This window comes from Crossiella cryophila (genome assembly GCF_014204915.1).
Taxonomy (GTDB): domain Bacteria; phylum Actinomycetota; class Actinomycetes; order Mycobacteriales; family Pseudonocardiaceae; genus Crossiella; species Crossiella cryophila.
Genome location: NZ_JACHMH010000001.1, coordinates 8,052,328 through 8,283,013, shown reverse-complemented (window position 1 = coordinate 8,283,013; position 230,686 = coordinate 8,052,328). Strand labels below are relative to the sequence as shown.

Annotated in this window: 196 protein-coding genes and 1 riboswitch (2 of these 197 running past the window's edge); of the genes, 115 read left to right on the top strand and 81 right to left on the bottom strand. The window is 70.7% G+C overall.

Translation table 11 applies throughout. From position 1 onward, the window contains the following. Positions 1–755: the 3' portion of a histidine--tRNA ligase gene (gene hisS / locus HNR67_RS35515; protein WP_185007113.1), read on the top strand. It extends 514 nt beyond the left edge of the window; 755 of the gene's 1,269 nt are visible here — the last part of the coding sequence; its start codon lies beyond the left edge, outside the window; it ends in the stop codon at positions 753–755. After that, a complete protein-coding gene (locus HNR67_RS35510; protein WP_185007111.1) occupies positions 752–1,387 on the top strand; it encodes a hypothetical protein in 636 nt (211 codons plus the stop codon). The genes hisS and HNR67_RS35510 overlap by 4 nt, the downstream gene beginning before the upstream one ends. On the opposite strand, the gene HNR67_RS35505 is transcribed toward HNR67_RS35510, so the two are convergent. After that, the gene (locus HNR67_RS35505) at positions 1,384–1,776 is read right to left on the bottom strand and encodes a hypothetical protein (RefSeq protein WP_246492666.1); all 393 of its coding nucleotides are present in this window, start codon (positions 1,774–1,776) and stop codon (positions 1,384–1,386) included. The two genes, HNR67_RS35510 and HNR67_RS35505, sit on opposite strands and share 4 nt — an antisense overlap. Before the next feature lie 598 nt (positions 1,777–2,374). Beyond that, positions 2,375–3,268, bottom strand: a complete 894-nt coding sequence (locus HNR67_RS35500; RefSeq protein WP_185007109.1) for a TetR/AcrR family transcriptional regulator — start codon at positions 3,266–3,268, stop codon at positions 2,375–2,377. A 127-nt stretch (positions 3,269–3,395) separates the two neighbouring features. Between HNR67_RS35500 and HNR67_RS35495 the strand changes: the two genes are divergently transcribed. Beyond that, entirely contained in the window at positions 3,396–3,701 is a 306-nt protein-coding gene (locus HNR67_RS35495) for a hypothetical protein (RefSeq protein WP_185007107.1), read from the top strand. A 205-nt stretch (positions 3,702–3,906) separates the two neighbouring features. Here HNR67_RS35495 and HNR67_RS35490 read toward each other — a convergent pair whose 3' ends face one another. Beyond that, the gene (locus HNR67_RS35490) at positions 3,907–4,290 is read right to left on the bottom strand and encodes an ATP-binding protein (RefSeq protein WP_185007105.1); all 384 of its coding nucleotides are present in this window, start codon (positions 4,288–4,290) and stop codon (positions 3,907–3,909) included. A 600-nt stretch (positions 4,291–4,890) separates the two neighbouring features. On the opposite strand from HNR67_RS35490, the gene HNR67_RS35485 reads away from it, so the two are divergent. Continuing rightward, positions 4,891–5,199 (top strand): DUF1905 domain-containing protein, encoded by a 309-nt coding sequence (locus HNR67_RS35485; RefSeq protein ID WP_221490163.1) that lies wholly within the window; start codon positions 4,891–4,893, stop codon positions 5,197–5,199. Positions 5,200–5,208: 9 nt separating this feature from the next. On the opposite strand, the gene HNR67_RS35480 is transcribed toward HNR67_RS35485, so the two are convergent. Further along, complete coding sequence (locus HNR67_RS35480; protein ID WP_185007103.1) at positions 5,209–5,832, bottom strand: alpha-ketoglutarate-dependent dioxygenase AlkB; 624 nt, start codon at positions 5,830–5,832, stop codon at positions 5,209–5,211. Between the two features lie 307 nt (positions 5,833–6,139). Between HNR67_RS35480 and HNR67_RS35475 the strand changes: the two genes are divergently transcribed. Beyond that, entirely contained in the window at positions 6,140–6,751 is a 612-nt protein-coding gene (locus HNR67_RS35475) for a TIGR03086 family metal-binding protein (protein WP_185007102.1), read from the top strand. On the opposite strand, the gene HNR67_RS35470 is transcribed toward HNR67_RS35475, so the two are convergent. Continuing rightward, the gene (locus HNR67_RS35470) at positions 6,748–7,116 is read right to left on the bottom strand and encodes a winged helix-turn-helix transcriptional regulator (protein WP_185007100.1); all 369 of its coding nucleotides are present in this window, start codon (positions 7,114–7,116) and stop codon (positions 6,748–6,750) included. The two genes, HNR67_RS35475 and HNR67_RS35470, sit on opposite strands and share 4 nt — an antisense overlap. Positions 7,117–7,243: 127 nt before the next feature. Between HNR67_RS35470 and HNR67_RS35465 the strand changes: the two genes are divergently transcribed. Beyond that, positions 7,244–8,098, top strand: a complete 855-nt coding sequence (locus tag HNR67_RS35465) for an SDR family oxidoreductase (RefSeq protein ID WP_185007098.1) — start codon at positions 7,244–7,246, stop codon at positions 8,096–8,098. A gap of 82 nt (positions 8,099–8,180) precedes the next feature. Here the strand turns inward: HNR67_RS35465 and HNR67_RS35460 are convergent, their stop codons facing one another. Then, on the bottom strand, positions 8,181–9,152 hold the full coding sequence (locus HNR67_RS35460; protein WP_185007096.1) for an aldo/keto reductase: 972 nt from the start codon (positions 9,150–9,152) through the stop codon (positions 8,181–8,183). 76 nt (positions 9,153–9,228) lie between these two features. Here HNR67_RS35460 and HNR67_RS35455 point away from each other — a divergent pair, with 76 nt between their 5' ends. Beyond that, complete coding sequence (locus tag HNR67_RS35455) at positions 9,229–10,059, top strand: helix-turn-helix domain-containing protein (protein ID WP_185007094.1); 831 nt, start codon at positions 9,229–9,231, stop codon at positions 10,057–10,059. A 94-nt stretch (positions 10,060–10,153) separates the two neighbouring features. Further along, entirely contained in the window at positions 10,154–11,209 is a 1,056-nt protein-coding gene (locus tag HNR67_RS35450; RefSeq protein WP_185007092.1) for an Rv2578c family radical SAM protein, read from the top strand. Between the two features lie 64 nt (positions 11,210–11,273). Here HNR67_RS35450 and HNR67_RS35445 read toward each other — a convergent pair whose 3' ends face one another. Continuing rightward, the gene (locus HNR67_RS35445) at positions 11,274–11,789 is read right to left on the bottom strand and encodes a PaaI family thioesterase (RefSeq protein ID WP_185007090.1); all 516 of its coding nucleotides are present in this window, start codon (positions 11,787–11,789) and stop codon (positions 11,274–11,276) included. A 60-nt stretch (positions 11,790–11,849) separates the two neighbouring features. On the opposite strand from HNR67_RS35445, the gene HNR67_RS35440 reads away from it, so the two are divergent. Next, the gene (locus tag HNR67_RS35440) at positions 11,850–12,287 is read left to right on the top strand and encodes a winged helix-turn-helix transcriptional regulator (protein WP_185007088.1); all 438 of its coding nucleotides are present in this window, start codon (positions 11,850–11,852) and stop codon (positions 12,285–12,287) included. A gap of 705 nt (positions 12,288–12,992) precedes the next feature. On the opposite strand, the gene HNR67_RS35435 is transcribed toward HNR67_RS35440, so the two are convergent. The 6 genes from HNR67_RS35435 to HNR67_RS35410 form a co-directional block, all read right to left on the bottom strand. Further along, entirely contained in the window at positions 12,993–13,541 is a 549-nt protein-coding gene (locus HNR67_RS35435) for a GNAT family N-acetyltransferase (protein ID WP_185007086.1), read from the bottom strand. Positions 13,542–13,582: 41 nt separating this feature from the next. After that, positions 13,583–14,164, bottom strand: coding sequence for a DUF4865 family protein (locus tag HNR67_RS35430; protein ID WP_185007084.1), 582 nt, complete (start codon positions 14,162–14,164; stop codon positions 13,583–13,585). Between the two features lie 76 nt (positions 14,165–14,240). After that, on the bottom strand, positions 14,241–15,188 hold the full coding sequence (locus tag HNR67_RS35425; RefSeq protein WP_185007082.1) for a hypothetical protein: 948 nt from the start codon (positions 15,186–15,188) through the stop codon (positions 14,241–14,243). Beyond that, entirely contained in the window at positions 15,181–16,293 is a 1,113-nt protein-coding gene (locus HNR67_RS35420; RefSeq protein ID WP_185007080.1) for a hypothetical protein, read from the bottom strand. The genes HNR67_RS35425 and HNR67_RS35420 overlap by 8 nt, the downstream gene beginning before the upstream one ends. Continuing rightward, on the bottom strand, positions 16,290–16,820 hold the full coding sequence (locus HNR67_RS35415; RefSeq protein ID WP_185007078.1) for a hypothetical protein: 531 nt from the start codon (positions 16,818–16,820) through the stop codon (positions 16,290–16,292). The genes HNR67_RS35420 and HNR67_RS35415 overlap by 4 nt, the downstream gene beginning before the upstream one ends. Before the next feature lie 64 nt (positions 16,821–16,884). After that, positions 16,885–17,322 (bottom strand): nuclear transport factor 2 family protein, encoded by a 438-nt coding sequence (locus tag HNR67_RS35410; RefSeq protein ID WP_185007076.1) that lies wholly within the window; start codon positions 17,320–17,322, stop codon positions 16,885–16,887. Positions 17,323–17,529: 207 nt separating this feature from the next. Between HNR67_RS35410 and HNR67_RS35405 the strand changes: the two genes are divergently transcribed. From HNR67_RS35405 to HNR67_RS35370, 8 genes are all read left to right on the top strand, one after another. Next, complete coding sequence (locus HNR67_RS35405; RefSeq protein ID WP_185007074.1) at positions 17,530–18,141, top strand: TetR/AcrR family transcriptional regulator; 612 nt, start codon at positions 17,530–17,532, stop codon at positions 18,139–18,141. Beyond that, positions 18,138–18,926: a TIGR03084 family metal-binding protein gene (locus HNR67_RS35400; RefSeq protein WP_185007072.1), complete on the top strand. Its 789-nt coding sequence runs from the start codon at positions 18,138–18,140 to the stop codon at positions 18,924–18,926. Before HNR67_RS35405 ends, HNR67_RS35400 begins: the two co-directional genes overlap by 4 nt. Continuing rightward, on the top strand, positions 18,919–20,613 hold the full coding sequence (locus HNR67_RS35395) for an acyclic terpene utilization AtuA family protein (RefSeq protein ID WP_185007070.1): 1,695 nt from the start codon (positions 18,919–18,921) through the stop codon (positions 20,611–20,613). The genes HNR67_RS35400 and HNR67_RS35395 overlap by 8 nt, the downstream gene beginning before the upstream one ends. A 5-nt stretch (positions 20,614–20,618) precedes the next feature. Beyond that, on the top strand, positions 20,619–21,767 hold the full coding sequence (locus HNR67_RS35390; protein WP_185011495.1) for an acyl-CoA dehydrogenase family protein: 1,149 nt from the start codon (positions 20,619–20,621) through the stop codon (positions 21,765–21,767). Next, the gene (locus HNR67_RS35385) at positions 21,764–23,362 is read left to right on the top strand and encodes an acyl-CoA carboxylase subunit beta (protein ID WP_185007068.1); all 1,599 of its coding nucleotides are present in this window, start codon (positions 21,764–21,766) and stop codon (positions 23,360–23,362) included. The genes HNR67_RS35390 and HNR67_RS35385 overlap by 4 nt, the downstream gene beginning before the upstream one ends. A gap of 11 nt (positions 23,363–23,373) precedes the next feature. Beyond that, positions 23,374–25,350 (top strand): ATP-binding protein, encoded by a 1,977-nt coding sequence (locus HNR67_RS35380; protein WP_185007066.1) that lies wholly within the window; start codon positions 23,374–23,376, stop codon positions 25,348–25,350. A 5-nt stretch (positions 25,351–25,355) separates the two neighbouring features. Then, positions 25,356–26,510, top strand: a complete 1,155-nt coding sequence (locus tag HNR67_RS35375; RefSeq protein ID WP_185007064.1) for an acyl-CoA dehydrogenase family protein — start codon at positions 25,356–25,358, stop codon at positions 26,508–26,510. Between the two features lie 73 nt (positions 26,511–26,583). Next, positions 26,584–28,146 (top strand): AMP-binding protein, encoded by a 1,563-nt coding sequence (locus HNR67_RS35370; protein WP_185007062.1) that lies wholly within the window; start codon positions 26,584–26,586, stop codon positions 28,144–28,146. Between the two features lie 447 nt (positions 28,147–28,593). Here HNR67_RS35370 and HNR67_RS35365 read toward each other — a convergent pair whose 3' ends face one another. Together HNR67_RS35365 and HNR67_RS35360 are read right to left on the bottom strand one after the other, a co-directional pair. Further along, positions 28,594–29,937, bottom strand: a complete 1,344-nt coding sequence (locus HNR67_RS35365) for a threonine/serine exporter family protein (RefSeq protein ID WP_246492665.1) — start codon at positions 29,935–29,937, stop codon at positions 28,594–28,596. Between the two features lie 171 nt (positions 29,938–30,108). Further along, positions 30,109–31,155, bottom strand: coding sequence for a zinc-binding dehydrogenase (locus HNR67_RS35360; RefSeq protein ID WP_185007058.1), 1,047 nt, complete (start codon positions 31,153–31,155; stop codon positions 30,109–30,111). Between the two features lie 181 nt (positions 31,156–31,336). Here HNR67_RS35360 and aspS point away from each other — a divergent pair, with 181 nt between their 5' ends. From aspS to HNR67_RS35325, 7 genes are all read left to right on the top strand, one after another. Further along, the gene (aspS, locus tag HNR67_RS35355; protein WP_185007056.1) at positions 31,337–33,142 is read left to right on the top strand and encodes an aspartate--tRNA ligase; all 1,806 of its coding nucleotides are present in this window, start codon (positions 31,337–31,339) and stop codon (positions 33,140–33,142) included. Between the two features lie 5 nt (positions 33,143–33,147). Next, on the top strand, positions 33,148–34,089 hold the full coding sequence (locus HNR67_RS35350) for a DUF389 domain-containing protein (protein WP_185011492.1): 942 nt from the start codon (positions 33,148–33,150) through the stop codon (positions 34,087–34,089). 208 nt (positions 34,090–34,297) lie between these two features. Further along, complete coding sequence (locus HNR67_RS35345; protein ID WP_185007054.1) at positions 34,298–35,506, top strand: phosphotransferase family protein; 1,209 nt, start codon at positions 34,298–34,300, stop codon at positions 35,504–35,506. Positions 35,507–35,636: 130 nt separating this feature from the next. Continuing rightward, a complete protein-coding gene (locus tag HNR67_RS35340) occupies positions 35,637–36,959 on the top strand; it encodes an aminotransferase class I/II-fold pyridoxal phosphate-dependent enzyme (protein WP_185007052.1) in 1,323 nt (440 codons plus the stop codon). A gap of 92 nt (positions 36,960–37,051) precedes the next feature. Further along, on the top strand, positions 37,052–37,849 hold the full coding sequence (locus HNR67_RS35335) for an SGNH/GDSL hydrolase family protein (RefSeq protein WP_185007050.1): 798 nt from the start codon (positions 37,052–37,054) through the stop codon (positions 37,847–37,849). 23 nt (positions 37,850–37,872) lie between these two features. Then, on the top strand, positions 37,873–38,970 hold the full coding sequence (locus HNR67_RS35330; RefSeq protein WP_185007048.1) for a pyridoxal-phosphate-dependent aminotransferase family protein: 1,098 nt from the start codon (positions 37,873–37,875) through the stop codon (positions 38,968–38,970). A gap of 126 nt (positions 38,971–39,096) precedes the next feature. Then, positions 39,097–42,678 carry a S8 family peptidase gene (locus HNR67_RS35325; RefSeq protein ID WP_185007046.1) on the top strand — a complete coding sequence of 1,194 codons (3,582 nt, stop codon included), beginning with the start codon at positions 39,097–39,099 and terminating at the stop codon, positions 42,676–42,678. A 51-nt stretch (positions 42,679–42,729) separates the two neighbouring features. Here HNR67_RS35325 and HNR67_RS35320 read toward each other — a convergent pair whose 3' ends face one another. Both HNR67_RS35320 and HNR67_RS35315 read right to left on the bottom strand, forming a co-directional pair. After that, the gene (locus tag HNR67_RS35320) at positions 42,730–44,361 is read right to left on the bottom strand and encodes an alkaline phosphatase D family protein (protein WP_185007044.1); all 1,632 of its coding nucleotides are present in this window, start codon (positions 44,359–44,361) and stop codon (positions 42,730–42,732) included. A 120-nt stretch (positions 44,362–44,481) separates the two neighbouring features. After that, positions 44,482–45,078 carry a uridine kinase family protein gene (locus HNR67_RS35315; RefSeq protein ID WP_312988778.1) on the bottom strand — a complete coding sequence of 199 codons (597 nt, stop codon included), beginning with the start codon at positions 45,076–45,078 and terminating at the stop codon, positions 44,482–44,484. A 119-nt stretch (positions 45,079–45,197) separates the two neighbouring features. Here HNR67_RS35315 and HNR67_RS35310 point away from each other — a divergent pair, with 119 nt between their 5' ends. From HNR67_RS35310 to HNR67_RS35280, 7 genes are all read left to right on the top strand, one after another. Beyond that, complete coding sequence (locus HNR67_RS35310) at positions 45,198–46,529, top strand: replication-associated recombination protein A (RefSeq protein ID WP_246493825.1); 1,332 nt, start codon at positions 45,198–45,200, stop codon at positions 46,527–46,529. 312 nt (positions 46,530–46,841) lie between these two features. Then, complete coding sequence (locus HNR67_RS35305; protein WP_185007039.1) at positions 46,842–47,258, top strand: DUF948 domain-containing protein; 417 nt, start codon at positions 46,842–46,844, stop codon at positions 47,256–47,258. Then, positions 47,255–47,749, top strand: coding sequence for a hypothetical protein (locus HNR67_RS46800; RefSeq protein ID WP_407645156.1), 495 nt, complete (start codon positions 47,255–47,257; stop codon positions 47,747–47,749). The genes HNR67_RS35305 and HNR67_RS46800 overlap by 4 nt, the downstream gene beginning before the upstream one ends. Before the next feature lie 83 nt (positions 47,750–47,832). After that, positions 47,833–50,514 (top strand): alanine--tRNA ligase, encoded by a 2,682-nt coding sequence (gene alaS / locus HNR67_RS35295; protein WP_185007037.1) that lies wholly within the window; start codon positions 47,833–47,835, stop codon positions 50,512–50,514. Beyond that, positions 50,511–51,023, top strand: coding sequence for a Holliday junction resolvase RuvX (gene ruvX, locus HNR67_RS35290; protein ID WP_185007035.1), 513 nt, complete (start codon positions 50,511–50,513; stop codon positions 51,021–51,023). The genes alaS and ruvX overlap by 4 nt, the downstream gene beginning before the upstream one ends. Continuing rightward, the gene (gene mltG, locus HNR67_RS35285) at positions 51,020–52,210 is read left to right on the top strand and encodes an endolytic transglycosylase MltG (RefSeq protein WP_185007033.1); all 1,191 of its coding nucleotides are present in this window, start codon (positions 51,020–51,022) and stop codon (positions 52,208–52,210) included. Before ruvX ends, mltG begins: the two co-directional genes overlap by 4 nt. Next, positions 52,197–53,099: a shikimate dehydrogenase gene (locus HNR67_RS35280; protein ID WP_185007031.1), complete on the top strand. Its 903-nt coding sequence runs from the start codon at positions 52,197–52,199 to the stop codon at positions 53,097–53,099. The genes mltG and HNR67_RS35280 overlap by 14 nt, the downstream gene beginning before the upstream one ends. A 38-nt stretch (positions 53,100–53,137) precedes the next feature. On the opposite strand, the gene HNR67_RS35275 is transcribed toward HNR67_RS35280, so the two are convergent. From HNR67_RS35275 to HNR67_RS35260, 4 genes are all read right to left on the bottom strand, one after another. Then, positions 53,138–53,926, bottom strand: a complete 789-nt coding sequence (locus HNR67_RS35275; protein WP_185007028.1) for an SGNH/GDSL hydrolase family protein — start codon at positions 53,924–53,926, stop codon at positions 53,138–53,140. A gap of 160 nt (positions 53,927–54,086) precedes the next feature. Next, positions 54,087–54,365, bottom strand: a complete 279-nt coding sequence (locus HNR67_RS35270) for an HPr family phosphocarrier protein (protein ID WP_185007027.1) — start codon at positions 54,363–54,365, stop codon at positions 54,087–54,089. Positions 54,366–54,392: 27 nt separating this feature from the next. After that, entirely contained in the window at positions 54,393–55,667 is a 1,275-nt protein-coding gene (locus tag HNR67_RS35265) for a PTS transporter subunit EIIC (protein WP_185007025.1), read from the bottom strand. 13 nt (positions 55,668–55,680) lie between these two features. Beyond that, the gene (locus HNR67_RS35260) at positions 55,681–56,484 is read right to left on the bottom strand and encodes a GntR family transcriptional regulator (protein WP_312988776.1); all 804 of its coding nucleotides are present in this window, start codon (positions 56,482–56,484) and stop codon (positions 55,681–55,683) included. On the opposite strand from HNR67_RS35260, the gene HNR67_RS45990 reads away from it, so the two are divergent. The 9 genes from HNR67_RS45990 (at position 56,365) to HNR67_RS35215 (ending at position 63,594) form a co-directional block, all read left to right on the top strand. Beyond that, positions 56,365–56,925: a glucose PTS transporter subunit EIIB gene (locus tag HNR67_RS45990; RefSeq protein WP_308301013.1), complete on the top strand. Its 561-nt coding sequence runs from the start codon at positions 56,365–56,367 to the stop codon at positions 56,923–56,925. The two genes, HNR67_RS35260 and HNR67_RS45990, sit on opposite strands and share 120 nt — an antisense overlap. Further along, positions 56,922–57,374, top strand: coding sequence for a PTS sugar transporter subunit IIA (locus HNR67_RS35250; RefSeq protein WP_185007021.1), 453 nt, complete (start codon positions 56,922–56,924; stop codon positions 57,372–57,374). Before HNR67_RS45990 ends, HNR67_RS35250 begins: the two co-directional genes overlap by 4 nt. 961 nt (positions 57,375–58,335) lie before the next feature. Next, positions 58,336–59,004, top strand: coding sequence for a prepilin peptidase (locus HNR67_RS35245; protein ID WP_185007019.1), 669 nt, complete (start codon positions 58,336–58,338; stop codon positions 59,002–59,004). A 25-nt stretch (positions 59,005–59,029) separates the two neighbouring features. Continuing rightward, entirely contained in the window at positions 59,030–60,217 is a 1,188-nt protein-coding gene (gene aroC / locus HNR67_RS35240) for a chorismate synthase (protein ID WP_185007017.1), read from the top strand. Continuing rightward, complete coding sequence (locus tag HNR67_RS35235; RefSeq protein WP_185007015.1) at positions 60,214–60,810, top strand: shikimate kinase; 597 nt, start codon at positions 60,214–60,216, stop codon at positions 60,808–60,810. Before aroC ends, HNR67_RS35235 begins: the two co-directional genes overlap by 4 nt. Next, positions 60,807–61,913 carry a 3-dehydroquinate synthase gene (gene aroB, locus HNR67_RS35230; RefSeq protein WP_185007014.1) on the top strand — a complete coding sequence of 369 codons (1,107 nt, stop codon included), beginning with the start codon at positions 60,807–60,809 and terminating at the stop codon, positions 61,911–61,913. The genes HNR67_RS35235 and aroB overlap by 4 nt, the downstream gene beginning before the upstream one ends. After that, entirely contained in the window at positions 61,910–62,338 is a 429-nt protein-coding gene (aroQ, locus tag HNR67_RS35225; protein WP_185007011.1) for a type II 3-dehydroquinate dehydratase, read from the top strand. Before aroB ends, aroQ begins: the two co-directional genes overlap by 4 nt. Next, positions 62,335–62,880: a GNAT family N-acetyltransferase gene (locus HNR67_RS35220; protein WP_185007010.1), complete on the top strand. Its 546-nt coding sequence runs from the start codon at positions 62,335–62,337 to the stop codon at positions 62,878–62,880. Before aroQ ends, HNR67_RS35220 begins: the two co-directional genes overlap by 4 nt. Before the next feature lie 174 nt (positions 62,881–63,054). After that, positions 63,055–63,594, top strand: coding sequence for a GNAT family N-acetyltransferase (locus tag HNR67_RS35215; protein ID WP_185007007.1), 540 nt, complete (start codon positions 63,055–63,057; stop codon positions 63,592–63,594). Positions 63,595–63,690: 96 nt separating this feature from the next. On the opposite strand, the gene HNR67_RS35210 is transcribed toward HNR67_RS35215, so the two are convergent. Beyond that, positions 63,691–64,209, bottom strand: a complete 519-nt coding sequence (locus HNR67_RS35210; RefSeq protein WP_185007005.1) for a hypothetical protein — start codon at positions 64,207–64,209, stop codon at positions 63,691–63,693. A gap of 40 nt (positions 64,210–64,249) precedes the next feature. Here HNR67_RS35210 and HNR67_RS35205 point away from each other — a divergent pair, with 40 nt between their 5' ends. The 3 genes from HNR67_RS35205 to nusB are packed head-to-tail and all read left to right on the top strand — an operon-like array spanning position 64,250 to position 66,374. Beyond that, positions 64,250–65,344 carry a M24 family metallopeptidase gene (locus HNR67_RS35205; protein ID WP_185007003.1) on the top strand — a complete coding sequence of 365 codons (1,095 nt, stop codon included), beginning with the start codon at positions 64,250–64,252 and terminating at the stop codon, positions 65,342–65,344. Positions 65,345–65,385: 41 nt separating this feature from the next. Further along, positions 65,386–65,949 carry an elongation factor P gene (gene efp, locus HNR67_RS35200; RefSeq protein ID WP_185007002.1) on the top strand — a complete coding sequence of 188 codons (564 nt, stop codon included), beginning with the start codon at positions 65,386–65,388 and terminating at the stop codon, positions 65,947–65,949. Beyond that, positions 65,949–66,374 carry a transcription antitermination factor NusB gene (nusB, locus tag HNR67_RS35195; RefSeq protein ID WP_185007000.1) on the top strand — a complete coding sequence of 142 codons (426 nt, stop codon included), beginning with the start codon at positions 65,949–65,951 and terminating at the stop codon, positions 66,372–66,374. The genes efp and nusB overlap by 1 nt, the downstream gene beginning before the upstream one ends. Positions 66,375–66,575: 201 nt before the next feature. Here the strand turns inward: nusB and bldD are convergent, their stop codons facing one another. Further along, positions 66,576–67,064 (bottom strand): transcriptional regulator BldD, encoded by a 489-nt coding sequence (gene bldD, locus HNR67_RS35190; RefSeq protein WP_016698573.1) that lies wholly within the window; start codon positions 67,062–67,064, stop codon positions 66,576–66,578. Positions 67,065–67,407: 343 nt separating this feature from the next. Between bldD and HNR67_RS35185 the strand changes: the two genes are divergently transcribed. The 15 genes from HNR67_RS35185 to HNR67_RS35115 all read left to right on the top strand — a co-directional run bounded on the left by HNR67_RS35185 (position 67,408) and on the right by HNR67_RS35115 (position 84,690). Continuing rightward, positions 67,408–68,898 carry an alkaline phosphatase family protein gene (locus HNR67_RS35185; protein ID WP_185006997.1) on the top strand — a complete coding sequence of 497 codons (1,491 nt, stop codon included), beginning with the start codon at positions 67,408–67,410 and terminating at the stop codon, positions 68,896–68,898. 103 nt (positions 68,899–69,001) lie between these two features. Next, positions 69,002–69,610: a bifunctional pyr operon transcriptional regulator/uracil phosphoribosyltransferase PyrR gene (gene pyrR, locus HNR67_RS35180; RefSeq protein ID WP_308301036.1), complete on the top strand. Its 609-nt coding sequence runs from the start codon at positions 69,002–69,004 to the stop codon at positions 69,608–69,610. Continuing rightward, positions 69,607–70,539: an aspartate carbamoyltransferase catalytic subunit gene (locus HNR67_RS35175; protein WP_185006993.1), complete on the top strand. Its 933-nt coding sequence runs from the start codon at positions 69,607–69,609 to the stop codon at positions 70,537–70,539. The genes pyrR and HNR67_RS35175 overlap by 4 nt, the downstream gene beginning before the upstream one ends. Beyond that, positions 70,536–71,825 (top strand): dihydroorotase, encoded by a 1,290-nt coding sequence (locus tag HNR67_RS35170; protein ID WP_185006991.1) that lies wholly within the window; start codon positions 70,536–70,538, stop codon positions 71,823–71,825. Before HNR67_RS35175 ends, HNR67_RS35170 begins: the two co-directional genes overlap by 4 nt. After that, entirely contained in the window at positions 71,825–72,334 is a 510-nt protein-coding gene (locus tag HNR67_RS35165; protein ID WP_246492664.1) for a PH-like domain-containing protein, read from the top strand. The genes HNR67_RS35170 and HNR67_RS35165 overlap by 1 nt, the downstream gene beginning before the upstream one ends. Further along, positions 72,321–73,451: a glutamine-hydrolyzing carbamoyl-phosphate synthase small subunit gene (gene carA, locus HNR67_RS35160; RefSeq protein WP_185006989.1), complete on the top strand. Its 1,131-nt coding sequence runs from the start codon at positions 72,321–72,323 to the stop codon at positions 73,449–73,451. Before HNR67_RS35165 ends, carA begins: the two co-directional genes overlap by 14 nt. Continuing rightward, positions 73,451–76,768, top strand: a complete 3,318-nt coding sequence (carB, locus tag HNR67_RS35155) for a carbamoyl-phosphate synthase large subunit (RefSeq protein ID WP_185006987.1) — start codon at positions 73,451–73,453, stop codon at positions 76,766–76,768. The genes carA and carB overlap by 1 nt, the downstream gene beginning before the upstream one ends. After that, positions 76,765–77,601, top strand: coding sequence for an orotidine-5'-phosphate decarboxylase (gene pyrF / locus HNR67_RS35150; protein ID WP_185006986.1), 837 nt, complete (start codon positions 76,765–76,767; stop codon positions 77,599–77,601). The genes carB and pyrF overlap by 4 nt, the downstream gene beginning before the upstream one ends. A 346-nt stretch (positions 77,602–77,947) precedes the next feature. Beyond that, positions 77,948–78,265 carry an integration host factor, actinobacterial type gene (gene mihF, locus HNR67_RS35145; protein ID WP_185006984.1) on the top strand — a complete coding sequence of 106 codons (318 nt, stop codon included), beginning with the start codon at positions 77,948–77,950 and terminating at the stop codon, positions 78,263–78,265. After that, positions 78,262–78,879 carry a guanylate kinase gene (gene gmk / locus HNR67_RS35140; protein WP_185006982.1) on the top strand — a complete coding sequence of 206 codons (618 nt, stop codon included), beginning with the start codon at positions 78,262–78,264 and terminating at the stop codon, positions 78,877–78,879. Before mihF ends, gmk begins: the two co-directional genes overlap by 4 nt. Next, entirely contained in the window at positions 78,876–79,163 is a 288-nt protein-coding gene (gene rpoZ / locus HNR67_RS35135) for a DNA-directed RNA polymerase subunit omega (protein ID WP_086789245.1), read from the top strand. Before gmk ends, rpoZ begins: the two co-directional genes overlap by 4 nt. Then, positions 79,160–80,410, top strand: a complete 1,251-nt coding sequence (gene coaBC / locus HNR67_RS35130) for a bifunctional phosphopantothenoylcysteine decarboxylase/phosphopantothenate--cysteine ligase CoaBC (RefSeq protein WP_312988763.1) — start codon at positions 79,160–79,162, stop codon at positions 80,408–80,410. The genes rpoZ and coaBC overlap by 4 nt, the downstream gene beginning before the upstream one ends. 65 nt (positions 80,411–80,475) lie before the next feature. After that, positions 80,476–81,672: a methionine adenosyltransferase gene (gene metK / locus HNR67_RS35125; protein ID WP_185006978.1), complete on the top strand. Its 1,197-nt coding sequence runs from the start codon at positions 80,476–80,478 to the stop codon at positions 81,670–81,672. 565 nt (positions 81,673–82,237) lie between these two features. After that, complete coding sequence (locus tag HNR67_RS35120) at positions 82,238–82,657, top strand: DUF6086 family protein (RefSeq protein ID WP_185006977.1); 420 nt, start codon at positions 82,238–82,240, stop codon at positions 82,655–82,657. A gap of 26 nt (positions 82,658–82,683) precedes the next feature. Further along, the gene (locus HNR67_RS35115) at positions 82,684–84,690 is read left to right on the top strand and encodes a primosomal protein N' (RefSeq protein ID WP_185006975.1); all 2,007 of its coding nucleotides are present in this window, start codon (positions 82,684–82,686) and stop codon (positions 84,688–84,690) included. Positions 84,691–84,694: 4 nt separating this feature from the next. Here HNR67_RS35115 and HNR67_RS35110 read toward each other — a convergent pair whose 3' ends face one another. Together HNR67_RS35110 and HNR67_RS35105 are read right to left on the bottom strand one after the other, a co-directional pair. Continuing rightward, complete coding sequence (locus tag HNR67_RS35110) at positions 84,695–86,041, bottom strand: hypothetical protein (RefSeq protein WP_185006973.1); 1,347 nt, start codon at positions 86,039–86,041, stop codon at positions 84,695–84,697. Then, on the bottom strand, positions 86,041–86,643 hold the full coding sequence (locus tag HNR67_RS35105) for an RNA polymerase sigma factor (RefSeq protein WP_185006971.1): 603 nt from the start codon (positions 86,641–86,643) through the stop codon (positions 86,041–86,043). Before HNR67_RS35105 ends, HNR67_RS35110 begins: the two co-directional genes overlap by 1 nt. 121 nt (positions 86,644–86,764) lie before the next feature. Between HNR67_RS35105 and def the strand changes: the two genes are divergently transcribed. Genes def through HNR67_RS35090 form a run of 3 tightly spaced genes read left to right on the top strand, consistent with a single transcriptional unit; the run spans position 86,765 to position 89,677 of the window. Next, the gene (def, locus tag HNR67_RS35100; RefSeq protein ID WP_185006968.1) at positions 86,765–87,319 is read left to right on the top strand and encodes a peptide deformylase; all 555 of its coding nucleotides are present in this window, start codon (positions 86,765–86,767) and stop codon (positions 87,317–87,319) included. 1 nt (position 87,320) lies between these two features. Then, positions 87,321–88,247: a methionyl-tRNA formyltransferase gene (gene fmt, locus HNR67_RS35095; protein ID WP_185006966.1), complete on the top strand. Its 927-nt coding sequence runs from the start codon at positions 87,321–87,323 to the stop codon at positions 88,245–88,247. After that, a complete protein-coding gene (locus tag HNR67_RS35090; RefSeq protein WP_407645192.1) occupies positions 88,247–89,677 on the top strand; it encodes an RsmB/NOP family class I SAM-dependent RNA methyltransferase in 1,431 nt (476 codons plus the stop codon). The genes fmt and HNR67_RS35090 overlap by 1 nt, the downstream gene beginning before the upstream one ends. A gap of 7 nt (positions 89,678–89,684) precedes the next feature. Here HNR67_RS35090 and HNR67_RS35085 read toward each other — a convergent pair whose 3' ends face one another. Next, complete coding sequence (locus tag HNR67_RS35085; protein ID WP_185006962.1) at positions 89,685–90,932, bottom strand: glycosyltransferase 87 family protein; 1,248 nt, start codon at positions 90,930–90,932, stop codon at positions 89,685–89,687. A gap of 125 nt (positions 90,933–91,057) precedes the next feature. Here HNR67_RS35085 and HNR67_RS35080 point away from each other — a divergent pair, with 125 nt between their 5' ends. The 11 genes from HNR67_RS35080 to HNR67_RS35030 all read left to right on the top strand — a co-directional run bounded on the left by HNR67_RS35080 (position 91,058) and on the right by HNR67_RS35030 (position 101,408). After that, positions 91,058–91,705: a response regulator transcription factor gene (locus tag HNR67_RS35080; RefSeq protein ID WP_185006960.1), complete on the top strand. Its 648-nt coding sequence runs from the start codon at positions 91,058–91,060 to the stop codon at positions 91,703–91,705. Positions 91,706–91,984: 279 nt separating this feature from the next. After that, the gene (locus HNR67_RS35075) at positions 91,985–93,355 is read left to right on the top strand and encodes an amino acid permease (RefSeq protein WP_185006958.1); all 1,371 of its coding nucleotides are present in this window, start codon (positions 91,985–91,987) and stop codon (positions 93,353–93,355) included. A gap of 25 nt (positions 93,356–93,380) precedes the next feature. Further along, positions 93,381–94,034 (top strand): ribulose-phosphate 3-epimerase, encoded by a 654-nt coding sequence (rpe, locus tag HNR67_RS35070; protein WP_185011484.1) that lies wholly within the window; start codon positions 93,381–93,383, stop codon positions 94,032–94,034. After that, the gene (ribD, locus tag HNR67_RS35065; protein ID WP_185006956.1) at positions 94,031–95,059 is read left to right on the top strand and encodes a bifunctional diaminohydroxyphosphoribosylaminopyrimidine deaminase/5-amino-6-(5-phosphoribosylamino)uracil reductase RibD; all 1,029 of its coding nucleotides are present in this window, start codon (positions 94,031–94,033) and stop codon (positions 95,057–95,059) included. Before rpe ends, ribD begins: the two co-directional genes overlap by 4 nt. Positions 95,060–95,070: 11 nt before the next feature. Next, positions 95,071–95,688, top strand: coding sequence for a riboflavin synthase (locus HNR67_RS35060; protein ID WP_185006954.1), 618 nt, complete (start codon positions 95,071–95,073; stop codon positions 95,686–95,688). Further along, positions 95,685–96,932, top strand: coding sequence for a bifunctional 3,4-dihydroxy-2-butanone-4-phosphate synthase/GTP cyclohydrolase II (locus HNR67_RS35055; protein ID WP_185006952.1), 1,248 nt, complete (start codon positions 95,685–95,687; stop codon positions 96,930–96,932). The genes HNR67_RS35060 and HNR67_RS35055 overlap by 4 nt, the downstream gene beginning before the upstream one ends. Next, positions 96,929–97,408 (top strand): 6,7-dimethyl-8-ribityllumazine synthase, encoded by a 480-nt coding sequence (gene ribH / locus HNR67_RS35050; RefSeq protein WP_185006950.1) that lies wholly within the window; start codon positions 96,929–96,931, stop codon positions 97,406–97,408. Before HNR67_RS35055 ends, ribH begins: the two co-directional genes overlap by 4 nt. Positions 97,409–97,413: 5 nt before the next feature. Continuing rightward, positions 97,414–97,881 carry a PH domain-containing protein gene (locus HNR67_RS46485; RefSeq protein ID WP_185006948.1) on the top strand — a complete coding sequence of 156 codons (468 nt, stop codon included), beginning with the start codon at positions 97,414–97,416 and terminating at the stop codon, positions 97,879–97,881. A 21-nt stretch (positions 97,882–97,902) separates the two neighbouring features. Next, positions 97,903–98,724, top strand: coding sequence for an alpha/beta fold hydrolase (locus tag HNR67_RS35040; protein WP_185006946.1), 822 nt, complete (start codon positions 97,903–97,905; stop codon positions 98,722–98,724). A 69-nt stretch (positions 98,725–98,793) separates the two neighbouring features. Continuing rightward, positions 98,794–99,240: a Rieske (2Fe-2S) protein gene (locus tag HNR67_RS35035; protein ID WP_185006944.1), complete on the top strand. Its 447-nt coding sequence runs from the start codon at positions 98,794–98,796 to the stop codon at positions 99,238–99,240. 293 nt (positions 99,241–99,533) lie between these two features. Next, on the top strand, positions 99,534–101,408 hold the full coding sequence (locus tag HNR67_RS35030) for an AfsR/SARP family transcriptional regulator (protein WP_185006943.1): 1,875 nt from the start codon (positions 99,534–99,536) through the stop codon (positions 101,406–101,408). Positions 101,409–102,129: 721 nt separating this feature from the next. Here the strand turns inward: HNR67_RS35030 and HNR67_RS35025 are convergent. The 12 genes from HNR67_RS35025 to HNR67_RS34970 form a co-directional block, all read right to left on the bottom strand. Next, positions 102,130–102,615 (bottom strand): hypothetical protein, encoded by a 486-nt coding sequence (locus HNR67_RS35025; RefSeq protein ID WP_221490158.1) that lies wholly within the window; start codon positions 102,613–102,615, stop codon positions 102,130–102,132. A gap of 5 nt (positions 102,616–102,620) precedes the next feature. After that, positions 102,621–104,240 carry a PHP domain-containing protein gene (locus HNR67_RS35020; RefSeq protein WP_312988750.1) on the bottom strand — a complete coding sequence of 540 codons (1,620 nt, stop codon included), beginning with the start codon at positions 104,238–104,240 and terminating at the stop codon, positions 102,621–102,623. Between the two features lie 164 nt (positions 104,241–104,404). Next, the gene (locus HNR67_RS35015; protein ID WP_185006937.1) at positions 104,405–106,144 is read right to left on the bottom strand and encodes a PHP domain-containing protein; all 1,740 of its coding nucleotides are present in this window, start codon (positions 106,142–106,144) and stop codon (positions 104,405–104,407) included. Positions 106,145–106,182: 38 nt separating this feature from the next. Further along, positions 106,183–106,950, bottom strand: coding sequence for a class I SAM-dependent methyltransferase (locus tag HNR67_RS35010; RefSeq protein ID WP_185006935.1), 768 nt, complete (start codon positions 106,948–106,950; stop codon positions 106,183–106,185). Beyond that, entirely contained in the window at positions 106,947–108,134 is a 1,188-nt protein-coding gene (locus HNR67_RS35005; RefSeq protein WP_185006933.1) for an MAB_1171c family putative transporter, read from the bottom strand. The genes HNR67_RS35010 and HNR67_RS35005 overlap by 4 nt, the downstream gene beginning before the upstream one ends. Beyond that, a complete protein-coding gene (locus HNR67_RS35000; RefSeq protein ID WP_185006931.1) occupies positions 108,112–108,642 on the bottom strand; it encodes a hypothetical protein in 531 nt (176 codons plus the stop codon). Before HNR67_RS35000 ends, HNR67_RS35005 begins: the two co-directional genes overlap by 23 nt. Before the next feature lie 64 nt (positions 108,643–108,706). Then, positions 108,707–109,180, bottom strand: coding sequence for a hypothetical protein (locus HNR67_RS34995; RefSeq protein WP_185006929.1), 474 nt, complete (start codon positions 109,178–109,180; stop codon positions 108,707–108,709). 456 nt (positions 109,181–109,636) lie between these two features. Continuing rightward, positions 109,637–110,269, bottom strand: a complete 633-nt coding sequence (locus HNR67_RS34990; protein WP_185006927.1) for a lytic polysaccharide monooxygenase auxiliary activity family 9 protein — start codon at positions 110,267–110,269, stop codon at positions 109,637–109,639. A 120-nt stretch (positions 110,270–110,389) separates the two neighbouring features. Beyond that, positions 110,390–111,415, bottom strand: a complete 1,026-nt coding sequence (locus tag HNR67_RS34985) for a class I SAM-dependent methyltransferase (RefSeq protein ID WP_185006925.1) — start codon at positions 111,413–111,415, stop codon at positions 110,390–110,392. 5 nt (positions 111,416–111,420) lie between these two features. After that, positions 111,421–113,250 (bottom strand): class I SAM-dependent methyltransferase, encoded by a 1,830-nt coding sequence (locus tag HNR67_RS43920; protein ID WP_221490157.1) that lies wholly within the window; start codon positions 113,248–113,250, stop codon positions 111,421–111,423. Between the two features lie 109 nt (positions 113,251–113,359). Further along, complete coding sequence (locus HNR67_RS34975) at positions 113,360–113,764, bottom strand: hypothetical protein (RefSeq protein ID WP_185006923.1); 405 nt, start codon at positions 113,762–113,764, stop codon at positions 113,360–113,362. A gap of 255 nt (positions 113,765–114,019) precedes the next feature. Further along, complete coding sequence (locus HNR67_RS34970; RefSeq protein WP_185006921.1) at positions 114,020–114,730, bottom strand: helix-turn-helix transcriptional regulator; 711 nt, start codon at positions 114,728–114,730, stop codon at positions 114,020–114,022. A gap of 85 nt (positions 114,731–114,815) precedes the next feature. Between HNR67_RS34970 and HNR67_RS34965 the strand changes: the two genes are divergently transcribed. Beyond that, entirely contained in the window at positions 114,816–115,205 is a 390-nt protein-coding gene (locus HNR67_RS34965; RefSeq protein WP_185006918.1) for a VOC family protein, read from the top strand. Between the two features lie 187 nt (positions 115,206–115,392). Here the strand turns inward: HNR67_RS34965 and HNR67_RS34960 are convergent, their stop codons facing one another. From HNR67_RS34960 to HNR67_RS45985, 3 genes are all read right to left on the bottom strand, one after another. Beyond that, positions 115,393–116,046: a LuxR C-terminal-related transcriptional regulator gene (locus HNR67_RS34960; protein ID WP_185006916.1), complete on the bottom strand. Its 654-nt coding sequence runs from the start codon at positions 116,044–116,046 to the stop codon at positions 115,393–115,395. Between the two features lie 15 nt (positions 116,047–116,061). Then, positions 116,062–116,703: a class I SAM-dependent methyltransferase gene (locus tag HNR67_RS34955; RefSeq protein WP_185006914.1), complete on the bottom strand. Its 642-nt coding sequence runs from the start codon at positions 116,701–116,703 to the stop codon at positions 116,062–116,064. A gap of 234 nt (positions 116,704–116,937) precedes the next feature. Further along, positions 116,938–117,072, bottom strand: coding sequence for a hypothetical protein (locus tag HNR67_RS45985; protein WP_281403268.1), 135 nt, complete (start codon positions 117,070–117,072; stop codon positions 116,938–116,940). A 256-nt stretch (positions 117,073–117,328) separates the two neighbouring features. On the opposite strand from HNR67_RS45985, the gene HNR67_RS34950 reads away from it, so the two are divergent. From HNR67_RS34950 to HNR67_RS34920, 7 genes are all read left to right on the top strand, one after another. After that, the gene (locus HNR67_RS34950) at positions 117,329–118,114 is read left to right on the top strand and encodes a Rossmann-fold NAD(P)-binding domain-containing protein (protein ID WP_185006912.1); all 786 of its coding nucleotides are present in this window, start codon (positions 117,329–117,331) and stop codon (positions 118,112–118,114) included. A gap of 32 nt (positions 118,115–118,146) precedes the next feature. Beyond that, on the top strand, positions 118,147–119,160 hold the full coding sequence (locus HNR67_RS34945; RefSeq protein ID WP_185006910.1) for a TOMM precursor leader peptide-binding protein: 1,014 nt from the start codon (positions 118,147–118,149) through the stop codon (positions 119,158–119,160). Further along, positions 119,157–120,524, top strand: a complete 1,368-nt coding sequence (locus HNR67_RS34940; RefSeq protein ID WP_185006908.1) for a YcaO-like family protein — start codon at positions 119,157–119,159, stop codon at positions 120,522–120,524. Before HNR67_RS34945 ends, HNR67_RS34940 begins: the two co-directional genes overlap by 4 nt. A gap of 17 nt (positions 120,525–120,541) precedes the next feature. Then, a complete protein-coding gene (locus HNR67_RS34935; RefSeq protein ID WP_221490155.1) occupies positions 120,542–121,366 on the top strand; it encodes a SagB/ThcOx family dehydrogenase in 825 nt (274 codons plus the stop codon). A gap of 2 nt (positions 121,367–121,368) precedes the next feature. Further along, positions 121,369–121,980: a CPBP family glutamic-type intramembrane protease gene (locus tag HNR67_RS34930; RefSeq protein WP_185006904.1), complete on the top strand. Its 612-nt coding sequence runs from the start codon at positions 121,369–121,371 to the stop codon at positions 121,978–121,980. 14 nt (positions 121,981–121,994) lie between these two features. Then, positions 121,995–122,951 carry a hypothetical protein gene (locus tag HNR67_RS34925; RefSeq protein ID WP_185006902.1) on the top strand — a complete coding sequence of 319 codons (957 nt, stop codon included), beginning with the start codon at positions 121,995–121,997 and terminating at the stop codon, positions 122,949–122,951. Positions 122,952–123,030: 79 nt separating this feature from the next. Beyond that, complete coding sequence (locus HNR67_RS34920) at positions 123,031–124,170, top strand: serine hydrolase domain-containing protein (RefSeq protein WP_246492663.1); 1,140 nt, start codon at positions 123,031–123,033, stop codon at positions 124,168–124,170. 234 nt (positions 124,171–124,404) lie between these two features. Here HNR67_RS34920 and HNR67_RS34915 read toward each other — a convergent pair whose 3' ends face one another. Genes HNR67_RS34915 through HNR67_RS34900 form a run of 4 tightly spaced genes read right to left on the bottom strand, consistent with a single transcriptional unit; the run spans position 124,405 to position 127,876 of the window. After that, positions 124,405–125,034 carry a response regulator gene (locus HNR67_RS34915; protein WP_185006898.1) on the bottom strand — a complete coding sequence of 210 codons (630 nt, stop codon included), beginning with the start codon at positions 125,032–125,034 and terminating at the stop codon, positions 124,405–124,407. After that, positions 125,031–126,179: a sensor histidine kinase gene (locus HNR67_RS34910; protein WP_185006896.1), complete on the bottom strand. Its 1,149-nt coding sequence runs from the start codon at positions 126,177–126,179 to the stop codon at positions 125,031–125,033. The genes HNR67_RS34915 and HNR67_RS34910 overlap by 4 nt, the downstream gene beginning before the upstream one ends. Before the next feature lie 24 nt (positions 126,180–126,203). Next, on the bottom strand, positions 126,204–127,031 hold the full coding sequence (locus HNR67_RS34905) for an ABC transporter permease (protein ID WP_185006894.1): 828 nt from the start codon (positions 127,029–127,031) through the stop codon (positions 126,204–126,206). Then, complete coding sequence (locus tag HNR67_RS34900) at positions 127,028–127,876, bottom strand: ABC transporter ATP-binding protein (RefSeq protein WP_185006892.1); 849 nt, start codon at positions 127,874–127,876, stop codon at positions 127,028–127,030. Before HNR67_RS34900 ends, HNR67_RS34905 begins: the two co-directional genes overlap by 4 nt. A gap of 74 nt (positions 127,877–127,950) precedes the next feature. On the opposite strand from HNR67_RS34900, the gene HNR67_RS34895 reads away from it, so the two are divergent. Next, on the top strand, positions 127,951–128,421 hold the full coding sequence (locus HNR67_RS34895) for an ASCH domain-containing protein (protein ID WP_246492662.1): 471 nt from the start codon (positions 127,951–127,953) through the stop codon (positions 128,419–128,421). Positions 128,422–128,442: 21 nt separating this feature from the next. Here HNR67_RS34895 and HNR67_RS46480 read toward each other — a convergent pair whose 3' ends face one another. The 6 genes from HNR67_RS46480 to HNR67_RS34865 are packed head-to-tail and all read right to left on the bottom strand — an operon-like array spanning position 128,443 to position 143,987. After that, a complete protein-coding gene (locus HNR67_RS46480) occupies positions 128,443–130,290 on the bottom strand; it encodes a class I SAM-dependent methyltransferase (RefSeq protein WP_312988740.1) in 1,848 nt (615 codons plus the stop codon). Continuing rightward, positions 130,287–131,468, bottom strand: a complete 1,182-nt coding sequence (locus tag HNR67_RS34885) for a glycosyltransferase (protein WP_185006890.1) — start codon at positions 131,466–131,468, stop codon at positions 130,287–130,289. Before HNR67_RS34885 ends, HNR67_RS46480 begins: the two co-directional genes overlap by 4 nt. Further along, positions 131,465–132,259, bottom strand: a complete 795-nt coding sequence (locus HNR67_RS34880; protein ID WP_312989672.1) for an alpha/beta fold hydrolase — start codon at positions 132,257–132,259, stop codon at positions 131,465–131,467. Before HNR67_RS34880 ends, HNR67_RS34885 begins: the two co-directional genes overlap by 4 nt. Before the next feature lie 11 nt (positions 132,260–132,270). Next, complete coding sequence (locus HNR67_RS34875; RefSeq protein WP_185011473.1) at positions 132,271–132,555, bottom strand: phosphopantetheine-binding protein; 285 nt, start codon at positions 132,553–132,555, stop codon at positions 132,271–132,273. Between the two features lie 48 nt (positions 132,556–132,603). Further along, positions 132,604–136,875 carry a beta-ketoacyl synthase N-terminal-like domain-containing protein gene (locus HNR67_RS34870; protein WP_185006888.1) on the bottom strand — a complete coding sequence of 1,424 codons (4,272 nt, stop codon included), beginning with the start codon at positions 136,873–136,875 and terminating at the stop codon, positions 132,604–132,606. A gap of 2 nt (positions 136,876–136,877) precedes the next feature. Further along, positions 136,878–143,987, bottom strand: a complete 7,110-nt coding sequence (locus HNR67_RS34865) for a type I polyketide synthase (RefSeq protein WP_185006885.1) — start codon at positions 143,985–143,987, stop codon at positions 136,878–136,880. 855 nt (positions 143,988–144,842) lie between these two features. Here HNR67_RS34865 and HNR67_RS34860 point away from each other — a divergent pair. Then, on the top strand, positions 144,843–146,219 hold the full coding sequence (locus HNR67_RS34860) for a dihydrolipoyl dehydrogenase family protein (RefSeq protein ID WP_185006883.1): 1,377 nt from the start codon (positions 144,843–144,845) through the stop codon (positions 146,217–146,219). 870 nt (positions 146,220–147,089) lie between these two features. Here the strand turns inward: HNR67_RS34860 and ilvD are convergent. Both ilvD and HNR67_RS34850 read right to left on the bottom strand, forming a co-directional pair. Beyond that, entirely contained in the window at positions 147,090–148,778 is a 1,689-nt protein-coding gene (ilvD, locus tag HNR67_RS34855; RefSeq protein ID WP_185006881.1) for a dihydroxy-acid dehydratase, read from the bottom strand. Positions 148,779–148,819: 41 nt separating this feature from the next. Further along, a complete protein-coding gene (locus tag HNR67_RS34850; RefSeq protein ID WP_185006879.1) occupies positions 148,820–149,311 on the bottom strand; it encodes a pyridoxamine 5'-phosphate oxidase family protein in 492 nt (163 codons plus the stop codon). 62 nt (positions 149,312–149,373) lie between these two features. Here HNR67_RS34850 and HNR67_RS34845 point away from each other — a divergent pair, with 62 nt between their 5' ends. Then, the gene (locus tag HNR67_RS34845) at positions 149,374–150,342 is read left to right on the top strand and encodes a helix-turn-helix transcriptional regulator (RefSeq protein WP_185006877.1); all 969 of its coding nucleotides are present in this window, start codon (positions 149,374–149,376) and stop codon (positions 150,340–150,342) included. Here HNR67_RS34845 and HNR67_RS34840 read toward each other — a convergent pair. Genes HNR67_RS34840 through HNR67_RS34830 form a run of 3 tightly spaced genes read right to left on the bottom strand, consistent with a single transcriptional unit; the run spans position 150,314 to position 158,034 of the window. Further along, positions 150,314–150,697: a RidA family protein gene (locus tag HNR67_RS34840; RefSeq protein ID WP_185006876.1), complete on the bottom strand. Its 384-nt coding sequence runs from the start codon at positions 150,695–150,697 to the stop codon at positions 150,314–150,316. The two genes, HNR67_RS34845 and HNR67_RS34840, sit on opposite strands and share 29 nt — an antisense overlap. 13 nt (positions 150,698–150,710) lie before the next feature. Then, on the bottom strand, positions 150,711–154,373 hold the full coding sequence (locus HNR67_RS34835; protein WP_185006874.1) for an NACHT domain-containing protein: 3,663 nt from the start codon (positions 154,371–154,373) through the stop codon (positions 150,711–150,713). 31 nt (positions 154,374–154,404) lie between these two features. Further along, positions 154,405–158,034: an NACHT domain-containing protein gene (locus HNR67_RS34830; protein ID WP_407645155.1), complete on the bottom strand. Its 3,630-nt coding sequence runs from the start codon at positions 158,032–158,034 to the stop codon at positions 154,405–154,407. Positions 158,035–158,076: 42 nt separating this feature from the next. Continuing rightward, positions 158,077–158,297, top strand: a riboswitch (cobalamin riboswitch). Positions 158,298–158,444: 147 nt separating this feature from the next. On the opposite strand from HNR67_RS34830, the gene metE reads away from it, so the two are divergent. Beyond that, a complete protein-coding gene (gene metE, locus HNR67_RS34825; protein ID WP_185006870.1) occupies positions 158,445–160,736 on the top strand; it encodes a 5-methyltetrahydropteroyltriglutamate--homocysteine S-methyltransferase in 2,292 nt (763 codons plus the stop codon). Between the two features lie 146 nt (positions 160,737–160,882). After that, positions 160,883–161,419 (top strand): isopentenyl-diphosphate Delta-isomerase, encoded by a 537-nt coding sequence (idi, locus tag HNR67_RS34820; RefSeq protein WP_247763991.1) that lies wholly within the window; start codon positions 160,883–160,885, stop codon positions 161,417–161,419. A gap of 224 nt (positions 161,420–161,643) precedes the next feature. Here idi and HNR67_RS34815 read toward each other — a convergent pair whose 3' ends face one another. From HNR67_RS34815 to HNR67_RS34805, 3 genes are read right to left on the bottom strand one after another with little or no spacing between them, the layout of a single operon-like run. Then, positions 161,644–162,822: a glycoside hydrolase family 88/105 protein gene (locus HNR67_RS34815; RefSeq protein ID WP_312988733.1), complete on the bottom strand. Its 1,179-nt coding sequence runs from the start codon at positions 162,820–162,822 to the stop codon at positions 161,644–161,646. An 8-nt stretch (positions 162,823–162,830) separates the two neighbouring features. Then, complete coding sequence (locus tag HNR67_RS34810) at positions 162,831–164,003, bottom strand: glycoside hydrolase family 88/105 protein (protein ID WP_185006867.1); 1,173 nt, start codon at positions 164,001–164,003, stop codon at positions 162,831–162,833. Between the two features lie 14 nt (positions 164,004–164,017). Then, positions 164,018–166,498, bottom strand: a complete 2,481-nt coding sequence (locus HNR67_RS34805) for a glycoside hydrolase family 31 protein (RefSeq protein ID WP_185006864.1) — start codon at positions 166,496–166,498, stop codon at positions 164,018–164,020. A gap of 357 nt (positions 166,499–166,855) precedes the next feature. On the opposite strand from HNR67_RS34805, the gene HNR67_RS34800 reads away from it, so the two are divergent. The 3 genes from HNR67_RS34800 to HNR67_RS34790 all read left to right on the top strand — a co-directional run bounded on the left by HNR67_RS34800 (position 166,856) and on the right by HNR67_RS34790 (position 172,153). Continuing rightward, positions 166,856–168,943, top strand: a complete 2,088-nt coding sequence (locus HNR67_RS34800; protein WP_185006862.1) for a transglycosylase domain-containing protein — start codon at positions 166,856–166,858, stop codon at positions 168,941–168,943. Positions 168,944–169,216: 273 nt separating this feature from the next. Next, positions 169,217–171,262, top strand: coding sequence for a S8 family serine peptidase (locus HNR67_RS34795; RefSeq protein WP_221490154.1), 2,046 nt, complete (start codon positions 169,217–169,219; stop codon positions 171,260–171,262). Positions 171,263–171,334: 72 nt separating this feature from the next. After that, the gene (locus tag HNR67_RS34790) at positions 171,335–172,153 is read left to right on the top strand and encodes a M55 family metallopeptidase (RefSeq protein ID WP_185006861.1); all 819 of its coding nucleotides are present in this window, start codon (positions 171,335–171,337) and stop codon (positions 172,151–172,153) included. On the opposite strand, the gene HNR67_RS34785 is transcribed toward HNR67_RS34790, so the two are convergent. Then, a complete protein-coding gene (locus tag HNR67_RS34785; protein WP_185006859.1) occupies positions 172,128–172,526 on the bottom strand; it encodes an MmcQ/YjbR family DNA-binding protein in 399 nt (132 codons plus the stop codon). The two genes, HNR67_RS34790 and HNR67_RS34785, sit on opposite strands and share 26 nt — an antisense overlap. A gap of 48 nt (positions 172,527–172,574) precedes the next feature. Here HNR67_RS34785 and HNR67_RS34780 point away from each other — a divergent pair, with 48 nt between their 5' ends. Then, entirely contained in the window at positions 172,575–173,261 is a 687-nt protein-coding gene (locus HNR67_RS34780) for an MBL fold metallo-hydrolase (protein ID WP_185006857.1), read from the top strand. A gap of 56 nt (positions 173,262–173,317) precedes the next feature. Here HNR67_RS34780 and HNR67_RS34775 read toward each other — a convergent pair whose 3' ends face one another. The 4 genes from HNR67_RS34775 to HNR67_RS34760 form a co-directional block, all read right to left on the bottom strand. Continuing rightward, positions 173,318–174,226 (bottom strand): Gfo/Idh/MocA family protein, encoded by a 909-nt coding sequence (locus tag HNR67_RS34775; protein WP_312988727.1) that lies wholly within the window; start codon positions 174,224–174,226, stop codon positions 173,318–173,320. 23 nt (positions 174,227–174,249) lie between these two features. After that, complete coding sequence (locus HNR67_RS34770) at positions 174,250–174,564, bottom strand: hypothetical protein (RefSeq protein ID WP_185006855.1); 315 nt, start codon at positions 174,562–174,564, stop codon at positions 174,250–174,252. 1,206 nt (positions 174,565–175,770) lie between these two features. Further along, a complete protein-coding gene (locus tag HNR67_RS34765) occupies positions 175,771–176,190 on the bottom strand; it encodes an amidase (RefSeq protein WP_185006853.1) in 420 nt (139 codons plus the stop codon). A 1,126-nt stretch (positions 176,191–177,316) separates the two neighbouring features. After that, on the bottom strand, positions 177,317–178,627 hold the full coding sequence (locus HNR67_RS34760) for a 6-phospho-beta-glucosidase (RefSeq protein ID WP_185006851.1): 1,311 nt from the start codon (positions 178,625–178,627) through the stop codon (positions 177,317–177,319). A 667-nt stretch (positions 178,628–179,294) separates the two neighbouring features. On the opposite strand from HNR67_RS34760, the gene HNR67_RS34755 reads away from it, so the two are divergent. The 5 genes from HNR67_RS34755 to HNR67_RS34735 are packed head-to-tail and all read left to right on the top strand — an operon-like array spanning position 179,295 to position 186,074. After that, a complete protein-coding gene (locus tag HNR67_RS34755) occupies positions 179,295–180,332 on the top strand; it encodes a carbohydrate kinase family protein (protein WP_185006849.1) in 1,038 nt (345 codons plus the stop codon). Positions 180,333–180,354: 22 nt separating this feature from the next. Further along, positions 180,355–181,704: an extracellular solute-binding protein gene (locus HNR67_RS34750; RefSeq protein WP_185006847.1), complete on the top strand. Its 1,350-nt coding sequence runs from the start codon at positions 180,355–180,357 to the stop codon at positions 181,702–181,704. Next, a complete protein-coding gene (locus HNR67_RS34745) occupies positions 181,691–182,563 on the top strand; it encodes a carbohydrate ABC transporter permease (RefSeq protein ID WP_185006845.1) in 873 nt (290 codons plus the stop codon). Before HNR67_RS34750 ends, HNR67_RS34745 begins: the two co-directional genes overlap by 14 nt. Further along, entirely contained in the window at positions 182,560–183,366 is an 807-nt protein-coding gene (locus tag HNR67_RS34740) for a carbohydrate ABC transporter permease (RefSeq protein ID WP_185006843.1), read from the top strand. Before HNR67_RS34745 ends, HNR67_RS34740 begins: the two co-directional genes overlap by 4 nt. 17 nt (positions 183,367–183,383) lie before the next feature. Further along, positions 183,384–186,074: a sugar-binding protein gene (locus HNR67_RS34735; RefSeq protein ID WP_185006842.1), complete on the top strand. Its 2,691-nt coding sequence runs from the start codon at positions 183,384–183,386 to the stop codon at positions 186,072–186,074. On the opposite strand, the gene HNR67_RS34730 is transcribed toward HNR67_RS34735, so the two are convergent. Continuing rightward, complete coding sequence (locus tag HNR67_RS34730; RefSeq protein WP_185006840.1) at positions 186,055–188,235, bottom strand: AfsR/SARP family transcriptional regulator; 2,181 nt, start codon at positions 188,233–188,235, stop codon at positions 186,055–186,057. The two genes, HNR67_RS34735 and HNR67_RS34730, sit on opposite strands and share 20 nt — an antisense overlap. Before the next feature lie 146 nt (positions 188,236–188,381). On the opposite strand from HNR67_RS34730, the gene HNR67_RS34725 reads away from it, so the two are divergent. The 3 genes from HNR67_RS34725 to HNR67_RS34715 are packed head-to-tail and all read left to right on the top strand — an operon-like array spanning position 188,382 to position 191,884. Beyond that, positions 188,382–189,011, top strand: a complete 630-nt coding sequence (locus HNR67_RS34725) for an HD domain-containing protein (RefSeq protein WP_185006838.1) — start codon at positions 188,382–188,384, stop codon at positions 189,009–189,011. Between the two features lie 33 nt (positions 189,012–189,044). Beyond that, positions 189,045–190,901: a cellulase family glycosylhydrolase gene (locus HNR67_RS34720; RefSeq protein WP_185006836.1), complete on the top strand. Its 1,857-nt coding sequence runs from the start codon at positions 189,045–189,047 to the stop codon at positions 190,899–190,901. A 53-nt stretch (positions 190,902–190,954) separates the two neighbouring features. Further along, complete coding sequence (locus HNR67_RS34715; protein WP_185011465.1) at positions 190,955–191,884, top strand: phytoene/squalene synthase family protein; 930 nt, start codon at positions 190,955–190,957, stop codon at positions 191,882–191,884. Positions 191,885–192,051: 167 nt separating this feature from the next. On the opposite strand, the gene HNR67_RS34710 is transcribed toward HNR67_RS34715, so the two are convergent. Then, the gene (locus HNR67_RS34710) at positions 192,052–193,077 is read right to left on the bottom strand and encodes a LacI family DNA-binding transcriptional regulator (RefSeq protein ID WP_312988723.1); all 1,026 of its coding nucleotides are present in this window, start codon (positions 193,075–193,077) and stop codon (positions 192,052–192,054) included. Between the two features lie 236 nt (positions 193,078–193,313). Here HNR67_RS34710 and HNR67_RS34705 point away from each other — a divergent pair, with 236 nt between their 5' ends. From HNR67_RS34705 to HNR67_RS34690, 4 genes are all read left to right on the top strand, one after another. Next, entirely contained in the window at positions 193,314–194,588 is a 1,275-nt protein-coding gene (locus HNR67_RS34705; RefSeq protein ID WP_185006834.1) for an extracellular solute-binding protein, read from the top strand. A 4-nt stretch (positions 194,589–194,592) separates the two neighbouring features. Continuing rightward, positions 194,593–195,558 (top strand): carbohydrate ABC transporter permease, encoded by a 966-nt coding sequence (locus tag HNR67_RS34700; protein ID WP_185006832.1) that lies wholly within the window; start codon positions 194,593–194,595, stop codon positions 195,556–195,558. Between the two features lie 10 nt (positions 195,559–195,568). After that, a complete protein-coding gene (locus HNR67_RS34695) occupies positions 195,569–196,393 on the top strand; it encodes a carbohydrate ABC transporter permease (RefSeq protein ID WP_221491206.1) in 825 nt (274 codons plus the stop codon). A gap of 67 nt (positions 196,394–196,460) precedes the next feature. Further along, positions 196,461–197,837: a GH1 family beta-glucosidase gene (locus HNR67_RS34690; RefSeq protein WP_185011461.1), complete on the top strand. Its 1,377-nt coding sequence runs from the start codon at positions 196,461–196,463 to the stop codon at positions 197,835–197,837. A 208-nt stretch (positions 197,838–198,045) separates the two neighbouring features. Here the strand turns inward: HNR67_RS34690 and HNR67_RS34685 are convergent, their stop codons facing one another. Next, on the bottom strand, positions 198,046–198,600 hold the full coding sequence (locus HNR67_RS34685; RefSeq protein ID WP_185006828.1) for a sigma-70 family RNA polymerase sigma factor: 555 nt from the start codon (positions 198,598–198,600) through the stop codon (positions 198,046–198,048). 165 nt (positions 198,601–198,765) lie between these two features. Here HNR67_RS34685 and HNR67_RS34680 point away from each other — a divergent pair, with 165 nt between their 5' ends. The 4 genes from HNR67_RS34680 (at position 198,766) to HNR67_RS34665 (ending at position 203,148) form a co-directional block, all read left to right on the top strand. Further along, positions 198,766–199,302, top strand: a complete 537-nt coding sequence (locus HNR67_RS34680; protein WP_185011459.1) for a hypothetical protein — start codon at positions 198,766–198,768, stop codon at positions 199,300–199,302. After that, positions 199,292–200,290, top strand: a complete 999-nt coding sequence (locus HNR67_RS34675; RefSeq protein ID WP_185006826.1) for a DUF4142 domain-containing protein — start codon at positions 199,292–199,294, stop codon at positions 200,288–200,290. The genes HNR67_RS34680 and HNR67_RS34675 overlap by 11 nt, the downstream gene beginning before the upstream one ends. A gap of 237 nt (positions 200,291–200,527) precedes the next feature. Next, positions 200,528–201,403: a 4Fe-4S domain-containing protein gene (locus tag HNR67_RS34670; RefSeq protein ID WP_312988720.1), complete on the top strand. Its 876-nt coding sequence runs from the start codon at positions 200,528–200,530 to the stop codon at positions 201,401–201,403. Further along, complete coding sequence (locus HNR67_RS34665; RefSeq protein ID WP_312988718.1) at positions 201,400–203,148, top strand: FAD-dependent oxidoreductase; 1,749 nt, start codon at positions 201,400–201,402, stop codon at positions 203,146–203,148. The genes HNR67_RS34670 and HNR67_RS34665 overlap by 4 nt, the downstream gene beginning before the upstream one ends. Positions 203,149–203,790: 642 nt before the next feature. Here the strand turns inward: HNR67_RS34665 and HNR67_RS34660 are convergent. The 3 genes from HNR67_RS34660 to HNR67_RS34650 all read right to left on the bottom strand — a co-directional run bounded on the left by HNR67_RS34660 (position 203,791) and on the right by HNR67_RS34650 (position 209,089). Further along, the gene (locus tag HNR67_RS34660; protein ID WP_185006824.1) at positions 203,791–206,529 is read right to left on the bottom strand and encodes an AAA family ATPase; all 2,739 of its coding nucleotides are present in this window, start codon (positions 206,527–206,529) and stop codon (positions 203,791–203,793) included. A 168-nt stretch (positions 206,530–206,697) separates the two neighbouring features. Next, positions 206,698–207,705 carry a PQQ-dependent sugar dehydrogenase gene (locus tag HNR67_RS34655; protein WP_185006822.1) on the bottom strand — a complete coding sequence of 336 codons (1,008 nt, stop codon included), beginning with the start codon at positions 207,703–207,705 and terminating at the stop codon, positions 206,698–206,700. Positions 207,706–207,865: 160 nt separating this feature from the next. Further along, positions 207,866–209,089 carry a sensor histidine kinase gene (locus tag HNR67_RS34650; RefSeq protein ID WP_185006820.1) on the bottom strand — a complete coding sequence of 408 codons (1,224 nt, stop codon included), beginning with the start codon at positions 209,087–209,089 and terminating at the stop codon, positions 207,866–207,868. 158 nt (positions 209,090–209,247) lie between these two features. Here HNR67_RS34650 and HNR67_RS34645 point away from each other — a divergent pair, with 158 nt between their 5' ends. Further along, a complete protein-coding gene (locus tag HNR67_RS34645) occupies positions 209,248–212,049 on the top strand; it encodes an NACHT domain-containing protein (protein ID WP_185006818.1) in 2,802 nt (933 codons plus the stop codon). Positions 212,050–212,150: 101 nt separating this feature from the next. Then, the gene (locus tag HNR67_RS34640) at positions 212,151–212,306 is read left to right on the top strand and encodes a DUF6131 family protein (protein ID WP_185006816.1); all 156 of its coding nucleotides are present in this window, start codon (positions 212,151–212,153) and stop codon (positions 212,304–212,306) included. 44 nt (positions 212,307–212,350) lie between these two features. On the opposite strand, the gene HNR67_RS34635 is transcribed toward HNR67_RS34640, so the two are convergent. After that, complete coding sequence (locus HNR67_RS34635) at positions 212,351–212,824, bottom strand: Lrp/AsnC family transcriptional regulator (protein WP_185006814.1); 474 nt, start codon at positions 212,822–212,824, stop codon at positions 212,351–212,353. Positions 212,825–212,886: 62 nt separating this feature from the next. On the opposite strand from HNR67_RS34635, the gene HNR67_RS34630 reads away from it, so the two are divergent. Next, entirely contained in the window at positions 212,887–213,786 is a 900-nt protein-coding gene (locus HNR67_RS34630; protein WP_185006812.1) for an SMP-30/gluconolactonase/LRE family protein, read from the top strand. Between the two features lie 466 nt (positions 213,787–214,252). After that, complete coding sequence (locus HNR67_RS34625) at positions 214,253–214,450, top strand: hypothetical protein (RefSeq protein WP_185006810.1); 198 nt, start codon at positions 214,253–214,255, stop codon at positions 214,448–214,450. A 57-nt stretch (positions 214,451–214,507) separates the two neighbouring features. On the opposite strand, the gene HNR67_RS34620 is transcribed toward HNR67_RS34625, so the two are convergent. Then, positions 214,508–215,635 carry a C45 family peptidase gene (locus HNR67_RS34620; protein ID WP_185006808.1) on the bottom strand — a complete coding sequence of 376 codons (1,128 nt, stop codon included), beginning with the start codon at positions 215,633–215,635 and terminating at the stop codon, positions 214,508–214,510. Position 215,636: 1 nt separating this feature from the next. Next, entirely contained in the window at positions 215,637–216,191 is a 555-nt protein-coding gene (locus HNR67_RS34615) for a GNAT family N-acetyltransferase (protein WP_185006806.1), read from the bottom strand. Between the two features lie 94 nt (positions 216,192–216,285). Between HNR67_RS34615 and HNR67_RS34610 the strand changes: the two genes are divergently transcribed. Both HNR67_RS34610 and HNR67_RS34605 read left to right on the top strand, forming a co-directional pair. Continuing rightward, complete coding sequence (locus tag HNR67_RS34610; RefSeq protein ID WP_312988713.1) at positions 216,286–217,194, top strand: TetR/AcrR family transcriptional regulator C-terminal domain-containing protein; 909 nt, start codon at positions 216,286–216,288, stop codon at positions 217,192–217,194. Then, positions 217,191–217,997, top strand: coding sequence for a class I SAM-dependent methyltransferase (locus HNR67_RS34605; RefSeq protein WP_185006802.1), 807 nt, complete (start codon positions 217,191–217,193; stop codon positions 217,995–217,997). Before HNR67_RS34610 ends, HNR67_RS34605 begins: the two co-directional genes overlap by 4 nt. On the opposite strand, the gene HNR67_RS34600 is transcribed toward HNR67_RS34605, so the two are convergent. After that, entirely contained in the window at positions 217,987–219,318 is a 1,332-nt protein-coding gene (locus HNR67_RS34600) for a M14 family zinc carboxypeptidase (protein WP_185006800.1), read from the bottom strand. The two genes, HNR67_RS34605 and HNR67_RS34600, sit on opposite strands and share 11 nt — an antisense overlap. A gap of 53 nt (positions 219,319–219,371) precedes the next feature. On the opposite strand from HNR67_RS34600, the gene HNR67_RS45980 reads away from it, so the two are divergent. After that, positions 219,372–219,974, top strand: a complete 603-nt coding sequence (locus HNR67_RS45980; RefSeq protein WP_185006798.1) for a TetR/AcrR family transcriptional regulator — start codon at positions 219,372–219,374, stop codon at positions 219,972–219,974. 723 nt (positions 219,975–220,697) lie between these two features. On the opposite strand, the gene HNR67_RS34590 is transcribed toward HNR67_RS45980, so the two are convergent. From HNR67_RS34590 to HNR67_RS34570, 5 genes are read right to left on the bottom strand one after another with little or no spacing between them, the layout of a single operon-like run. Further along, positions 220,698–221,699 carry a TIGR03842 family LLM class F420-dependent oxidoreductase gene (locus tag HNR67_RS34590; RefSeq protein ID WP_185006796.1) on the bottom strand — a complete coding sequence of 334 codons (1,002 nt, stop codon included), beginning with the start codon at positions 221,697–221,699 and terminating at the stop codon, positions 220,698–220,700. 14 nt (positions 221,700–221,713) lie between these two features. Continuing rightward, on the bottom strand, positions 221,714–223,207 hold the full coding sequence (locus HNR67_RS34585) for a CoA-acylating methylmalonate-semialdehyde dehydrogenase (protein WP_185006794.1): 1,494 nt from the start codon (positions 223,205–223,207) through the stop codon (positions 221,714–221,716). A gap of 8 nt (positions 223,208–223,215) precedes the next feature. Further along, positions 223,216–224,622, bottom strand: a complete 1,407-nt coding sequence (gene hydA / locus HNR67_RS34580; RefSeq protein ID WP_185006792.1) for a dihydropyrimidinase — start codon at positions 224,620–224,622, stop codon at positions 223,216–223,218. Next, positions 224,619–225,917, bottom strand: coding sequence for an aspartate aminotransferase family protein (locus tag HNR67_RS34575; RefSeq protein ID WP_185006790.1), 1,299 nt, complete (start codon positions 225,915–225,917; stop codon positions 224,619–224,621). The genes hydA and HNR67_RS34575 overlap by 4 nt, the downstream gene beginning before the upstream one ends. 1 nt (position 225,918) lies before the next feature. Continuing rightward, a complete protein-coding gene (locus tag HNR67_RS34570) occupies positions 225,919–226,761 on the bottom strand; it encodes a nitrilase-related carbon-nitrogen hydrolase (protein WP_185006788.1) in 843 nt (280 codons plus the stop codon). Between the two features lie 133 nt (positions 226,762–226,894). On the opposite strand from HNR67_RS34570, the gene HNR67_RS34565 reads away from it, so the two are divergent. Beyond that, the gene (locus tag HNR67_RS34565; protein ID WP_312988710.1) at positions 226,895–228,193 is read left to right on the top strand and encodes an alpha/beta fold hydrolase; all 1,299 of its coding nucleotides are present in this window, start codon (positions 226,895–226,897) and stop codon (positions 228,191–228,193) included. Between the two features lie 31 nt (positions 228,194–228,224). Here HNR67_RS34565 and HNR67_RS34560 read toward each other — a convergent pair whose 3' ends face one another. Both HNR67_RS34560 and HNR67_RS34555 read right to left on the bottom strand, forming a co-directional pair. Further along, on the bottom strand, positions 228,225–229,097 hold the full coding sequence (locus tag HNR67_RS34560; protein ID WP_185006784.1) for a S8 family peptidase: 873 nt from the start codon (positions 229,095–229,097) through the stop codon (positions 228,225–228,227). A gap of 58 nt (positions 229,098–229,155) precedes the next feature. Next, positions 229,156–229,728, bottom strand: a complete 573-nt coding sequence (locus HNR67_RS34555) for a putative immunity protein (protein WP_185006782.1) — start codon at positions 229,726–229,728, stop codon at positions 229,156–229,158. A 64-nt stretch (positions 229,729–229,792) separates the two neighbouring features. Here HNR67_RS34555 and HNR67_RS34550 point away from each other — a divergent pair, with 64 nt between their 5' ends. Together HNR67_RS34550 and HNR67_RS34545 are read left to right on the top strand one after the other, a co-directional pair. Then, entirely contained in the window at positions 229,793–230,332 is a 540-nt protein-coding gene (locus HNR67_RS34550) for a MarR family winged helix-turn-helix transcriptional regulator (RefSeq protein WP_185006780.1), read from the top strand. A gap of 36 nt (positions 230,333–230,368) precedes the next feature. Continuing rightward, positions 230,369–230,686: the 5' portion of a DsbA family protein gene (locus HNR67_RS34545; protein WP_312988708.1), read on the top strand. 300 nt of this gene lie beyond the right edge of the window; 318 of the gene's 618 nt are visible here — the first part of the coding sequence; it begins with the start codon at positions 230,369–230,371; its stop codon lies off the right edge, out of view.

Below are 230,686 nucleotides of genomic sequence, written 5' to 3'. Positions count from 1 at the left end.
GCCGCCCCGCCTACCGGGAGAAGCTGCAGGCGTTCCTGGCCAAGCTGCCCCTGGACGAGGCCACCCGCGCCCGCGCCGAGCTGAACCCGCTGCGCGTGCTCGACGACAAGCGCCCCGAACTGCGGGAACTGCTCGCCGACGCGCCGCTGATGGTCGACCACCTGTCCACGGAATGCCGCGAGCACTACGAGCAGACCAAGGGCCACCTCGGCGACCTGGGCGTGAAGTTCACCGAGAACCCGCGCATGGTCCGCGGCCTGGACTACTACACCAAGACCACCTTCGAGTTCGTGCACGAGGGTCTCGGCGCCCAGTCCGGCATCGGCGGCGGCGGCCGCTACGACGGCCTGATGGCCCAGCTCGGCGGCCAGCCGCTCTCCGGCATCGGCTTCGGCCTGGGCGTGGACCGCACCCTGCTGGCCTGCCAGGCCGAGGGCCTCGCGGTCGGCGATCCGGCCCGCTGCGAGATCTTCGGCGTGCCACTGGGCGAGGCGGCCCGCTCCCGCCTGGTCGCCATCGGCGGCGCGTTGCGCGCCGCGGGCGTGCGCACCGACCTGGCCTACGGCGGCAGGGGTGTCAAGGGCGCGATGAAGGCCGCGGACAAATCCGGCGCCCGCTTCGCACTCGTGCTCGGCGACCGCGACCTGGCCGAGGGCATCGCCCAGCTCAAGGACCTCACCAGCGGCGACCAGCGTCCGGTACCCCTGGACGACGTGGTCACCGAGATCCGCGCGGCCCTGGCGCGGCCGCGATGACTCCCGGCGAGAAGATCCCCCTCGACCTGCTGGACGGGGCGCTGCTGCGCAAGCGCGCCACCGCGGTGGCGATCGGGGCGGTGCTGGTCGGCGGCGCCATCGGCGGCCTGTTCGGGCTCTTCGGTGGCGCCACCCTCGGCCTGAGCGCGGCGGTGATCGTCGCGCTGCCCTTGGTCCTGCTCGCGATCACCGAGGCCCGCCGCAAGGTCTGGCTGCAGGACGGCGTGGTCTCGGTCCGCGCCCTCGGCACCCGCCGGGTGGACCTGCGCGCCGCCCAACGGCTGGAACTGCTGATCACCGACGTCCGCGGCGCCCGCACCACCGGCCTGCTGATCAGCGGCCCACCCAGGAACAAGACCGTCAACATCGCCCTGGCCATCTACGCCGGCGTAGGCGGTCGCGAACTCGGCATCCTCGCCCTGCGCCGCCTGGCCGACGTCCTGGCCACCACCGGCGAGGCGCACGCCCTGACCTACTCCGAGCTGCTGGTCGCCCAACTCCGCGCCGAGGCCAGAGGCGACGCCGCCGCCGACCGCCCCCTGTATCGCCTGGCCACCCTCGCCCCCCAGGGCCGGGTAGCCCAACGCCTCCGCCCAGAAGCAGTGGCCAAGTTCGTCACCAGCCTCGGCTAACCCACCGGCACCTCCGGCACCAGATGGCACACCAGCAACTTCAGCTGGAAGAACACCGGCACCCACACCAACACCAACGGAATCGGCAACCACACCAGGTTGACCAACACCGCGACCAGGAACGCCGCCATCGCCACCACCCGCCGGGCAGGCACCGGCGAACACTCGATGAGCACCGTGCCCACCAGCAGCACAACGGCATTGCCCAACGCCCAACCCCAGTCCCGGTCAAGCACAAGCAGCCCGAACAACGCCAGATGCACCAGATGCAAGGCGACGAACCGAACCCGCGCCGCAGGCCGAGGATCGCGGTGATACCACCGTTTCGCGGCCGTGGTCGCATTGGTGAGCACCCCACCGACCAGATCAACGGCCAGCACCACCAACACGATCACCCGAACCCACCCCGCCGAGGCCCCGGACCCAGCAGGCCATAACCAGGGCACGAGCAGGACCGCGAGCAACCCCACCGCGATCCCACCACCGAGCAGTTCGGCGAGCAGCTCGGCCCGGGTCCGCCCGGGTCCCATGGCCCGGGAGAGCGCGCCACGCCAGCCGGGGGTGGTGGGCGGGATCGTCCAGTCCGCCCGCATGTCCGCCCGCGGTGCTACTTCAGTCCGCGCTTCTACAGCCCGCCGAGGTTCGGTCCCCACCGCGCCGCCCCGTTCGGTCCCCATCGTGACGTCCCGTTCGGTCTCCACCGGGCCGTTCCGTTGGGCTCTCGCCGTGACGTCCCGTTCGATCTCCGCCGCGCCGCTCCGTTCGGTCTCCACCGGGCCGTCCCGCTCGGTCTCGACCGAGCCGCTCCCTTCGGCTCTCGCGGGGCCGTCCTGTTTGGTTCCTGCCGGGCTGTCCCGTTCGGTCTCAGTTGGCAGGCCAGTTCCCCGCCGCCCAGTTCCCCGCTGTGCCGCGGCCGGCACCTCGCGGCCCCGTGCCCCGGTTTCCCCCGGCTCAGCAGGCGTTCCCTCAGTCGGCATTGGCATCGGCTCAGCCCTGCCCACTCTGGTCTGCCCTGGCCTGACCTGTCGCGGCCCGTCTTGTCTCCGCCCGTTCTGTTTCGGCCCGTCCCGCCCCGCTCAGCCCTGCCTCGCTCTGGTCCGCCCCGTTCTGGTCCGCCGCAGCCCTGCCTTCCCCAGCCCTGCCCGCCCCGATCCGGTCTGTCTCGATCCGGTCTGTCTCGGCCCCACCCGCTCCAGTGCTTTCCACCTCGCCCCGGTCTGGTCCAGCCTGGCCTGCCTCGGCCCCACCCGTTCCAGCGCTGCCCGCCACGATCCTGTTCGCTGCAGTCCGATCTGCCTCGGCCAGTTCCGGCGCCGACCACAACCCGGCCAACAACCGCCACAGTTGTTCCGGCACCTGCGGGTCCGCCGGTTCCAGCCGGGTCGCGAGCCAACCGTCCGCCGCCCGGAACACCGCGGCCGTCGCCGCCCGCATCAGCTCCGGATCCACCTCCGCCCGCACCAGCCCCAACCTCCGGCCATCGGCGAGCAGCGCGTCCAGCCACGCCGCCAGCCGCTGGTCCGCCTCGACCGTGATCATCGCCACGGCCACCGCCAGGTCCGCCGGGGTGGCGACCACGTGGGTGAGCAGGCGGGTGGTGCCCGCGTGGAGTTCCCGCCAGAAGTCGGCGCGGGTCAGCACTTCCGGCCAGTCGCCCAGGGTGTCGGCCAGGCGGTCTCGGGCGTCGGCGACCACGGCGGCGAGTAGGTCCTCCCGGCCGTCGAAGTACTGGTAGGCGCTGGTCTTGGAGATCCCGGCGGCCGTGATGATCTTGTTGTAGGAGGCGCCGTCCAGGCCGTCCGCGGCGAAATGCGCGCGGGCGATGTCCAGGAGGTGTCGACGGCGTTCGGTGGGTAACCGGAAGTAGCGCGGCAAGGGCATGAACCAATAGTGCGCACTAATGGGGTGTACCGCAAGTACACCTTGATGGTTGACACTGCGCGGCACCAGAACCGTCGCTAGCGTGGCCCACTTCGACAGCCGTGCCGACTACGGAGGGAACCCACCGATGCTCGCTCTCACGCCCACGGCCATCGAGGTCGTCCGCACGATCGTCGCCGCCGACGGGGTGCCGGAAGGCTCCGGCCTGCGATTCTCTGCCAGCGGCGAGGACCGGCCCGGCGAACTGCAGATGACCCTCGCCTCCGGCCCGGAACAGAACGACCAGGTGCTGGTCGGCGAGGGCGCGCACGTCTTCCTCGACCCGCAGGCCGCTGCCTTCCTCGACGACAAGATCCTGGACGCCGAGGTCGACGAGGAGGGACAGCTCTCGTTCGCGCTGGGCGAGCAGGCGGCTCCGCCCGCGAGCAACTAGCCGCGTCCGGGCTGCCCGATTGTCCGGCGTCCCGACTGCCCGGGGCGCCTCGGCGGCGTTGACCGTCGCGGGTGTTGATCGTGACCGGAGTTGACCGTGATCGGCGTGGCGGGTCGACGACGACTGCCCGCCGGTCCGGTCGCGCCGTGGGTCCGGCGATTCCGGCGTTCGGCTGAACCGGGAGCCTTGCTCGGCGGTCGTGGTCCTATCCGGTCAGTTCCGCCCAGACGATCTTGCCCTCGCTGGTCGGCTCGTGTCCCCAGCGGGCCGAGAGCGCTTCGACCAACTGCAGACCGCGCCGCCGCACCGAGTCCACCGGACCCCGGTGCAACCGTGGCGGCACCGGGCTGCCGTCGCTGACCCGGATCAGCACGCCGCCAGTCTTCGGCAGCAACTCGATCCGCAACGGCCCCTTGGCGTGGTCGACCACGTTGGCCACCAGTTCATTGGCCACCAGCATGGCGTCCTCGACCACCGGCCCCGCCACACCCCACCCGGCCAGCGTCGCCCGCACCAGCAACCTGGCCTGCCGGCAGGCCGCCGCCGAGACCTCCAGGGCGGTGCTGCTCTCCGCAGGCCGGGCACTCATCTCGACGGTCCTATCTCCAGGCCGTCCTCGCCCTGGGTCACCGAGAAATGTACCCATAACCGGTAGCCGCCGTCCCATCACGCGGGCGCGTCCGGCCGGAGCGTCGCGGAGTGTCGGCCGTGGTGGGTGACGCGAAGCGCTTTCCGCGCGGGTGGGTCGGGATACGGCGTGGTGTGGGCAGAGATTCGGCGGTGACGGGGCGGGACACAGCCGGGTGTAGGTCGATATTCGGGGCGGCCAGAGCCGGGCGGTGGTCGGGTGTGCGTCGGGGTGGGCGAGTGCCGTGGAACGGGTTGAGGTCGTTGGGAGCGGGCGAGGCAGGGCGGGGTGGAGTGGTTGGGGTTGAGGGGTGTTGTCGGAGTGGAGGTCGGAACTGGTGGTGGGCAGTCGGCGGATTGTGTGTGTGGGTGGGGCTGAGTGGTGGTGTGGGGGACAGGTTGGGGAGCCGTGTGGTTGGTCGGTGGGTGCCGGGGGTGCTGGTGGGTTGTGGTCGCGCTGATTGGGTTCTGGTCGTTCGTTCCTAGACTGGGGTCGTGGCCGTGCATTCCGACATCCGGGCCACCATGCCCGGCGCTGCCGCCGACGCCGTGGTCGTCCGCGATGCCTGATCCCGCGATGCGGTTCGACTTCGACGGGGTGGTGTGGGAGTGGCGTGGGCCCGCGCCGTTTCACTTCGTGACCGTGCCGGCCGCGGAGTCCGCGCTCGTCCGGGAGTTGGCCGGCGCTGTGACCTACGGGTGGGGCATGATCCCGGTCGAGGTGGTGTTGGGGCGATCTCGTTGGCGTACCTCCTTGTATGCCAAGGACGGCGGCTATGTCCTGCCGTTGCGTGATTCCGTGCGGCACAAGGAGAACATCGCCCTGGATGACGTGGTCCAGGTGTCGATGACCCTGCGGGCGCGCCGATAGCCGACCGGGTCAGCGGACTCCTCGGGGGCGGAACTGGATGCTGATCCGGGGGCCCACCGGGCGGGCGGTCTTGGGGATGGCGTGTTCCCAGGTTCGCTGGCAGGAGCCGCCCATCACGATGAGGTCGCCGTGGCCAAGGGAATGCCTGCGGACCTCGCCGCCGCCGCGGGGGCGGAGTAACAGCGGACGTGCGGCGCCGACGGACAGGATGGCGACCATGGTGTCCTCGGTGGCGCCCCGGCCCAGGGTGTCGCCGTGCCAGGCGACGCTGTCCTGGCCGGTGCGGTAGTAGCAGAGGCCCGCGGTGCGGAAGGGCTCGCCGAGTTCGGCGGCGTAGTGGTGGTTGAGGGCGTCCCTGGCCCCGGTGAGGGTGGCGGCGGGCAGGTCCGAGTCCTCCGGGTAGAAGCAGAGCAGGCGGGGGACATCGACCACGCGGTCGTACATCTGGCGGCGTTCGGACTGCCAGGGCACGGCCCTGGCGAGTTCGTCGAAGAGTTCGTCGGCACCGGTCAGCCAGGCGGGCAGGACGTCGATCCAGGCGTCGTGCGCGAGGTGGGTGCGCTGGGCGCGGGTGAGCGGGGCGAGGCCGGGGGTGGCCTGGTCGAAGAGGGAGGTCTGCAGGGCTGGGGTCATGGCATTGAGACTAGCCCGGGATCGAACAGGTGTTCTAAATTCTCCGCCTGGAATCTTCCATCGTGTGACCTGGTGTCGCTGAATCGGGTGTGGGTTGGTTGCCGTGGGTCTTGGGGTGGTGGCGGGGCAGGGCTGTGAGCAGGGTGGATCCGAGGGGGCTCGGTCCCGCCATCGTGGTGGCTGTGGCGATTGGCTGCGGAGAGTAGTGCTGCGGGGGTGGTGGCCGGTTCACCGATGATTCCCGGCCGCTTTCCGGGTCTGTATTGATGAGTGCCGGCGGTCGGTGCGGGAAGGGGAGCCGGCGGCCATGACGGGGACGGGCGGGGCGCCGCTGCTGGGCGGGGTCGACCTGCTGGAACGCGCGGTCCGCTACGCCATGGGCGGCCTGGACCTGGTGACCCCGGCGACCCTGACCTGGCCCACTCCCTGCCCGGACTGGGACGTCCGCGCGCTGCTGCACCACCTGGAGGACTCCCTGGCCGCGCTCGCCGAGGCCGCTGACCTGGGCCAGGTCGCGCTGACCCCGGCCCGTCGCGAGCAACCCGCCGCCGACCTGGTCGGCAGCCTTCGCCGGCACGCCGCCCGGCTGGTCCGGAGCTGGCGTCGCCGGGACGGTCCGGACCTGGTTGCGGTCGCGGGCTGTCCGGTCACCGCGACCCTGGTGGTGGTCACCGGCGCGGTCGAGATCGCCGTGCACGGCTGGGACCTGGCGGTGGCCTGCGACGGCGACCACCCGCTGCCGGAGTCCCTGGCCCGCGAACTCCTGGCCCTGGTCCCGCTGTTCGTCACCGCCGCCGACCGCCCGCACCGCTTCGGCCCGGTGACCCACGAGGGGCCGGACGCGGGCGCTGGCGAGTTCCTGCTGGCCTACCTCGGCCGCGATCCGGCCTGGCGTGGCCGATCCCGCTGGAGCGCCTAGCGTGCGGCCGCCTTGACCTGGTCGAACTCGGCGCGCGCGGCCAGCACCTCACCCATGTGCTCCCGGGCCCAGCGGTCCAGGTAGGTGACGGTCTCGGCCAGGTTGTGCCCCAGCGGGGTCAGCGCGTACTCCACCCGCGGCGGCACCTCGGCGTAGGCGGTGCGGGTGAGCATGCCGTCGCGCACCAGGCTGCGCAGGGTCTGGGACAGCACCTTCTGCGAGATGCCGTTGATCCACGTGCCGATCTCGGTGAACCGGCGCGGGCCGTCCCGCAGGGACAACACGATCAGCACCGTCCACTGGTCGCCGATGCGGTCGAGCAGCTGCCGGGTCGGACAGTCCCGGTCGTTCGGATCGAATTCCACGACGTCAGCTCCTTTGGTTCCCCTGAGATAGTAACTGACTTCAAAGTCATTACTAACTTTGGGGAAGTATTGGGATGCGAAGCCGGTTGGAGCGGATGGAAGAACCCCACCGCTCCAGGAGGCAGTAATGACGATCGTGGTGACCGGCGCTACCGGACAGCTCGGCAGGCTCGTGGTCCAGCACCTGCTGACCAAGGTCCCCGCGGATCAGGTGATCGGCAGCGTGCGCAACCCGGACAAGGGCGCCGACCTGGGCATCGAGCTTCGTCATGGCGACTTCGACCGCCCCGAGACCCTGGCCGCCGCCTTCGCGGGCGCGGACAAGCTCCTGATCATCTCCACCGACGGGGAGGGGGCCGCCGAGCGGGTCCGCCAGCACACCAACGCCGTCCAGGCCGCCAAGGCCGCCGGGGTGCAGCACATTCTGTACACCTCGCTGACCTCGGCGGACACCGCCACGATCGTGCTGGCCGACACCCACCGCCCCACCGAGGAAGTGATCAAGGCAAGCGGCATCCCGTACACGATCCTGCGCAACAACTGGTACTTCGAGAACGACCTGGGCACCATCGCGGGCGCGCTGGCCACCGGCGCCCTGGCCACCTCCAGCCGGAGCGGGCGGTTTGCCCCGGCGGCGCGGGCGGACTTCGCCGCCGCCGCGGCGGCCGCGCTGACCACCGAAGGTCACCAGAACACGATCTACGAGCTGGGCGGGCCGGTGTCCTACAGCTACGCCGACTTCGCCAAGCTGATCTCCGAAGCCGCGGGCAAGGACGTGGAGTACGTCGAGATCAGCCCGGCGGAGGCCAAGGCCGGTCTGCTCGCCGCCGGTCTGCCCGAGGGCCTCGCAGGCCTGATCGTGGACAGCTACCGGGCGATCGGCGAGGGCGAGCTGGATGTGCCGCGCGGGGACCTGGAGAAGCTGATCGGCCGGCCCGCGCTGCCGCTGCGCGAGTTCATCGCCCAGGCGGTGCGCGGCTGACCGGCGTGCGTCCGGTCCTGGCGGGTGGGCGGCGTGCCCTCGGGCCAGGACCGGGACCCGGCCGAGCTGATCGGCCGGGGTGTCAGCGGCCGTCCAGGCGGGTGGCGGCGTTGCCGAAGCAGAACGGGGCGGGCTCGCATTCGGCGATGAAGTCGCCGGGGAAGCCCAGCTCGAACGGCGCGGCCGACTCCAGGCGGTCCAGGGCGTCCTGGGGGAGGACCAGGTCGAGCGCGGCCAGGTTCTCGGTGAGCTGGGCCAGGCTGCTCACCCCGACCAGCGGCAACACCGCCTTCGACCGGCTGCGCAGCCAGGCCAGCGCCACCTGCGCGGGCCGTGCGCCCAGGTCCTCGGCGACGGTGCGCACGGCCTCGGCGGCGGCGAGTTCGCGCGGGGTGAGGGTGGCCGGGTCGACCCGGTTGGACTCGGCGGTGGCGGTCAGCTTGCCCGAGGCCAGCGGCGCCCATGCGGTCACGCTCATCCCGAACGCCTCGGCCATCGGCAGCAGTTCGCGCTCGATGTCGCGGCGCAGCAGGTTGTAGGGGACCTGTAGACCGGCGAATGGGGTCTGGCCGCGCCATTCGGCGAGGGTGTTCGCCCTGGCCACCACCCAGGCGGGGGCGTCGGAGACGCCGGTGTAGAGGATCTTGCCCGCGCGCACGGCGTCATCCAGCGCGCGCATGGTCTCCTCCAGGGGAGTGTGCCGGTCCCAGAGGTGCACCCAGTAGATGTCGAGGTAGTCGGTGCGCAGCCGACGCAGGCTCTGCTCCAGGGAGCGGGTCAGGTTCTTGCGGTGGTTGCCCGCGGCGTTCGGGTCGTCGTGGTCGCGGGAGAGGGTGTACTTGGTGCCGAGCACGAACCGGTCCCGGCGGGTGAGGATCTCACCCAGTAGTGCCTCGCCGTCGCCGTAGGCCGAGGCGGTGTCCAGCACGTTGCCGCCGGCGTCGGCGTAGGCGTCGATGATGCGCCGCGCCTCGGCCTGGTCGCCGAACACCATGGTGCCCAACAGGATTTCCGAGACGCGCAGGCCGGTCTGGCCGAAAAGTCGGTACCGCATGCCGCCCATCCTGCGGCCGGCGGGCCTGTGGATGGGAGACCGTGCGAGGGACCCTTTCCGCGTAAGGTCGAGGACCGTGGCGGACAACGTGCTGGGTGGTTTCCTGCGGGCGCGCCGGGAAGCGGTCACCCCGGCGGAGGTCGGGCTGCCCGCGGGCCCGCGCCGGCGCACGCCCGGACTGCGGCGCGGTGAGCTGGCCGAGCTGGCCGGGATCAGCGTGGAATACCTGACCCGGCTGGAACGCGGCAGCGACCGGCACCCGTCCGGGCAGGTGCTGGGCGCGCTGGCCGACGCGCTGGGCTTCACCGCGGACGAGCGGGTGCACCTGTACCGCCTGATCAAGGCGAGTACCGGGACGGCCTGCGCGTTCGCCGCGAGTCAGGCGATCGAACTGCGGCCGACCGTGCGCACGCTGCTGGACCAGCTCGAACCGGCGCCCGCGTGCGTGCTCACCGCGCACGGCGAGGTGCTGGCGAGCACCGCGGGGTTCCGGCGGTTGGCCGCGGCGACCGGGTTGCTGGATGAGGAGCCGGTCAACCTCAGCCGGTTCGTCTTCGGCGATCCGCGTGCCCGCGCCGTGTTCCCGGACTGGGCCAGGGTGGCCGACGAGCGGGCCGCGGTCCTGCGCACCGCGGCGGATCTGGGTGATCACCCGGCGGCGGTGCTGGCCGAGGAGCTGTCGATCATGCTGGGCGCGGAGTTCAGCCGCCGGTACGCCGCGGCCGTGGTGCTGCCCGCGTGGACCGGCGTCGAACACTGGGCGCATCCGGAGGCCGGGCCGCTGACCCTGGGCTACGAGAGCCTGCCGCTGCCGGGCACGGACGAGCTGCGGCTGCTCGTCTACCTGCCGGTGGATCGGGCCACCGCGGACGCACTGGCCGCGCTGCACACCGGGGCGGCGGTGTGATCGAGGAGCCGAACGCCGGTCGCGTCAACGGGTTATCCACAGCGCCGCCAGCCTGAACTTGCGTTCGAATCGAACATATGTTCGACTCGATGGCATGCGATGGGAAGCACAACGGATCGACGCCGGGCAGCCGGCGCTGTTGTCGCTGTCCGGGTTCATCCGCTCGGTACGCACACCCGAGTTCGCCGGCGTCACCTTCCACGAGGTCCGCGCCAAGTCGGTGCTCAACCGGGTGCCCGCCGCCTCCAGCATGCCCTTCGGCTGGACGGTCAACCCCTACCGTGGCTGCGCGCATGCCTGCACCTACTGCTTCGCCCGCAACTCGCACACCTACCTCGACCTGGACGCCGGAGCGGACTTCGACACCCAGGTGATCGTCAAGATCAACGCGGCCGAGGTGCTGGCCAAACAGGTCCGCGGGCCGAAGTGGACGCGCGAGCACGTCGCGATGGGCACCAACACCGATCCGTACCAGCGGGCCGAGGGCCGGTATCAGCTGATGCCCGGCATCATCCGCGCGCTGGCCGACTCCGGCACCCCGCTGTCCATCCTGACCAAGGGCACCGTGCTGGCCCGCGATATCCCGCTGCTCGCCGAGGCCGCCACCCAGATCCCGGTCGGCCTGGGCGTTTCCCTCGCCTTGCTCGACCGCGACCTGCAACGCAGCCTGGAACCCGGTACCCCGAGTCCGCAGGCCCGGCTGGACCTGGTGCGCCGACTCGCCGACGCCGGCCTGCCCTGCGGTGTGTTCGTCGCCCCGGTGCTGCCCTGGCTCACCGACGGCACCGAGCGCCTGGACGAGTTGTTGGGCCAGATCGCCGCCGCCGGCGCCAGCGGCGTCACGGTGCTGGCCCTGCACCTGCGCCCCGGCGCCCGCGAGTGGTTCCTGCGCTGGCTGGCCAGGGAACATCCCGACCGGGTCGCGGGCTATCGCCGGATCTACGGCCGCGGCAGCTACGCCGACAAGCGCTACCGGACCTGGCTCGCCGAACGCATGGCACCGCTGTTACGACGCCATGGCCTGGACCGCCGCGGCCGGACGTTGACCGGGGTGCCGGGTGACGAGGGCGCGGTGTGGCCGGAAGGCAGCCTGCCCGAGGGCGCCCCCATCGCGCCCCCGGTCGACCAGGAACAACTCACCCTGTTGTGAGTCGCGGCTTTGCCCGCGAGCCAACGCGTTGTCCGCCAGCCTTGTCCGTCAAGGCTCGCGCGGATCAGATCGGCATGACCAGGCAGCTGCTGGTGGCGGTCGCGACCAGCTTGCCCGCCGCGTCGGTGACACTCGCCTCCGCGAACGCGATCCGCCGCCCCGGCTTGGTCACCCAGCCCCGCGCGATCAGCTCGCCGCTGTCCGCGTGCACGGGCCGCAGGTAGCTGACCTTGATCTCCACCGAGGTGTAGCCCGTCCCGGCCGGCAACGTGCTGTGCACGGCGCACCCCGCCGCCGAGTCCAGGAGTGTGCAGACCAGTCCGCCATGCACCACGCCGATCGGGTTGTAGGCGGATTCGTCTGGCGTGCAGGCGAAGACAACCTCGCCCTCCCGCACCGACACCGCCCGAAAACCCATCAGCCCGCCGATCGGCGAGGGTGGCAACTTCCCCTCGATCATCTCGGTCAGATACTCCAGCCCTGACAACCCCGCCCCGACCTTGGCCAGCGCGAAAGGGTCGTACCAGGTCACCGTCTTGCTCCGGGGCTCACCCCAGGACGCGGGCGCCAGCTCACTCATGTGCGGGACCGTATCATCTAGGTTCGCAAGTCGAACTCAACTCGTGGAAGAATCACACCCGTGACCGCCCCCAGAACCTGCTCGGTAGCCCTGTCCCTGGAAGTCCTGGGCGAACGCTGGTCACTGCTGGTCCTACGCGAGGTCTTCCTGGGCAACCGCCGTTTCGAGACCATCCGCCACCACACCGGCGCCCCAAGGGCAATCCTCACCGCCCGCCTGAACACGTTGGTGGACAACGGGATCCTGTCCCGGCAGGAGTACCGCGAGGCGGGGGCGCGGGCTCGTCAGGAGTACCGGCTCACCTCGGCGGGCCGAGAACTCCAGCCGGTGCTGACCGCCTTGATGCAGTGGGGCGACAAGCACCTGGTCGCCCCGGCGCCACCACCGCTGGAACTGCGCCACCGGGACTGCGGCGGCCAGGTCCGCGCGATCCTGACCTGCGACCACGGTCACCAACTCCCGGACACCGGCGCCGGCCTCGACCCCCGGCCCCGGTAACCCGGCCCGGCTGCCCGCCCCGGCTGCCCGCCCCGGTCAGGCCAGGCGCGCGGCAGCCCGTCGACGCGCGGCAGTCCGTCGAGCGGCGCCCGGCCCGCGTGACGAGGCGATCGCCTTGCCCAGGCCGACTGCCAGCGCATCGTGCGGTCCCGCCGTCAGCGTGCTGCCAGGCCCGGACTCGGCTGGGTTGGCTCGCTGCCCGCTCCGCGTTCCGGTCGGTTGGTGGCCGTGGTCGCAGGTGCAGAGAGCCAGACCGGTCTCGGCTCGCTGGCCAGGCCGGACGTTCGCCTCGTCGGAGCACTCGGCCTGTCCACACCGTCTGGCGGTCGCTGGGCGTGCCTCGGGGCTCGCCGTCCCCCGCCCCGCACTCTGCTCTATTGCGGCAACGATTCGATCAGAGTGCAAGGTTCCGGCTGCGGGTCACTCAACCTGGTGAATCTCAACGCCGGTTTTGCTGGGCCCGGTGGGCTCGGGCTGGGGTAGCCGAATCCAAGCTACCAGCCAACAAATCCATGCCGTCAACTCACTCGCTCAACCCGCCTCCACCCAGCCAAGCCGATACCCGCCAAGCCAATCCACCAGCCTCCACCCCGGCAACCCGACCGACCTGCCAACCAGAGCTGCCGACCCAGCCAACCCGACCCGCCTGCCAGCCGCCCCGTCAACCGCCCCGCCTGCCGACCCAATCAACCCACCCCCAACCCCTCACCCCACCGGCCGATCCAACTGCCACACCACATCCACCCCAACCTCCCCCGGACTCAACGGCTCCCGCGGCGGCTCATGCCGGGCCACCTCCGCGAACCCCAACCGCTTCGGCACCGCCCCACTCCGCACATTCGCCAGGTCATGCCAGATCTGTACGAACTCGATGTCCGGCAACGAGAACGCCGCCTGGACCAGGGCGGCCGCGGCTTCGGTGGCGTAGCCCGTGCCGACCTGGTCCGGGTGTAGCCAGTAGCCGATTTCCAGGCCTCCTGGGCCTATTCGGCGTTCCAGGGCGGTGGCGCCGATCAGGTGGTTTTTGTGGGTTATGGCGTAGCTGTAGGCGGTGTGGGATTGCCAGCTTTGGTGGACGAAGGTCAGCCAGGTTGTGGCGGTTTCCCTGGTGTATTCGGCTTCTGCCCAGGGCATCCAGGGGCGGAGGTGGGGGAGGGCTGCGGTTACTGCCTGGTGGACTTCGTCCACATCGGACTGGTGTAGGCGACGCAGGAGTAGGCGGGGGGTGGGGATTTGTTCGGGTGGGGCGGTCATGGGGGGCATTTTGTCAACTTTGGGGTTTGGGGGCTGGGGATTTACCAGTGGCGGCCGGTGGGGAGGTCTTTCAGTTCTGGGCGGGACAGGTGCAGGACCTGGAAGGGGACGCCGGTGCCGGGTGGGGGTTCGGCGGTCCACAGGGTGTAGCGGAGGAGTTCCCAGGTTCGGGGGTCCAGGGCCAGGGCGGTGCTGTGGATGCCGGGGGTGGTGGCGTGGGTTTCCAGGGCGGCTACGGCGGATTCCACCGCGGCGCCGGGTTCGGGGGAGCAGAGGGAGGACAGTTCGGTGGTGGCGGTGGTGGGGACCATCGCACTGGCTGGGCCGCGTTCGAAGGCCAGGCCGGTCCAGTGTTGGACGACGGGGCGGCCGAAGTCGTTGCAGATGCCCTGGAAACCCTTGCCCCACAGGAAATCGTTCATTCCCCTGGTGGTGCGCCACAGGTAGAACGGGGCGTACTGGTTGACCGGGGAACCTGCCACTCCCCGTTCCCGGATCAGGTAGGACTTCAGGCCCAGACCGGGGAAAGTGTCCAAAGTGGACCCTTTGCTGGCCACCCGTTCCCGGATGATGCCCATGTCGTAGTCGGCGGGCAGGGTGATCGCGTACCGCATCGCGTGCATGACCGGTGATCTCCTTCGGAAGGGGTCCGAGGTGTCTGCCCCGGTACTGTACATACCAATAGGTACAGCGGGGAAGTCAGCGTAGTTCAGGCCAGAGGGTGAGCCATTCGGCCAGGTCAGCGGCGATGGCAGGGTTGGTGACCCGGCGGCGATAGCGGGCCGCGGTGGCGATGATCTCTCGGGTCAGCAGCTGGTCGGGGAGTTGTGGGCCGCGGACGGTGGGGTCGGCCCAGCGGGTTTGGGCGGGGGTGAGGGGGACCGCGGCGAGGGCTTGGCGGACGAACTCGTCTGGGGTGGGGGAGGGGAGTTCGAGGGGCGGGGAGGGTGGGGAGGGTTCGGTGGGCCGCGGGGCCGGAGCCGAGGACGGGGTTGAGGACAGGGACGGGGACGAGGTTGAGGTTGGGGACGAGGTTGAGGATGAGGACAGGGTTGGGGGTGAGGACGGGGGCAGGGTTGGGGCTGTGGGTGGCTGGTGGGTGGAGGTTTCCCTGGGTGCGTTGCCCAGGGGGAGGTGGCGGGGGTGGGCGCTGGAGCTGATGCTGTAGACGTCGCCGAAGCCCAGGTCCGGGTAGTCGGGGTCTGGGGCGGGGTGGTGGTTGAGGACCAGCAGGGTGGTGCCGGAGGCCGGTTGTTCGAACTGGAGGTAGTCGTCGTCCACGTACGGCCGCTGGACCAGGGGGATGTCGCGTTGGGCCAGGGCCGCCTGGAGGTCGGTGAACCGGGTGCGTTGACGGAACTCGCCGTGGCGGGCGGTGAGCATCTCGTTCGGCCTGCACCAGTCGCCGGGCAGGCGGTGCAGTTGCAGGGAGAAGTGGTGGCCGGTCCAGTGTTCGGCGATGGAGGCTCTGCCCCAGAAGATCTCGGCCAGGCCGTAGTCGCGCCACCAGTGGTGGGTGCTGATGTTCAGGCCGTCCGGGCCCTCGCCGCCGAGCAGGGCGTCTACCTGGGCCGGGCCCCAGTGGCGGTCGATGCCGAGCAGGGTTCCGGTGGCGATGGCTTCGACATAGCAGTCGAGATCAGTCACTCCGCATTTCTAACAAGCCCGCCGAACGGCCGAATTCCGGCCACACCCGCAGCCACTCGCCCAGCTCGGCGATGACCGCTGAGTCACGCAGGAACGGGCGCAGCCGGGCCGCGGTCTCCACCAGCTGCCGGGCACGCAGCAGCGGGCGGACCTCGGTGCCGTGCAGGCCGGGCACGCCCCAGCGTTGTTCGGCGTCGACGCGGTCCAGGGGCACCCCGGCGAGCAGGGTGGTGGTCAGGTCCTCGGCGACCGGCAGCAGTGCGGGGCGGTCCTCGGAACCGTTGTGGCCGTACAGCTCCAGGCGGGCGGCGGACTCGGCGACGCGGCGGGCCACCTCGGCCGGGTCCAGGGCACCACGGCGGACGGCCTGGTCGGCGAACCACAGGTACAGCGGCACCCACACCGCCTCGGCGCTCTCCCGCCAGCCGAGTTTGATCGCGAACACGGTCAGCCTCGACCGCCACCACTCGGCCCGCTCCTGCCCGGGTGCGGGATCGTGCCGGTCCAGCCAGCGGAGGCGGTCGGCGTCCCCGGCGGTGGCCAGGTGGTTGAGGGACTGCTTGAGCGCGTCGAAGCGGGCCCTCGGCAGGTTGTGCAGCAGGCCCGGCGCGGAGATGCCGCTGATCGAGCCGATCTCCTCGGTGGGGGAGGTGACGAACTCCTCCTGGCCGACGATCTCGATCACCACCGCCTGGCTGTCCGGCTGCCAGTAGGAGCGGTGCGCCGGCATCTCCTGGGGCAGGTCGAGCAGGGGGATGTCCCGGCGCTGGAGTTCGGCGCGCAGCTCGGCGAAGGAGGGGTTCGGCTCGAACTCGCCGTAGTTCTCCCGCAGCAGCGCGGGGGTGTCGCCGAAGCCGATGGCCAGCCGGTGCACCTGCGCGCTCAGGTGCACCCCGTGCCAGGGCGCGCCGCGGCGGGACTCGCGTTCCCAGAAGTACTCCAGCAGCCCGTAGTCCAGGTTGAGCGCCTCGGTGGAGACCGCCTCGACGTACTCGCGGTTGTCCGCGTCGAAGAGTTCGTCCAGCTCGGCCGGGGTCCAGTGCCGGTCGGCGCCGAGCACCGCGCCGGTGGCCACCAGGTCGGCGTAGAAGTCGATATCGCTCATGGCGCGGGAGCGGGGCGCAGGTCGACGGTGGCGATCCGCTCGGCCCGGTAGCCGTCCAGATCCTCGGTCAGCCACTGCTCGCCGTCGCGGACCTGGTGGAAGCGGAAAGTTCCCGCACTGCGGCTGACCGACACGATCGAGCGAACCGGCACCGGCTCTGGCAGGTTCGCGGCCAGCTCACACACGGCGAAACCGAGCAGGATGCCCTGTCGCAGCAGCAGTCGCTGATCGCCCTCGTCCACGTCGAGTTCGCTGCCGTCGTCGGGCACCCCGGTGGAGACCGGCAGGTGGTAGCTCAGGTGCAGTTTGTTGGCCAGGCACTCCCGGCCGGTCAGGTCAGGACCGGCCGGGATGCCGGAGCCGGCGAGTGCGGCGAAGACCAGCGCGCCGGAGAGCCGCGCGAGTCCGGGTTCGATGACCGCCGTGTGCAGCGACGCGTGCAGCGGCTCGGTCGGCAGCGCGGTGGTGCGCAGTCCGGGGCCGCGCAGCGCCGCGACCGCGTTCTGGTTGAGCGCAACGGTGATCACCTGTGCAGTGTGCGCCAGGACGGGTCCGAAGGGGATGCCGGACCCGTCCTGGCGCGCGTATTCGTTACTGCTCGCCCCAGCCGCCCTGCACCATGGTCTGGAACAGCCAGCGCCCGCCGACCCGGCCGAGCAGGTCGCCGTAACGCACGGTCTGGCTGTGCCCGCCCACGGTGAACGTGGCGTCGCTGATCACGAACACCAGGTCCTTGCTGAGGAAGTGCGGGGTGCGCACCGAGGTGGTCTGCACGTCCTGGCCGCCGCCGAGGATCTCGGTCCACTTCTCGACGAAGACCTCCCTGGTCCAGGTCGCCGCCGAGGCGTTGCCGTCGGCGTCGGTGCTGACCACGTTGATCGGGAACAACGCCATGTCGGCCATCCGCTCGACCTGGACCGCGGCCGCGGCGCCGTCGTACTCGGCGAACCAGGCGAGCACGCTCGCCACGTCCTCGCTGGTGGGGACGTATCCGGCTCCGTCGGTGGGGAGGACATGGGTTTCGGTCACTGGCGCTCCTTCTCGTACTGCTCGTTCGGGCCGTGCTGCGGGCAGGCGGAGTACCGCCCCGCTCGTATGATGTACGGTACGGCGTACGATTCGATTCGGCAAGTGGAGTCAGCTGTGATCCGGGTCACGGATGAGCGGGCGGGGATCGGGGTGCTCAACTAACAAGCAGGCTTGACTGTTTGTTAGTTGAGCGGGATGCTTCCCGGCATGAGCGCGCCCTCCAGGCAGCGGCAGGCCGACCGGAGCCGGGAGACCCGACGGAAGCTGATGGTGGCGACCGTGGACTGCCTGGTGGAGCGGGGCTGGGCCGGCACGACGACCACCTTGGTGGCGCAGCGGGCCGGGGTGTCCCGGGGCGCGCAACTGCACCACTTCCGGACCAGGGGCGAACTGGTCGCCGCGGCCGTGGAGCACGTGGGCGCGCTCGGCGTCGAGCAGCTGCGGGCCCAGGCCGAGACCGCCTCCAGCGGCGGCGGGCACACCGTGGTCGTGGTGGAGCTGCTGGCCGACTTCTACGCCAGCCCGCTGTTCACCGCGGCCCTCGAACTGTGGGTGGCCGCGCGCACCGACGCCGAACTGCGGGAACTGGTGCTGCCGTTGCAGACCCGGCTGGGCCGGGAAACGCACCGGCTGGCCCTGGAGCTGCTGCGGGTGGACGAGGCGCAGCCCGGGGTGCGCGAGGCGGTGCAGGCGACGTTGGACCTGATCCGCGGACTGGCGCTGGCGAATCTGCTCACCGACGACAGCCGTCGGCGCAAGCGGATCGTGCGGCAGTGGGCGGCGATGCTGGACGAGGCGTTGCGAGGGGAGCGGGGATGAGCGCGTTGGCGGGCTTGCTGGCGGATCTCGACGCCGAAGGGGGTGACCTCGACGCGCTGGTCGCCGGACTGGACGCGGCCGGACTGGCCACACCCACCCCGGCGGCGGGCTGGAGCATCGCGCACCAGCTGGCGCACCTGGCCTGGACGGACCGGCAGGCCATCCAGGCGGCCACCGACCCGGCCGGGTTCCTCGAGGCGGCCAAGGCGGCCAACCCACTGTCCTATGTGGAGGACGGGGCCGGCGAGGGCGTCGGCGAGGCGCCGGAATCACTGCTCGGACGGTGGCGGGACGGGCGGGCCACCCTGCGCGCCGCGCTGGCCGCGGTGCCCGCCGAGCAGCGGATTCCCTGGTTCGGGCCGCCGATGAAGTCCACCTCGATGGCCACCGCGCGGATCATGGAGACCTGGGCGCACGGCCAGGACGTGGCCGACGCGCTGGGTGTCCGGCGGGTGCCCACCCACCGGCTGCGGCACATCGCGCACCTGGGTGTGCGCACCATGGGCTTCGCGTTCGTCTCCCGCGGCGAGCCCGCGCCGGAGACACCGGTCCGGGTCGAGCTGATCGGGCCGGACGGGGACCACTGGGAGTGGGGGCCGCCGGAGGCGGTGGACCGGGTCAGCGGGGACGCACTGGACTTCTGCCTGCACGTGGTGCGCCGACGGCACCCGGACGACCTCGGACTCACCGTCACCGGCCCGGTCGCGACCAAGTGGATGAGCATCGCGCAGGCCTTCGCCGGACCGCCGGGAGCCGACCGCGAACCCGGGCAGTTCGATGACTGACGGGGTGCTGCGGATCGGCAACGCCTCCGGCTTCTACGGCGACCGGTTCAGCGCGGTTCGCGAACAACTATATGACGGCGAACTGCATATCCTCACCGGCGACTATCTCGCCGAACTGACCATGCTGATCCTGGGCAGGGACCGGCTCAAGGACCCCGCGCTCGGCTACGCGCGCACCTTCACCCGGCAGCTGGAGGAGTGCCTCGGGGTGGCCCTGGAACGCGGGGTCAAGATCGTCACCAACGCCGGTGGCCTCAACCCGGCCGGACTGGCCGAGGCGCTAAGGGCACTGGCTGATCGGCTCGGACTGGCCGTGCGGGTCGGGCACGTCGAGGGCGACGACCTGCGCGGGCGGGCGGCGGAGCTGGGTTTCGGCGAACCGTTGACCGCGAACGCCTACCTCGGCGCCTGGGGCATCGCGGACTGCCTGCGCGCCGGGGCCGATGTGGTGGTCACCGGGCGGGTCACCGACGCCTCCCTGGTGGTCGGGCCAGCGGCCGCGCACTTCGGCTGGGACCGCCAGGACTGGGACGTCCTGGCCGGGGCCACCGTGGCCGGGCACGTCCTGGAATGCGGCACCCAGGCCACGGGGGGCAACTTCGCCTTCTTCGCCGATCTCGACGACCCGCGGCGGCCAGGGTTCCCGATCGCGGAGATCGCCGCCGACGGCAGCTCGGTGATCACCAAACACCCTGGCACCGGCGGCGCGGTCACCGTGGACACCGTGACCGCGCAACTGCTCTACGAGATCGCCGAACCCGCCTACCTCGGCCCCGATGTCACCGCCCGGTTCGACACCATCCAGCTCGAGGACGCCGGGCCGGACCGGGTGCGCATCCACGGGGTCACCGGGGTCGCGCCGCCGGAGCGGCTGAAGGTGTGCCTGAACCGGCTCGGCGGCTTCCGCAACTCCACCACGTTCGTCCTCTGTGGACTCGACGTGCAACGCAAGGCCGACCTGGTGCGGGCACAACTGGAGGACGCGGTCGGCGCGGACGGGCTGACCTGGACCCTGGCTCGCACCGACCGGGCCGACGCGGACACCGAGGAGACCGCCAGCGCGCTGCTGCACGCCACCATCAAGGACACCGATCCCAAGCGGGTCAAGGCGTTCTCCCGGTCGGCCATCGAACTCGCACTGGCCTCCTACCCGGGATTCCACGTCACCGCGCCACCCGGCGACGGCACGCCGTTCGGGGTGTACTCGGCCGCCTACGTCGACCGCGCCGAGGTCCGGCAGGTCGCGGTGCTCCCGGACGGGACCCGGATCGAGGTCGCGGAACCCCCGGTGACCACCGCGGGACCGGTGGAACCCTTGGCGGGCAACGATCCGGTGCCCTTCGGCGGGCATGAGCCCACCCGGCGCGGACCGCTCGGGCGGATCGCCGGGGCCCGGTCCGGGGACAAGGGCGGGGACGCCAACCTCGGCGTGTGGGTCCGCTCCGAACCCGCCTACCGCTGGCTGTTCCACCACCTGACCGTGGCCAGGCTCAAGGAACTGCTGCCCGAATGCGCCGAGCTGACGGTGCAGCGGCACGCGTTGCCGAACCTGCGCGCGGTGAACTTCGTCATCCGCGGCCTGCTCGGCGACGGCGTGGCCTCCTCGACCCGGTTCGACCCCCAGGCCAAGGCACTGGGCGAATGGTTGCGGTCCCGAGTCGTCGAAGTGCCGGAGGTGTTGTGGTGAGCGAGATCCTGGACCCCTTCGAGACACCCGAGCGGAGAACACTGCGGGAGACCGTGCGCAAGTTCGTCCAGCGCGAGGCCGTGCCGCACCTGGCCCAGTGGGAACGCGACGGCGAGGTGCCGCGATCACTGCACCAGGCCGCCGCCGGGATCGGGTTGCTGGGCATCGGCTTCCCCGAACAGGTCGGCGGCAGCGGCGGTGATCTCCTGGACATGGTGGTGCTCAACGAGGAGGTGCTCGGCGCGGGCGGTTCCTCCGGGCTGCTCGCCGCGCTGTTCACCCACGGCATCGCGTTGCCACACATCGTGGCCGCCGGTGGCCCGGACCTGATCGACCGGTTCGTGCGGCCCACCCTGGCCGGGCAGAAGATCGGCTCGCTGGGTGTCACCGAACCCGACGGCGGCTCGGATGTGGCCGCACTGCGCACGGTCGCGGTCCGCGACGGCGACCATTTCGTGGTCAACGGGGCCAAGACCTACATCACCTCCGGCGCCCGCGCCGACTTCGTCACCACCGCGGTGCGCACCGGCGAGGCCGGATACGGCGGCGTCAGCCTCCTGGTGGTGGAACGCGGCACCCCCGGGTTCACCGTGAGCAGGCGCCTCGAAAAACTGGGCTGGCACTGCTCGGACACCGCCGAACTGTCCTTTGTGGACGCGCGGGTGCCGGTGGCCAACCTGGTCGGGGCGGAGAACGCCGGGTTCGCCGAGCTGATGCGGCAGTTCCAGCACGAACGGATCACCTTGGCAGTACAGGCATATGCGACCGCGCAACGGTGTCTGGATCTCAGTGTGCAGTGGGTGAAGGCCCGCGAGACCTTCGGGCGGCCACTGGTGAGTCGGCAGGTGGTGCGGCATCAGCTGGTGGAGATGACCCAGCGGATCGAACTGGCCCGCACCTACACCCGCTCGGTCGCGGCCCGCGCCGCCGCCGGGCAGGAGGTGGTGGCCGAGGTGTGCCTGGCCAAGAACGCCGCCGTGGCCGCCTGTTCGCACGTGGTGGACGCGGCCGTGCAACTACACGGCGGATTCGGGTACATGCGGGAGGCCGAGGTGGAACGACACTACCGGGACGCGCGCATCCTGGGCATCGGCGGCGGGGCCAGCGAGGTGCTCGCCGATCTGGCCGCGCGGCGATTGGGGTACACGGCATGACCGTCCTGAAGTCCACAGTGGACACCGCGGCAGCGGAGCACGTGGCCAACCGCGAGGCCATGCTGGCCAAACTGGCCGCCCTGGACACCGACCACGCCAAGGCACTCGCCGGTGGCGGCGCCAAATACGTGGACCGGCACCACAAACGCGGCAAACTGCTGCCACGGGAACGCATCGAACTGCTCCTCGACGAGGACACCGCGTTCCTGGAACTCTCGCCACTGGCCGCCTGGGGCACCGACTACACCGTCGGGGCCAGCGTGGTCGCCGGGATCGGCGTGATCAACGGGGTGGAATGCCTGATCACCGCCAACGACCCGACCGTGCGCGGCGGCGCCAGCAACCCGTGGACGCTGAAGAAATCCGTCCGGGCCATGGACATCGCGGTGGCCAACCGGCTGCCCGTGCTCAGCCTGGTCGAATCCGGCGGCGCCGACCTGCCCAGCCAGAGCGAGATCTTCATCCCCGGCGGGCGGATGTTCCGCGACCTCACCAGGGCCTCGGCCGCCGGACTGCCCACGATCACCCTGGTCTTCGGCAACTCCACCGCGGGCGGCGCCTACATCCCCGGCATGTCCGACCACGTGGTGATGGTCAAGCAGCAGGCCAAGGTCTTCCTCGGCGGGCCGCCGCTGGTGAAGATGGCCACCGGTGAGGAATCCGACGACGAGGAACTGGGCGGCGCGGACATGCACGCCGCCGTCTCCGGCCTGGCCGACCACCTCGCCGAGGACGAGCGGGACGCGCTGCGGATCGGCCGGGACATCGTGGCCCGGCTCAACTGGCGCAAACTCGGGCCCGGCCCGACCCGCGCGGTGGTCGAACCCCGTTACGACGCCGAGGATCTGCTCGGGATCGCGCCGAGTGACCTGCGGTTGCCGTTCGACCCGCGGGAGGTGATCGCGCGGCTGGTCGACGGCTCGGAGTTCGACGAGTTCAAACCCCGCTACGGCACCAGCCTGGTCACCGGGTGGGCCAGCCTGCACGGCTACCCGGTGGGCATCCTGGCCAACGCGCGCGGCGTGCTGTTCAGCGCCGAGGCGCAGAAGGCCACCCAGTTCATCCAGCTCGCCAACAGCGCCGACGTGCCGCTGATCTTCCTGCAGAACACCACCGGCTACATGGTCGGCAAGGAGTACGAGCAGGCCGGGATCATCAAACACGGCGCGATGATGATCAACGCGGTGTCCAACAGCACCGTGCCGCACCTGACCGTGGTGCTGGGCGCCTCCTACGGCGCCGGCAACTACGGCATGTGCGGGCGGGCCTACGATCCCCGGTTCCTGTTCACCTGGCCCAACGCCAAATCCGCGGTGATGGGACCGGCCCAGCTCGCCGGAGTTCTGTCCATTGTGGCCAGACAGGCGGCGGCCGCGAAAGGTGCGCCGTATGACGATGAGGCGGACAAGAACCTGCGGGCCATGGTGGAGGGGCAGATCGAGGCGCAGTCGCTGGCGCCGTTCCTGTCCGGGCGGCTCTACGACGACGGCGTGATCGACCCACGGGACACCAGGACCGTGCTCGGCATCTGCCTCTCGGCCATCCACAGCGCACAAGTCAGCGGCACCAGGAACTTCGGCGTCTTCCGGATGTGAGGTCCACCAACGTGATCACCCGAGTCCTGGTCGCCAACCGCGGCGAGATCGCCCGCCGCGTGTTCCGCACCTGCGCCACCCTCGGTATCGGCACGGTGGCGGTGTTCTCCGACGCCGACGCCGATTCCCCGCACGTCACCGAGGCCGACCTCGCGGTCCGGCTGCCAGGGGTCACCCCCGGCGAGACCTACCTGCGCGCGGAGGCGCTGATCGCCGCCGCGCACAGCAGCGGCGCGGACGCCGTGCACCCCGGCTACGGTTTCCTGTCCGAGAACGCCGGGTTCGCCCGCGCGGTGCTGGCCGCCGGACTGGTGTGGATCGGGCCGCCGCCGGAGGCCATCGAGGCCATGGGCGCCAAGGTGGAGGCCAAGAAACTGATGGCCGACGCCGGGGTGCCGGTGCTGCCCGAACTGAGCCCGGAGGATGCCGCGGGCCGCCGATTCCCGTTGCTGGTCAAGGCATCCGCCGGTGGTGGCGGGCGCGGTATGCGGATCGTGCGGGCCGCGGCGGAACTGGCCGGTGCGGTCGCGGCGGCTCGCGCCGAGGCGGCCAGCGCGTTCGGGGACGGCACCGTGTTCTGCGAGCCCTACCTGGAACACGGGCGGCACGTGGAGATCCAGGTGCTCGCCGACGCGCACGGCACCGTGTGGGCGCTGGGGGAGCGGGACTGCTCGGTGCAGCGCCGCTACCAGAAGGTCGTGGAGGAATCCCCGTCCCCGGCGGTGGATGAGAAGCTGCGGGACGCGATGTCCACGGCGGCGGTCGCGGCGGCCAAGGCCATCGGCTACCGCGGCGCGGGCACCGTGGAGTTCATGGTCTCCGAGGCCGGTGAGTTCTACTTCCTGGAGACCAACACCCGTTTGCAGGTCGAGCATCCGGTCACCGAGGCGGTGTTCGGTGTCGACCTGGTGGCCTGGCAACTCGCCATCGCCGACGGCGCTCCGCTGCCCACCGAACCACCGGTGTCCCGAGGGCATGCCATCGAGGTTCGGCTCTACGCCGAGGATCCGGCCGCGGACTGGCGGCCCGGCAGTGGGCCGTTGCATCGGTTCGCACTGTCCGGAGTGGACAGTGAGTTCACCGGGACCGCGGCCGAACGCGGGCTGCGGCTGGACGCCGGGGTGGTGGATGGGTCGGTGATCAGCACCCACTACGACCCCATGCTGGCCAAGGTGATCGCCTGGGCGCCCACTCGCGCCGAGGCCGCCCGTCGACTGGCCACCGCGCTCGCCGACGCCCGGGTGCACGGCCCGGCCACCAACCGGGACCTCCTGGTCCGGGTGCTGCGGGATGCGGACTTCCTGGCCGGGAAGGTGGACACCGGATTCCTGAGCAGGCAAGGACTCGACGTCCCACTGGCCGATGAGCAGGGTGTCCGGATCTCGGCGCTGGCCGCCGCGCTGGCCGAGGCCGCGGCCAACCGGGCCGGGGCGGGTGTGCAGCCCGCGGTGCCCGGCGGATGGCGCAACCTGCACTCGGCCGGTCAGGTCAAGGGCTACGACAGTCCACAAGGGACGATCGAGGTCCGCTACCGGTTCACCCGCGGCGGGATCCTCGCCGAGGACCTGCCCGAGGTGACCGTGGTGTCTGCCGCGCCCGGGTCGGTGGTGGTGGAACTCGGTGGGGTGCGGCGGATCCTGCACGTGGCCCGTTACGGCGAGCAGGTGTTCGTGGACTCGCCATTCGGCGGTGTGGCACTGCGCCGGTTGCCGCGGTTCGTCGAACCCGGCGACGCGCACGCCGAGGGATCACTGCTCGCGCCGATGCCCGGCACCGTCGTCGCGGTCAACGCCGCGCTCGGCGACACCGTGCACGCCGGGCAGGAACTCCTTGTGCTGGAAGCGATGAAGATGCAGCACCCGGTGCGCTCGCCAGTCGACGGCGTGCTCACCGAACTCGCCGTGACGGCGGGCGCCCAGGTCGAGGCCGGGGCCGTGCTCGCCGTGATCGAACCCGCCCCGAACGAGCAACAGCCGATGGAGGACTGACGGACATGGACTTCCGGGAGACCGACGAACAGCGCGCGCTGCGGGCCTCGGTGGCCGCGCTGGCCGCCAAATACGGCCACGGCTACTGGGTGGACAAGGCGAAATCAGGGGAGAAGACCACCGAACTGTGGGCCGAGGCCGGAGCGCTCGGCTACCTCGGCGTGGCCGTGCCCGAGGAGTACGGCGGTGGCGGCGGTGGCATCACCGACCTCGCCATCGTCTGCGAGGAACTCGCCGCCGGTGGCTGCCCGCTGCTGCTCCTGGTGGTGTCACCGGCGATCGCGGCCACCGTCATCGCCAAGTCCGGCACCCCGGAGCAGAAGAAGAACTGGCTGCCCGGCTTCGCCGACGGCTCGCTGAAGATGTCCTTCGCCATCACCGAACCCGACGCCGGCTCCAACTCGCACCGGATCGTCACCACCGCCCGTGCCGACGGCGACGGCTGGCGGCTCACCGGCGGCAAGTACTACATCTCCGGCGTGGACGAGAGCGACGCGACCCTGGTGGTGGCCCGCTTGGAGGACGCGCGCACCGGCAAGTTGCGGCCCGCGTTGTTCGTGGTGCCCACCGACGCGCCCGGGTACACCTATCAGCCGATCCCGATGGAGATCACCTCGCCGGAACGGCAGTTCACCCTGTTCTTCGACGACGTCAAACTGCCCGCGGACGCGTTGGTGGGCGGGGAGGACGCCGGGCTGGGCGCGTTGTTCGCCGGACTCAACCCGGAGCGGATCACCGTGGCCGCCTACGGTTGCGGCATTGGGCGGTACGCGTTGAGCAAGGCGGCCGACTACGCGCGCACCCGCAAGGTGTGGGACTCGCCGATCGGCGGACACCAGGCCGTCTCGCACCCGCTTGCCAAGGCGCACATCGAGATCGAGCTGGCCCGGCTGGCCACCCAGCGGGCAGCCTGGGCCTACGACCAGGACGACCCGAGCGCCGCCGAGGCCGCCAACATCGCCAAGTACGCCTCCGCCGAAGCCGCCATCGCCGCGGTGGACGCGGCCGTGCAAACCCATGGTGGCAACGGGATGTCCACCGAATACGGGGTCGGCACGCTGTACGGGGCGGCCAGGGTCGGGCGGATCGCGCCGGTCAGCCGGGAGATGATCCTCAACTTCGTCGCCCAGCACACCCTGGACCTCGGCAAGTCGTACTGACACGGTGGTAACGCGCGGCACCCCCAGGATCGACGAACGCGCATAAGGCAACGACGCCCCACCGGAGGTCCCCATGATCCACCGCAGCCCGTTCCCCGACGTCGACATCCCCGACCTGCCGGTGCACACCTACGTGCTGGCCGGGGCACGGGACCGCGGTGATCACCCGGCGGTGATCGACGGCAGCAGGCCGGACGGGCCGCGGCTGAGCTACGCCCAGCTCGACGCCTCGGTCGGCAGGCTCGCCGCCGGGCTGCACGAAGCCGGGTTACGCAAGGGCGAGGTGCTGGCGTTGTTCAGCCCCAACACCATCGTCTACCCGGTGGTCTTCTACGCCACCACCACCCTGGGCGCGATCGTCAGCACGGTCAACGCGTTGTACACGGTGGACGAACTGACCAGCCAGCTCCGCGACTCCGGCGCGAGGTTCCTGGTCACCATCTCGCTGTTCCTGGACCGCGCGGTGCCCGCGGCCCAGGCGGCGGGGATCGAGCACGTGATCGTGTGCGATACGGCGGAGGGCTTTCGGTCGATCCAGGACCTGATGGCCACTGACGGGCCGGTGCCGGAGGTGGAGATCAACCCGGCCGAGGATGTGGCGGTGATGCCGTATTCCAGTGGTACGACTGGGAAAGCCAAGGGTGTGATGCTGACGCATCGGAACATCGTGGCGAATATGGCTCAGTCCAGCGGGATGCAGCCGACCGGGCCGGATGATCGGGTGCTGGCGATCCTGCCGATGTTCCACATCTATGGGATCACCGTGTTGCTCAACCACGCGTTGCACTACGGGACGACGGTGGTGGTGCTGCCGCGGTTCGAGCTGGAGTTGTTCCTGACCGCGTTGGCCGAGCACAAGGTGACCAAGGTGCCGGTGGCGCCGCCGATCGTGGTGGCGTTGGCGAAACATCCGGTGGTGGACAAGTTCGACCTGTCGGCGTTGCGGGCGGTGTTGTGCGCGGCGGCGCCGTTGGACGCGGACACGGGGCATCTGTGCGCGGAACGGTTGGGTGTGCGGGTGGTGCAGGGGTATGGGATGACCGAGCTTTCGCCGGTGTCGCATGTGGTTCCGGACTCGGATGCGAATCCGCCGGATGGGACGGTGGGCAAGCTCATCCCGAACACCGAGTGCCGGATCATCGACCCGGCTACCGGGGAGGACGCCGAGGCTGGGGCGGCCGGGGAGTTCTGGATTCGGGGGCCGCAGGTGATGAAGGGGTATTTCGCCAGGGGGGCGGATACGGCTTCGATGATCGACGGGGACGGGTGGCTGCACACCGGGGATATCGGGCGGGTTGATGGGGAGGGGAACTTCTTCATCGTGGATCGGCTCAAGGAACTGATCAAGTACAAGGGGTATCAGGTGCCGCCTGCCGAGTTGGAGGCGGTGTTGCTGTCGGATCCGCGGATCGCGGATGCGGCGGTGATCGGGGTTGTGGATGCCGAGGGGGAGGAGGTGCCCAAGGCGTTCGTGGTGCGGGCGGCGGGGGCGGAGTCGTTGGGGGAGGGGGATGTTGTGGAGTTCGTGGCTGGGCGGGTCGCGCCTTATAAGAAGGTTCGGGTGGTGGAGTTCATTGACGCTGTGCCTCGGGCGTTGTCGGGGAAGATTTTGCGCCGGGAGCTGCGGCAGCGCTGAGACGGTTCGGCGGGTTGGCCGTTGTGGGACAAGGGCGAAGGTCAAGATCAAGGGCGTCCTCGCCGGACGGGCAGGAATCAAAGGATGGGGAACCGCTCGGGAGATGTTTGAAAAGCCACCCCGGCTGCCGGTTCTCCGGGCTTCGCCCGCCCACAACGGCCAACACTCCGTACGACAACGGCCAACACACCGTCCCATAACGGCCAACACGCGCGGAGGGGGTTGAACCTCAACCCTCTCCGCGCGTGTTGGCCGTTCTTGTACGCCGTGTTGGCGCTTGTTGTACGCCGTGTTGGCCGTTGTTGTACGTCGGGTGGGCGGAGTGCTGCTGCTGACCCGCCCGTCGTCCGGGTCTGGAACTGCCCGGCTGGCCTGTGCCGGGTTTCCTGTCCGTCCATAACGGCCAACGTGGCGTACGAGAACGGCCAACACGGCGGGGATTTGGGGTTATTCGAGGGGGGTTTCGGTGGGGCGGAGGGGGCCGGAGAAGCGGGGGCCGGCGAGGGTGCGGCCTAGGCGGCCCAGGCCGGTGCGGACTGGTTGGGCCAGGAATTCGCCTAGGACTACTCCGGCCGCGAGGGCCAGGGCGATGCCTGCTGCCAGGAGTAGGGATTGGGCGCCTGCGGAGATGTTGCGTTCCACGGCCAGTTGGAAGAGGGCGTGGTAGGTGGTCAGGCCGGGGAGGAGGGGGGTCAGGCCGGAGACGGCGATGATCAGGGGTGGGATGCGGAGGCGGCGGGAGATCACGCCGCCTACGAAGCCGATCAGGATGGCTGCTCCCGCCGAGGCGACCAGGAGGTCGGTGCCCAGGACGGTGAGGACGCCGTAGGAGGCGGTGCCCGCCGCGCCTGCCAGGCCCGCCACGAAGAGGGCTTTCAGGGTGGCGTAGCTGGCCCAGGCGAAGCAGAAGGAGGTCAGGCCGCCGGCGACGATCATCAGGGGGACGTGGGCCAGCAGTGGGGGTGGGGGTTCGGCCACGGAGATGTGCAGGCCCTGGGAGACGGCCAGGCGGAGGACCAGCAGGACGCCGATCACCAGGCCGGCGGTCATCAGGAGGACTTCCATGGCCCGGCCCGCCGCGGTGACGTTGTAGCCGGTGATCGCGTCCTGCACGGTGCCGACGATGGACAGGCCGGCCAGCAGCACGATGATGCCGGTGGCCACCACCAGGGACGGGCGGACCAGCTGGCTGGTGGGGTCCATCGCGTGCACGCCCAGGGCCATCGCGGTGGCCAGGGCGCCGCCTATCACCTGCTGGAAGAAGAAGGGGAGGGCGAGGCGGTTGACGATTCGGCCTACCCGGTCGATCAGGGCGGTGGTGAAGGCGGCGATGCCAGCCAGGAGTGGGCCGCCGCCGAGCAGGACCGCCACCGACGCCGCCATCGCGGCCCAGGCCAGGGTGGCCACCCAGCGGGGGTAGGGGTGGGGCGCGGTGGAGACGGCTTCCAGGCCGGTGAGGGCCTCGTCGGCGGTGAGGGTGCCCGCGTTGATCCTTCGGACCAGTTGTTCCAGCGCGGACAGGCGGGTGTAGTCCAGGCTGCGGGCCCGCACCACCCGGGTCGTGGTGACGGGGGCGGCCAGGTTGCCGCGGTGGCAGCAGGCGGTGATCGAGGTGAAGGTGACGTCGACGTCAGTGGTGGGCAGGCCGTAGGCGTTGGTGACGGCCAGCATCGTCGCGGTCACGTCGGCCGCGCCCGCGCCGCAGGCCAGTTGCAGCTCGCCGATGCGCAACGCCAGGTCGAGCACCTGGTGCACCGTGGACGCGTCCGGCACCTTCGGTCCGTGCAGCATGGCACTCATGATCGTCGGTTCCACCTGATCCCGCCGCAGCAGAAGTCGCCGCAGACCCACCACACACCTCCGCCACCCGCACGCCGCCGACCGGGGCATCGCGGTAGCGGGGCCTGCCGTTGCACGGTGTCGTCAAGGTCACGTGTGGTGGGTCAGGGCGAGGGGTACCGGCTAGGGCTTGAGGACGATGCGGATCGGGTTGCCGATCTTGTTCGCCAGGCGGTGCACGGCCTCGGGGGCCTCGTCCAGTGGGAGCACCTCGGTGACCGAGCCGGACAGGTCCAGGCGGCCGGTGGAGACCAGGCGGACCAGGGTGTGCAGGTCCTGCGGCTCCGAACCCCAGGCGCCGCGGACCTGGTGCTGGGCGGCGTTGAACCGGGCCGCCTGCTCCAGGTGCAGTGGCGCGTAGGTCATCCCGACCAGGACCAGTTTGCCGTGCGGGGCCAGCAGATCGTCCGCGGCGGCGCGGGCGGCCGGGTGGCCGACCAGATCGACCGCCAGGTCCAGGCCCATGCCCCCGGTGACCGCGCGGACCTTGGCCGTCAGGTCCGGCTCGGCCGGGTCGAAGGCGTGGTCGGCACCGGCTGCCAGGGCGCGTTCGCGGGCCACCGGCAGCGGGTCGAAGGCGATGATCGGGGCCGCGCCTGCCAGCCGGGCGATCCGCACCGCGTGCACGCCCAGACCGCCGATGCCCCACAGGCCGACCGCCTGGCCCACCTTCAGCTCACCCTTGTGCAGCAGCGCCGCGTACGGGGTGGACACCGCGTCCGGGATGATCGACCCCTGCTCGAAGGGCACGTTCTCCGGCAGCGGCACCACCGAACGGTGACTGGTCACCACGTAGTCCGCCCAGCCACCGTCGTAACTGACCCCGCGCGCCGGCGGCAGCAGGCAGAAACCGGTGTGGAACAGGCAGTTCGGGCAGGTGCCGCAACGATCGCCCGCGGCAAGGACCACCCGGGCGCCGGGCTGCCAGATGTCCGGCACGTCCGCACCCACCTCGGCGATGGTGCCCGACACCTCGTGGCCCAGGGTGATCACCGTCTGCCCGTTCAGCGTGCGGAACCCGGACAGGCTGCCGTCGATGATGTGCACATCCGACAGGCACACCCCGGCCGCGGCCACCTTCACCAGCACCTGACCCGGTCCCGGCGCAGGCACCTCGATCTCGTGCAGCCCGAACTTCCCGGATTCCAGGTCGAACCTCGCCGCGCGCATGCGTGCCCTCCATCGTCACCCGTTGGTGTTTGTACGTTACAGCGCGCAGTGGGGAATGGATCTTCGTGCACGCGGCCGCCGCCGCTGTCCCGGTGGCACTGGGGGAAACCTGCTGGCAGTCCCCCCGGGGCTGTTGGTTAACCTGCTCGGAAGCACTTCTGCCGACCAAGGAGATCAACCCGTGTTGCGCACGCACGAGGCCGGAGCACTCCGCGCCGAGCATGCAGGCCAGACCGTCACCCTCACCGGCTGGGTGGCGCGGCGTCGCGATCACGGCGGAGTGATCTTCATCGATCTCCGGGACGCCTCCGGTGTCGCCCAGGTCGTCTTCCGCGAGGGCGAGATGGCCGAGCGGGCGCACCGGCTGCGCGCCGAGTTCTGCGTCAAGATCGTCGGCGAGGTCTCCCAGCGGCCCGCGGGCAACGAGAACCCCGACCTGCCCACCGGCGCCATCGAGGTCCTCGCCACCGGCCTCGAGGTGCTCAACGAGTCCGCGCCGCTGCCCTTCCCCCTGGACGACCACCTCGAGGTCGGCGAGGAGACCCGGCTCAAGCACCGCTACCTCGACCTGCGCCGCAGCGGCCCGGCCAAGGCCATGCGGATGCGCAGCGAGGTCAACCGGGTCGCCCGCGATGTGCTGCACCGCAACAACTTCGTCGAGATCGAGACCCCGACGCTGACCCGCTCCACCCCCGAGGGCGCCCGCGACTTCGTGGTGCCCGCCCGGCTGCAGCCCGGCTCCTGGTACGCGCTGCCGCAGTCCCCGCAGCTGTTCAAGCAGCTGCTCATGGTCGGCGGCCTGGAGCGCTACTACCAGATCGCCCGCTGCTACCGGGACGAGGACTTCCGCGCCGACCGGCAGCCCGAGTTCACCCAGCTCGACATCGAGATGAGCTTCGTCGAACAGGACGACGTGATCGCCCTCGGCGAGCAGATCATCGCCGCCATCTGGCGCGAGACCCTCGGCGTCGAACTGAGCCTGCCCATCCCGCGGATCGCCTACGCCGAGGCGATGGCCCGCTACGGCAGCGACAAGCCCGACCTGCGCTTCGAACTCGAACTCGTCGAGATGACCGAGTACTTCGCCAACACGCCCTTCCGGGTGTTCAAGGCGCCCTACGTCGGCGCGGTCGTCATGCCCGGCGGCGCGAGCCAGCCGCGCAAGCAGCTCGACGCCTGGCAGGACTGGGCCAAGCAGCGCGGCGCCAAGGGCCTGGCCTACGTGCTCGTCCAGGAGGACGGCACCCTCGGCGGCCCGGTCGCCAAGAACCTCAGCGAAGAGGAGCGGGCCGGACTCGCTGCCGCGGTCGGCGCCAAGCCGGGTGACTGCGTGTTCTTCGCCGCCGACAGCGCCAAGGGCGGCCGCGCGCTGCTCGGCGCGGCCCGGGTGGAGATCGCCAACCGGCTCGGCCTGATCAAGGACGGCGACTGGAAGTTCGCCTGGGTGGTCGACTTCCCGCTGTTCGAGGCCACCAGCGAATCCGACGCGGAGAACGTCGCCGTCGGCTCCGGCAGCTGGACCGCCCTGCACCACGCCTTCACCTCGCCCACCCCGGACTCCATCGAGGACTTCGAGAAGGACCCCGGCTCCGCGCTGGCCTACGCCTACGACATGGTCTGCAACGGCTTCGAGATCGGCGGCGGGTCGATCCGTATCCACCGCGCCGACGTGCAGCAGCGCGTCTTCGGCGTGATGGGCCTGTCCGAAGAGGAAGCCCAGGAGAAGTTCGGCTTCCTGCTCGACGCGTTCAAGTTCGGCGCGCCCCCGCACGGCGGCATCGCCTACGGCTGGGACCGCATCTGCATGCTGCTCACCGGCGCCGACTCGCTGCGCGACGTCATCGCCTTCCCCAAGAGCGGCGGCGGCTACGACCCGCTCACCGCGGCGCCCGCGCCCATCACCGCCCAGCAGCGCAAGGAAGCCGGCGTGGACTTCAAGCCCGCGCCCAAGCCCGACAACGCCGCCAAGGACCCCGCCACCGCGTGAGTTCGCTGCTGCACCTGCGCGTCGTCAACCAGCCGGAGCACACCCAAGCGGTGCTCCGGCTGCTTGAGGACTGCCCGGGAGCCACCCACCTGGTGCTGCTCCCGGGCGCGGGCGTGCGACCGGCGGGCGATGTCGTCGAGGCCGACGTGGCCAGGGAAGCCCTCGACGACCTGCTCACCGAACTCTGCGCGCTCGGCATCGACCACCACGGCGCGATCACCCTGGAGAGCATCGACACCGCGCTGTCCGACGCCGCCGACCAGGCCGAGATCGCCGCACCCGGCGAAGGCGCGGACGCGGTGGTGTGGGAGGAACTCCTGGCCCGCACCGGCGAGGAATCCCGGCTCAACTTCACCTACCTGGGCTTCCTCACCATCGCCTGCCTGCTCGCCGCCATCGGCGTGATCACCGACTCGGTGATCACCATCGTCGGCGCAATGGTCGTCGGCCCCGAGTTCGGCCCACTGGCCGCGCTCTCCGTCGGCCTGGTCCTGCGCCGCTGGGACCTGGTCCGCCGCGCCCTGGCCGCGCTGCTGCTCGGCTTCCAGTGCGCCATGGTCATCACCGCCGGACTGGTCGCCCTCGGTTACGCCGCCGGGCTCTTCGATGAATCGATCATGCACGTCAACCACCAGAGCGACTTCGTCTACCAGGTGGGCCCGTTCTCCCTGATCGTCGCCCTGCTCGCCGGGGCGGCCGGAATGCTCTCCCTCACCTCCGCGAAATCCGCCGCGTTGGTAGGGGTTTTCATTTCGGTCACCACCGTGCCCGCCGCCGGGTACGCCGCGCTGGCGCTGGTGCTCGGCGAACCGGGACGGGCCGGACAGTCCGCGCTGCAACTGCTGGTCAACCTGGCCGGGATCGTCCTGGCCGCCACGATCGTGCTGCTGCTGCGCAACCGCCGGAACAAATACCAGGACAACGGCAGACCGCTCGCCGACGGCTGAGAACCGGACAACCGAGGAACTTCAGACGGGTTGTCGATCGTTGGTAGTACGCCGGGTGGGTGGAATCGGCGCGCAGCAGAGGGCTTGCGCCGCAACGAGATCGGAACCGAAAGACAATGTCCACAGGCTTGTTGGTCGGGATAGCTTTGCCAGAGCGTAACCAGATCATGCCGATCCGTGATAGCCGAGCCCGGTAGGGTCGACAACGATGAGCGTGGAAATCTCCACCGGCCCGCTGGACGTCCACAACGAGGTGGCAGCGGAGGTGGCCGAGACGGTCGCCGCTGCGCAGGCTGTGCTGCGCCGCCGCTTCGGCGCGAGCGTCCGGCTGAGTGATGCCGAGGATCTGGGCGGTAGCGACCGGTCGGTCGTACTCCGCGTGCGCGTGGTCGAGACACCCTTCGCCATGCCACGCACGCTGGTGATCAAGCGATACCGCACCCCGCTGCTGCCAGGGCAGACCGCGGACCCCTTCGCGCACGAGGCGGCCAGCAGCCAGCTGTTCACCGCGCTGTCGGTGGGCGAGCGGGTCAGCCCCGAACTCATCGCGCACGGACCGGCCGAACGGCTGCTCGTGCTCGAGGACCTCGGCCGCGCCCCCACCCTGGCCGACAAACTCCTCGGCGATGACGCCCGCGCCGCCGAACGCGCGCTGCTGGCCTGGGCCAGGGCCCTTGGCCGGGTGCACGCCAACACCGCCGGTCGCGAGGCCGACTTCGACGCGCTGATGCGCAGACTCGGCCAGCGCAGCTGGACCGACCCCATCGCGCCCGAGGCCCGCACCGCCCTCACCGAACTGCCCGCGCTGCTGGCCGAGGCCATCGGCGTGCAGACCCCGGACACGGTCGCCGAGGCCGCCCGCAACACCTCCTGGCTGCTCGGCGGCACCCGCTACCGCGCCTTCAGCCCCTCCGACGTGTGCCCGGACAACAACCTGGTCACCAACCGGGGCGTGCGCTTCCTCGACTTCGAGTGGGGCTGCATGCGCGATGTCGCCCTGGACGTGGCCTACCTGCGGGTGCCGTTCCCGTCCTGCTGGTGCTCCTTCGCCCTGCCCCAGGGCATGACCGAGGCCATGCTCGCCGCCTGGCGCTCCGAGGCCAGCACCGTCTGGCCCGACCTGGACGACGACGCCGTGCTGCTGCCAAGGCTGCTCGACGCCCAGGTGCTGTGGGTGTGGCTGTCCACCTGGTGGCTGCTGCCGCGCACCACCGAGACCGACCGGCCCATCGACGCCAACCAGACCTCCCCGCGCCGCAGCGCCGCCCTCGCCGACCGCTGGCGCAGGCTGCGCACCGACGCGATCGCCTGCGGCAAGCACGAGATGGCCGAGCACGCCGAGGCGGTGGCCAACGCCATCGTGCGCCGGTTCGGACCCGACGCCGAGCAGCTTCCGCTCTACCCCGCCTTCCGCTGAAAACCTTCCGGCCCGGACCGGAAGAATAATCACGATATTCTTGTAGTTCCGGTGAACCGTTCGCGGTCGCTCCTCGTATGACACGGCTGGGATCTCCACCCTGCCGCTGAGTAACTGGGGAGTTACTGCATTGACCACACGAGCTGACTTCACGGCGCTGGTCGCCGATGACATCCTGCCCAGCCGCATGCCCGACGTCGGGCTGCTGCGGGCTTACCTGGCCCAGGGCTGTCGGCACGGCGACCCGCTGTGCCTGAGCTTCGGCGAGACCTGGAACCAGGTCCCCGCCGGTCTGCTCGACCACCTGCACGAACGCCCGCTCTACGCCCACGGGTACCAGCTGTCCATGTACGGCCTGCCCGCGCTGCGCCAGGTCGCCCGCGACTACGTCGTGGACACCCACCGCCTCGACGGCATCGCCGAACCCGGCCGGGACTTCGAGGTCGCCGCCACCTGGACCGGCACCCGCGGCGCCATGTTCGACTTCGGCCGCTACCTCCTGGACGAACTCGGCTCCGACGGCCGCACCCCGATCGTGGTGGCCGCCGGACCCAGCTGGGACTACGAAGGCGTCTTCCACAGCCTCGGCTACCAGGTCCGCTACCTCCACCTGCGGCCGGAAACCGGTTTCCGCCCGCTGGCCGAGGAACTCCAGGACGTCGTCGACCGGGTCGACTCCACCCCGGAGGAACGCCTGGCCATGGTGGTGGTCAACGCCCAGCACAACCCCACCGCGGTCAACTGGCGGCCCGAGTTCGTCGCCGCCGCCGTGGACACCGCGCACCGGCACGGCGCCGGACTGCTCGTCGACGACGCCTACTTCGGCGTGCACGACCCCGAGACCGAACCCACCTCGGCACTGCGGGTGCTGCTGTCCCGGCTCGGCGCCGCCCCGCCCAACGCGCGCCGCCGCTGGCTCGCGGTGCGCTCCCTCGGCAAGCAGTTCCACTGCAACGGCTGGGGCCTGGGTCTGATGACCGCCGAACCGGCCACCCTGGACCTGCTGGTCAACCGGTACCGGCTGCACAGCTCGCTGATGTACGGCGGGGTCTACCAGCACGCCATGGCCGACTGGCTGGACGACCCGGCCAGCGCGGTGTTCCTGGCCGAGCAGTGCGCCGAGTACGCGGCCAAACGCCGCCTGGTCGACCGGCTCTTCCACGGCAAACTCAACTACCCCGCCGGGGCCGTGCACACCGGGACCTGCACCTCCTACCTGCTCTTCGCCCTGCCCGAGGCCTATCAGCGGATCCCCGAGGGCACCGTGCGCTTCCGGGACGACACCTTCGCCCGCACCGGCGTGCTCTTCGCGCCCGCCTGGCCCTGGCCGTACGCGCCCACCGGGTCGCCCATGCCGTACATGCGGATGTACCTCGGCCCCGGCCAGGACAGCCTCACCGAGGCGGTGCACCGGATGGCCCAGGCCGGGATCGACTGGCAGATGCAGGCGTGAACGTCCGGGCGGGGGCGAAAGTTCCCCGAGGCGTCTCCGCCCGGTCATCCTGATCTCACCGGCAGTGAGCCGAGCGCCCTGATCGTGGAAGCGTGACGGTTCAGCTCACCGCCCCGGCGCTCGTCCCCGGTGCCACCGGGCGAGCGGTACGCAGCCTGGTCGCGCTCGGCGACTCCACCACGGTCGGCATCGGCGACCGAGTCCCCGGCGGCTGGCGCGGGTTCGCCCCGCTGCTGGCCGACGGGCTCGGCGCCGAGCTGCACAACCTGTCCTTCCAGGGCGCGCGCATGCGCTGCGTCCGCGACCAGCAGCTGCCCCGCGCACTGGCACAACGGCCCGACGCCGCGGTGCTCGTGGTCGGCATGAACGACACCCTGCGCTCGGACTTCGACGCCGAGGCGATCAAAGCCGACCTGGACGAGGTGGTCGGCAGGCTCACCGCGGCCGGGACCACCGTGCTCACCGCCCGCTTCCACGACCACGCCCGCGTCTTCCGCATCCCCGGCCCCCTCGCCCGCGCGCTGCGCTCGCGGATCGCCGAGGTCAACGACCTCACCGACGAGGTGGTCGGCCGCCACCGGATCGGCTGCCTGGACCTGGACGCGCTGCCCGGCGCCTACGACCTGCCCACCTGGAGCGTGGACCGGCTGCACCCCTCCGAACTCGGCCACCGGATGCTGGCCCGCGGCTTCGGCGAGTTGCTGGAGGCGGCCGGGTGCCGGGTGCCGGAGCCGGTGTCGATGACCTGCGCGGGCGGGGTGCGGATCACCCCGCTGCACCACGTGGGCTGGCTGCTGTTCAAGGGCCTGCCGTGGCTGTGGCGGCGCAGCTCAGACCTGCTGCCCTATGCCGCCCAGATCATCTGGCGGGATATCAGGAGCAGGCGCTGAGCACACGAGGTAGCGTGCCCGCCATGCCGTTGGTTGATCGTGTGCTGCTGGGCCCCGGACCGTGCAACCCCTACCCGGAGGCGACGCTCGCGCTGGCCGCGCCGCTGCTGGGGCACCTCGACCCGGAGTTCCTGCGCATCCTGGACGAGACCTGCGACCGGCTGCGCACCGTGTGGGGCACCACGAACCGGCGCACCCTGCCGCTGTCGGGCACCGGCTCCATCGGCATGGAGGCCGCCTTCGTCAACACGGTGCGGCCCGGCACCGTGGTCGTGGTCGGCGTCAACGGCCTCTTCGGCGTGCGCATGTGCGAGGTCGCCTCGCGCTACGGCGCCGAGGTGGTGCGGGTGGACCACGAGTGGGGCGCCCCGATCGACATCCGCCGCATGCTCGACGCCCACCCCAAACCGGACCTGGTGGCCGCGGTGCACGCCGAGACCAGCACCGGCGTGCTCAGCGACATCGGCGGCCTCGCCCAGGCCGTGCACGCCCGCGACGACAACGCACTGGTCATCGCCGACTGCGTCACCTCCATCGCGGGCATGCCGCTGCACATCGACGAGTGGGGCGTGGACATCGCCTACGCCGGCACCCAGAAGTGCCTCGGCGTCGCCCCCGGCCTCGCCCCGTTCACCTTCTCCGAACGGGCCTGGGCGCGGCGGGTGGAACGGCCCAGCACCTGGTACCTCGACCTCGGGCTGATCGGCGACTACGTCAGCGGCGGCGCCGGTGGCGGCCGCACCTACCACCACACCGCGCCCACCGCGATGATCGCCTCGCTGCACGCCGGACTCGGCCGGATCCTCGAAGAGGGTCTGCCCGCGGTGCACGCCCGGCACCAGGCGGCCGGGGCGCAGTTGCAGGACGGACTGGCCGAACTGGGGCTGAAACTCTTCGCCGCGGACGGGCACCGGCTGCCGCAGCTGACCACGGTGTGGGTGCCCGAGGGCGTGGACTCGGCGACCATCCGCACCCGGCTGTTGCGGGACTTCGACATCGAGATCGGCGCGGGCGCGGGCGAGTACGCCACCCGGGTCTGGCGGATCGGCCTGATGGGGCCCAACGCCACCCCGGCCAGGCCCGCGCTGATCCTGGCCGCGCTGAGGTCGCTGCTGGGCTGACCCCGGCCGGTCGTGTGCGTTCCACCGTTCCCACGAACTTCCCGTGGAGAAGCAACCTCCCGGGTCGTTGCGCCGTAGGTGTTCCGTAGCGAGAACACGGGAGTTCTCGCCAGCGAGGGAGCATTCATGGGGACGTACTTCAGCCACGGTCGCCGTTGGGGCGCGACCGTGGCGCTGCTCGCCCTGGCCGGGTCGGCGCTGACCCCGGCCGCGGCGAGCGCCGAACCACCACCGTCAGCCGCACCGGCGCAACGCGTGATCACCCTGCTCAGCGGCGACCAGGTGGTGGTGCGCGGCCAGGACGTGGTCACCGTCCGGCCCGGCCCCGGTCGCGAGGACCTGGCCTTCCACAAGGTGATCCTCAACGGGCACCGGTTCGTCTACCCCGCCGACGCGCTGCCGCTGGTGCGCGCGGGCCGGCTGGACGAGACCCTGTTCGACGTCACCGAACTGCTGCGGCAGCGCTTCGACGAGACCGGCGCGCTGCCGGTGCTGCTGACCCGGCCGCCGCAGTCCAGGGCCCGCCGGGACCTGCCGGCGGCCAGCACGGTCACCCGTGAGCTGCCCGCGCTGGGCGTCACCGCGCTGACCCGGCCGACCGAGCGCGCCGGGGAGTTCTGGGCCTCGCTGACCGGGCCCTCACTGCGGGCGGCTGAGGGCAAGTTCTGGCTCAACCGCAGGCTTTCGCTCAACCTGGACCAGAGCGCGGCGGTGATCGGCGCGCCGCAGGCCTGGCAGGCCGGGGGCACCGGCGCCGGGGTGAAGGTCGGCGTGCTCGACTCCGGCTACGACCAGCAGCACCCGGATCTGGCAGGCCGGGTCGCCGCCGCGGAGAGCTTCCTCCAGGGCGTTCCCGTGCAGGACACCAATGGCCACGGCACGCACGTGGCCTCCACCATCGCGGGCACCGGCAAGGCTTCCGGGGGCCGGTACCGCGGCATCGCCTATGACGCCAACCTGCTCATCGGCAAGGTCTGCGACGAGTACTGCCCGGAGGACTCGATCCTGGCCGGCATGCAGTGGGCGGCCGATCAGGGCGCCAAGGTGGTCAACATGAGCCTGGGCGGCCCGCCCACCGACGGCACGGATCCGTTGTCCCAGGCGGTGAACACGCTCTCCGCGCAGAAGGGCACCCTGTTCGTCATCGCCGCTGGCAACAACGGCTCGCAGGAGGCGGTCGAGTCACCCGGCTCGGCCGACGCGGCGCTGACCGTGGCCGCGAGCACCAAGTCCGGGCAGCTCGCCGCGTTCTCCGCGCGCGGCCCCCGGCACCTCGACCACGCCGCCAAGCCGGACATCACCGCGCCCGGCGTGGACATCGTGGCCGCCCGCGCCGCCGGCGCGCTGCCGCAGTTCGCGGTCAGCGAGCAGTACCTGCGGATCTCCGGCACCTCGATGGCCACCCCGCACGTCGCGGGCGCCGCGGCCGTGCTGGCCCAGCAGAACCCGGGCTGGACCGGCGAGAGGCTCAAGGCCGCGCTGATGGGCACCGCCGCCCCGCTCACCGGCGTGGACGTCTTCGGGCAGGGCGTGGGCAGGCTGGACCTGGCGCGGGCGCACCAGCAGCGGGTGCGGGTCGAACCGGCCTCGCTGTCCATGGGCAGCGTGCCCACCGGCGGCGAACAGCCGGAGAAGCGGAAACTGAAGTACAGCAACGATTCCGACCGCCCGGTCACGCTGAAGCTGGACCTGCCCGCGCACGGCGGCCTGCTCACCGCCGACGCCGAACAGGTCACCGTGCCGGCCAAGGGCTCGGCCGAGGTCACCGTGACCGCCGACTTCACCAAGGCCACCGGCCTGGTCGGCGCCCGGCTCACCGCCACCGGCGAGGGCGTGCAACTGCGCACCTCGGTGGTGGCCGAACGGCGTCCGGCCGACCACATCGTCACCGTGAAGTCCTTCAGCCACCAGGGCAAGACCGACGCGTCCACCGTGGTCGTGCTGCAGGACCTGGACACCGGCAAGGCCAGGATCCTGCACAACAGCAGCGAGGGCGTGCCCGCGGGCCGGTACCGGGTGATCGGTCAGGTGATCGACACCGAGTACCCGCCCGGTCTGCCCTACGGCGTGTTCACCGACCGGGTCAAGCTGGTGCAGGAGATCACCGTCGACCGGGATGTGGAGATCGTCCTGGACGGCCGCAAGGCCAAACCGGTCCGGGTGCGGGTGGACGACCCCCAAGCGGTGCAGACCCCGTTCCAGCTGGGCCACGAGGTCGGCGTGTTCTCCGACCTGCCCGGCAAACAGCGCGCCGGGGTGTCCATGGTGTCCAAGCCGGGCCGGGAGTTCGTGGTGGCCAGCGCGCCCGCGCCCGGAATCGTGTTGTACAGCAACACCTCCTGGAACCGGCCGCTGCTCTCCGCCAAGCTCGGCGACCTCGAACTCAACCCGAGGGACCTCAACCCCCTCGGTTTCCGCGGTGAACGCACCGCCAAGGTCGCCGACACCGGCGGCGGCACCCCGGAGGAGATCGCCAAGGTCGAGGTGCGCGGCGCGTTCGCGCTGATGCAGCCCGGCCGCCAGCCCACCGTGGAGATCAACCGGCGGATCGCCGCCGCGTTCACGGCAGGGGCGGCCGGGGTGATCCTGGACGACGCGGGCGCCGAGTACCGGCCGGAGTGGACCGGCCCGGTGATCAATATCTACGGCGCGGCCAGTGCCGCACTGCGCGCCCAGCCCGGTGGCAGCGTCACCATCCGCGGCGTCGCCAACTCGCCGAGCCTGTACGTGCTGCACGACCGGATCACCGGGAAGCTGCCGGACGGGATCGACTGGCCGCACGCGGCCAAGGACCTCGGCAAGGCCCGCACCCGGATCGCCCAGCCCGGCACCGGCGAACTGGCCACCGACATCCAGGCCAACGTGCAGGTCGGCGGCATGTGGTTCGGATCGGTAGCCCCGGTCCGGGTGCCCGTCGAACTCGACGTGTACTACACGCCCGGTCTGGAGTGGATCACCGGCGCCGCGGTCGGGCAGACCCAGAACGCGGCCTACGGCATCCAGGAAACCCTGCCGGTCACCTTCCGCGCCGGGCAGATCGTGAAGCAGTCGCTGTTCACCGGCCCGTTCGGCCCGGAACTGCACCGGCCCGCGATCACCCGCACCGGCGACAAGGTCCGGGTGGAGCTGCCGATGTTCACCCAATCCGGCGGGCTGCCCGCCAGCGGCTACTTCAGCCCGGACTTCGACAAGGGCAGCACCTCGTTGTCCGCCAACGGGAAACGGATCGGCGGCAGCGACGTCCCCGGTATCGCCACCGTGGACGTGCCGGAGCGGCGTCAGCCCCTGGAGCTGACCGTGGCGGGCACTCGCGCGCTGCCAGGGGTGGACCTGGGCACCAAGTCCAGTGCCACCTGGAAGTTCCACAGTGGACGGACGGCGAAGGAGACCTCGTTGCCGCTGCTGGACATCCGCTATGACCTGCCCCTGGACCTGGCCAACCGGGCCAAGCAGGGCGAGTTCGCCTTCACCGTCAACGCCGCGCACCAGAGCGGCTCGGGTGGCCGGGGCGCGGTGGCGGTGACCATGGAGGTCTCCACCGACGACGGCGCCACCTGGCAGCCCGTCCCGGTGCTGCCCGCCGGGAAGTCCTGGACCGCCAAGGTGACCAACCCGGCCGGTGGGTTCGTTTCGTTGCGTACCAAGGCGATCGACGCCGACGGCGGTTCGGTCACCGAGACCTTGGTCCGCGCCTACCGCGTGGGCTGAGCGAGGACCGGGGGTCGCTGTCGCGGGAGACAGCGGCCCCCGGGTCCCTTGTCACACCAGGGGATTCGTCACTGACTGGACGCGCTGCGTCCCGGCCTTGACCAGGAACGAACGCCCGTGCCGCACCGCACTGTCCGGCTTGGTCCGGTCGGCCAGGTAGTACCAGTCCATCTGGGTGCCCGCCGGGGTGACCTCCAGCACCGAGGCGCCGTGCGAGTCGTACTCCACCCACTTGATGTGCCGGTTCAGCCCGGTGATCGCCTTCTCCACCAGTACCGAGGCGGTGCGCGGCGGCACCTTGAGCACATCGTCGATGTTGTCCGAGGTCACCGAGGTGCACACCAGTTCGGTGGCCAGGGATGGGCTCAGCGGGTACAGGCCCGCGTCCGCCGGGATGTCCGCCGCCCAGGAGGAGTGCACGTCCCCGGTGAGGAACACGGTGTCCTTGACCTTGTGCTCCGCCAAGGCTTTGAGCACCTTGCGGCGGTCCGCGGTGTAGCCGTCCCACTGGTCGGTGAGCACCGCCCCGCCCTCCTGGGGCAGGCCCAGCAACTTCAGCAGCGGCCCGAGCAGTTCCGCGGGCAGCGGCGGGATCAGCGTCGGCGTGATCATCACCGAGGTGCCGACCAGCTTCCACTGCGCGCTCGAGCCGACCAGCCCGTCGATCAGCCAGCGCAACTGCTCGGCCCCGGCGATGGTCCGATCCGGCCGGTCCACCTCCCCGGAGAGCGCCTTGACCTGTTGCGACCGGTGCGTGCGCAGATCGAGCATGGTCAGCTCGGCGAGCTTGCCGAAACGCAGCCGCCGGTAGAGCCGGTCCCCGGCGTTGCGCACCGGCATCCACTCGAAGTAGGCCCGGTGCGCCGCGGCCTTGCGCACCGCGTACTCGCCCTCGGTACCCGGGGTGTGGTTGCCCGCACCCCCTGACCAGGCGTCATTGGCGACTTCATGATCATCCCAGGTGGTGATCCACGGACAACTCGCGTGCAGCCGCTGCAGGTGCGGGTCGGTCTTGTACTGGGCGTGCCGCTGCCGGTAGTCGGCCAGGCTGACCGTCTCCCGCGGCGGCATGTGCGGCCGCACGTAGCTGCCGACCGGGAACCCGCCCGGCTCGTACTCGTAGAGGTAGTCGCCCATGTGCAGCACCGCGTCCAGGTCCCCGCGCTCGGCGAGGTAGCGGTAGGCGGCGAAGTACCCGGCCTGCCAGTTCGAGCAGGACACCACGCCGAAACGCAGCCGGGACACCGCGGCGTCGGCGGCCGGGGCGGTGCGGGTGCGGCCGACGGGGGAGCGGACCCCGGAGACGGTGAAGCGATAGTGGTAGTCGGTGGCGGGGGACAGGCCGCCGACATCGACCTTGATCGTGTGGTCGCGAGCCGGTCCGGTGCTGGTGACCCCGGCGGCGGCCAGCACGCCGAACCCGGGGTCGGTGGACACCTCCCAGCGCACCTCGATCTCGGGGCCGACCCCGGAACCCGGCGTCGACTCGGGGGTGGGGGTGACCCGGGTCCACAGCAGCACGCCGGTGGGCAACGGATCGCCGGAAGCCACGCCGTGCCCGAAAACCGGGACGTCAGCGGCAGCGGCCAGACTCGTGGTGGGCAGAGCAGTCGCGGCGGCCACACCCAGGGCCGCGGCTCCGGTGGCGCGCAGCACGGCCCGCCGGTCCAGAGGATGATTCATGTTCAGCACTCTGGCGTGACCGGGCCTGGTCGAGAAGGCGGCCGTTCAGGTGTTCATCCGCCGGTAAGGAGCCGGTCGAATTACGGTGTCGCACCCGGTCAGCCCGCTGCTAGCCCAGGCTCAGCTCACCCGCGCCAGCGATTCGGCCGGAGCCGCCGCGAGCGCCGTGAGCTGCGCCAGCGCCTGCCCCGGCGTGAGCGCCCGCAGCCCGGCCGCGCTCCCCCTGGCCACCACCCCCGGCTGCTCCCGCAGCAACTTCACCCCGCGCCGCACCAGCGTCGGCCACGGCTTGCGCGCCTCGGCCACATCCCTGGCGAACCGGCGCACGAAGGTCACCAGGCGGTTCGGCGCGAGCACGATCCCGTCCGCCAGCACCCCCGCCACCCGGCAGTCCGCCACCAGGCGCTCCGCGAACAGGCCCTCGGCCAGGAAGTACGGGCCGTCCGCGCGGACCTCGTGCGTGCCGACCCGCCGGTCCTCGTTCATCGAGTACACCGGCGCGTGCACCACCCCGGTGCTCGCCAGTTCCACGATCGCGTTCAGCGCGGCCCGGGTGTTCCAGGAATCCGGGTGGTCCCAGTCCGCGCGACCCGACTCGTCCACCGGCATCGCCGGGTCGTCGCCGTCGCGGTAGAAGTCGTCGAGGTTGAGCACCGGCCAGCCGAGTTCGGCGGCCAGGTGGGACTTGCCCGATCCGGAAGGACCCGCGAGCAACACGACACGGAGCTGAACGGCAGGTGACGGCACGGGTACTGATCCTCGCACACCGCTGCCGGGAACTGTCAGCCTTGCCGGGTAGCGTCCCGCACGTGGACGACGGTCTGTACGAAAGTGGTCTGTTCGCGGCCGAAGCCCAGGAGAAAGCGGAGGAACACCTGACGGCCAACGCGCCCCTGGCGGTGCGCATGCGCCCGCGCGCCCTGGACGAGGTCGTCGGCCAGCAACACCTCCTGGGCCCAGGCGCCCCGCTGCGCCGCCTGGTCGAGGGCGCGGCCCCCGCCTCCGTGCTGCTCTACGGGCCGCCCGGCACCGGCAAGACCACCCTGGCCACCCTGGTCTCCCTAGCGACCGGCCGCCGGTTCGTGGCGCTGTCCGCGCTCAACGCCGGGGTCAAGGAGGTCCGCGAGGTCATCGGCGAGGCCAAACGCAGGCTCGGCCGCACCGCCGAGTCCACCGTGCTGTTCATCGACGAGGTGCACCGCTTCTCCCGCACCCAGCAGGACGCCCTGCTCGGCGCGGTCGAGGACCGCACCGTGCTGCTGGTCGCCGCCACCACCGAGAACCCGTTCTTCTCCGTGGTCTCCCCACTGCTGTCCCGCTCCCTGGTGCTGCAACTCAAATCACTCACCGACGAGGACATCCGCACCGTCGTCCGCCGCGCCGTCACCGAAGAGCGCGGCCTCGGCGGCGCGCTCACCCTGGCCGCCGACGCCGAGGACCACCTGGTCCGCCTCGCCGCGGGCGATGCCCGCCGCTCGCTGACCGCGCTGGAGGCCGCCGCCGACGCCGCCGCCAGCACCGGCGCCACCGAGATCAGCCTGGCCACCGTCGAGGCCACCGTGGACAAGGCAGCCGTCCGCTACGACCGGCAGGGCGACCAGCACTACGACGTCACCAGCGCCTTCATCAAGTCCATCCGCGGCTCCGACGTCGACGCCGCCCTGCACTACCTGGCCCGCATGATCGAAGCGGGCGAGGACCCGAGGTTCATCGCCCGCCGCCTGGTCGTGCACGCCAGCGAGGACATCGGCATGGCCGACCCCACCGCGCTGCAGGTCGCGGTCGCCGCCAGCCAGGCCGTGCAACTCATCGGCATGCCCGAAGGCCGCCTCGCCCTGGCCCAGGCCACCATCCACCTGGCCACCGCACCCAAGTCCGGCGCGGTCAACTTCGCCATCAGCGCCGCCCAGGCCGACGTCCGCAAGGGCGCCACCGGCCCCGTCCCGCCACACCTGCGCGACGGCCACTACGCGGGCGCGGCCAAACTCGGCAACGCCAAGGGCTACCTGTACCCGCACGACGTCGCCGAGGGCGTGCTCACCCAGCAGTACCCACCGGATGACCTCATCGGCGTGGACTACTACGAACCGGTCGACCGCGGCGCCGAACGCGTACTGGCCGACCGGGTGCCCAAGCTGCGCCGCATGATCAGAGGCGACCAGAGCTGAGCCCCGCCCACCCACGCCGGGCCGACCCCGGTCGCCCACACCAACCCGCACCGAGCCGATCACTCGGCCACCCGCAGCAACCCGCGCTGGGCCGATCACCGGCCACCCGAGCCAACCCTCACCACTCTGCGCGTGGCGGCGACCGCCGAGTCACCCCAGCAGTAACCGGCGTGAGGTCCACGACACCGGCGCGGTAACCTGTCCCCGATCATCCACAGCGCCTGCGACACGCCTGAAGACCTGCGTGACCGCGCGTGGGCCCTCCCGTCGCGGCGCCGTGGACCACCGACTTCGACAACGCATGGAGGGCTCGTGTCACCAGGGCAGATTGCCGCGTTGGTCGCGGCTGGCGCCTTCGTGCTGCTGGTGCTGCTGCTCGCGATCCCGCTGCTGAAGCTGGGCCGCACGCTGGACGAGGCCACCATCGCCATCCGCAAGGCGCACGAGAACACCGATCCGTTGTTCACCGGCGCCAACACCACCCTCAACCACGTCAACACCCAGCTCGAGCGGGTGGACGGGATCACCGCGAACGCCCGCGCCGTCAGCGGCAACGTCTCCGCGCTGACCTCCCTGTTCACCGCCACGCTGGGTGGACCGCTGGTCAAGGCCGCCGCGTTCTCCTACGGCGTGAGCAAGGCGCTGCGCGCCCGGCGCAAGCGCACCGCCGCCATGGAGCCCACCGGACGGCACTCCCGGCGTAGCGCCCGCAGGAGTGGTAAGCGATGAGGCGGCTGTTCTGGCTCGGCCTCGGGGTCGCCGCCGGAGTGGCGATCGCCCGCAAGGCCACCGCCACCACCAAGCAGCTCACCCCGTCCGGCATCGCGGAGAACCTCGGTGACGCCGTGCGCGAGCTGGCCGGTGCCGTCGGCTCCTTCGGGGCTGACGTCCGCGCGGGCATGACCGAACGCGAGGACGAACTGGCCGACGTGGTCGCCCGCGCCCAGGAACCCCTCGGTTCCCGCTCGCGCAGGCGCAACCGCCCGGCCCGCGAGTCCGGCGGCCAGGGCACCGGCGCCCGGGACTCCAGCGGCCGCGACAGCGGTGGCCGGGACTTCGGCGGCCACGGCACCGGCGGCCGGGATTCCGGCCCCCGCGCCCAGAACAGCCGCGACACCGGCGCCCACCGCGCCGACGACGCCGGCTGGCTGACCGGTCTGGACGAGTCGCCACGGAGCGGATCGGAGGGGAGCCGGCGAGCGCGCTGGGCGGAGGGCTGAGCCCACGCCCCTAGCCCTTCGCCGCCCCCGCCGACCACCCGTCAACCCCGCGCCCCGGCGCGCAGCCACACCTAGGACATCTCGTGCAGACCCATGACATCCGCCAGCGGTTCCTCGACCACTTCCAACGCAACGGCCACCGCGTCGTGCCCAGCGCCTCGCTGATCCTGGACGACCCGAACCTGCTGTTCGTCAACGCCGGCATGGTGCCGTTCAAGCCGTTCTTCCTCGGCGAGGCCCCGCCGCCGTCCCCGACCGCCACCAGCGTGCAGAAGTGCGTGCGCACCCTGGACATCGACGAGGTCGGCAAGACCACCCGGCACAACACCTTCTTCCAGATGGCCGGGAACTTCTCCTTCGGCGACTACTTCAAGGACGGGGCCATCCAGCTCGCCTGGGAGCTGGTCACCAAGCCGGCCTCCGAAGGCGGCTACGGCCTCGACGAGTCGGTCCTGTGGACCACCGTCTACGAGGACGACGACGAGGCATACGACCTGTGGCACAACAAGATCGGCGTGCCCAAGTCCCGGATCATCCGCCTGGGCAAGGGCCCCAACTTCTGGTCCATGGGCGTGCCGGGCCCCTGCGGTCCGTGCTCGGAGATCCTCATCGACCGCGGCCCGCGGTACGGCCCGGAGTTCATCGACCAGGGTGACGGCGAAGAGCCCGACGGCGACCGCTACATGGAGTTCTGGAACCTCGTGTTCATGCAGAACCTCCGCGGCGAGGGCACCGGCAAGACCGACTTCCCGATCCTCGGCGACCTGCCGGCCAAGAGCATCGACACCGGCATGGGCATCGAGCGGGTGGCCATGCTGTTGCAGGGCGTGCCGAATGTCTACGAGACCGACCTGATCCGCCCGGTCATCGCCAAGGCCGAGGAACTCTCCGGCCGCCGCTACGGCGCTGACCAGATCGACGACGTGCGCTTCCGGGTCATCGCCGACCACGCCCGCAGCGGCGTGATGCTCGTCGGCGACGGCGTCACCCCCGGCAACGAGGCCCGCGGCTACGTGCTGCGCCGCCTGCTCCGCCGCATCGTGCGCTCCATCCGCCTGCTCGGCGTGCAGGAGCCGGTGCTGGGCGAGTTCACCCAGGTCGTCGCCGACGCCATGGCCCCGTCCTACCCGGAGCTGAAGACCGACTTCGACCGCATCGACGCCGTCATGCGCGCCGAGGAGGACGCCTTCCTGGCCACCCTCTCCAGCGGCTCGAGGATCTTCGACACCGCCGCCCAGGAAACCCGCTCCGGCGGCAGCACCCAGCTGCCAGGGGACAAGGCCTTCCAGCTGCACGACACCTTCGGCTTCCCCATCGACCTCACCCTGGAGATGGCCGCCGAGCAGGGCCTCACCGTGGACGAGGAGGGTTTCCGGACCCTCATGGCCGAGCAGCGCAACCGCGCCAAGGCCGACGCCGCCGCCCGCAAGACCGGGCACGGCGACCTCACCGTGTACCGCTCGGTGCTGGAGCAGCACGGACCGACCGAGTTCCTCGGCTACACCGACCTGCAGAGCCAGGCCCGCGTGGTCGGCCTGCTCGTCGGCGGCCGGCCGGTCGCCAAGGCCGGCGCGGGCACCGAGGTCGAACTCGTGCTGGATCGCACTCCCTTCTACGCCGAGGGCGGCGGCCAGATCGCCGACACCGGCCGCCTGCTCAGCGCCGGCGCCGAACTCGCCGTCTCCGACGTGCAGCGCAGCGTGCCCGGCCTGTTCGTGCACCGCGCCACCGTGGTCTCCGGCGAGATCGGCCTGGACGACGTGGTCGAGGCCGAGGTCGACGTGGCCCGCCGCAACGCCATCCAGCGCTCGCACTCGGCCACCCACCTGGTGCACGCCGCCGTCCGCGGCGCCTACGGCAAGCGCGCCGCCCAGGCCGGTTCGCTCAACTCGCCCGGCCGGATGCGCTTCGACTTCACCACCCCCGGCCCGGTGTCGGGCTCGGTGCTGGCCGAGGTCGAGGAGGAGGTGAACGCCTACCTCCAGGAGGACGTGGAGGTGAAGTCGTTCACCACCACCATGGACAAGGCCATCGAGCTGGGCGCCATGGCCCTGTTCGGGGAGAAGTACGGCGACTCGGTGCGCGTGGTCGACATGGGCGAGTACTCCCGTGAGCTGTGCGGTGGCACCCACGTGCGCAACATCGCCCAGCTCGGCGTGGTCAAGCTCGTCGGCGACGCCTCCATCGGCTCCGGCGTGCACCGCGTCGAAGCCCTGGTCGGCATGGACGCCGTGCGCTACATCAACAAGGAACACCTGCTGGTCACCCAGCTCGCCGACCAGTTCAAGGTGCCAGCCGCCGAACTGCCCGAGCGGATCTCCGGCGTGCTGGCCAAGCTCAAGGCCGCCGAGAAGACCATCGAGCAGCTCCGCGTCGGCGAGGTGCTCCGCTCCGCCGGCGACATCGCCGACCGGGCCATCCAGCTCGGCGAGCTGTCCGTGATCGCCGAGCAGATCCCCGACGGCGTGCCAGCCGGCGACCTGCGTGCCCTGGCCACCGAGGTCCGCAACCGCCTGGGCTCCCGCCCGGGTGTGGTCGCGCTGTTCTCGGTCGACCCGGACGCCGGCAAGGTCGCCTTCGTGCTGGCCACCACCTCCGCCGCCCGTGACCTCGGCCACGCCGCCGGCAAGCTCGTGCCGAGCTTCGCCGGTGACCTGGGCGCCCGCGGCGGCGGCAAGCCCGACATGGCCCAGGGCGGCGGCGACAACCCCGGCGGCGTACCGGCCGCCATCGCCGCCCTGCACCGCAGCCTGGGCGGATCGTGACCGGCGCTGACCAGCCCGCACGCCAGCCTGACCGCCCCGGCGCCCACGACGTGGGCCCGGGGCGGCGGCTCGCCGTGGACGTCGGCTCGGTCCGGGTCGGCATCGCCCTGAGCGATCCCGCCCCCATGCTGGCCACCCCGCTGGTTACCCTGTCGCGTGATGAGAAGACCGGCAGGGACCTGGACGAGCTGGTCGCCCTCGTCAGCGAACACGAGGTGGTCGAGGTGATCGTGGGCCTGCCCAGGACCCTGGCCGGCCGGCACGGCGACGCGGCGCAGACCGCGACCGCCTACGCCGACCGGCTCGCCGAGCGCATCGCGCCGGTGCCGGTCCGGCTGACCGACGAACGCCTGACCACCGTCAGTGCCGCGCGGATGCTCAGTCAGCGCGGCGTCAAGGGCAAGCGGCAGCGTGCCGTCATCGACCAGGCGGCGGCCGTGGAGATCCTGCAGTTCTGGCTGGACGCCAGGGCCAACGCGGTGGCCGTACGCGGCGAGGAGAATCGGTGAGCAGCGACGATCTCGGGTTGTTCGACGAGGGGCAGCACTCCTCCGAGGAGCGCACGGCACGTGACAAGAAGGCCAAGCGCACCAAGTTGCTGATCGGCGCCGGCGTGGCCGCCGTGGTCATCGGCGTCGGCGTGTGGATGGGCGCCCTGGAGCTGATCGGCCTCGGCTCCTACGAGGACTACGAGGGCTCCGGCGAGTCCGACGTGGTCGTGCAGATCGAGGCCGGCACCATCTCCAAGACCGGCAAGACCCTCGCCGACGCCGGCGTGGTCGCCAGCGCCCGCGCCTACACCGAGGCCGCCGAGGCCAACTCCAAGCTCGGTGGCGTCCAGCCCGGCTACTACCTCCTCAAGACCAAGATGTCCGGCGCCACCGCGGGCTCCCGGCTGCTGGAGAAGGAAGCCCGCGTCGGCGACTTCGAGGTCAAGGGCGGCTACCAGCTCTACGACACCAAGCAGCCCGACAACAAGGTCAACCCGGGCATCCTGTCCCGCATCGCCGAGGCCAGCTGCGCCAAGGTCAACGGCAAGGACACCTGCGTCACCGCCGACGCCATCCGCCAGGTCATGGAGAAGGCCGACCCCGCCGCCATCGGTGTGCCCGACTGGGCCATCGGCGGCGTGAGCAAGGCCGATCCCAAGCACCGGCTGGAAGGCCTGATCGTGCCGGGCCGCTACGACGTCAAGCCAGGCGCCTCACCCGAGGAACTGCTCAAAGCCGTGCTGAGCACCTCGGCCACCCGGCTCCAGGCCGTGGGCATGCCCAAGATCGCCAGAGACACCGGCTTCAGTGATTACGACGTGCTCGTCATCGCCTCCCTGATCGAACGCGAGGGCATCACCAAGGACTTCGCCAAGGTGTCCCGGGTGCTGTACAACCGCCTGGCCAAGGACATGAAGCTGGAGCTGGACTCCACCATCAACTACGCCCTGGACCGTCCGCTGGTGCGCACCAGCAAGGACGACCGGGAGCGTGCGGGCGCGTACAACACCTACGCCAACACCAACCTGCCACCCACTCCCATCGCCTCACCCGGCACCGAGGCCATCCTGGCCGCCACCAAGCCCGAGGCAGGGCCCTGGATCTTCTTCGTCAAGTGCTACAAGGACGGCACCTCCTGTTTCGCCGAAACCAACGCCCAGCACAACGCGAACCGCACTGAGGCCATCGCCCGTGGCGCCTACTGACCCACACCGGGCTGATCCACACCGGGCAAGGGCGCCGCGGCGAGCGGCGATCCTGGGCGCTCCGGTGGCCCACTCGCTCTCGCCCGTCCTGCACAACGCGGCCTTCGCCGCGCTCGGCCTGACCGGCTGGCAGTACGAGCGGATCGAGTGCGACGAGCAACGCCTGCCCGCCCTGCTCACCGAAGCCACCCAGGCGGATCCACCCTGGGCAGGCTTCTCGGTGACCATGCCCGGCAAACGCCTCGCCCTGGACCTCGCCGCCGAGGCCACCGAACGAGCCCGCCTGGTCGGCGCCGCCAACACGCTGACCCCACTGCCGGAGCAGGGCTGGCGAGCCGACTGCACCGACGTCGACGGCGTCACCGGCGCCCTGCGCGCCGCCGGCGGCATCACCCGCCTCACCCACGGCCACGCCACCATCCTCGGCGCCGGCGGCACCGCCCTGGCGGCGATCGTCGCCCTGGCCGAACTGGGCCTGACCGAACTGACCCTGGCGGTCCGCGACCCGGCCCGCGCGACCGACGCCGTGGACTGCGCCGCCCGGGTGGGCCTGAAAACCGAGACGATCCTCCTCTCCGAGGCGAACCTCGCCCACCTCGCCGCGAACACCCAGGTCCTGGTGAGCACCGTGCCGCCGGCCGCCACCGAGCCGCACGCCACCGCCCTGGCCGCCGCACCCTGCGTGCTGGACGTGATCTACCACCCGTTCCCGACACCCTTGGCCACCGCGGTCCTGGCCCGCGGCAACCGCCTGGCCACCGGCCTGGACATGTTGCTGCACCAGGCTTTCGGTCAGAGCGAGCAGTTCACCGGCCAACCAGCTCCCCGCGAAGCCATGCGCGCGGCCCTGCGCGCCGCCACGGACAACCTGCTGGAACTCCCGCTGTAGCAAGGGCGAGGGCTGGGCGGGTGGTCCACGCCCACCCCTCAGGTACCGGCTAAGCCGCTCTCCAGCACCGCGGGCGTGTACCCCTGGGCGTGCCCCAGTCTGTTGGCGTGGAAGGAATCCGTGGTGGGGGAGACCAGTGGGTTGACCCAGCTGGGCGAGCCGCAGATGCCGTGCCCGGCGAACCGGTCCCGCACATCCACATACCGCACCCCGGCGGCCTTGGCCCTGGCCGCGGTGGTGTCCGCGAGCAGGTCGGCGCCCGCGTTGAGCGCCGCGCGCTTGGCCGCGCTCAGCCCGCCGGAGCAGGACTTCGTCTCGAACAGCCGCGGGTAGCCGAGCACGAGCAGCCGGGCGTTCGGGGCCCTGGCCCGGATCGCGGCGTAGGTTCGGTCCAGCCGGGCGGGCAGCTCGTCCCGGACGAACGCGGCGGCCCGCTCCGCCCGGCGTTTGCACCCCGAGTCTCCACTGAGGACACACGTGGTCATCACGTCGGTGAAGTCGAGGTCGTTGCCGCCCACCGTGATCGTCACCAGCGCGGTGCGCTCGCCGAGCGCGCCCAGCTGCCGGTTCAGCACGTCCACAGTGGACGCGCCGGAACAGGCCGGGAAGTGGAAAGCGCTGGGGGCTAAGGCTTTCGCGACCAGTTGTGGATAGGCATGGCGACTTCGTCTACAGGCACCGCTGCCGCGTTCGTAACCGCCGGCGCCGACACCGGAGGCGTAGGAGTCGCCGAGTGCCACGTAGTCGCCCGCGGTGGACGCGGACGCGGGCAGCTGGCCGAACAGCAGGGCGGTCAGGGCGAGCAGGCAGGGGAGCAGGGAACGCATGGGGACTCCTGGGATGGCGAGGGAACGTGCCATTCCGGAGTACCACCAGGCTCGTGCCGCTCGCGAGCCGCCAGGGCCCGCTTGACCCCTTCGTGTACAACGACCAGCCCTGTGGACAACCGCGAGCGGCTTGTCCACAGGGCTGGTCAGAGGAGTGGGATCAGGCTGGTTTCTCCTGGTCAAGGTCGGTGCCGATGAGCGCGGCCACCGCGGCCAGGGCCGCCTCGGCGCCCTCGCCGTCGGCGGCGAGCACCACCTCGTCACCGTGCATGGCGCCCAGGGTCATCAACCCCAGCACGCTGGCCGCGGCCACCGGCTCGCCACCCTCCTTGCGGATGGTGACCGCCACCGGCTGCTCCGCCGCGGTCTTGGCCAGCACGGCCGCGGGCCGTGCGTGCAGACCGACCCGGCTGGCCACCGTGACCCGCAGTTCCGGCATGTCCTTCTCCTCCTAGGTAGTGCCCGCTCAGGCCTTCTTGGCCCGAGCGCTCTTGTCCTCTTCGGCGTCGGCGGCCGCACTCGGGTCGATCGCCGCGTTGTCCTCCTCGCGACCGGGGGTCGCCAGGTTCCACTTCGTGATCACGAACCTGAACAGGAAGTAGTAGACCACCGCGAACGCCACGCCGATCAGCGCCAGCCCCAACGGGTTCTTGGCCAGGCCAAGGTTGAGGAAGAAGTCGATCGCGCCCGCCGAGAACGAGAACCCGTGATGGATGTCCAGCGCGTTCACCAACGCCAGGGACACACCGGTCAGGATCGCGTGGATGATGTAGAGCGGCCACGCGACGAACATGAACGCGAACTCCAGCGGCTCGGTGACGCCGGTGAGGAACGCGGTCAGCGCGGCGGAGAGCATGATGCCGCCGACCAGCTTGCGGTGCGCGGGCTTGGCGGTGTGCCAGATGGCCAGCGCGGCCGCGGGCAGGGCGAACATCATGATCGGGAAGAAACCGGTGAGGAAGGTGCCCGCGCTCGGGTCGCCTGCCAGGAACCGGTTGTAGTCACCGTGCACGACCTTGCCGGTGGCGTCGGTGAAGTCGCCGAAGACCTGCCACACGGTGGTGTTGACGATGTGGTGCAGGCCCAGCGGCAGCAGCAGCCGGTTCAGCACACCGAAGGCGCCGCCGCCGATGATCACGTTGGCGGTGATCTGCTGGCCCAGCCAGGTCAGCCCGTCGTTGAAGTACGGGTAGATCAGCGCCAGCGGCACCGCGAGGATCATGACGACCACTGACAGCAGGATCGGCACGAACCGGCGACCGCCGAAGAAGGCCAGGTACGGCGGCAGTTTGATGCGGTGGTACTTCTGCCACAGCACCGCGGCCAGCACACCGACCAGGATGCCGCCGAGCACCTTGTAGTCGACCAGCTGTTGTTTCGCGCCCTCCGCGGCCTTGCCGAGCACGACCGGGGAGAGGGCCTTGAACACGCCCTGCATCACCAGATAGCCGACCACCGCGGCCAGCGCGGTGGAGCCGTCGGACTTGCGGGCGAACCCGATGGCCACACCGACGGCGAACAGCAACGGCAGCCCGTCCAGGATGGCGCTACCGGCGGCCGCGATGACCGCGGCGGCATCCTTGAACCAGGAGAACGAGCCGAGTAGATCATCGCTGCCGAGGCGAGCGAGCAGACCGGCCGCGGGTAGCACCGCGATCGGCAGCATCAGGCTGCGGCCCAGCTTCTGCAGTGTCGCCAGGCCCTTCACTTCGCGACCGCCGGTCGCTGGAGTGGCGCTCATGACCGCTCCTCGCTCATCGGGTACCTCCCGGGTCGGGGTGGGAGCCGGAACCGGGCAGGTTCCGGTCGAGCTGCATGGTCACCTGGTAAAGATCGCCCCGGTACCACGAGGTCATGTCCTCCACCGGCCGCCCACCGCAGGTGGAGACGCGGCGGAAGACCAGCACCGGACTGCCGGGCCGGACACCCAGCAGCCGTGCGGTGGCGGGATCGGCGCCGTCGGCCAGGACCGTTTGCCGGCCGTGGTCCAACTGCACCCGATAGGTGTCGGCGAGCAGGCCGTACAGCGAGCGGGAGAGGTTCTGCTGGAGGAGCCCTGGCACCTCGCGCGGGTTGTACCAGCCGCGTTCGACGGCCATCGGCGTGCCGTTGGCCAGACGCAGCCGGAACAGCCAGTAGGCGGGCTCGTGCGGACGCAGTCCCAGCCCCGCCGCGATGTTCTCCGGGGGGACCACCTCGGCGAAGTCGAGTACCTCCGTCGCCGGTTCCATGCCCCGGCGCCGCATGTCCTCGGTGAAGGAGGCCAGGTGCAGCTGTGCCTCCACCCGCGGACGCGCGGTGAACGTGCCCTTGCCGCGGACCCGGCTGAGCAGGCCCTCGGTGACGAGCTGGCCGACCGCTTCGCGCACGGTCAGCCGGGAGACCCCGTAGTGCGTGGCGAGATCCCGTTCCGAGGGCACCGGGGAGCCGGGGGGCAGGTGCTCCTCGGCGAGTCGGCGCAGGATCTCGCGCAGTTGCGCGTGCTTGGGGGTCGGTCCCTCCACCAGGCGTGCCGCCGGTCCGAGGAACGGGTCCTCGATGTTGCTGCTGCCGGCCACGCACACCTCCTTGTCGCTGTCCGGTCCTTCTCGTGGACCACCGTCTCGCCCCGCCGCCCGCGGATTGGTACGGTCCGGTCTAAACCAGTTAGTGCGGGAGGATGCTCCGCGACCGCGACGGGTGTCAACGGCCGTTATGGCTTCGTGTCGCCCTGGTGGCAGCATCCGCACACCGCGGATCGAACGGCACAGTTGGAGGAGGTCACGGTGGCGGACAAGGCGGCGGCGATTCTCGCCGGGCTCGGCGGAGCGGACAACATCGAGGAGATCGAGGCGTGTATCACCCGCTTGCGGTGTGAGGTGCTCGACGGCGGCAAGGTCGACCAGGCGGCGCTCAAGGCCGCTGGCGCGCACGGGGTGATGCAGCAGGGAACCGTGGTGCAGGTCGTGGTGGGTCCGGAAGCGGACAACCTGTACGACGACATCCAGGACCTGATGTGAGCCTGACGATCCTGTCCCCGGTGACCGGCACGGTCGTGCCCATGAGCGAGGTGCCGGACCCGGTCTTCGCCCAGGCCATGGTCGGCCCCGGTCTGGCGATCGACCCGGCCCGCGAGGCCGGCGAGGCGGTCGCCCCGGTCGACGGCACGGTGGTGACCCTGCACCCGCACGCCTACGTGGTGGCCACCGACAACGGCATCGCGGTGCTGGTCCACCTGGGCATCGACACGGTGAAACTCAAGGGCGAGGGCTTCACCCAGCACGTGGTCAAGGGCGAGAAGGTCCGCGCGGGCCAGCCCATGATCACCTGGAACCCGGCCGACATCGAAACCACCGGCTACTCCCCGGTCTGCCCGGTGGTCGCCCTGGACGCCCCGGCGGACAAACTGTCCGACCTGCGCGAGCCCGGCCCGGTCACCGCGGGCGAGGCGTTGTTCAGCTGGAACTGAAACGCGAGGGCCGCTCTCGGTCTTTTCTGACCTGAGAGCGGCCATTCGAATGGCTTGGCAATCTTTCGCTTTTGGTCGCCGACCGCTGTCATTGAGGCGCGCTGGCGGGATCTCTCGGATTTTCGGTATTGCAACCCTGCTCGGGTTGGGTTCAGGTCGACGTTGTCCGTCGGGTGGGTCCCTGTATTTCGGAACTCAAGTCAAGCCTCCCGGCAGTCCCCATGACCTGCCAACTGGGCCTCAGCTCCGCATTGGTCGCGGCTTGCCTTCTCCGTTCCGGCTTCGCAACACGAGCCGCCCGCAAGAGGCATAACCCGAATCCCGGCCCCGGTCCTGATTATTCATGTCCGGCCCTGGCAGTGCCGGTACCCAGCTCTCGGCTGAGTCCGACCCCCTCAGCTTTCGCGACGCTCTTCGTCGAAAGCCCTCCTCGTGGTCCGTCCGCCACTGCCCCTTCTTGCCCCGCCAATGCCTTCCTGCCTCTCGGTCTTCCTGGACTCGTCACCTTGAGGCCGCCGCAATCTCCGCCACCCCGCTGTCCTGCTCCCGCTACCCCGTCACCCCGCTGCCCCTTCGTCCCGCCGCTAGCAGTCCGCCACTAGCCCCAGCTGCCAGCCCGGCTCCCCGCCCCTGTATCCAGCTCTGCCCCTCAGCCCAGCCCGCCAGCACCCAGCCCAACAGCACCGCGAAAACCCCAAAGAACCCGCGCCCGCCCCGCCCTCCTCACAGTCGCCCACGCCCTACCTTCCTTAGTCGCCCGCGCGCGAGGGGGACCCCCCATTTCTAATCTTTCCAGCGCCTCCGAGAATCCTGCAAATCGTCAATCCACAGGCCCCAGTTATCCACAAATGGCTGCTCAGCCTGCCAACGGTGAAATCATCCAACGCCCTCCCCGAATACCCACCTTCGTGTGACGCATTCTGGTCAAGGCGCCCGCCCCGAATATGGCAGCATCAATGCCATGCCCCACCTCCCCGCATTCCTCTCCTTCACTCTCGGCGCCCTCATCGGCACCTTCGTCGGCACCTCCACCCGCGCCCTGCTCCGCAGACTCCCCCGCGGAACGGCCCTCCCGCCGCCGTGGCTCGTCCCCGCCACCGCCGGGCTGACCGCGATCCCCGCCGGACTCGCCGGCGCCGGTCTGCTGAGCTGGGCCTGGCTGCCGGTTCCGGTCGTGCTCGCGTGGCTGGCCGTCCCGCTGGCCGCCGTCGACCTCCGCCACCGACGGCTGCCCGACCTGTTCACTCTCTCCGCGGTGCCGGTCTTCGCGGTTCTGATCACGCTGGCCGCCGTGTTCGGACCGGATGCTGGGATGGCGGTGCGGGCGGGCCTGGGCGCCGCCTTGTTCTTCCTCACACACCTCGCGGTGCACCTGATCAGCCCCGGTTCGCTCGGGGCCGGTGACGTGAAGCTGTCCGCCAGTGTGGGTGGGCTGGCTGCCGCGGTGTCCTGGCCTGCGCTGATCGTCGTCACCGTGCTGGCGGGAGTGGTGACCGTCATCGCCGATCTTGTGCGGCGGCCACGCGTGCGGGCGCCGCCCGTGCACCGCGGGGTGCCGCACGGGCCCGGACTGCTGGCCGCGACCTGGCTGGTCACGGTTCTGGCGGGGCAGGGCGGAGTCCTGGGCTAGTGGGCTGACATGGCAGGATCGTGTCGTGTTGCGCTGGATCACTGCTGGGGAATCACACGGACCGGCCCTGGTCGCCGTGTTGGAAGGTCTGCCCGCCGGAGTGGAGGTCACGACGGGGGAGTTGGCCACCCAGCTCGCCCGGCGGAGACTCGGCCACGGCCGTGGGGCCCGGATGAAATTCGAGGCTGACGAGGTCGAGTTCCTCGGTGGTGTCCGTCATGGACGCAGCCAGGGCGGGCCGGTCGCGGTCCGCATCGGCAACTCCGAGTGGCCACGCTGGGACAAGGTCATGGCCGCCGATCCGGTTGATCCGGAGGAGCTGGCCAACCTGGGGCGCAACGCACCCCTGACCCGGCCCCGGCCCGGCCACGCCGATCTGCCCGGCATGCTCAAGTACGGCTTCGACGACGCGCGACCGGTGCTGGAACGCGCCAGCGCCCGGGAGACCGCGGCGCGTACCGCGCTCGGCACCGTGGCCAAGGCGTTCCTGAAGCAGGTGCTCGGGGCTGACGTGCTCAGCCACGTCATCTCCATTGGCACCGTCGCCGCACCGGCCGGGGTGCTGCCCACGCCCGCCGACCTGGACGCCGTCGACGCCAGCCCGGTGCGGGCCTTCGACCCCGCGGCCGCCGAAGCCATGGTCGCCGAGGTCGACGAGGCGAAGAAGGACGGCGACACCCTGGGTGGTGTGGTCGAGGTGCTGGCCTACGGGCTGCCGCCGGGTCTCGGCTCGCACGTGCACTGGGACCGACGGCTGGACTCGCGGCTGGCCGGTGCGCTGATGGGCATCCAGGCCATCAAGGGCGTCGAGGTCGGCGACGGCTTCGAGACCGCCCGGCGGCGTGGCAGCCAGGCGCACGACGAGATCGAACCGGGCAGTGGACCGTCCGGAGTGAACCGCAGGTCGAACCGAGCAGGCGGACTGGAAGGAGGCATCACCAACGGCGAGATCCTTCGCGTGCGCGCCGCGATGAAGCCGATCTCCACCGTCCCCCGCGCCCTGGACACGGTGGACACCGCGACCGGCGAACCCGCGGTGGCCATCAGTCAGCGCTCCGACGTGTGCGCGGTCCCGGCGGCCGGTGTGGTCGCCGAGGCCATGGTCGCCCTGGTGCTGGCCGACGCGGTGCTGGAGAAGTTCGGCGGTGACTCCGTCGAGGAGACCCGGCGCAACGTCGAGTCCTACCTCAAGGCACTGGAGAACCGCCGGTGAGCCCACGAGCGGTGGTCGTCGGACCGCCCGGATCCGGCAAGACCACGGTTGGCGAGCTGCTGGCACAACGGCTCGGGCTCGGCTTCCAGGACACCGACGCCCTGGTGGAGAAGGCCGCGGGCAAGGCGGTCTCGGAGATCTTCACCACCGACGGCGAACCGGTGTTCCGGCGGCTGGAGGAGCAGGCCATCGCGGCCGCGCTCACCGAGCACGACGGAGTGCTGTCCCTGGGCGGCGGCGCGGTGCTGTCCGAGCGCACCCGGGCACTGCTGGCCGAGCAGACCGTGGTGTTCCTCAACGTCGGCATGGCCGAAGGCGTGCGGCGCACCGGGTTGTCCACGGCGCGGCCGTTGCTGGCGGGGGTCAACCCGCGGGCCACGTTCAAGGCGTTGCTGGACGCGCGGCTTCCGCTGTACCGGGAGGTCGCCACGGTGGAGGTGGCCACCGACGCGCTGACCCCGGACGAGGTCGTCACCGCGGCACTCGGCGGCCTGGCCACGAGCACCGATGCACTGGCAGCGGGCGGCGCGGCGGCGGGCGGCGCGGGTACGGACGCCGTGGCGCAGGCGCGGATTGAGGAAGGGACACGATGACCGAGCCGGTGCGGATCCGGGTGGACAGTGGCGCGCCCTACGACGTGATCGTCGGGCGGGGACTGCTGGGCGAGCTGGTGGAGACACTGCGTGGGGTGGGCAAGGCGGCCATCGTGCACCAGCCGACGCTCGCCGAGACCGCCGAGATCGTGCGTGCGGAACTGGCCGCGGCCGGGGTCGACGCGCATCGTGTCGAGGTGCCCGACGCCGAGGACGGCAAGGCGCTGGGTGTGGCCGCCTTCTGCTGGGAGGTGCTGGGCAAGATCGGGCTGGACCGGACCGGGGTCGTCATCGGCCTCGGGGGCGGGGCCGTGACCGACCTGGCCGGGTTCGTCGCGGGCACCTGGATGCGCGGGGTGCGGGTCGTGCACGTGCCGACCACGCTGCTCGGCATGGTCGACGCGGCGGTCGGCGGCAAGGCCGGGATCAACACCGACGCGGGCAAGAACCTGGTCGGGGTGTTCCACGAGCCCACCGCGGTGCTGGTCGACCTGGCCACCCTGGACGGGTTGCCGCGCAACGAGCTGGTCGCCGGGATGGCCGAGGTGGTCAAGGGCGGGTTCATCGCCGATCCGGTGATCCTCGACCTGATCGAGGCCGACCCGCAGGCCGCGCTCGACCCGGCAGGCGAGGTGCTGGCGGAGCTGGTGCGGCGCAAGATCCAGGTCAAGGCGGATGTGGTGTCGGCCGACCTCAAGGAGTCCTCTCTGCGGGAGGTGCTCAACTACGGGCACACCCTGGCGCACGCCATCGAGCGGCGGGAACGCTACCGGTGGCGGCACGGGGCCGCGGTCAGCGTCGGACTGGTCTTCGCCGCCGAACTGGCGCGGGCCGCCGGGCGGCTCGACGATGCCACCGTGGACCGGCACCGCAGCGTGCTCCAGTCCCTCGGCCTGCCGGTGAGCTACGACGCCGACGCCTTCCCCCAGCTCATGGAGGGCATGCGCGGGGACAAGAAGAACCGGGCCGGGCTGCTGCGGTTCGTGGTGCTCGACGGGCTGGCCAAACCGGGCAGGCTCGAAGGGCCTGACCCGAGCCTGCTCGCCGCGGCCTACTCGGCCATCGCCAAGGACGACACCGCCGCCGGGGGAGTGCTGCTGTGAACGTGCTCGTCCTCAACGGTCCCAACCTCGGCAGGCTCGGCACCCGCGAACCCGCCGTGTACGGCAGCACCACCCACGACGACCTCATCGCCCTCTGCCTGCGCACCGGCGCGGAACTGGGCATCGAGGTCGAGGTGCGGCAGACCGACCACGAAGGCCAGATGCTGGAGTGGCTGCACGAGGCCGCCGACGCGCGGACACCCGTGGTGCTCAACGCCGGGGCCTGGACGCACTACTCGATCGCGGTGCGGGACGCCTGCGCCGCGCTCACCGCGCCCCTGGTCGAGGTGCACATCTCCAACGTGCACAAGCGCGAGCAGTTCCGGCACCACAGCTACCTCTCCGAACTGGCCGCAGGTGTGATCGTCGGACTGGGTGTGGACGGCTACGCGCTGGCGTTGCGATGGTTGGCCGGCAAGGCATGAGCCTGCCGGTCCTGCGCACCGACCGCCTCGTGCTCCGGCCGCTCACCGCCGGTGACGAGGAACGCCTGGTCACCGCGTTCGCCGGAGAAGGACTGGACGGGTCGCCCTACACCTCGGTCGACCTGGCCGACCCGGAGGCGTTGCGGGCGCTGCTGACCATGAACCTGGTCGAGCAGCGCACGGACGGGCTGGGGCACTGCGTGTTCGAGGTCGACGGGGTGGCCGCCGGGTTCGGGCACCTGTCCGCCTTCCGGCAGTTCCCGCCGCCGTTCTTGTCCATGGGCTGGGCGATCGGCGGCGGCTACCGTGGCAAGGGTCTGGCCACCGAGGCGGTGCAGGCACTGCTCCAGCACGCGCACGACACGGTGGGGGCGCCCGCGGTGTGGGCGCTGATCCACCCGGACAACCTGCCCAGCAAGCGGGTGGCCGAGCGGGCCGGGTTCGTCAACGTCGGCTGGCAGGAGAAGCTCGGCCAGTCGGTGGAGGTGCACGTGTCGCTGCGGCCCAGCCGCACCCAGCCCCGCCGACTGGTGCGGACCTGAAAGATGGTGTCGGCGCGGAACTGACCCGAGGCGCTGGTGCGCGGCGATGGTGCCGGTGTGGGACTGAGTGACGGTGGTGGCGCGGGGCCGCGTGACGGTGTTGGCGTGGACCGATGACGCCGAGCTGGGCGATGCTGGCCCAGCGGACCGACGGTGCTGGTGAGGAGCTGGGCGATGGTGGCGACGCTGCTGCGGACCCGGCGGCTGGTGTTACGGCCGCTGGAACTGGCCGATGTGCCGCGGCTGGCCGAGGTGTTCGCGGACCCGGAGACCTCGCGCTGGCTCGGGCGGGATCTGTCCAGGCCCGAGGTGGTGCGGGAGTGGGCCGAGGAGCGGACCTCGGCCAGCTACCCCGAGGGCATGGGGTATCTGACCTTCCTGCTCGACGGGGTCGTCATCGGCTACGGGCACCTGCGGCCCTCGCACGAACTGCCCGCGCCCGCGGTGGAGATCGGCTGGTCCATCGGGCGGGCGCATTGGGGGCTCGGGCTGGCGGGAGAGGCTGCGCGGGCGTTGCTGGAGCACGGGTTCGAGGGGTTGGGGTTGCCCGCGGTGTGGGCGTTGGTGCGGCCGGAGAACGAGCCCAGCCTGCGGCTGGCGGGGCGGCTCGGCTTTGTCGAGGTGGCCTCGGGGGTGCATTACGGGGCTGAGCACCGGGTGTTCGTTCGGCTGGGTGAGACCACGCCGCGAGTGGGTGCGCTGCCCCGGCGCTGACCGGCGGGAACGGGGCGGGGCGCCGGACAGGCGCGCGTCGTGGCCTGGCTGAGTTGGGTGGCCGGGCTCAGGTTGGGTGAGCCGTGGGTGGCCTGGTCAGGCCGGGTCTGGAGGCTGCGCGGCCGGGGCCGGTGGCTGGGTGGCCGGGGCTTGTGGCTGGGGCGTCGGGCCTGGGGACTGGGTCGCCGGGGTTTGTGGCTGGGGCGCCGAGTCTGGTGGCTGGGGTGCCGGGGTTTGTGGGCGGCGGCCGAGCAGGGTGCCCAACAGGGCTGGGCCGGCGATCAGGAGGGCGGTGAAGGCCGCTCCGCCGGTCATCGCGGTGCCCAGGGATTCCAGGCCGGTGGCGTCCACCAGGGTGGATTGGGCCAGGACGCCCAGTAGGCCGGCGATGGGGCCTGCCAGGAGGCCGGTGTAGAACCAGGTCATGGCGCAGGCTGGGCGGCGGCGGCCGTCGACGGTGCCCCAGGCCAGGACCAGTGCGACCAGGAAACCCAGGGTGAGGGTTTGGGTGAGGGGGGTGGCTGGGGGGTTGTGGACGCGGATGGCGGCTACCGCGGTCTGGGCGGCTGCGTGCAGCACCGCCAGCACCAGTGCCCGCCACACCCAGCTCCGCATGAGGGCGCACAGTATCGGGCGGGCCCCGTAGGCTCCACCCATGCCCGAGTCGCACGCCCGTCGCCGTGCTGCCCTGCGCGCTGAACTGCGCGCCCGGCGGTTGGACGCGATGCTGGTCACCAACCTGCTCAACGTCCGCTACCTCACCGGGTTCACCGGGTCCAACGCCGCGCTGCTGGTCTCGGCCGAGGACGAGGCCGCTGACGAGCGGGGCACCGTCTTCTGCACCGACGGGCGTTACCTCACCCAGTCCGCCGCCCAGGTCCCCGACCTGGAGCGGCTGATCGACCGGCCCTGCGACGTGGCCTTGCTCACCGGGATTCCCGGTGGGCGGGTCGGGTTCGAGAGCCATCACGTGACCGTGGACGGGTTCGACCTGCTGGCGGCGGCCTCCGGCGGGCTCGAGCTGACCAGGGCGCCGAAGCTGGTCGAGGGGTTGCGGCTGGTCAAGGACGAGGACGAGGTGGAGGCGCTGCGGATGGCCTGCGCGGCCGCCGACCGGGCCCTGGCCGACCTCATCTCGCACGGTGGGCTGCGGCCCGGCCGCACCGAGAAGGAGGTGGGGCGTGAGCTGGAGGACCGGATGGCCGAACACGGCGCCGCCGGACCCTCCTTCGAGACCATCGTGGCCGCCGGGGCCAACTCCGCGGTACCGCACCACCGGCCAACCGACGCCGTGCTCATCACCGGTGACCTGGTCAAACTCGACTTCGGCGCCCGTGTCGGCGGCTACCACTCCGACATGACCCGCACCCTCGTGCTCGGCAGGGCCGCTGACTGGCAGCGGGAGCTGTACGAGCTGGTCGCGGCCGCGCAGGCGGCCGGGCGGGACGCGCTCGCGCCCGGGGTCGAGGTCGCCGCGGTGGACGCCGCGGCGCGCTCGGTGATCGAGGCCGCGGGGCACGGCGAACGGTTCCTGCACGGCCTCGGGCACGGTGTCGGACTCGAGATCCACGAGGCTCCGAGCCTGTCCAAGCTCGGCGTAGGTACACTGACCGCCGGCATGGCGGTCACCGTCGAACCTGGCGTGTACCTGTCCGGTCGGGGTGGCGTCCGCATCGAGGACACGCTCGTGGTGCGCGAGGGCGCGCCCGAGCTGCTCACCCTGACCACCAAGGATCTCGTGGTCGTCTAGCCGCACGAACCTCGTTCACGACAACAGGAGAAACCACCACCGTGGCCACCACCAACGACCTCAAAAACGGACTGGTGCTCAACATTGACCGCCAGCTCTGGGCGGTCGTCGAGTTCCAGCACGTCAAGCCCGGCAAGGGCCCCGCGTTCGTGCGGACCAAGCTCAAGCACGTGCTGACCGGCAAGGTGGTGGACAAGACCTTCAACGCGGGTGTGAAGGTCGAGACCGCCACTGTCGACCGCCGGGAGATGACCTACCTCTACCGCGACGGCGAGCAGTTCGTCTTCATGGACCTGGAGAGCTACGAGCAGATCCCGGTGGACGAGGGCACCGTCGGCGACGCGGCCAAGTACCTGCTGGAGAACGCCAACGCGATGGTCGCCTCGCACGAGGGATCGCCGCTGTTCGTGGAGCTGTCCGCCTCGGTCGAGCTGATCATCAGGCACACCGACCCCGGCCTGCAGGGCGACCGTTCCACCGGTGGCACCAAGCCCGCCACCCTGGAGACCGGCGCGGAGATCCAGGTCCCGCTGTTCGTCTCCACCGGCGAGAAGGTCAAGGTGGACACCCGGGACGGGCGTTACCTCGGTCGCGTCAACTCCTGATGGGCGCCAGGAGCAAAGCCCGCAAACGCGCCGTCGACGTCCTCTTCGAGGCCGACCAGCGCAACCTCGACCCGGTCACGCTGCTCTCCGGCCGGGTCGGCTCGCCCGACGTGCCGCCGGTCAACGACTACACGGTCACCCTGGTGGAAGGCGTCACCAGTCACCGTGACCGCATCGACGAACTGATCATCGAGCACTCCGAGGGCTGGTCGCTGTCCCGGATGCCCGCGGTCGACCGCGCGGTGCTGCGCCTGGGCCTGTTCGAGCTGCTGTGGGCGAGCGATGTGCCGGACGCGGTCGCCATCGACGAGGCGATCGAACTCGCCAAGGCGCTGTCCACCGATGATTCGCCGCGCTTCGTCAACGGCGTGCTCGGCCGGATCGCCGGTATCGCCGATCACCTGCGCGCGGCCAACAACGGCTGAGCCGCCGGCACACCGGCACTGGAACACAGACCGCGGGGCGTCCCTGACCAGGGGCGCCCCGCGGTGTCGTTCAGCTCCGCAGGGGGAGGCGCGCTGATCGGTGGCCGCGGCGGGGGAGGGACCTCACCGCGGCCGGAACCGCGGGAACACCGGACTGCCTGGGTTGGTGGGTGGTTCCACGACAACCACCCACCCGCCTGCTCAGTCTTCCTTGGCCGGACGGGCCTCGGGCGGCAGCACGCCCCAGTCGATCAGCTGTTCGGTCAGCTCACCGGGGGACATGTCGTAGATGATGGCCAGCGAACGCAGGTCCTCGGTGCGGATGGAGAGCACCTTGCCGTTGTAGTCTCCGCGCTGGCTCTGGATGGTGGCCGCGTACCGGGCCAACGGCCCGACTTTCTCCGCTGGTAGTTGCTGCAACCGCTCCAGGTTGATCACGATCTTGGTGGCAGGCTCGGCGCCCGAGGGCACCCGGCCCTCCGGCAGCAGTTCCGCCACCGGGACGCCGTAGAAGTCGGCCAGTTCTGCCAGTTTCTGCACCGTGACGGCCCGGTCCCCGCGCTCGTAGGAGCCGACGACAACGGCCTTCCAGCGACCGCCCGACTTCTGCTCCACGCCGTGCAGGGACAGGCCCTGCTGCTGGCGGATCGCGCGGAGCTTGGCACCCAGCGCCTTGGCGTAGTCGCCCATGTGGCGGTTCTCCGTTCGTTCGCCCCGTCAGTCGGTACCACTTACCGCGGGGAAAGCTCAGATCAATACGGAGAGTAATGGTTACTCGTCGAAGTCACCAGGTCAAGCTGATCTCGTTGCGGCATGCGGGCGAGCGGGGCGCAACCACCCGGATGGTTGACCCTTCGCACGTCATCGCCCCAGTTGAGCGGGCAGTAACCAGTCCTGTGTCAGCCCGTGAGCAAGTTGGTGACGGCGTGTCGTTCACCCTGCGGTCATTCGGGTGACGACCGGTCTTAGCCCGTTGGCTCCTCGTGCCCGCCAGAGTTCGATAACACATCTAGACCACTTCGAAGGAGGATGCATGCGGCTACCACTGCGTCGCTCGGCGGGGGCGATCGCTGCGGCGATCGGGCTACTGCTCACCTCGATCTCACCTGCCGCCGCGGTCGCGCCGGCGCCCAAGGTGCTGGTCATCGGCATCGACGGACTGCTGGTCTCCCGGATCGCCGATGCCAACGCGCCCACCCTGCAGGGACTCCAGCGCACCGGCACCGAGGCGCGCAGCCTGCTCTACGCCAACCCGATGGCCGCCACCTCCTCCGGCCCCGGCTGGTCGACCATCCTCACCGGCACCTGGCCTGACCAGCACGGCGTCAAGGAGAACTCCTTCGCGGGCAACCGCCTCGCCGAGTATCCCGACTGGCTGAGCCGGGTTGAAGCCGCCGATCCGGGCAAGGACACCTGGGCGGCGATGGACTGGAAGCCGATCGGCGACCGCATCATCGGCGACAAGATCGACACCAAGATCGTCCTGGACGGCGACCGGGACGGCTACGTCGCGCACGACGCCACCATCGTCCAGCGCGCCGAGGCCCATCTGAAGAACGACAAGGCGGACGCCTCCTACGTCTACCTCGGGCAGCAGGACATCGTCGGGCACAACAAGGGCGCGGCCAGCCCCGAGTACCTCACCGAACTCGCCCGCATGGACGGCTACGTGCGCCGGCTGCTGGACGCCGTCGCCGCCCGCGCCGGCCGCGCGGACGAGAAGTGGCTGGTCATGATCACCACTGACCACGGGCACACCCCCGGCGGCGGCCACGGCGGACCCAGCCTGGACGAGCGCAGCACCTTCATCCTGGCCACCGGCGACGGCGTCCCTGCCGCCAAACCCCGCACCACCCGCCTGGTCGACCTCGCGCACACCGCGCTCACCCACCTCGGCGTCACCCCCGACGCCAAGCTGGCGGGCCGTTCGCTGTTCGCGCCGGTCGCCGACCCGTTCGAGACCGCCCAGCTCAAGCCCGCGCAGACGGAGAACATCCCGGCCTCGGTGCTCGGCTGGACCCAGCAGTTCCCCAGCGGCTGGAGCGTGGACAACGCGGCCCAGCCCGGCGGCGGCGTGCCCGAGTGGCGGGGCTGGACCCTGACCACCGACGCGTTCTGGTCCGCCGCCCAGACCGGGCAGAACCGGGAGACCTTCGTCCGGGGTCGCGGGGTGATCGCGGTCGCCGACTCCGACGAGTGGGCCGACACCGCCGATGCCACCGGCAAGAAGTTCGACTCCACCCTCTGGACCCCGGCCACCACCGGCACCGGTGGCAGCCTCCGGGTCGAGCTGACCCACTACTACCGGCAGGAAGGCGGCCAGCTCGCCCAGCTTCTTCTGCAGGTTGACGGCGGCACGCCGGTGGAGGTCCGGAAGTGGACCGCGGACACCCCCGGTGGGCGGGAATCGGTGACCGTGCCACTACCCAGCGGCGCCAAAAACGCCCGGATCGGGCTACGGCTGGCCGGGGTGAACAACTGGTACTGGGCGGTAGACGAGGTTTCTGTCACTAGAGGGGCCTGAAACTACTGATGGGGACCGGCGGTGCTTCGCCGGTCCCCATCTTGTTTGTTACCGTGCGGACACATCCTTTAAGGACCCGTCCCGTGAGGCGGAGAAGGAGGTCATCCTCGTGCCACGCCCCGAGCGGGGTGGCGCGGCGGACCCGGCCGGAGAGCGTGAACTGCTCTCGGTCGGCGATGTCGCGCGCACCATCGCCCGCATGGCCCACCAGGTCATCGAGAAAACCGCGCTGGACGCCGCGGGCAGCGCGCCCGTCGCCCTGCTCGGCATCCACACCCGCGGCGCGCCACTGGCCCGCAGGCTCGCCGAACGCATCGCCGACTTCAGCGGCGTCGAGGTCGAGCTGGGCTCCCTGGACGTCACCCTCTACCGGGACGACCTGCGCCGCCGCCCCAACCGGCCCCTGGAGCGCACCCGGCTGCCCGAGACCGGCATCGACGACCACCTGGTGATCCTGGTCGACGACGTGCTCTTCTCCGGCCGCACCATCCGGGCCGCCCTGGACGCCCTGCGCGACCACGGCCGCCCCGCCGCCGTGCAGCTGGCCGTGCTCGTCGACCGCGGCCACCGCGAACTCCCCATCCGCGCCGACTACGTCGGCAAGAACGTGCCGACCTCCCGCAGCGAGGAGGTCGCCGTGCTGTTGTCCGAAGTGGACGGACGGGACGCGGTCGTGCTGCGCCGGAGCGAAGAAGGAGACCCCCAGCGGTGAAGCACCTGCTGACCACCGCGACGCTGGAACCGAGCTGGGCGACCACGCTGCTCGACACCGCCGCGGAACTCAAGAAGACCCTGCTGGGCCGTCAGGTCCGCAAACTGCCCACCCTGCGCGGGCGCACCGTGATCACCCTGTTCTACGAGAACTCCACCCGCACCAGGGTCTCCTTCGAGGTCGCGGGCAAGTGGATGAGCGCCGACGTGGTCAACGTCTCCGTCGGCGGCTCCTCGGTCAGCAAGGGCGAATCCCTGCGCGACACCGCGCTCACCCTCGCCGCGGTCGGCGCGGACTGCGTGATCATCCGGCACCCGGCCTCCGGCGCGGCGCACCGGCTGGCCACCTGGCTGGAGGGCACCGGCACCGCGGTGATCAACGCCGGGGACGGCATGCACGAACACCCCACCCAGGCCCTCCTGGACGCCGCCACCCTGCGCGAGCGGCTCGGCGACCTGGCCGGCAAGCGGATCGGGATCGTCGGCGACCTGCTGCACAGCCGGGTCGCCCGCTCCAACGTGCACCTGCTGCGCACCCTCGGCGCCGAGGTCGTCCTGGTCGCCCCGCCCACCCTGGTGCCCGTCGGCGTCGAGCAGTGGGGCGTGCCGGTCAGCTACGACCTGGACGCCGAACTGCCCGCGCTGGACGCGGTCATGCTGCTGCGGGTGCAGGCCGAACGCATGCACGGCGGATACTTCCCCTCCGCCAAGGAATATTCGATCGCCTACGGCCTCAACGAGGCCCGACTGCGGATGCTGCCCGAACACGCGGTCGTGCTGCATCCCGGTCCGATGCTGCGCGGCATGGAGATCGCCTCCGCGGTCGCCGACTCGCCCCGCGCGGCCATCACCGACCAGGTCAGCAACGGAGTGCACATGAGGATGGCGGTTCTGTACCACCTGCTGGCCGGAGAGGAGGCCGTCGCGTGACCACCCTGATCAAGGGCGCCCGGCTCTACGGCGCGGGAGACCCCGTCGACCTGCTCATCCGCGACGGTGTCATCGAGACCATCGGCGCGGACCTCAGCGCCGAGGGCGCCGAGGTCGTGCAGGCGCGGGGCCAGGTGCTGCTGCCCGGTTTCGTCGACCTGCACGTGCACCTGCGCGAACCCGGCCGCGAGGACACCGAGACCATCGCCACCGGCTCCGCGGCGGCCGCGCTCGGCGGCTACACCGCGGTCTTCGCCATGGCCAACACCGACCCGGTCGCCGACAACGCGCTCATCGTCGAACACGTGCACGCCGAGGGGAAGCGGGTCGGCCTGGTCGACGTGCACCCGGTCGGCGCGGTCACCGTCGGACTGGCCGGCGTCAAACTCGCCGAACTGGGCACCATGGCCAAGTCCAAGGCGAACGTGCGGATGTTCAGCGACGACGGGCACTGCGTGCACGACCCGCTGATCATGCGGCGGGCCCTGGAGTACAGCAAGGCGCTGGACGCGGTGATCGCCCAGCACGCCGAGGAGCCCCGGCTCACCGTCGGCGCGCAGGCCCACGAAGGGGAGAACGCGGCCCGGCTCGGCCTCCAGGGCTGGCCCGCCGCGGCCGAAGAGTCCATTGTGGCCCGTGACTGCCTGCTCGCCCAGCACGCCGGGGCGCGCCTGCACATCTGCCACGTCTCCACCGCGGGGACCGTGGACGTGCTGCGCTGGGCCAAGGACCGCGGCACCCAGGTCTCCGCCGAGGTCACCCCGCACCACCTGCTGCTCACCGACGACCGCCTGGACACCTTCGACCCGGTCAACAAGGTCAACCCGCCACTGCGCGCCGCCAGTGACGCGCAGGCGTTGCGGCAGGCACTGGCCGAGGGCGTGGTGGACTGCGTGGCCACCGACCACGCCCCGCACGCGGTGCAGGACAAGGACTGCGAGTGGGCCGCGGCCCGTCCCGGCATGCTCGGCCTGCAGACCGCGCTCTCGGTCGTCGCGCGGACCATGGTGGAGACCGGGCTGCTGGACTGGCGCGGCGTGGCCAGGGTCATGAGCGAACGCCCAGCCGCCATCGCCGGCCTGCCCGACCAGGGCCGCCCCCTGGCCGAGGGCGAACCGGCCAACCTGGTGCTCATCGACCCCGACGCGCGCTGGACCGTGCGCGGCCGCGAGTTCGCCAGCATCGCCGACAACACCCCCTTCGAGGGCATGGAACTGCCCGCCAGGGTCGTGCTCACCATGCTGCGCGGCGAGATCACCGCCGCCGACGGGAAGGCGCGCGGCTGATGCGGATCCTGCTCACCCTGGCCATGGTCGCGCTGATCCTGCTGTGCGCCTACGGCATGCTGCACGGCTGGCGCAAGCGATCCCGCCGCCAGGCCACCGAACTGCCCCCGTTCCCCGCCGTCCCGGCCGGACTGTCCACAGTGGAACCACTGCTGCCGCCGGAGACCGGCGTCTACGTCGGCACCACCGCGGCGGAGAACTGGGTCGAACGCATCACCGTCGCCGACATCGGCCACCGCGCCGAGGCCACGGCCACCCTCTACCCGCAGGGACTGCTGCTCGACCGCGTCGGCGCCAGTCCACTGTGGATCGACGCCGCCACGATCCGCGACGCCCGCACCGCACGCGGGCTGGCCGGCAAGGTCGTCGGGAACAACGGACTGCTGGTGATCACCTGGGCACACGGGGAACACCTGCTGGACACCGGTTTCCGCGGTGACGACAAAACCGGCTACTCCGACTGGATCGCCGCAATCACGCAAAGGAAGGCAGCCAATGAGTCCGCGTAACGCCGCCGTGCTCGTGCTGGAAGACGGCAGAACCTTCCGTGGCGAGGCCTACGGCGCCACCGGCGCCTCGCTGGGCGAGGTCGTCTTCTCCACGGCCATGACCGGCTACCAGGAGACCCTGACCGACCCGTCCTACCACCGGCAGATCGTGGTGCAGACCGCGCCGCAGATCGGCAACACCGGCTGGAACGACGAGGACGACGAGTCCAGCCGGATCTGGGTCGCCGGGTACGTCGTGCGCGACCCCGCGCGGACCCCGTCCAACTGGCGCTCCAAGCGTTCCCTGGACGAGGAACTCATCAGCCAGCACATCGTCGGCATCGCCGGGGTGGACACCCGCACGCTGACCCGGCACATCCGGGACCGCGGCGCCATGCGCGCCGGGATCTTCTCCGGCGCCGACCTCGCCGACACCGAGGCGCTCATCCAGCGGGTCCGCCAGGCCCCCGCGATGGCCGGCGCCGACCTGGCAGGCGACGTCACCACCGCGCAGACCTACGTGGTCCCCGCGCTCGGCGAGAAGAAGTTCACCGTGGCCGCCCTGGACCTGGGCATCAAGGCCAACACACCGCGGATGATGTCCGCCCGCGGCATCGAGACGCACGTGCTGCCGCTGGGCTCGGGCATCGAGGACATCCTCGCGCTCAACCCGGACGGGGTGTTCCTGTCCAACGGGCCCGGCGACCCGGCCACCGCCGAACACGCCGTCGCGGTCACCCGCGAGGTGCTGCGCCGCAAGCTGCCGCTGTTCGGCATCTGCTTCGGCAACCAGATCCTCGGCCGCGCCCTGGGCCGCGGCACCTACAAGATGCGCTACGGGCACCGGGGCATCAACATCCCGGTCATCGACGTGGCCACCGGCAAGGTCGCCATCACCGCGCAGAACCACGGCTTCGCCGTCGAGGGCACTCCCGGCGAGCGGTTCGACTCCGAGTTCGGCGCGGCGATGATCAGCCACTACTGCCCCAACGACGACACCGTGGAAGGCCTGCGCGCACTCGACGTGCCCGCCTTCAGCGTCCAGTACCACCCCGAGGCCGCGGCCGGACCGCACGACGCGGCCCCGCTCTTCGACGAGTTCGTGAACCTGATGACCGACAAGGACGGGAACAACTGATGCCGAAACGCACCGACATCAAGCACGTCCTGGTGATCGGGTCCGGCCCGATCGTCATCGGCCAGGCCTGCGAGTTCGACTACTCCGGCACCCAGGCGTGCCGGGTGCTGCGGGAGGAGGGCCTGCGTGTCTCGCTGGTCAACTCCAACCCGGCCACCATCATGACCGACCCGGAGTTCGCCGACGCCACCTACGTCGAGCCGATCACCCCGGAGTTCGTGGAGAAGGTCATCGCCAAGGAACGCCCGGACGCGATCCTGGCCACCCTTGGCGGGCAGACCGCGCTCAACACCGCCATCGCGCTGCACGAGCGCGGCACCCTGGACAAGTACCAGGTCGAGCTGATCGGCGCCGACATCGACGCCATCCAGCGCGGTGAGGACCGGCAGAAGTTCAAGGACATCGTCGCCTCCATCGGCGGCGAGACCCCGCGCAGCCGGGTCTGCAACACCATGGACGAGGTCCGCGCCACCGTCGCCGAACTCGGCCTGCCGGTGGTCATCCGGCCCTCCTTCACCATGGGCGGCCTCGGCTCCGGCCTGGCCTACACCGATGAGGAGCTGGAGCGGCTGGCCGCCACCGGCCTCGCGGAGAGCCCGGTCACCGAGGTGCTCATCGAGGAGAGCGTGCTCGGCTGGAAGGAGTACGAACTCGAACTCATGCGCGACCACCGGGACAACGTGGTCGTCATCTGCTCCATCGAGAACATCGACCCGATGGGCGTGCACACCGGCGACTCGGTCACCGTCGCCCCCGCGATGACCCTGACCGACCGCGAGTACCAGCACATGCGCGATGTCGGCATCGACGTGCTGCGCGCGGTCGGCGTGGAGACCGGCGGCTGCAACATCCAGTTCGCCATCCACCCCACGACCGGCCGCATGGTCGTCATCGAGATGAACCCCCGGGTCTCCCGCTCCTCGGCGCTGGCCTCCAAGGCCACCGGCTTCCCGATCGCCAAGATCGCCGCCAAGCTGGCCATCGGCTACACCCTGGACGAGATCCGCAACGACATCACCAAGGAGACCCCGGCCTCCTTCGAGCCGACCCTGGACTACGTGGTGGTCAAGGTCCCCCGGTTCGCCTTCGAGAAGTTCCCCGGCGCCGACCCCACGCTGACCACCACCATGAAGAGCGTCGGCGAGGCCATGTCCATCGGCCGCAACTTCACCGAGGCCCTCGGCAAGGCCCTGCGCTCGATGGAGACCAAGGCCGCCGGGTTCTGGACCCGCCCCGACCCCGAGAACGCCACCCTGGCCGAGACCCTGCGGAAGCTGGAACGCGGCCACGACGGGCGGCTCTACACCGTCGACCTCGCGCTGCGCCTGGGCGCCACCGTCGAGCAGGTGCACGAGGCCTCCGGCATCGACCCCTGGTTCGTCGACCAGATCGCCTCCCTGGTCGAGCTGCGCGCGGAGATCCTGGCCGCGCCGGTGCTCGACGAGCCGCTGCTGCGCCGGTCCAAGCGGGCCGGCCTGTCCGACCGCCAGATCGCCGCGCTGCGCGACGAACTCGCCGGCGAGGACGGCGTGCGCACCTTGCGGCACCGGCTGGGCGTGCGGCCGGTCTACAAGACGGTGGACACCTGCGCCGCCGAGTTCGCCGCGCAGACCCCGTACCACTACTCCGCCTACGAACTCGACCCCGACGCCGAGTGCGAGGTCGCCCCGCAGCCGGATCGGCCCAAGGTGCTCATCCTGGGCTCCGGGCCCAACCGGATCGGCCAGGGCATCGAGTTCGACTACTCCTGCGTGCACGCCGCGCTGGCCCTGCGCGAGGCCGGCTACGAGACCGTCATGGTCAACTGCAACCCGGAGACCGTCTCCACCGACTACGACACCTCCGACCGGCTCTACTTCGAGCCGCTCACCTTCGAGGACGTCCTGGAGGTGGTGCACTCCGAGCAGCGCTCCGGCACCGTGGCCGGCGTGATCGTGCAGCTGGGCGGCCAGACCCCGCTCGGCCTGGCGCAGAAGCTCACCGACGCGGGCGTGCCGGTGGTGGGCACCCCGGCCGGGGCGATCCACCTGGCCGAGGACCGCGGCGCCTTCGGCGACGTGCTGGTCAGCGCCGGTCTCCCGGCCCCCAAGTACGGCACCGCGACCAGCTTCGTCGGCGCCAAGAAGATCGCCGACGAGATCGGCTACCCGGTCCTGGTCCGGCCCTCCTACGTGCTCGGCGGGCGCGGCATGGAGATCGTCTACGACGAGCAGTCCCTGGCCGGCTACATCGCCCGCGCCACCGAGGTAAGCCCCGAACACCCGGTGCTGGTCGACCGCTTCCTCGACGACGCCATCGAGATCGACGTGGACGCGCTCTGCGACGGCGCCGAGGTCTACCTGGGCGGCGTGATGGAGCACATCGAGGAGGCCGGCATCCACTCCGGCGACTCCGCCTGCGCGCTGCCGCCGATCACCCTCGGCCGCACCGACATCGAGGCGGTCCGCCGCTCCACCGAGGCCATCGCCCGCGGCATCGGCGTGCGCGGCCTGCTCAACGTGCAGTACGCGCTCAAGGACGACGTGCTCTACGTCCTGGAGGCCAACCCGCGTGCCTCCCGCACCGTCCCGTTCGTCTCCAAGGCCACCGCGGTGCCCCTGGCCAAGGCGGCGGCGCGGGTGATGCTCGGCGCGAAGATCTCCGAACTGCGCACCGAGGGCATGCTCCCGGCCACCGGCGACGGCGCCGAACTGCCCGCCAACGCGCCGGTCGCGGTCAAGGAGGCGGTCCTGCCCTTCCACCGCTTCCGCACCCCCGAGGGCAAGGGCGTGGACTCGCTGCTCGGCCCGGAGATGAAGTCCACCGGCGAGGTCATGGGCATCGACATCTCCTTCGGCCAGGCCTTCGCCAAGTCCCAGGCCGCCGCCTACGGCTCCCTGCCCACCAGCGGCAAGGTGTTCGTCTCGGTGGCCAACCGGGACAAGCGGGCCATGGTCTTCCCGATCAAGCGGCTGGCCGACCTCGGGTTCGAAATCCTTGCGACCGAGGGCACCGCCGAGGTGCTCCGGCGCAACGGCATCCCGTGCACCGTCGTGCGCAAGCACTTCGAGGAGCGCGGCGAGGCCGTCGGCGGGGACATCGTCGACCTCATCAACGCCGGCGGCGTGGACATGGTCATCAACACCCCCTACGGCAACTCGGGGCCGCGCATCGACGGCTACGAGATCCGCACCGCCGCGGTCGCCAAGGACATCCCCTGCATCACCACCGTGCAGGGCGCTGCCGCCGCCGTACACGGCATCGAGGCCCTCATCAGGGGCGATATCGAGGTCCGGCCGCTGCAGGCGCTCCAGGCGGCGCTCAAGGACGCCCGGTGAACGCGAGCTTCGGCGCGCGGCTGAGCACAGCGGTCTCCGCCAGGGGACCGCTGTGCGCGGGCATCGACCCGCACCCCGGCCTGCTCGCCGACTGGGGCCTGAGCGCCGACGTGGCCGGCCTGGAACGCTTCGCGCTGACCGCGGTGGAGGCCCTCGCGGGCGAGGTCGCCGTGCTCAAGCCGCAGGCGGCCTTCTTCGAGGCATACGGCTCCCGCGGCGTGGCAGTACTCGAACGGGTGATTGCGGAGGGCCGGGAGGCGGGCGCGCTGGTGCTCGTGGACGCCAAACGGGGCGATATCGGGTCCACCATGGCCGCCTATGCCGCCGCATATCTGACCGAAGGTTCACCTTTGGCGGGCGACGCGGTGACACTTTCGCCGTATTTGGGATTCGGTTCTCTGGACCCGGCCGTGCGCGCGGCGGCAGAAAACGGCAGAGGAATTTTCGTGCTCGCGCTCACATCCAACCCGGAGGCGCGCACCGTCCAGTCCGCCCGCACCGCCGACGGCAAAACGATCTCACAGTCCATTGTGGACTCGGCGGCGGAGGTCAACTCCGGGGCTGATCCACTGGGTGGGATCGGCCTGGTCATCGGCGCCACCGTCGGTGCTCACGGACTGGAGTTGTCGCAGCTCAACGGCCCTATCCTGGCGCCGGGCTACGGCGCCCAGGGGGCCGGCCCGGCCGAGCTGAAGGCGGTTTTCGGGGACGCGCTGCCGCACGTCCTGCCGGCCAGTTCGCGGGACATCCTGAAGCACGGACCGGACGTCGCAGCACTTCGCGGGGCTGCGCGCCGGACCCTTGACGATGTGGCCGCGCTGTCCTCCGTGTGACCTACAAGATCGGGGCCACCAACCGCGGCGGGTGGCGTCAACCCGGTCTGAGCTGGTAGTAGTTGCGGCCGGTGCCAGATGAGGCCGACGAGAACGGCGTCCCGAACTGGGGTACGAAACCAGGCCGGAACCGAAAATTTTCGAAGGACGACATCGAACCAAGTCCGTCGCGAGAACGACGACCCGGCGCACGGGATTCAGCCCACAGGCTGATTTCCGGCGGAGGACGGGCCTACTCCAGCACCACTCGGCGTAGAGAATCCGGACCCGCGTTGTGCCGAGTCGGAAGCCCTCGGTACGGTCGCGGCACCTTTCCTAGAGGACACCCCACATACGGAGGAATAACGTGGCCCTTCCCCAGCTGACCGAGGAGCAGCGGGCCGCAGCGTTGGAGAAGGCGGCTGCGGCTCGTCGTGCCCGCGCGGAGCTCAAGGAGCGCCTCAAGCGCGGCGGCACCAACCTCAAGGAGGTGCTCAAGTCCGCGGAGACCGACGAGGTCCTGGGCAAGATGAAGGTCTCGGCCCTTCTTGAGGCACTTCCCGGCGTTGGCAAGGTTCGCGCCGCTCAGATCATGGAGCGGTTGGAGATCGCGACGAGCCGTCGTCTTCGTGGACTCGGTGACCGGCAGCGCAAGGCGCTGCTGACCGAGTTCAGCGCCGAGTGACCGACTCAACAACCACGAGGGGCCGGCTGGTAGTACTGGCCGGCCCTTCGGGCGTCGGTAAGAGCAGCGTGGTCGGGCGGCTGCGCAAGATCATGCCCGGCTTGTGGTTCAGCGTGTCCGCCACCACCAGGGCCCCGCGCCCCGGCGAGGAGGACGGCCGCGACTACCACTTCGTCACCCCGGCCGAGTTCGACCGGATGGTCGCCGGGAACGAGTTGCTGGAGTGGGCCGAGATCCATCGCGGCACGCACCGCTCCGGCACCCCCCGCGGCCCCGTCGAGCAGCGGCTTTCCGCAGGTGAGCCCATTCTCGTCGAGGTCGACCTGCAGGGCGCGCGGGCCATCAGGGCCGCCGCGCCCGAGGCGGTCCAGGTCTTCCTGGCCCCACCCAGCTGGGAGGTGCTCGTCGGCCGATTGGTCGGTCGGGGCACCGAACCGGAACACGTGGTGCGCCGCAGACTGGACACCGCGCGGGAGGAGCTGGCGGCCAAGGACGAGTTCGACGTGGTGATCGTCAACCACGACGTGCAACGTGCCGCCGAGGACTTGGTAACCTTGTTGACCGGCACTGATACTCATCCGGTGCGCAACACGACCGCAGGAGCATGCGAGTGAGCATCCCCACTGAGCTGGGTGTCCTGGCCGAACCGGCCAACACCCCGCTGGGCATCACCAACCCGCCGATCGACGACCTGCTCGAGAAGGTCAGCTCGAAGTACGCCCTGGTGATCTACGCCGCCAAGCGGGCCCGCCAGATCAACGACTACTACGCGCAGCTCGGCGAGGGCCTGCTCGAGTACGTCGGACCGCTGGTGGAGCCGGGCGCGCGGGAGAAGCCGCTGTCCATCGCCATGCGCGAGATCCACGCCGGTGTGCTCGAACACACCGAAGGCGAGTGAGTTCCACCCCAGCAGAGCACCGGCCGCGGGTCGTGCTCGGCGTGGGCGGCGGGATCGCCGCCTACAAGGCCTGTGAGGTCCTGCGCAGGCTGACCGAGTCCGGCCACGCGGTGCGCGTGGTGCCGACCGAGGCGGCTCTCCGCTTCGTCGGCGCCGCCACCTTCGAGGCACTCTCCGGGCAGCCGGTGGCCACCGGCGTGTTCACCGACGTGCCCGAGGTCCCGCACGTGCGCATCGGGCAGACCGCCGACCTGGTCGTCGTCGCCCCGGCCACCGCGGACCTGATGGCCAAGGCCGCCGCCGGCATGGCCGACGACCTGCTCACCGGCACGCTGCTCACCGCGCGCTGCCCGGTGCTGATGGTCCCCGCCATGCACACCGAGATGTGGGAGCACCCGGCCACCCAGGCCAACGTGGCCACCCTGCGCTCCCGCGGCGTGATCGTCGCCGAACCAGCCGCGGGGCGGCTGACCGGCAAGGACACCGGCAAGGGGCGCCTGCCCGAGCCCAGTGAGATCGTGGCGCTGGCCACCCTGCTGCTGGAGCGCCCCGACGCGCTGCCGCGCGATCTCACCGGCCTGCGCGTGGTCATCTCCGCCGGTGGCACCCGCGAACCCCTGGACCCGGTCCGGTACCTGACCAACCGGTCCTCCGGCAAACAGGGCTACGCCCTGGCCAGGGTCGCCGCCCAGCGCGGCGCCCAGGTCACCCTGGTCTCCACCGTCACCGGCGGGCCGCTGAGCGACCCGGCCGGGGTCGAGGTGGTCCCGGCGAGCACCGCCGAACAGCTCCGCGCGGCCGTGCTGACCGCCGCTGAGCAGGCAGACGTGGTGGTCATGGCCGCCGCCGTCGCCGACTTCCGACCGGCAGAGTTCGTGGATCACAAAATTAAGAAAACCGAAGGATCCGAGCCACAGCCGCTTGAACTCCGGCGAAACCCTGACATCCTGGTGGAGCTGGTCAAGGGACGACGTCCGGGTCAACTGGTCGTCGGGTTCGCCGCGGAGACTGGAGATCCAGGCGGCGACGTGCTCGACCACGCACGAGCGAAGCTCGCCCGCAAGGGTTGCGACCTGCTGGTCGTCAACGCGGTGGGCGACGGCAAGGCCTTCGAGGTCGAGCACAACCAGGGATGGCTGCTCACGGCAGACGGCGCAGAGGCGCCCATCCCACAGGGCTCTAAAGCCCGGTTCGCGTCCACAGTGTGGGACGCGATCCTGCGGCTTTCCAGCTCTGACCGCCTGTGAGCCATGCTCTAGGCACCCCCAACTAAGCTACTTAGCCGTACCTAACTTGTCTCCAGGGGAGAACCGTGAGCCAGAACAGCCGTCTCTTCACCAGTGAGTCCGTGACCGAAGGGCACCCGGACAAGATCTGCGACGCCATCAGCGACTCGATCCTCGACGGTCTGCTGTCCAAGGACCCGCGCAGCCGGGTGGCGGTGGAGACGCTGATCACCACTGGCCAGGTGCACGTCGCGGGCGAGGTGACCACCGAGGCCTACGCGGACATCCCGACCATCGTGCGGGAGAAGATCCTGGAGATCGGCTACGACTCCTCGGCCAAGGGCTTCGACGGCCACTCCTGTGGCGTGAACGTCGCCATCGGCTCGCAGTCCCCGGACATCGCGCAGGGTGTGGACACCGCGCACGAGTCCAGGGTCGAGGGCGCCGAGGACGAGATCGACAAGCAGGGTGCCGGCGACCAGGGCCTGATGTTCGGCTACGCCAGCACCGACACCCCGGAGCTGATGCCGCTGCCGATCGCGCTGGCGCACCGGCTGTCCCGCCGCCTGACCAAGGTCCGCAAGGACGGCGTGCTGCCGTACCTGCGCCCGGACGGCAAGACCCAGGTCACCATCGAGTACGCCGGTGACCGCCCGGTCCGCCTGGACACCGTGGTCGTCTCCAGCCAGCACGCCGCCGACATCGACCTGGAGCAGATGCTCGCCGTCGACATCCGCGAGCAGGTCGTGCTGCCCGAGCTGGCCGGCCTGGACATCGACACCAGCGACGTCCGCCTGCTGGTCAACCCCACCGGCCGCTTCGTCATCGGCGGCCCCATGGGCGACGCCGGCCTGACCGGCCGCAAGATCATCGTCGACACCTACGGCGGCATGGCCCGCCACGGCGGCGGCGCCTTCTCCGGCAAGGACCCGTCGAAGGTCGACCGCTCCGCCGCCTACGCCATGCGCTGGGTCGCCAAGAACGTCGTCGCGGCCGGCCTGGCCACCCGCGCCGAGGTCCAGGTCGCCTACGCCATCGGCAAGGCCGCCCCGGTCGGCCTGTTCGTGGAGACCTTCGGCACCGAGAAGGTCGACCCGGAGAAGATCCAGCAGGCCATCACCCAGGTCTTCGACCTCCGCCCGGCCGCCATCATCCGCGACCTGGACCTGCTCCGCCCGATCTACGCCCCGACCGCCGCGTACGGCCACTTCGGCCGCACCGACCTGGACCTGCCGTGGGAGCGCACCGACCGCGCCGACGCGCTCAAGGCCCTGCTGGTCTGAGCCTGACCCGAAGCAACGGCCGGGCCGCCCACGGGCAGCCCGGCCGTTCGCCATTCCCAGCCCCCGAACCCCCCCACCCGGCGTGTTGGCCGTTCTCGTACACCAGTTTGGCCGTTCTCGTACGCCCTGGCGGCCGGGACAGGCCAACGTGGCGTACGACAACGGCCAAGACCCCGTACAACAACGGCCAACACTCCGTACGAGAACGGCCAACACTCCGAGGGTTGGGAGACCCCCGCCGGAGTGTTGGCCGTTGTGGGACGGTGTGTTGGCCGTTGCGGTACAGCGGGTCTGGCCCGGGGCTTGGGCTGGGGCAGGGACAGGCCAATCGCGGTTCGTGTGCCCTCAAGTCACGCTGGTTCCTGAGCTGGCAGCCCAACCCTCGTCCCGCAACAGCCAACGTGGCGTACGAGAACGGCCAAGACCCCGTACGAGAACGGCCAACACGCCGAGGGTTGGGAGACCCCGCTGGCGTGTTGGCCGTTGTGGGACGGCAGGTTGGATGTTGGCGTCTACTGTGGACCGGGCCGGAAGTCGTTGTCCGGTAAGCACTTGGGGGAGTGGGATGAGTCAGTACTTCAAGCATGCCGGGCGTACGCTGTGGAATCCGGCCAACGGGGTGGCCGCGTTGTTCCTCGCCTCGGCCCAGGCCGCCTCGACCGCCGTGGACCTGCCGACCGGGCTGGGGGCGATGGTCGCCGATGAGTGTGAGATCGACCTGCCGGTGTTCGCGGCCCTCACCGACGCCGTGGTGCGGCGGTGCCGGGAATCGGGTCACCCGGTGTTGCGGGCGTTGCTGGAGGGGTTCGCGGCCACCGCCGTGGTGCTTGTCGAGCGGGCGGGCGGGAATCTGCCCGCGCTGAGCGCCGAACCGGGGCTGGAATCGCGGGATCTCTCCGTCGGGCCGGACGGGGTCGGCGAGCGGGCCGCGGCGGAGCGGCTGGCGGCTCTGGCGGGCGATCTTGGGCGGGCGATGCCGGTGTGACGGGGTTCGTCTGATAGACCAGGTGGGTGGGCAAACCAGGCGGGTACCGACGTGGGGAACAGCAGCCCGCCGCCATCGAACCGGTGGCGCGGATCTGCGTGGACGTCCCGCTCGCGCACCTGGACCGGCCCTTCGACTACCTGGTGCCGGACAAGTACGCCGAGGACGCGGTGCCCGGCTGCCGGGTGCGGGTGCGCTTCGCCGGGCAGCTCGTGGACGGGTACATCCTGGAACGGGTGGCCGAGTCGGGGCACCAGGGCAAACTCGCCTACCTGGAACGGGTCACCTCGCCCGAACCGGTGCTGTCGCCGGAGATCCTCAGCCTGGCCCGCGCCGTGGCCGACCGGTACGCGGGCACCCTGATCGACGTGTTGCGGCTGGCCATCCCGCCTCGGCACGCCAGGGCCGAGGCCGCGGAGCCGCGGGCGGCCGCGCCGCCGCCCGAGCCGCCTGACCCGGCCGGGTGGGCGCGGTATCCGCGGGGCGGGGCGTTCCTGGAGGCGTTGCGGGGCGCGCGGCCCGCGCACGCGGTGTGGCAGGCGCTGCCGGGGGAGGACTGGCCCGCGCGGCTGGCCGAGGCGGCCGCCCAGGTCGCGGCGGCCGGGCGGGGTGCGGTGCTGGTGGTGCCCGATCACCGGGACCTGGCCCGGGTGCACGCGGCCTGTGTGCGGGTGCTGGGCGAGGCGGGTGTGGTGGCGCTGGCCGCGGACCTGGGGCCCTCGGAGCGGTACAAGCGGTGGCTGGCGGTACGCCGTGGCGCGGTCAAGGTCGTGGTGGGCACCAGGGCGGCGGCGTTCGCGCCGGTGGCCGACCCCGGGCTGGTCGCGGTGTGGGACGACGGCGACGACCTCCATGCCGATCAGCGGATGCCCTACCCGCACACCAGGGACGTGCTGATGCTGCGCGCGCACGCCAGCGGGGCCGCGCTGCTGGTCGCCGGGTTCGCCCGCACCGCGGAGGCCGCGCTGCTGGTGCGGACGGGGTGGGCGCACGAGATCGTCGGCGCCAGGGAACAACTGCGGGCCGTCGCGCCGCGGGTGACCTCCATCGGCGAGGACGACCGCCAGGAGGAGCGGGACGCGGCCGCGCGGGCCGCCCGGCTGCCCTCGGTGGCCTTCGCCGCCGCCCGCGAGGCCCTCGCCGCCGGGCTGCCGGTGCTGGTGCAGGTGCCGCGCCGGGGCTACGTGCCCGCGCTGGCCTGCGGTGGCTGCCGGGCCCCCGCCCGCTGCCGCCGCTGCTCCGGACCGCTCGCCCTGCCCGCGGGCGGTGAGGACGTGCCCCGGCCAGCCGCCTGCCGGTGGTGTGGCGCGGCCGAGGCCGGATTCTCCTGCCCCGCCTGCGGATCACGGCGGCTGCGGTTCGTCGTGGTCGGCGCCAAACGCACCGCCGAGGAACTCGGCCGGGCCTTCCCCGGCTTCCCGGTACGCACCTCCGGCGCCGACGAGGTGCTCTCCGAGGTGCCCGCGAAACCGGCCCTCGTGGTCGCCACCCCGGGCGCGGAACCCTTTGTGCCGCAAGGCTACGGGGCCGCGCTGCTGCTGGACGGCTGGGCCATGCTGGCCCGCTCCGACCTGCGTGCCGGCGAGGAGGCGCTGCGTCGCTGGCTCACCGCCGCCGCCCTGGTCCGCGGCGCGGCCGAGGGTGGGCGGGTGGTGGTCATCGCCGACTCCAGCCTGCCCGTGGTGCAGGCCCTGGTCCGCTGGGACCCGGTCTGGCACGCCGAGACCGAACTGGACGCGCGCACCGAACTCGGCTTCCCGCCTGCCGTGCGCATCGCCACCGTGGACGGCACCCCCGCCGCGGTCAACGAGTTCCTCGACGGCCTCACCCTGCCGCCCAGCGCCCAGATCCTCGGCCCGGTCACCCTGGAGACCCGCGGTCAGGAGGAGGAACGCGAACGCGCCCTCATCCGCACCCCGCGCACCGACGGCCGCGCCCTGGCCACCGCCCTGCACGACGCGGTCGCCGCCCGCACCGCGCGAAAAGAGCCGGACCTGGTGCGGGTCCGGCTCGATCCACTCGAACTGCTCTGAGGCGTCACTGCGGGACCAGCCGCCCCGAGCCGATCACCTTGCCCTTGGCGTCCTTGGCGACATAGGTGGCCAGGTCGATGTCCATCTGGTCGTGGCCCTGCGGCGGACCGGTCACGTAGGCGATGAAGGTGCCCTTGGCCAGGATGACCCGCATCGGCGTGCCGTTGGGCTGGGTCAGGCTCAGCTCCGCGACCTGTTCCGCGGCCGCACCGGCGAAACCGGCGAACCGGTCCTTGCGCCGGTCCCGCTCCGGCAACCGCAGCTCGTCGAACGGGATCGCGTCGGTGTACCGGACGGGCCTGGCCGCGTCCTCCGGTATCAGCGGGAGGCCCCAGCGGTCCACCTCCATCCGGTAGCTCCCGCTGGCCTGGTTCCAGGCACAGGCCACCACCATCTCCTGGTGCCTGCCGACCACCGTCCACTGACCCGTGGCCGGGAACTCGGCGTAGGCGCCGGGCACCAGCAGTTCCGCGTTCACCACCGGCCTGAAGTACTTGGTCCGCTCCGTCTCGACGCACTCGGCCAGCTTCTTCCCGGCCGGTGAGGTGCGCTCACCCGGCGGCTGCGGCTGGTCGACCACGGTCACCATCGGCGCGGGCAACTGCGCGTAGATCACATCGCGGAACTTGCGGGTGGCCGGATCCTCCACCCCGACGTGCACCTTCGCCCCACCGGGCAGCTGCCGCGGCTCACCCGTGCGCACCCCGTAGAACATGTCGTAGGGCTCCAGCGCCGACTTCTCCCCGCCCCGCGCCGACTGGTCAACGCCGACCACGACCTTGCCGACCCCGGCCCGGACGTTGAGCGCCGACCCGCCGTTGGGGGTCATCATCATCATCTTGAACTGGGTGGGGTCCTCCGGCGCCAGGGGAGTCTGCGGCTCGGAGATCCACACCGTGGTCTCGCTCAGCTCACAGCCCGCGATCTGCTGACCGAGGCGCAGCCCGATCTGGCGCACCCCGCTCCAGGTCATCTGACGGCCGCCCATCCACTCCTCGCGGCGCCTCGGGTACTTCTCGGCCTGCGGGGACAGCATCGCGGCCCGCCAGCACCGGTCCACCAGGGCCCGGTCCGCGGTGGCCTGGTTGCCCGCCTGGAAGCCGCCACTCGCGCTCGGGGTCGTGGTCGCGCCGGGGTCGTTGGCCGTGCCCTCGTCCTGTGCGGACTGCACCACCACCGCCGCGCCCACCGCGACCACCATGATCGCCGCCGCCGCGGCCAGGAACCGGCGGCCCCGGCCCTGCGGCTCGAACTCCGGGTCGTCCATCCGCATCCGCACCGTGGCGCGCATCCGGTCCTTGATGTCCTCCGGCAGCTCCCGCCGCGGAGGCAGCTCGAACTTGTCGTCCATCACAGCTCCTCCTCGACCAGGCCACGCAGTCTGCTGCGGGCACGCGATATCCGGGAACGCACACTCACCTCGGCCACACCCAGCGCCTCCGCGGCCTCCGGGATCGACAACTCACCGAGCAGGCACAACTGCACGGCCTCCCGTTCAGCCTTGGGCAACTCGTCGATCGCCGCCAGCACCTTCTGCAGGCGCCGGTCCCCGTCGACCTGGTCCACGACCTCCTCGGCGTGATCGCGCACCACGTGCAGCGCGGGCATCCTGGCCAGCGCCTTGCGGAAGCGGCCCAGCCTGCGGAACTCCGTCCGGGCCAGGTTGCCCGCGACCGTGTACAGCCAGGGCAGCGCCGACTCCCGGACCAGGGTCAGCTCCGCCCGTTTGCGCCAGGCCGTGAGGAAGGTGGTGGAGGTGAGGTCCTCCGCCGCCGACCACGACCCGGTCAACCGGTAGGCGTGGTTCCACACCGCCTCGGCGTGCCGTTCGAACAGCTCGCCGAAGGCGTTGCGGTCATCGGCCGCCGCCCGCTGCCACAGCACGCGGTCGTCGTCCTTGCCGTCCGCGCGTGGCACCGGCTCGGGTTGGCCGACAGGTTGGGCCAAGACCATCGCACCCCAGTTCTGTCTCACGAACGCGGTCACATGGGTAAGTGACCGATCGGCGTCCTGCGTTGCACACGAATTCCAACCTCTAGACTCGTGCACGCCGAACCGTCCTGAAGGGAGCCGCGTGACAGTCCAGCCGATCAGGCTATTCGGGGACCCCGTGCTGCGGACCCCGGCCACCGAGGTCACCGACTTCGACGCGGAGCTGCGGCACCTGGTCAAGGACCTCTGGGACACCATGGAGGGCCAGGGCGGGGCCGGACTGGCCGCCCCGCAGATCGGGGTCGGGCTGCGCGTGTTCACCTACCACTGCGACGGCTTCGCCGGACACCTGATCAACCCCAGCTTCGACGTGGTCGGCGAGGAGGAACAGGACGGCCCCGAGGGCTGCCTGTCCATCCCCGGCCTGCGCTGGGACTGCCGCCGCCACCTCCACGTGGTCGCCAAGGGCTGGAACATGCACGGCGAACCCGTCGAGGTCGAGGGCAGCAACCTCCTGGCCCGCTGCATCCAGCACGAGTCCGACCACCTCGACGGCGTGCTCTTCGTGGACCGGCTCGACGCCGAGACCCGCAAACTCGCGCTCAGACAGATCCGCGAATCCGACTGGTTCGGGCAGGAGACCACCGCACCCGTGATCAAGCAGAGCCCACACCCGCTCTTCGGCGGTGGTCGCTGACATGCGGCTGATCTTCGCAGGCACCCCCGAGGTCGCCCTGCCCTCCCTGCGCACGCTCATCGACTCGCCAGAGCACGAGGTCATCGCGGTCATCACCCGCCCCGACGCGCCAGCTGGCCGCGGCCGCACGCTGCACCGCTCCCCGGTCGGCGCGCTCGCCGACGAGCACGGCATCGAGGTGCTCACCCCGGAGAAGGCCGGTGCGCCGGAGTTCCTGGACCGGCTGCGCGAACTCGACCCCGACTGCTGCCCGGTCGTCGCCTACGGGAACCTGCTGCCCCAGCGCACCCTGGACATCCCGAAACACGGCTGGGTGAACCTGCACTTCTCGCTGCTGCCGGCCTGGCGCGGCGCCGCCCCCGTGCAGGCCGCCGTGCGCGCGGGCGACGAGGTCACCGGGGCCAGCGTGTTCCGGATCGTCAAACCCATGGACGCCGGACCCGTCTTCGGTGTGGTCACCGAAACCGTCCGGCTCACCGACACCGCCGGTGAGCTGCTCGAACGCCTCTCCATCTCCGGCGCGGCACTGCTGTCCGCGACCATGGACGGCATCGCCGCCGGTACCGTGGAAGCGCGCGAGCAGCCCGCGGACGGCGTCAGCTACGCGGGCAAGGTCACCGTCGAGGACGCCAAGGCCGACTTCGGCCTGCCCGCCCTCGCGGTGGACCGCCTCGTCCGCTCGGTCACCCCCGAACCGGGGGCCTGGGCGGAGTTCCGCGGTGAACGACTCAAACTGGGCCCACTCACCCTCGTCGAGGCCGAGACGCTGCCACCCGGCGAGCTGAAGGTCGAACGCAAGCGGGTGCTCGTGGGCACCGCCACCAGCCCGGTCGCCCTCGGCGAGGTCCAGGCACAGGGAAAGAAACGGATGGCCGCCACCGACTGGGCTCGGGGCGTGCGGCCGGAACAGGGAGAACGGCTCGGATGATGCACCAGCCCAACCGTCGGCAGGCCCGCTCGGATCGCAGCGGACCCCCGCGCCGGCGCTCGGGGCCGCGCCGTCCGCCGGAGACCGACCCCGCCCGCAAGGCCGCCCTGGACACCCTCACCGCCGTCCGCGAACGCGACGCCTACGCCAACCTGGTGCTGCCCGGCCTGCTCCGCGACCGGCGGCTGCACGGCCGCGACGCCGGCCTGGCCACCGAACTCACCTACGGCGCCTGCCGCGCCCAGGGCCTGCTCGACGCGGTGCTGCAGGCGTGCAGCGACCGGCCGCTGTCCGAAGTGGACGGCGTCGCCCTGGACGCGTTGCGGCTGGGCGCCTACCAGCTGCTGCGCACCCGCATCCCCGCGCACGCCGCGGTCGCCTCCACAGTGGACCTGGTCCGCCTGGAACTCGGCACCGGCGCGGGCGGGTTCGTCAACGCGGTGCTGCGCCGGGTCGCCCAGCAGGACGAGGAAGCCTGGGTCACCGAACTCGCCCCGGACGAGGACACCGACCCGGTCGGGCACCTCGCCTTCACCCACGCCCACCCCAAGTGGATCGCGCAGGCCTTCACCGAGGCACTGGCCACCGACAAGGCCGAACTCGCCGACGCGCTCGCCGCCGACGACGCCCGGCCCGCCGTGCACCTGGCCGCCCGCCCCGGCGAGGTCAGCGCCGAGGAACTCGCCGCCATCACCGGCGGCGAGGAAGCCCCCTACTCGCCCTACGGCGTGCACCTGGACCCCGGCTCCGGCGACCCCGGCGACCTGGACGCGCTGCGCGAGGGCCTGGCCGCCGTGCAGGACGAGGGCAGCCAGCTCTGCGCCCTCGCCCTGACCAGGGTGCCCCTGGACGGCCCTGACGAGACCTGGCTCGACCTGTGCGCCGGACCCGGCGGCAAGGCCGCGCTGCTCGCCTCGCTGGTCAGCATGCAGGGCGGCGTCCTGGACGCGGTGGAGAAGGCCCCGCACCGCGCCGACCTGGTCCGCAAGGCCACCACCGGACTGCCCATCACCGTGCACGTCGGCGACGGCCGCGACTCCGGCCTGCCTGCCGGCGGCTACGACCGGGTCCTGGTCGATGCCCCCTGCACCGGCCTCGGCGCGCTGCGCCGCCGCCCCGAGGCCCGGTGGCGGCGACGCCCCGAGGACCTCACCGAGCTGACCAAGCTGCAACGAGAGCTGCTCACCGCCGCGATGAGCCTGGTCCGCCCAGGTGGGATCGTCGCCTACGTGGTGTGCTCCCCGCACGTGCGGGAAACCGTCAGCGTGGTCACCGAGATCGCCCGCCGCACCGGCGCGGAGACCCTGGACACCCGGGAGTTCTTCCCCGGCGTGCCCAACCTCGGCGCCGGGCCGTCGGTCCAGCTGTGGCCCCACCGGCACGGCACCGACGCGATGTTCTGCGCACTGCTGCGCCGCCCGGCGGAGTAGTCCAGGGTCATCGGCCGACCGGGGTCAGCCTGACCTGGTCGGCCGGGCCGGACAGCTCGGTCGCCTTGGGCGCGAACAGCTTCGGCGCGGCGATCAGGATCGCCAGTGCCATAACCGTGTAGCTGTTGCCGAGCACATGCTGGAACAGGTTCCAGCCCAGGTGGTCGTAGTAGGAGAACCACCAGTGCGGGGACAGCACGGTGGCCAGCCCGAACCCGCCCGCCAGCCACAACGGCAACCGGTTGCCGCTGCGCACCCCGTGCACCACCAGGCACAGCAACGCCGGGGCGGCCCACACCCAGTGGTGCGACCAGGACACCGGCGAGACCAGCAACCCGCCGAGGGCGTTCAACGACAACGCCCACGGCGTGCCGACGGTGTCCAGGGCGTGCCGCATTCCGCGCAGCAGCAGGAAAAGCACGCCGAGGCACAGCAGCAGCCAGGCGATGTTCAGCGTGGTGCCCTCCAGGCCGGTGCGGGCCAGGAAACCCTTCAGCGACTGGTTGCCGGGATAGGTGGCGCCGCCGATCCGGCCGGTGTCGAACAGGGTCGCGGTCCAGTACTGCACCGAATCCCTTGCGGTCAGGGCGAATCCGAGCGCGGTCGCGCCGAGGAAGCCCAGCACGGTGACCACCGCGGCCCGCCGGTCCTTGTTCAGCAGGAAGTACAGCAGGAACACCGCGGGTGTGAGCTTGATCGCGGCCGCCACCCCGATCAGCAGGCCGCGCGGCCAGCGCGGGGCACGCACCAGGCAGTCCAGGGCCACCATGGCCATCAGGATCGCGTTGATCTGCCCGAACCCGGCCGTGCCGCGCACCGGATCCAGGGCCAGTGCCAATGGGAACACGGTGAGCAGCGCCCACGGCACCCGGCCGGGCGAGCTGACCCCGAGTCGCTTCAACACCAGTGCCAGCACCAGTGCGAGCAGTCCGGCGGTCACCGCGTCCAGCAGCAGCGCCGCGGTGTCCCAGGACATCCAGGTCAACGGCACGAACAGCATCGCGGCCAGTGGGGGATAGGTGAACGGCAACGCCACCCCGGCCTGGGTCACCGGCAGCTGCCCGTACAGCTCGCCGCCGTCCAGCCACACCTGCGCGCCGATCCGGTACACGTCCAGATCGATCGGCGTGGTGAACAGGAACAGCCCCTGATCACCCCAGCGCACCACCAACGCGGTCAGCGCCACCAGGTTCGCCAGCACGATCCCGGCGCGCCCGAGTGGGCTGCGCCACAGTTTCTCCAACGCGGCGCGCATCTGCCACCTCCACCATCCACTCCGGACGCAACACACGGCCGGCTTCGGAGTCAGGTGTATGTGGCGGCTGTTATCGGGCCGCTAAGGACGATCCTTATGGATCGCTGACAGAACAGGGGTCGGGGATGCGGGTGCTGCTTGGCGAGGCCGGGCACCGGGGGGTCGCGGAGGAGCTGGAGTCGTTGCGGCGACTGGCGATCGCGGTCGACCATTGCCGGAACATGGGCGGCGTGCTGGAACGGGTCGGCGTGCACGACTACGACGTGCTCGTCGTCGGCCAGGAACTGCTCGGCTGGGAATTCCTGTGCGCCAAGGCATCCGTGCTCGCCCCGGGAGCGAGGTTGTTGCTGGTCACCGGCCCTGGCGTGCGCGATCGGATCCGCGGCCTGGAACTCGGCGCCGACGACTGCCTGGCCCGGCCCTACGCCTTCGCCGAACTCCTGGCCCGGATCCGCGCGCTGGCCAGGAGGTCCGCCCCGGCGCTGCCGCCGGTGCTCGAACACGGCGGCCTGGTCCTGGACCTGCCCCGGCACCGGGCGCTGCGCGACGGCACGCCACTGCTGTTGTCCCCCAAGGAGTTCGCCGTCCTGGAAGTGCTGCTGCGGGCCCAGGGCGGCGTGGTCAGCACCGAGGAACTCCTGGAGAAGGCCTGGGACGAGCACGCCGACCCGTTCACCAACGCGGTCCGGATGGCGGTGATGACCCTGCGCCGCAAACTCGGCCAGCCCAACGTGATCCGCACCGTCCCCCGAGCAGGCTACCAACTAGTCTAAGTCCACAAAGGACAGCACCCCCGAGGGTGTGTTGGCCGTTCTCGTACGGTGTGTTGGCCGCTGTGGACGGTGTGTTGGCCGGATGGCGTACCAGTTCGGCCAAGACTGTGTACGACAACGGCCAACACTGTGTACGAGAACGGCCAACACGCCGGTGGGGTGCGGACCGGGACTCCGGAACACCAGGCCCCGCTCGTCGCTCACGCAGCGTCGCCAGGCAGCATGTCCGGCTGGAGCACATGCGCCAGCGGTCCCGCCATCCGCTGTCAGAGAGAGGCGATGGACGTGGAAGAGCAGGGGCTGCGCAGAGAGCTGACCGGCAGGCAGGTCGGCATGATCGCCATCGGCGGGGCCATCGGCACCGGGCTGTTCCTCGGCTCCGGACTGGCCATCTCCCTGGCCGGACCGGCGGTGGTGCTGGCCTACCTGCTCGCCGCGGTGGCCGCACTGGCCCTGGCCTACGCCCTGGCCGAGATGACCGTGGTGCACCCCGAACCCGGCGGGTTCGGCACCGTCGCGCACCGCTACCTCGGACCCATGGCCGGGTTCGTGCAGCGCTGGATCTACGTGGCCGCCCAGGTGGTCAACATCGGCAGCGAGGTGGTCGCCGCCGGGCTCTACGCCCGGTTCTGGTTCCCGCAGCTGCCGCTGTGGCTGCCGGTGCTGCTGTTCTCCCTCGGCGTGCTCGCGGTCAACTTCGCCTCGGTGAAGTTCTTCGGCGAGTTCGAGTACTGGTTCGCCATGATCAAGGTCGCCACCATCGTGGTGTTCGTCCTGCTCGGCGCGGCCTACCTGGCCTTCGGCCTGCCCGGCCACCCCTCGCCCGGCCTGTCCGCCTGGAACGACGGCGGCTTCGCGCCCAACGGGCTCGGCGCGGTCTGGCTGGCCGTGGCCGTGGTCACCTTCTCCTACCTGGGCACCGAGGCCGTCGCGGTCACCGCCGCCGAATCCAAGGACCCCGGGCGGGACGTGCCGCGGGCCGCCCGCAACATGGTGGCCCGGCTGGTGCTGTTCTACGTGCTCGGCATGGCCGTGGTGGTCAGCATCGTGCCCTGGCGGGAGACCGCCTCCGCGCAGGGCATCACCGAAAGCCCGTTCGTGAGGTTGTTCACCTTCGCCGGCATCCCCGCCGCCGCCGGGATCATGAACTTCGTCATCCTCACCGCCGCGCTCTCCGCGATGAACACCAACCTCTACCTCAGCTCCCGGATGCTCTACTCCCTGGCCCGCGACGGACACGCCCCGCGCGCCCTGGCCAAGGTCTCCGACCGCGGCTCGCCCACCCGCGCCCTGGCCGTCTGCGCACTGGGCCTGGTGATCGCCGTGCTGGTCTCCATCGTCTCCCCGACCGAGGCGTTTCCGCTGCTCGTGGGCCTGGCGCTGTTCGGGGCACTGGTCGCCTGGATCCTGATCTTCGCCACCCAGCTGGCCTTCCGGAAGCAGCGTGCCGCCGCCGGCCTGCCGCCCTCCCCGGTGCGGCTGCCCGGCGCGCCCTACACCACCATCGCCGCCATGCTCTTCGTCGGCGCGGTACTGGTCACCACCGCCTTCACCGAGCAGTTCGCCACCGCCTGGCTGGCCGGGGTCCCGTTCCTGCTCATGCTCGTGGGCGCATACCTGCTGTCCAGGCGGCGTCAGCGGGCGGCATAGACTGCCCGGCGTGTGCCGCCAGCCGATGATCGCGCCGTCGATCCTCTCCGCCGATTTCGCCCGTCTCGCCGAGGAGACCGCCGCCGTGCGCGGTGCCGACTGGCTGCACGTCGACGTGATGGACGCGCACTTCGTGCCGAACCTGACCCTCGGCCTGCCGGTCGTGCAATCCCTGCTCAAGGCCACCGACATCCCGATCGACTGCCACCTGATGATCGAGGACCCGGACCGGTGGGCCATCGGCTACGCCGAGGCCGGGGCCTACAACGTCACCGTGCACGTCGAAGCCGCCAAGGACCCCATCACCCTGGCCAAGAACCTCAAGGCCGCCGGTGCCAAGGCGGGGCTGTCGGTCAAGCCCGGCACCCCGCTGGAGCCCTACCTCGAGGTGCTCAAGCACTACGACACCCTCCTGGTGATGTCGGTCGAACCCGGCTTCGGCGGCCAGTCCTTCATGCCAGAGGTCCTGGACAAGGTGCGCACCGCCCGCCGCCTGGTCGACACCGGCCACCTCACCCTGGTGGTGGAGATCGACGGCGGCATCAACGACGACACCATCGAGGCCGCCGCCGAGGCCGGGGTGGACTGCTTCGTGGCCGGTTCCGCCGTCTATGGCGCGCAGGACCCGGCCGCCGCCGTCAGCGCGCTGCGCGCCAAGGCCGCCGCGGTCCGGGGATGAGCCCCCAGGACCGGCTGCCCCTGGTGGAGGCGATGCGCACGGCCATCGCCGCCAGCACCGCCGTGCTCGGCACCACCAGCCCCAACCCGCCGGTCGGCGCGGTCATCCTGGACGTCGACGGCGTCGTGGTCGGGGTGGGCGCCACCCAGCCGGCCGGTGGCCCGCACGCCGAGGTGATGGCCCTGCGCGAGGCGGGGGAGAAGGCCCGCGGCGGCTGCGCCGTGGTCACCCTCGAACCCTGCAACCACACCGGCCGCACCCCGCCCTGCGTCGACGGCCTCCTGGCGGCCGGGGTCGCCGAGGTGCACTTCGCCGTGGCCGACCCCAACCCCAAGGCCGCAGGTGGCGCGGACCGGTTGCGCGCGCACGGCGTCGAGGTCGGCTCCGGCCTCCTGGAAGAACAGGTCCGGCGCGGACCACTGCGCGCCTGGCTGCACTACGCCCGCACCGGACGCCCGCACGTCACCTGGAAGTACGCCGCCACCCTGGACGGGCGGGTCGCCGCCGCGGACAGCACCAGCCGCTGGATCAGCTCCCCGGAATCCAGGGCCGAGGTGCACCAGCTGCGCCGCCAGGCCGACGCGATCATGGTCGGCCGCGGCACCGTGCTCGCCGACGACCCCGAACTCACCGCCCGCGCCGAGGACGGCTCCCTCGCCGACCGGCAGCCCCTCCGGGTGGTCGTCGGGGCAGGGGATCTGCCGGTCGGCGCCCGGGTGCGCAACGATCTCGCCGAAACCCTGCACCTGCGCACCCACGAGCCCAAGATGGTGCTGGCCGAACTCGCCGCCCGCGGCGTGGTCGACGTGCTCCTGGAAGGCGGACCCCGCCTCGCCGGGGCCTTCGTCGCCGCCGGACTCGTCGACCGGGTGCTGCTCTACCTCGCCCCCGGCCTGCTCGGCGCCGGCCCGGCCGCGCTCGCCGAGGCCGGGGTGGGAACGATCGCGGACACCGTGCGGTTGCAGTTCGAAGAGGTCGGCATGAGCGGACCTGATGTGCGGATCAGCGCGGTCTTCCCGCGCTAGAGGAGGATCAAGTGTTCACCGGGATCGTGGAGGAACGAGGCCACCTCGTCGCCGTCGAGCAGCTCACCGACGCGGCGCGGATCACCGTGGCCGGACCGCTGGTCACCTCCGACGCCAAACACGGCGACTCGATCGCGGTCAACGGCGTCTGCCTGACCGTGGTCGAGGCCACCGACGGCACCTTCACCGCCGACGTCATGCGGGAAACCCTCCAGCGCAGCAACCTCGGCAAGGCCGCCGCAGGTGACCCGGTCAACCTGGAACGCGCCGCCGCGCTCGGCCAGCGCCTGGGCGGGCACATCATGCAGGGCCACGTCGACGGCACCGGCACCATCGCCGCCCGCGAACCCTCCGAGCACTGGGAGATCGTCCGGGTCGGCATCCCCCCGGCGCTGTCCCGCTACCTGGTGGAGAAGGGCTCGGTGGCCATCGACGGCGTCTCGCTCACCGTGGTCGAGGTCGGCGCCGACTACTTCACCGTCAGCCTCATCCCCACCACCCTCGACTTGACCACACTCGGTATCCGTCAGCCAGGAGACCAGGTCAACCTGGAAGTGGACGTGCTCGCGAAGTACGTCGAGAAGCTCGCCAGCGGGGCCATCGAGGCCGCTACCAAGGAGACCCGGTGACCGAATTCGACACCATCGAGGCAGCCATCGCCGACATCGCGGCGGGCCGTCCCGTCATCGTGGTCGACGACGAGGGCCGGGAGAACGAGGGCGACATCATCTTCGCCGCGGAGAAGGCCACCCCGGAACTGATCGCCTTCACCGTGCGCTACACCTCCGGCTACATCTGCGTGCCGCTGCCCGAGGCCGACTGCGACCGGCTCGACCTGCCGCCGATGTACCACACCAACCAGGACGCCCGCGGCACCGCCTACACCGTCACCGTGGACGCCCGCACCGGCGTCTCCACCGGCATCTCCGCCGCCGACCGGGCCCACACCATCCGGCTGCTCGCCGACGCCGACTCCACCGCCGCCGACTTCAACCGGCCCGGCCACGTGGTCCCGCTGCGCGCCAAGGAAGGCGGCGTGCTCCGCCGCCCCGGCCACACCGAAGCCGCCGTCGACCTGGCCCGCCTGGCCGGCCTCCGGCCCGCCGGGGTGCTGTGCGAGGTGGTCAGCCAGAAGGACGACGGCGACATGGCCCGCCGCGACGAACTCGAGGTCTTCGCCGCCGAACACGACCTCAAACTGATCAGCATCGCCGACCTCATCGCCTACCGGCGCCGCTTCGAGAAGCAGGTCCAGCGGGTCGCCGAAGCCCGTATCCCCACCGCGCACGGCGAATTCCGCGCCGTCGGCTACGACAGCCTCCTCGACGGCATCGAGCACGTGGCGCTGGTCACCGGCGAGATCGGCGACGGCGAGGACGTGCTCGTCAGGGTCCACTCCGAATGCCTCACCGGCGACGTGTTCGCCTCGCTGCGCTGCGACTGCGGACCCCAGCTGGACGCCGCGCTGGCCGCGGTCGCCGCCGAAGGCCGCGGCGTGGTGCTCTACATGCGCGGGCACGAGGGCCGCGGCATCGGCCTGATGCACAAACTCCAGGCCTACCAGCTCCAGGACGCCGGCGCGGACACCGTGGACGCCAACCTCGCCCTCGGTCAGCCAGCCGACGCCCGCGACTACGGCACCGGCGCGCAGATCCTCTCCGACCTGGGCATCCGCTCCATGCGGCTGCTCACCAACAACCCGGCCAAACGCGTCGGCCTGGAGGGCTACGGCCTGCGGGTGGCCGACCGGGTGCCGATGCCGATCCGGCCCAACCCGGAGAACCTGCGCTACCTGCGCACCAAACGCGACCGGATGGGCCACGAGCTGTACGACCTCGAGAACCTCGGGGCGGAGACGGGAGACCGGGCATGAGCGGGGCAGGACGACCGGAGATCGAGGTCCCGGAGGCCGGCGGGCTCAGCGTGGCCATCGCCGCCACCCGCTGGCACCCGGAGATCACCGACCTGCTGGTCGAACGCGCACTGGTCGCCGCGGCCAAGGCCGGGGTGCCCGAACCCACCGTGGTCCGGGTCGCCGGGGCCATCGAACTGCCCGTGGTCTGCCAGGAACTGGCCCGCCGCTACGACGCCGTGGTCGCCCTCGGCGTGGTCATCCGCGGCGGCACCCCGCACTTCGAGTACGTCTGCGACGCCGTCACCGACGGCCTCACCCGGATCGCGCTGGACGAGTCCACCCCGGTCGGCAACGGCGTGCTCACCTGCGACACCCTCGAGCAGGCCCTGGACCGCTCCGGGCGGCCCGGCAGCGCAGAGGACAAGGGCTTCGAGGCCTGCGTGGCCGCCATCGACACCGCGGTGACCCTGCGCGAACTGCGGGGTGGAAAATGACGGTCGTGGCTGAACAGACGAAGACGAAACCGGCCGGGTCGGCGGCCGTCGTCATCCGCCCGCACCTGATCCGGATCATCGGCTTCACCCTGGCCCCGATCCTGGCCATCGCCTTCGGCAGCGCCGGGATCTTCATGCGGGTCACCTACACCGGCGCGCACTTCCGGATCTCCGACCAGGTCGCCATGGTCATCGTCGGCCTGCTGCTGGCCGCGGGCGCCCTGGTGCTCACCCGGCCGCGGCTGATCATCACCGAGGACGGCGTGGACGTGCGCGGGTTCATCGCCCGCAAACAGCTGGCCTGGACCGAGATCCTGGGCATCTCCTTCCCGGACAAGGCCTACTTCGCCAAGCTCGACCTGCCGCACGACGAGCACTACCCGGCACTGGCCATCCAGTCCTGGGACGGCCCGCGCGCGGTCAAGGCGATCCGGATCCTGCGTGCCAGGTACGCGGCCGCGCGTCCGGAGTGAGAACCGGATACGTTGGGGCACATGGAGATCCGTCTCGGTGAGCTGACCTTCGACGTCGCCGTGTCCGGCCCGGCCGACGGGCCCGCGGTACTGCTGCTGCACGGCTTCCCCCAGTCGCACCACTGCTGGGACGAAGTCGTGGAGCAGCTCAACGCCAGCGGCTACCGCACCATCGCCCCCGACCAGCGCGGCTATTCCCCCGGCGCCCGCCCGGCCGCCGTCGCCGACTACGACATCCCGCTGCTGGCCGCCGACGCGGTCGGCATCCTGGACGCCCTCGACCTGCCCAAGGCGCACATCGTCGGCCACGACTGGGGCGCCATCGTGGCCTGGAACGTCGCCGTCCGGCACCCCGAGCGGGCGCTGACCCTGACCGCGCTGTCCGTGCCGCACCCGGCCGCCTTCGCCTGGGCCCGGGAGAACGACCCCGACCAGCAGCGGCGCTCCACCTACATCGACCTGTTCCGCACCGAGGGCAAGGCCGAGGACGTGCTGCTGGCCGAGGACGGCGAGCGGCTCAAGCAGACCCTCACCCCGCCGCTGAGCGCCGATCAGGCCGCCCCGCACCTGGCCCTGCTCGGCAACCGGCCCGCGCTCACCGGCGCGCTCAACTGGTACCGGGCGATCAACCCCAGCCTCGGCGACCTCGGCCCGTCCACCGTGCCCACCACCTACATCTGGAGCACCGAGGATCGCGCACTCGGACGAGCGGGTGCGCAGCGCTGCGTCCAGCACGTCACCGGCAAGTACCGGTTCGTCGAGGTCGAGGGCCTCACGCACTGGATTCCCGAACAGGCGCCGAAACTGGTGGCCGAGGAAATCATCAAGCTCGCCACCGCCTGAACCCGGTCCGGGGAGATCGCGTAGTACAGGGCACGAACCGGACCGTCCACCCACCACAGGAGGTTCCCCGTGCCCGTTCCCGAGCTGTCAGGGCCCAGTCGACGCACCGTGCTGTGCGGACTGGCCGCCGCCCTGCTGGCCCCCGGCGCACTCATCTCGGCGTGCGGTCCCAGCGCGCCCACGGGTGCGGGCAAGCCGGGCACCGGCGCGCCACCCGCACCCGGCGGGGCCCTGGCCGCCCTGGCCGACATCCCGGTCGGCAAGGGCGCCGTGGTCACCGGACCCAACGGGCCACTGCTGCTCGTGCGGGCCTCCGAGACCGAGGTCAAGGCGTTCAACGCGGCCTGCCCGCACGCCGGCACCCCGGTCGACGCACCGGTCAACGGCGTGGTCACCTGCTCCAACCACGGCAGCCAGTTCGACGCCAAGACCGGGGCCAAACGGAAGGGTCCGGCCGAGACCGGACTCACCCCGGTCCCGGTCAAGGTGGCCGACGGCCAGGTCCTGGCCGCCTGAGCGGCGGGTCAGGATTATGCTGGGAGCAGCAAAAGCACGCACTTGTTAACAACCGATGACGACAGAGCCGACGTCATAGCGCGGATTCCCGATAATGGGAACCCCCTGACGTCGGCTCTTTCGGGTGATCTCAGCCTTAAAGAATCTCTAAGCATCTCGCATGACACCCGAAGTTCGATCAGGGATGATTTCCCTTCACTCGATTGAACCGGCACAATTGCACCAATCGAGTGAGTAACTGCGATATACCAGTGCGTGCTGTGCCCCCGAGGGGGTCCGGAACGTGGAGGTAGATGAACATCCAAGTGTCCGTGCTCGGCCAGTTGGAGGTGCTGCGCGGCGGGGTTGCCATCACGCCGAGCCCACCAAAACTGCGTCAAGTGCTAGCTCTTCTCGCGGTCAGCGCGAACAGTGTCGTGCGCGTGGACGAGTTGATGGCCGAGCTGTGGGACGGAACCCCTCCGCCGACAGCCACCACCACCCTGCAGACCTACGTCTCCCACCTGCGCAAGCTGTTCGGGGCCACCGGTCGTAACGCCCCCGAATCCGCCTCCGTGGTGCTGCACACCCATCGCGTCGGCTATTCCCTGACGATGCCGCCGGGAACCCTGGACGTGCAGCGCTTCACCGAACTGGCCCAGCGCGGCCGCGGCGAACTGGAGAACGGCCTCCTGGACGAGGCGGCCGAATCGCTGCGTGGCGCGCTGGCGGTCTGGCGCGGCCCCGCGCTGTCGGATGTGGACCCGGGGCCGGTGCTGCGCGGGCACGTGGCGCGGCTGGCGGAGAGCCGGGCCAGCGTGACCGACCAGCGGATGGAGGTCGAGCTGATGCTCGGCCGCCACCACCAGCTCATCGGCGAGCTGACCACCCTGGCCGAGGCGCACCCCACGCACGAGGGCCTGCACACCAAGCTGATGCTGGCCCTGCACCGCTCCGGCCGCCGTTCCGAGGCGTTACGGGTCTTCCAGCGGCTGCGCGCCACCCTGGTGGACCGCCTGGGCCTGGAACCCGGTCCGGAGCTGCAACGGCTGCACCGCACCCTGCTCAACGGCGGCGACGAGACCGAACCCGCGCCGCCGCTGACCACCCAGGTCCGCCCGGCGCCCAGCTGGGCCGAACCGCCGGCGCAGCTCCCGCCGGACCTGCCCTCCTTCGTCGGCAGGGCCAGGGAACTCGCCGAGGCCGAGGCCCTGCTGACCGCCGGTCCGCAGAGCGCGCCGCCGGTGGTCTCGGTGGTAGGGCCGCCAGGGGTGGGCAAGTCGGCGTTCTGCACGCACGTGGCCAACCGGGTGCGCACCCGCTTCCCGCACGGCCAGCTCTACGCCGACCTGGCCGAGACCGAGCCGGAGGAGGCCCTGGCCGGTTTCCTGCGCGCCATCCGCGGCCCGAACACCCCGCTGCCGACCGAACTCCGCGAACGCAGTCAGCTCTTCCGCAGTTGGACGGTGCAGCGCAAGGTCATCGTGGTCCTGGACAACGCCTGCAGCGCCGCCCAGATCGCCCCCCTGGTGCCCAGCGGCCAGGGCTGTGCCGTGCTGGTCGCCTGCCGCCGCCGGGTCCCCTTCCGCGGCGCCGCCCTCACCGTCGACCTGGCCCCCCTTGGCGCCCCCGAATCCCTGGAACTGCTCCGCTCCGTGATCGGCGCGCCCCGGGTCGCCCAGGACCCCGGCTCCGCCCAGACCCTGGTCGAGCTGTGCGGCGGCCTGCCGCTGGCGTTGCTGGCCGCGGCCACCCGGCTGACCCTGCGGCCGCACTGGTCCATCGGCCGTCTCACCGATCGGCTGGTGTCGGAGGATCAGCGGCTGCGTGAGCTGGCGAGTGGGAAGCTCGATGTGCGCGCGAGCGTGGAGGCCAACTTCCGGCTGCTGGCGGGGCGGTATCGGACGGCGTTCGTGCGGCTGGGTTCGCTGCCGGGTGGGCCGATCTCGGTGGAGCAGGCCGCGCTGGCTTTGAAGGTGGATGAGGAGGCGGCGGAGGCGGTGCTGGAGAGGTTGGTCGAGTTCCAGCTAGCGGAGGTCGCTTCGGCTGAGCCGGCGGATCACAGTGCTTATTTCCGGTATCGGTTCCACCCGTTGATGCAGTTGGCGGCTCGGGCGCTGGCGGCGGCGGGGGTGCTGGACGAACGGCCGCTGGGGTTCCCGCTGCTGAGCGCTCCCGGCGACCGCTGACGCTGTTCTCGCTCGGCGTGTTGGCCGTTCTGGTACGGCGTGTTGGCCGTTGTTGTACGGGTTGTTGGCCGGTTGTGGGTGGGTTGTGGCAAGAGCCAAGATCAAGAGCGTCCTCGCCGGACGGGCAGGAATCAAAGGATGGGGGGAGGTTCAAAGTCAAGGGCAGAGAGCAGTGCTCGTGCGGTTCCCCATCCCCGTCAGCCTTCCGATACCAAACCACATCCTGGGCGCGCGGACCCCTGCGGTTGGGTGGCTAGGGCGGCGGCGGGTTGCGGGTCCGCGCGCCCAGGATGCGGTGTGTCCTCTCCAGGCTGACGGGGATGGGGAACCGCTCAGGGGATGTTTGAAAAGCCACCCCGTCTGCTTGTGTGCGGGCTTCGCCCGGTCGCGGCGCGTGGGAACCGCCTAGCCGCAGCGTTCCCGGGCTTCGCCCGCCTGCCCCCAACGTTCACGGCTCCGGGCTTCGCCCGCCTGCCCGCAACGCTCCCCGCTCCCCGCTCCCCGCTCCGGGCTTCGCCCGCCCACCCCCAACGCCCACCGCTCCGGGCTCCGCCCGCCCGGCGTCCCACAACGGCCAACGTGGTGTACAAGAACGGCCAACACACCGTCCCAGAACGGCCAACACGCGCGGGGGTTGAAACCCTCGCCGGCGTGTTGGCCGTTCTTGTACCGGGTGTTGGCCGTTTTCGTACGGTGTGTTGGCCGTTGTGGGACGGCGGGGCTAGTGGTCGGCGCAGCAGGGGGTGGGGTTGGGGACTTCGAAGGGGGCGTAGGTGTTGGTGCCTGCGGGGGTGATGGTGAGGGTTAGGTTGCCCTCTCGCCATTCGGGGCGGATGTGGTCTCGGGTGTGCAGGGTGGCGTTGGGGGTGGGTGGGGCGCCGCCGAGGACGGTGAGGTGGGTGATCGCGGTGGACAGGACCGAGGTGAGTGGGACTGTGCCGGTCAGGTCGGCCGCGCCGGGGAACAGGACTGCCCGGCCGGAGTTGCGGGTGCGGTGTTCGGTGGCGGCCGTGGTCGCGCCGGGGGAGTCGTCGCTGGGGACTGGGCCGGGGAAGTCGGCGGGGACCTCGAAGGACAGGGCTACGTGGGGGGTGTCGGTCCGGATCAGGTGGGTGCAGACCGTTGTGGTGGCGGGGAGGGCGTATTCGGCTACCAGGGCGCGGGCCAGGTGGTCGGCGGCGGCCAGGTCGGGGCTGCCTCGGTCCACTCCGGTCACCATGGCAGTGCCCAGATCGGGTTGGTGTAGAACCACAGGTCCCTCCAGGGGTCGGCGTCTCCGATTACGTCCATCGCGGGGCCGTGTGGGTCTACCGCCGCCCCACGCGGGCCTACTGCTTGCCGGTTGCCGTCGGTGCCGCGCAGGCGCAGGTAGAACGGCTGGTCCAGGCGTCCTAGCTGGTGGGTGATGCGCAGGGTGCCGTCGGTTTTGACCTCGAAGGACTGGGTCACCTTGGTGTCGGGGGCGGTGAAGGTGTCGCGGTCGGTGGCGGGGCCGGTGACTTTGCCCTGGATGAGGTCTACTCGGGCCAGCTTCGGGATGAAGCAGGCCCAGTTGGGAAGGCGGGCTTGGTCGATGGTGATGACCAGTTCGAGTTGGGTTCCTCGGCGGGCGTGCAGGACTCCGCCCAGGGACTGGGTTCGCTGGGCCCAGCGGTCGGTGGTGCGGAGCTGGACGTCCAGGCCGGCGAGCAGGGCGCCGTGGTCGACCCAGACCCTGCCTGCCCGGATGGCGTCCATGACCGCGCCGTAGGAGTGGTCGCGGGCTCCTACGTGGGTGCGGCTGTAGTAGCCGGGGAAGAAGTCGCCGGAGTTGAGGTCGGGTTTGCCGCCGTGGACGGGGTCGGCGTGTTTGCCGTGGGTGTTGTAGTCGGTGTTGGGGCCGCGGACGGCGGTGTCGGCGTACACGCTGTGCGAGTCCGAGTTCGCGGTGATCCACCAGGGTTTGCCCTCGGCCAGGAGGCTGTCCCACAGGCCGCCGACGGTGGCGGTCATCCAGTCGAAGCCGCCGAAGGTGCGGTAGGACTCCAGGGGATAGCCGGGCCAGGAATCCGCGCCGGGGCTGGAGTCGTAGTAGCCGCGGGCGCCGCCGGGGCCGTGTGGTTTGGGGATCCCGGCGGCCTGGTGGCCGGGGGCGCCTTCCATGCCGACGGCGATGCGGGGTTGCGCGTCGCGCCAGCCGCGGATCTCGTGCGGGGAGTCCAGGCCCTTGCGGGCGGGGTGGTTGGCGAGGAAGAGCACGTCCTCGATTCGCTTGCGGCCCATGGCATCGGCCAGGAAGTTGATGCCGGAGATGGCCAGTGCCTCGTTGGCGGGCGTCGGGGCGCCGGCGTTCTGGGTGCGGCCGTCGTAGTTGGTCTCGAACTCCTTGAGCACCGCGACCTCGTTGCGGCCGGGGTGCACGATCACGGTGCCGTGCTCGGCGGCCGGGATGTTCCACTCCAGGCCCTGGAACACCAGGGTGCCGCCGGCGTCGCGGCGGGCGGCCACGATGTCCGGGTTGACCTTGTCCACGCCCAGTTTGGCGTGCACCGGCCCGCCGTGGTCGGTGATCACCACCCAGTCCAGGCCGTGCGCGCCGGCGTGCCGGACCTGGTCGATCACCCGGTACTTGCCGTCGTCGCTGTACTGGGTGTGGATGTGGTGATCCCCGGCCAGCCACCGGTAACCGCCGCGCGGCGGCGCCGGGGAGGCCGCCGCGTCACCCGCGGCGGCCCCCAGCACGGTCGAGCCTGCGGCCAGGCCCGCGCCGAGCAGTCCGGTGCGGCGCAGCATCGAGCGCCGGGACAGCTCGGCGGGGCTCAGCGCCTCGTCCGGGACCTGTCGGTCGAGCACCGCGGCGGAGTCCGCCGGGCCCTCGGTGTGAGCGTGTTCATGCTGGTGAACATGTGGATGGTGGTGATGTCCGTGGCCCATGAGCGCACAGCTTCAGCGCGGGTGGTGAACGCCAGGCAAACGATCACCGGCCGGGAGGTGGCCGCGCGGTCCCGCTTCGGCACTCACACCGGCACCGCCCAGATCGGGTTGGTGTAGAACCACAGGTCCTTCCACGGGTCCGCGTCGTGCGGGACGTCCATGGCCGGTCCGTGCGGGTCGACCGCGGCGCCGCGCAGGCCGACCGCCTGCCGGTTGCCGTCGGTGCCGCGCACCCGCAGGTACAACGGCCCGTCCAGGGCGCCGATCCGGTAGACGAAGTGCACCTTGCCGGGCTGGCCGCCGACCTCGAAGGCCTTGACCACCTTGGTGTCCGGGGCGGTGGAGGCGTCCCGGTCGGTGACCGGCCCGGTGACCTTGCCCTGGATGACGTCCACCCTGGCCAGCTTGGGCACGAAGTGCGCCCAGTTCGGCAGCCGCGCCTGGTCGATGGTGATCACCAGTTCCAGCGGGGTGCCGCGGCGGGCGGTGAGGGTGCCGCCGAGGGTGGCCTGGTGCTGCAGGCCGTGCCCGGTGGTGCGCAGCTGGATGTCCAGGCCGGCGATCAGCGCGCCGTGGTCGACCCAGACCCGCCCGGCCCGGATGCCGTTCATCACCGCGCTGTAGCTGAAGTCGGTGGCCCCGACGTGGGTGCGGGTGTAGTAGCCGGGGAAGAAGTCGACCTCGTTGAGGTCGGGCGCGCCGCCGTGCACCGGGTCCGGCCACTTGCCGTCGCGGTCGAAGTCGCCACCCGGCCCGCGTACGGCGGCGTCGGCGTAGATGGTGTGCGAGTCGGAGTTGGCGGTGATCCACCACGGCTTGCCCTCAGCGAGGAGGCTGTCCCAGACGCCGCCGACGGTGGAGGTCATCCAGTCGAAGCCGCCGTAGGTGCGGAAGGACTCCAGGGGGTAGCCGGGCCAGGAGTCCGGGCCGGGGGAGGCGTCGTAGTAGCCGCGGAACAGGCCGGGGCCGTGCGGTTTGGGGATGCCGGCGGCCTGGTGGCCGGGCGCGCCTTCCATGCCGACGGCGATGTGCGGGGCGGCGTCCCGCCAGTTGCGCAGCTCGTGCGGGGAGTCCCAGCCCTTGCGCGCGGGGTGGTTGGCCAGGAACAGGATGTCCTCGACCCGCTTGCGCTTGACCGCGTCGGCCAGGAAGTTGACCCCGGCGATGGCCAGCGTCTCATTCGCCGGGGTGCTGCTGAGCGCGTTCTTGAGGATGCCGTCGTAGTTGTTGACGAACTCCTTGAGCACGGCCACCTCGCCGTCGCCGCCGGGGTGCACGATCACGGTGCCGTGCTCGGCGGCGGGCACGTTCCACTCCATGCCGTGGAAGACCAGCGTGTCCGGCACGTCCTTGCGGGCGGCCAGGATGTCCGGGTGGATCTTCTCCACGCCGATCCGGGCGTGCGTGGTGCCGCCGTGGTCGGTGATCACCATCCAGTCCAGGCCGTAGTTGCGGCCGTGCCGGACCTGGTCGATCACCCGGTAGCGGCCGTCCAGGCTGTACTGGGTGTGGATGTGGTGATCGCCTGCCAGCCACTGGTACCCGGCGCGCGGCTGGCGGGGCTGGGCGCGGTCCGGGTCGGCCGCGGCGGCGCCGGCGAGCACCGTGGAGCCGGCCAGTCCGGCGCCGAGCAGGCCCGCGCCGCGCAGCATGGTGCGGCGGGAGAGCTGGCCGGGGCTGAGTTCGGTGTCCGGGATCGAGGTGTCCACGGCCAGGTCCGGCCCGGCGCCCTCGTGCTCATGGTCGTGATCGTGGCCGTGCGCGTGGTCCTGGCCGTGGCCGTGCCCATGGCCGTGTCCGTGACCGTGGTGGTGGTGACCCATCTGCTGACTCCCCAGTGCGTGAAACGGTGGTGCGGGGGTCAGCCGGTGACGGCCCGCCCCCATACCGAGATCGTGAACTGTGGGATGTCAATGAAGGTAGAGCTGTTCAACAATCTCTCAAATTCGTCCATTTCGGACTGCTCGATCAGCCCGTCGGCTAGCATCTTGGGCTTGACCTGTGCCACCAGCGGCCGCCACCGGTCCTGGTCCAGGTTGCCCATGCGACCCAGGGTGCCGGTGTAGCCGATCTCGCCGAGTCCGCTGGCCGCCAGCAGCGCGGGCAGGCCGCGGGCCCAGTGCAGATCGGCCCCGTGCCCGGCGTAGACCCGCTCGTAGGCGGCCATGATCCGGCGCACCACCGGGAACGGCGAGGTCTCCGCCGGCAGCTGGTAGGGGTCGGTGACCACCAGGTAGCCGCCCGGTTTGAGCCAGCCCGCCGCGCGGCGCACGATCTCATCGCGTTCGGGCAGGTGACAGAGCACGTAGCGGGCGTGCACCAGGTCGAACCGGCCCGGCGCGTAGGCCGGATCGGTCAGATCGGCCTCCTGGGCGGCCGCGCCCAGGTCGGTGAGGTGGCGGATGTCGATGTCGTTGGCCAGCACCCGCCCGAGCGGACAGCGTTGCGTCAGCCAGCGCGCGATGGATCCGGCGCCCGCGCCCAGGTCCAGGCAGTCCCAGTCCGGCCGGGGGTCCAGGGCCTCGATGACACCGATGGTGCCCGCGTCCGCGGCGTTCTGGATCGAGGTCAGCCGCCCGTGCTCGGTGGGGGAGTCCTTGCCCAGCGCGCTGTCGGTGTACCGCGTCATGCCCGCTTCCCGGCGTTGTGGTCCGATCCGGCCAGGTCGAAGGTGGCCACCCACGGCTGTTCCCGCGCCTGGGCCACCGACAGCAGGAAGTCGATCTCGCCGGGCAGGCCGTCACCTGGCAGCTGGGCGGCGTCCAGTGGGTTCGGATCCGGTTCCACCCCGGCGTTCTTGGCCCGCCGGGCGGCGGCCAGCCAGCAGGCGGTGACCGCGGCCTGCCGATCCTCCTCCGGCACCCCGTTGGCGATCACGTGCGCCCGTGCCCGCTCCACCGTCTCCGGGCTGACGTAGTCGCGCAGGATCAGCATCGCGTCCCGGATCTCGATCACCCGGCGGTACAGCCGCAGGTAGGTCGAGTGCGGGGTGCCGAGAAGGTCGCGCGGGCGGGCCTGCGGGCGGGACAGCGCCACGTGCGGCACCTCCTCGATGAGGTCCCGCCACAGCGGCCACAACCGCCACAGCCAGCGCATGTTGCGCAGCATCTGCCCGGTGTCGAGCACCAGCGGCAGCGCCGCGCCCGCGGTCATCAGCACCCCGGTGATGCCGATGTTGAGCGCGGAGTACTGGCCCAGCCAGCGGGCGCCGGTGAGCAGCACGTAGAGCATGGTCAGCCAGAAGAACGCGGAGACCGCGAAGGCCGCGGCGAACAGGCCGAGCCCGATCCGCAGCGAGCGGTCCTGCTTGGCCTGGTGGGCGTAGCGCAGGCACAGCAGCATGCACGGGATCTTGGCCACCAGGTGCGCGGCGATGATGATCCACCAGAACGTGGAGTACCACTGCGCCTGGTTGGTGGTGACGCAGCCCTCGTCGTTGGGGAAGACGGTCAGGTTGAGCGCCACCAGGGCCAGCAGCACGGCCGCGGTGCCGCCGTAGACCAGCTTGGCCCGGCGCACCCCGATCGCGGCCAGCACGAAGTCCAGCACCAGCGCGGAGCTGAACACGCCCCACAGGTTGGTGAACAGCCCGCAGCCGGCGATCACGATGCCCGGCAACGCGTTCAGCGCCGAGAGCACCGGCGCGAGGTAGATGGTGATGGAGCCCGCCATGCCCACCACGGCGAGCAACAGCATCCGCTGCTGCCGGGACCTCCTGGCCGCCGGGATGCGCAGCAGGATGACCACCCACATCGCCAGCACGCCGTAGAGCTGGATCTGGGTGCCCAGTTCATAGACCGAAATTGTCTCCACGCCCCTTGTTGCGGATCCCCAGTGCGGCTTCGAGTTCCCCCAGGGCCCCGCTCGTGGCGGACGAGGCGGTGCGCGTGCCCGCGGCGGTGCGGATCAGGCTGGCCACCAGTTCGGCCTCCTGCTCCTGCTGGCTGGTGTAGTTGGTTCGCGCGAGCAGCCGTTCGATCAGTTCCGGGCTCAGATCGGGCAGGAACTTCGCCAGCGACACCTGGCCCCCCTCCTCGGCGGCCTCGTGGTCGCAGAGGATGTGCCCGATCTCGTGCAGGATGATGTGTTCCCGGTGCAGCGGGGTGGTCTTCTCCTCGACGTAGATCTCGTCGTGGTCCTCGGTGGCGATCCACAGCCCGCAGGCGTTGACCACCATGCCGTTGGGCAGCGCGAGCAGGTGGATCGGCCGCCCGCGCTGCGCGGCCAGCTCGTCCACCAGCGCGTCCACCGAGAACGGCACCGGCAGGGTCAGCCCGTCGACCAGCGCCTGGCATCTCTTGCGGATCTGCCGAGTGGTCATCGCCTCGCCATATTTTCCGATGGGACACCTGCGGAACGAGCAGTCGTGCCTCATACCCGGGCGGCTATCCGTCTGATTCTGGTCGCCGGTCGCGGCCGGTGTCCAGTGGCGGCAACCGCTCGATCTTGCGGGCCTGGGTGAGCATGGTCAGGATCGAGTCCAGCGTGGCGTCGGAGAGCCCCTCCGCCCGCAGCGCTATGGAGCGGACCTTCTGGTTGCGCAGCGCCAGCGCCAGTTCGAGCTGGGTGTCGATGCGCGCGGCGACCTCGTCGTTGAGGAAGTACTCACTGGGCACGCCGAAGAACTCCGCCAGCGTGGCCAGCGTGCCCTGGGTGAGGTTGCGCTTCTTCCCGGTGGCCAGCTCCCACAGGTAGGTGTTGGAGATGGAGGACCGGGTTTTCTCACGGATCTCCTGCGCCAGCTTGGCAAAGCCAGGACGCGTGCGCTTGTCCGGGTACAGCGTCGCGATCAAGTGGTTGATCTTGCGCGCGAGCTGCCCCGCCTCGGGTTCGAGCCCCTCGTTCCGGCCGGGATCCATACGAAACGTTCCTCGATGTCGGTGGCGGAGTCGACCTCTGAATCGTCCGCCATGGCGAATCAAGAGTACGTCTCGATTGTTCACATGTCCGCCAGGGTTGACAACCCGCCCGTTGGAGAGCGTACGCTAATACCGCAAGGACATCCGCTCAAGCGGATAGCGGGAGAACGAGGGGTACCTGGGGGTCTTCTCTGTTCACGGCGATCCCGCGGCAGTGCAGCGACCGCGTCCGACACCGTGGTTCGCTGGTTCTGGGGAAGGAACCGCTGTGCCCGGGGTGCGAGGGAAGGCACAGCGGTTTCTCCAGAGTTCCTCCGTCGCCGGGGGCCGTTCGGGTGAGGTGTCCCCGGTCGGTGTGAATCCTGGCTGATCCGTCCGCTCGGTTCCGGCGCGTTCGCGCCTCTGCCGGGCTGAGCGGGAACCGCTGTGCCCCGGCGGGCACAGCGGCTGTCCGCACTAGCGGAAGTTCACATCCGAGCAGGTGTAGAAGGCCTCCGGGCTGTCCGAGCGCTGCCAGATCGAGTAGATCAGGTGGCGGCCGGACTTGCCCGCCGGCAGGCGCGGGTTGAGGTTGTAGCTGCCGTTGACCAGGGGCGGGTCGGCCTGGGTGTGGAAGCGTTCCAGGTCGGACCACTGGAGCGGGGCGGCGGGGTTGTAGCCGTTGCGGGTCACGTACAGCTCGAAGTGGCCGCGGTGCGGGACGGCCGCCCGGTACTGCCAGCCGACCGAGGCGCCCGCCGTCAGCTGGGTGGTGGCCCAGTCGGAGCGGGTCAGGTCAAGGCCGCGGTACTTGTCGCGGCCGGCGCTGCAGAGCCTGCCGTTGGGGATGAGGGCTCGGTGGTTGCCGGCGGCGTTGGCCAGGTTGACCTCGTGCCAGTCGTAGAAGGCCTGGGTGCCGCCGGTGGCCACGGCCGCCTTGCACGCGGCTGAGGTGGGGTTTTCCGGGTTCTCGTGCCAGCGGCACTGGTAGGACCGGCTGACCGGGGACAGCATGGTGCCGTGCGCCGAGGCCGGCAGGGCGCCGAACAGGGTGAGCAGCATGGGCAGCAGGGCCAGCAGGACCAGCCCGCGCCTGGGTGTTCTCGTCATGGTCTCGTCCTTCGATCTCAGGGATGCTCGAAGGTCCCCCACGGCGGCGGAAGGGCAGGGAGACAACGATTGCCATGCTGTCTGGTCTAGTCCAATCGCGACAGGGCTGACTGGAGTAGTTCAGTCCTTGCGGGCCAGCATCCGGTAGGCGCTGTGCAGACCGCGGAACCGGGTGAGCGGGCCGAGCACCCAGGACACCAGCGCGGCCGTGGCGAGCACCGGGATGGCCAGGGCCAGTGCGGCGGCGCGGAGCACCCGGCGGAGACGGCCTGCCGGGGGCAGCCAGGGGCGGTCCGGGCGGGGCAGCAGCCGGAAGGTGAACTGGATGAGCACGCCCACCAGGGCGTGGCTGGCCGCCGGGCGGTCGGTGGTGTCGCCGAGCACGGTGAAACCGAGTTCGGTCAGCGCGGTCCGCAGATTTTCCCTGGTCACGAAGTGCAGGTGCTGGGGCTGCATCCAGCCGACCCACCACTGTCCGGCCAGCCTGCCGTAGCGCGATTCCGGGTCGGGCACCTCGATCAGCAGCAGGCCGCCGGGGCGCAGCACCTCGAGTGCGGTGGCCAGTTCCAGCCGAGGGTCGGTGCTGTGCTCCAGGTAGTGGTGCATGCTCACCACGTCGTAGCGTCCGGCCAGTTCCGGGGCCAGCGCGGCGAACTCACCGCGGTAGGCCCGGCGGATCCGGCCGTGCCGCCGCGCGAGGTCCACGCCCGCGCCGAAGTCCAGACCGTCGAAGTGGGTGCCGGGCAGCGCCTGCCGCGCGGTGTGGCAGAAGTGGCCGTGCCCGCAGCCGACGTCCAGCCACTCGGCCGGGTCGGCGTGCGTGCGCACGATCTCGGCCCGCTCCCGGTAGGCGCGGGTCTGCTTGGCGAAGACGGCGCCCATGGTCTTCTCCCCGAGACCGTCGTAGAAGTCGCGGTAGTAGAAGGCGAGTCCGGCCGGGGACAGGCCCGGGTTCTGGAAGACGTGACGGCAGTCGGTGCAGCGGTCCACCGTGAACTCGCCGGGCTTGCCCTGGATCAGGTCGGGGGAGCGCAGCAGCAGCGCGATCCGGGTGGAGCCGCACCACGGGCAGGTGGCCCGGCGCGGTTCGAAGAACCGGGCCAGGCCCTGCGCCAGTTCGACGGTGTAGGCCGCCCGTCTGTCCATTGTGGTCAGTCCCGCCGGGCGATCACGCGATAGCCGTTGCACAGCCGCAGCTTCTCGGTGGCCGGTTCGATGAGCCGGTCGCCGATCACCGCCGCCAGCAGCAGCGGGGCGGCCGCGGTCAGCGCCGCGCCCCTGGCCGCCCGCTGGAGCAGGCCGGGCGCGCGGTCGTGCCAGGGCTGGTTGGAGCGCGGCGCGAACCGGTTGGCCAGCAGCCAGGCGGCCACCGTCAGGTCCGGCGCGCCCGCCTCGCGGTGCTGGGTGCCGACCACGGTGAAACCGAGTTCACCGAGTTTGGCCCGCAGGTTGTCCACCGGGTACATGTTCAGGTGCTGCGGCTGCACCCAGCCGCCCCAGTAGCGGCCGAGCAGGGTGCTGAACCGGCATTCCGGGTCGGGCACCTCGATCACCAGGTGGCCGCCGGGTTTGAGCGCGGTGTGCGCGGCCCGCAGTTCGGCCACCGGGTCGGTGACGTGTTCCAGGTAGTGGAACATGCTGACCGCGTCGTAGGCGCCTGCCATGCTGGGCGCCAGGTCGGGGAAGAAGCCGCGGTAGGCGCGGTCGATCCGGCCGCGCCGCTGGGCCAGTTCCACTCCGCTGCTCAGGTCGATGCCGTCGAAGCTGGTCTGCGGCCAGATCTCCTTGGCCTGGTTGCAGAAGTGCGCGTGCCCGGTGCCCACGTCCAGCCAGCGCTCGGGTTTGGCGTGTCCGGACAGCGCGCGGGCCTGGCTGAGGAAGTAGGCCCGGCGGGTGGCGAAGACGGACTGGACGGCGTGCTCGTTGAACCCGTCGTAGACGTCCCGGTAGTAGAACTCCAGTCCGGCCGCGTTGAGCCGCGGGTTCTGGAAGACGTGCCCGCAGGAGACGCATTCGTCCAGGACGAACCGGCCGGGTTTGTGCGTGTGCAGGTCGGTGCCCAGCAGTCGCCGTCGCAACTCGGTGCCGCCGCACCACGGGCAGTCCCGGCGGGGCGGCTCGAAGAAGCGGCCGAGTCCGGCGGCCATGTCCTCGCGGTAGGCGATCCGGCTGGTCTCGATCGCGGCGGCGCGCTGGGCGCGGACCCCGGCGGTGCCGGTCAGCGTGCGCACCAGCCTGCCGGGTTCGGCGATCACCCTGGTCAGGCTGCCGCGCACCAGGTCGGCCGGCTTGAGCGTGCGACTGCCAGCGAAGACCGCCAGGGGTTGCGCCGACCAGGCCAGCAGCAGACCCGCGGCCCATCTGCGGCCGGTCAGCGCGGTGGCGGCCAGTGCGGTGAGCACCGCGGCGCGCAGGATGACGTGCAGTTCCAGGCCGGCGCCGTGCACGGCGTGCTGGATCGCCGGGTCCTGTTCGCGCACCTCGGCGCTGGCGGCCAGGCCGGGGGCGACGGCGAAGGCGGTGTCGGCCGGGGCGCGCAGTTTGATCTCCAGCGCGGCGGTGGCCAGGTCGGCGCCGTCCGGGCGAGCGGGTACGCCCACCTGGTCGAGCAGGCCGGGGTCGGCGGCGATGGCGTGCGCCGCGGTGCGCCCGCCGGCCAGCCGGTTGCCTCGGTAGGTGGCCGGATCGACGTCCCGGAGCAGGTCAAGGGCCTGGGCCAGGGTCAGGTCGGCGGGCACCAGGTCGAGCGCGGCGAGCTGTTCGCGCTGCCGGTACGCCTCGGCGGCGGCCAGGGTCGACTGGTCCAGCCGCACCCCGTGCGCGACCGCCACCCGCCCGTCGTCGAGGGCCGGGGTGGCGGGCTGGTCCCGGAGCACCGGCAGCGCGGCCAGGCGGCGGCGCAGTTGTGCGGTGTCGGCGGCGAGCAGCCCGACCACGGCGGCCTGAGCCAGGCGGGCGATCCAGCGGCGACGACTCGGCATGATCACGATCCTCAACCGCGACTCGCGGGATCCCGATCTGCGGGGGCGTGTCGCGGCAGGTTACGCCCGATCGAGTCGTGCCAACCGTCCACAGTGGATACTGCGAGGTCTAGGGCTCCTGGAAGACGACCTGGGGGATCGGCGCGGCCGAGCGGGAGGACTGGGCCGGGGGCGGCGGCGCGAACTGCGGCTGGGAGACCATGGACTGCCGCGGCCGTTCCACCGGGGCGGGCTCGGTCAGCACCGGCGCGACCACGACCGGCTTGTCCGCCACCGGCTTCTTCTCCGCGACCGGCTTCTTCTCCGGCGCCGGAGCGGATTTCGCGTCGATCGCGTTGCGCGCGGCGGTGATCCACAGTCGCAGCATGTGCTCGTCCCGGCTGCCCTTGATCGTGACTAGCAGACCGGAGAAGGCGCTGCGCAGCTTGGCCGCCAGGGCGGGGCGCTCCCGGATGACCGTCCACAGCGGATGGTTCGCCGGAAGACGGGCCGCGGCGAGGCGCTGGGCATTCACACGGAGTTCCGCGGTGGGCAGTTCAGCCCATGCCACAACGGTCTCGGCATCAAAGGTCACTGGATCAACTCTCTCAGTTACCGTTCCCACCTGCGGGCAGGTGCTCCCGAGATCGGGGAGATGACACCATTCTGGCAGAAACCACACCGGGGCGGCCACGAACGGCACGCCGATTCACCGATGTGACGCGAAACTTGTTGCCCGATAGGGCATTTCCGGCAGGGTCCCGCGCACTTCGGGCACACCGGGTGTCGATCACGCTACCGTCCGGCCTGAGCTGGGCGGATGTCCGGCCAGCCGGCTGAACTCGCGGCTGAGGTGGGCCTGGTCGGCGTACCCGTGCGCGGCGGCCAGATCGGCCAGGTTGCCCTGGTTGTCGCGCAGAACTCGCTGGAAGCGCAGGATTCGCGCGAGTGTTTTCGGACCGTATCCGACCGCGGCGGTGATCCTTCGCCGCAGGCTTCGTTCGGACACGCCGAGCCGGTCGGCCAGCGCCATTACCGATAATGGCGTGGGCACGTCAAGAGCCCGGCTGGCTGTCATCACGATCGGATCCAGTTCACCGCAGTGTGCGAGCCGTCCGGTGGCGATCCGCTGCACCAGTCCGCCGATGGTCGGCACATCGGGTGATCCGTCGAACTGTTCGGCCAGTCCGCGGACTCCCCACAGATCCTCGACGTCCACGGTCCGATCGCGCAACTGTTCGGCCGGTATTTTCCCGAGCAGCAGCGAACCGGCCCCCGGCCGCAGCCGCAGTCCCACCAGCAGTCCGCCGGGGCGCAGCCGGGCCAGCCGCCAGGCGGTGTCCGGGCCGGTGACCACCAGGCGACCGTCCAGCCACAGCAGGTCGAGGCAGCCGTCCGGGACCACCCGCTGGACGCGCGGTCTCGGGCCGTGGTCGGTCCACAGGCAGCTCGCGTGCGCGCGCAGCGCGGCGGCCGGGTGGTACTCCCGGTATCCGCTCATCGCCCGCCCTCCACAGTGGCCGTTTCGTTCAAGACGGTAACCCGCCGGGCCGCCTAGCGTGGGGCCGACGTTGAAGGAGGAACGGATGAAGGCACGTTTCGCCGTGATCGGCATCGTGGTCGCGGACATGGCCAGGTCGCTGGCGTTCTACCGGGAGCTGGGCCTGGACCTGCCCGCCGCGGCCGATGCCGAGGGGCATGTGGAGCACGTGCTGCCGGGCGGGGTGAAGCTGGCCTGGGACACCGAGGCGACCATCGCCTCGTTCACCCCGGACTTCACCCCGCGGGCCCCCGGCGGCAGGCTGAGCCTGGCTTTCGAGGTCGACGGCCCGGCCGAGGTGGACACGCTGCACGAGCACCTGGTCGGCCTGGGCCACCACAGTGAACTGGCGCCCTTCGACGCGTTCTGGGGCCAGCGCTACGCGGTCGTACTGGACCCCGACGGCAACGGCGTGGACCTCTTCGCCGCCCGCTAGGCAGGCGGCCAGCACCCCGGTCCGCGATCCGCCGGTGTGTTGGCCGTTCTTGTACGCCGTGTTGGCCGTTGTCGTACACAGTGTTGGCCGAACTGGTACGCCCCTCGGCCAACACCCCGTCCATAACGGCCAAGACACCGTCCAGTTCGGCCAACACACCGTACGAGAACGGCCAACACGGTGTGGGTCAGTCCTCCAGGGCGATGCTGTTCTGGCGTAGGGCGATGGTCACCGCGGAGGTGCGGTCCTGGGCGGAGAGTTTTTTGAAGATGCGCCGCCAGTAGGTCTTCACGGTCGCCTCGCTCACCGCGAGTCCTTTGGCGATCTGGGCGTTGGTGTGTCCGGCGGCGGCGTGCCGGAGCACGTCGATCTCGCGCAGGCTCAACGGCACCGTGCGTCGAGGGGTCCGGGCGGCCATCGCCATCCGGGCGGCCACCGCGGCGGTGAGCGGGGTCTGCCCGCTCACCGCCGCGCGCATGGCCTGCACGATGTCCCGTGGTGGCGCGTGCAGGGACACACATCCGTTCGCCCCGGCGAGCAGGGCCTGCAGCACGAAGGCGCTGTCCTCGGTCTCGGTCAGCACCAGCACCTTGGGCTGGTGCCGCAGCGTGGTCACCGCGCTGAGCAGGTCGACCCTGGTGCACAGGGCCGCGCTGGCCAGCACCAGGTCGGGTCGCAGGCGCTCGATCTCGGTCAGGGCGCGCTGGTCCTCGGTCACCTTGCCCACGACCAGGAGGTTGGGGCATTCCAGGATCACCGCGGCCAGGCCGAGGCAGACCACCACCCGCCGGTCCAGTACGACCACCCGGCGGGGCCGGGGGCCGGGTTCGTTCAGGTCCATGGCTGTCGCGCCCGGTCAGGCGGGTCCGGCACTTCGGCGCAGCAGCAGGTGCAGCGCGATGGCGGTGGCCGGATCGCCGGTGGCGAAGCCGTTGAAGTCGCCGGTGCGGATCTCCGCGGTGACCCCGGCGACCGCGGTGAGCTGTTCGGCCAGTTCCGCGGCCTCGGTGGCGGAGAGCGAGGCGGTCACCTGGTCACGCAGGTAGTCCCGTTCGGCCTCGGTGGCGGCCGCGGCCAGGAACGGATCCAGGGTCGCCGGGTCCAGTGCGGCCGGCCGGATCAGGTCGACGACGTAGCAGAGGCCGCCGGGGGCCAGGAGGTCCAGCACGGCGGCGAGTTCGGTCACCGGATCGGTCCACAGGCCGAGGCACAGGTGCACCAGGACCAGGTCGGCCTGGCCGATCCGGGCGGCCGCGGCCGAACCGGGCAGCTCACCGGCGGCCAGGGCGAACAGTTCCGCGCCGGTGTCGGCCAGCCGGGTCCGGGCCGCCTCGATCGAGGGGCGGTGCGGGTCGAGGCCGAACAAAGCGCTGTCCGGGAGTTGTTTGGCCGCGATTTCCAGCATTGTTCCGCCGCCGCAGCCGACGTCCAGGACCCGGTCCGGTGTGCGGCCGAGTTCGGAAATGCCGACGGACAGCGCGACACATGCCGAGATCATTGTTTCGCGTTGGTCATAGGTGGTGCTGACCGGGGATAGACCGGGATCGGTGAACCAGCGTTGGGCGTGCCGCCGATGGCCTGCGCGCCCGGCAATTGACGACGGCGTCCGAGTATGACTGAGCATGCCGCGTACTCCCCCCAGGAGTCCGTGAACGGTGGCGGCGGAACTGCTTCCGCCGCCACCGGAGTGTACCCGCCGATCGGCCTGGGAAAGCGGCCGATCAGGTGGAGATCAGCCGCCGCTGCAGCAGCAGCACGGGATCGTCGAGGTACAACGGGCCGCCGTCGGCTCGAACAGGTTCGACTCCTGGCCGTGCGTGGTGATGGTGATCGAGGGGATCTCGACCTTGTTCAGAAGTTCCTGCATGACAGTTCCCTCCAGTGGTGAAGAAAGTGCGCCGGTATTGCGGTGCAGACCATATCCGCAACCGGGTGGAATAGGGCAAGACATCTGTTGGGGTGCGGAAAGAGTCCACTTTCGACGGGTCGATCGCTGTCTTTCGGTGGAGGCCCGTGTACCCCTATCGGTTGACACGCAATGTCTCATGCTCTGTTGTTCGCCGACAGTCATTTCGTCTAGGTTTGCGCCATCGCCAATTCTGGCCGGAAGAATTGAGGGGGCCATGGCAGAGAATAGAACTGCCATATTTTATGCCGGCGACCGGGTGCTGCTCCGGCGGGCGCTGGCCGAGGCGGCTGGCACGACCTGCGTGGACACCCCCGCCGCGGCCGGGCTGGCCGTCGTGGACGCCGGTTCGCTGAATCAGGAAGACCTCCGGTTGCAGGTTGCGGCCATTGACCCGGCCCTGCCCCGGGTGGTGCTCTCCCCGCGCGCGGCCGAGCTGGCCCCGGCAGGCACCTTCCCGGCGGTGCAGGCCCAGGCCGAGGCGGCCGCCCTGGCCGGGGCCGTGGACACCGTGGTGCTGCGCTGCGCCCTGCTCGGCCAGGACCTGGTCAGGGCCTGCGTGCACGGCACCGTCGAGGGCACCCTCTACAGCACCTGCGAACCGGCGGGCACGGCCTGGCTGGACGCCGCTGACCTGGCCGAACTCATCGCCGTGCTGGCCGCCGACCCGGCCAGGCGGGGCGGCAGGGCCTACGAGGTGACCGGCCCTGAGGTGCTCGGCGTGCCCGCGGCGATCGCGCTGCTGGCCGGGATCGCCGAGGCGCCCCGCAGGCACGTCTACCTCCCCGAAGAGGCATACCTGCACGCCCTGCGGCGGGCCGGGATCGACTCCCCGGCCGGGGAACGCCTCGGCCACCACCTGGCCTGGGGCTCGGCCAAGGCCCGCCGCTCGGTGTCCCCGGTGCTGGAACGCGCGCTGGGCCGGGCCGGGAGGCCCCCGTCGGCCTACCTGTCCGCGGCCTGGCACGCCTATCAGTCCGAGTCGGCCGCGGCCCGCGGCTGACCACCCGATCGTCGTACTCAAGGAGGTTCACAGTGCAGGGTTCGAGCACGGACGGATCCGCCTCGGCCAGCCGGGCGAGCTGGCGCACCGATCCCGGCACGCGGGTGCTGGCCGCGGGGGAGGATGTCCTGGTCAGGGCCGGGGACGCGGTGGTCAAATGCGCGGGCACCGGCCTGTTGCCGCTGGTCGCGGCGTTGCTGGAACGCACGGACGGCGGGGTCCTGGAACCGGTGCTCTTCGCCGACCTGGACCAGGACCAGCGGGACCGCGCGGACGCGGTGATCGACCACCTGGTCGAGGCCGGGCTGCTCATCGAGACCGGCGCGCCCGGCACCGCCGACCCGGTGGTGCTCGGCCTGTGGCGGCGCTCCGGCCAGGCCGTGGAACGGGCGGTGATCGCCGAGCGGCTGCGCACGGCCACCGTGCGGATCAGCGGCGGCGGGGCACTGGCCACCCGGATCCGGACCGAGGTCGCCGCGGCGGGACTGGCGGTGGCCGGTGAGGACGATCCGGCCGCGGTGACCGTGGTGGTCGGCGAACACGAGGACGATCCGGTGCTGGCCGACTGGAACGAGCAGGCCCTGGCCGACCCGGACCGCGGCCCCTGGCTGGCGGTCACCCCCTACGACGGCGAACGCGCCACGGTCGGGCCGTGGATCCTGCCGGGTGAGTCCGCCTGCCACCACTGCTACCGGCTGCGCCGGGCCTCGGTGTTCCCGGACACCGGACTGTCCGTGGCACTGCCCCAGGCCCGCTGGCTCGGCCCGCGCCTGGACGCCGCCGCCTGCGCGCCCGGCCTGGTCGCGGTGCAGACCGGCCTGGTCCTGGACTGGTTGCTGGAGTACCTCGCCCTGGGCGAGCGCAGTGCCCAGCTGGTGCCCGGCGGGATCAGCACGGTCGAACTGGACCTGTCCGGGCTGCGGGTGGGCAGGCACCGGGTGCTGCGGGTGCCGCGCTGCCCGCGCTGCGCGCCCGGCCGGGAGACCGGACATCCGCAGGTCTGGTTCCACCAGCTGCGCCCGGCCGGAGCGGAGGGGCAGGCATGACCTCGGCCACCGGCTACCGGCCCGGCGCCGGTGCGGATCGCTGGACCAGCACCGCCGAGGCGGAGGCGGCGATGGCGATCTACCTGTCCCCGCTGACCGGCATCGTCCGCCGGGTGCACGAGCGCATGCACGATGTGGACGACCTGTACGCGCACTCCATGGGCAGCGAGACCTGCGATTCCCGGCTGCTGCTCGGCGCGCCCTGCAACAAGGGCAACGGCGGCTGGGACGCCAGCCACACCGGGGCCAGGCTGGCCGCGATCGGTGAGGGCGTGGAGCGCTACAGCGCGGCCTGGGTGCCGGAGGAGGCGTTGCGCTACGGCAGTGCCGAGGAACTCACCGACGCCGGCCTGACCTGCCTCCAGCCCGCGCAGCTCACCCTGTTCGCGGACTGGCAGTTCGGCCGGACCGGGTTCCCCTACGTGCCCTTCACCGCGGCCACCCGGCTGTGGTGGACCGAATCGCGGCGGCTGCACGACGGCGCGCCGGTGTGGCTGCCCGCGCAGCTGACCTACCTGCGCAACAACCTGCCCGACGACAGCCGGATCGGCTACCCCACCAGCAGCGGGCTGGCCTTCGCCAACACCCCGGCGGAGGCGGCGGTCTCCGGCATCCTGGAACTCGTCGAGCGGGACGCCTTCATGCTGGCCTGGCACCACCGGCTGTCCCTGCCACTGCTGGACCCCGGCTCGGATCCGGCACTGGCCGAGCTGATCCGGCGGCACGCCACCCCGTCCGGACTGGACTTCCACCTGGTCGACCTGAGCGTGTTCACCGGCATCCCGGCCATGCTCGGCGTGGTCCGCAACCGGGCCTCCGAACTGGCCCCGATCGGCCTGGGCGCGGCGGCGGCGGGCTCACCGCGGCGGGCGGCGGCCAAGACGCTGTTCGAGGCGTTCAGCACCCGCACCTGGGCCTGGGCCCAGCAACGCGAGGGCCAGGTGGTGGCGCCGCACGGTGACTACGACAAGACCGTGCGCGACTTCGAGGACCACGTCGGCCTCTACACCTCCGCGGAAATGGTGCCCGGCACCGAATTCCTCACCGCCAGCCCGCACCGGCGCGCCCTGGCCGAACTGCCCGCACTGCCCGACGGCACCCCGGGACAGCTCCTGTCCGGACTGGTGTCCACCCTGGCCGAACAGGGCGTCGACCTGCTCGCGGTGGATGTCACCAGCCCCGATGTGCGCGAGGCCGGTGGGCATGTGGTGAAGGTGTTCTCCCCGCAGCTGCAACCCCTCGATGTGGGTTTCCAGCAACGAATGCTGGGCGGCAGGCGGCTGCGGGAGCTGCCCGTCGCACTCGGCCTGACCGGCCAGGTGGACACCGAACACCTCAACCCGCTGCCGCATCCGTTTCCCTGACCTGGGGGTGAATGTCCGTGACCGACAGCAGCATCCACGGTTCCAACGTCCTGGATATCGTCTACACCGACGGTGTGCCCGGCGTCGACGACCCGGCGGAGAACTACTTCCAGGCGTCCAAGCTCTACAACGCCTCCCTGCCATGGGACGTGCCGGGCGTGGTCGCCCTCGAACAGTCGGCCGAGCTGCGGGAGATGGCCGCCCGCTCCGGCCGCTGGTACGCCAGCCGACCGACCGTGCCGCTACCCGAACCCGCGCCGCTGACCGCCGATCTGGCCCGGGTACTGGATTCCCGGCGCAGCGCCAAGGGTTTCGGCGGCGGCGAGGTCGGCCTGGACGTGCTGGCCGGGGTGCTCCAGCGCACCTATGGGATCAACCGGTGGCAGGGACACCAGGGCTTCCGGCCCACCCCCTCCGGCGGCGCGCTCTACCCCCTCGACCTGTACGTGGTGGCCAGGCGGGTCACCGGGGTGCGGCCGGGGCTCTACCACTTCGATCCGTTCCGCGGGGTGCTGGCCGACCTGGGTGAGGTCGACCTGGACGCCTTCGACAACTGCGGCAACCAGGCCGAGATGTCCGGGCAGGCCGCCTTCGGCCTGATCCTCTCCGCCAGTTTCTGGCGGTCCCGGTTCAAGTACGGGCAGCGCTCGCTGCGGTTCGTGCTGATGGAATCCGGGCACCTGGCGCAGAATCTGCTCCTGGTCGCCACCGGTTACGGGCTGCCGAGCAGGCTGATCGGCGGCTTCGACGATGATCCGCTGACCGCGCTGCTGCCCGACCACAACGGGGTGGACGACGCGCCGGTGTACGTGGTGCTGATCGGCACACCCCCGGCGGGCTAGCGATGTGGCCCGTGCTGGCCGGGCTGCTCGGCCACCTCGGGCTGCCGTGGCTGCTGCTGGTGTTCGGGCGGGGGCTGGGCAGGCACGGCGCGGCGGTCTACGACTGGGGCACCGTGCTGTGCGCGCTGCCGGTGCTGACCCTGCTCAGTCCACAGTGGACCGGAATGGGTCTGTTGTGGACAGTGGTGGCCGCGCTGGCCGGGGTGGTGTTGCCGCTGACCGCGGCCCGGCTGGCCGGGAAGCCGTTGTCGTTGGCGGGCAAGGCGTTGCCCGGCGGGGAGCTGGCGCGGCTGACGTTGTGCGCGGCGGCCGAGGAGCTGCTGTGGCGGGCCGGGGCACCCGAACTGCTCACCCGGTTCGGCCTGCCAGCCCCGGCCGCCACCGGGCTGGCCCTGGCCGGGTTCGCCCTGCTGCACCTGCCCGGCGGCGGCCCGCGCCGACTGCCGTACCACCTGGCCTCCGGCGCGGTGTTCACCGCGGCCGCGGCCACCGGCGGACTGGCCGCCGCCATCGCCTGCCATCTCACGCACAACCTGACCCTGGCCACCGCCGTGCCACGACGCCCACCCGCCCCGGCGGCCAGGGCGCTACCCGCCGTCAGTGACTGGGAGTAGAGGGGGAGAAACCCATGTGGGGCAAGAGAATCGTCATGCTGCTCGGACTGGCCGGGGCGCCGGTGCTGGTGCCGCTGGCACTGTCCACGGTGAGCCGGGTGCGCCAGGTCCGGCGGGGCAGGGCCGCCCGGCCGGTGCCACCGGGCGAACCGGGGCACGGCCGGGAGATCGAGAAGGCCGTCGGGATCGTGGCCATGTCGGAGTTCCTGGTCCGGCTGGCCGGCTACGACCGGGCCGCCGCCCAGGCCGTGCAGCCACTGCTGATCCGCCTGGAAACCCTGGTCTACCAAGGAGATCTGGCCTTCGAGGCGGCCCAGCGCGCCGGCGTCACCGAGGCCGATCCGGCCTGGCGGGAGAGCCTGGCGATCGCCCTGGCCGAACACGGCCTGTCCGGCCCGGACACCGACGCGGCCGTGACCGCCCTGGACGGCTACTTCCGCGCCGAATCCCGGCTGCTGCTCGGCGAGACCGAACCCGACCCGGAACACCTGCTGCGCCTCACCTACGACCGCTCCAGCGACATCCACCTCCTTTGGGCGGTGCTGCACCGCATCCGCGGCACCCGGCCCGCGCCCGAGCTGACCGCGCTGCTGCGGCACTGGCTGGCACTGCTGGAGATCGGCCACGACCAGCTCTCCTACCAGCGCGACCGCGCCGACAACGCGTTCAACCTGCTGCGCCTGCAGGTCCGCGCGCACGGCCCGGCCGGGGCGGTCGCCGCGCTGCGCGAACTCCGGGCGGCCATCACCGGCCCGGCCGCCGCCCTGATCACCACCGCCGACCGGCACACCCTGGGCGCGCTGCTGGTGGCCATGCTCGCGGTGGACACCGCGGGCGCGCACCTGCTGCCCCGACTGGTCGCCCTGCTGCCCACCCCGGTCTCCCGACGGCTCGCCCTCGCGCTGCTGTACGCCGACGAACGCCGCTACGGCACCCCGCCCGAATTGCTCTCGGAGCAAACTCGCAGGTGAGAGCCCTCGCTTCGACCTGAAAAGGCTGGCGCGCCAGGTTATGTTGACCGCGAGTCATAGGGGTCGGAGGAGGAACCACATGCACGGCACGGTCGCGGCGGGGTACGAGAGCGTGGGCGCGGAGTTCGCGAAGGTCGTCGCCGGGGAACGGGCGGACTACGCGGGCCAGCTGGTCGCCTACGTGCGCGGCGAGAAGGTCGTGGACCTGTGGTCGGGCCCCGGGTTCACCGCCGACACGCTCACCGGGGTCTTCTCCGCCACGAAGGGGGCGATGTCCCTCGTCGTGGCCCTGCTGGTGCAGGACGGCGTGCTCGACCCCGACCAGCGGGTCAGCCACTACTGGCCGGAGTTCGCGGCGCAGGGCAAGCGGGACATCACGCTGCGGGAGGTGCTCGCGCACCGCGCCGGGGTGGTCGGCGCGGACGCCGGGTTCAGCCTGGCCGAGCTGGCCGACGACCGGCTGATCGCGGCCCGGATGGCGGATCAGCGGCCGTACTGGCGGCCGGGCACAGCCTACGGCTACCACGCGTGGGTGATCGGCGCGCTGGCCGGCGAGGTGGTGCGCCGGGTGACCGGGCAGAGCATCCAGGAGCTGTTCGAGGAGCGGATCCGGGCGCCCTACGGCCTCGACTTCCACCTGGGACTGCCGGAGGAGCTGGAGCCGCGGTTCGTGACCACGTTGCCGATGCTGCCGACCCCGGAACAGCAGGCCGAGATCGACGACTGGGACTCCGGGCCGGAGAGCCTGGCCGCGATCGCGTTCAACACCCATCGCACCGACGCACCCGAACTGTGGGACTTCCCCAACCAGCGGATCGTCCGCGCGCAGGGCCAGGCCTCCGCGGGCGGGGTCGCCTCGGCCCGCGGCCTGGCCGGTATGTACGCGGCGGCCAGCACCGGGTTCGACGGCAGGCCACCGCTGCTGAAACCGGACACCATGGCGGAATTCGCGCAGATCCAGTCCATCGGCTACGACGTGGTCTCGCGCGTGCACAAGGCTTTCGGGCTGGGCTTCAGCGCCGTGACCGAGTTCTACCCGTTCCTGGGACAGGGCGCCTTCGGACACAGCGGCGCCGCGGGCAGCCTGTCCCTCGCCGATCCGCGCAGCGGCCTGGCCTACGGCTACAACCGCCGCCGCTACGCCTACCCCGGCGGCGCCGCGGCGGAGAACACCGACCTGCTGCGCACCTGCGTAGAGGCCGCCCGCACAACACACTGAACCACCCGGTCCACCGCCCCCCGCCAGCGTGTTGGCCGTTGTCGTACGGTGTGTTGGCCGTTCTCGTACCCAGTGTTGGCCGAACTGGTACGCCTCTTCGGCCAAGACGCCGCCCACAACGGCCAAGACGCCGTCCACAACGGCCAACACTCCGTCCAGAACGGCCAAGACACCGTCCATTACGGCCAACACACCGTACGAGAACGGCCAACACGCCGTGTGGGAACTGTGGGGTCAGAGGATGCCGCGGGACATTGCGGTGGTGACGGCGGCGGTTCGGTCGTCTACGCCGAGTTTGCCGAAGATCTTGATCAGGTGGCTTTTGACGGTGGCCTCGCCGATGGTGAGCTGGCGGCCGATCTCGGCGTTGGTGCAGCCCTGGGCCACTAGGCGCAGCACCTGCACCTCCCGCGCGGTCAGCGTCTCGGCCGCCGGGGCGCGCAGGTGGCTTAGGAGTTTGGTGGCCACCGTCGGGGTCAGCACGGTCTCGCCGCGGGCGGCGGCGCGCACCGCGTCGGTCAGCTCGGCCCGCGGCGTGTCCTTGAGCAGGTAGCCGGCGGCCCCGGCCTCCACCGCGTGCACGATGTCCCGGTCGGCGTCGTAGGTGGTCAGGATCAGCACCCGCACCCCGGGCAGTTCGGCGGTGATCCGCGAGGTCGCGGTGGCCCCGTCCAGGTCGGGCATGCGCAGGTCCATCAGCACCACGTCCGGGCGCAGCCGGCCGGCCAGCTCGATCGCCTCCGCGCCACCGGCGGCCTCGCCGACCACGTCGATGTCCCCAGCCAGGGACAGCATGCCGCGCAAGCCCTCGCGCACCACCGGGTGGTCATCGGCCAGCAGCACCCGGATCGCCCGCCCGGTCATGGCGCGGTGATCCGCACGGTGGTGCCCTGCCCGTGGTCGCTGTGGATGTGCACGCTGCCCCCGATCCGTTCCAGTCTGGCCCGCATGCCCGGCAGGCCGAAGCCGGTGGCCTCGGCCGGGTCGAAGCCGCGCCCGTCGTCGATGATCTCCAGCACGCTGCCGTCCGCGGTGAAGATCAGTCTGGCCGTCACCCGGCCGGGCGCGGCGTGTTTGGCGATGTTGGCCAGTGCCTCCTGGGCGGTGCGCACCAGCACCGCCTCGGTGGCCGGGGCCAGGTCGGCTGGCTGGCCGTGCACGGTGACCTCGTGCGGCACGCCCAGTTCCTCGGCGAGCTGGCGGACCAGGCGGCAGATCACCTCGCTGAGCGTGGAATCACGCAGCGCGGCCGGCATCAGGTCGGTGACCAGCGCCCGCGCCTCGGCCAGGTTCTGCCGCGCGGTGCGCTCGGCCAGCCGCAACTGGTCCCGCGCCCGGTCCGGGTCGGCGGTGACCAGGGCGTCCGCGGTCTGGATGAGCATCACCAGGCTGGTGAAGCCCTGGGCCAGGGTGTCGTGGATGTCGTGCGCGAGCCGTTCCCGCTCGGCCCGTTCGCCCTCGCGGTGGTAGGCGGTGTGCAGTTCGGAGCGCACCTGGCGCAGTTCCCGGTTGAGCCGTTCCCTGGCCTGGGCCGCCTCGATGAGCCGCCGGGACAGCACGCCGAGCCCGATCGTGGCCGGCAGGCAGCCCGCCACCCCCAGCAGCGAGCCGAGGATGGCCAGCTGACTCCAGCCGAAGTGCTCCACGACCGCGAAGCCGCTGAGCACGGTGGTCACCGCGACCGCCAGGTTGGCCAGCCACAACTGCCTGACCAGCCAGTACACCTGGGCGAACAGGTCGGGCAGCAGGACCAGCGCGATCGGGGAGGCCAGTACCAGCGCGGCCTGCAGCGGGATGGCGCCGAGCAGGTAGACCAGGCTGCCGGGGGTGGAGACCGGTCCGGTGCGCACCGCGGGCGCGCCGAGCACCAGGTACCAGAGCCAGGCCGCGGCCAGCAGCGGATAACCCCACCACGGCGCCTCCACCACCGGGAACAGGCCCGCGATCAGCAGCAGCACCAGCGCCTGCACGGCGTGCCACTGCCAGGCCTGTTCCCCTGGGGCGGCCATCGGTCCCTCCCTGTCCTGCCGCGGTCAGCTCCGCGCGCGCTGCCAGCGGAACGTCGCCACCGAGAGTACGAGACCGGCCACGATCCAGAGTGCCAACACGATCGCGATGCCAGGGTGGTCCCACGATCCGGTGGGTTCCATCCGTTGCAGCTCCTCGGGCAGGAACACCGAGCGCAGGCCCTGGCTGAGCCACTTCAGCGGGAACACCCCGCCGACGGCCTGCACCGGCCCCGGCAGTTCGGTGAAGACGAAGAACACCCCGGAGATGAACTGCAGCACCACGAAGATCGGCATCACCACGGCGGCGGCACTGCGCCCGCTGCGCGGCACCGCGCTCATCGCCACCCCGAGCAGGGTGCAGGCGATCACGCCGAGCAGCAGCACCCAGCCGAGGGTGAGCCATTTCCCGGCGGTGGCGGGCATGGTCAGGCCGAAGAACAGCGAGCCGAAGACCAGCAGCAGCACGGTTTGCGCGATCGAGGCCACCAGCACCAGCACGGTCTTGCCGATGAAGTAGGCGCTCAGTGGCATCGGCATGGCGCGCAGGCGTTTCAGCGTGCCGTCGTCGCGCTCCAGGGCGATGCCCACGGCCAGCAGCACGAACGTGGTGCCCATGATGCCGGTGGCGACCATGCCGGCCAGGAAGTACTGGGTGAAGTCGACGTCGGTGCCGGGCAGTTTGCGCTGGAAGATCGCGCCGAAGAGCACGGTCATCAGCAGCGGGAAGGAGAACGTGAAGATCACGGTGTCCTTCTGCCGCAGGAACTGCTTCAGTTCCAGCACTCCTCGGCGCAGGCCGATGCCCAGCGCGGTGCTCCGGTGGCTGGCCCTGGTCCGGGTGGTGGTGGTCATCGCGCGCCGCCGATCAGTTGCAGGTAGGTGTCCTCCAGGCTGGGTCTGCGCACGCTCAGCTCGGGCACGTCGCCGTGGTAGCGGGCGGCGAGTTCGCCGACGGTGCGGGTGGGGTTGCCGGTGCGCACCTCGTGGGTGCCCTCGGCGTCGGTCCAGGCCACCGTGGCCTGTTCCCGGTCCCGGCCGCCGAGCTGGCGCGGGGTGGCCACGTCCACCAGCTTCCCGGCGGCGATGACCGCGACCCGGTCGGCGAGGAACTCGGCCTCATCGAGGTAGTGGGTGGTGAGCAGGATGGTGGTGTCGGCGGCGCGCAGTCCGCTGATCAGTTCCCAGAACTGGCGGCGCACGGCCGGGTCGAAGCCGGTGGTGGGTTCGTCCAGGAAGAGCAGGCGTGGGTTGCCGATGATGCCAAGGGCCACGTCGAGCCTGCGCCGTTGACCGCCGGAGAGCCGGTGCACCCGGGAGTCGCGTTTGTCGGTCAGGCCGACCGCTTCGAGGAGTTCGTCGGGGTCGCGGGCGTCGGGGTAGTAGCAGGCGAAGTGGTTGAGGACCTCGCCGACGGTGAGTTCGGGGAAGTCCCCGTTCTCCTGCAGCACCACGCCGATCCGCCTGCGCCAGCCCAGGCCCGCCTTGGCCGGGTCGGCGCCGAGCACGGAGACGGTGCCGCCGTCGCGGTCCCGGTAGCCCTCGAGGATCTCGATGGTGGTGGTCTTGCCCGCCCCGTTCGGGCCGAGCAGGGCGAAGATCTCGCCGTGCTCGATGTCGAGGTCGACGTCCTGGACCGCCGGGGTCCGTTGGTAGGTCTTGCGCAGTCCGCGGATCCGGACCGCCGGGTCTCCAGCCATACCGGAAGTCTGTCGCCGGGCTGCCCGGTCGCGGCAGCATCGGGCGATGGTCGGATCCACCCACCGTTCGGTGGATGCCCCGATATCGACTTGCCCGCCTGCCGCTGATCCGTAGGGTGCCCGGCATGGATCTCGACGGGCTGTCCAAGGCCGAGTTCGGCTTCCCCGGTCCGCTGCGCGACCGCCTGGTGGCCGCCATCCTCGCCGGTGCGAAGACCACCACCTCCGCCCTGGTGCTCAGTTACCAGGCAGTGGGCGAGCCGCTGCCGGTGGCCGGGCAGCGGGAGGTAGTGGTGGACTCGGCGGACCGCCCGGTGGCGGTGATCGAGCTGACCGAGGTGCGGGTGCTGCGGCTGGCCGAGGTCGACCTCCGGCACGCCCTGGACGAGGGCGAGGGCGACGAGTCCCTGGCCCAGTGGCGGGCCGGGCACGAGGAGTTCTGGCACAGCCCGGAAGTACGCGCTGAGCTGGGTGATCCGGGGTTCACCGTGGACGACGACACCCTGGTGCTCACCCAGCGGTTCCGGCTGCTGACCCCGGTCTGAACCGGGGCCAGCAGGCGCGGGTCAGTCCTTGCGGGCGAGCAGCCGGTAGGCGCTGGAACCGCCGTAGCGCTTGGACAGCGGGGACAGCACCCGGTCGGTCAGCGCCGCGGTCAGCAGCGCGGGGGCGGCCGCGATCATCGTCGCCGCCCGGCCAGCCTTGGCCCCCGCGGTCGGCGGCTGCGGCGCCCACGGCACGTCGTCGCGCGGGGCGAAGTGGTTGACCGCGTTCCAGGCCGCGCCGACCAGGTCGATGGGCTCGTGCGGTTCGCCGCGTTGTTCGGCGACCACGGTGAAACCCATCTCCGACAGCGCTTCCCGCAGGTTGCCGATCGGCACGAAATGCAGGTGCTGCGGCTGCAGCCAGGGCAGCCACCACTTGCCGAGCAGCTTGCCCCAGCGTGATTCCGGGTCCGGCACCTCGATCATCAGGTGGCCACCGGCCTTGAGCACCTTGAGCGCGGCCTCCAGTTCCTGGCGCGGGTCGCGGCTGTGCTCCAGGTAGTGGTACATGCTGACCACGTCGTAGCTCTCGTGGATGTCCGCGGCCAGTTCCGGGAACAGCCCTCGGTAGCCGCGGTCGACCCAGCCGCGGTGTTCGGCGAGTTCGACGCCCTCGGTGATGTCCAGGCCGTCGAAGGTGGTCTGCGGCCACACCTCGCGGGCGGCGTTGCAGAAGTGGCCGTGGCCGGTGCCGACGTCGAGCCAGGATTCGGGTTCGGCGAAGGGTTTGAGCATCTCGGCACGGGGGCGGTAGGCGATGCCGCGGGCGGCGAAGAGCTTGTCCAGCTTGTCCTCGCCGAGACCGTCGTAGAAGTCCCGGTAGTAGAAGTCCAGTCCGGCGATGGTCAGGCGCGGGTTCTGGAAGATGTGCGTGCAGGCCCGGCAGCGGTCCAGGGTGAACTCGCCGGGCTTGTGCTGCAACAGGTCCGGCAGTTTCAGGTGGGTGGCCAGGTTGGCGCTGCCGCACCACGGGCAGTCCCGGCGGCGCGGCTCGAAGAAGCGGTCGACGCCGTCGGCGAGTTCGGCCAGGTAGTCCGGGCGCAGCCGGGTCACCGGGTCCAGATCGTCCGATGTGGACAGTCGGGCCTCGGACATGGCGGCCAGCAACCGTTTCGGCTCGGCCACCACCCGGCGCAGGCTGTAGGAGAACAGGTCCACCGGCTTGAGGCTGCGGCTGCCGGCGAAGACCACGGCCGGTTGCGCGGACCAGGCGGCCAGCAGCGCGGCGGCCCAGCCGGGGCCGAGCACCGAGCTGCCGGCCAGGATGGCCAGCCAGCCCAGCCGGGGCCCGAGTTCGCCGCCGGTCTTGCGGCCGAGCAGCCGGGCCAGGATGCGCGCGTCGTCCTCGACGATCTCCGGGGCGCTGGTGAGCCGGGGGCTGACCACCAGGTCGGTGCCGTCGGGGGCGTGCAGTTTGAGTTTGGCCGCGGCCTGGCCGAGTTCGGCGGCGTCCCGGCTGACGTGCTCGGCCGGATAGCCCACCGCGCGCAGCACGCCGTCGTCGGCGAGCACCGCGTGCCAGGCCCCGGCGCCCTTGGCCTGCCGGTCGGTGCGGTAGGTGGCCGGGTCCACGGTGCGCAACAGGTCCAGGGCCTGCGCGGTGGGCAGGTCGCGGGGCACGAGTTCGAGGGCGCACAGGCCCTCGGCCTTGGCGTGCGCGCGGGCGGCGTTGAGGGTGGGGCCGTCCACGGTGACGCCGTCGGCGTGCAGCAGGCGGTACCGGTCGTCGCCGGGGGCCGGGCGTTCCGGCAGGGTGCGCAACGCGGCGACGCGGCGGCGCAGGGCGGCGGTGTCGAGCACCAGTCCGGCCAGGAGCGCGGCCTGGACGCCACGGCGCAGCCAGGTCCGGGCAGTGGAACGCGGGCTCACTCGGAGATCCTCCCGATGGCGGTGGGTACTGCCTGTGCGGCGAGTTCCTCCAAGCGCGACGCGGCGGCTGGGGAGCCACCGGCGGCGGTGAAGGAGTCGGCGATGCTCCGGGCGGCCTCGCGGTGGCCCGGCTCGTCGAGAACGGTGGCGACGGCGTCCCGGATGTGCCCGGCGGTCGACCTGGTGAAGCGCAAGCGGATCCCGGCCCCGGCGTCGACGACCTGCTGGGCGATCACCGGCTGGTCGTCCCGGATCGGCGCCACCACCAGGGGCAGGCCGTGGCCGAGTGCCTCGCAGACGGTGTTGTGCCCGGCGTGGCAGAGCACAGCGCTCAGGTGCGGCAGTAGCGCGAGCTGGGGCACCCTGGGCAGCACGATCACGTTGTCCGGCGCGGACTTCACGCTGCCACCCGGGTCGACCAGCACCGCCTGCACCCGGTCGGCCAGCTCGCCCATCCCGGCGGCGGCCTCGGCGAGGAACCGGGCGCCCGCGTCGGCGTTCGCGGTGCCCAGGCTGATCAGCACCCTGGCTCGCTCGTCGAGGCGATCCCACGGAAACGGTGTGTGGTCAGGACGTTCGGTGATCGACGGGCCGACGAAGGCGACGTTGTCGAACGCGGAATCCAGTTCCCCCACCAGTTCCCTGGTGGTGAAGGCGAGGGTGAGGTGCGGGGAGTAACGCAGGTCGACCTCGGCGGCCACCGCCGCCCGCGCCCGCATCCCGGCCATGGTCTCCTGGACCCATTCGACGACCTTCGGCATGCCCCGCAACGGATCGGTGAACTCCGCCGAGGTGGTCGCCGAGGTCACCCAGGGCAGGCCGAGCCGCAACGCCGCCAGTGCCCCGGCCATCGCCTGCTGGTCCACCACCAGCAGATCCGGCCGGTACTCGCCGATGGCGGCCTCGACGTCGGGCAACATCGACTCGGTGAGCGGGACCAGGAACTTCTCCCACAGGAACTTCAGCGCCCCCGGCCCGCGCAGGTCCGCGGGCCGGTCCTCGACCTCGGCCGGGACGGCGCAGTCATAGACCAGCGCGTCCTCGCCGGTGAGCTGCCGGACGAACTCGCCGTGTCCCGCCCAGGCCACCTGGTGCCCGCGCGCGGTGAGGGCCGCGCCGAGCCCGATGGTCGGGTTGACATGCCCGAACAGTGGCGGGACCACGAAAAGTACCTTCACACCGCGACCTTCGCCCCGTGTTCGGTCAGCCAGTCCAGGAGTAGTTCGCGCATCACCTTGGGCGCCTCGACCAGCACCGAGTGCTCCTGCCCCGGCACGATCACCGTGCGGCAGTGCGGCAACGCGGCTTCCAGGATCGGCGCCTGCTCGACGAGATCGGATTCGCTGCCGAAGACCGCGAGCACCGGCACCCCGATCGCACCGACCTGCTCGGCGGTCAGGATCGGCCCGGTGGGCAGTTCGTCGGCGATCGCGGTGGTGTGCAACATCCTTCCGGCCGCCTTGGCCAGTTTGGAGGTGTGCCCGCCGCGGTTCTCGGTGATCCACTCCAGGGCCTCGGCGTGCTGCAACTGCGCCCGCGCCCGCCCCAGCAGCGAACCCATCTTGGCCGACCACTCGTCGCTGGTCGGCTCGGATTCGATCACCACCAGGCTGGCCACCCGCTCCGGAAAGGTGGCGGCGAAGCTGAAGGACACCGTGCCACCGAAGGAGTTCCCGACCAGGTGCACCGGTCCGGCGATCTCCAGTTCGTCCAGCAACGCGGCCAGGTCGGCCACCGAGTCCGCGACCCGGTAGCCGTTCTCGGTGCGTTCGCTGCGACCGTGGCCGCGCAGGTCATAGGCCACGACCTGGTGCCCGGCGGCGGCCACCGGCCCGGCCAGGGTGAAGTAGAAGCTGGCCAGGCTGTCGGTGCCGATGCCGTGGATGAACACCACGGTCGGCGGGTTCGCCGCCGTGGTGTTGCGGGCCGCCATCCGCTGCACGTGCATCCGGATGCCGTTGGCCTGCACGACCGCCAAGGTCAGTTCCCCCCGTCCAGCGCGCCGACCACGTAGTCGACGAGCTGGCCGACGGTCAGCGCGATGATCTGATCGAGTTCGAGTTCGGCGATGAACTCGGCGAAGTTGACCCGGGAGCCGTAGCGCTCCTCCAGCTGACCGGCGAGCGCGACCAGGTCGATGCTCTCCAGTTCCAGGTCGTCGTGGAAGGTCGAGTCCATGGTGACCTCGACCTCGTCCAGGCCGTATTCGCCCAGGACCTTGTGCAGCATCACGCCGATGTCGGACAGCACGGCCTCATGCGTCATCCGGGCGAGCGTCAGGGGCGCTTCCGCGAGTTCCACCGCAGTGTCTCCTTAGTCCTTGGTCCAGGCGACCACGTACTCGCCTGCGATCTCACCGTCAGGGTCGGTGATGACGGTCCACGTCACCGGGGTGCTGCCAGTGGCGCCGCGAACGGTGAGCGTGTCACCTTCCGCGCCGACAACTTCGTACTGTTCGGCCTCGCCACCGTGGGCCCGTGCGGCCGCGGCGAGCGCGGCGGCGAAGGCGGTGGTGCCGGGGCTGTCCGCGACCTTGCGCACGTCGATTCCGGTGGGGACCTCGCCGTCCCGCACGTGGGCGACGCCCACCTGGCCTTCCTGCGCGGTGGAGACAGTCAATGACGGCAACGGGTTTCGGCCACGCACGGTGGCCTCGCCGGTCACGGTCAGCTCCACCGGGAACATGGGTCCGGCGCCGTCGTCCCACAGGTGCTGGCGCACGGCGTCCTTGATCGCCATCCGGCCGAGCAGCCACTGCCGCCGCACTCGCGGTGAGGTGGTGTCGTACTCGGCGCGTTCGGCGGCGTTGAGGTAGATCCGCATCATCAGGTCGCGGGAGGCCACATCGGGCCAGCGTTCCCACACCACCAGGAAACCCGCGTCCCGGCGTTCGGAAAGCCTGCTGTGCTCGGGGAAACGCTCCATCTTCTTGGTGTTCTCGTTGCTGGCGAAGCGGCGGTCGATCCAGGTGTCGATCTCGCACCACACCTGCCCGGCGTGCACGAGCTGCATGGCCCCGCCGAAGAAGGTCTCGTCCAGCTGAGTGATCTTGACCAGGCAGTCCAGCGGGGTGCCGGGTTCGGGTTCGGGGCCGAAGAAACGGATGCGGTCCATGGACATCGGGAACACCACGCGCTTCTCGGTGACGTTCTCCATGATCCAGTACCCGAAGACCTGGCCGACGTTGTCCAGCAGCGCGCCGGGCCCGCCGGGCACGGTGATCACGCCGCGGATGTGGTGCTCGCCAATGGCTTCGAGGGAGGTGACGCCCTGGTAGAGCGGGCCGTGGAACATGAACCGTTCGTCGTAGAGCTGCCGGGCGGTGATCTTGGGGGCCTGGCCGGGTTCGTCGAAGGTCCACACCGGCAGGTCAGCGGCCGGGTAGGCGGCGGCGAGTTCGATCTCGGCCTCGGCGTTCTGGCCGAGCGTCACCTTGACCCGGTTCGGCGCCAGTGGGGTGACGGTGAGTTCGACCTCGACCGGGGGAGCGACCACGAGCCAGCGGAACAGTTTCACGTTGTGCACGGTGATGGCCCGCTGTCCCGGCGCGGCCGTTTCGGCGGCGTCCATCATGTGCTTGATCATCGTGGTGGCCGGGACGACCGGGAAGCCGTCGGTGTCGTCCGGCCAGCCCGCCGGGGTGCGGTAGAAGGCGTGGTCGCGCAGGTAGGGCATGGTCTCGGTGGACATCCGCAGCACCGTGCGCAGTGGCGCGGCCGGGGCGGGTGCGGCGGTCACGGTGCCCTGCTGGGCGGCGCCGAGCACGCTCGCGGCGGTGTCGGCGGTGTCCTTGAGCAGCCCGCCGAGTTCGGCGGCCAGGGGGAAGCGGGCGGCGAGCCGGTCGAGTTCGGCGAAGGCCCCGCCGAGCGCACCGGCCGGAACCGGCTGCTGGACCGGGCTCGGGGTGCTGGTGAGCGCGGCCTTGATGGTGCGGGGCAGGTCGCCGCCGAGCCGGACCGTGGTCGCGGACAGGTCCAGGGGCAGTTCCTTGCCCGCGCGGACCTTGGCCGGGGCCGGGTCGAGCCGGTCCGGGTGGGTGGGCGCGCCCTCGGCCCACAGCCCGGTGAGCACCCGGCGCAGCTGGGCCATGCCGCTGAGCTTGGGGTTGTTCGCCGAGATGGACAGGTGTTCCTGCCCGGCGAGGGAGTCGCTGACCAGGGTGCTCAGCGCCCCGGTGCCGACCTGGACGAACGCCCGGACACCGGCGGCGTGCATGGCCTGCACCAGGGGCCGGAACCGCACCGGTTCCAGGAGGTGCCGGATGAACAGCTCCCGCACGGCTTCTTCCTGCGGCGGGTAGGGCGAGGCGGTGGTGGCCGACCACATCGGCACACTCGGCTGGTGCAGCCGGAATCCGGCGGCGGCCTCCCGGATCGGGTCCAGGTAGGGGGCGAGCATGGGGGTGTGGAAGCCGGAGCGGAACGGCAGCACCTGGCCGAGCACGTTGCGTGCCCGCAGTTCCAGGACCAGTGCGTTCACCACGGGTTCCAGGCCGCAGACAATGGACTGGTTGGGCGCGTTGTCGTGCGAGAGCACCACACCGGGCCGGTCGGCCATGACCTCGGTGACCCGGTCCGCGCCGCAGCCGAAGGCGGCGAAGACCACGCCGGGCACGCTGAGCGAGGCGGGGTCGAACCCGGTCAGGAACTCGTCGATCTGGGCCTGGTCGTAGATGCCGCTGGTGATCATCGCGGTCCACTCGCCGACGCTGTGCCCGGCGATGTGGTCGGGCTGGACGCCGAGCTTGCGCAACACCGTGTCGAGTAAACGGCCGACACCGACCACACCGGCGCCGTGCGCGCCCACGTTGCCCGCGTCCAGGCCGGGCACGGTGAGGCCGAAGTGCGCGGCCACGTCGTCGACCCTGGGCTCGAAGTCGGCTTCCAGGCCGGGGAAGACGAAGGCGACCTTGCCGCCCTTGGCCAGCAACGGTTCCGGGCTGAACCAGACGTCGTTGCGGCCACGCCAGGCGACCTGCTTGCCGACCACCTTGCGCGCGATGCCGAGGCGTTTCGCGGTGGGGGCCACGATGCCCAGCCTGCATCCGTCCTCTGTGGAGGGTGCGGTGGAGCGGATCTCGTGGTCTGGCAGGTCGAGGAGTTCGGCCAGCCGGGCCGGGGTGGGGGCGCTGATGGTCAGCACCCGCTCCGGCTCGGTCACGGCGATCTTCGGGCGGTCCACTGTGGACGGTGCTTCTTCGAGTACGACGTGTGCGTTGATGCCGCCGAAGCCGAAGGCGTTCACCGCGGCCCTGCGGATTTCCTGGCCCTCGCCGAGTTCCCAGGGCTGGGCGGTGTCCAGGGGCCGGAACCGGGTCTGGGCCAGGTCGGCGTGGGGTTGTTCGCAGTGCAGGGTGGGCAGCAGCACCTGCCGGTGCAGGGCCAGGGCGGCCTTGACCAGGCTGGCGATGCCCGCCGCGGGCATGGTGTGGCCGATCATCGACTTGACCGAGCCGATCACCGCGCTGGGGCCGTCGGAGCCGAAAACCCGTTGCAGCGTGGCGAGTTCGGCGCCGTCACCGGCGGGGGTGGCGGTGCCGTGGGCTTCCAGGAGGCCGACCGAGCCGGGGGCGGCCGGGTCGAGTCCGGCGGCGTCCCAGGCGCGGCGCAGGGCGAGGACCTGGCCGTCGGGTTCGGGGTTGAACAGGCTGGCGCTGCGGCCGTCGCTGGCCACGCCGGTGCCGCGGATCACCGCGTACACCCGGTCCCCGTCCCGCTGGGCGTCGGCGAGTCGTTTGAGCACGACGACGCCGGTGCCCTCGCCGATCAGGATGCCGTCGGCACGCCGGTCGAACGGCCGGATCTGCTGGTCCTTGGACAGTGCCCGGAGCTGGGAGAACACACTCCAGAAGGTGACGTCGTGGCAGTGGTGCACACCGCCGGCGAGCATCACGTCGCAGCGTCCGGCGGCCAGTTCGGATACGGCCTGGTCGACCGCGACCAGGCTGGAGGCGCAGGCGGCGTCCACGGTGTAGGCGGGGCCGCGCAGGTCGAGCCGGTTGGCGATGCGGGAGGCGGCCAGGTTGGGCACCAGGCCGATGGCGGCCTCCGGCGCGGCCGGGCCGAGCTGGTCCACGAAGGCCGCCCGGACCGCGGCGAGCTGCTCGGCGCCCAGGTCGGGCAGCAGGTCGCCGAGGGTTTTGGTCAGCTGGTGGGCGGTGCGCACCCGCTGGTCGAGGCGGACCAGGCCGGGGGTGAGGTAGCCGCCGCGGCCGAGCACCACGCCGATCCGGTTGGCCTCGGGCAGTTTCTCCCGGCCACCGGCGTCGGCGATGGCGGCCGCGGCCACCCGCAGCGCGATCAGCTGGTCGGGTTCGGCCCCGGACACCGAGTTCGGCATGATGCCGAAGCTCACCGGGTCGAAGTCCGCCTCGACGAAGCCGCCGCGTCGGCAGTAGACCTCCTCGGCCTTGGCCGGTCCGCTGGCCGAGTCCGGGTGGTAGAAGTCGGCGTCCCACCGGTCGGCCGGGACCTCGGTGATGGCGTCGACCCCGTTGACCAGGTTGTGCCAGTAGGACTCCAGGTCGCGGGCGCCGGGCAGCAGCACGGCCATCCCGACGATCGCGACCGGGGTTGGCTGCGTCATGCTCACCAGCCCGAGGCGGAGTAGACGACCGAGCGGACCGCGTCGCCACCCCAGGCGAGTTCACGCAGCAGCGCCAGGGTGCCTTCCTCCGGGTCGATCAGCTCGATGCCGCGGCGGGTGTAGGACTGCATGAGTTCGGGGGTGACCATGCCGCCGTGCTTGGCCGAGGGCGCCCACGGTCCCCAGTGGACAGTGAGTCCGCGGGCCCCGGTCCGCTGGGACCAGGTGATGCCGAGGGATTCCAGGGCGTCGTTGGCGGCGGCGTAGTCGACCTGGCCGCGGTTGCCCAGTGCGGCGGCGATGCTGCCGAAGAGCACCGCGAACCGGGGCCCGGTCTCGCCGAGGTCGGAGACGGCCTCCAGGAGCTGGCGGGCGCCGTCGACCTTGGTGCCGAAGACCCGCCGGAAGGACTCGATGTCCTTCTCCGCCAGGAGCTTATCCTCGATCACGCCCGCCGCGTAGACCACGCCGTCGATGCGGCCGTGTTCGGCGTGGATCTCCTTGACCAGGCCGCGCAGCGCGTCGTGATCGCGGACGTCCACCGAGTGGTAGCGGACCTGGCTGCCGAGTGCGGCGATCTCGTCCACAGTGGACTGGACCTCGCGCTGGGCCAGGATGCGGCTGGCGGTGCGTTCGATCTCGGCCGGGTTGCGCAGGCCCTGCTGGATCAGCGCGGCCCGCAGCTGGGTCTTGTCCTTGGCGGCCAGGGTGGCGGGGTGTTCGTCCTCGGTGGCCACGGCGGTGCGGCCGACGAGTTCGATCCGGCAGCCGCTGGCCCCGGCCAGGGTGGCCGCGAACTGGGCGGTGATCCCGCGTGCCCCGCCGACCAGCAGGACGACGGAGTCGCGGTCCAGGCCGATGGCGCCGGCCTCGGTGGAGCCGTCCCCGGCGGGTCCGGCGCCCAGGCCGAGCGCGCCGAGCGGGGTGGCGATCATTTCCAGGGCCTGCCGTCCGCCTTCGCGGCGCAGGACGACCGGGTGGCGGTCACCGGCGAGGATCTCGGCGAAGAGCGCGGCGGCCGGGTCGGCGTCGGTCTCGACCAGGCTGGCGTGCGTGTCCGGGTATTCGCGGGCGATGGTGCGGAACAGTCCGCGCAGTCCGGCCGCCCGGCCCAGCTGACCCGGTGCGGCGGCCAGCAGCCAGCTGACGCCGCGGACGAGCGCGGACTGGAAGGCGGGGAAGGTCTCCGGGAGCACCGGCAGGTCGCCGTCGACCAGGGCGTCCAGGAACACCACGCCGTCGATCTGCCCGTCCGCCTCGGTCAGCGGCCTGGCCAGGGATTCCACCCGGGCCTGCGCGCCGTTCTCCAGGAGCAGCGCGGCGAGTTCGCTCGCGCCGGTGGCGCCGAAGAGCACGAACCGCTTGCCAGTCAGGGCTTCCACGCCGGTGGGGGTGACGCCGGAGATGTCGACCGGGGTGAGCAGGTACCGCTTGGGCGCGATCCCGCCCGAGACCGCCACCGGCTCGGGCGCGGCCACCGGGGCGGCGGCCAGTGCCAGGGGCGCGGCCGGTGCGGGCAAGGCCGGGGCGCCGGACTTGGCGGCCAGCCAGCCCGCGATCGAGGCCGCGGTACGCGCCTTGGCCAGTTCTTCCAGCTCGGCGTCGCCGAGGCTGGCCGCGTCCAGACCATCGCCGAGCTGGGTGGCCAGCTCGCCCGCGATCTCGGTCCGCTTGATGGAGTCGATGGAGAGATCGGCTTCCAGGTCCAGGTCCGGCTCGATCATGTCGATCGGGTACCCGGTGCGGTCGCTGATGATCTGCAACACCGTGGCCAGGATCTCGGCCTCGCTGGGGCCACTCGCCGCGACCGTGGCTGGGATCGCGGCCGGTGTGGCGGTGTCGCCGACCTTCGCACCCAGCCAGGCGGAGATCGCCGCGGCCGTGCGGGCCTTCGCGAGGTCTTCCAGCTCTGCGTCGGTCAGGCTGGCCGCGTCCAGACCGCCACCCAGCTTGGTGGCCAGCTCACCGGCGATCTCGGTGCGCTTGATGGAGTCGATGGAGAGGTCGGCTTCCAGGTCGAGATCGGGTTCGATCATGTCGATCGGGTACCCGGTCCGGTCGCTGATGATCTGCAGCACGGTACCGAGGACGTCCACAGTGGACGGTGCGGGTGCCGGTGCGGCCACCACCACCGGCGCGGGCGCGGCGACCGGCTGCACCACCGGTGCGAGGGGGGCCTGAACCACGGCGGGGAGCTGCTGGAGCACCTGCGGCGCCGCGTACTGCACGCCGGGGTTGCTGCCGAAGTAGGTGAGCAGCACATCGCGCTGGGCGGCCAGGATCTCCCGGCTGGTCCGGAGGAACTCGCTGACCAGGGCGTCGTTCTGACCAGCTGGCTGGGGCTGCGGCTGGCTCATGGTGGTCTCCAGGTGGACGCGACGGGCCGGGGCGAGGCCGCCGGTGAGGTAGCCGCCGTCGGCGGTGCGCACGACGTGACCGTCGATGGTCCAGCCGGCGCGCTTGGGCAGGGGGGTGGCCGAGACGTCGCGGGCGTCGCGACCCTGGAACAGCCACCCGGTGCGCAGGGACACCCCGGCGGTGGCGAGCGCGGCGAGCGCGCCGAGGAAGCCGCGCAGACCGCTGTCCGCGCTGGGCTCGATGGTCACGGTGACGTGCGGCCGGTCGCCGAGGATGTCCTTCACCAGGCGGGAGAGCACCTTGCCCGGCCCGGCCTCGACGAAGACCCTGGCGCCGTCGGCGTACATCGCCTCGATCTGCTCGACGAAGCGCACCGGCGACCCGATCTGCGCGGCCAGCTCGGCCCGGATGTCCACGCCGTACACGCTCGCGGTGCGGTTGGACCACACCGGGATCTCCGGCGCATGGATGTCCACAGTGGACAGAACCTGGGCGAACCGGTCGCCACCGGCGGCCACCAGTGGGCTGTGGAAGGCACAGGCCACCGGGATCGGCTTCGCACTGATCCCGGCCGCCTTCAGCTCGGTGACGGCCTTGGCCACACCCTCGGTGGTGCCGGAGACGACGACCTGCTTGGGCGAGTTGTGGTTGGCCAGCACCACGTCACCGCTCAACCCGGCCCGTTCCAGTACCTCGCGCACCGCGGCGGCCTGCCCGGAGGCGGCGGCCATGCTGCCAGGGTCGCCACCGGCGTCCGCGGCCGCGGCCAGGATCGACTCGGCCCGCGCCGCGGAGATGTCCAGGAGGGTGCCAGCGTCGATCGCGCCCGCCGCGGCCAGTGCGACGAGTTCGCCATAGCTGTGCCCGGCAACGAGATCCGCGCGCACGCCGAGCTTGCCGAGCAGCTGGTGCACGGCGAGTCCGGCGATACCCAGCGCGGGCTGGGCGACCCGGGTGTCGCGCAGCCGGGCCTCGTTGTCCTTGGCCACCGCGGAATCGAAGGCGGCCGGCGGGAAGAGCAGGTCGGCCCACTGGTGTCCGCGCTGCAACAGGTGCTGCACCTCGGGGAAGGCCACGAACAGCTCGGCGAGCATGCCGGTGCGCTGGCTGCCCTGCCCGGGGAACAGTAAGGCGAGCTTGCCGGGCTCGGCACCCAGGGCGGTGTTCCCGGCCAGGTACACCCCGGCGGCCGGGTCGTGCTCTCCGGCGACCGCGCGGCGCAGCTGGCCGACCAGGCCGTCCAGGCTGTCGGCGACCACCGCGACCTGCACGGGTTCGGTGCGTGTGTCGGCGGTGCGGGCGGCGGTGCGCGCCAGGTCCCGCAGCCGCCACGGGCGCCCGCCGGTGTCGTTGGCCGCGGCCAGGTCCAGGAGCTTCTCGATGGACTTGGTGGCGGACCGCAGATCGTTGCCACGGAAGGTGAACAGCTCGGCGGGCCAGGCGTCCACGCTGTGCCGAGGGGCGGGCTGGTCGACGGCGGCGAGCACGGTGTGGAAGTTGGTGCCGCCGAAGCCGAACGCGCTCACCCCGGCGACCCGGTCGGCCGGTTCGGTGGCCCAGGGGCGGGCCGCGGTGTGGAAGACGAACGGGCTGGAGTCCTTGTCCCAGGCCGAGTTCGGCGTTTCCACGTGCAGCGTGGGCGGCTTGACCCCGGTGTGCAGGGCCAGTGCGGCCTTGATCAGCCCGGCGAGTCCGGCCGCGCACTTGGTGTGCCCGATCTGCGACTTGACCGAGCCGATCGCGCAGGTCCCTGGCTGGGCCCCGGCCTCGACGAACATCTTGGTCAGGGTGGCCAGTTCGGTGCGGTCGCCGACCACGGTGCCGGTGCCGTGCGCCTCCACCAGGCCGACCGCGGCGGGGGAGAGGTGCGCGTTGGCGTAGGCCCGGTCCAGGGCGGCCCGCTGGCCTTCCGGGCGCGGCGCGGTCAGGCCGAGGGACTTGCCGTCGCTGGCCGAGCCGAGGCCCTTGACCACCGCGTAGATCTTGTCGCCGTCCCGCTGCGCGTCGGAAAGCCGTTTGAGGGCAACGCAGGCGACGCCTTCACCGAGGGCGATGCCGTCGGCGGAGCTGTCGAAGGTGCGGCTGCGCCCGGTGGCCGACAGCGCGTGCACGGAGGCGAAGAGCAGGTAGTCGTTGATGCCGTTGTGCAGGTCCGCGCCACCGCAGAGCACCAGGTCGCTGGTGCCGTTGACCAGTTCCTTGCAGGCCACGTCCAGTGCGGCCAGTGAGGAGGCGCAGGCGGCGTCGACGGTGTAGTTGGCGCCGCCGAGGTCGAGGCGGTTGGCGATGCGGCCGGAGATGACGTTGGCCAGCATGCCGGGGAAGGAGTCCTCGGTCAGCGGCGGCAGCTGGTCCAGGAGTTCCTTGGGCAGGTTCGCCAGGTAGGCGGGCAGGACCGCGCGCAGGGTGGTGGCGTTGGACAGGTCGGATCCGGCCTCGGCGCCGAAGACCACCGAGGTGCGCGAGCGGTCGAAGTCCCGGTCCCCGTCGTAACCGGCGTCCCGCAGTGCCCGGCGGGCGACCTCCAGTGCGAGCAGCTGCACTGGTTCGATGCTGGCCAGGCTCGCCGGGGGGATGCCGTAGCTCAGCGGGTCGAACGGGATCTTCGGCAGGAATCCGCCCCAGCGCGAGGGGGTGCGGTCGTTGATGTTCTTGCCGGTGGCGTCGGGGGAGTAGTAGGTGTCGGCGTCCCAGCGTTCGGCCGGGACCTCGGTGACCGCGTCCACGCCGCCGACGATGTTGGCCCAGAAGGTGGCCAGGTCGGGGGAGTCGGGGAACACGCACGCCATGCCGACGATGGCCACGTCCAGGGGCGGCGGCGCGACCGGCTCGGTGCGTGCCGGGGCCAGGATGCCGAGCCGGGCGCGGAGGAGTTCGCGTTGCGCGCCAAGGTATTCGGCCGCGTCGCCGGTGACCGACTCGTGCAGGGCGGCGACCGTGGTGACCGCATCGCGCAGCACCGCGACCTGTCCGGCCATGAACAGACCGTCGGCGAGCTGTTCGGTCTCGTCCGCGGCGATCAGGCGCTCGCCCTCGCGGCGCACGCCCTTGCTGGCGATGCGCAGGCGGCCGACGTTGAGGCTTTCCAGGTGCTCCCAGATCTCCCGGTCCGGCACGCCCTTGGCGGTCAGCTCGGCCTTGATGGTCTGGAAGTCCTCGGCGAAGGGGCTGGTGACGCAGCGGGTGGCGTGGCCGGGCGCGGTCTCCAGGAGTTCGGTGCCCTCGGCGGCCAGTACCTGCTGCTGGAACAGCGGCTGCACCGCGCCCGCGCTGACGGCCTCCTCGGTGAACAGGTAGGCGGTGCCCATGAGCACGCCGATCCCGACGCCCTTGGCGGCCAGCGGCGCGGCCATCGCGGCGACCATGGCGGCCGAGCGCGCGTCGTGCACACCCCCGGCGAAGATCACCTGGAGGTCAGCGCCGTCCTTGGCGCCCAGGTGATCGAGCAGCACGGAGATCTGGGCTTCCCACAGCGCGAAGCTGGCCCGCGGTCCGACGTGCCCGCCGCATTCGCTGCCCTCGAAGATGAACCGGCGCGCACCGGCCTCCACGAACTGCTTGAGCAGTCCGGGGGAGGGCACGTGCAGGAAGGTCGTGATGCCGACCTCTTCCAGCGCGGCGGCCTGCGAGGGTCGGCCCCCGGCGATGATGGCGTGCGTGGGCCGCAGCTCGCGGATGATCTCCAGCTGCGCGGCCCTGGTGTCCTCCGGCGCGAACCCGAGCACGCCGACACCCCACGGGCGTTCGCCCAGTGCGGCGGCGGTCTCGGTCATCATCCGCCGGGTCTGCTCCTTGCCGGCCAGAGCCAGGGCGACGAAGGGCAGTCCGCCGCCGGTGGCGACCTCGGCGGCGAACCCGGCCTGGTCGGACACCCTGGTCATCGGACCCTGCGCGACCGGCAGCGGCACGCCGACCGCGGTGGCGAAGGCCGAGCCGGGGCGCAGCACCGCGTCCAGGCCCTCGGCGGTCACCGCGGCGGCGACGGCCTCCCGGATCGCGCGCACCACCCGGCCGACGGTGCCGTAGCGCTCGGCGAAGCGGGCGGCCAGGAAGATGTCCTGGCCCACTTCAAGGGCCGGGGCGGGCGCGCGGCCCTTGCGGGCCAGCACCCGGCGGCCGTCGACCACGGCGGTCTCCGAGCCGTCCAGGGTGCGCAGCAGCGCTGCGGTCGCCTCGGGCAGCTCGGACTCGGCCAGCAGCGCGAGCTGGGTGTCCAGCACCACGCCGGTGGCGCCGCCGAGCACGGCCGCGGCGGCGGTGTGCGTGCCGATGCCGCCTGCCAGCCAGATCGGCAGGTCCAGGCCCGGGGTGGCCACGAGCTTCTGCAGCAGGACGAAGGAGCTGAGTTCGCCGACCAGGCCACCGGCCTCGTTGCCGCGGGCGATCAGCCCGGCCGCGCCACCGGCGGCCGCGGTGCGCGCCTGCTCGACGGAGGTGATCTCGACGAGCACCTGGAACCGGGTGGCGATGTCAGCGAGTTGCCAAGAGCTGTCCCCGGTCAACACGACCGTGTCAACTTCGGTGGGGAGATCGGCGGGGTTGAGCGCGCACCCGGCCGGGACGCGCACCCCGAAGGTGCCGGACGCCCAGCGCTGGGCGAGAACGAGTGCTTCCCGAGTCGACCGGGCGCCGGTGCCGAGGTCGAGAACTCCGAGTCCGCCGGACTGGCGGACCGCGGCGACGAGACGTGCGTTGGCCTCGCCGAAGGGGGTTACCCCGAGGACGAGAGCGCGCCGTTCCGACTGCGCGGCCATGGAGCCTCCGTTGATCAACAACAACCTGTGGACGGGCAGGATCCAGCTAGTGACCCGAAAGGCTGAATCGAAACGGGAAGCTAGCGGTGCAGGCTGTAATTCATCAACGGTTGAAATGTGGCCTTGAGTCGCCCTCAAGGGAAAATTGAGTGGCTCTCAAGTATTCGGTGCTCCCGCTTTGGCTCTCGGGTCCCGGTGTCTTGTTCAGCAATTCGGCACAAATGCCGTGTGGCTGAAGTCACTCAACCGGGCAAAACCCCTGGCCGGGAGGTCACCCAGTGTGTCCACTGTGGACGCCCGGCCTGGGGGTCAGGCCCGCGCGCCCCCGGTGTTCATCCACTGGATACGTCCGCTGCACGTGGGGGTAATCGCCACAACGTGCGGGTTTGTTACCACCCTCGTGCGGGCAGGTCGGGCGGACCGGTCGCGCTCGGCGATCATGGGTCCCCCGGCGGGGTGATCCAGGAGCCGATCATGAACCCAGGGTGCTGTCGATCAACGGTAAAAATGCCGGGTGATCTTTGGGCGAGTTGATTCGGGAATCCCCGGCGCCCGAGGTACATTCTGCCCGCCATTCCCGGGGATGGTGCTGGTTAATGCTGCCGAAATCGGCCTACGACGTTTGCAGGTAACTGAATCCAGTACGCCAGGACCGTTCTGACACGGTTCAGCGAGGTAGCTACCCAGGTAGCAGTGGATCTCCATACCTGGTAGTGCCCCGCCGCGCACGCGATGACAGCCCGGACAAACGTTGGCGACCGGGTTGACAGCCGCGCCCCGCCGAAATCCCCGGTTAACACTGACAGGTAACTTGCCAGTACGGCATGCAGTCGTCCCGGCGAACGAAGGAGAGCCATGTCAGCCCTTGAGGTGGACGTCGTCGTGATCGGGCTCGGCCCCGGTGGTGAGCATGTCGCCACCGAGCTGGCCGGCGCCGGACTGCGGGTGCTGGGGGTGGAGCGCAGGCTGGTCGGCGGCGAGTGCCCGTACTACGGCTGCATCCCGACCAAGATGATGGTCCGCGCCGCCGAGGTGGTCGCCGAGGCCCGCCGGGTGCCGGAACTCGCGGGCTCGGCCACCGTGCTCCCCGACTGGTCCGCGGTAGCGGAGCGTATCCGCCGCGAGGCCACCGACAACTGGGACGACGCGGTCGCGGTCCGCCGCCTCACCGACGCGGGCGCCACCTTCCTCCGCGGCACCGCCAGGATCACCGCCCCCGGCCAGGTCGAGGTCCTCGACCACGACAACCAGCCGCACACCATCACCGCCACCAAGGCCATCGTCCTCAACCCCGGCACCGAACCCCTCATCCCCCCGATCCCCGGCCTGGCGGGCACCCCCTTCTGGACCAACCGGGAAGCGGTCCGCACCGAGTACGTCCCCGACACCCTGGTGGTCCTCGGCGGCGGCGCCATCGGCCTGGAGTTCGCCCAGCTCTTCGCCCGCTTCGGCGCTGAAGTCCACATCATCGAACCCCAAGACCACCTCGCGGCCCTGGAAGAACCCGAAGCGGCCGCCCTGCTCGCCGAGATCTTCGCCGACGAAGGCATCACCGTGCACACCGGAGCGGGCGCCAAGTCAGTAAGTCACCAAACCAACGAGTTCACCCTCACCCTCACCAACGGCACCCCCGTCACCGGCACCCACCTCCTGGTGGCCACCGGCCGCAAAACCGACTTCGAAGCCCTCGGCATCGGAAACCTCGGCCTGGACCCCACCACCAGAACCCTCCCCACCGACGACCGCCTCAAGGTCGCCGAAGGTGTGTGGGCGGTAGGCGACATCGTCGGCCACGGCGCCTTCACCCACATGTCCATGTACCAGGCCGACATCGTCATCCGCGAGATCCTGGGCCGCCCAGGCCCCGCCGCCCAGTACCACGCCATCCCAAGAGTCACCTTCACCAACCCAGAACTGGGTTCGGTAGGCCTAACCGAGAAACAAGCCCGAGCCCAGGGCCACAACATCCGCACCGGCCTGACCCGCCTGGAACACAGCTCCCGAGGCTTCGTCCACAAGGTAGGCAACCGAGGCCTGATCAAACTCATCCTCGACACAGACCACAACACCCTCCTGGGCGCCACCGCCATGGGCCCCGCCGGCGGCGAAATCCTGGGCGCCCTGGCCATGGCAGTCCACGCCAAAATCCCCCTGGAAACCCTCCAACAGTTCATCGGCGCCTACCCCACCTTCCACCGAGCCCTCTCCGAAGCAGTCAAGGCCCTCGCCTAACCCCACCCGCCCCGGGGCCCTGACCAGCACTTTGTGGATAGCCCCCAGCCCCGGGGCGCCCCTGTGGATACGCTGGGAACCAAATCGCCCGTTCCCGCGTTGCGTGAACAATCGGAAGCGCGCCCACCGCCCAACCACCCACAACCCGACCCCAACACCCCCGGCCACCCAGCCCACTGCCCCAGCCAACCGACACCCACCCGCCGGACCCCGCCCAGCCGACCGCTGCAGAGCCCGCGCTCAAGCGCCACGAACCGGCAGCCCGCACCCAGCCGCCGCCCACGGCCCGCCGCAGCCCACGGCTGCGCCCGCGGCCCACGGCTTCGCGCGTGGCCCAGCGGCCCGGCGTCGCCGCCGACCACCCGGCAGGCCGCGGCCCACCCCGGTGCGCGCCCAGGTGCCGCAGACCCGGCGCGCTCAAGCGCAGCCCACCCCGGTGTGCGCCCAAGCGCCGCAGCCCCGGCCGTTCAGCCGCCGCTCAGCCACCGCCCCGCGGAGCCGAGCCGCCTGCCCAGCCGCCGGCGTCACTTGGCCTCGGTGCCCAGCCTCGCGTCAAGCTGCCGTGGCCAGCCCCGCGCGAGTAGCCCCCACAGTCCGCATGCCCGGCTTCGTGGGCCAGGCCGCCTCGCGCTTCACCCTCGCGTCCGGCACCCCGCCCGTGCAGCCGCTCCTCGCCGGTCCCGGGCTCCGTGCGCCCGATCCTCGCGCGCCCAGGCGCACCCCGCTGCGAAGCGCCCGCCGCCAGCCAGCCCAGGCCCCAGCCCCAGCCACGCTGCTACCCGCAGCCCGCAGCCCGCAGCCCGCCCCAGTCACGTCCCTACCGGCAGCCCGCCCGCCCCCAGCGCCCCGCCCCCCAGCCCGCCCCCACCCCTACCCGCAAACCGCCCCCGTACTAGCCGACCCCACCAACTTCGCGTACTTAGCCAAAACCCCCCGCGAATACCCATGCCTCCGAGGCACCCACCCCTCCCGCCGCCCCGCCAACTCCCCCGCCCCAACCCCCAAATCCAACGCCCCAGCCACCACATCCAACCGAATCCGATCCCCATCCCGAACAAACGCGATCGGCCCCCCGTCCACCGCCTCCGGCGCCACATGCCCCACACACAACCCCGTGGTCCCGCCCGAGAACCGCCCATCCGTCAACAACAACACGTCCTTCCCCAACCCCGCCCCCTTGATCGCCCCCGTGATCGCCAGCATCTCCCGCATCCCCGGCCCGCCCTTCGGCCCCTCATACCGGATCACCACCACATCCCCCGCGGTGATCGTCCCGTTCTCCAGCGCGTCCATGGCCGCTCGTTCGCCTTCGAAGACTCTCGCCGTCCCCTCGAAGACGGCCTCGTCGAAGCCGGCGGACTTCACCACCGCGCCGTCGGGCGCCAGGGTGCCGTGCAGGATGGTGATGCCGCCGGTGGGGTGGATGGGGTTGGACAGGGCTCGGATTACTTGGCCGTCGGGGGCGGGGGCGTTGAGGGTGGCCAGGTTCTCGGCCATGGTCTTGCCGGTGACGGTGAGGGCGTCGCCGTGTAGGAGGTCCGCGTCCAGCAACAGTTTCAGGACCACGGGGATGCCCCCGATCCGGTCGACGTCGTACATCACGTGTCGCCCGAACGGCTTGAGGTCGCCCAGATGGGGAACTTTCGCGCCGATGCGGGTGAAGTCGGCCAGGGTCAGGTCGACCTCGGCTTCGTGGGCGATGGCCAGCAGGTGCAGCACCGCGTTGGTCGAGCCGCCCAGGGCCATCACCACGGCGATGGCGTTCTCGAAGGCGGGCTTGGTCAGGATGTCCCTGGCGGTGATGCCCTGACGCAGCAACTCGACCACCGCCTCACCGGAGCGGCGGGCGTAACCGTCTCGACGGCGGTCCACCGCGGGTGGGGCGGCGGAGCCGGGCAGTGACATGCCGAGGGCTTCGGCGGCGCTGGCCATGGTGTTGGCCGTGTACATCCCGCCGCAGGCGCCCTCGGTCGGGCACACCGCGCGTTCGATCGCGTCCACGTCCGCGCGGCTCATCAACCCCCGCGCGCACGCGCCGACCGCCTCGAACGCGTCGATCAGCGTCACCTCGCGCTCGGACCCGTCGGACATGGTCGCCCGGCCCGGCATGATCGAACCCGCGTACAGGAACACCGAGGCCAGGTCCAGTCGCGCGGCCGCCATCAGCATCCCGGGCAGCGACTTGTCGCACCCGGCCAGCAGCACCGAGCCGTCCAGCCGTTCGGCGCCCATCACCGTCTCCACCGAGTCCGCGATCACCTCCCGGGACACCAGCGAGAAGTGCATGCCCTCGTGCCCCATGGAGATCCCGTCGGAGACCGAGATCGTGCCGAACTGCAGCGGGAAGCCCTCCGCCGCGTGCACGCCCTCCTTGACCGCCGAGGCCAGCCGGTCCAGCGACAGGTTGCACGGGGTGATCTCGTTCCACGAGGAGGCCACCCCGATCTGCGGCTTCTCCCAGTCCTCATCGGAGAAACCGACCGCGCGCAGCATGCCGCGCGCGGCCGCTCGTTCCAGACCATCGGTGACATCCCGGCTACGCGGTTTCAGATCGGCCATGCCCCGGGACGCTACTCGCGGTCACCACCCCGCGCGCGTCCTCAGCACGGCCCGTCCGCCAGGAACTCCTCCCGCTCCGCCTCGCCCTCCCGCCAGGCCAGCCAGCGCCGCCCGCCGTCCTCGAACCGGACGAACCCCGCCGAGGTGATGTCGAAGGCGAAGCAGTGGTACGGCTCCGGCGGCCGCCAGTCGAGCCGGGCGAAGATCGCGTCCTCGTAGACGTCCTTCTCCCGCCGGTCCAGCACCTCCACCGCCCGGCCGAAGATCTTCACATCGCCCAGCGGGTTCTCCTTGCCCGGTGGCAGCGAATGCGCGGTCACCCGCGGGTCCCGCAGTAGATCCGACGCCTTGGTCGAGGGCGTCATCATCCCGACGCAGAAGTCGGCCGCGGTGAAATCGCACTCCACCGCGCTGATCCGCGGCGACCCGTCCCGCCGCACCGTGCCCAGCAACACCAGCTGTTCCTGGGTGAACCGTTCCCTGGCCAGCGCCGCGATCCTCGGGGCGGCCTGCTCGAATTCCTGCCATCGCATGCACCCCATCCTGTACCCGGTACCTGACAGAACCCGGCAGGAATTCCGTGCACACTGGTGCGGTGCGCGCCGCCCGATTGCTCTCGCTGCTCCTGCTGCTCCAGACCAGGGGCCGCCTCACCGCGCAGGAACTCGCCGAGGAACTCGACGTCTCCGTCCGCACCGTCTACCGCGACGTCGACTCGCTGAGCAGCGCCGGTGTGCCGGTCTACGCCGACCGCGGCCCCACCGGCGGCTACCAGCTCCTGGACGGCTACCGCACCCGCCTCACCGGCCTGACCAGCACCGAAGCCGGCGCGCTCGCCCTGGCGGGCCTGCCGGACCAGGCCGCCGAACTGGGCCTGGGCACCGTGCTGGCCGCCGCCCGGCTCAAACTCGACGCCGCGCTGCCACCCAGCCTGCGCGAGGGCGCCCACCACGTCCGCGATCGCTTCCACCTGGACGCCCCCGGCTGGTTCGCCGACGCCGACCGCCCGCCCCAGCTGCCCGCACTGGCCACCGCGGTCTGGGAGGCCCGCCCGATCCGGATCACCTACCGCCGCTACCGCCAGCCCGACCGCGAATCCGTGGTGCACCCACTCGGCCTGGTCCTCAAGGCGGGCACCTGGTACCTGGTCGCCGAGGCCGACCGCACCCGCACCTACCGCGCCAACCGGATCAGCGCCGTGGAGATCCAGGACAACGCTTTCCCCAGGCCGCCCGACTTCGACCTGGCCGCGTACTGGCAGCGCTGGTCCGCCGAGTTCCAGTCCACTGTGTACAAAGGTGAGGCCAGGATCCGGGTGTCTCCCAAGGCAATGGGCGGCATCTTCACCTCGGGCCCGGTGGTGGCGGCGAAGATCCGCGCCACCGAACCGGGCCCCGACGGCTGGCGCGAGGTCGTGGTCCCGATCGAGACCCACGAGATCGCCCAGTCCGATTTCCTGCGCTACGGCCCCGAACTGGAGGTCCTGGACCCGCCGGAACTACGCGAGTCCATCGCGAACGCCGCCGCCACGATGATCAGGATGTACCGGGCCGACGAGCGATGAGTTCGATTTCCACGTTGGCCCCCAACGGCAATCCGGCCACACCGATGGTGGTGCGGGCCGGGAACGGCTGGGCGAACTGCTCGGCGTAGACCGCGTTCATCTCGGCGAAATCGGCCATGTCGGTCAGGAACACGGTGCACTTCACCACGTGATCCGGGGTCAGCCCGGCAGCCTCCAGCACGGCGAACAGGTTGGCGAAACACTGCCGCGTCTGATCGCCGACCGAACCCTGGACGAGCTTCCCGTCCAGGCCGACCGGGGTCTGGCCGGAGAGGTGGACGAACGGATCGGCGTCCACGGCGTGCGAGTACGGCCCGACAGCCACGGCCCCGGGAGCGTTGACGGCATTCCTCATACCGCTCAGCCTGTCACCGCATGCCGTGTCGCCGAAGCGATTTCACCAGTTCCGCCTGTGCTTCCTGGTCGTCACGGGCGGTGGCGACCCAGGCCAGGTCGCGGATCTCGCGCAGGGTCAGCTCATCCCGGTATCGGGGGAAGGGGGCCAGGCCGAGTTGGGCGAACAGGTCGCCGCGATCGGGCAGTAGTGCGGCCAGCACCTGACGGGCGTTGGTGACCCTGGTGTTCTCGCGCACCGCCCGGAGTATCAGCAGGCAGAGCCGCCAGTCGTGGCGGCGACCACCTAACAAGGTGGCCACCGATCGGAGCAGCCGTTCGGTGCCACCGTGCTCCGGCCCGGCTATCCGGGCGAACTGGGTCAACCGGGGCAGCAGGTCCGGGTTGGTGGTGGCCACCGGGGTGGGCGTCCCGTCCGTGGTGGCGACCCGGTCCGCGATCGCGCCCCGGATGTCGGCCAGCGAGCGGTGATCGCCGTCGACCAGCAGGCGAGCGAGTTCGTTGATCGCGGCCAAGGGCAGGGAGTACAGCGAGTCGGGAAGGTCCGTCAGCGCCCAGCGGCGCAGCTCCGGCGACTCGCCCACATCGGCGAACCGGGCCAACGCCACAGCGGTGTCCGCGGCCAGGATCCGGGGGCGCTGTGGGGCCAGGTTGGCGAGATGGCGCAGCAGTTCGACTTGCCCATCGGCGAAACGCGCGGCGTAGGCGGTGAGCAACGGTGCGGCGTGAGGTTCGTCGGCCAGTATCGACTTCGCCATGGATTCGGCGCCGCGGTGCTCGATCAGCCAGTCCATTGTGGACGGATCCGCCCAGGTGCAGTGGTCGATGATGGCCGCAGCCTCAGGTCGGCTGACCGAGAAGACGCACTCGCTCAGGAAGCGCACGTCGTAGCTGAGGCGGGCGTCCCGAGTCTCGCGCAGCAGGGGCAAAGCGGCGTAGATGTGCTCGGGCGGCCGTTGGATCTCGGTGCTGTACCAGTTGAGCGAGTTCAACAGGGCCGGGTCGCGGCGGGCGCGCATCACTATGAACCGCTCGCTGAGGTCGATGCCCTCCTTCTGCAGACTGTCCTCGGTGTAGTCCAGCAGGCGGCGTTCCGGATCGGCCTCCACGATCGGAATCCCAGCCAGCCCAACGGTCACGTGGTCGGCCAGCGCGCTGGCGGCGTTGAACACCGTGTGCAGCCGGTCCAGACTCGGCGGCGTGCGGAACTCCTCCCGCAACCGCAACGTGATCGTCTCACCCTCCCTGGTGGCGATCTGGATCCCGGCGATCGCGCTCAGCGTCTCCCAGGAGAACCACGAACGCCACAGGCTGGTCAGCCGGTCCCATGCGCGATAGAAGGAGTCGGGTGGGCCGATCTCGTTCTCGCGCAAGGTGTATTCGCCGTCGGAGAGCACCGCGCGCAGCAGCACCAGGTTGAGGCTGTACAGCGCGAGGTGTTCCATCAGGGGTTTGCGGGGCAGCGGGGAGCCGTCAGGAGTGGGCAGGAACGGATCGGGACTGAACAGGACTCCGTTCAGCTGGTGGTGCAAGATCGCGTCGAGGGCCTCGATCTCGGCCGGCGTGATCCGGTGCCGGGCCCATTCTCTCAATAGCTGCAACAACATCGGGCGGGTGTGCAGGGGTGCGTGGCTGAGGCAGGTGAACCAGTCGGCGGACAGCCGTACCCGGTTGAGGTCGCCGCCCAGCGACCGCACCGTGACGGTTTCCCTGATCACCTGGTCCAGCAGGAAGTCCGCGGCCAGGAACTCGCCGAAGGTGTTGTGCAGGAACTCATACGCCTTGGCGTCGTCGACCTGGCCACGCGACTCATGGATGAAGAAGAAGCTGCCCACCAGCAACTCCGCCGGGGACAGTCGGCGACCCGGGCCACCGAGAATAGTCCTGGATCGCTTGAAATAGGCCAGATCCGCGTCCAGATCGCCCGCCGCGATGTGTACCGCGTGCCGATTGGCCATGCCGATCGCCACCACGCCAAGGCACCGCAGGTCCTCATCGACCATTGTGGACAGATCCTCGGCACACCGGTCGGCCGGGTCCTTGGCGCGTTCGCGGCGGACGAACTCGGTGATGATGCTGTGGTACAGCTGGGTTCGGTCCAGCCCTGTCGCGTCGGCCAGGGGTTGCACGGTGGCGTCGTAGATGGCGAGCATGAGCAGCAGCAGTGGTTGTTCGGCCAGTTCGAGCAGCGCGGGGGAGTCGGGCAGCGCGAACGGGCGGGCGTTGTGCTCGTTCCAGACCCGGGTCCAGGCCGCCCGGCGCGGCGCGTCGAACTCCAGCAGTCGCAACACGGTGACCTCCGGTGGCACCGCGGCCTTGTCGATCAGGGTGATCCTGCTCGTCACCAGCACTCGCACCGGACGGCCGTGCCGCGCCTCGCGCTGCTGGAACCGGTGGACCCGGGAAAGGTAGTCGGCGAAGACCTTCCCATTGGCCTGCAACAGTTCGTCGTAACCGTCCAGGATCACCAGCGGCGGACTGTCCACTCTGGACTCGGCGAACTCCGCCCACGGCTGGGTCAGCCCGGTGTCCCGTTTGAGCTGGATCTCCAACTGGTCCTGCAGATCGCGCTCCGGGTCGATATCGCGCAGTTCCACCCGGACCACGGTGAACGCGGGCGCGGCCAGCCGGGCCGCGAGCACCTCGGTCAGCAGCGACTTGCCGGAACCCGGGTGCCCCAGCACCAACAGCGGCCGCTCGGTGGAGTGCGGGGCGGCCAGGTAACGCAACAGGAACTCGCCGAGGTCCTGCCGCGCCGGCGCACTCGACCAGGACGGCTCGTGCTCCAGCCGAGACCCGTTCCCGCCACACAACACCTTGAATGCCTGCGGCACAAAGGAATCCGCCTTCGCCGGATAGGTCAGCCCGTCCCGCGCGCCGTCACCGAAGACCGGCGCGCCGAGCTTGTCGGCGTACTCCGCGGACAACGCCGCCGCCACCCGATGCCCGCGCGCCACCGGCGTCATCCCCTCGACGGTCGCCGCCAGCGCCCGCAACCCCAGGTCGATCAACTCGGTACGCGCCTGATCCCGCCGCACCGTCCACACGCAGAACTCCGGGCTCGCTGCCATCAGGTGCGCCAACTGCGCCTGGTAAACCTCCTCAGCCGCCGCCGTGGCCCGCTGGATCCCCGTCGTCAGCTCCCGCTCCCGCGCCCCGGGCACCCGCGAGTCCACCGCCAGGACCTGCGCGAACAACCGGAACTGCCCGCCAAGCAGGTTGTGGAAGGTCGACCGCTCGTCCCGGGACGGCGCCGGATCGGCCGGATGCGGCAACGGCAACGCGAACCGCTCCGGCACCGCCGTGTTGACCAGCAACACCTTCTCGGTGTCGGTGAGCGCGACCTCGGCGAGGAAACCGGGGAGCTGGGCGTCCAGGGCGTCGAAGAAGGCGGTGAAGGTGATCAGGTAGTTCGCCGCGGCCATCCGCCGGGCCCGCTCCAGGAAACCCCCGTCACCCCGGCCGAGCAACTTGCGCGCCGCGGCCTGCCCCAGCTTCCCGACCTCGTTCTTCGCCCCCAGCAACGACAACGCACCCGGATCCACCGCCACCCCGAACACCAGCAACCCCACCCCGGCCAACCGATCGACCGCCTCGACGAGCTTGCTGTCCCCACCCCGTTTCACCAGCTTCTGGACCTGGGCGAAGGTGATCGCGGTAGCACTGTCCTGCCCCATGGCAGGGGTGTCGCGGAACGTGCTCGATTGGTTACCGAAGGCCATGCTCCCGGAGTTCGGTGAGCAGTTCTTCGTGCGCGGGCTCGCCGCTGATGATCGTGGTGGCCCAGAGCAGGTCGTCGATGTCCTGGGCGGTCAGTTTGTCCCGGTAGCGGTGCAGGGGAGTGAGTCCGACGCTGCGCAGGATCGGGGTGGCCCGCGAGCAGAGCTGTCGCAGGATGTCCTCGTGCTGGTTCTGTTCCCGGATTGCGCGGAGCAGGAGTCGGCTGACGGGCCAGGGTTGGCGCGCGTGCACCCGCGCGCTGATCTCCTGGAACAGGGTCGCGGTGAACTCGTGGCGGGGGTCGGCGATGCGGGCGACTTGAGTGAGTCGGAGCAGGATCTCGGGCGGGTTGGCGTTGGTCAGTTCTTCGAGGTAGTCGGTTTCGCGGGCGAACCGGTCGGTGATCGCGGGGCGGAGGTCGGCGTGGCCGCCGGTGGCGAGCAGGCGGACCAGTTCGTCGAGTGAGGCTTGGGGGAGGGCCAGCAGTGGTTCGTCCGAGGCGCGGTGGTCCACCAGTGCGGTCAGGGCGGATCGGCGGAGGTCTGGTTGTCCGCCTGCGTCGGCGAAGGCCGCGAAGGCCACGGAGGTTTCGGCGTCCAGGTCGCCGACATTGTCGAATCCGGCCGCCACCTGCTCGGCCAGGAAAGTCAGGTCATGGTCGCCGTGGTGGGCGTAGGCGGTCAGCAGGGGTGCGACCATCGGGCTGGCTTCAAGCAGGAGTGGGTCGAGCCCAGTGGCGGAGTCGGTGATGAAGGCCAACCAGCTCGGGTCGAACCGGACCAGGAAGTCGATGATCGTTGCTGCCTCGGCACGGGAAAGGTCGATGAGCTGCTCGGGGTGGATCTCGTGGCGTGGGGCGGTGAACAGCCCCGGAGTGCGTTGCAGGATGTCGAAGGCCGCGTAGATGTATTCCCAGGGAAACTCGATGCGATCCGGGAACCAATAGGGGTTGTGCAGTTCGGTCGAATCACGGCGGCCTCGCAGCACAGCGAATTCCTGTGGCAGGGCGATTCCCGCCTTGGCGAGATTCACCTCGGCGTGATTGATGATGGTTGACTCCGGCGTTGCCTTGCAGACCAGTCCGATGGTCAGGTGATCGGCCAGCGCCTGTGCACTCCTGAACACCACACTCAGCCCCTGCTCGAAGGTCTGGTGCCGGCCGACCGGCTGCACGGTCAGCCTGATCGTCGAGTCGATCCGTTCGGCGATCAGCACCGTCCTGAGTGTGTTCAGTACTTCCAGGGAAAGCCAGGCGCGCCACAGATGGGCCAGGCGGTCCCAGGTGCCGCGGTAGAGGTCGGGTGGGCCGATCTTCTTCTCGTGCAGGACGTAGTGGTTATCGCCAGCGAGCGCGGCGCAGAGGACCACCAGGTTCAGGCTGTACGTGGCTTGCTGGGATAGTACTGCGTTGCGAGGATAGGGATCACCATCGTGGCGGGCGGTGAAGGCGGGCAAGTCCGGGCTGTAGACAATCGCGCGGAGTTGGTGGTGCAGGATGAGGTCCAGCGCGTCGGTGTCCACGCGGTTGCGTGCCCACTCACGAAACAGGAAGACCAACTGCGGGCGAGTGTGTAGTGGAACGTGCTTCAGGCAGGCGAACCACTTCGGTGACAGGGTTGCCAGGTGGGTGTCCAGGGCACCGCGGAGGGCTTCGTCGCCGGAGAGTTTGGCGACCGTGGTGGTTTCGCGGATTACTTGGCGGAGCAGGAAGTCCGCTGCCAGAAACTCGCCGAAGGTGTTGTGCAGGAACTCGTATGCCTTGGCGTCGTTGACTCTGCCGCGGGATTCGTGGATGAAGAAGAAGCTGCCCACCAGCAGCTCGGCCTGGGTCAGTCGGTGGCCTGGGCCGTCTGGGGTTCGGGAGTTGGTGAAGTAGGCAAGATCGGCGTCCAGTTCGGTGCTCAGGATGTGCACGGCCTGGCGGTTGAACATACCGATCGCTGCCACGCCGAGGCGATTCAGTTCGGCGGTGACATCGGGAGCAGGGTCGGCCGGGTCCTTGCGGCGTTCGCGGCGGATGAACTCGGTGAGCAGGCTGTGATACAGGTCGGTGCGCTTCAGGTTTTCCGCGTCCACCAAGGGTTTCACCGTGGCGTCGTAGATGGCGAGCATGAGCAGGAGGAGGGGTTGCTCGGCCAGTTCCAGCAAGGAATCGGATGCTGGGACACTGAAGGGGCGAGCGTTGTGCGTGTTCCAGGTTTCGGCCCAGAGTTCCTGGCGGGGACGGTCGAATTCCAGGAGGCGGACGACTGTGGTGTCGGCGGGGAGGGTGGCCTTGTCGATCAGGGTGATGCGGCTGGTGATCAGGATTCGGACTGGGCGGCCGAGCATGGCCTCGCGGGACTGGAATCTGGCAGCGTGCATCAGGTAGTCGGCGAAGACTTTGCCGTTGGCCTGCAACAGTTCGTCGTAGCCATCCAGGATGATCAGGGGTGGGCTGTCGGCACGAGACCTGGCGAATTCCGACCAGTTGACGGTACGGCCGGTGTCTCGCTTTACCTGGGTTTCGAGTTGGTCCTGGAAGTCGGTTTCCGGGTTGATGTCACGGAGTTCGACCCGGACCACGGTGAACGCGGGAGCGGCCAGGCGGGCGGCAAGGACCTCGGTCAGCAGCGATTTGCCTGAGCCAGGGTGGCCGAGAATGAGCAGCGGGGATTGGGTGCTGTAGGGGGAATGCAGGAACGCCAGCAGGAACTCGCCGAGGTCCTCGTGAATTGGTAGGTTGATCCAGCGGGGTTCGTGTTCGAGGTTGGCGTCGCCGGTCCGGTTGCGGATCACCTTGAACGCCTGGGGGATGAAGGCGTCCTGTTTGGTCGGGAAGACCAGGCCATCAGCTTGGGTGCGGTCGCCGAAGACAGGATCGGCAAGGCGGAGACCGTACACAGTGGACAGATCAGTAGCGGTGGCGTCGCTCTGTGCGCCGGGGTGTAGTTCGGTGATCCGGGTCGCGAGGTCTTGCAGGCCGCGGTCGATGCGGTGCTGGTCCTGGCGGCTTACCCAGGCGGTGAGATCGGGGCTGTCGCGCAACAGTTCGACGTACTGAGCCTGGTATATCTCCTCGGTTGCGTTGACTGCGGCCTGGATGGATTCGGTCAGTTCGCGGTCACGGAGATGGTGGTTGAGGCCTGTGGCGAATTGCGTGATTCGGTTGGCCAGGTCGAGGCAGAGGGCATGCCGGTTCGAGTGCTCGCTGTGCGCCGGATGGGGAAGTTTGATCGGGTGGTCGATCAGCACCCGGTCGGGGAGCAGTTGGAGCTTCTCCGCGTCAGTCAGCGCGATCTGGGCCATCAGGTCCGGCGCGTGCCGCTCCAGCGCCGTGAAGAAGGCGGTGTAGGTCAACAAGCAGTGGGCTGCGGCCATGCGGCGGGAGCGGTCCAGGAAATCGCCGGCCCCGCGGTTGAGGAGTTTCTTGGCCGCGGCCTGGCCGAGTTTGGTGATTTCGTTCTTCGCGCCCAGTAGTGACAGGGCCTCCTTGGCGATGGTGACGCCGGAGACCAGGAGGATCACCCCGGCGAGTTTGTCCACCGCGTCAACCAGTTTGCTGTCCTGGACGCGGCCCTGTTTCACCAGCTTCTGGACCTGTTGGAAGGTGATCGCGGTCACGGTGTCCTGCCCCATGCGAACAGTGTCGCGGGCTGCCGCCGAAGAGTTACGGCGGGTAGGGTCGAAAGCGCTGGTGGTTCGCCATGGGTCCCGAGATGGGGTTTGTGGCGTCGCAAGAGGGAACCCGGTGGGAATCCGGGACTGCCCCGCAGCGGTTAGCGGGAACGACCGCCGTCATCGCACTGGACGCACGCCGTGTCTGGGAAGCGACGGCCAGTAGGAGCCTGAGCCCAGGCCTGCCCGCGAGTCCGAAGACCTGCCATCGGCCGCGTCCGCCACCTGGGTGGGCGCGTTCCCGGTTCGGCTACGAGGGATGGCCGTGGGGCGCTTGACCGTCGCGCACGGTCTGGTAGCCGCGCGTGCGTTCTTTCTTCCTCCGCCCCCGGACCGGGGTGTCGTTCTCGAGGGAAGAAGGACGTCTCAACATGACCACTGATCGAGCGACCGTGTCGGCCACCACCCTGGACTACCCGCGGATCGGGCCGAACCGCGAGTTGAAACGGGTCATCGAGGGCTTCTGGGCCGGTCGGGTCAGCGCCACCGACCTGGACGAGACCACCACCAGGCTGCGGCTGGACACGCTCACCGAACTCCATCAGGCCGGGCTGGACGAGGTGCCCACCGGCACCCAGTCGCGCTACGACCACGTGCTGGACACCGCCGTGCTGCTCGGCGCCGTGCCGCCGCGGCACGTGCGGGCAGGCGAGGACCCCCTGGACACCTACTTCGCGATGGCGCGTGGGCGGCCCGAGGCGCCGGCGCTGGAGATGACCAAGTGGTTCGGCACCAACTACCACTACCTGGTGCCCGAGATCGGGCCGGACACGCCCATCGCGCTGCGCGGCGACCAGCCGGTGCGGCAGTACCGGGAGGCCGTGGAACTGGGCATTCCCGGGCGTCCGGTGCTCCTCGGGCCGGTGACCTTCCTGCTGCTGTCGGCCGCGGCGGCGGACGCGCCCGCCGGGTTCGACCCGCTGGACCGCCTCGACGACGTGCTGGCGGCCTACCGCGAGCTGCTCGGACAGCTCAAGGCGGCCGGGGCCGGGACCGTCCAGCTCGACGAGCCCTCGCTGGTCACCGACCTCAGCCAGGCCCAGCTCGACGCGTTCACCAGGGCTTATGCCTACCTGGCCGAGTCGCCCGCGCGGCCTGAGCTGTGGGTGCAGACCTACTACGGCTTCCCCGCGCCCGCCGCGCTGGGCACCCTGGCCGGACTGCCGGTGCACACCGTGGGACTGGACTTCTCCGGCGCGGCCGGCGAGGACCTGCCCGCCGCGGTCGGCGAGGTCGGGCTGCGCGGCAAGCGGCTGGCCGCGGGGCTGGTCGACGGGCGCAACGTGTGGCGCACCGACCTGCGCCGGGCCCTGGCCACCGCGACCGTGCTGGCCGGGATGGCCGCCGAGGTGGTGGTGACCGCGGGCAGCCCGCTGCTGCACGTGCCGGTCGACCTGGCGGTGGAGGACGAACTGCCCGCGGAGCTGGTGCGGCGGCTGGCCTTTGCCAAGCAGAAGGTGGCCGAGGTGGTGGCCATCGCGCGCGGTCTGCGCGAGGGCACCCCGGCGATCGCCGAACAGCTCGCCGCCAGCGACCTGGTGCACCGCACCCCGGTGCGCCAGGACACCGTGCTGCGGGCCAGGATCGCCGGACTGTCCGAACAGGACGAACTGCGGCCCGCGCCCGCTGAGGAGCGGTTCGTGTTGCAGCAGAAGGAACTCGGGCTGCCGCGGTTGCCCACCACCACGATCGGCTCGTTCCCGCAGACCGGTGAACTGCGCAGGGCCCGCGCCGGGCACCGCACGGGCGAGTTGAGCGCGGCCGACTACCACGCGGTGCTGCGCGCCGAGGTGGACAAGGTGGTGGCGCTGCAGGAGGAACTCGATCTGGACGTGCTCGTGCACGGTGAGCCCGAGCGTACCGACATGGTCGAGTACTTCGCCGAGAAGCTGGCCGGGTTCGCCGTCACCAAACTCGGCTGGGTGCAGTCCTACGGCACCCGCTGCGCCCGCCCGCCGATCGTGCACGGCGACGTCACCCGGCCCGAGCCGATGACGGTGGAGTACTCCGCCTACGCCCAGTCCCGCACCACTCGCCCGGTCAAGGGCATGCTCACCGGCCCGGTCACCCTGCTGCAGTGGGCTTTCGTGCGGATCGACCAGCCGCGCGCGGACACCGCGAACCAGGTCGCACTGGCCCTGCGGGACGAGGTCGCCGACCTGGAGGCGGCCGGCCTGCGGGTGATCCAGGTGGACGAGCCAGGTCTGCTGGAGGGCGTGCCGCTGCGGGCCGAGCACCGCGCCGACTACCTGAAGTGGTCGGTGCGCTCGTTCCGGCTGGCCACCGCGGGTGCGAAGGCGGCGACCCAGGTGCACACGCACGTCTGCTACGCCGAACTGGCCACCGTGGTCGAGGCGGTCCGCGAGCTGGACGTGGACGTGATCAGCATCGAGTCGGCCCGCTCCGGCGGGGCCGCCGAGGCCGTCGGCGCACTCACCAGCGGCGTCGGCCCCGGCGTGTTCGACGTGCACTCGCCGGTGGTCCCCGAGGTCGCCGAACAGGCCGCCCAGCTCCGCCGCGCACTGCGCTGGCTGCCGGCCGAACGGGTCTGGGTGAACCCGGACTGCGGGCTCAAGACCCGCGGCTACGCCGAGGTCGAGCCCGCGCTGCGGGTGATGGTCGAGGCCGCCCGCACGGTCCGGGCGGAGATCGACAACGGCTGAGTCAGTCCGGAGTGGACCCGCACTGGAAGAAGTACCGTGGTGCGGTGTGGGTCCACTCTGCCGGTGCATGGACCCCGGCGGGCTTGCCTCATTACGGTGGCTCCCGACCAGGCCACACGGGATACAAAGGGGTCAGGATGGCTGTCGTGCGCAGGATCGTCGAACTCGTCGATCCGGACGGGAACACGATCGGGGAGACCTCGGTCGAAGAGGCGCACACGCCGCCCGGCCGGTTGCACCGCGCGTTCTCGGTGATGCTTTTCGATGAGGACGACCGGGTGCTGCTGCAGCAGCGGGCGAAGGTCAAGAACCGGTTCCCGGAGCTGTGGGCCAACACCTGCTGCTCGCACCCGCTGGCCGGTGAGGACATCGCGCTCTCGGCGATCAAGCGGGTCGACGAGGAACTGCACCTCAAGATCGAGGAGCTGCGCGAGGTCGGCGCCTTCACCTACCAGGCGCTGGACGGGCACGGGGCGGCCGAGCACGAGTTCGACCACGTGCTGATCGGCAAGATCGGCGCGGACGCCCACCTCACGGCCAAGCCGGAGCCGGGCGAGATCGAGCAGCTCAAGTGGGTCCAGTACAGCGAGCTGGTGGCCGACCACGCCGCCAACCCGCAGAACTACGCGCCGTGGGTCCCCGGCGTGGTCCGCCTGATCGAAGCGGCCCGCGCCACCAGCTGACCCAACACGGCCAACCCGCCGTCCCACAACGGCCAACACACCGTACGAGATCGGCCAACACGCGGTACAAGAACGGCCAACACACCGTACGAGAACGGCCAACACGCCGGGGGAGGGCAACCCCCCGGCGTGTTGGCCGTTATGGACGCTGTGTTGGCCGTTGTGGACGGTGTGTTGGCTGTTTTGGGACGGGGTGTTGGCCGTTTTGGGGTGGGGCGGGGTTGTTAGGGGTGGAGTTGTTCTTGCATGAGGAGGAAGGCGCCTAGGCCGTGTAGGTCGTTGGTGTTGCGTTTGCGGGCGTAGTAGTAGTTGAGGTCGCCGACGTTGGTGCCCTCGGAGATGTCGTAGATGTTGGTCAGGCCGTCGGCGCCGTTGCGCACCTTGGCCAGCACGCCGCGGTACCCGCGATCGGCCACCCGCTGGTAGGACCGCGAGATGTAGCCGCGCTGCACGGCCGCGTCGAGCATCGTGGTGTACATGGACGAGGCCGAGGTCTCGGTCCAGTTGTCCGGGTCGTCACCGCGGTCGACCACCTGGAACCAGCGCCCGGTCTGCCGGTCCTGGTAGCGGGCCAGTCCCTTGGCCAGGTGTTGCACGTAGCCGATGAGCTGCTGCCGCTTCGGGTGGTTCTTGGGCAGCATGTCCAGGATCTCGATGTAGGTGATCGCGGACCAGCCGAAGGCGCGGGCCCAGAAGAAGCTCGTGGTTCCGGTGTCCGACTTGGGTTTGGGGTCCCACGGGGCGTCCCGGTCGCCGTCGTAGGCGTGCCACATCAACCCGTTGTCGGCCTTGAGCCGGTTGAAGTAGGTCTCCAGGTTCCGGAGGACCTCCTCGGTGGCGTACTGCTCGTCGCCGTAGGCCTGGCCGTAGCGCATCAGGAACGGCTGGGCCATGAACACCCCGTCCGCCCACAGCTCGTTGGTCTTGCTGGTGGCGTGCCACATCCCGCCGTCGGGGGTGCGCGGGTAGGTGGTGATCCGGGTACGGATCTGGTCGGCGGCGGCCTTGTACCTGGGGTCGCCGGTCTCCTTGTGCAGGAAGATCAGCACGTTGCCGGGCTGCATCGCGTCCAGGTTGTTGAAGCTGTGGTTGACGTGCCCGTTGGCGTCGACGTGGTAGTCGGCCCACTTCTTGATGTAGGCCAGGTACTTCGGGTCCTTCAACCGCTGGTAGACCTTGTACACGCCGTAGAGGAACAACCCGCGGGTGTAGCCCCAGCCGCCGATGGTCTGCGGATCCGGGTTGCGCGCGATGGTCGAGTCGATCACCGCCTTGGACCAGTCGGTGGCCGGCGGGGCCGCACTGGCCACCGGCGCGGTCAGCGACAGCGCGAGCGCGCCCGCGGTGGCCACGGCGGTGGCCACCCGGAACAAGCGCGAGCGGAGGGTCCTGCCTCTGTTCACCGATCCTCCTACATCCGTTGGGTCAACACTTCGTTCATCACCACGAACGCGGCGAGTCCGTGCAGGTCGTTGGTCATCCGGCGGCGGGACAGGTAGGTCTGGTAGTCGCTGGGGTGGGTGCCCTCGGAGGTGTCGAGCACGTTGGCCAGGCCGTCGGCGCCCTTGACCACCTTGGCCAGCACCCCGCGATGTCCTTTGCGCGCGACGGTGTCGTAGTAGTGCGGCAGCAGGCCGAGCCGGACGGCCTTGCCCAGGGTGTAGGTGTACATGGCCGAACCGGAGGTCTCGGTCCAGTTGTCCGGGTCGTCGCCGCGGTCGACCACCTGGAACCAGCGGCCGGTGCGTGGTTCCTGGAACCGGGCGAAGGCGCGGGCCAGGGTGTGCAGGTTGGCGATCAGCCGCGGCCGGTCAGGATGGTTGCGCGGCAACACTTCCAGCACGTCGACCAGGGCCATCGAGTGCCAGCCGATGGTGCGCACCCAGTGCACCGAGGAGGTGTGCGTGACCGGGTCCGGGCCCCAGCTGGCATCGCCGTTCTCGTCGTAGGCGTGGAAGAGCAATCCGTTGGGCGCCACCAGGTGCTTGAACGTGACCAGGAGGTTGCGGGCGGCTTCGTCGTAGGCGTATTTCCCGTCGCCGTAGGCTTTTCCGTAGCGGGCCAGGAAGGGCTGCGCCATGTAGACGCTGTCCGCCCACAGCTCGCCGGGGGTGAGGCTGGAGTACCACATGCCGCCGTCCGACGTCCTGGGGTACTCGGCGATCCGGGCCCGGATGACCTCGGCTGCCTTGCGGTAGCGGACATCCCCGGTCTCGGCGTGCAGGGCGATCAGCAGGCTGCCCGGCAGCATCGGATTCTGTTGCGTCAGCGAGGTGTTGAGCCTGCCCTCGGCGTCCACGGTCAGGTCGGCCCAGCCGCGAACGTAGTCCAGGTACCGTTTCTCCCCGGTGCGGCGGTACACCTGGTACACGCCGTAGAGGAACAACCCGCGGGTGTGGCTCCACTCCCCGAAGGAGGCGGGCGTGGGGAAGCGGGTCAGGGTGGCGTCCACGACGGCCCGCGACCAGTCCACAGTGGAGGCTGGTGCGGGCGTCGCGGCGCTCACGCCGCCGGCCAGTAGGGCGCCGACGACGGCGAAGGCGGTGACCAGTCGCCTGGCGGCGCGGACTGCTCGGGTGTGCATGGGATGGCCTTTCCTCAGGGCAGGGTCAGCACGACCTGGCTGATCCCGTTGTGCGGGCGGAGTTTCACCACGGTGCCGCCGAACGCGCCGGTGGTCGTGGTCCAGCCACTGGCCCGCCCACGCAGTTCGTCCACAGTGGACTTACCGGCGGGACGGCCGTCGAGGTAGGCGGCACGCAGGCCGCTGACCCCCGGCAGGGTCAACTGGGTCTCGGCCGGCGCGTCGCGCAAGGTGATCACCAGGTGCTTGCCCACCCGGTGACTGGTCAGCTTGCCGCCGTAGGGGTTCTCCGCGCGCGCCCCGCCGTCGGCGGAGACCAGCCAGCCCGCCCGGTCCTTGCGGTCCAGATCGTTGGTGCCCCACGGTTTGGCCCACACCTGCGGCCCGCGCTGGTTGAACCCGATCGCCGCGCCCGCCCGCAGATACAGTGGGAACTCGTCCACAGTGGACTCCCGCGTGATGGTCCGGTCACCGGCGATCGTCTGCCCGCTGTGCAGGTCGATCCAGTCGCCCTTGGGCAGCCACACCCGCACCGGCGTGGACTTCCCGGCCGCCCCGTCGGCCTCGGCGCGGTCCTCGGTCACCGGCGCGGCCAGCAGGTCCGGCCCGACCATGAACTGCTGGTCAGCCGTCCAGGCCGCCTCCTCGCGCGGGTGGTCGAAGGGCATCGGCCGGGTGATCGGCACGCCGGTGGCCGCGGCGAGGCGGGCCTGCTCGAACAGGTAGGGGAACAGCTCGTAGTGCAGCTTCGCCGCGTCCCGGAACCGGCGCAGCGTGTCCGCGTCGTAGACCCACGGGGTGCCGTTGCGGCCCGGCCCGCCGACCTGGAACACCGGCGAGACCGCGGAGAGCTGCGCCCACCGGGTGAACAGGGTCGGCGAGGGCGAGTCGGGCGCGATCCGCCGGTAGCCGCCGGTGTCCGAACCCCACACCGGATGCCCGGTCATGCCGTTGTTCACCCCGCGCCGCAAGGTCAGCCGCAGTCCGTCGAAACTCATGTCCGCATCGGCCATCCAGGCCCCGCGCAGGATGGTCGGCATGCCGTCATAGCCTGCGCGGAACAGCATCGTGTAGTTGTCCCCGTGCGCCTTCCGCAGCGCGCGGGCCACGGATTCGGCGTAGAGCAACGGATACTTGTTGTGCAGCAGCCGACCCGGCCCGCCGGCGAAGGTGGACTCCTCGAAGTTGTGCTCCTCGCCGCGGTCGCCCTTGACCATGTTCACGCCCATCCGGAAGACCTGCTCCAGCTTGGCCTCGTAGTGCGCGCGGGTGGCCGGGTTGGTCAGATCCAGGTCGAGCACGTTGGTGCGATCGGACTGCACGAAGGAGTTCGGCGGGTAGTCGTGCGGGCACGGCTTGCCGTCGGACTGCTTGGCCAGGAACGGGGCCACCCACACACCCAGGTTCACCCCGCGCCGCTTCAGGTCGTCGATCATGCCCTGGGCGTCCGGGAAGACCTGCTTGTCGAAGCTCAGCGCGCCGATGCAGGCATAGGTCGGCCGCGCGCCCTCCGGCCCCTGCTCCCACGGGTTGTCGATCCACACCGTGTCCAGGGGCAGGTCGTGCGCCTGGAACTGGACGGCGTCCTCGATCACCTCGGCCTGGGTGTTGTACTTGTCCCGCCACTTCATCAGCGCGAACTGCCGCGGCGGCGGCAGCGTGGGCAGCCCGACGCGCTGGAAGTAGGAGCGGGTGACCCGCTCGGGCGAGCCGCCGTAGACCTCGTAGGAGAGGTGGTCGTCCTTGAAGCACAACTGGATCCGGTCGTTCTGCCCGTAGGCGACCGGGCAGGGCGCGGGCTTGTCCTCGCAGTGGGTGTCCGCCTGCGCGCCGGGGAAGGCGATCCGGCCTATCGCGGCGGTGTCCGGGTAGACCGCGTAGCCGTGCGAGCTGAGGAAGAACGGGGTCGGCGCGCCGTTCTTGTTGCACTTGCCGAAGTTGCTCGCTCCGACGAAGACCGCCTTGTTCAGCAGCACCTTGCCGCGCAGGTCGGTGAACATGGTGTGCGCGCCACCGCCCAGGAAGTGCTCCTCGGGTGACCCGGTGAGCGTCTCGGACACCCTGGTCACCCCGGTCGCCGGACTGAACGTCCAGTCCACCCGCAGCCCGCGCGGAGTGCGGGTGACCGCCACCGTGGCGGTGCGGCCGGGCTCGGTGGTGGCCACCGCGTAGCTCGTCCCGCCCGGGGTGTCCTGGCGGCCGCGGAGGTCGGTGAGGTGGTGCGTGCTGCCGTCGGCCAGCTGGTAAACCATCCGCGCGGTCGGGTCGGCGAGCTGGGCGGTCAGCGGCCGGTGGCCCTGCCGGAAGCTCAGCCGGAACGGGCTCGGCTCGGCCAGCCAGCTCGGCGGCGCCGCCTCGGCCTCGAGACCGGGGGAGTCGGGGACGGGCAGGCTGGGAGGCGACTCCGCGCCCGCCGCGCCGGTACTGGCCAGCGTGACCGCCAGCGCCGCGCCGAACACGGTCAGTCGTCGGAAACCCCGCCGTCTCGATGCCATCGAAGCTCCTCAACGCACCACACGGTGCACCTCAGTTGGAAAGCGTTTTCCCTCCGAATGGCGGTCCGGGGCGGTGTGGGGGCGGACACACTCTATCCTCCGATGTCTGCCGGTCAAGACGGCCGGAAGTAGGCTCAAGACCATTGATGTGGGCTGTTCGGCGGCCTGTTGACCCGATGTTTTCACATGGCTGAACCTGGGCTGGCCGCTTGTGCCGACAAACTGTCCAAGATCACGGTGAATCGGATGCAACCTCGGTGCGGGTTCATGCGCCCTTACGGGTAGACAGTGCACTGAACGGGTGACTGTGGCGTGGAGAGGGGAGTGCGGACCGTGTTGGTCGCACGAGCGACGGGGATGTTGAAACTCATAGGGCTGTGCGTGGTGGCCGGTCTGGTGGTCGCCGCGATCGCCTTCCCCGTCGTAGGCGGGGCGGGGCTGCTGTCGAACCGGGCCAGTGAGACGGTCGACCAGTTCTCCGCCGAACTCGCCCAGGCCGACCCGCCGCTGCTCACCACGATCACCGACAGCAAGGGCAAGCCGATCGCCTACCTCTACGACCAGGACCGGGAACTGGTCGACAGCGCGGGCATCTCGCAGAACATGAAGGCGGCCATGGTCGCCATCGAGGACCACCGCTTCGAGGAACACAACGGAGTGGACTGGAAGGGCACCCTGCGCGCGGTGGTCAAGGGCGTGCTCGGCCAGCGGGTCGAGGGCGGCTCCTCGATCACCCAGCAGTACGTGAAGAACTACCTCGCCTACGTCGTGGCCAAGACCGACGTGGAGCGGGAGAAGGCCAGCGAGGTCACCGCTGCCCGCAAGCTGCGCGAGGTGCGGATCGCGCTGCAGCTGGAGCGCACGCTGAGCAAGGACGAGATCCTCACCCGCTACCTCAACGTGGTGCCCTTCGGCGGCCAGATCTACGGCATCAAGTCCGCCGCCCGGCACTTCTTCGACAAGCTGCCCAAGGACCTCAGCGTCCCGGAGGCCGCCTACCTGGCCGGTCTGGTCAACAAGCCCTCCCGGCTGGGCACGGAGAACCCGGAGGAGGCCAAGAAGCGGCGCGACCACGTGCTCAAGCGGATGGCCGACACCGGCGCGCTGGCCAAGGACGCCGCCCAGGCCCAGCAGCTCTACCGCCAGTTCCAGGAGGAGCCGCTCAACTTCGCCAACGCCAAGCGCCGGCCGAATGACTGCGTGAGCGCGGAGAACGGCCAGACCAACGGCTACTTCTGCGACTACGTGGTGGACTACCTGGCCAAGCTGGGCTTCTCCAAGGACAAGCTCAAGCGCGGCGGCTACACCATCCAGACCACCCTGGACCAGGGCGCCAACGACGCGGTCAAGGCCGCGGCCGAGGGCGAGGTCAGCAAGACCACCGACGGCATCGCCAACGCGATGGCCGTGGTCGAGCCGGGCAAGGACAAGCACCGGGTGCGCGCGCTGGGCGCCAACCGGGACTACGGCAACGACAAGGGCAAGAACCAGACCTCGTTCAACCTGCCGGCCGACGTCAGCCGCTTCGGCGCCGGGTCGATCTTCAAGATCTTCACCGCGGCCGCGGCCATGGAGGAGGGCAAGACCGGCGTCAACCGCACGGTCAACGTACCCAACACCTACACCTCCTCGATCTACAAGAACGGCGGCAAGGCCTACACGGTGAAGAACGCCAGCGATGGCGCCGACAGCACGATGACCCTGCAGAGCGCGCTGGCGCACTCGCCCAACACCGGGTTCGTCATCCTGGAGGAGCAGGCCGGGCTGAACAACGTGGTCGACATGTCGGTGCGGATGGGGCTGCGGGACAGCATGCAGTCGGTCAACCGCGGCGGCTCCAAGATCAACCCGGAGGCCAAGGACACCTCCCTGCGGGTCGCGCAGGACAAGTGGGTCAAGGACAACAAGGTCGGCTCGTTCACCCTGGGCGTGACCGTGGTCAGCGTGCTCGAACTGGCCAACGTCGGGGCCACCATCACCAGCGGCGGCACCTGGTGCCCGCCGACCCCGATCGAGAAGATGACCGACCGCAACGGCAAGCCGGTCGAACTCAAGGAAGCCGCCTGCGAGCAGGCCATCGACGCCGGCCTGGCCGGCGCGCTGGCCCAGGGGCTGAGCAAGGACGTCACCGAGGGCACCGCGGTCAACGCCGCCCGTCAGGCGGGCTGGACCCGGCCGATGATCGGCAAGACCGGCACCACCCAGAACCACCAGTCCGCCGGGTTCCTCGGTGCCACCCCGAACTTCTCCGGCGCGGTGCTGACCTTCTCCGACAGCCCGACCCCGCGCACCATCTGCGACGGCAACCGGCCCTACCTGTGCTCCTCCGGCAGCTTCATCTACGGCGGCAAGGTCCCCGCGCGGACCTGGTTCGAGGCGATGAAGCCCATTCATCAGGGCTCGGAAACCAAGTCACTACCAGCGGCCGGATCGCAGTACCAGTGACCAAACGGCCGCACTTCTCGCCGTATTAGGTCAAACAGGTAAATTATCCAAATAAGTCGTCGCGGCCCGTATTCACTGGAGTACGCTGGGTCGCGGCGACTTTCCCTGTCTGCGCTTTCGCGCCATCCTCGCTGATCAGACCGGCCTACGACGAAGGTATGGACGTAAACCAACTTCTGTCGGGTGATGGGTTGGTAAACCGTCGTTACTGTCCGGATTACGGCCGGATCACGCCTGTCCGGGCCACCCCTGTAATTGCGCTGGAGGTAGTCGATGCGGCGAAGGAGTCGCGTTTTCCTGGTGGCCATCACCGCCAGTTCGCTCGTGTTCAGCGCCGGCGCGACAAGCGCCAGCGGCGCCGGCACGGGCGCGGACGCCGAACAGATCCGCCTGGTCGGCGCGGACAAGTTCACCATCAGCCTCGACGGCGGCAGCACCTGGAGCCGGGAGCTGCCCCAGGCCAGCCAGATCCGGCTGGCCAACCGCAGCTTCGACCCCACCTCCGCACAGGCCGAGGGCGCCACCCCCGAGGAACTGCGGGTCCGCGAGGGCGGGGCCTACCTGGTGCAGTTCAAGGCCGCGCCGCTGGACGCCCAGCGCCGTGAGCTGGCCCGGCTCGGCGCCCGCCTTGGCGCCTTCATCCCCGACTACGCCTACGTGGTGCGGATGAGCCCGGCCACCAAGGAACGCGTCGCCAAGCTCGGCTTCGTCCGCTGGGTCGGCGCCTACCAGCCCGGCGACAAGCTGGCCCCGGCCGCGCTCAAGGAGACCAAGACCGCCCGCTACGTGGTGACCCTGGTCGAGTCGAACGCCGCCGAGCAGAAGGCGGCGGCCGAGGCGATCACCAGGGCCGGTGGCCAGGTGCACGTGGCCTCGGCCAGCACCCAGCACCTGGAGGTCACCCTCAGCCCGGCCCAGCTGCGCGCCACCGCGCACCTGGACCAGGTCCTGGCGGTGGACGCGGCCTCCGGGCCGGAGACCGACATGGACAACGCGCGCATCGACGGCGGCGCGAACGTCATCGAGTCCGCCGGCGGCTACAAGGGCCAGGGCGTGGTCGGCGAGGTCATGGACTCCGGCCTGCGCACCACCCACCAGGAGTTCCGGGCCAGGCCGCCGATCCAGCACGGCGCCGCCGGCACCAGCCCCAGCCACGGCACCTCCACCTACGGCCAGATCTTCGCCACCGGCGTCAGCCCCAAGCACCGCGGGCTGCTGCCCGAGGGCCAGGGCATCCACTCCGGCTACAACGTGCCCGACCGGTACGCCCACTCCAAGGAGCTGGTCGACCCCAACGGCAAGTACAAGGCGGTGTTCCAGACCAACAGCTGGGGCAACGCGCTGACCACGTCCTACACCACGATCTCCGCGGCCATGGACAAGATCGTCTTCGATCTGGACCTGTTCATCTGCCAGTCCCAGAGCAACGCCGGTTCGCAGCAGTCGCGGCCGGAGGCGTGGGCGAAGAACGTGCTCTCGGTGGGCGCGCAGTACCACAAGAACACGCTGAGCCGCACCGATGACCAGTGGAACCGCGGCGCGAGCATCGGCCCGGCGGCCGACGGCCGGATCAAGCCGGAGATCTCCAACTACTACGACGGCATCGACACCACGACCTCGACCAACGACACCGCGTACACGCCGAGCTTCGGCGGCACCAGCGGCGCCACCCCGATCACCTGCGGCAACGCCGGCCTGGTGTTCCAGATGTGGGCGGACGGGGTCTTCGACGGGGCGCCCGGCAAGAAGCGGGACGTCTTCGCCTCCCGGCCGCACGCGGCCACGGTCAAGGCGCTGCTGGTCAACACCGCGAACCAGTACACCTTCTCCGGCGCCACCCACGACCTGACCCGGACCCACCAGGGCTGGGGCACCGCGAGCGTGGGCAACCTGTACAACCAGGCCAAGGGCAACGCCTGGAAGCTGCCGGTGCTGGTGAACGAGACCGACCTGCTCAAGGCCGGTCAGTCCAAGTCCTACACGGTCGAGGCGGACGGCACCAAGCCGTTCAAGGCGACCCTGGCCTACACCGACCCGGCCGGTTCGCCGACCGCGGCGCTGTCGCGGGTCAACGACCTGACGCTGAAGGTCACCGCGCCCGACGGCACCGTGTACTGGGGCAACAACGGCCTCAACGTCGGCAACTTCTCCACCCCCGGTGGCGCTGCGAACAGCATCGACACCGTGGAGAACGTGATCTTGGAGAAGGCGGCCAAGGGCACCTGGAAGGTGGAGGTCCAGGCGGACCAGGTCAACGCGGACGGTCACCCGGAAACCCCGGAGACCGATGCTGACTACGCCCTGGTTGTGACGAAGTAACCCGGATGGGGAAAGCTGGCGGTGACCCTGCGGGGTCGCCGCCAGCTTGCTTTGTGGGTTAAGGGGCGTGGTATGCGGGTGCTCGTGTCGGTGGACATGGAGGGGATCGCCGGGATCGTCGACGGCGAGGACGTCCGGCCAGGTGAACGGGAGTACGAGCGCAACCGGGCGCTGATGACCGCCGAGGCCAACGCCGCGGTGCGCGGGGTCTACGACGCCGAACCGGACGCGGAGGTGCTGGTCTCCGACGCGCACGCCCAGTTCCGCAACCTGTTGCCCGAGCAGCTGGACCGCCGGGCCACGCTGTTGCGCGGCAAACCCAAGCCCTTCGGCATGATGGCCGGCATCGCCGAGGACGTGGACGCGGTGATCTTCGTCGGCTACCACGGCCGGGCCGGCCTTGCCCATTCGGTGCTCTCGCACACCATCAGCGGCGCGGTGATCGCCGACGTCCGCTGCAACGACCGCAGCCTGGGCGAACTCGGCCTCAACGCCGCGCTGGCGGCAGCGCACGGCGCGGTGCCGATCCTGGTCGCCGGGGACGAGACGGTGGCCACCGAGGCGAGCGGGGTGGCCCGCGGCATCTGGTCGGTGGTGGTCAAACGGGCCCTGGGCATGCGCGCGGCGGAGAACCTGCACCCGGAGGAGGCATGTGCCCGGATCCGGGCCGCGGTGCCCCAGGCGTTGCGCCGCAGCGGCCGGGTCCGCCCGCTGCGGTTCGCCGGCGAGGTCGACGTCGAGGTGGACGTGCTGAGCCCCGCGATGGCCGAGAACGCCCTGCTGGTCCCCGGCATGGAGTTGATCGGCGAACGCACCCTGTCCTATGAGGCCGAGGACTTCCCGACCGCCTACCGCGTCATCCAGCTCATCGCCCTGCTGGGCCGCCAGTGACCCTGGCCGCGAGGGTCTTGGGCGCGACCAGGCGATAGCTGTCCAGCAACAGTTCCTCGACCTCGGCCCAGTCCGGCGCACCCAGGTCCAGCCGCAACGACACCCAGCCCTTGGCCCCGAGGTAGGCGGGCACCAGATACCGCTCCGGCCGCGCCCCGACCAGGGCCTGCTGCTGTCCCGGCGCGGCCTTGACGCACAGCGCGACGATCCCGTCCCCGTGGTGATCGTCCAGGTAGTATCCGAACGTCTTCTTCCGCACCCGGAACGCACTGTGCTGCTCAGCCTCGACCACCGCCTCCGGCAGCCCACCCGCGAGCCGTTCCAGTCGCGCCCGCAGCTCCTCGTTCGCCCTGGGAGAACCATCCTCGGCCATGGGCGAACACGGTATCCGGGCTCCGCGGTCGCTGCCAGGCTCGCGGTCATGGACACCACACCCCTGCTACCGAACCTGACCCAGCTCACCTTCCCGGTGGGCCAGGCGTACCTGTGGCACGACGCCACCGAGGCAACCCTGATCGACACCGGCCTGCCCGGCTACGGCGACCAGGTATGCGAGGCGGTGACGGGTCTCGGTGTCCCCCTGCGCCGGATCGTGCTGACCCATTGGCACGCCGACCACACCGGCGCCGCAGCGGAAATCGTGTCCTGGAGCAACGCCGAGGTGATCGCCCACCACGCGGACGCCCCCATGATCCGCGGCGAGGCGGTGGGCCAGCCCCCGGTGTTCGAGGCGGACTGGGAACGCGAGCTGCATGGCCAGATCTCGCCCGGGGTGCCCGCGCACCCGCCATGCCGGGTGGACCGGGAGGTCGAGGACGGCGAGGTGCTCGCCTTCGGCGGCGGGGCGCGGGTGATCGGGGCGCCGGGTCACACCCCCGGGAGCATCGCGGTGTGGCTGCCGTCCGGGGTGCTGTTCCTGGGCGACGCGGTGGTCAACGTGACGGAGTTGAGCGTGGGAGTGTTCAATGTGGACAGTGAGCTGGCGCGGAAGTCGTTCGCCCGGCTGAGCGAACTCGACTTCGAGATCGCCTGCTTCGGCCACGGCCCGGCCCTGCTGACGAACGCCGGCACCCGCTTCCGCGAACTGGCGGCCACCCTGCCCACCTGACCCCGGACCCGCCTCCGCCGCGCCCGATCGCCCCGAGGCCAACCCCCCGGCCCTCCCTAGCCCGCCAGTTCCACGACCACCTGTTCGCACAACTCATGCGTCCGCAACGCGTCCCGAAGATCCGGCAGCCCACCGTCGCCCCGAATCCCAGCCAGGAACGCGTCGCACACCTGCTCGATCCCCCGCCGCCAGGCCACCGGCGCCCACCCGTCTTCCAACGACCGCGTAACCCGGCCACCCGCGAACCGTGTGACCCGCCCAAGATCCTCCACCTCGACCTTCACCCCACCCCCGGAAACCTCCAGCCGTTCCTGCTTCGCCCCGGCCCGCCGATGCATCAACCCGATCGCGCTGAACCCCTTGCCCACCAACGTCAACCCCACCTGCTCCAGTACCCCGCCGGTCACCACCCCCGACACCAGCACCCGCTCCACCGGCCCAGGAGCCAGGAACCGCAGCGTGTCCACGACATGGATGAAGTCGTCGAACACCACCTCCCGCACCCCGCCGCCCCCACCGTCCTGGTTCTTCTGCAACACCACCAGATCCCGCACACCCCGCGCCGCCTCGGCGTAGGCGGGCACGTACCGGCGATTGAACCCCACCATCAACGGCACCCCGAGCCGCTCGGCCCGCTCCACCAGTTCCCGTGCTCCCGCAAGGCTGTCATCGAGCGGTTTGTCCACATAGGTCGGTACCCCGGCATCCAGCAACCGCCCGACGGTCACCGCGTGCGCACTGGTCGGCACATGCACGAAAGCGGCATCAATCCCATGCGCCAACAACGCGTCCAGCTCGGTGAACCGCCGCTGCTCCGGAACCCGGTACCGATCCGCGATCTCCGCCAACCGCCCCGAGTTCCGCGTCAACAAATGCAGATCCAGCCCCACCCGAGCCGTGATCGTCGGCAGATACGCCTTCCGCGCGATATCCCCCAACCCGATCACCGCAACCCGTACCGCCACCCCGACCTCCAGTCGTTCGCCACCTAACGACCACCGCCCACCACCGGACGCCGCTCCAGGGTGACCGGAATGCTGCGCAGCTCCCGAATCCCCAACCGGGCCCGCCACCGCAGTTCCTCCTCATCCCCGGCCAACAGCACATCACACCCCAGCACCGCCCGAACCGCCGCCTCCGCGACCACCCCCGCAAGCCCCAGATCCCCGGCATCAGCATCCCCCCGCACCACCTCCCGGATCACCGCGGCCAGCACCAGGGGGTCCCGCCGCAACACGGCCAACTGCTCCGGACAACCCAACAGGGTCAGCAACGCGTCGGAGATGAGATCGACAATCCGCACATACCCCGCCACCACCTCCACAGCCGACACTCGACTGCCCCCACGCCCAGCCACCCCACCCCGGTACACCCGCCCATCGCCCGACTGCCCGGCCACCGCACCCCCACCCACCGGCGACTCGTCCCAGGGCCCCGCCGCAGCATCTCGACGTGGTTCCAACTCATCTCGCTGCCCCGCCGCGTCGTCCCAACACACCCGAGACCCACCCCGGTCCGCCGCGGTCCCACCCTGCCGTCGAGCCGTCTCGTCCTGGCGAGAATCCGACTCGTCCCAGCAGTCGCCCAAGCCCTCCCGTCCAGTGGACACCGCGTCCCGATCCGCGGACGGCTCGTGATGTGCGGACAACTCAGCCAAGTACCCCTCCAGCTCCGCCCAAACCCGCGGAGTCACCGCCCCCTCGATCCCACTGGCCTCCCGCACCCACCGCTGGAAGTCCGCCCGATCCAGCCCCGGCACCCGCGCCAGCTCCATGACCACGGCCGCAGCCACCGGCTCCGCGAAGTCCCGGACCAGCTCAGCCGCCCCCCGTGCCAACAACCCCCCAAGCAACTGCCCCACCTGCAGCCCCACCCGAGCCCGCAACCCACCCGGCCGACCACTCACCGCGAACAAAGACATGCCCTCACGACGATGACCAACCCTGACTGGTTCATCAGTCACACCCGATCACCCAAAAGACCACAGCCAGAAGACGCACCCCGCCCCACTCACGAGACTCTCAACCCAACCCCACCGTGAACCCCGCAGGCACGACGTCCCCTCAACCCGGCAGCCGTCGCGTCCCCTCAACCCGGCGTGCATCGCGTCCCCGCAACTCAGCAGAGTTGGCCTCGCCGAACCCCTGCAGGCGTGGCCTCGCCGAATCCCCGGGAGTGCCGTCATCGCAGCAGAACCCACGAGCACCGCCATCGTCGCAACTAACGCGAATACCCGCCCGGCCGTAGTACCCACGAGCGCCGCCGCCCCCGCCATCCCCGCAAGCGCCAAAGTTCCACGGAACCCGCGATCACCGACACCACCCCGACTACCACGATCGCCAGTACCACCAGATCCACCGCGATCATCAAACCCCCGCTCAACCGGGACCACCGATCCCCTTGATCGCCCCCGCGCCGCCCCGCCCCTGCCCTCCGCCCCCCGATTCCGTCCCGTCCCGTCCCGTCCCGTCCCGACAGGCTCACCGCTCCCGCAACCCCGACCGCTCACCTAACCGGAACGCGTCAACCCCACCGCACTGACAAACCGAACAAGGTCATCAGTGGAATAACCAAGCAGCTCAGCCCGGTGAACCGCCATGAGCAACAACTGCCCCGCAATCATCGCCCCATACCCATCAGTCCCATCCCCCATGAACTCCCACAACTTCTCCACACCCAGATCCGTAAGCAAAAACCCATGCTCACTCCGAACCTCGGCACAAACCCCCGCAACCGCATCCAACAAAGTCGGCCCAACCCGCCGACAACGCAACCCAAACAACCCAGCAAAACTCTCCACCACACACCCAGCAGGCGGCGCGCCCTTGATCGCGTCATACCTAGAATCCTCAAACCGCGGCCCCGGATATTCGCAGGGATAATGCAACAAATCAAACTCATGAACCGCGATAGCCCCAGTCTCAGCCACGGCGCCCCTCCCCTCCCGCGCTGACCCACCCAACCTGCCCGCCGAATCACGGCAAACGCCTGGTCAGCACCGCTGTCAATTGGATTCCCGCAGCCTAATCCCCATCAACCCAGCCCGCCCGTTGCCGCATCGTGGTCGCCACGCTGTGCCCCGCCTGCGTCGACCTGGCGGGCTCGCCTGGCCGGGCCATTCGCCCAATCGAGCCGTAGCTCGTCGTATCGCGCCGCCGAGCCAGCCCCGTCCCGTGCCGCCACGCCACGCCAGGACGCGGCGATCCGGCCGATCCGTGACGCGACGATCCGCGGGCGGGCTCCGCGCCCATTTGATCCCCGCCGAGCAGAGGCCGAGCAGAGGCCGAGCAGAGGCCGGGCGGCGGCTGGGCTGGGGCCGGGGCGGACTGAGGCGAGGCGAGGCGGGGCCAGGCAGGACAGAGCTGGCCGATCTGGTCGTGCCCGGGACGGACGCTCCGCGTGCGAGCCCAGCGGTGCAACGAGCCGGTGCTGTCTCGCCGCTTGCTGGCCGCATCCAGGGCCATTGTGCTGGCCGGGAGAGCACGGCGGTCGAGCCTCACGCACTGGCCGGGGCTTGCGCGGCGCACGAGCCGAGCGTTGCGCGGGCGGCAGGCTGGCCGGGCCCCGCGCACCGGCCGGGCCCCGCGTTGAGTCCGGGGCTCGCCGTGGCTGGCCGTGGCCTCGGGTTGTGCGCGCTCGGAGCCGCGCGCGCCTGCGTCGGGTTGTGCGTGCCCGGGGCCGTGAGTGGCTGCGTCGCGCTGGTAGAGGCGCTGCTGGGGCCGGGCCTGGGTGCTGCTCCTCGCCGGTCCTTGGGGCCGGTGGTGAGGCCGCCGTGTCAACGCCCCGCCCGCGCCGCCGCCTTCCTCTGCGGAACGCAAAAACCTCGATTTAGGTTGCCATGCTGTTTTGGTTGGTTTCGCCCGTCACTCGTCTGGACATCACCCGTTCGCGAGCTTTGTCAAGATCGCTCAATCCTGGCGAGCAGGGCCCTCTTGTCCAAGTCTCCACTCAACTTCGGCAACCCGACCCCGGCCGCCTGGCTCCGGCGGCCCTCCGTTGTGGCTCAATTCTACCGCCCGAGAACCGTCACCCCGGGTAACTTTCGCCTGCGCTTTTCACCACTCCGTGACCTCCAAAACAGCGCGCGCAGCCCGAACCGAGTCCACCAACGGATGCCCGGCCAGCGCTCGCAACGCCTTCTCGCGGCTCCCCGTCCGGGCGGCCGCGATCGTTTCCCGCTCCACCGCCTTCACTTGCTGCACCAAGCTCAACGCCGGTCCGTCCAACGGATCCACCGCGATCGGCCGCGCTCCATTCGCGTCAACCAAACATGGCAGCTCCACCACCGCGTCCGGGTCCAATCCGGGCAACGCGCCCCGGTTTCTGACGTTCAGGATCATTGTCGCCGCGCGGTTGGCCGTGATCGCCGCCATCAGGTCCAGCGCCACCTGCTCGTATCCGCCGCCGTCTGTGTCGCAGGTCGTGCGTTCGCCGGCGTCCGCGATCTGGCGGGCTTCTGCCAGGTAGGTGCGTTCGCGTTCGGATCGGGTTTCTTGCCAGAGGGGTAGGGCTTTTTCGGGGTTGGTTAGGGCTTGTTGGTAGAAGGTGGATTGTTGGGTTTGGAGGAATTGGCCTCGAGGGGTGGGGTTGGCGGCTATTTCCTGGGTGGTTTCTCGGGTGTAATAGTAGTAGTGGAGGTATTCGTTGGGGATGGCGCCCAGGGCTCGGAGCCAGTCTGGTTCGAAGAGGCGGCCTTCTTCGAAGGATTGGAGTTTTTGTTCGTTTGCGAGGAGTTCGGGGAGGCGGTCTCGGCCGTTGACCAGTACTGCTCGGAGCCAGCCGAGGTGGTTGAGACCCGCGTAGTCGAACCAGGCTGTTTCGACGGGGATGTCCAGGGCCGCGGCCACTCGGCGGCAGAGGCCGATGGGGGAGTCGCAGATGCCGATCACGCGGTCGCCCAGGACGGCGGACATCGCTTCGGTGACGGTGCCCGCCGGGTTGGTGAAGTTGATGGTCCAGGCTTCGGGGGCGTAGCGGGCGATGCGTTCGGCGATGTCGACCGCGACGGGGACCGTACGCAGGGCGTAACTGATGCCGCCGGCACCGACTGTTTCCTGGCCGAGCAGGCCCGCGTTGATGGCGTGGCGCTCGTCGGCGCTCCTGCCGGTGAGACCGCCCACCCGGATGGCGGAGAAGATCACGTCGGCGCCGCGCAGGGCCTCGTCCAGGTTTGACGTGCTGCTCAGCTTGGGGCGCCAGGGGGCGTTGGCGGTCTGGGCGTCCAGGACCGCGGTGACCGCGGTGAGGCGGTCCTGGTCCACGTCGTGCAGGACCAGCTCGTCTACCAATCGGTCGGGGTCGGCCAGCAACCGGCCGTGTACCAGGGGAACGCGGAAACCGCCGCCGCCGAGGATCACCAGTCTCACGCGGACCGACTCTAGGCCGTGGGGGGTGGATCTGGCACGGGCTCGCCGGGGCAGGGCGGACGGATCGCGGCGGGGGTGAGGTGGGCGGTAAGGGGACGGGGTGGGGAGTGGGGAGGGTGGATGAGATGGGGCGGTGGGTTCCCGACCGGGTGGTTGACGGAGGCGCGGCTGCCGACTGTGCGGTTGGTGGGGGCGCGGCTCCCGACCGAGCGGTTGGTGGAGGTGGGAGGGGTGGAGGCGGGGCACGTTTCCTGACCGGGTGGTTGGCGGGGGCGCGGTTCTTGACCGGGTGGTTGGCGGGCGTGTTGGTCTCGGCTGGGGGAGGGGAGCCGACCAGGCGGTTGGTTGAGGTGCGGGTCCTGACCGGGTGGTTGGGAGGTGGGTTGTTCTCGGCTGGGTGGTTGGTGAGGTGTTGGTCTCGACCGGGCGGTTGGTGGGGTGTTGTTGGTGACCCAGGGGGTGGTGGGGGCAGGGATATCGACAGTCTGGAACACGCTGGGGTCGGGAGTGGTTGTCACTGTCGGCTGGGAGAGGGAGACTCTGCGCCTGGCCGGAACTGGTCAGCGCGAAACAGGAGTCAGCGGGTACGCAAGCAAGCGCGCGCACAAGTCAGCGCGGGCAACAAGTCGGTCGCACCACGGCCGGCGCGCAGTGGGAAGGAAACACGGTGTCGAGCCAGCCGCCTACCGAGTTCGACGTCCTCTTGTCCGGTCCGGTGTTCCTCGACCTGATCTTCACCGGACTGCCGCAGCTGCCGGAGAACGGCACCGAGGTGTGGGCCACCGGCCTGGGGTCCAGTCCCGGCGGTATCGCCAACCTCGCGGTCGCGTTGGCTCGCCTGCAACTGCGCACCACCCTGGCCTCGGCCTTCGGGGAGGACATGTACGGCGACTTCTGCTGGGACACCCTGGCCAACCAGGAGCAGGTCGATCTCAGTCACTCTCGGCGGTTCTACGGCTGGCATTCGCCGGTCACCGTCTCACTCGCCATCAACCGGGACCGGAGCATGGTCACCCACGGTCACCCCTCGCCGGTGACCGCGGACGAACTGCTCACCGACCCACCTCGGGTGCGGGCCTGTTTCGTGCACGTCGACCACGAGAGCGACAAGTGGGTGCGCACCGCCAAGGACAACGGCGCGTTGCTGTTCGCCGACGTCGGCTGGGATCCCACCGACCAGTGGCGGCCCGAACTGATCCAGCAGCTCGAGGGCTACGACGTCTTCCTGCCCAACAGCGTCGAGGCTGTCCGCTACACCCGCAAGGACGACGTGAAGACCGCGGCCAGGGCGTTGGCCGAGGTGGTGCCGACCGTGGTGGTCACCCGGGCGGGGGGTGGCGCCTACGCCATTGACTCGGCCACCGGGGAAGAGGCCGACGTGTGCGGGATCAACGTGGCCGCGATGGATCCCACCGGCGCGGGCGATGTCTTCGGCGCCGGGTTCACCTATGGCACCCTCGCCGGGTGGCCGCTGGTGGATCGGGTGCGGTTCGCCAACCTGTGCGCTGCCTTGTCCGTGCAGCATTTCGGCGGGTCGTTGTCCGCTCCCGGCTGGTGCGATATCGCCGCCTGGTGGCGGCATCTGGGCCGGCGGGAGGACGAGTCACTGCGCGGATACGACTTCTTGGACGATCTGCTTCCCACTCATGGCTGTGCCACGGTGCGGCGGGCAAGTGCCACGATCGGACTGCGAGGCAGGCCCTAGGCGCGACGGAGGGAGGACGAGCATGATTCGTTCCCGATGGCTGGCCGCCGCGCTCACCGCGCTGACGTTGCTGGCCGCGTGCGTGCCCGGCTCCAACCTGCCCGACACCCGGCCCACCGACCGCCAGGCCAAGGACATCAGGACCGATGTCGCCGCCATGGGCGAGGTGACCCTCACCGTCTGGGACCAGGAGGTGCGGGGCGGTCAGGACAAGCAGATCACCGCGCTGAACGCGGAGTTCCAGCGCAGGTATCCGAACATCCGGATCAACCGGGTGCCGCGCTCCTTCGACGACCTGCGCAACACCACCCGGCTCGGCCTGACCAGCGTGCAGGCCCCCGACGTGGTGCAGGTCAACAACGGCAGGCAGGACATGGGCGCCTACGTCAAGGCGGGTCTGCTGCTGCCGATGGACGGCTACGCCGAGGTCTACCGCTGGCACCAGCGCTTCCCCGCCACCGTGCTGCGGCTGGCCCGCTACCCCGCCTCCGGGGAACCGCTGGGCGAGGGCAAGCTGTTCGGGCTGCCGCAGGGCGGGGAGCTGGTCGGCATCTACTTCAACAAGCAGAAGCTGGCCCGCCTGGGCATCGCGCCGCCGCGGACCTGGGCGGAGTTCGACGCCGCGCTGCGCAAGGCCAAGGAGTCCCGCGAGGTGCCGATCCAGTTCGGCAACCTGGAGAAGAGCGCGGGCATCCACCTGTTCGGCTTCGCACTCAACCGGTTCGCGCCCACCGAGGACGTCTACAAGCTGGCCACCGGCAGGCAGGGCGTGTTCTGGGCAGACGACAATCCCAAGGCCGCGGCCGAACTCCTGGTGCGGTGGGCCGAGGATGGCATGCTGACCAACGGGTTCTCCGGGCTCGGCTCGGACGCGGCCTGGCGGGAGTTCGCCCAGGGCAAAGGCGTTTTCCTGGTCAGCGGGACCTGGTTGATGGCCGATCTGGAGGCGGCGATGGGGGACAGGGTGGGCTTCGTACTACCACCGACCGATGACGGCAAGGTCGCGGTGACCGCGGGCACCAGCGTGCCGTTCGCGATCAGCGCGCGCAGCAGGAACCCGGACGCGGCAGCGGCCTACATCGAGTTCCTGACCTCCTCGCGAGGCATGGCCTTGATGGCCGAGCACGCCAACCTGCCGGTGGTGGAGGCCACCAGCCAGCGTCCGCCGACCGCCTTCCGGGCCGAGGTGTTCAACTCCTGGGCGCACGCCTCGGAGACCGGTGGACTGGTGCCCTACCTCGACTACGCCACACCCACCGCCTACGACACCGTGACCAGCGTGATCGAACAGTTGCTGGCCAAGCGGATGAGCCCGCAGCAGGTCCTGGACAAACTCCAGGCCGACGTGGACGCCGCTCGTGGCGGCCGGTGAACCGCGGCGGGTCGGCTACCTCTATGTGTTGCCTGCCCTGGCCGTGTACGTGGCGTTCCTGCTGTTCCCGTTGCTGCACAGCGCGTGGATCTCGCTGTTCGACTGGGATGGTCTGACACTCGGCACCTGGGCCGGGCTGGACAACTACTTCACCCTGTTCGCCGAGGCCGGATTGCGTGCGGCGTTCGGGCACGCGCTGGTGCTGATCGTGTTCTTCTCGATCCTGCCGGTATGCCTGGGTCTGGTGCTGGCCTCGGCCTTGCACCGCAGCCGGGTGCGCGGACTCGGCTTCTTCCGCACCGTGGTGTTCCTGCCGCAGGTGATCGCGATGGTGGTGGTCGCCGTTGCCTGGCAACAGATCCTGGCCCCCGACGGCCCGCTCAACTCGGCGCTGCGCGCGCTCGGCCTGGACGCCTTCGCGTTCAACTGGCTCGGCGAGGAGAGCACCGCGCTGATCGCGGTCGGACTGGTCGGCACCTGGGTGCAGACCGGGCTGACCGTGGTGCTGTTCCTGGCCGGGATCGGCCGGATCTCCGGCGACCTGTACGAGGCGGCCCGGCTGGACGGGGCCGGGGTGCTGCGCGAGTTCCGCTCGGTGACACTGCCCGCGCTGCGCCCGGACATCGCGGTGGCGTTGACACTGACCGTGATCTCCTCGCTGCGCACCTTCGACCTGGTGTACGTGATGACCCCGCTGGGAGGGCCGGGGGAGTCGACCACGGTGCCCGCCTACGAGATCTACCACCGCGCCTTCCAATCGGGGCAGGTGGGTTCGGCGGCGGCGATCGGGATCACCCTGACCGTCCTGGTGTTCGCGCTCAGCGCGGTGGTGCTGCGACTGGCTGGGGGTCGGCGATGACGGTGTCCCGCTGGGAACGCGTTGGCACGTATGTGGTGCTGCTGCTCTTCGCCGGCTACGCGCTCTACCCGGTGCTCTGGATCCTGTTGACCGCCGTACGTTCCGACGTACCCGGGCAGGGCGGCTGGCACCCGGAGAACTTCCTCACCGCCTGGACCCAGGGCAAGTTCGGCAGCTACCTCGGCACCAGCCTGATCGTCGCGGTGGCGGTGGTGGCGCTGTCCGCGCTGCTGTCCGTGCTGGCCGGATATGCCTTCGGCACCATGCGTTTCCGCGGTTCCGGACTGCTGTTCTACCTGCTGCTGCTCGGGGTCACCATCCCCAGTCAGGCCGTGGTGGTGCCGCTGTACTTCGACCTGCGCGACGTCGGCCTGCTCGACACCTACGCGGCGCTGGTGCTGCCACAGGTCGCGCAGTCGGTGGCCTTCGGCGTGTTCTGGATGCGCGCCTACTTCCGCTCCAGCTCCACCAGCGTGGTGGAGGCCGCGCGGCTGGACGGGGCCGGGCACTGGCAGATCCTGTGGCGGGTGCTGCTGCCGATGGGCAGGCCCGCGGTGCTGACCCTGGTCGTGCTGGTGTTCATGTGGACCTGGAACGAGTTCCTGATCGCCCTGGTCATGGTCACCGACGAGGGCCTGCGCACCGCCCCGCTGGGGCTGCGGTTCTTCCAGGGCAGGGCGACCACGAGCGTGCCGCTGCTGGCGGCCGGTTCGGTGCTGGTCGCGCTGCCCGTGGTGGTGCTTTACCTGTTCCTGCAACGACATTTCATCCGCGGCATGCTGGACGGCGCGGTCAAGGGTTGACATGTGAGGAGAACCGGGTGGATCGACGATGGCTGACCGGGCTGCTGCCGGTGGCCGCCGCCCTGATCACGTTGGTGGCGCTGGAGAGTCCGGCCACCGCGGTGGACGAGCAGGCGGAGGCCGCGCGGCGCGCGGTCGACCTGGACGCGCTGTTCGTGGGCGCGCACCCCGATGACGAGGCGTTCAGCCTGTCCACCTTCGGGCAATGGCACGCCGACCACAAGGTGCGGGCCGGGGTGGTCACCATCACCCGCGGCGAGGGCGGCGGCAACGCGGCCGGACCCGAGGAAGGCCCCGCACTGGGCCAGCTCCGGGAGGCCGAGGAACGGCGGGCGGTGCGCCGGGCCGGGATCACCGAGGTGCTCAACCTGGACGAGGCCGACTTCTACTACACGGTCAGCTCGCCGCTGACCGAACAGGGTTGGCAGCACCAGGACGTGCTCGGCAAGCTGGTCAGGGCGATCCGGCAGACCCGGCCCGAACTCGTGGTCACCATGGATCCCGCGCCCACGCCGGGCAACCACGGCAACCACCAGTACGCGGCCCGGCTCGCCATCGAGGCCTACCGGGTGGCCGCCGACCCCAATGCCTACCCGGAGCAGTTGCGGGAGGAGGGATTGCGGCCGTGGGCGGTCAAGCGGTTGCTGACCGGCGGGGCCCGCGGCGAACGGCCGAGTGGACCGGACTGCGCCGCGAAGTTCGTGCCGGTTGAGGCCAGTGACCGGGTGTACGGGGTGTGGGACGGACGACCGTCCACTGTGCCCGGTCGCAGCTGGGCGCAGGAGGAGCGGTCCGCGCAACGGGAGTACGTGACCCAGGGCTGGGCCGGATTCCCCGACGTGCCAACGGATCCGAAGGAGATCGGCTGCGACTGGTTCACCCAGGTGGCCAGCCGGGTGCCGTTCTCGCCGACCGCCAACGGACCCGACGCTCCCCTGCACGGCGCGCTGATCCCGACCCCGGGCGGCCTGCCACTGGGCACCGGCGCGGTGGCCGAGGCCGGGCGGTTCAACCTGGTGGCCGGATCCTCGGTGCCGGTCAAGGTGACGGTGACCGCCCCGGAGGAGCGTCCGCTGACCCGGGTCGAGGCGAAACTGACGCTGCCCGCCGGGTGGCAGGCGACCGGGTACGGGCGACTCGGGACTGTCCACTCCGGACGATCGGCGACCGCTGAGTTCACCGTGACCGTGCCCGCCGGGACCAAGCCGGGACGGGTGCGGATCCCGGTGGAACTGAGCAGTGGCAACGGGTCCGGGTACGTCGAGACCGTGGTGGCCGTGGTGCCGGAACTGACCGCCGAGCAGCAGCCACTGCCGCAGGTCGCCCAGTTCCGGGACTGGGCAGTGCGCAGCGGCGTGCCCGCGCTGGCCGACCTGGTGCCGCCGGTGCTCACCCTGCCCTCCGGCGGGGACCGCGAACTGCCGATCCTGGTGCGCAACAACGGATCCGCGACCAGGTCGGGCACGGTGACCATCACGCCGCCGACCGGGTTCAGCGCCACCGCCAGCCTCCCGTTCACCGGACTCGCCGCCGGGGCCACGACCACGCTCTCCGGCAAGGTCACCAACACCGACACCGCACTGCGCACCGGGATGCAGGGCGGGGACTACAAGTACACGCTGTCGGTGACCGGGGTCAGCAGCAGCACCCCGGCCCTGGAACTGGTGCCACGCACCACGATCCCCAAGGCCGCCAGCGCACCCACCGTGGACGGGGTGGCCGCACCCGGTGAGTACTCCGGACCGGAACTGGACCTGTCCACCCGCTGGGAAGGCGACGAGTGCGTCTCCGCCGCGGACTGCTCGGCCAAGGCGAAACTGACCTGGCACAACGACACCCTGTACGCGCTGGTCACCGTGGCCGACGACAAACAGGGCAGTGTGCTCGACGCCGCCGACTGCAAACGGCACTGGCGCACCGACTCCCTGGAACTGGCCATCGACCCGCGTGGCAAGTCCGAGAACACCGCCAGCACGCTGAAACTGGCCGTGTTCCCGACCACCACCGCGGGCACACCGTGTGCGGCCAGGGATGCCGACAACTTCCAGGGCCCGGCCGCCGACACCGTGCCCGGACTCCAGGTGGCCAGCAAGGTGAGCAGCCCGTACACCGGCTACACCATCGAACTCGCGCTGCCCCTGGCCGCGGTGCCGGGTGCGCTGGACCCGGCCAAGGTCGGGCTGAACCTGTTCGTCTACGACTCCGACACCCAGGACAAGATCGGGCAGACCCGGCTCGGCTGGTCCACCTGGGGCGGCGTGCAGGGCGACCCGTACCGTTGGGGCCACGCGGTTCTCGACGGCTACACCCCGCCGGCGGGCCGTCCGGTGGAGCCGCCCCCGGCCAGACTGCCGCTGATCGCACTGTCCTCTGTGGACTCGGCACAGTCGGTGGAGCAGTCCGTGCGCACCGGGATCTCCCTGGGTGGCAAACCGATCGCCCCGGTCTGGGACTCGGCGCGGCTGCTCTCCGCACGGGCACACGGGGACACGGTGACCGCGCGGGTGCTCGGCGCATCCGGCAGGGCGACGGTGTTCGTGGTCAACCAGGACGGGAAACTGTTGGGCCGCAAGACCGTTGAGCTGTCGCACGGGTTCAGCGAGATCACCGTGCCGGTCACCGGTGGGCGACCGGCCGAGGTGCTGCTCGGCTTCGAGACCCCGGAGGGGAAGGTCGCCGCCTCGCGGGTCAGGGCAGGTTCGGGCTGAGCGTGCTGGGCAACTGGCTGAGGCTGTGCAGGCAGTGCGCGGTCACCCCGTGATCGCCGATCCGGCGGCTCAGTTCCAGGGCGCGGGCCAGGTGTTCCCTGGCCTGCGCCAGCCTGCCGAGCCGCCGTAGCGCCTCACCCAGACTGGACAGCAGGCGTGCCTCGGCCGCCGGTTCGTTGACCAGGCGGAGGCCGCGCTGGAAGTGCTGGATCGCCGCGTCCGGACGGCCCAGCCGCTGGTAGCAGCCGCCGAGCAGGTCCAGGGTGAGTGCGTCCGGGGTGGCCCGGCCGAGGACCTCCACCGCCGCGCACAACCGGCCGGCGGCCAGGTAGGTCTCGCCGAGGCGGTGCGCGATGTCGGTGTCACCGTGCCGATCGCCGCTCACCCAGGCCAGGTGGTAGCGGGCGATGGCCCGGTCCAGCTGGCCGCGGGAGCGGTGCACGGCGCCCGCGGTGGTCAGCAGATCCACTGCCACCGCGTGGTTTCCGGTGCTGGTGGCGCTGTGCGCGGCGGCGCACAGGTTGATCAGCTCGGTGTCGCTCCAGGCGTGCCCGGGATCGGCGCCCGCCGCCCGGTAGTGGTCGAGCAGCCTGCGGATGGCGGCCTGCCGGTTGTTCGCGCCCTCCTCGCGCAGGGCGCGTTCGGCCGCGTAACCGCGCAGCAGGTCGTGCAGCTGGTACGCGCCGCGTGGACTCGGCTGCAGCAGCTGCGCCTTGCTCAGGTCCCGCAACAGTTTCGCGGCCTGCTCACCGTCCATTCCGGACAGTGCAGCCGCCGCGGGCGCGTCCACGTCCACACCCTGGTACAGGCCGAGCAGCCGGAACATGCGTTGTGCGGGCAGGGGAAGCGCGCGGTAGGACCAGCGGAAGGTGCCGCGGATCGCGCCGGAACCGTCGGTGTCGGGGGCGAGCCGATCCAGGCGGTGCCGTTCCTCCCGCAGCTCGCCGACCAGGTCGGCCAGGTAGGTGTGCGGCCGTCCGGCGACCCGGCGGCTCGCGATGCGCAGTGCCAGGGGCAGGTAGGCGCAGTAGCGGGCCAGATCGGCCAGCGCCCCGGCCTGGTTGGCCACCCTGGCCGGGCCGATCAGCTCCTTGAGCAGCCCGGTCGCGTCGGCGGGGGAGAGCGGGCCGACGGTGATGTGCCGCCCCGGCAGGTCAAGGGGTTCGTGGCTGGTGATCACCACCGTGACCCCCGGCAGACCCGGCAGCAGTGGCTGTACCTGGGCCAGGTCGCGGGCGCCGTCGAGCAGGAGCAGCAGGCGGCGGCGGATCAGCAGGCCGCGGAACAGTTCGGCGCGGGCGCTCTCGGTGGCCGGGATCTTGGCCGGGGCCACGCCGAGCCCGGTGAGGAAGTCGGCCAGCAGTTCGGTCGGCGGCACCGGCTCACCCGGCCCGTGCCCGCGCAGCTCGGCGAACAGCGCGCCGTCGGGGTGCCGGTCGCTGACCCGGTGCGCCCAGGCCAGCGCCAGGGAGGTCTTGCCGCTGCCGGGAGCGCCGTTGATCACGGTGACCGTGCCGGGGATCGCGGTGCCCAGGGTGGCCAGTTCCTGTTCCCGGCCAACGAAATCCGCCACGCCGAGCGGGAGCTGCATGGGGGCGGGGCCGCGTTCGATCTCGCCGCGGCGCGGCACCGGCACGAAGATCTGCCTGCCGGTGCAGGCCCGGCGCGCGGCGACCAGGCACTGCCGGGCACTGCGCCGCTGCCGCTCCAGGTGCGCGCGGCAACGCCGGGCCCAGTCGCCGTCCACATCGGCCAGGGCGTCCCCGCGCCACTCGTCCAGGGCCTGGGTCAGGATCTCCACCGCGGCCTGGTAGCGGCCACCACGAGCGGCCGAACGGCCCCGGCCGACGAGCTGGCGGAACCGGTGCCAGTCCAGCTTCTCCAGATCGACCTGCAACTGGTGCTTGCCGTGCGCGCTGTGCAACTGCACCTCTGGCAGCGGCAGCGTCTCACTGAGCTGGGTGAACTGGGTGCGCAGCGCGCGAGCGGGCCGCAGCGGCGGCGCGCCGTCCCACAGGTCGGCGATGACCTGCTCCTTCGGCACCGGGCGACCGTCGGCCAACAGCAGGATCGCGAGCAGGCGCCGCAGGTCGGGTTCGGTGATCCCGACCTGTTGCCCATCGATCCAGACCGAAACGGGACCAAGGATCCGAAAGTCCACCAGCGTTCCCCCTTCGCCGGTCGAAGGACAGCAGCGGAGCGTCTTCACCGAGTGTGACACAGGTTTCACATGCCGTGGTCGTGAGGCGTGTCGCCCGATCTTGTGAGACCGGCGGTCACACTGGGTGGTGATGAGAGGGGGACGGGATGGTCCTGGACGCGTGGGTGACGGCGGTGACCGCCCTCGGCGGGCGGCCCGAGGTGGCCCGGCAGGCGGGGGAGGAGCTGCTCGGCCGGTACCGGGAGGAGCACCGGCGCTACCACGACCTGACCCACATCGAGGCGGTGCTGCGGGATTCGGCCTGGCTGGGCGCGGAACTCGGACTGTCCGAAGTGGACAGAGCGGTGCTGGCGGTGGCCGCGGCCGCGCACGACGTGATCTACGACGGGGTCCCCGGCGAGGACGAACGGCGTAGCGCCGAGTGGGTGCGGCGCCGGCTGGGCGAGGCCGGGGTCGCCGAGGAGCACCAAGAACCGACCGAACGGTTGGTACTGGCGACCATCGACCACCTGGGTGCGGACCCGCTGACCCTGGCGCTGCTGGACGCCGACCTGGCGGTGCTCGGCGGAACCGAGGCCGAGTACGACCGGTACGCGCGGGCGGTGCGCGCGGAGTACGCGCACGTGAGTGACGCCGACTGGCTGGTCGGGCGTGGCGCGGTGCTGGCCAGGCTGATCGCGCGGGACCCGCTCTACCGGACCGCACCGGCCCGCGAACGCTGGGAGGCCGCGGCCAAGGCCAACCTGAAACGTGAAAAACATTCATTTGGCGGGTGACGGCGTGCGCCCGTGATCCCTACCGTTGCGGACATGGGATGGCGGAGCGTGGTCACCGGGGTCCTCGCGGTCGTGCTGGGTCTGACGGCGGTGCCGGGGGCGCCCGCCGCGGCGCGATGGTGGTTCGACGACGCGCGGGCCGACGTCGTCACCGTGTCACCGGAGGGCACCTTCCGGGACGGGCACGGGCGCGAGGTGTTGTTGCGTGGCTACAACGTCTCCGGCACCGCCAAACTCGCCGAACACGGCGGCCTGCCCTTCCCCAGCACCGCCGAGGCCGGGGTCTCGGCCACTGCCATGCGCCGGCTGACCGGGGCGAACGCGGTGCGCTTCCTGATCACCTGGGAGCGGGTCGAACCGCGGGCCGGGCAGATCGACCGGGCCTACCTGGACCGGGTCCTCGCCCAGGTGAGGGAGTTCCTGGCCGCCGGGCTGTTCGTGTTCCTGGACTACCACCAGGACCTCTACTCCCGCTATCTGTTCAATGTGGACAGTTGGTACACCGGGGACGGCGCGCCGGAGTGGGTGGTGCGCGCGGGCGGATATCCCAAGGAGTACTGCGAGGCCTGCGTCAACTGGGGCCAGAACATGAAGAACAACAAGGCGGTCACCATGGCCACCTACGACTTCTGGCACAACCGCCGCATCGACACCGAGGCCGGACCGCGCAACATCCTGGACGCTTTCGTGGCACAGAGCGAGATCGCGCTCGGTCATCTGCGCAACGCGTTGAGCGCCAACGAGTTCCGCCGGGTGGTCGGGTTCAACCCGTTGAACGAGCCCTACGCCGGCCGCTACGACGAGGGCCAGCAGGGACCGGCCTGGGAACGGGACTTCCTGGCGCCGTTCTACCAGCGGGTGCGCGCGGCCATGGACCGGGCCGGGTGGACCGACAAGCCGTTGTTCGCCGAACCCCTGGTGTACTGGAACATCAACACCTCCATCTTCCGCGAACCCGGTGGCCTGACCGAGATCCCGCCGCTGGGCCAGCGATTCGTGTTCAACGCGCACTTCTACGACGCCAAGGCCCGCTCCGGGATCCTCAAGCCGGGCAAGGCCGGCGACGGCGAGTACACCGCGGACATCCGGGCGGTGCGCGAACGCGCCCAGTACCACCGCACCGCGCCGATCCTGAGCGAATTCGGGCACCCGATCACCGGGTTCACCTCGGACAAGACGCCCAGCATCCTCAAGGCCGCCTACCAGTCCCTGGATTCCGGGGTGGCCGGGAAGAACTGGTGGCGGGAGGCACGCAACGCCGCGCCGCCGATGTCGGCCACCCAGTGGCAGTGGGACACCAACAGCGGGCGGCACCGGGAGCTGATGAACGGCAACCCGAACAAGGTGCTCACCGAGACCGACGCGTGGATGGACGAGGACTTCTCCCCGGTGCACAAGGACAACACCGGCGCGGTGGTGCCCAGGGTGGACCGGCGGGTGATCGACCGGGCCTACCCGCGCGCGGTGGCCGGGCGGACCCTGGCCTTCAGCTTCGAGGACCTCAGCCGGGACGGGAACACCGTGCAGCAGTGGCAACGGGTGCCCGCCGAGTACCCCGGCCTGGTCAAGCTGACCGCGGACCGGCGGCACGCGGTGCTGGTGTGGCGCTCCTCGGGTGCGGCCGCGCCGACCGAGGTGCAGGTGCCGGAGGACCTGGCCGCGGGCGCGATCGTGTCGGACCAGGGCGTGTTCGGCAGTGCACCGGTGTACGGCGGGACCGGGCTCGGCGTTGACCGGCACGACGGGGCGGCCCGGCTGGTGCTGCCCGGCGGTCCCTCGGGCACGCTGCACGTGGCGCTGATCGCCCCGGCCGGCACGGATCAGGCCCTGCTGGCACAGGCGAAGACCGAGCTGACGGGATGGGCCGCGGCCACTTTCGGCACCAGGTGATGCCCCGGCGTGCATCCGAACGGAGCAACCGCCAGACTCTTGGCGTGTCCCCGCTGACCACCACCGAGCTGGACGCCGCAGGCGTGCTCGAACCGTCGCTGCGTACCGCCTACCGCCGCTGCCGGGAAATCAACGCCCGCTACGGCCGCACCTACTTCCTGGCCACCCGGATGCTCACCCCCGCGCAGCGACCGGCCGTGCACGCGCTGTACGGCTTCGCCCGCTGGGCCGATGAGATCGTGGACGACCAGGGCGACGGCCGCACCCTGGACCAGCGCCGGGCCGCCCTTGACGAGCTGGGCGCGGACCTGGCCACCGGGTTCGAGCTGGGGCACAGCACGCACCCGGTGCTGGCCGCGGTGGTGGACACGGTGGCCCGCTACGACATCGACCGCGGTTACTTCGCCGACTTCCTGGCCTCGATGCGGATGGACACCGAGATCCGCGAGTACGCGAGCTTCGCCGATCTCGCCCGCTACGTGCGCGGCTCCGCCGAGGTGATCGGACTCCAGGTGCTGCCGGTGCTGGGCACCGTGACCAGCCGGGCCGAGGCCGAACCGCACGCCGCCGCGCTCGGCGAGGCATTCCAGCTCACCAACTTCCTGCGCGATGTCGGCGAGGACCTCGACCGGGACCGGATCTACCTGCCCCTGGACGAACTCGCCGCCTTCGGCGTCGACCGCGCGCACCTCAAGCACTGCCGGGACCGCGGCCACACCGACCGCCCACTGCGTGCCGCGCTGGCCCACCTGGTCTCCCGCACCAGGGCCACCTACCGCCGCGCCCGCCCCGGCATCGCCATGCTGGCCCCGGTGTCCCGGCCCTGCGTGGCCACCGCTTTCGTGCTGTACCAGGGCATCCTGGACGAGATCGAGGCCGCCGACTACCGCGTCCTCGACCACCGCGTGGTGGTGCCCAAGACCCGCCGCCTCGCCGTCGCGCTGCCCGGATTCGGCCGGGCGGTGCTCGCCAGATGGGCCTAACCCCCACCCGCCGTGTTGGCCGTTCTCGTACCCCGTGTTGGCCGAACTCGTACGGGTTGTTGGCCGTTGTGGGCGGCGGAGATCCGCCGCGGCGTCCGTACGGGCCAAGACACCGTACGAGTTCGGCCAACACTGTGTACGAGAACGGCCAACACGCGGGGGTGGGGCTAGGCGGATTCCCGGCGGATCAACTCCACCGGGAGCATGCGGTTGCGGGGGCGGAACTCGTTGCCGCGCAGGCGTTCCTGCAGGATGGCCACCATCTCGCGGACCTGCGCGCCCGGGTCCTGGCGGATCGTGGTCAGGCTGGGCTGGGACTGCTGGGCCACCGAGGGCAGATCGTCGAAACCCACCACCGCCACGTCCTCCGGCACCCGCCGGCCCGCCGCCCGCAACGCGCGCAACGCGCCCACCGCCATCAGGTCGCTGGCCGCGAACACCCCGTCCAGGTCCGGCACCCGGCGCAGCAACTCCGTCATCGCCCGCTCGCCGCCCTCCAGGTTGAACTCGGCCGGTTCGGACCACTCGCCGGCCTGGTCCGGGCCCAGCTCCATGGCCACCCGCCAGCCGGTCAGCCGATCCACCGCGGCGGCCTGGTCCGACGGCCCGCACACCGTGACGATTCGCTTGCGCCCCTGGGACAACAGCAACCGGGTGGCCTGCATCGCGCCGGCCTCGTTGTCCACCGACACCACGTCCAGGCCACGCCCGCCCCGCCACGGCCTGCCGCCGAAGACCACCGGGATGCCCAGCGAACGCACCGCCCCCGGCAGCGGATCACCGCGGCGCGGGGTGAACACCAGCGCGCCATCGGTATGCCCGGAACCCAGGAACCGCACCACCCGCTCGACCTCGTCGGGGGAACGGGCGATCAGCAACGCCATCTGGGCGTCCACAGTGGACAGTTCGTGGTGCGCGGCGCGGATCACCGCGGCGAAGAACGGGTCCTCGAACAACTTCTCGCCCGGCTCGGACAGCACCACCGCCAGGGTGCCGGTGCGCCGGGTGACCAGCGAGCGCGCGGCCTGGTTGGGCCGGTACCCCAGCTCCTCCACCGCCCGCTGCACGGTCAGCCTGGTCTGCTCGCTCACTCGGCTCGCGCCGTTGACCACGCGGGAGACCGTCGCCCGGGAGATGCCCGCGTGCGCGGCGACATCCTCCAGGGTCGGCCGGCCTGCCGATCGTTCCACCACCTGCGCACCACCCCTGTCGATCCTGACCTCGATCGGCCAAGCGTAGCCGGTCGACTTCCCCGCCCACCTGCACGGAAGCGCTCTCACAAGGAGGCCGTGAGCTGGGCGGGGCCGGTTACGGATAGATGTCGGATCGTTGATCGCGACTTGACATGTGACCCTGACCACCCAAAAGTGAGAGCGCTCTCATCCATCAGTGCCGACTACTGGGTCGACACTGCGGTCGAGGAGGACCAATGAACAACAACGCGACGCGCCGGGCGGTGGCGCTCGCGGCTGCCGCTGTCCTGGCCACCGGAGTCGCCGCCTGTGGTGGATCCGCGGACGACGGCAAGATCAGGATCACGGTCGGCACGTTCAGCGACTTCGGCTACGAGGACCTGTTCGCCGAGTACGAGAAGACGCACCCCAACATCAAGCTGGAGGCGCGCAAACTCGAGTTCGACGCGCACCACTCGCAGCTGGCCACCCAGCTCGCCGGTGGCAGGGGCGCGGCCGACGTGGTGGCCATCGAGGAGGGCTGGCTGGCCCAGTTCCGCACCTCGAAGGACAAGTTCGTCAACCTCGCCGACCTGGGCGCCAAGGACCTCAAGGACCAGTGGGTGTCCTGGAAGTGGAACCAGGGCATCCTCGAGGACGGCAACTTCGTCCTGGGCCTCGGCACCGACATGGGCAGCCTGGCGCTCTGCTACCGCAAGGACCTCTTCGCCGCCGCCGGCCTGCCCACCGAACGCGGTGAGGTGGCCAAGCTGTGGCCGACCTGGGAGGAGTACGCCAAGGTCGCCGACCGCTTCAAGGAGAAGACGCCGAACGTCAAGTTCGCCGGATCCGCGGAGAACATCTACACCGCGAAGCTGTACCAGAGCGAAGAGGGCTACTTCGCCAAGTCCGACGACAGCTTCATCGCCGACACCAACCCCAAGGTGAAGGAAGCCTTCCTGCTCGCCGGTGGCATGGGCGCCAAGGGCCAGACCGCGGGCATCAAGCCGTTCACCCCCGAGTGGACCATCGCGCTCAAGCAGGGCACCTTCGCCACCGAGACCTGCGCGGCCTGGGCACTGGCCCAGATCAAGGCAGGCGCCGGTGAGGGCGCGGCGGACAAGTGGGACGTCACCTCGGTCCCCGGCGGCAGCGGCAACTGGGGCGGCTCGTTCCTGACCGTGCCCAAGCAGGGCAAGAACACCAAGGAAGCCTACGAGGTCGCCAAGTACCTCACCGCGCCCGCGCAGCAGAAGAAGATCTTCGCCAAGACCGGAAACCTGCCGAGCGAGCCCGCGGTCTACAAGGACCCCGAGGTGCTCAACAAGGTCGACGCGTACTACAACGACGCGCCGGTCGGCCAGATCTTCGCCGCCGCCGCGGACAGCCTCAAGCCCAACTACCGGGGCACCCGCGACTCCAAGGTCCGCCCGCGCTTCAACGAGGCACTGGCCCGGATCGAACAGGGCAAGTCCAACCCGGACACCGCCTACGGCGAGGCGGTCACCCAGTCCCGCAACGAGGTGAAGTAGCTCGATGGCGGCTCCCGTCACCGACAGTCCACTTCGGACACCCCAGCAGCCACCGTCGCGCAAGCGGCGGTGGCCGCTGGCCCGTCTGGACACCAAGGTCACCCCGTACCTGTTCGTCGCCCCGTTCTTCCTGATCTTCGGGGCGTTCGGGCTGTTCCCGTTGCTCTACACCGCCTGGGTGTCGCTGCACGACTGGCAACTGGTGGACGGGCAGCAGGGCTTCGTCGGACTGGCCAACTACTACGCCCTCTTCGGCGACCCCAACTTCTACAACGCGCTGGGCAACACGGTGAGCATGTTCCTGCTCTCCACCATTCCCCAGCTGCTGGCCGCGCTCGGGCTGGCCGCGTTGCTGGACCGGGGGTTGCGCGGCCGCACCTTCTGGCGGGCCGGACTGCTGCTGCCCAACGTGGTCTCGGTGGTCGCGGTCGCGCTGGTGTTCACCCAGATCTTCGGCCGCGACTTCGGCATCGTGAACTACCTGCTGGAACTGGTGGGCCTGGACCGGGTCAACTGGCAGGCCGACACCTGGTCCTCGCACCTGGCGGTCAGCGCGATGGTGATGTGGCGCTGGACCGGCTACAACGCGCTGCTGTACCTGGCCGCCATGCAGTCGGTGCCCAAGGACCTCTACGAGGCGGCCACCGTGGACGGCGCGTCCCGGTGGCGGATGTTCTGGTCCATCACCGTGCCCAGCATCCGGCCCACGATCCTGTTCACCATCGTGGTCTCCACCATCGGCGGCATGCAGCTCTTCGTCGAGCCCACCCTGTTCGACCCCAAGGGCGCCTCCGGGGTCGGCGGCAGCGACCGGCAGTTCCAGACCCTGACGATGTATTTGTACGAGAAGGGTTTCCGGTTGTTCGACGCGGGGTACGCCTCCGCCATCGCCTGGGTGCTGTTCCTGGTGGTGCTGATCTTCGCCCTGATCAACTTCACGCTGGCGCGGCGTATCGCGTCCAAGGGGTGAGGCGCCGGTGCTGACCACCAAACGACCGGGATTCCTGGTCTACGGCCTGCTCTCGGCGGTCCTGCTCGCCTCGGTGTTCCCGCTGTACTTCTCCTTCGTGGTGGCCTCCAAGGACAACTCCGCGATCGGCGACCGGGTCCCGCCGCTGATCCCCGGCGGCAACCTGTTCGCCAACATCGCCAGGGTCTTCGACACCGTGGACTTCTGGCTGGCCATCCAGAACTCGCTGATCATCGCCTCCACCGTGGCGGTGGCCAACGTGCTGCTGTCCTCACTGGCCGGATTCGCCTTCGCCCGGCTGCGTTTCCGCGGCCGGGACTCGCTGTTCCTGATCGTGGTCGGCACCGCCATGGTGCCCACCCAGCTCGGCGTGATCCCGCTGTACATGCTGATGTCCGAACTGGACTGGTACGGCCAGCTGCAGGCGGTCATCCTGCCCGCGCTGGTGGGCGCGCTCGGGGTGTTCATGATGCGCCAGGCCTGCGAGGAGACCGTGCCGCACGAGCTGATCGAGGCGGCCAGGGTGGACGGCTGCTCGGTGCTGCGCACCTTCTTCACCGTCGCCCTGCCCGCCATCCGCCCGCAGGCCGCGGTGCTGGGCATGCTCACCTTCATGACCGCCTGGAACGACTACTTCTGGCCGCTGATCGTGCTGGACCCCAACGACAGCCCGACCGTGCAGGTCGCGGTGTCCACATTGGCCAGTGGCTACTACACCGACTACTCGCTGATGCTGACCGGGGCCACACTGGGTGTGCTGCCGGTGATCGCGCTGTTCCTGCTGCTCGCCCGGCACATCGTGGGCGGGATCATGCAGGGCGCCGTCAAGGGATGAGGGGAACTTGACCACAACCGACTCTGGTGACCTGACCGTCGCGGACCCGGCGGGCGCCCGGAAGCCATTGGCCTTCCCGCCCGGATTCGTCTGGGGCACGGCCACCTCGTCCTTCCAGATCGAGGGCGCGACCACAGTGGACGGACGCGGACCGTCCATCTGGGACACCTTCTCGGCCACCCCGGGCAAGGTGGACGGCGGCGACACCGGCGAACCCGCCTGCGAGCACTACACCCGGTACCCGGAGGACATCGCGATCATGCGGCGGCTCGGGGTGGCCGCCTACCGCTTCTCCCTGTCCTGGCCGCGGATCCAGCCCACCGGCGCCGGTGCGGTCGAGCCGCGCGGACTGGCCTTCTACGACCGCCTGGTGGACGCCTTACTCGAGGCGGGCATCGAGCCGATGGTGACGCTCTACCACTGGGACCTGCCGCAGGCATCCCAGGACCGGGGCGGCTGGGTCAACCGGGACATCGTGGACGAGTTCGTGGACTACGCCCGGATCGCGCACGCCCACCTCGGTGACCGGGTCAAGCAGTGGACCACGTTCAACGAGCCGTTCTGCGCGGCCTACCTGGGCTACGGCAACGGGATCCACGCGCCCGGCATCGTGGACCCGGCCTCGGCGCTCAAGGCCGCGCACCACCTGCTGCTCGCGCACGGCCGCGCGGTCACCGCGATGCGCGCACAGGCCCGGCCGGAGCAGGAGTTCTCCCTGGTCCTCAACTTCAGCACGCCGCGGATCGCGGTGCAGGACCAGGCGCACCGGGAGGCCGCGCGCAAGGTCGAGGGCATCGGCCACCGGCTGTTCCTGGAACCCGTGCTGCGCGGGCGTTATCCGGCCGACGTGCTCGCCGACGTCGCGCACCTGGACGCCCTGGAACCGGTGATCAAGGACGGCGACCTGGCGGAGATCGCCGCGCCGATCGACTGGCTGGGCGTCAACTACTACAACCCCACCCGGATCGCGCCCGCCGCCGATCCGCTGGTGGAGACCCCCGGCGCGCTGCCGGGGCTGCGCGGGGTGGAGATCCTGCCCGCCGAGGGACCGCTGACCCACACCGGGTGGGAGCAGGAGGCCGACGGGCTGGCCGACCTGCTGCGCTGGCTGGCCGCCCAGGCGCCGGGACTGCCGTTGCTGGTGACCGAGAACGGCTCGGCCTTCCCCGGTGACGAGGTCACCCCGGAGGGCCGGGTGCACGACCCCGAACGCACCGCCTACCTGCTGGCGCACCTGCGCGCGGTGCGTGCCGCCATCCAGGACGGCGTCGACGTGCGCGGGTACCTGGCCTGGTCGCTGCTGGACAACTTCGAGTGGGCCTTCGGCTACGACAAGAGGTTCGGCCTGGTGCACGTGGACTTCGCCACCCAGCAGCGCACGCTCAAGGACTCCGCGCTCGCCTACGCCCAGGTCGTCGCAGGCAACGCGGTGCCTGCCGAGTAGCCGGGACCCGAACGACCCGTCCACGTCGTGCGAAAGAGGCGTGGCGCGCAGCGACACGGCGGGCTCCTGGCTAGCAGGGCGGTTGATTTTTCGCGTTGCCTTGCCGCGTGCCCGACGCATCCGAAGCTTGCTTCGCGTGCGGCGGGTACGCGGCGGGGCGACTTAGAGCGAAAAATCCCGCGCGCGGAGCGCGCCAATGTAACCGTCCTCACCGGGTGACCCCTCGCTCCTGCAACAGCTGGTTGAGCATGCGCAGGCCGTAGTACACCCGCGATTTCACCGTGCCCGGCGGCACGCCCAGGATGCGGGCCGCCTCGTTGACCGTGCGGTCGCGCAGGTAGGTCTCCCGGATGGCGTCCCGGTGCTCCTTGCTGAGCTGGTTGAGCGCATCGGCCACGGTGATGCTGATGACCACGTGGTCGGCCTCGTCCCGCACGGTGGCCTCACCGAGCTGGGTCAGGTCCACCTCGGTCGGCCGGGCCCGGCGCTGGCGGACCCCGTCCACCACGATCCGCCTGGCCACGGTGAACAGCCACGGCAGCACCTGATCGGTCTCGGGGCGCAGCTTCCCGGCGTTGCGCCAGGCGCGGAGCCAGGTCTCCTGAACCACGTCCTCGGCCCACTGGCGATCGCCGCCGGTGAGCGCGGTGGTGAAGCGCAGCAGCCGTCTGCCGAAGTTCAGGTTGAGCCACTCGACGAGTTCTTCACCCGGGTGCGCGGGGCCCTGGGCTCTGCGGTGGTGGGCGAGAAGTTGCTGTGACATGGCGTCATCGTGCTGTGCCCAGGGCATGACCCAGCGTAGTTTCATACCTCGTATGTGACCCAGATCACCTTTTTTCGGTAATCGCGGATTTGGTCCTGAACCACCCTTCCGGGAGATCCGTAGTCCTGGGCGTTGGCGTGATGTGCAGCAGGAAAGGTGACCGAGATGAAAATCAGCGGCAGTAAGGCCGCCGCGTTGGCGGCTATAGCCTGCGCCGCCGCATTGTCCGCCACCGCCTGTGGCGGGGACGCCTACTCCCAGGGCGGCGGCAGCGGCGATAACGGCGCCCCACCGAGTTTCCAGCCCGGCCACGAAAGCTCGTTAATGCATGCCCGGCAGGTCGGCGGGCTTGGTCAGGTAATCACCGACCACGAGGGCTATACCTTGTACCGATTCGACAAGGACACCGCCAAACCGGCTAAATCCAACTGCGCCGACACCTGTGCCGTGCAGTGGCCGCCCGTGCTCGCCGACGGCAACTTCCAGGTCGAGGGGATCGACCCGGCACTGGTCAGCACCGTCGAGCGGGCCGACGGCGCGCAGCAGGTGACCGTGGGCGGCTGGCCGCTGTACCGCTTCTTCCAGGACGCCAAGCCCGGCGAGTCCAGGGGACACGGCAAGGGCGGCACCTGGCACGCGGCCACCCCTGACGGCAAGAAGGCGGCGGCGCCGGCGAATGGAGGCACCGCAAGTGGCTACTGACACACCCGTCCGGTCCAGGTTCCTGCGGGGGAGCGCGCTCGCCGTCGCCGCCACGGCCGTCGCGTTCGCCGCCGCCGGGGCCGCACTGGCCGACGAACCCACGGGGGCGCCGCCACCCCCCGCCAGCTCCAAACCGGCCGCGCCCCCGCCGTCGGCCAAGGCCCCGGCGCCCACCTCGCCGGTGACCCAGCTCGACGAGGAGACCTCAGGCTCGGGCTGGACCCAGACCGAGTGCGGACCACTCGGCCCTGCCGACCGGGACCTGCTGGTCAAGGTCCGCCAGGCCGGCCTGTGGGAGATGCCCATGGGCGATGAGGCCCAGGTCAGGGCGGCCGCGCCGCGGGTCAAGGAGGTCGGCAGGCTGATCATGAAGGACCACGAGGTGCTCGACACCAGGGTGAAGAAGGTGGCAGGCCAGCTCGCGGTCGAGCTGCCGGCCGAGCCCAACGCGGACCAGCAGGGCTGGATGGCCGAACTGCGCGGGGCCACCGGCCCTGCCTTCGACCAGCTCTTCGCCGACCGGCTGCGCGCCGCGCACGGCAAGGTCTTCACCGTGGTCGCCGCGGTCCGCTCCGGCACCCGCAACACCCTGGTCCGCGAGTTCGCCCAGGAGGCGATCAACGCGGTCATGCGGCACATGACGCTGCTGGAGAGCACCAAGATGGTCAACTTCGAGGAGTTGCCGCTGGCGCCCAACCCGGACGCGGCCAAACCCCCTGCCGCCGCGCCGAGCACCGGAGGGGCCGCGGTGCCGGGCAGCACCAAGGCGCCTGCCGCGGCCAAACCCTCGGTCAAGGCCAAGCCGACCCCGGCCGCGCCCGCCCAGCAGCCCGTCGACGAACCGCAGTCCAGGGACGTGGCCAATGCCAGTTCGTCCTCCTGGAGTGAGGACGCCGGTGGCGGCGGGATGATCCTGCTGGTGCTGCTGCTGTGCACCGGACTGGCCGCGGCCACCATCGGAGTGGTCCGGTTCGTGCAGTCCCGATAGCCGACCCGGCACATTCTGGAGCGAGTCCAACAATGGAATTGTTCCAGTAGAGCACGCCTCCGCAATTCGTTCAGCGCGCCAACAATGTAATTGAGCTGCTGAAAGAGAGGAGGTATTGACGCTGATTCGCACTGCCCGGCCGTGCCTCCCCGTTCGCCACGGCCGGGCAGGGGCGCCCACCACGCCGCCCGGGTTTCGCCTCGCCCCCATTTTCTCCCGAGTCGCTGGAGGCATCCGGTGTTGAGCCAACTCGCCGACATCTCCGAGTTGGGCGGGATTCTCGCCCAGAACTCACCGCACGACGTCGGCGTTCGTCAGGTTGCCGCGCTCTCCGCGCGGCTGGCCTACGCCATGATGTGCTTCACCCTGGTCTGGGGGGTGCTGACCGCCACCGGGTGGGTGCGGCGCACCACCAGCAGACAGGCCCTGCGCAGCGGGCACATGATGCTGGCGGTGATGACCATCGCCTTCGGCGCGCTGCACGGTTTCGCCTTCATCTTCGCAACCGACATCGACTTCGGCGTGGTCAAGATCATGGTCCCGTTCGCCGAGGGCGGCTTCGCCCGGCACGCGGCCGGGATCATCGGCTTACAGCTGATGACCGCGGTGGCCATCTCGGTGGCGGTGCGCCGGTGGCTGGTCTACCGGACCTGGCTGCGTTTCCACCAGCTCGGCTACCTCGCGGTCGGGCTGACCGTGGTGCACGCCTGGCTGGGCGCGGCGGCCAACGGCAACCTGGCGCTGTTGCAGACCGCCGGGATCACCCTGGTGGTGCCGGTGATCACGCTGACCGCGCTGCGCTTCCTGCCGCCGCGGCTGCTCACCAAGGTCGGCCTGGTCTCGGCCGAACCGGCGGTGCAGCCGGTGGCGCAACAGGATCCGGCCGCCCCGCCCAACCCGAGGGCGGGGAAGGTCGGGGTCAGCGTGGACAACGAGCGGTGCCAGCGGTACGGGATCTGCGAGACCGCGGCGCCGGAGGTGTTCCAACTGGTGGAGGACGGGCGGCTGCGGTACGACACCAGCCCGCACGCGCAGTTCGCCACCCAGGCCAAGGCCGCGGCGCGGTGCTGTCCGATGCGCGCGATCACCGTCCAGGAGCGTGGTGTCAAGTGAGGAAACGGGAACGCGTGGTGGTGGTCGGCGGCGGTGTGGCCGGCCTGCGGACCGCGGAACGCCTGCGGGAGCTGGGGTTCAACGACGAGATCGTGCTGGTCGGCGCCGAACCGACGCCGCCGTATCACCGGCCGCCGCTGTCCAAGCAGCTGTTGTGCGGCAAGCTGCGGCCCAGCGATCTGTTGCTGCCCAGCTACACCGAGCTGGACGCGACCTGGCGGCTGAACACCCCGGTGCTGGGCATGGACCCGCGTCGCCAGGTGGTGCACCTACCCGGCGGCGAGGAGCTGCGCTACGACGGCCTGGTCATCGCCACCGGCGTGGAACCCCGGCACCTGCCAGGGGTCCCGGTGCACGACCCGAGGGTGCACTTCCTGCACACCGTCGACGAAGCCCTCGCCCTGCGCCAGAACCTGCAACGCACCCGGCGTCCGCTGGTGGTGCTGGGCGCCGGGTTCATCGGCTGCGAACTGGCCTCCACCGCCCACCACCTCGGCGGCGAGGTCACCATCATCGGCCGCTCGAAGGTGTTGCTGGGCAAGGCGGTCGGCCCGCAGCTGGCCGAGCGGATCACCGACCTGCACAGCGGCAACGGGGTGAGCCTGGAGCTGGGGGAGAAGGTCCTGCACTGGCTGCCGCAGCAGCAGGGGATCGTGCTGAACCTGTCCTCCGGCAAGGTGCTCGTGGCCGGCGCGGTGGTGGTGTGCGCCGGTTCGGTGCCCGCGGTGAACTGGCTGCGCGGCTCCGGCCTGACCATCGACGACGGCGTGGTGTGCGAACCCACCTGTCACGTGCTGGGCCGCGGCGACATCGTGGCCGCTGGCGATGTCGCCCGCTGGCCCAACCTGCGCTTCGACGCCCGCCCCCGCCGCGTCGAACACTGGCTCAACGCCATCGAGATGGGCCGCCACGCCGCCGAAAGCCTCCTGGCCGGCCGCGCCGCGGCCAAACCCTTCACCCCCATCCCCAGGTTCTGGTCCGAACAGCACGGAATGCGCATCCAGGGCGCGGGCATCCCCGCGCTGGGCGAGGACACGGTGCAGCTGCTGCCCTCCTCCCGTACCGACCAGAGCGTCACCGGCTTCGTCAGCGGCGGCAGACTGGTCGGCCTGGTCGCCCTCAACAGTCCCCAGGCCCTGCTGTCCTGGACCGCCGAACTCGACCGCCAGACCCGGCCGAGACTGCACGCCCCCGACCGCGAATCGGTCGCCACCATCACCCCCGCGCGTCCTCCCTCAGCGCGGGGCCGGGTGCCGGGACCGGTGACACCCCCACCGTTCCCGGCACCCAACCTCCGCCCAGCCCCCAACAGCCCAGCCCCCAACAGCCCAGCCGCCAACGGCCCGGCCGCCAACGCCGGCGCCCGCAACGGCACCGCCCCCAACGGTCCGGCTCCCGCCAACGGCACCCCGCTCCGCGGTGTCCCGGTCCCGGCCGCGGCCCGCGACGGCCGGGTGTCAGCGGCGGCCAGCTCCTGGCCCGGCAACGGAATCCCCGGCCCCCTCCCCGCCTCGCCGGCCCCGCCCCGCCCCATCGACCGCAACTCCGGCCCCCTCCCGGCCCCGGCACCCGTCCCCCGCCGAAGCGGCCCACCCTCGGTCCCCCTCCCGGCCCCGCCCCGCCCGATCCCCCGGATGGACCCCAAACCCCCCACCCGCCAATGGTCCTTCACCGAACCAGCCGAACTCGACGCCCCGGCCAACGGCATCTCCCGCCAAATCCCCCGCCGCCGCCGAACCGGCTAACCCCCGCCGGCGTGTTGGCCGAACTTGTACGGAGTGTTGGCCCAACTCGTACGCCGAGTTGGGCCAACACGGTGTACGACATCGGCAAACACGCCGCCCGAGTCCGGCAACACGCGGCCCCAGTCCGGCCAACACGCCTGGCCAGCGTGGCCAATTCGCCGTCTCGGACCGGCCAACACACCCGGCCGGAGCGGCCAACTCACCGTCCCGGAGCGGCCAACACTCCGCCGTGGGCGGCCCGTGCCGTACCGGATCGGCCAACGTGCCGTACGAGAACGGCCAACACGGCGTACCAGAACGGCCAACACGCCGACTGAGCTGGCTCGGCTCGGCCCGGGACGGCCCGGCGGGACGCGTCGTGCCGCGCTGCGGTGTCTCGGAACGGCCAACGTGCCGTACGAGAACGGCCAACACACTGGGTCTGTCCCGTGCCTTCCGCCCGCACCGCGCCACCGCGCGCCGCCCTGCGCCCAGCCCAGCCGACCGCCCCGCTCTGCTCCGCCTCTCGGCCCCGCGCCCCGTCCTGCGTCCTGCCCCGCCGCACGCCCCGCTTCGCCTCACCGCACACCTCACCGCACGCCCCGCCCCGCGCGGCACGCGCCCCGCCCCGCCGCACGTCCAGCCCCGAGCGCGCGGGCGGGGTTAGTTGGCCTTGGCGAGGGCTTCGGCGAGTTCGCCGCGGCCGCGGATGCCGAGTTTCCGGTACGCGTGCGTCAAATGGATCTCCACCGTCCGCAGCCCCACATGGAACCGCTCCGCGATCTCCTGATTCGTATGCCCCTCCGCCGCCAGCGCCGCCACCCGCAACTCCGTCCGGCTCAGCTCACCCCCGCCATCGGCCCGGAACCCGAACTCCCGCAACAACGCCCGCGCCCTGGTCACCACCCGCGGCGCCGCACAGCGCTCGCCCAGGCGCAACGCCTCGCGCAGTGACTCGTCCGCGCCCGCCACCTCCAGCTCGTGCCGGGCCTTGCCACGCTGGATCAGCGCCCGCGCCAGTTCCAGCCTGCTGGTCCGGCCGCGCAGCACCGTCACCGCCTCGTCCAGGTACCGCAACCCCGCCCGGTGGCCGGTGAGGCGGGCCGCGGTGCACAGGGCCACGCCCAGCGGCTCCGGCGAACCCCAGCTGCGGGCCCGTTCCAGTTCCTCCTCCACCAGCGGCCAGCCCTCCCTGGTCTGCCCGAGCATCAGGTGCGCGATGGCCGCCACCGAACGCCACGGCACGCAACCGGGATAGGTCCAGCCGACCTCGGCCAGCCGCCGCCCGCAGTCCAGGGCGTCGCGCAGGGCGCCGGTGGCGTCCTTCTGTACCAGGCGGATCCGGCCGGACAGGGCGAAAACCTGGTCCCACTCCTGGAAACTGCCGCCGCGGTCGATGATGTACTTGTGCACCACCGCCGCCGCCCGCTCCGGCCGGCCGTTCTCCAGCAGCGCCCCGCCGAGTGCGATCACCACCGCGCCCCGGTTTGGGTGCTCGGGCACCTTGCGCAGCAACCGGGCGGCCAGCCGCGCCTCGCCGATCGCGTCCTGCACCCGGCCCTGCCGGATCAGCATCATCGCCCGGTAACTCAGCCCGGTCACCAGCCGCGCGGTGGAGCCTTTCCGTTGCGCGTCCACGATCGGCGCGTCCAGCGCGGCCAGCGCCTCGGGTAGATCGTCGGTCAGCGCCAGCGCCGCCCCGCCGTAGAGCAGCGGCGAGGTCAGGAACTCCGCGGTGTCCGGCGCGTCGGTCAGGGAGAGCCGGGCCAGCGCCCGGATCTGGTCGATCTCCCCGGAACACCGGATGGCCTGGTTGTATGCCTCCACCGCCAGCAGCTGCCTGCCGACCCTGGTGGCCTTGAGGTTGTTCCACTGCTGGTGCACGCTGCGCCGCACCGACCCGTACCGGGTGTCCGCGTCCTGCGGATCGGTCACCGGCACCAGCGCCAGCAACCGGGCCGCGGTCAGCAGCGGCGAGGGCTCCACACTGCCCTCACCCGGCCACAGCTGCGGCACGATCCGCTTCACCACACCCACCAGCGCGGGCGTCGCGCTGATCACGGTGGGGTGCGGGTAGTTGGTCAGCAGCGCCGCCTGCGCCCGCGCGGTCGGCGCCAGCGAGAGCGCGTCCAGCAGGCTGTCCGCCGCGGCGCCCGGATCGGTGTGGTAGCGCGCCGCGGACAGTTCGGTGAGCACGGTGGCCCGCAGTGAACCCGTTGGCGGCTCGGCCAAAGCCCGCCGCAGGTACCCGGTGGCCGAGCGATGGTCCCCGCGCCGCAACGCGTTCCCGGCCGCGGTGCGCAGCACGTCCACCGCCTGCTGATCGCCCTCCGGCCGCGCGGAGACCAGGTGCGGGGCGATGAGATCGGCGGACTCACCGTGTTCCCGCAACAGTTTCGCGGCCTGGATGCGCAGCCGGTGGTGATCACGCGAGGGCAGCCAGCGCAGCACCGTCTGACGCACCTTGGGATCGCTGACGGTGAGCCGCTCGCCCTTGCCGAAGATGGACAGCTGCCGCAACCGCGCCGCGGCCCGCTCGGCCTGCTCCGGCTCCAGTCCGATCAGCTCGCCCACCACGGCCAGACTGGCCGATTCGCCCAGCAGCGCGATCACCTCGGCCAGCCGGCGGACCGCCCGCGATTCCGCGCGCAGCCGGGCCACCGCGAGTCCGGTGCGCACCTGCCCGACGATGGCCCGCAACGCGAAGAGCTGCTCGGGCTGCGGCTCGATCTGCTTGCGCCGCACCGAGTCCAGCACCGCGGTCAGCAACTGTGGTTCACCGCCGGTGAGCCGGTGGCTGGCGATGGTGAAGGCGTCGGCCGGTTGCTGGTTGAGCCGGTTGCGCAGCAGCAGCCCGACCCCCCGTTCGGTCAGCGGTTCCGGCCGGATCGGTTCGGCGCCGGTGGCATCCAGCAGCGCGGCCGCCTCGGGCGCGCGCGATTCGCCGCTGCCCGCCCTGGCGGTGACGATCAGCGCGATGGGCAGCGCGGCGGTGTGCCCGGCACAGCGCACCAGCAGGTCCAGCGAGGCGCGGTCGGCCCACTGCACGTCGTCGGCGAAGACGCACAGTGGGCCGGGTGCGGCCGGTCCGGCCATCAGGTGGCACAACCGGCTCCACACCGCGACATCGGGGCCGGACAACAGGTCCAGCCCGGTCTCGCCCTCCCGCAGCAGCGGGGTGACGAGCTGGGCGGCCAGGCCCAGCCCGCTGTCCTGCTCCTCGGCGCGGCAACTCCCGCGCAGCACATGGCTGCCCGCGGTGACCGCGTACTCGGCCGCCGCGTCCAGCAGCGCCGTCTTGCCGATCCCGCTGGGCCCTTCGATGACCACGGTCCGGCCCTGGCCGGCCTGGGCACCGTGCACCGCGGCCCGAAGTGCGGACAGCTCGGATGACCGCTCCACCAACACGAGTACTCCTTGACGGGCTCAGGTCAGTTTGCGCAGGGCGGCGGTCTGCACGTGGCGTCTGGCGCCCCCACCGTAACTGCCCAAACGGTTTCCGGTAGTCAAGAAGGCTCACGAATCTGGCGGGATTTGTGGCTTTCGGTAGCCAGATCGAGGCTGATTGGTCTAGCCGTCGGTGCTCAGCACCTTGTCACCGCCGGCGACACCGGTGGGACCATTGGAGGTCAGCACCCACAACGTCTTGTCCGGAGCCGCCGCCGCGTCCCGGATCCGGCCGTAAGTGCCCTGGTAGAGCGCGGTCGGCGTACCTACTCCGGAGTCGGTCAGCGGGATCCGCCACAGCCGCTGCCCGCGCAGCGCGGCCATGTAGATGCTGTTGTTGTAGACCGCGATCCCGCTCGGCGAGGCCTGCGCGGTGGTCCAGGTCAGCAGCGGGTCCTTGAACCTCGGGTTGCCGCAGCGGCCTTCGCAGGTCGGCCAGCCGTAGTTGGCGCCTGCCTGGATCTGGTTCAGCTCGTCCTGCGCGTTCTGCCCCAGCTCCGAGGCAAACATCCGACCCTTGCCGTCCCAGGCCAGGCCCTGGACGTTGCGGTGCCCCAACGAGTACACCAGCGTGCCGGTGGGATTGTTCGGGGCCGGACGACCTTCCGCGGTCATCCGCAGGATCTTGCCGCCGAGGGAGGAGGGGTTCTGCGAGTTGGCGGTGTTGCCCGCGTCGCCGGTGCCCGCGTAGAGGTGACCGTCCGGTCCGAAGGCGAGCCGGCCGCCGTTGTGGATGCCGGCCTTGGGGATGCCGGTGACGATCACCTGCGGGGTCTGGCCGAGCTTGAAGCGGGCGATCCGGTTGTCGCTCGCGGCGGTGTAGTAGACGAAGATCAGGCCGTCGCTGGCGTACTTGGGCGAGATCGCGATGCCCAGCAGCCCGCCCTCGCCTGCCGGTCGTACGCCGGGAATGGTCGCGGCGGTGCTGACCGCGGTGCCCTTGATGGCCAGCACCCTGGCGCTGTTGCGTTCGGTCACCAGCGCGGAGCCGTCGGGCAGGAATCCGACGCCCCAGGTGTAGGCCAGGTTCTGTGCGATCACGCGGACCGCGGCCGGTTCGGCGGCAGCGGTCCCCAGGGGTAACGCCGCGACGGTGGTCGCGGCGAGCAGCAGCCGAAGTCGTCTCCTCATGGTGGACTCCTCAAACGGCGGCGGTACAGGGTGGTCTCCCAGCCAACACCCCCGCCGGGTATCCGGCCACCGGCGAAGGCAGCCCCCGGCCACGACTTTCGTCGGAAAGGGGGATACCCCGTATCACTGTCCACTCTCTGTCCGCAATGGACAGAACGGGTCACGGCACGTGCGACCAGACCAGTTCGACGCAGGTCCCGTTCTCGGCCATCGAGTCCACCTGCACGCTGCCGCCGATCTCCCGCATCCGCCCGCTGATCGAGGACTTCAGCCCCTGCCCGCGCGGGGTGCGGATCGGGTCGAAGCCGCGGCCGCGGTCGACCACCCGCACGCTGAGGGTGTCCTCCACCCAGGACACGGTCAGCCAGGCCTGATCGGTGCCGGCGTGTTTGGCCACGTTGTTCAGCGCCTCCCGGCAGGCATCCGCCACCGCCTCGACCACGTGGTGCGGCAGGTGCCCCGGCACGGTGTCGGGCATGTAGCGCACCCGCAGGTCCAGCGCTTCGGCGTCGGTGACCACCTCGGCCAGCCGGTCGCCGAGGCCGGTGAAGGAGTTGGTGGTGTCGGCCGCGATCAGCCGCCGCACGTACTCCGCGTCCTTGGCGCAGCGTTTCCGCACCTGCTCGCCCCGGTGGTCCAGGCCACCCATGGCGATCGCGGTCAGGGTGGCCAGTGCGTTGTCGTGCAGGGCCCGGTAATGCCTGGTCCGGGTCTCGAACCTGGCGCGCTCGGCGGCCTGCCGGGTCTCCGCGCGCAACCGGGCCTCGGTCTGCTCGTCGAGGTACTTGGCCTGCGCGGCCAGGTACCGGTTCATGAAGTAGAGGATCGCGCCGAAGAAGATGCAGGAGTTGAGGTGCCCGACCACCGCGGGCAGCAGCGGCTGGTCCGGCTGGGTCTCGGCGCTCAGCGTGAGCACGTACCAGGCCATCGGCACCACCTCCACCAGCACCGCCCAGCGCAGCGGCAGCACCGCGCCGATCAGCGCCGCGGTGCCAAGGGCGTATTTCGGCGCCCAGTTGACGGTGGTGAACTCGAACCCGGCCTGCACGTTGGAGGTCACCACGGTCATCAGCAGACAGGCCAGCACGACGTCCATACCGACCGTTCGGTAGGAGAACCAGCCGTGCCTGCGCATCCGGTAGACCAGATAGCCCTGCCAGAGCCAGGCCCCGGCCAGCAGCGCGCCGTTGAGCGTGGGACTGGAGTGCCGGTGCAGGTCGGCGCTGGCCATCGCGATCGAGGCGGGTATCAGGTAGGAGGCCCGCTGCACGAACAGGATGACCGCGATGAACCACCGGGTCCGTTGCTCGCCGTTCTCCGCCAGCATGAATCGCGGGTCAAGCCAGGCCCACCGCCCGCGTTTGCCCACGTCTGGCCGTTCCATCGTCTCGCCCCGCGGATGCTCCGCCACAGCACTCCCATACCCCTCGCCCCAGGACCCCGATTTGATGCCAGTGACCCGGTCCGGGGCAAGTCGCCGAATGGACTACCACCGTGCGCCAGCGCACACAATTGGCGGATCGGAGGACATAACCTCTGCCGGTGACCGGCATCGAGACGTCCCTGCTCCGCGTCGCCACCCAGGCCGTCATCCAGGTCATCCGGCCCCTGTTGCCGGACCTGAAAGCCCGCAAACACCGCTTCGCCGAGCTGTCTGAGCTGGTCACAGCCACGGGCGGGGATTTCCTCGCCCGCCGGAAGGTGCGCGAGCAACTCGAACGCATGATCACCGACGTTTTCGAGCGCTTCCCACTCCAGGAATTCCGCCATCTACCGGAAGCGGAGGTGACCGCCGCCCTGGCCGCGGACGGCGAAGCCCTCTCCACCCACGACCTGACCGACGAAACCCTCTTCGACACCGACCTGGATCACCGCAAACTCGCCCGTTCGGTCCGCAACCGAACCAACCGACCGGACGGTTTGTCCGCGGACGGCGAGATTGTTTACACCCGATTGCTGGATATCGCCTGCCTGTGCCTGGTCCGGATGGTCATCCAACTCGACCCATTCCAGCCCCGCGCCGCACTGGAACTGCTCTCCCGCCTCACCGCCCTGGCCGACAACGTCAACCGGATCCTGGACCGGCTGCCGTTCACCAGCCTGGACGCGCCGGAGGGCGCCGAGCAGGACGAGGACTTCCGCTTCCGGTACCTGGAGCTGATCACCTCGACGATGGACAGCCTGGATCTGCTGGGGGTGCCGGTGAGCCAGCGGTCCTCGGTGCGGCTGAGCGTGGCCTACCTAAACCTCCGCGCGGACGACGGTGACGAGGACCGCCTGTCCAAGATCCTGGGTACGCACCGCCGAACGTTCATTCGCGGCGAGGCGGGCTGTGGCAAGAGCACCCTGCTCCGGTGGCTGGCGGTGACCGCGGCAGGCGGCCGGTTCGCCGAGGAGCTGGCGGACTGGAACGGCCGGGTGCCGCTGCTGATCAAGCTGCGCAGCTTCGCCGAGGCTGATCGCCTGCCGCGCCCGGACGAGTTCTTCGCCAGGGAGACGGATCCGCTGTACCAGCTCCTGCCCGCGGGCTGGGTGCACCGCCAGTTGCTGTCCGGCCAGGCGCTCATGCTGGTGGACGGGGTCGACGAACTACCGCATGGTCGGCGCGAGCAGGTGCGTACCTGGTTGCGCGGACTGACCCGCGCCTATCCGGACGTCTGTTACGTCATCACCTCGCGCCCGGCGGCAGCAGCCCAGGACTGGCTTGATGAAGAGGAATTCTGCTCGGCCTCGGTCCGGCCGATGGGTTCGCAGGAGGTCCAGGAGTTCGTTCTTCGCTGGCACAAGGCCATCAAGGGGCGGGCGAGCTGTGCTGACGAGGACCTCCCGGCCTTCCAGATGGAGCTGCTGCAACGGCTCTCGGTCCACGAGCATCTGCGGGCACTCGCCACCAGCCCGCTGCTGTGCGCCATGTTGTGCGCGCTGAACCTGGACCGGGAGACGCAACTTCCCAAGGACCGCAACAGTTTGTACCAGGCCGCTTTGGAAATGCTGCTGGTGAACCGGGACCAGAGCAGGAACATCCGCTCCGAACTGGACGACCTGCTTGACCTGCAAGCGAAACAGACCTTGCTGCAACGACTGGCGTGGCACCTGACCCTCAATGAACTATCCGAAATGGACAGAGAGCAGGTAGAGGAGAAGTTCGCCGAAACCGCCAGGGCGATGATCCGGCTGACCGGCAAGAACCTCAGCGGCAAGATCATCCTGGACTACCTGCTGGAGCGCAGCGGGATGATCCGCGAACCGATGCTCGGCCGGATCGACTTCGTGCACCTCACCCTGCAGGAGTTCTTGGCCGCCAAGGAGATCGTGGAGGAGAACCACATTCCTCGGCTGGTGAAGGAAGCCCACGAACCCTCCTGGCGCGAGGTCGTGCTGATGACCCCGGGCCAGGCAACCGGGCCGCAGCGAGCCACCCTGTTCGATGGCCTGCTTGACCGTGCCGAGCGAGAGCCACCCGAGATCGCACGCCGGCTCCGGCTGCTGGTGCTCATGGCGATGGCCAATCCCAGGCCGATTCAACAGGAGTTGCGGCGGCGCATCGAGAAGGTTGCCGCCGAGTTGCTGCCACCGGCTTCGTCGGACGAGGTTCTCGGTCTTGCGGCTGCGGGCGAGTGGCTCCTGGACTTCCTGCCCGACCGGATCGAGTCGCTCCCTGGCATCGTTGCAGCGAGCAGCGTCCAGGTGATCGCGATGATCGGTGGACCGAAGGCGCAACGGATGCTGAGCGGCTATGCCACTGACAGTCGGAAGTCGATTCAGCGAGATCTCCTTGCCGCATGGAGGAGCTTCGATCCCGGCCCGTACGCGCGTGATGTTCTGGCCGAGGCCCCGCTTCATCCGGGCTGGATTGTCATCCGCGACGCGGAGCTGGTTCCGTATCTTCCGCTCCTCCAAGGACTCCGGAGGCTCATGCTCTGGTTCGGGGCTGCTCAGGTTGATGAGCTACCAGGCCTCCCTCGTCTCACCGGGCTTGGCTTGGGGAGGAATTCCAAGATCGATCTGAATCGGCTGGTCGAGCTGTTTCCGGCACTTGACACTCTGGAGTTGCACAACGTCAGCGAGATCGAGCACCTGAGTACTTTGGCCAGGTTGCACAAGCTTGAGGTCTTGGCGCTCGGAGGTGGGTGTACCGGTGAGGATCTGAGGTCGTTGGCTGAGTTGCCCGCGTTGCGGTTACTGCATATCCGGGAGGTCACGGCCGACACTGATCTCAGCCCGTTGCTTGAGCTTCCTCGACTGGAGACCCTGCGTACCAACAACACCTACGGGCAGGTGGACTTCACGAGCCTGCGCGACAGGGGAGTGAAGGTGCGTGAAGACTCTCCTCCTCGACGGTAGCTGCGCCGAACGGCCGCACCCAGTCGCCCCCGAACGCCAGGTTTGGCCTGGCGTAGAACGGTAATCCAGTCTGCGTCCCGTACACCCCAGGGAGGCAACCCGTGATCATTCTCGGCGCGATCCTGCTCCTCATCGGATTCCTGGCCGACATTTCCGTCCTGTGGACGATCGGCATGGTGCTGGTCGTGATCGGGCTGGTTCTCGCGGTCCTCGGCGGTACCGGCCGGGCCGTGGGCGGCCGGCCACACTGGTTCTGACCGGCGACTGACCGGTCTCCGAACTCCCGTGGGCGCGCCGTCTGTCAGCCCGGCGCGCCTGCGGGACCTTTTTGTCCACAGTGGACCGAGCGCTCGAACATGGTCTCCAGTGACATCACCGTCTGGGTTCCGCTGACGCCCGGCACCGCGAACACCCGGCGTAGCACGTCCTGCAACTGCTCGGTGGTGCCGGTGCGGACCTTGATCAGCACCGACGCCGCGCCTGCCACGATGTGCGCCTCCTGCACCTCCGGCAGGGCGGCCAAAGTCTCGCTGGTCTCCGCCGCGCCCATCCAGGCGTTGGACTCCACCAGGACGAAGGCCAGCACGCCCGCGCCGACCGCGGCGGGGTCGACCTCGATGGTGGTTCGGCGGATCACCCCGCGTTCGCGCAGTTTGCGCACCCGTTCGTGTGCCGCGCCGGCGGACAGGCCGACCGCGGCGCCCAGGGTGGCGTAGGACTGGGTGGCGTCGCGCTGTAGCTCGGTGAGTAGGGCGCGATCTGTGTCATCGGTCATCGACAGAACCTCATATGGTCATGTTAGCTTCTTGCTGAACGTAGTTCTGCGGGGAGGGTGAGATGGCTGATCGGGTCAAGGCCGTGTTCGAGGTGCTGGATGAGCGGTTCCGGCGGGTCGGGGGTGATGACTATCTGGAGGTGCTCTTCGACGGCGGGCGCTGGCTGGAAGGGCCCGCGTACTTCCCGGCCGGGCGGTATCTGGTGTTCAGCGACATCCCCAACGACCGGATGCTGCGCTGGGACGAGACCACCGGTGCGGTCGGCGTTTTCCGGCAGCCCGCCAACTACAGCAACGGCCACACCGTGGATCGCCGCGGTCGGCTGGTGAGTTGCGAGCAGGGTGCGCGCCGGGTGACCCGCACCGAGTTCGACGGCTCGATCACCGTGCTCGCCGATCAGTGGCAGGGGCGGAAGCTCAACAGTCCCAACGACATCGTCGAACGCGCCGACGGCTCGCTGTGGTTCACCGACCCCAGCTACGGCATCGACAGCGACTACGAGGGCAACCGCGCGGAGAGCGAGACCGACGGCTGTCACGTCTATCGCCTCGACCCGGACGGCGCGGTCACCCGGGTCGCCGACGACTTCGTCCGGCCCAACGGGCTGGCCTTCTCCGCCGATGAGCGGACTTTGTACATTGTGGACACCCGTGGTCGGCACATCCGGCGGTTCACCGTGCGGGACAACGGAACCCTCGCCGGTGGTGAGGTCTTCGCCGACTGCGGCGCGGGCAATCCGGACGGGATCCGGCTGGACGAGCTGGGCCGGGTCTGGCTGGCCGCGGGGGACGGGCTGCACTGCTTCGACCCGGACGGCACGCTGCTCGGCAAGCTCCGGGTGCCCGAGGTCTGTGCCAACCTGACCTTCGGCGGGCCCAAGCGCAACCACCTCTACATCTGCGCGACCAGCTCGGTCTACTCGATCCGGGTCAACTTCAACGGCGCCCGCCACCCGCGCTGACCAGGGCCGCCGCCGGTATCGGCCGGGGTGGAGACCGAGGTCACGGGCCCAGCCTGGCTGGCCGGGTTTGGCCAAGGGTGTACGGTAGTGCCAACCGCGCTGGCCCATCCGCCGTTCGACCGGGCCGCCGGGGTCGCACGCACCGTGGCAGCGTCCTCTGTGGACGTTGTCGCTGATGACGTTGTACCCGAAGCTTTCCGGTTCGCTGTTCTCCCAGCGGACTTCATCACGGTGCTCTCAGAAAGCACCGTGCCAGGTCTGTCCGGCGTGCTGCCGATATGGTTGGCCGGTCGAGGGTATGCCAGCCTCGACTGGTTGTCGGCGCACGTCGGCGGACTGGCATTCAGCCCGGGTGAGACACCCGTTGGCACCTCGACACCCGATCGAGCGGGTTGGCAAATCGCGGTGGGGCCGGAAAACTCTGGCGGGCACCCACAGTCGAACCTCGAGAAATGGAACCTGCGTCTTGCGCAAGCTCTGGACCGTGGTTGCCGCTCTGCTCTCCGGCACCGCCCTGATCCTGTTCGCCCCCAACGCCTCCGCGGCCGTGGACCCGGTCCCCGCGCCGCCGGCCGAGGTGGTGCAGCCGGAATCGCCGGTCGACTTCGACGTCGAGATCGAGCTGCTCTCCGAGAACGAGGAGCTGGTCGGGCTGCCGGGCTGAGCCGCGGTGTGCTGACGGACGAACCCGGGTCCACCACGGACCCGGGTTCGCCTGGGTTCAGACCGAGTAGGTCAGCTCCGCGCTCTGCCGCTGGTCATCCAGGTAGAACCGGGTCGACATGGTGCGCGCCCCCAGGTCGAACACGGTGCGCCACAGGGTGCGGACCGGGTAGTCGGTTGGGGAGTCCGCGTCGAAGCCGATCTCGTCCAGGGCCTCGCGCAGGGCGGGCCCGGACATGGTCGCGCCGGTGCTCTTGGCCAGCCGCTGGTAGCGCTGGTAGCTCAGCATGGTCTCCGGGTTGTCCGGCGGCAGGTTCGCCGCGTCCGGGTGCCGGTGCAGCAGGTGGTTGGTCACGCACAGCGCGCCCTGGCCGTCGGTGATGTGCTCGTCCCCGCCCGGCCCGCGCTCCCACACGAACGAATCGCCACTGGCGTCCGCGATCAGGTAGTGCAGCGGCGAACCCTGGTCGTACTGCTTCACATCCAGCAGCGCCGCCCTGGCCTGTTCCGCGCTCGCGCAGGTGTCCAGCAGGAACCGGGGCAGCTGCACACTGGCCAGCCCGACCTGCGGGGTCTCATCGGTGGGCGGATTGGTGTTCTCCGCGTCCGCGATCAGCAGCACTACCGCGAGGCCGTGCTCGTTGATCCCGTCCATGCAGCCGTCCAGGGTGTCCATGGTCAGCACCAGCGTGGCCGGGCCGTCGGTCGGCCTGCTGTGCACGATGGTCGGACGGCCGGCCCACGGCTCGCCGCGCTCGGCGGGCGGCGGCGCGCCGGTCATCATCGCGAACAGTTCGTTCCTGGTGGTGGTGAAGAAGTCGTAGTTGCGGCCCAGCAGGCCGCGGCCCTCCTCGGTCAGTCCCGGCGGCACCGTGCTCGCCGAGCAGGCCGAGCCGGCCGGCAGCGGGTACAGACAGTCCACATAGTACTCATCGGCGGTGAAGTCCAGCCCCAGCAAGGAAGCCGCGCCGCGCATCCGCTCGTGGTGCTGTGGCCAGTTCCGCTCGAACCAGCGCCGCCGGGCCCGCGCCTTGCGCCGGTCCGCCGGGATCGGCCGCCAGCCGTAGGTCTGCCGGGCCGCCTCGGCCAGCGTTCGCCCGATCGCGTGCTGGTCGCCCTCGGCGCTCAACAGCCGCACCGTCGCGAAATCCGCCGCGCCGCCCCCGGCGACGATCTGCTGCCCCATCTCAGTTCTCCTTGTTCTCGCGCCACATCGGCCACACCGGCGGGCCATCGGGCAGGTGGACCGGCTCGCCGAGCCGGTGGAAGCCGTGCCGCTCGTACAGCGGCACATTGCGGGGCGAACTGGCCTCCAGGTAGGCGGGCAGCCCCTCGGCGTCGGCCCGCCGCAACCCCTCGGCCAGCAACGCGCCGCCGATCCCGGCCCCCTGCCGCTCCGGCGCCACGCCCAGGAACGCCAGGTACAGGTGCGCGCGGTCGGTGGAATGCCGCTGCGCCAACAACTCCACCATGATCCGCACCCGCTCGGGCAGTTCGACCTCCGGCGGCGGGGCCACGTGCGCCCCGACCGGCATCGGCAGCCACACCGCGACCGCGTCCGCGCCGGTCATCGCCAGCGTGCCCGCCGCGGCGGATTCGGCCACCGCCCCCTCGAACAATCGGCCCGCGCTGAGCCGTCGCTGTTCGGGCGGTCCGGGGAAGAGCCACCGCATGGGGGCGTCCTCCAGGAAGGCGTCGCACAGGATCCGCACCGCGTCCTGCGTACGCTGTATCGGTGTCATGGTCCAACTGTGCCGCCGTTTGCAGTGGCACCGCAACGTATCTGGGCGAATGGGGGAGATAACCCTACCGGACTGTACTAGTACACTCAGTTGGGTGAGCGAGTCTGTTCCACCCTTCCGGCGCATCGCCGCCGAGCTGGCCGGACGCATTGCCGCAGGTGAGCTGCTGCCCGGTGACCGGGTGCCGTCCACTCGCGCGGTGATGCGCGAGTGGGGCGTCGCGCTGGCCACCGCGGCCAAGGCCCTGGACCTGTTGCGGCAGCAAGGTCTGGTCGAGACCCACCCCGGCGCGGGCACCGTGGTCCGCACCCCGGCCGGCGGGCCGCGGCGCACGCCCACCGCCGCGCCGACCCTGACCAGGGCCCGGATCACCGCCGCCGCGATCCGGCTGGCCGACGCCGAGGGCCTGGACGCGGTGTCCATGCGCAGGCTGGCCACCGAACTCGGCGTCGGGCCCATGTCGCTGTACCGGCATCTGGCGGGCAAGGACGAGCTGGTGCACCTGATGATGCGCCGGATCTTCGCCGGTCGCCCACTGCCCACGCCGCCCCCGTCGGGCTGGCGGGAGCGGCTCAGTGCGGTCTGCCGGATCCAGTGGTCGCTCTACCGCGCGCACGGCTGGCTGCCCGAACTGGTCTCGATCACCCGGCCGCGGCTGATCCCGGAGGCCATGGCGCACACCGAATGGACCCTGGCCACGCTGGCCGGGCTGCGGCTGAGCCACGCCGAACGCGTGCGCGAGGCGATCACCCTGCCCGCCTTCGTCCGCGGTCTCGCGCTGGCGCACGCCGCCGAGCAGGCCGCGACCAAGGACACCGGGCTGGACAACACCGAGTGGTGGCGGTTGCAGGAGCAGGAGATCCGCGGCTACCTGGAATCCGGCCGGTTCCCGCAACTGTCCACTATCGACAACAGCGTGGTGGAGGACCTGGACGCGTTGTTCGAGCACGGCCTGACCCGGCACCTGGACGGCCTGGCCGCCCGGCTACGGTTGGCCCCATGAGGGCGGAGCGGCTCGACTTCACCGGCGTCGCCGACGACGACGTCACCTGGACCCTGCTCGGCACGCTGTACCTGCGTGCCTGGGAAAGCGGTTCGCGGCACCCGATCCTGGCCGACCGGCACGCCGCCGAGGCGATCCGCCGCATCGACTACGACTTCCCCAAGCTGCACCGCCGGGTCCGCCCGGAGAGCAACCAGTACCTGGTCGCCCTGCGGGCCACCCAGCTCGACGAGTGGGCCGCGGACTTCCTGCGTCGTCACCCCGACGCCGTGGTGCTGCACCTGGGCTGCGGCCTGGACAGCCGCGTGCTCCGGCTCGACCCACCGTCCACTGTGGACTGGTATGACCTGGATCAGCCCGAGGTGATCGAGTTGCGCCGCAGGCTGTACCCGGAACGCGAGCACTACCACCTCATCGGCGCCTCGGTCACCGATCCGGCCTGGCTGGCCGGGATCCCGGCCGACCGCCCCGCGCTGATCATCGCCGAGGGTCTGCTGCCCTACCTGGACGGCGCCGAGGTGCGGGCGTTGGTCCAGCGACTCGTCGGCCACTTCGGCACCGGCGAACTCCAGTTCGACGGCGGCGCGCCCTGGCTGACCCGGCTCTCGCCACTGGGCCGGTGGGGCATCCGGGACGGCCGGGAGGTCGAGGCCTGGCACCCGCGGTTGCGCTGCGTGGAACAGCCTCCCTTCACCACGCACTGGGCCAAGATCCCGGCCCGCGGCTACCGGCTGCTGTATCGACTCGGCCACGCGATCCCTGGCTGGCGGAACATGTTCCGCGAGTTCCGCTTCACGTTCTGACCAGGTGCGCCGCGGCGGCCAGGATCGACCCCAGCTGGATCCCGGCCTGCGCCCGCAACGGGATCAACGTGCCCGGCTGACCGTCGGCGGCCGCGCGCCATTCCGTGAACAGCGATTCAGCTCTTGCCTGCGCCGCCCGGATCGCCGGCCGCACGTTCCCGCTGGCCTGCTCAGCCGCCAGCACCCGCAACAACGTGCCGGCCGCCCGCAGCCGCAAGGTGTGCGGCAACGCGACAAACGCGCACTCATCGGCCACGGTCGCCGCCCGCGCCCCCTCGGCGGTGCCCAGCATCCGCCGCCACCCCTCGCCGATCCGCCGCATCCCGACCAGCACATCGTCCAGCGCCCGCCGATGCGGCGTGTCCAGCCGCACCGCACCGCGCACCGAGTCCAACACCCCCGCCAGAGCCTCCTCCGCACCCACCAGCTCGGCCAGCAACCCCGCCACCACCTCCTCCATCAACCGACCGGTCGGTAGAGAGTCGGAAGCCCGCGGATCAGCCCACATCGGCACCTCGGTGATCACCGAGACCGCCCCGTACCTGCCCGCGTACTCCCCACTGCTCGCCCCGAACACCCCGTCCCCCGGCGGCGCCCCCTCGGTCAGCTCGGCCACGGTCGGCATCCGCAACACTCCCGGGGTGAGCCGGAAACTCCCCGGCACCTCATACACCGCGTGCTGCAACGGCACCCCGAACCACCCCGGCACCGAGGCGAGCAGCTCGGCCAGCGCCGGATCGGTCGTGGTCGTGTAGTGGAAGGCCCCGCCGTACTCCGCGTTGTGCAGCGAGGCCAGCAACACCGGCCGCACCTCGTCGATCAGCCGGGCCAGCGCCACCGTCTCCGGCAGCATCCGATCGAAGTACCCCGTCTCCGCCAGGTGCGGGAACGTCCACTCCGGCTGCTCGTCCATGGCCGGCCGGTAGAACCCGCGCCCGTAGGCGTCCCGATCGCCCGGAACCCCGTACCAGCTCTCGTTCAGCCGGGCCCCGTCTGGATCGATGCACGGCACCAGATGCCACCGCAGCCCGGCCCGCAACCAGGGCTCCGCACACAACAGCCGCCCCAGCTCCCGCACCGTCAGTCCACCCACCGGCTCATTCGGATGCGGCCCACCCAGCACCAGCGCGTCCCGCTCCCCCTCCCCCTCCCCGATGGTGACCACCCGGATCGGCTCACCCAGCCGAGAGGTCCCGATCCGCCGCACCGTCACCGGATACCGAGCGGCCAGCTCATCCAGCTCCGCCTGCGACTCGTCCACCGTCGGGTATCGCCCCAGCTCCGGCAGTGAGTCCAACACCTTCCTGAGCCTGTCGGTCATGATCACCCAATCTGATAGCACCGCTATTGAATAGCAACGCTATCATTCACTCCATGTCCGGCAGAAGAGCGGAATCCAAACGCCGCAACACCGAGGCCCTGCTCACCGCGGCCCAGCGCCTGTTCCTGTCCGAGGGCTACCAGGCGGTCGGCATCCAGTCCATTGCCACCGAAGCAGGCCTGACCATCGGCGCCATCTACTCCCTCTTCGGCTCCAAACAGGCCCTCCTGCACGCGGTACTCACCAACCTGGCCGACCAACTCCAAACGGAGATCCGGATCCTGGAAGCCGAACCGGTGGCCGATGCCAGGGAGGCGGTGACCCGGTACGTGCGGGCATACCACCAGCTCGTGTCCACAATGGACGGATGGCGGGCATTGCGCCTGGAGGTGGAGGCGCTGTCACTGGTGCTGGGCGGCGAGGAACCGGAGCGGGCGCTGGTGGAGTTCGGGGCGGGCAGCCGGACGGCGTTGGCGGGGTTGCTGACCGGGCGGACGCTGGACGGGCGGAAGCTGGGGGAGGTGCGCGCGGAGCAGGCGGCGGTGGGGGTGTCGGCGGTGGTGCGCGGATTGGCGGTGCAGTGCGCGGTGGAGCCGGGGGTGGCTTCGGCGGACCGGTGGGTGGAACTGGCCCTGGCGGTGCTGGCGGCGAGCTGACCCGGGGGAGAGGCCGGGGCGGTCACCCTTGGGGCGGAGCGCCCGGACCGGAGTCCAACAACGGCCAACCGGCCGTACAACAACGGCCAACCCGGTGTACGACAACGGCCAACACACGGTACAAGAACGGCCAACACACCGTACGACAACGGCCAACACGCCGGGGAGGTTGAAACCCCAGCAGCGTGTTGGCCGCTTTGGTACGGGGTGTTGGCCGTTGTTGTACGGGTCGTTGGCCGTTGTGGGACGGCGGGCAGGCGGGCGGAGCCCGGAGCGGTGGGTGTTGGGGGGAGGCGGGCGAAGCCCGGAGCGTGGCGGCCGGGCGGTTATGACCCGGAGGTCGGGCGAAGCCCGGGAACGCTGCGGCTAGGCGGTTCGACCGCGCCGCGACCGGGCGAAGCCCGAACACAAGCAGCCGGGGTGGCTTTTCAAACACTCCCCGAGCGGTTCCCCCATCCCCGTCAGCCTGGAGAGGACACACCACATCCCGGGTGCGCAGACCGCAACCTGCCGCCGCCCTAGCCTGCCAACCGCAACGGTCTGCGTGCCCGGGATGTGGTTTGGTATCGGAAGGCTGACGGGGATGGGGGAACCGTACGAGCACTGCTCTTCGTCTTTGCTCTTGTCTTTGATTTTCCCCCCCATCCTTTGATTTCTGCCCGTCCGGCGAGGACGCCCTTGACTGTCGCTCTTGTCCCACAACGGCCAACACGCCGGGAGAAGTCAGCCACGCAGCGCTGGGATGATCTTCTCGCCATACGTGTCGATCGTCGCTTCCCGTGCGTCGTGCATGTTGTAGACCGCGAACTGATGCACCCCAAGCGATTTCAGGTGTTCCAACCGCTCGATGTGCTTCTCCGGCGGCCCCACCAGACAGAACCGATCCACGATCTCGTCCGGGACGAACTCCGTGTCCGGATTCCCCGCCCGCCCGTGGTGGCTGTAGTCGTACCCCTGCCGCCCCTTGATGTAATCCGTCAGCGCCTGCGGCACGATGCTGGAATCGCTGCCATACCTGGCAACCAGATCCGCGACGTGGTTGCCGACCATCCCGCCGAACCACCGGCACTGGTCCCGCCCGTGCGCCAGGTCGTCGGTGACGTAGGCCGGAGCCGCCACGCACATGGTGATCGAGTCGGGGTCGCGGCCGGCCTGTTCGGCGGCGTCACGCACCGCCTTGACCATCCACTCGGTCAGGAACGGATCCGCCAGCTGCAGGATGAACCCGTCGGCGACCTGGCCGGTGAGGGCGAGCGCCTTCGGTCCGTACGCCGCCATCCAGACCGGGAGTTCGCCGTCGCGCACCCAGGGGATGCGGACCTCCTGGTCGCCGATGGTGGCGGGGCGGCCTTCGGCGAGGTCGCGGATGACCCTGATCGACTCACCGAGGCGGGCCAGGGTGTTGGGTTTGTTGCCGATGACGCGCATGGCCGAGTCGCCGCGGCCGATGCCGCAGACGGTGCGGTTGCCGAACATGTCGTTGAGGGTGGCGAACAACGACGCGGTGACCGACCAGTCGCGGGTGCCGGGGTTGGTCACCATCGGGCCGACGATCAGCCGTTCGGTCTGGGCCAGGATCTGGCTGTAGATGACGAACGGCTCCTGCCACAGCACGCAGGAGTCGAACGTCCAGCCGTAGTCGAAGCCCGCTCGCTCGGCCCGTTTCATCAGCTCGACCACGGCCGAGGCCGGTGGATCGGTCTGCAGCACCAGTCCGAAGTCCATTGTGTCCCCTCAACTCAGCGGTTCTGTGGAAACCCTAGGTCGACACTGCTGGTGGCCGGGTCCGGCCAGCGCGTGGTGACGACCTTTCCCCTGGTGTAGAAGTGCACCCCGTCCTCACCATAGGCGTGGTTGTCGCCGAACAGCGAGGCCTTCCAGCCCCCGAACGGGTAGTAGGGCACGGGCACCGGGATGGGCACGTTGACCCCGACCATCCCGGCCTCGACCTCCAGCTGGAACTTGCGGGCCACCCCGCCGTCCCTGGTGAAGATGGCCACCCCGTTGCCCCACTGGTTGTCGTTGACCAGGCCGAGAGCGTCCTCATAGGACGGTGACCGGACCACCGAGAGCACCGGGCCGAAGATCTCGTCGCGGTACACGCTCATCGCCGGGGTGACGTGGTCGACCAGGCTGACGCCGAGCCAGAAACCGTTGGCGTGTCCCGGAACGGCGAGGTCGCGGCCGTCGGCGACGACCGTGGCGCCTTCCTGCTCGCCCGCGGCGACGTATCCGGCGACCTTGTCGCGGTGTTCGCGGGTGATCAGCGGGCCCATGTCGGAACCCGGGTCGGTGCCGGGGCCGATGGTGAGCGCGGCGATGCGGTCCTGGATGCGGCTGACCAGGTCGTCGCCGACGCCGCCGACGGCGACCAGCACGGAGATCGCCATGCAGCGTTCCCCTGCCGAGCCGTAGGCGGCGGACACGGCCGCGTCGGCGGCCAGGTCCAGGTCGGCATCGGGCAGCACGACCATGTGGTTCTTGGCCCCGCCCAACGCCTGTACGCGTTTCCCGTTGCCGGTGCCGGTCTGGTAGATGTGCCGGGCGACGGGAGTGGAGCCGACGAAGCTGACCGCGGCCACGTCGGGGTGTTCCAGGAGCCGGTTGACCGCGGTGGCGTCGCCGTGCACCACGTTGAGCACGCCCTCGGGCAGCCCGGCCTCGGCCATCAGCTCGGCCACCCGCAGTGCCGCGGACGGGTCCTTCTCGCTCGGTTTGAGCACGAAGGTGTTGCCGCAGGCGATGGCCAGGGGGAACATCCACAGCGGCACCATGGCCGGGAAGTTGAACGGGGTGATGCCGGCGACCACGCCGACCGGCTGCCGGATGGAGTGCACGTCGACGCCGGTGGAGGCGCCGATGGACAGCCCGCCCTTGAGCAATTGCGGGATGCCGCAGGCGAATTCGACCACCTCCAGGCCGCGCGAGACCTCGCCCGCGGCGTCGGAGGTGACCTTGCCGTGCTCGGCGGTGAGCAGCGCGGCGATCCCGTCCCGGTTACGCAGCAACAGTTCCCGGTAGGCGAACAGGATCCGGGTGCGGGTGGCCAGTGAGGAGTGCCGCCAGGTGGTCAGCGCGTCCTTGGCCGCGGCCACCGCACTGTCCACTTCGGACACGTCGGCGAGCGCGACCTGCGCGGTCTGCTCGCCGGTGGCCGGGTTGGTCACCACGCCGAAACGGCCGGAGGTGCTCTCGACGGTCTTGCCGCCGATCCAGTGGTTGATCGTGCGCATCGGGGTCCTCACACCAGGTACTGACACGTGTCGCGTTTGAGGAAGGAGCCGTGGCCCTTGTGGCCGAGGTAGGTGTTCTCCGAGATGACCACCTTGCCGCGGGAGAGCACTACATCGACCTTGCCGGTGACGGTCTTGCCCTCGTAGCAGGAGTAGTCCACGTTCATGTGGTGGGTCTCGGCGGAGAGGGTCTGCCGCGCCTTGGGGTCGTAGATCACCACGTCGGCGTCCGAGCCCGGCGCGATGGTGCCCTTGCGCGGGTACAGGCCGAACATCCGGGCCGGGGTGGCGCAGGCGAGTTCGATCCAGCGTTTGCGGCTGATCTGCCCGTCCACCACGCCCTGGTGCAGCAGGTCCATCCGGTGTTCGACGCCGGGCAACCCGTTGGGGATCTTGGAGAAGTCGCCGAGGCCGAGTTCCTTCTGGCCCTTGAAGCAGAACGGGCAGTGGTCGGTGGAGACCACGGAGAGGTCGTTGGTGCGCAGGCCCTTCCACAGTTCGGCCTGGTGCTGTTCGGGCCGCAGCGGGGTGGAGCAGACGTACTTGGACCCCTCGAAGCCCGGCCGCGCCAGGTCCTCTGTGGACAGATAGAGGTACTGCGGGCAGGTCTCGGCGAAGGCGTTGACGCCGTTGTCCCTGGCGCGCGCGACCTCGGCGAGGGCCTCGGCGGCGGAGAGGTGCACGATGTAGACCGGCGCGCCGGCCACCCTGGCGAGCTGGATGGCGCGGTGGGTTGCCTCGGCCTCCAGGAAGGCGTGCCGGACCTGGCCGTGGTAGCGCGGGTCGGTCTCGCCGCGTTGCAGGGCCTGTTCGATGAGCACGTCGATGGCGATGCCGTTCTCCGCGTGCATCATGATCAGCCCGCCGTTGTCGGCGGCTTTCTGCATGGCGCGCAGGATCTGGCCGTCGTCGCTGTAGAACACGCCGGGGTAGGCCATGAACAGCTTGAAGCTGGAGATGCCCTCGCCGACGAGCTGGTCCATCTCCTTGAGCGTGTGCGGGGTGACCTCGCCCATGATCATGTGGAAGCCGTAGTCGATGGCGCACTGGCCGTCGGCCTTGGCCTGCCAGGCATCCAGGCCCTCGCGCAGCGACATCCCTGGCGTCTGCACGGCGAAGTCGACGATGGTGGTGGTGCCGCCCCAGGCCGCGGCCCGGGTGCCGGTCTCGAAGGTGTCGGCGGCGAAGGTGCCGCCGAAGGGCAGTTCCATGTGGGTGTGGCAGTCCACGCCGCCGGGCAGCACGTAGCGGCCGGTGGCGTCCAGCACGGTGTCCGCGCCGGTGGCGAAGGATTCGGCGAGTCCGGATTCGGGGGCGGCCAGGGCCACCACCTTCTCGCCGTCGATGAGCACGTCGGCAAGCAGCTCGTCGGCCGCGGTGATCACCAGGCCGTTGCGGATCACGGTGCGGCTCATGGGTTCTCCTCCCCGGCCACGGTCAGCGCGTGCCGCAGCACCCGCAGTCCTTCCTCGGCCTCGGCCCTGGTGAGCGAGAGCGGCGGGGCCAGGCGCAGCACGTTGTTGTGCAGCCCGCCCTTGCCGATCAGCAGCCCGCCCGCGCGCGCGGCCTCCAGGGTGGCGGTGGCGGCGGCCGGGTTGGGGTCCAGGGTGCCGGGGCGGACGAGTTCGACGCCCAGCATCAGGCCCTTGCCGCGCACGTCGCCGACCACCGGCAGCAGCGCGGTGGCCGAGGACAGCTCCTGCTTGAGCCAGCCACCCACCTCCAGTGCGTTGGCCTGGAGGTTGTTGTCCAGGGCGTAGCGCAGGTTGGCCAGCCCGGCGGCCATGGTGATCGGGCTGCCGCCGAAGGTGGACAAGGAGTTGGCGCGCAGGGTGTTCATGATCTCGGCGCGGGCGATCACGCCGCCGATGGACATGCCGTTGCCGATGCCCTTGGCGAAGGTGACGATGTCCGGGGTGGCGCCGTGGGCCTGCCAGCCCCAGAAGTTCTCGCCGGTGCGGCCCCAGCCGGTCTGCACCTCATCGGCGATCCACAGGATGCCGTGCTCGTCCAGGACCTCCTTGAACGCGCCGTAGAGCCCGTCAGGCGGCACGCTGAACCCGCCGACGCCCTGGATCGGCTCGGCGATCAGCGCGGCGGCGTTCTTGTCGCCCTGGTCGAGCACATCGCGCAGGTCCTCCACGCAGGCGTTGATGTACTCGGCGTCGGTGAACTCCCGGAACGGGCCGCGGAACCGGTTGCCGCCGTGCACGTAGGAGACCTGGAACGGAGACAGGCTGGTGGTGGACCAGCCGGAGTTGCCGGTGATGGAGACCGCGGAGAAGGAGCGCCCGTGGTAGCTGTTGCGCATGGCCAGGACCTGGTTGGATCGGCGCACCCCGGTGGCCAGCAGCAGCGCCGCGTCGTTGGCCTCGGTGCCGCTGGCGGTGAAGAACACCCGCGCGTCCGGGATGCCGGAGACCGCGGCGATCTGCTCGGCCAGCTCGACCATCGGACGGCTCAGGTACACCGTGGAGGTGTGCAGGATCTTGCCCGCCTGCTCGGTGACCGCCTTGGTCACCTCGGGCAGGGCGTGCGCGGTCATCGTGGTCAGGATGCCGCCGAAGAAGTCCAGGTAGCGGTTGCCCTGGCTGTCGTAGACGTGCCTGCCCTCGCCGCGGTCGAGTTCGATCGGCTCGGCGTAGTAGGCGGACAGCCAGCTCGGCAGCACCGCCTGGCGGCGGGCGTACAGCTCCGCGTGCGCTCCCATGTCAGCCCTCCGTCAGGGTTCCGTAGGCGTCCGGGCGGCGGTCCCGGTAGAAGGCCCATTGCTGGCGGACCTCGTCGATGAGGTCGAAGTCCAGGTCGCGGACCACGAGTTCCTCCTCGGTGCCGCTGGCCACCTCGCCGACCATCTGGCCGCGCGGGTCGACGAAGTAGCTGGTGCCGTAGAAGTCGTTGTCGCCGTACTCCTCGACGCCGACCCGGTTGATCGCGGCCACGAAGTACTCGTTGGCCACCGCGGCGGCGGGCTGTTCGAGCTGCCACAGGTAGGCGGAGAGGCCGCGGCTGGTGGCGGAGGGGTTGAACACGAGTTTCGCCCCGGCCAGGCCGAGCGCACGCCAGCCCTCGGGGAAGTGCCGGTCGTAGCAGATGTAGACGCCGATCCGGCCGACCGCGGTGTCGAAGATCGGCCAGCCGAGGTTGCCGGGCCGGAAGTAGTACTTCTCCCAGAAGCCCTTGACCTGCGGGATGTGGTGTTTGCGGTACTTGCCGAGGTAGCTGCCGTCGGCGTCGATGACCGCCGCGGTGTTGTAGTAGAAGCCGGCCTGCTCGACCTCGTAGACCGGGACGACCAGCACCATGCCGGTCTCCTTGGCCAGTGCCTGCATGCGCTTGACCGTCGGCCCGTCGGGCACCGGTTCGGCCCATTTGTAGTGCTCGGCGTCCTGCACCTGGCAGAAGTACGGCGCGTTGAACACCTCCTGGAAGCCCATGACCTTGGCGCCCTGGGCGGCCGCGGATCGGGCCGCACGTTCGTGCGCCTCGATCATCGAGTCGGTGTCGCCGGTCCACTTCGTCTGGAAGATCGCGGCTCGAACCACGTTGACCACAGCTTTCCCCTCGCTTCTGGTCTGGGCGTCGGGGTCGACCTCGGCAACCTATGAAGAGCATCACTCTGGTGCAATAGGGTCTTTGTTACCGAACAATAATTCACCCGGGCGCCATGGAGTTACCGTTTGCGGCGTGACGACTGCCAATCGCCTGCGCACCGACCGGCTGCCCGGCCTGGTGACCACCGCCTACACCTTCGACGTACCGGTTGATCATGCTGCTCCGCAAGGGGAACACCTGACCGTGTTCGCCCGCGAGGTGGTGGCGGCCGGGCGGGAGAAGGACAAGCTGCCCTGGCTGCTGATGTTGCAGGGCGGCCCCGGCCAGCCCTGTGAGCGGCCCACCGCGCCGAGTGCCTGGCTGGGCCGGGCGCTCAAGGACTACCGGGTGCTGCTGCTGGACCAGCGCGGCACCGGGCTGAGCAGCCGGGTCAACCGGCAGACGCTGCCGCTACGCGGGGACGCCAAGGCGCAGGCGGAGTACGTGGCGCACTTCCGCGCCGACTCGATCGTGCGGGACGCCGAGCTGGTCCGGCAGGCGCTGATCGGCGATGAGCCGTGGAGCATCTACGGGCAGAGCTTCGGCGGGTTCTGCTCGCTGACCTACCTGTCGCTGTTCCCCGGTTCGCTGCGCGAGTCGCTGATCACCGGTGGGCTGGCGCCGCTGACCGCCACCGCGGACGAGGTCTACCGGGCGCTGTACCCGCGGGTGCGGGAGAAGAACGAGCAGTTCTTCGCCCGCTACCCGGAGGACGCGGAGATCGCCCGCCGGGTGGTGGACCACCTGCTGGCGCACGACGTCCGGCTGCCGACCGGGGAACGGCTGACCGCGCACCGCTTCCAGACCCTGGGCATGGGTTTCGGCACCCATCGCGAGTTCGACTCGCTGCACTACCTGCTTGAGATGTCCTTTGTGGACGGTGTGGGTGGGCCGGAGCTGTCCGATCCGTTCCTGATCCAGGCCGGGGCGCGGCTGTCCTTCGCCGGTGCGCCGCTGTACGCGCTGGTGCACGAGGCGATCTACGCCCAGGGTTGTGCCTCGGACTGGTCGGCGCAGCGGGTGCGCGCGGAGTTCCCCGAGTTCGACCTGGAGGGTGACTGGCCGGTGCTGTTCACCGGCGAGATGATCTACCCCTGGCAGTTCGACGAGGACCCGGCGCTGACCCCGCTCAAGGATGTGGCCGAGATCCTGGCCGCGCGCACGGACTGGGGGCCGCTGTACGACCCGGAGGTGCTGGCGCGCAACGAGGTGCCGGTGGCCGCGGCGGTCTACTTCGACGACATGTACGTCGACTCCGCCTACTCCCTGGAGACCGCGAGCGTCATGGGCGCCACCAGGGCCTGGGTGACCAACGAGTACGAGCACGACGGCGCGGGCCGGTCCGCCTCGGTGCTGGACCGGCTGATCAAGATGGCCCGCGGGGAGCTGTGACCGGCGGCTGCACCGGTCACAGCCGCGCTGGTCAGCGTGCGTAGAGCAGGCGGTTCGGGGTCCCGGCCTTCAAGCCGGTGATCTTGTTCTTGGTGGCCCCGTCGACGAGGTGCTTGTTGACCTCGGCGACGGTGGCCGCCGGGTGCGCGCCCAGGTAGTTGGCCACCACGCCGGAGACGAACGGGGCGGCCTCGGAGGTCCCGTCGTGCGTGGCGGTGGCGGTGTCGGACTCGCTGGTGGCGGTCAGGATGGCCGCGCCGGGGGCGAACAGGTCCACGCACGGGCCGTTGGCCGAGTGCTGCCAGACCTGGTCGGTGCGGGTCACCGAACCGACGGTGATCGCGTCCCGCACCCGGGAGGGCGAGCCGTTGCAGGCGTCGACCGGCTGGTTGCCCGCGGAGACCACCACCGGGATACCCGCGTTGAGGACCTGCTGCACGGCGGCGTCCATGGCCGCGTTGCGCGCCCCGCCCAGGCTGAGGTTGAGCACGGCGGGCTTGACCGCGTTGGCGGCGACCCAGCGCACCGCCGCGACCACGTCCACCCGCCCGCACAGCGCCCGTACCGACTGGATGGTCGCCGCGGGCGCGGTGCGGGCGGCGATGCTGCCCACCGCGGTGCCGTGGCTGGCACAGTCGCCGCCGACGCCCTCCGGGTCGTAGGCGGTGCGGGCCCGGCCGCCGAAGGCCTGGTGGGTGGTGCGGATGCCGGTGTCCAGGACGTAGATGTTCACGCCCGCGCCGTTCCCGACCGGTTGGTAGGCGCCGTTGAGCGGGAGGTCGCGCTGGTCGATGCGGTCCAGGCCCCAGTCGACGGGGGCGGCGGAGGCGGCGGGGGTGAAGGTGAGCGCGCTGAGCAGGATGGTGGCGAGCACGGGGAGCGCGCGCCGGTGCAGGGTGGTCATGGCCGCCACTTTTCGTGGGGTGGGGCGGGGCCGGGTACCTACGGAAGTAGCCGGGGTTTCAGTTGGCGGCGGGGTTCACTTCGGCGGCCTGCGCGCGCAACGCGGTGTCCAGCATCCGCAGCAGCTCGCCCGCCCGGCCGCGACCACCCGGCGCGGCGGGATACCGGGCCAGCACCCGCACCACGACGGGGCCGGCCAGGGTCCGGGCCCGCTCGATGTACTGCTCGCCTACCGTTCGGTCGGTGGCGGCGTCCAGTTCGACGGCCCTGGCCGCGTGGGCGGCCGCGCCGAGGATGTGCGGGACCTGGGTGGCCTTCGCCAGGGGATGCAGGTAGGCCGCGCTGGCCGCGGCCACGGCGGCGCGGGCGGCGTCACTGGCCGCGGCCTGGCCGGCGTCGCGGGTCTCCTGGTAGGCCCGGTTCGCCGCCCAGGCGTGATCGCGGATCGACTTGGACCGCTCGGCCCCGGCGGCGAACGCCTGGGCGGACTCGATCGCGGCTCGTGGCCGCCGGTCGCCGGGGCGGGCGCGCTCGAAGATGGCCAGGGCGGGTTCCGCGCAGGCCGCGGCGTAGTCGGCGATCGCGCGGAGTTCGGCCATGCTGAGGTCGATCGTCAGGTTCTGGTCAGCCATCCACTGAACGGTATCGTTGAATATTCGGTGAAGGTTTCTCGGTGATAATCGCAGGACAACGTGGATGAACCCTCAAACGACGGGACTGGAGGCCGGGGACTTGGGTGCGGAGCCGGAGCACGCGGAGATCGGCACGGCGAAGCAGGCCGCGGCCGATGACCGGGTGCTCGTGTTCGGGCGGTTGCTGGGTGCGGCGAACCGCCTGGAGCACATCCTCGGGCGGGAGATCGAGGCCGAGTGCGGGATCAGCCACCTCATGTTCGAGGTGCTGCTGATCCTGGGGCGGGCCGGGGAGCCGGGGCTGCCGATGCGGCGGATCGCCCAGGAACAGGTGCTCACCACCGGCGGCGCCACCCGGCTGGTCGACCGGATGGTGCGGGCCGGCCTGGTCGAGCGGGTCGCCGAGCCGGGGGACCGGCGGGTGCACCTGGTGCGGCTGACCGAGGCGGGGGAGCGGACCGCGGTGACCGCGGCGCGGCTGCACGCGCGCAACGTGCAGCGCTACCTCCTGGACGCGCTGCCCGCTGACGAGCGGGAACTGTTCGCGGCGCAGGTGAAGCTGATCGGTCACGCGGCCAGGGACGCACTGCCGCCCCTGGGTTGAAACTGGAACATCTGACTCGTCAGGTAACCTGATCGGGTGACTGTGCGGCTGGTGTATGTGCTGGATGCCTACTGCGGGTGGTCCTACGGCTTTGCCCGGACCATGGCCGAGCTGACCGCCGCGCATCCCGGGCTGCCGGTGGAGGTGGTCTCCGGCGGGCTGTTCACCGGGGACCGGCGCCGACCGATCGGTCAGTACGAGTTCATCCGGGACGCCAACGAGCGGATCACCGACCTCACCGGGGTGAGTTTCGGCCCCGGGTTCGAGCGGCTGCTGGACGAGGGCTCGTTCGTGATGGACTCCGAACTGGCCGCGCGTGGGGTGGCCGCGCTGCGCGCACTGGCTCCCGACCGG

Excerpts from the sequence above, each read along its gene's own strand:
- HNR67_RS35510 (WP_185007111.1), top strand. The coding sequence starts at position 752 with ATGACTCCCGGCGAGAAGATCCCCCTCGACCTGCTGGACGGGGCGCTG.
- HNR67_RS35500 (WP_185007109.1), bottom strand. The coding sequence starts at position 3,268 with ATGCCCTTGCCGCGCTACTTCCGGTTACCCACCGAACGCCGTCGACAC.
- HNR67_RS35495 (WP_185007107.1), top strand. The coding sequence starts at position 3,396 with ATGCTCGCTCTCACGCCCACGGCCATCGAGGTCGTCCGCACGATCGTC.
- HNR67_RS35490 (WP_185007105.1), bottom strand. The coding sequence starts at position 4,290 with ATGAGTGCCCGGCCTGCGGAGAGCAGCACCGCCCTGGAGGTCTCGGCG.
- HNR67_RS35485 (WP_221490163.1), top strand. The coding sequence starts at position 4,891 with ATGCCTGATCCCGCGATGCGGTTCGACTTCGACGGGGTGGTGTGGGAG.
- HNR67_RS35480 (WP_185007103.1), bottom strand. The coding sequence starts at position 5,832 with ATGACCCCAGCCCTGCAGACCTCCCTCTTCGACCAGGCCACCCCCGGC.
- HNR67_RS35475 (WP_185007102.1), top strand. The coding sequence starts at position 6,140 with ATGACGGGGACGGGCGGGGCGCCGCTGCTGGGCGGGGTCGACCTGCTG.
- HNR67_RS35465 (WP_185007098.1), top strand. The coding sequence starts at position 7,244 with ATGACGATCGTGGTGACCGGCGCTACCGGACAGCTCGGCAGGCTCGTG.
- HNR67_RS35460 (WP_185007096.1), bottom strand. The coding sequence starts at position 9,152 with ATGCGGTACCGACTTTTCGGCCAGACCGGCCTGCGCGTCTCGGAAATC.
- HNR67_RS35450 (WP_185007092.1), top strand. The coding sequence starts at position 10,154 with ATGCGATGGGAAGCACAACGGATCGACGCCGGGCAGCCGGCGCTGTTG.
- HNR67_RS35445 (WP_185007090.1), bottom strand. The coding sequence starts at position 11,789 with ATGAGTGAGCTGGCGCCCGCGTCCTGGGGTGAGCCCCGGAGCAAGACG.
- HNR67_RS35435 (WP_185007086.1), bottom strand. The coding sequence starts at position 13,541 with ATGACCGCCCCACCCGAACAAATCCCCACCCCCCGCCTACTCCTGCGT.
- HNR67_RS35430 (WP_185007084.1), bottom strand. The coding sequence starts at position 14,164 with ATGCACGCGATGCGGTACGCGATCACCCTGCCCGCCGACTACGACATG.
- HNR67_RS35420 (WP_185007080.1), bottom strand. The coding sequence starts at position 16,293 with ATGAGCGATATCGACTTCTACGCCGACCTGGTGGCCACCGGCGCGGTG.
- HNR67_RS35405 (WP_185007074.1), top strand. The coding sequence starts at position 17,530 with ATGAGCGCGCCCTCCAGGCAGCGGCAGGCCGACCGGAGCCGGGAGACC.
- HNR67_RS35400 (WP_185007072.1), top strand. The coding sequence starts at position 18,138 with ATGAGCGCGTTGGCGGGCTTGCTGGCGGATCTCGACGCCGAAGGGGGT.
- HNR67_RS35395 (WP_185007070.1), top strand. The coding sequence starts at position 18,919 with ATGACTGACGGGGTGCTGCGGATCGGCAACGCCTCCGGCTTCTACGGC.
- HNR67_RS35385 (WP_185007068.1), top strand. The coding sequence starts at position 21,764 with ATGACCGTCCTGAAGTCCACAGTGGACACCGCGGCAGCGGAGCACGTG.
- HNR67_RS35375 (WP_185007064.1), top strand. The coding sequence starts at position 25,356 with ATGGACTTCCGGGAGACCGACGAACAGCGCGCGCTGCGGGCCTCGGTG.
- HNR67_RS35370 (WP_185007062.1), top strand. The coding sequence starts at position 26,584 with ATGATCCACCGCAGCCCGTTCCCCGACGTCGACATCCCCGACCTGCCG.
- HNR67_RS35365 (WP_246492665.1), bottom strand. The coding sequence starts at position 29,937 with ATGCTGCACGGACCGAAGGTGCCGGACGCGTCCACGGTGCACCAGGTG.
- HNR67_RS35360 (WP_185007058.1), bottom strand. The coding sequence starts at position 31,155 with ATGCGCGCGGCGAGGTTCGACCTGGAATCCGGGAAGTTCGGGCTGCAC.
- HNR67_RS35345 (WP_185007054.1), top strand. The coding sequence starts at position 34,298 with ATGAGCGTGGAAATCTCCACCGGCCCGCTGGACGTCCACAACGAGGTG.
- HNR67_RS35330 (WP_185007048.1), top strand. The coding sequence starts at position 37,873 with ATGCCGTTGGTTGATCGTGTGCTGCTGGGCCCCGGACCGTGCAACCCC.
- HNR67_RS35325 (WP_185007046.1), top strand. The coding sequence starts at position 39,097 with ATGGGGACGTACTTCAGCCACGGTCGCCGTTGGGGCGCGACCGTGGCG.
- HNR67_RS35320 (WP_185007044.1), bottom strand. The coding sequence starts at position 44,361 with ATGAATCATCCTCTGGACCGGCGGGCCGTGCTGCGCGCCACCGGAGCC.
- HNR67_RS46800 (WP_407645156.1), top strand. The coding sequence starts at position 47,255 with ATGAGGCGGCTGTTCTGGCTCGGCCTCGGGGTCGCCGCCGGAGTGGCG.
- HNR67_RS35275 (WP_185007028.1), bottom strand. The coding sequence starts at position 53,926 with ATGCGTTCCCTGCTCCCCTGCCTGCTCGCCCTGACCGCCCTGCTGTTC.
- HNR67_RS35270 (WP_185007027.1), bottom strand. The coding sequence starts at position 54,365 with ATGCCGGAACTGCGGGTCACGGTGGCCAGCCGGGTCGGTCTGCACGCA.
- HNR67_RS35265 (WP_185007025.1), bottom strand. The coding sequence starts at position 55,667 with ATGAGCGCCACTCCAGCGACCGGCGGTCGCGAAGTGAAGGGCCTGGCG.
- HNR67_RS35245 (WP_185007019.1), top strand. The coding sequence starts at position 58,336 with ATGCCCCACCTCCCCGCATTCCTCTCCTTCACTCTCGGCGCCCTCATC.
- aroB (WP_185007014.1), top strand. The coding sequence starts at position 60,807 with ATGACCGAGCCGGTGCGGATCCGGGTGGACAGTGGCGCGCCCTACGAC.
- HNR67_RS35220 (WP_185007010.1), top strand. The coding sequence starts at position 62,335 with ATGAGCCTGCCGGTCCTGCGCACCGACCGCCTCGTGCTCCGGCCGCTC.
- HNR67_RS35215 (WP_185007007.1), top strand. The coding sequence starts at position 63,055 with ATGGTGGCGACGCTGCTGCGGACCCGGCGGCTGGTGTTACGGCCGCTG.
- HNR67_RS35210 (WP_185007005.1), bottom strand. The coding sequence starts at position 64,209 with ATGCGGAGCTGGGTGTGGCGGGCACTGGTGCTGGCGGTGCTGCACGCA.
- HNR67_RS35205 (WP_185007003.1), top strand. The coding sequence starts at position 64,250 with ATGCCCGAGTCGCACGCCCGTCGCCGTGCTGCCCTGCGCGCTGAACTG.
- nusB (WP_185007000.1), top strand. The coding sequence starts at position 65,949 with ATGGGCGCCAGGAGCAAAGCCCGCAAACGCGCCGTCGACGTCCTCTTC.
- bldD (WP_016698573.1), bottom strand. The coding sequence starts at position 67,064 with ATGGGCGACTACGCCAAGGCGCTGGGTGCCAAGCTCCGCGCGATCCGC.
- HNR67_RS35185 (WP_185006997.1), top strand. The coding sequence starts at position 67,408 with ATGCGGCTACCACTGCGTCGCTCGGCGGGGGCGATCGCTGCGGCGATC.
- HNR67_RS35165 (WP_246492664.1), top strand. The coding sequence starts at position 71,825 with ATGCGGATCCTGCTCACCCTGGCCATGGTCGCGCTGATCCTGCTGTGC.
- carA (WP_185006989.1), top strand. The coding sequence starts at position 72,321 with ATGAGTCCGCGTAACGCCGCCGTGCTCGTGCTGGAAGACGGCAGAACC.
- carB (WP_185006987.1), top strand. The coding sequence starts at position 73,451 with ATGCCGAAACGCACCGACATCAAGCACGTCCTGGTGATCGGGTCCGGC.
- HNR67_RS35120 (WP_185006977.1), top strand. The coding sequence starts at position 82,238 with ATGAGTCAGTACTTCAAGCATGCCGGGCGTACGCTGTGGAATCCGGCC.
- HNR67_RS35110 (WP_185006973.1), bottom strand. The coding sequence starts at position 86,041 with ATGGACGACAAGTTCGAGCTGCCTCCGCGGCGGGAGCTGCCGGAGGAC.
- HNR67_RS35105 (WP_185006971.1), bottom strand. The coding sequence starts at position 86,643 with ATGGTCTTGGCCCAACCTGTCGGCCAACCCGAGCCGGTGCCACGCGCG.
- fmt (WP_185006966.1), top strand. The coding sequence starts at position 87,321 with ATGCGGCTGATCTTCGCAGGCACCCCCGAGGTCGCCCTGCCCTCCCTG.
- HNR67_RS35090 (WP_407645192.1), top strand. The coding sequence starts at position 88,247 with ATGCACCAGCCCAACCGTCGGCAGGCCCGCTCGGATCGCAGCGGACCC.
- HNR67_RS35085 (WP_185006962.1), bottom strand. The coding sequence starts at position 90,932 with ATGCGCGCCGCGTTGGAGAAACTGTGGCGCAGCCCACTCGGGCGCGCC.
- HNR67_RS35080 (WP_185006960.1), top strand. The coding sequence starts at position 91,058 with ATGCGGGTGCTGCTTGGCGAGGCCGGGCACCGGGGGGTCGCGGAGGAG.
- HNR67_RS35075 (WP_185006958.1), top strand. The coding sequence starts at position 91,985 with ATGGACGTGGAAGAGCAGGGGCTGCGCAGAGAGCTGACCGGCAGGCAG.
- rpe (WP_185011484.1), top strand. The coding sequence starts at position 93,381 with ATGATCGCGCCGTCGATCCTCTCCGCCGATTTCGCCCGTCTCGCCGAG.
- ribD (WP_185006956.1), top strand. The coding sequence starts at position 94,031 with ATGAGCCCCCAGGACCGGCTGCCCCTGGTGGAGGCGATGCGCACGGCC.
- ribH (WP_185006950.1), top strand. The coding sequence starts at position 96,929 with ATGAGCGGGGCAGGACGACCGGAGATCGAGGTCCCGGAGGCCGGCGGG.
- HNR67_RS35040 (WP_185006946.1), top strand. The coding sequence starts at position 97,903 with ATGGAGATCCGTCTCGGTGAGCTGACCTTCGACGTCGCCGTGTCCGGC.
- HNR67_RS35030 (WP_185006943.1), top strand. The coding sequence starts at position 99,534 with ATGAACATCCAAGTGTCCGTGCTCGGCCAGTTGGAGGTGCTGCGCGGC.
- HNR67_RS35015 (WP_185006937.1), bottom strand. The coding sequence starts at position 106,144 with ATGGGTCACCACCACCACGGTCACGGACACGGCCATGGGCACGGCCAC.
- HNR67_RS35010 (WP_185006935.1), bottom strand. The coding sequence starts at position 106,950 with ATGACGCGGTACACCGACAGCGCGCTGGGCAAGGACTCCCCCACCGAG.
- HNR67_RS35000 (WP_185006931.1), bottom strand. The coding sequence starts at position 108,642 with ATGACCACTCGGCAGATCCGCAAGAGATGCCAGGCGCTGGTCGACGGG.
- HNR67_RS34995 (WP_185006929.1), bottom strand. The coding sequence starts at position 109,180 with ATGGATCCCGGCCGGAACGAGGGGCTCGAACCCGAGGCGGGGCAGCTC.
- HNR67_RS34990 (WP_185006927.1), bottom strand. The coding sequence starts at position 110,269 with ATGACGAGAACACCCAGGCGCGGGCTGGTCCTGCTGGCCCTGCTGCCC.
- HNR67_RS34985 (WP_185006925.1), bottom strand. The coding sequence starts at position 111,415 with ATGGACAGACGGGCGGCCTACACCGTCGAACTGGCGCAGGGCCTGGCC.
- HNR67_RS43920 (WP_221490157.1), bottom strand. The coding sequence starts at position 113,250 with ATGCCGAGTCGTCGCCGCTGGATCGCCCGCCTGGCTCAGGCCGCCGTG.
- HNR67_RS34970 (WP_185006921.1), bottom strand. The coding sequence starts at position 114,730 with ATGAGCGGATACCGGGAGTACCACCCGGCCGCCGCGCTGCGCGCGCAC.
- HNR67_RS34965 (WP_185006918.1), top strand. The coding sequence starts at position 114,816 with ATGAAGGCACGTTTCGCCGTGATCGGCATCGTGGTCGCGGACATGGCC.
- HNR67_RS34960 (WP_185006916.1), bottom strand. The coding sequence starts at position 116,046 with ATGGACCTGAACGAACCCGGCCCCCGGCCCCGCCGGGTGGTCGTACTG.
- HNR67_RS34955 (WP_185006914.1), bottom strand. The coding sequence starts at position 116,703 with ATGATCTCGGCATGTGTCGCGCTGTCCGTCGGCATTTCCGAACTCGGC.
- HNR67_RS45985 (WP_281403268.1), bottom strand. The coding sequence starts at position 117,072 with ATGCAGGAACTTCTGAACAAGGTCGAGATCCCCTCGATCACCATCACC.
- HNR67_RS34950 (WP_185006912.1), top strand. The coding sequence starts at position 117,329 with ATGGCAGAGAATAGAACTGCCATATTTTATGCCGGCGACCGGGTGCTG.
- HNR67_RS34940 (WP_185006908.1), top strand. The coding sequence starts at position 119,157 with ATGACCTCGGCCACCGGCTACCGGCCCGGCGCCGGTGCGGATCGCTGG.
- HNR67_RS34930 (WP_185006904.1), top strand. The coding sequence starts at position 121,369 with ATGTGGCCCGTGCTGGCCGGGCTGCTCGGCCACCTCGGGCTGCCGTGG.
- HNR67_RS34925 (WP_185006902.1), top strand. The coding sequence starts at position 121,995 with ATGTGGGGCAAGAGAATCGTCATGCTGCTCGGACTGGCCGGGGCGCCG.
- HNR67_RS34920 (WP_246492663.1), top strand. The coding sequence starts at position 123,031 with ATGCACGGCACGGTCGCGGCGGGGTACGAGAGCGTGGGCGCGGAGTTC.
- HNR67_RS34915 (WP_185006898.1), bottom strand. The coding sequence starts at position 125,034 with ATGACCGGGCGGGCGATCCGGGTGCTGCTGGCCGATGACCACCCGGTG.
- HNR67_RS34910 (WP_185006896.1), bottom strand. The coding sequence starts at position 126,179 with ATGGCCGCCCCAGGGGAACAGGCCTGGCAGTGGCACGCCGTGCAGGCG.
- HNR67_RS34905 (WP_185006894.1), bottom strand. The coding sequence starts at position 127,031 with ATGACCACCACCACCCGGACCAGGGCCAGCCACCGGAGCACCGCGCTG.
- HNR67_RS34900 (WP_185006892.1), bottom strand. The coding sequence starts at position 127,876 with ATGGCTGGAGACCCGGCGGTCCGGATCCGCGGACTGCGCAAGACCTAC.
- HNR67_RS34895 (WP_246492662.1), top strand. The coding sequence starts at position 127,951 with ATGCCCCGATATCGACTTGCCCGCCTGCCGCTGATCCGTAGGGTGCCC.
- HNR67_RS34875 (WP_185011473.1), bottom strand. The coding sequence starts at position 132,555 with ATGACGCATGAGGCCGTGCTGTCCGACATCGGCGTGATGCTGCACAAG.
- HNR67_RS34870 (WP_185006888.1), bottom strand. The coding sequence starts at position 136,875 with ATGACGCAGCCAACCCCGGTCGCGATCGTCGGGATGGCCGTGCTGCTG.
- HNR67_RS34865 (WP_185006885.1), bottom strand. The coding sequence starts at position 143,987 with ATGGCCGCGCAGTCGGAACGGCGCGCTCTCGTCCTCGGGGTAACCCCC.
- HNR67_RS34860 (WP_185006883.1), top strand. The coding sequence starts at position 144,843 with ATGTCAGCCCTTGAGGTGGACGTCGTCGTGATCGGGCTCGGCCCCGGT.
- ilvD (WP_185006881.1), bottom strand. The coding sequence starts at position 148,778 with ATGGCCGATCTGAAACCGCGTAGCCGGGATGTCACCGATGGTCTGGAA.
- HNR67_RS34850 (WP_185006879.1), bottom strand. The coding sequence starts at position 149,311 with ATGCGATGGCAGGAATTCGAGCAGGCCGCCCCGAGGATCGCGGCGCTG.
- HNR67_RS34840 (WP_185006876.1), bottom strand. The coding sequence starts at position 150,697 with ATGAGGAATGCCGTCAACGCTCCCGGGGCCGTGGCTGTCGGGCCGTAC.
- HNR67_RS34835 (WP_185006874.1), bottom strand. The coding sequence starts at position 154,373 with ATGGGGCAGGACAGTGCTACCGCGATCACCTTCGCCCAGGTCCAGAAG.
- HNR67_RS34830 (WP_407645155.1), bottom strand. The coding sequence starts at position 158,034 with ATGGGGCAGGACACCGTGACCGCGATCACCTTCCAACAGGTCCAGAAG.
- metE (WP_185006870.1), top strand. The coding sequence starts at position 158,445 with ATGACCACTGATCGAGCGACCGTGTCGGCCACCACCCTGGACTACCCG.
- HNR67_RS34810 (WP_185006867.1), bottom strand. The coding sequence starts at position 164,003 with ATGCACACCCGAGCAGTCCGCGCCGCCAGGCGACTGGTCACCGCCTTC.
- HNR67_RS34805 (WP_185006864.1), bottom strand. The coding sequence starts at position 166,498 with ATGGCATCGAGACGGCGGGGTTTCCGACGACTGACCGTGTTCGGCGCG.
- HNR67_RS34800 (WP_185006862.1), top strand. The coding sequence starts at position 166,856 with ATGTTGAAACTCATAGGGCTGTGCGTGGTGGCCGGTCTGGTGGTCGCC.
- HNR67_RS34795 (WP_221490154.1), top strand. The coding sequence starts at position 169,217 with ATGCGGCGAAGGAGTCGCGTTTTCCTGGTGGCCATCACCGCCAGTTCG.
- HNR67_RS34790 (WP_185006861.1), top strand. The coding sequence starts at position 171,335 with ATGCGGGTGCTCGTGTCGGTGGACATGGAGGGGATCGCCGGGATCGTC.
- HNR67_RS34785 (WP_185006859.1), bottom strand. The coding sequence starts at position 172,526 with ATGGCCGAGGATGGTTCTCCCAGGGCGAACGAGGAGCTGCGGGCGCGA.
- HNR67_RS34780 (WP_185006857.1), top strand. The coding sequence starts at position 172,575 with ATGGACACCACACCCCTGCTACCGAACCTGACCCAGCTCACCTTCCCG.
- HNR67_RS34750 (WP_185006847.1), top strand. The coding sequence starts at position 180,355 with ATGATTCGTTCCCGATGGCTGGCCGCCGCGCTCACCGCGCTGACGTTG.
- HNR67_RS34740 (WP_185006843.1), top strand. The coding sequence starts at position 182,560 with ATGACGGTGTCCCGCTGGGAACGCGTTGGCACGTATGTGGTGCTGCTG.
- HNR67_RS34725 (WP_185006838.1), top strand. The coding sequence starts at position 188,382 with ATGGTCCTGGACGCGTGGGTGACGGCGGTGACCGCCCTCGGCGGGCGG.
- HNR67_RS34720 (WP_185006836.1), top strand. The coding sequence starts at position 189,045 with ATGGGATGGCGGAGCGTGGTCACCGGGGTCCTCGCGGTCGTGCTGGGT.
- HNR67_RS34705 (WP_185006834.1), top strand. The coding sequence starts at position 193,314 with ATGAACAACAACGCGACGCGCCGGGCGGTGGCGCTCGCGGCTGCCGCT.
- HNR67_RS34700 (WP_185006832.1), top strand. The coding sequence starts at position 194,593 with ATGGCGGCTCCCGTCACCGACAGTCCACTTCGGACACCCCAGCAGCCA.
- HNR67_RS34685 (WP_185006828.1), bottom strand. The coding sequence starts at position 198,600 with ATGTCACAGCAACTTCTCGCCCACCACCGCAGAGCCCAGGGCCCCGCG.
- HNR67_RS34680 (WP_185011459.1), top strand. The coding sequence starts at position 198,766 with ATGAAAATCAGCGGCAGTAAGGCCGCCGCGTTGGCGGCTATAGCCTGC.
- HNR67_RS34655 (WP_185006822.1), bottom strand. The coding sequence starts at position 207,705 with ATGAGGAGACGACTTCGGCTGCTGCTCGCCGCGACCACCGTCGCGGCG.
- HNR67_RS34650 (WP_185006820.1), bottom strand. The coding sequence starts at position 209,089 with ATGGAACGGCCAGACGTGGGCAAACGCGGGCGGTGGGCCTGGCTTGAC.
- HNR67_RS34635 (WP_185006814.1), bottom strand. The coding sequence starts at position 212,824 with ATGACCGATGACACAGATCGCGCCCTACTCACCGAGCTACAGCGCGAC.
- HNR67_RS34630 (WP_185006812.1), top strand. The coding sequence starts at position 212,887 with ATGGCTGATCGGGTCAAGGCCGTGTTCGAGGTGCTGGATGAGCGGTTC.
- HNR67_RS34620 (WP_185006808.1), bottom strand. The coding sequence starts at position 215,635 with ATGGGGCAGCAGATCGTCGCCGGGGGCGGCGCGGCGGATTTCGCGACG.
- HNR67_RS34615 (WP_185006806.1), bottom strand. The coding sequence starts at position 216,191 with ATGACACCGATACAGCGTACGCAGGACGCGGTGCGGATCCTGTGCGAC.
- HNR67_RS34605 (WP_185006802.1), top strand. The coding sequence starts at position 217,191 with ATGAGGGCGGAGCGGCTCGACTTCACCGGCGTCGCCGACGACGACGTC.
- HNR67_RS34600 (WP_185006800.1), bottom strand. The coding sequence starts at position 219,318 with ATGACCGACAGGCTCAGGAAGGTGTTGGACTCACTGCCGGAGCTGGGG.
- HNR67_RS45980 (WP_185006798.1), top strand. The coding sequence starts at position 219,372 with ATGTCCGGCAGAAGAGCGGAATCCAAACGCCGCAACACCGAGGCCCTG.
- HNR67_RS34590 (WP_185006796.1), bottom strand. The coding sequence starts at position 221,699 with ATGGACTTCGGACTGGTGCTGCAGACCGATCCACCGGCCTCGGCCGTG.
- HNR67_RS34585 (WP_185006794.1), bottom strand. The coding sequence starts at position 223,207 with ATGCGCACGATCAACCACTGGATCGGCGGCAAGACCGTCGAGAGCACC.
- hydA (WP_185006792.1), bottom strand. The coding sequence starts at position 224,622 with ATGAGCCGCACCGTGATCCGCAACGGCCTGGTGATCACCGCGGCCGAC.
- HNR67_RS34575 (WP_185006790.1), bottom strand. The coding sequence starts at position 225,917 with ATGGGAGCGCACGCGGAGCTGTACGCCCGCCGCCAGGCGGTGCTGCCG.
- HNR67_RS34560 (WP_185006784.1), bottom strand. The coding sequence starts at position 229,097 with ATGACCACCCTGCACCGGCGCGCGCTCCCCGTGCTCGCCACCATCCTG.
- HNR67_RS34555 (WP_185006782.1), bottom strand. The coding sequence starts at position 229,728 with ATGGCTGACCAGAACCTGACGATCGACCTCAGCATGGCCGAACTCCGC.
- HNR67_RS34550 (WP_185006780.1), top strand. The coding sequence starts at position 229,793 with ATGAACCCTCAAACGACGGGACTGGAGGCCGGGGACTTGGGTGCGGAG.